The following is a 230,686-nucleotide window of genomic DNA, read 5'->3' on the forward strand; positions in this document are numbered from 1 at the left end:
CATTTGTCAGACACTGCCTAGGGCGTGTCCGGCGGATCAGGCCTGGGCCGCGGGGTCTGGCACGCACATCTGCGGCGAGAACGCGCCGCACCCTGAAGCCGGCCTGATCCGCCGGGCACGCCCTAGCGGTTCTCCTCGTTGTCGACGTCTTCGGCGATCGACTTGGAGGAGAGGATGCCGTCCGTGAAGCACAGCCGGTAGACGGGTGTCGCGTCGTACCGGGCGACACGGAAGTACTCGCAGTCGTCGGCCCCGGCAGGTTCGGGGCCGACGCCGTCCGGTGCGCCGTCCAGGGAGTGGCGCGGCAGGCGGGTCATGACGTCGGTACGGGTGTCGCCGACGCGGATGCGGTCGTAGTCGTCCCGGTCCAGGACCGCGCGGGACTGGCTGTAGAGGGCGAAGAGGCCCATCAGTATCCCGAGGGCGACGACGGCTGCCAGCGGTGCCAGGATCGCGTGCATCAGACCGCGCCGTACACGCTGCCTGGCCCGGTCCAACTCACGGGCGGAGGTGGGAGCTTCGGGCGCGGCCGCAGAGGGCGTCGGGGTGGCGGAAGGGGCCAGCGACAGCCAGGCGGTCACTGCGAAGCCGCCGGCCGGGGTGGGGCCGTGGGCGAGGGAGCCGCCGGCCAGGCGTACGCGCTCGTCGAGGCTCACGAGTCCCGTACCGCTGCCGGGGGCGGGGCACGGGAGCGGGCCGCCGGGGCGGGGAGCGTTGGCGACGGAGACGGTGACGGATGCACCGCCCGTGCGCCCGTCCGCGTTCCTGCCGCATGCGTTGTCCGGGTCCCGTTCCCGTGCGCCGTCCGGGTCACGGTCCCGCGCGTTGTCCGGGTTCCTGTACGGGTCCCGACAGCGTGCGTTGTCCGCGGTCCTGTGCGCGTTGCTGTCGCCGTTGCTGTCCGGGGCCCCGTCCCCTCCGCTCTCCGCGTCCCCGTCCCGACCGCTGTCGCCGCCCTCGCCACCGTCCCGCGTCAGCCGCACCGTGACATGCGCGCCCGGTGCGTGCTTCGCCGCGTTGGTCAGGGCCTCCTGGACGACGCGATGCACCGCCCGGTCGGTCATCGGGGGGAGGACCGCAGGCCCCTCGTCGGTGAAGTCCACCGCCATCCCCGAGTCCCGCGCCCGCTCCACCACCGCCCCCACCGACTCGCCCGTCGGCGCGGTCGGTGCCGCCTCGCCGTCCGCCCGCAGTACGCCGATGATGTCCCGCAGCCGGGCCGTCGCCGACGCCGTGGCCTCGCGCAGCTCACCGGCCGCCGCCTGCTCCCGTTCGCCGAGCGCCGGGGCGACCTCCAGGGCGGCCGCCCGTACCGCGATCAGCGCCAGATCGTGGCCCAGCGAGTCGTGCATGTCACCGGCGATACGGGACCGTTCGCGCAGCCGCTCCCGGTCGGCGACCGCGCGCTGCTCGCGCTCCATACGGTCGGCGAGCTGCCAGCCCGCACTGACCAACTCCGCGTACTGGCGGACGTACCGGCCGAAAAGGTAGGGCACGACGGCGGCGAAGAGCAGTGTGACGACAAGCGTGAACCACTCCCAGAGAGTGCCGCCGACAGCGAGTACGAGCGCCAGACCGGCCGTCGCGATGGCGGCGAAGGTGAGGAGGGCGGGCCGGGCGAGTGCCGTGCGACGGCCGCTCAGATAGCCGAAAACGACCAGCGCGAGGAGATGGCCCGCGGTGAACAGCTCCACATTCAGGGCCAGGCTGAACGCCGCCGCGATACCGAGCGAGATCAGCGGACGGTCGCGGCAGAGCAGCACGGCCACCCCGAGCGCGACCACGCCCGCGCCGACCATGGGCCAGGAGCCGCCGTCGGTGTCGTGCGACATCATCAGCCCCGGCAGGCACAGCGCCACCCAGAGCACCAGGTCGACGAGGTGGTCCCGGCTGCTCCGCCGCCGCAAGAATGGCCCGCCGCGCACCCCTGGCCCTCCTAGCCCTTTTCGCCGACGCCGGCCACGAGCCCCGCTTCGTACGCCAGAATCGCCAGCTGCACGCGGTTCTTGAGCCCGAGGCGTCCGAGGACCGCGCTGACGTGTGCCTTGACGGTGCCCTCGACGACGTACAACTTCGCCGCGATCTCCGCGTTGGAGAGCCCGCCGCCGACCAGCGCTACGACCTCCCGCTCCCGCACCGTCAGCGGTTCCAGCTGCTCCTTCGCCCCGGCGGCCCGCGTGAGCCGCCCGGCGCCGAGGTGCGCGATGACGCGCTGCGCGACCTCGGGGGAGAGGAAGGCAGCGCCCCCCGCGACGGCCTGGACGCCCGCGATCAGCTCGCGCGGATCGCCGGTCTTGAGCAGGAAGCCGGCGGCGCCGGAGCCGAGCGCCCGCGCGATGTACTCGTCCTCGGCGAAGGTGGTGAGCATGACGACGGCGGTCTCTGGCGCCGTGCGCCGCAGCTCCTCGGCGGCCCGCAGACCGTCCAGCCGGGGCATCCGGATGTCGAGCAGCGCGACGTCCGGCCGGTGCTTGAGGGCGAGCTCGACCGCCTCGCGCCCGTCGTCCGCCTCGGCGACGACCTCGATGCCGGGGTCGGTGCTGAGGATGGCTCGTACGCCTGCGCGGAGCATCGCTTCGTCGTCTGCCAGCAGCACCTTGATCATGCGGTCACGATACGTCGAACGGCCCGGGGGGAACGGAAGTTCCCCCCGGGCCGTCGGCTCAACTACGCGTCGTGCTCAGTGCTTTACGGGAAGGTGAGCTTGAAGCTGTTGATGTAGCCGGTGTCCTGCGCGGCCACGTCCTGGACCTTGAGCTTCCAGACGCCGTTCGCGGTCTCGGAGGACGCGTTGACGGTGTACGTCTCGACGACGTTGTCCGCCGAGTCGGACCCGCTGGAGTTCTTCAGCCGGTAGGCAGTGCCGTCCGGGGCGATCAGGTCGATCACCAGGTCACCGCGCCACGTGTGGACGATGTCCACGGAGGCCTTCAGAGTGCTGGGCGCAGCGCCCGTCTTGGTGGAGGTGACCGAAGAGGTGACCGCGGCGCCGTTGTCCGGAATGGCGACGTCCGTGGTGTTCTCGAACGACGTGCCGGTCTCGCCGCCGGGACGCGTCCCGACGTTGATGCCGGCCCAGGCGTTGGCGACGGCCTTGTACTCGGCGCTGCTGGTGCCGTACAGCTCACCGGCGACCGCGAGCGTGCCGGTGCGGGCACCCGCGTAGTTGGTCGTCGAGTTGAACTTGGTGGTGAGCGCCTTGAACCAGATCTGCGCGGCCTTCTCGCGGCCGATGCCGGTCACCGGCAGGCCGTCCGAGGTCGGGGAGTCGTAGTTGACGCCGTTGATGGTCTTGGCGCCGCTGCCCTCGGAGAGCATGTAGAACCAGTGGTTCGCCGGGCCCGAGGAGTAGTGGACGTCGATGTTGCCGATGCCGGAGTACCACGCGTCCTTGGACGAGCCGTCCTTGCTCGGCTTGTCCATGTAGCGCAGCGGCGTGCCGTTGCCCCGGATGTCGATCTTCTCGCCGACCAGGTAGTCGCCGACGTCCTTGGGGTTGTTGGCGTTGAACTCGACCGCGGCGGCGAAGATGTCGGACGTCGCCTCGTTGAGGCCGCCGGACTCGCCGCTGTAGATCAGGCCCGCGGTGTTGGAGGTGACGCCGTGCGTCATCTCGTGCGCGGCGACGTCGATCGACGTGAGCGGCTTGGTGTTGTTCGCACCGTCGCCGTACGTCATGCAGAAGCAGGAGTCCGACCAGAAGGCGTTGACGTACGCATTGCCGTAGTGGACCCGGGAGTACGCGCCGACACCGTCACCGCGGATACCGCTGCGGCCGTGCACGTTCTTGTAGTAGTCCCAGGTCAGGCCCGCTCCGTAGGCGGCGTCCGCGCCCGCGGTCTCGGCGTTCTGCGGAGTGCCGTCGCCCCAGATGTCGTCCGGTCCCTGGAAGAGGGTGCCGGTGCCGGAGGTGCCGCGGTTGAGGTTGTACGTCTTGTGGTTGCCGCGCCCGGTGTCGGTCAGGGTGTACGAGGGCGAGGTGCCCAGCGTCACCTGGCCGCTGTACTGGGTGTTGCCGGTGCCCGTCTCGATGGCCTCGCGCTCGAAGAGCTTCTTGCCGGTGGTGGCGTCGGTGACGACGTGCAGCTCGCTCGGCGTGCCGTCGTGCTGGATCCCGCCGACCACGGTCTCGTACGCGAGCGTGGGCTTGCCCTGCGCCAGCCAGATGACCTTGCGGGGCGCGCGCTCCGCCTCGGTCTTCTTCGAACCCTCGGCCCTCGCGGCGCCGAGTGCCTGCTTCTCGGCGGTGGCGGGGGCGACGTCGGCGCTCGTGTCGACGTTTTTGAGCTGCGCCTTGGAGGCCTTGATGACGTTCTCGGTCTTGCCGGCCTTCGTCTCGGCGACGATCAGGTCGCCGCCGAGGACGGGGAGTCCGTCGTAAGTGCGCTCGTACCGCGTGTGGGTGGTTCCGTCGCGGTCCTGGACGACGTCGCGGACCCGGAGCTTCTCCTTGGCACCCAGACCGAGCTCCTTGGCGGTGGCCGCCTTGGTCGCGTTGGCCTCGCGTATGAGCTCGGCGCGCTGGGCGGGGGAGAGCTTGGCGGGCAGAGCGCCCGGGTTGGGCTTCGTGGCGTTCGAGGACTTGGCCTTGGGCGAAACGGTCCAGGGATCGTCGGCCGATGCTGTGCCGGCCTGTACGCCGACGGTGAGAAGTGCTGCGGCGGTGAGCAGCGCGCCTGTCGCGGTGGCACGACGTCTGGGCGTGGATCTCACGCGAACTCCTTCTGCGAGGGGGGTGGCGGGCAGCTGGGTATGCCGCCCGGGCAGAGCCGGCGGAGCAAGGTGGAGCGCGGAACGGGGGAAGAGTCCCAGGAGTTACGGGGTCCTGTCAGGAGCGCGTCAACAAGTTGGCCAGAAATCGTCCGTTGCCCGAACGGTCATGTTCGTTGAGCGGACGGTCGCTTGCGTGCCTCGCGCTGTTCTCCCCCGGGCGGGGGAGACGGATCCCACCGGCGGGGGACGCTGACGGCAGGGGCGGCATCCAGACTTGAATTCCGGCTGGGGGGAGGGGAATTCGGGTGGAGCGAGAGCATGTGGCGCCAGGTGGGCGAGGTGAACCAGGTGAACGAGGTGAACTGGGGCAGCCGTCGCGGGATCGGTGGGAGCGGGTCGGCCGGGTGGCGGCGTACGGGGCGGCGCTGGCACTGACGCCGTATCTGCTGATCAAAGTGTCGTGGGTGATCGGGGCGCTGCTCGGGCTGGTGCCGCTGAGCTCCGAGTTCGACATGGCGGGGTGGGTGGTGCTCAACGTCGCGACGATCGGGATGGCGGCGACCGGGATCGTGACGGCGCTCGCGCTGGTGCGGCCGTGGGGGATGCGGACACCGGGCGCGGCGGTGGCGTTCTGCACGTGGGTGGGGACGGGGTTCCTCGTACCGCTGCTGCCGTTCATGATCCTCGGTTCTCTGCTGGGTCCGGAAGGTGGGGGTGAGGCCGGTGGCGGCGAGGAGCAGAGCGGCGGCGGGGGTGACGACGGGGCGGCGATGCCGGTCTGGGAGGGGTGGCTGATCGAGTTCGGCTTCGTGGGGATGGGGCTCTGCCTGGCCCTCGCGCTGCCCGTCTACCTGCGGCGGCGGTGGCCGGATGCGTTCGCCGGGCGCGTCGGGGAACGGGAGGGCGGCACGCCGTCGGGGCCGCCGTGGGTCGTCTTCGTCGGCGCCGCGCTCGGTGCGGTCTGGCTGTACTGGGCGGTGGGCGGCACGGCGGGCGTGGCGCAGCCGGCGGCACGGTACACCAACTGGCACCTGCTCACCGGCACCGCAGGGGTCTGTGCGCTCGCGTCGGCCGCCGCCGTCTGGGCCCTCACCCGCGCACGGCCGGCCGGGCTGCCCCGCTGGATCCCCATGGCGCTCGGCTGGCTCGGATCGGGCTCGCTCTTCGCGTGGAGTGGCTGGAAACTGCCGTACACGCTCGTCCTGGCGGCGGTGCGCCCGGACGACGTCACCCTGCCGGAGAACCTCGGCGTCGCGGCGGCCTTGCACATCGCCGCGGTGGTGGCGGGCGCGGCGATGCTGCGGGCACTTGTCCGCCCTTTGCGGCAAGGGGCGCTCGCCGTGCCGTGAGCGCCGGAGCGAGGCGCACGCGCCGCCAGCGAGTACGACGCGCGCCAAGGCCAGTGGCTGCGCCTGCAAACCGTCGATGCGGTGTCCGCCCGTACGAGCTCGGCGTCCAGCCCGCCCGGCAGTTCGTCGACCCGGTCGGTGCCTACGGCGGCAACACCCACCAGCAAGGGCAGTTACGCAAGGCTGTCCCGCCACGCCCGGTGCAGGTCGGCGAAATGGCCTGCTCCGCCGATCAGTTCGGCAGGGGTGCCGTCCTCGACGATGCGGCCGTGTTCCATGACCAGTACCCGGTCGGCGATCTCCACCGTCGACAGCCGGTGGGCAATCACTACGGCGGTACGGCCGCGCAGCACCGTACGCATCGCGCGCTGCACCGCCTGTTCGCCCGGAATGTCCAGGGACGACGTCGCCTCGTCCAGGATCAGCACCGCCGGGTCGGCGAGCAGCGCGCGGGCGAACGCCACCAACTGGCGCTGCCCCGCCGAGATCCGTCCGCCCCGCTTTCGTACGTCCGTGTCGTAGCCGTCCGGCAGAGAGGTGATGAATTCGTGCGCGCCGATCGCCTTCGCAGCCCGCTCGATGTCCTCGCGGGTGGCGTCCGGGCGGCCGATGGCAATGTTCTCGGCGACCGTGCCGGAGAACAGGAATGCCTCCTGGGTCACCATCACCACCCCGCGCCGCAGTTCGGGAATGGCGAGATCTCGCAGGTCCGTGCCGTCGAGCAGCACCCGGCCCTCCGTCGGGTCGTAGAAGCGAGCCAGCAGCTTGGCGAGCGTGGACTTGCCCGCGCCCGTCGAGCCGACGACGGCGACCGTCTGCCCGGCCGGGAGGGTCAGGCCGAAGCGCGGCAGGACCTCGCCGCCGGTGCGGTAGCCGAAGCTGACGCCGTCGAAGACGACCTCGCGGCCGGGGTGACCGCTGTCGTGGGCGGGCAGCCGGCGCGGCTCCGCGGGCTCGGGGACGGTCGGCGCCTGCGCGAGCAGGCCCGCGATCTTCTCCAGTGAAGCGGCCGCCGACTGGTACGAGTTGAGGAACATCCCGAGCCGGTCGATCGGGTCGTACAGCCGCCGCAGATAGAGCACGGAAGCCGCCAGCACACCGAGCGCGAGGCTGCCGTCGGCGACCTGATAGGCGCCCCACAGCACGATTCCGGCGACAGCGGTGTTGGCGACCAGCCGTGAGCCGACGACGTACCGGGCCATCTCCAGCAGGCCGTCGCCGTTCGTCCGCTCGTGCCGGTGGTTGAGCGCGCGGAACTCCGCGTCGTTCGTCCCCTCGCGCCGGAATGCCCGCACCGGGCGGATGCCGTTCATCGTCTCCGCGAACTTCACGATGACGGCGGCGATCGCCGTGGACCGCTTGCTGAAGACGACGGCGACACGGGTCCGGTAGCGGCGGATGAGCAGATACAGCGGCGCGAAGGACAGCACCGCGAGCCCTCCGAGGCCCACATCGAGATACAGCAGCAGGGCGCAGATGTAGACGGACGACAGGATGACGCCGATCAGCTCGTGCAGGCCGTCGCTGAGCAGCTCCCGCAGCGACGCCACATCGGTCGTCGATCGCGAGATCAGCCGGCCTGACGTGTACCGCTCGTGGAAGTCGACGCTCAGCGCCTGCGCATGGCGGAAGATCCTGCCGCGCAGATCGAGGAGTACGTCCTGATTGACGCGGGCGGACACGCGGATGAAGGCGTACTGGAGGAGACCGGCGCCCAGCGAGCACGCCAGATAGCCGGCCGCGACAATGATCAGCGGCCCCATGTCGTCCTGCCGCAGCGCCGGTACGCCGCGGTCGATGGCGTACGCGACGAGCAGCGGGCCCGCCTGCACCGCGGCCTGCTGGAGCAGCAGGATCAGCGTGGCGAACGCGACCCTGCCCCGGCGCGGCCCCAGCAGCGAACGCAGCAGCGCACCGGTCGCGCCTTTGGGCGCGGGCAGCGCATCGCGGTCGAAGGGATCACCGCCGGGCGCCTCTCCCGCTTCCGGTTCGGCGTCGTCGGCCACCCGCCCGTCCACGGTCGTGGTCATGCGTCATCCCCCTCACTGGTGGCCCCGGACATCAGCCAGGCGTACTCGTCGCTGCTGCGCAGCAGTTCCTGGTGGGTGCCGACGGCGGTGATCCGGCCGCCGGAGAGCAGCGCGACCCGGTCGGCGAGCATCACGGTGGACGGCCGGTGTGCGACGACGAGCGCGGTCGTGTCCTCCAGTACGCGCCGCAGCGCCGCCTCCACCAGCGCCTCCGTATGCACGTCGAGCGCCGAGAGCGGATCGTCGAGCACCAGGAACCGAGGTCTGCCCACCACGGCTCTGGCCAGCGCGAGCCGCTGCCGCTGCCCGCCGGACAGGCTCAGCCCCTGCTCGCCCACCTGGGTGTCGCTGCCCTCGGGCAGTTCGTTCACGAATCGGGCCTGCGCGGTGTCGAGGGCACGCCGCAGGTCCGCCTCGTCCGCAACGCTGCCGGCGCCCATCAGTACGTTCTCCCCGACGCTTGCCGAAAAGAGCGTGGGCTCCTCGAAGGCGACGGACACCAACTCCCGCAGCCGCTCCCGGGGCATGGCGGTGATGTCCTGGCCGTCGAGCGTGATGCGCCCGGCGCTCACTTCGTGCAGTCGTGGTACGAGCGCGGTGAGCGTCGTCTTGCCGCTGCCGGTGGCGCCGACGAGGGCCAGGGTCTCGCCGGGCCGAATGTGCAGGTCGATGGACGCGAGCACGGGCCGAGTCCCGTCGGCGGCATCGGGATACCGGAACTCGACCCCGTCGAACACGATGCCGCCGGCACGAAGCCCTCCTCGCCCGGCGTCCCCAGGGTCTTTCCCGGGCGGCCGGTCCATCGCCTCACCCACCCCGGAGCCGCCCGCACCGCCAACCCCAGTCGCCCCGTCCGCCTCCTCCTGCGCGTCCATCACCTCGAAGTACCGCTCCGTCGCCGTCGCCGCGTCCTGGCTGATCGCCAGCAGGAAGCCGATCGAGTCCACCGGCCAGCGCAGCGCCAGCGCCGTCGACAGGAACGCCACCAGCGTGCCTGCCGACAGGGCGCCGTCCGCAACCTGGACCGTGCCGAGAACCAGCGCCGCGCCGATGGCCAGTTCCGGGAGGGTCGTGATCAGGCCCCAAATGCCCGCCAGCAGCCTTGCCTTGACCAGCTCCGTGCCGCGAAGTTTCAGCGAGAGCTCGCGGAAGGCGAGGGCCTGGCTGCGGTGCCGGCCGAAGCCCTTGATGATGCGGATGCCGAGCACGCTCTCCTCGACCACGGTCGTCAGATCGCCGACCTGGTCCTGGGAACGCCGCGTCACCAGCGCGTACTTCGACTCGAAGACCGAGCACAGCACCACCAGCGGAATCACGGGCCCGAGCAGCACCAGTCCCAGCGCCCACTGCTGCTGAATCAAAATCACGAAGCCCACCAGGATCGTGACCCCGTTGACCAGCAGGAACGTCAGCGGAAACGCCAGGAACATCCGCAGCAGCATCAGATCCGTGGTCCCGCGTGACAGCAACTGGCCGGACGGCCACCGGTCATGGAAGGCGATCGGTAGCCGCTGCAGATGCCGGTACAGATCGGCCCGCATCGCCGCCTCCACCCCCGCCAGCGGCCGCGCCACCAGCCACCGCCGCAAGCCGAAGAGCGCCGCCTCGACGAGCCCGAGCAGCAGCAGGTACAGCGCGCCCAGCCAGACCCCGCCCGGGTCGCCGTCCGCGACCGGACCGTCGACGATCCACTTCAGGACGAGCGGGATGACGAGGCTGAGGCAGGAGGCCAGCACCGCGACAAATGCGGCGCTGACCAGGCGTATTCGTACCGGCCGTACGTACGGCCACAGACGCAGCAGCGAACGTACGGCCGATCGGTCCTTGGTGAGTGCAGGGGATCCGGTCATCAGGATCGAGCGTACGGTTCACCACTGACAGCGCTACCGGTTAAAAGTCGCCGCCTTCACGTCACGTCCCGACCTTCAGCAGCAGCACCGACCTCGCCGGGACCGTGATCACCTCACCCCCCGGATGCACCCTGCCCGGAGCGGCGTCCTGTCCCTCCTCCGACGTGTCGACGACCACCTCGTACGCCTCCGCCCACGGCGGCCCCGGCAGCACGAAGCTCGAAGGTTGGTCCCCCGCGTGCAGGATGGCCAGGAAGCTGTCGTCCGTCACCTTCGCTCCACGCGCGTCGCGTCCCGGGATGTCGCGCCCCGACAGATACATGCCCAGCGTCGCCGTCGGCGCGTACCAGTCCTGCTCCGTCATCTCCTCGCCGCGCGCCGTGAACCAGGCCAGGTCCCGCAGCCCGTCCGCCGCCTGCGCCCGGCCCGAGAAAAAGGCGCGGCGCCGCAGCACCGGGTGCTCGTGGCGCAGGGCCAGCAGCCGGGACGTCAGCTCGAACAGACTCATCCGGCCCGGATCGTCGAGCAGCGACCAGTCGATCCAGCTGATCTCGTTGTCCTGGCAGTACGCGTTGTTGTTGCCGCCCTGCGTACGCCCCATCTCGTCGCCCGCCACCAGCATCGGCACGCCCGTCGACAACAGCAGCGTCGTCAGCAAGTTGCGCAGCTGCTGCCGGCGCAGTGTGTTCACCCGGTCGTCGTCGGTCTTACCCTCCGCACCGCAGTTCCACGACCGGTTGTCGTTCGTCCCGTCCCGGTTGGCCTCCCCGTTCGCCTCGTTGTGCTTGTGCTCGTACGACACGAGGTCGCGCAGTGTGAAGCCGTCGTGCGCGGTGACGAAGTTGACGGAGGCGTACGGCCGCCGCCCGCCCCATGCGTACAGATCGCTCGAACCGGACAGGCGGTACCCCAGGTCCCGTACGTCCGGCAGAGCACCCCGCCAGAAGTCCCGTACAGCGTCCCGGTAGCGGTCGTTCCACTCCGTCCAGAGGGGTGGAAACGCGCCCACCTGATAGCCGCCGTTTCCCACGTCCCACGGCTCGGCGATCAGCTTCACGCGCCGCAGCACAGGGTCCTGTGCGATCACCGCCAGGAACGGTGACAGCATGTCGACGTCGTGCATGGAACGGGCCAGGGCCGCCGCCAGGTCGAAGCGGAAGCCGTCCACGCCCATCTCGGTCACCCAGTACCTGAGCGAGTCCGTGATCAGCCGCAGGACGTTCGGCTGTACGACGTGCAGAGTGTTGCCGCAGCCCGTGTAGTCGGCGTACCGGCGGGCGTCCGCCTGGAGGCGGTAGTAGCCGCGATTGTCGATGCCGCGCAGCGACAGCATGGGCCCCAGCTCGCCCGCCTCCGCCGTGTGGTTGTAGACGACGTCGAGGATGACCTCGATGCCGGCCGAGTGCAGGGCCCGCACCATCCGCTTGAACTCCCCGACCTGCTCGCCGCGCGTGCCGCCGGAGGAGTAGCCGGCGTGCGGCGCGAAGTAGCCGATGGAGTTGTAGCCCCAGTAGTTGCGCAGGTCGCGGCGCAGGAGATGGTCCTCGTGGGCAAACTGGTGCACCGGCAGCAGCTCGACAGCCGTCACCCCCAGCCGTACGAGATGCTCGATCGCCGCCGGATGCGCGAGCCCCGCATACGTACCGCGCAACGGCTCCGGGATCTCCGGGTGCAGCTTCGTGAAGCCGCGCACATGCAGCTCGTAGATGACCGAATCCGCCCACGGCGTCTTGGGCCGCCGGTCGTCCACCCAGTCGTCGTCCGGCGCGTCGTCGTGGACCACGACCCCCTTGGGGACGTACGGCGCGGAGTCACGGTCGTCGCGCACCGTGTCGGCGACATGCTGCTGCGGCCAGTCCCTGACGTGCCCGTACACCTCGGCGGGCAGTGTGAAGTCGCCGTCCACTGCCCGTGCGTACGGATCGAGGAGCAGCTTCGCGTGGTTCCAGCGGGCCCCGGTCCAGGGGTCCCAGCGGCCGTGCACGCGGTAGCCGTATCGCTGTCCCGCGCGGACGCCCGGCACGAAGCCGTGCCAGATCTCGTGCGTCAGTTCGGTCAGCGGGCAGCGCGTCTCCGCGCCGTTGTCGTCGAAGAGGCACAGCTCGACCGCCTCCGCCCCGCCCGCCCACAGGGCGAAGTTGGTGCCCGCGACCCCGTCGGGACCGACGCGAAAGCGCGCCCCCAGGGGGGTGGGTGCCCCGGGCCATACGGGCGGCCTGCCCGCGTCGGGCCAGGGGCGGTGCCCGTTGACTCCGGACGCGGCGGGCCGCTTGTCCCGCACGGCCTCCCGCACCGCATCCTGTACTGCCTCCTGCTCGGGTGCGCTGGACACCTGTAAGCCTCCCGCGGCTCGACTGGACCGGCGGATCCTTGAGGCCGTACGGCGTCCCGGCCGCGGTTCCCCTCGCGTGGTCCTTCCCACCTGTTCTGCCCGGAACAGGGGTCGTACTCACGTTTCCCCTGGAGGGGGGCGGTCGTTGGGCCGGTCGTGAGAGACGCAGCGAGACGTGCGAGGGCGGCCCTTGCCGCCGCACTGGTTGGGGCAGGACTGATCGCCGGACTGACCGGCTGCACGGTCGGTGGCAGCGGTGCGGCGTGGTCCGGCGGGAAGCCGCGATCGCCCCGGGAGGCGATCCGGGTGGTCCCCGAGGACGGGGCGAGGGGGGTCAGGGCCGACAGCCGTGTCGAGGTAACGGTGGCGGACGGGCGGCTGGAACGGGTCACGGTGGTACGCGTCGAGGACGCGGAACAGCAGGAGGTCGAGGGCCGGATTTCGGCGGACGGCCGGTCCTGGGAGCCGCAGGGGGGCGGGCCGCTGCAACTGGCCGCCAAATACTCGGTCGACGCGGTGGCCGTGGACGGCCGGGGCCACCGCTCGGCCCGGCACACCTCGTTCACGACGGACGTCCCCCAGCATCGCTTCATCGGCTACTTCAAGCCCGAGAACCGGTCCACCGTCGGCACCGGCATGATCGTCTCGTTCAGCTTCAACCGTGCGGTCGCCGACCGTGCCGCCGTCGAACGCGCCATCAGGGTCAGCTCGGAGCCGCCCGTGGAGGTGGCGGGCCACTGGTTCGGCAACCAGCGCCTCGATTTCCGGCCACGCGAATACTGGACGCCCGGCACCGGCGTCAGCATCGATCTGCGACTGCGCGACGTCGAGGCTGCCCCCGGTGTGTACGGCATCCAGCAGAAGACCGTCGGTTTCACGGTCGGCCGCTCCCAGGTCTCCACGGTGGACGCGGAGGCGCACACCATGGAGGTACGGCGCGACGGCAGGGTACTGGCGAAGGTGCCGGTCAGCGCCGGGGCGCCGAAGACCACGACGTACAACGGAAAGATGGTCGTCACCGAGCTGTACGACGTCACGCGGATGGACGGGAGAACGGTCGGCTTCGGCGGTGAGTACGACATTCCGGATGTGCCGCACGCGATGCGGCTGACGGCGTCCGGGACCTTCCTGCACGGCAACTACTGGGCACCCTCGGACACGTTCGGCACGGTCAACACCAGTCACGGCTGCATCGGCCTGCGCGACGAGAAGGGCGGCAGCCCGGACGCCCCGGCCGGCTGGTTCTTCGACCGCACACTCATCGGCGACGTGGTCGAAGTGGTCAACTCCCATGACCGAAAGGTCGCTCCCGACAACGGCCTCGGCGGCTGGAACATGGACTGGAACCGCTGGAAGGCCGGTTCCGCCCTCTCGTAGCTCTCCCGCTGACCTGCATGGCCCGCACAAGTCCCGGATGGACCGGATGGACCGGATGAACCACTTGGGACCGAACGGTGACATTCATGGGGAGGCCCCGACACGCCCGGTGTGATTATCTATCGCCAGGCGCGCGGTAGCTGCGCGTGGGGGTGCGGGCCATGGCCAGGGCCAGGCCGTGCGAGGGGAGCAACACATTGAACAGGCAGCCGATATCGGGGGCATCGGCCAGATCGCGGCAAGGACGTCGGCGAGGGCTTGGGGGCCCCGCGCTTCCGGCTCTGCTGGCCGCGATGATGGTGCTGGCGACGGCCTGCGGCGGAAGCGATGACTCCGGCTCAGGCGACGGCAAGGGCAAGGGCGGCGCCGGGAACGGCGGCGACACCAAGGCATCGCAGGCCGTGGTGACGATCGCACCCAAGGACGACGCGAAGAACGTCGCCACCAGCGGGGCACTGAAGATCACCGCCGACAAGGGCAAGCTGACGTCCGTCACGGTCGAGGACACCAAGGGCAACGACGTCGAGGGCAAGATCACCGACGGCGGCACCGCCTGGAAGCCGTCGCACCACCTCGGCTCTGCGACCAAGTACAAGGTCCACGCGGTCGCGAAGGACTCCGAGGGCCGCGAGTCCGCGAAGGACACCACCTTCACCACACTCGTCCCGCAGAACACGTTCGTCAGTTACTTCACGCCCGAGGACGGTTCGAAGGTCGGCGTCGGAATGCCGGTCTCGCTCCGCTTCAGCCGCGGCATCACCGAGCCCGAGGATGTCGAGAAGGCCGTCAAGGTGACCGCCGAGCCGTCCGTCCCGATCGAGGGCCACTGGTTCGGAAACGACCGCCTCGACTTCCGTCCCGAGAAGTACTGGGCCGCGGGCACCAAGGTGACGCTGAAGCTCAACCTCGACGGCGTCGAGGGCCGCCCCGGGGTGTACGGCAAGCAGACCAAGACCGTGAAGTTCACCGTCGGCCGCAGCCAGGTCAGCGTCGTGGACGCAAGGGCCCACACGATGACCGTCAAGCGCGACGGCAAGGTCCTCAAGACCATCCCGATCACCGCGGGCGCCCCGTCGACCACGACGTACAACGGCCAGATGGTGATCAGCGAGAAGTACAAGGTGACGCGGATGAACGGCGCCACCGTCGGCTTCGGCGGCGAGTACGACATCAAGGACGTACCGCACGCGATGCGCCTGTCGAACTCGGGCACATTCATCCACGGCAACTACTGGGCCGGCGCCGGGACGTTCGGCTCGGCGAATGTCAGCCACGGGTGCGTGGGCCTGCGCGATGTGCGCGGTGCGTACGACAGCAAGGTCCCCGCGGCCTGGTTCTTCGACAACTCGATCCTCGGTGACGTGGTCGTCGTGAAGAACTCCAACGACAAGCAGATCCAGCCGGACAACGGCCTCAACGGCTGGAACATGTCCTGGTCGGAGTGGAAGAAGTAATACCTGCCGTACGTAAACGGGCCCGTGCTGTTGTTCACAGCGGCGGGCCCGTTGTCGTTAGCGCCGGTTAACCTGCTGGGCATGACTGTGAATCTCGAAGTCTCCGAGGGCGTCGGCACCATCCGCCTGGCACGCCCGCCGATGAACGCACTGGACATCGCCACCCAGGACCGGCTGCGCGAGCTCGCCGAGGAGGCGACCCGGCGCGACGACGTACGCGCCGTGGTCATCTACGGCGGCGAGAAGGTGTTCGCGGCGGGCGCGGACATCAAGGAGATGCAGGCGATGGACCACGCGGCGATGGTCGTACGGTCGAAGGCCCTCCAGGATTCCTTCACCGCCGTGGCCCGCATCCCCAAGCCCGTCGTCGCCGCGATCACCGGCTATGCCCTGGGCGGCGGTTGCGAGCTGGCCCTGTGCGCCGACTTCCGTATCGCCGGGGAAAACGCCAAGCTCGGCCAGCCCGAGGTCCTGCTCGGCCTGATCCCGGGCGCGGGCGGCACCCAGCGGCTCTCGCGTCTGGTCGGCCCGTCCAAGGCCAAGGACCTCATCTTCACCGGTCGCCATGTGCGGGCCGACGAGGCCCTGACGATCGGCCTCGTCGACCGGGTCGTACCGGCCGACGAGGTGTACGAGCAGGCGCACGCGTGGGCCGCGAAGCTCGCGCACGGGCCCGCGATGGCGCTGCGTGCGGCCAAGGAGTCCATCGACGCGGGTCTGGAGACCGACGTGGACACCGGGCTCACCATCGAACGCAACTGGTTCGCCGGGCTGTTCGCGACCGAGGACCGGGAGCGCGGCATGCGCAGTTTCGTCGAAGAGGGACCCGGCAAGGCCAAGTTCCTCTGAGCGCGGGTCAGTTGAGGCGCCCGGGCGTACTCCTCCCGGGGCGGATTAACTGAGCCTTAAGCCAGCCTGAAGGCAGCCTTGCCCCGAACGCTTGGTGATCATGCGTGAGCGGTGGGTCACCGCAGGTCAGGCGGCCGACAGAGGGGGTGCGCTGCCCCCGGCATATGCCAAACAGCACCCCCGGACGGGGCGGTTCTGGGGGAGCGAATCCCCCGGAACGGCCCCGGAGGGGGTTCTGGGCGGCCATGATGGGGGACATGGCGGGGCTGGATGGTGTGGAACAGCCGCGGCCGCGCGGGAGCGCGACCGCCGCGCGATGGTCACCGGCCGTCGAGGACGAACAAGCGTTCAAGGCGCTGGAGTTGTTCGGAAATCCGACGGATGAAGAAGTCCGGCTGCCCTCCCGCCCCGAGTCCGCCGCCACCGCCCGTCGGCTCACGCACTGCGTGGTGCTCCGGCAGTGGGGCCTCTCCCCGCAGACTGCCGAGCATGCCGTGCTGCTCGTGTCGGAGCTCGTCGGCAACGCCGTGCGGCACACCGGCGCCCGCGTCTTCGGGCTGCGCATGCTGAGGCGGAGGGGCTGGATGAGGATCGAGGTGCGTGATCCCTCGCGGGGCCTGCCCTGTCTGATGCCCGTACATGAGATGGACACCAGCGGCCGGGGCCTCTTCCTCGTCGACAAACTGTCGGACCGATGGGGTGTGGACCTGCTCCCGCGCGGCAAGACGACGTGGTTCGAGATGCGCGTGTCGGAGCGCACCGCCGAGCACTGAGCGCTTGAACGGCCATGCATGCACGAAAGCCCCCTGCGTGCCTGGTGCGGCACTTCGGGGGCTTTTGTGGAGCGCCGTGGCATGGGGGTGTATCCACGGTCGCTTGTAATGACGACCTGGCCCGGGTCAATGGGGGTCGTGGGACCGACTATGGCAGACAGGTGAGCACGGCGCCAAAAGTCCTTAGCCATACAAATCTGTACATAATGCGTACTTCGGATCTGAATCGTAGGTGAGCTGGGCCACTCACCTGTCAAAGGCTGCATAAATATGAGACTTGGCGAGTGATTCATTGATCGCCGGGCCCGTCCGGCGGCCCGGCCCGACGACCCGTAGAGCATCAAATTGGGTCAATCATTACCTTCTGCTCCTATTCCCCCTTAAATAGGCGCGTGACATCGACAAGCCGCCGCAGCGCGCTGCGCGCGGGAGCAGGAGCGCTGGGGGCGGCCGTCGCGGACACGCTCGCCACCGGATGCGGCGCACCCGGAAGGACCGGGGGCGCCGCACCCCCCGCCCCGGCGAAACGGCCCGCAGCGCCCGCGGCCCCCCGTCGGGCCCCCGCTCCCCACCGCTTTCCCGGGCTGCCCGTCCAGATCACCAACGGCCCCCGCGACCGCCCACGGGTCGCCCTCACCTTCCACGGCCAGGGCGACCCGGCCACCGCCAAGGCCGTACTCGCCGAGGCCGAGCGGGCCGGCGCCCGCCTCACCGTCCTCGCGGTCGGCGGCTGGCTCGACACATATCCGCGGCTCGCGCGCCGCATCCTCGACGGCGGCCACGACCTCGGCAACCACACCCAGCGCCACCTCACCATCTCCGCCATGGGCGAGCGGGAGGCGTACGCCGAGATCACCGGCTGCGCCGACCGCCTGCGCCGGCTCACCGGCTCCATCGGCACCTGGTTCCGCCCGTCGCGCACCCAGTACGCCACCCCGCTCGTCCAGAAGCTGGCACGCCGGGCCGGCTACCCGCACGTCCTCTCGTACGACGTCGACTCCCTCGACTTCACCTCACCCGGTGCCCCGGCCGTCACCCGCAAGATCACCGGGGAGATCCGCAACGGATCCGTGGTGAGCCTGCACTTCGGCTACGCCGACACGGTCGCCGCCCTGCCCGCCCTCCTCGACGCACTCGACCGCCGCGGCCTGCGCGCGGTGACCACCACGGAGCTGCTGACCCGATGACCACGATCACTCGCCGTACGATCGCGCTGCTCGCCGGCGCCCTCCTCGCCGCCCTCGGGGGCTGCGCCGACCCCGCACCGAAGGGCCGGGCCGACGCGCTCGGCACCAACGGGGCCGCACCGCCCGCCAAGGTGAGAAAGGCCGTCCCGGCCGCACCGCCAGGACTGCCCGGCATGCCACCGGTGCTCGACCCGGACGACGTGTATGCGGCGGACCGGCCCAATCAGCTGTCGCCCGTCGTCAAGGACTTCCCGTCCCGGGTCTACGTCCCCAACACCAACTCCAACACGGTGTCGGTGATCGACCCCAGGACGTACAAGGTCATCAAGACCATCCCGGTCGGCGTCCAGCCCCAGCACGTCGTTCCCTCCTGGGACATGAAGACCCTGTGGGTCAACAACAACCGGGGCCACACCCTCACCCCGATCAACCCGGCCACCGGCGCCGTGGGCAAGCCCGTCGAGGTGCACGACCCGTACAACCTCTACTTCACGCCCAACGGCAAGCACGCCGTCGTCATGGCGTCGATGGACCGCGAGCTGGTCTTCCGCGACCCGCACACGATGAACCGGGTCAAGACCGAACCCGTCACCTGCGCGGGCGTCAATCACGCGGACTTCTCGGCCGACGGCCGGTACTTCATCGTCTCCTGCGAGTTCTCCGGCGAACTGCTCAAGGTCGACACCGAGAAGATGAAGGTCGTCGGGCAGCAGAAACTTCCGTTCCAGGGCGCGATGCCCCAGGACGTGAAGATCTCGCCCGACGGCAAGACGTTCTACATCGCCGACATGATGGCGCACGGCATGTGGGTCCTGGACGGGAAGAAGTTCACCACCCCGAGGCTGCTGCCCACGGGCAAGGGCTGCCACGGCCTCTACGTCAGCCGCGATTCCAAGGAGATGTACGTCTCCAACCGGGGCGAGGGCTCCATCTCCCTCTTCGACTTCAAGAAGAAAAGGCTGACCCAGAAGTGGCACCTGCCCGAGGGCGGCAGCCCCGACATGGGCGGGGTCTCGGCCGACGGCAAGGTGCTGTGGCTGTCGGGGCGTTACGACGACGAGGTGTACGCGATCGACACCACCACCGGCAAGCAGCTGGCCCGTATCCCGGTCGGCGGCGGCCCGCACGGCCTGGCCGTCTACCCGCAGCCGGGCCGCTACTCGCTCGGCCACACGGGCATCTTCCGCTGACCGGGCCCCGGAGCCGGAGGAGCTGACGGACCAGCCCCTCCGGCTCCGGGCGACCGGCTACCACATCACGGGCAGCCGCTCCGGCAGGCGTTTGATGAAGCCCGTACGCCACACCAGTTGCTCCGCCGGAACCGCCAGCCTCAGCCCCGGCAGCCGCTCCACGAGCACCGCCAGCGCCGCCTCGGCGTGAGCCCGGCCCAGGGCGGACGCCGGACAGAAGTGGCGGCCGCCGCCGAAGGCGAGGTGCGGGTTGTGCTCGCGGTCCAGGTTCAGGTTCTCGGGGTCCTCGAAGACCGCCGGGTCGAAGTTGGCGCCCTCGACCAGCACCAGGACCAGCTCACCCTTGCGGACGAGTACGTCGCCGAGCTGTACGTCGTCGAGAGCGATCCGGGGCAGCCCGTCGCCGATCGACAGGTTCCAGCGCAGCAACTCGTCGACCGCGCGCCCCATCCGGTCCGGATGATCCCGCAGATAGCCGATCAGCTCGGGACGCTGGAGCAGTGCGAGAACGGCGAGCACCAGAAAGGCGGACGTCGAGACCGCGCCCGCGCCGAACAGCGAGACGGCGACCGTGCCCAGGACCTCGTCCGTCAGGTGCTCAGAGCCCTCCTCGTCGCGCAGCGCCGCCAGCTGCCCGAGCAGGCCCGAGCGTTCGGCGACGGGCGCGTTGAGCCGCTGCACCATGTAGTCGACGTCCTTGTACCAGTTGAGCTGCGAGCCCTCGAAGGCGTGCGCACTGGTCATGAACGCGATGTCCAGGCTCGACATCAGCCGTGGCCAGTCCTCGAACGGCACCCCGAGCACCTTGCAGTGCAGCGCCGCCGAGAAGGGATCGGCGAAGCCCGCCCGGAGGTCGACCGGTGGCCCCCAGGCCAGCAGGTCGTCGATCAGCTTGTCGGCCGTGATGCCCAGCCAGTAGTGCAGCCCTTCGCCCGCACGCGGGTTGAGCGCCTTCATCACCGCCCCGCGCAGCCCGGCGCTGTTGATGTTCCCCATGTTGTTGACGACCTCGGGCGGGATGGTCAGCGCGTACTGGCGCGGCACACCGGGGGCTGCCGTGTCCTTGAGGCTGAACCGCTCGTCCTCCAGGACCTGTTTGGCCAGCGGATAACTGCTCACCAGCCACGCGCTGTCGCCGGTGAGCGTGCGCACCCGGGCCACCGGCTGCTGCTCGCGCAGCCAGGAACACTCCTCGGGGAGTACGTCGCCCCGCCGGGAGAACGGGAATTCAAGCAGCTCGTCGGAGATCATCCGCAGTCCTTCCGAAGGAGTCGGGCTTTACAACGGCATATGCCTGGTTACGGGCCGCCCGCAGACCGCCGCCCTTCGCGTAGAGGAGTTCTGTCAGCGGCAGCAGCAGGTGATAGCAGGAAACGGAGGTGGGCACGCCGAGAATTCCGGGAGTGTCCAGGAAGAAGGGAAGCTCCGCGGCGATGTAGTCCAGGCAGGCGGACCGCTGCTCGGCGGTCATGGATTGCCCGTCGGGAAGCTTCGTCGCCAGGAAGTGCTCCACCATCGCATCGCAGCTCTTGCTGAATTCGTCGTCCGTGGCGAGGAAGTGCCGGACGCGACGGTGCAGCAGTTCGTACACGGTATTGCCGGAGAACTCCGACAGCGCCCGCACACGGACGGTACTGCCCGGTGGTCCTGCCGCGTCGACCCCGCTCAGGACGCGTCGGCGGACCGCCTTGAGATCCTTGGCCGCGCGCCGGGCGGCATGTTCGCGGGTGTGACCGAGAGATGCGAACATCTCGGCGACGTGCAGATCGGCATAGACGAAATCCACTGCGGTGAATCGCTCGGTGGCCCACCGGGTGAGTTCCGTGATGCGCTTGGCGTTGAAATAACTGTTGCCCGGGGAAACCCCGATGAGGGCGTGATCGCCCTCGGCGCAGATGATTCGGCATTGGGGGGTGTAGGGCTGGATCGTGAATGCGTCGGTTGTGATCGTCACGTTTGGAAACGCCCTTGGCCGCCGCTAGTCCCGACGGAGCCCTGTGCTCCGGGTGTGGCGACGACGCCATGAAGTTATCGTCCGGCGGCGGAGAGTCACGAAGCCGACCCCCGTGTTTGGCGTGAACTAGGCGTACCTGGGCGCAAAATGAACTGTCGGGCGGCTGATAAAGGTTTACGGCAACACTATTTCAGTGGGCCACCATCAGCGCTTCCGAGCCCACGGGCCGGTAACCCGCCCGCTGGAAGGTGCGCACGCTACGGGCGTTGCCCGGCGGCTGCTGCGCCCAGACGACCGTGTCCGGCGTCAAGTGGCGTGCCGCCAGGGCGAGTCGGCCGCCGATGCCCCGGCCGCGTACCGCCTCGTCCACCTCGATCGCCGCCTCCCAGCGGCCGGCGATGCCCCGGCCCAGTATCAGCACGCCGCCGTCGGCGGACCACACCCGCACGTCGTGCCGGAACTTCATGGCCCGGGCCACGCGCGGGTGATCAGGGTCCTGGATTTCGAGCAGGTCGATGTCCGGGGCGCCCGGCAGGGCGTGCGCGCACGTCAGCAGGTCGATGGTGTCGTTCATCCGGCGGCCCGTGCGCTGCATCAGGGCCATCAGGAACGCCGGATTCATCGAAGCCGCCAGCGGGTCGCAGCGGGTGGCGGCCAGCGTGAACCGTACCCATTCGGGGTCCTCGTCCGTGAAGATCACCGAGTGGGCGGTGAAGGCCAGCACCCCGGCGTCCCGGCGGTTCGGCTGCGGGATCACGGTCGTGGAGCCGTCCGGCGCCGGGAAGTCGCCGTGCGCCGCCGCTGCCAGGATCGCTGCCAGTGCGTCGTCCGTCGCGTCAGTCATGTGTGCCATGCAGAGATCCAAGCATCCCGGCCCGGGCGCGTACCAGACACGATGGCCGGGCCGATAATCTGTTCGCGTACTGACAGCATCAGAAGGGGTGGATCCAGTGGCGGACATCGAGTCGGCGCGCAAGGCTTTCGCACGGTACGACGTCAACGGGGACGGGCTGATCTCTGCGGCCGAGTACAAGAGCGTCATGGCGCAGCTTGGTGACCCCTACGTCACCGAGACGGTGGCCCAGGCCGTGATCAACTCCCACGACAGCAACGGCGACGGCAAGCTCACCTTCGACGAGTTCTGGGCGATCCAGAACAAGGGCTGAACCAGGGCTGACGCTCTCGTCGCCTCCCGCGACGTACGGGTCCGGAACTCACCCGGCGGTGGTGGGCTCCGGACCCGTTCGCGTACTCGCCCTGCCCGCCGCCATGTCCGCGAGCTCCACCTGCGCCGCTTCGAGCCAGCCGATCCGGAACTTCTCCAGATCGATTCCGGCGCGCAGGACGAGATGGCGCAAACGGTCGCTCTCGCTGTCCCTGCCGTCGCCGAAGTCGCGCTCCTCGATCGCCGTGTACTCCGCCAACTGCGCCCGGTGCAGCGCCAGATGGCGGCGTACCTCCTCCTCGAGTCCCCGCGCGCCCACCACGCCCGCCGCGCGCAGGCGCAGCGCGAGTGCGTCACGGACGGGCTTGGGGTCCTCGCTCTTCGCCACCCACTCGGCCAGCTCGGCGCGGCCCGCGGGCAGCACCTCGTACTCCTTCTTCTGGCCCCGCGTGGGCTGCTGCTGGGGCAGGGCGCGGATGGCACCGGACTGCTCCAGCTTGCCCAGCTCGCGGTAGATCTGCTGATGCGTGGACGGCCAGAAGTAGCCGATGGACTTGTCGAACCTGCGGGTCAGTTCCAGCCCCGACGACGGCTTTTCGAGCAGGGCGGTGAGGATCGCGTACGGGAGGGACATGACCGCATCCTAGGTAGTCACAGTGCCGCGGCGAGTTCCGTTCCCTGCCGGATCGCGCGCTTGGCGTCCAGCTCGGCGGCGACATCGGCGCCGCCGATCAGGTGCACCGGCTGCCCGGCGGCGACCAGCGCGTCGTACAGCTCGCGGCGCGGCTCCTGCCCGGTGCACAGGACGACCGTGTCGACGGGGATGAGCTGCTGCTCGCCGTCGACCGTGACATGCAGTCCCGCGTCGTCGATACGGTCGTACGCCGCGCCCGCGACCGTGGTGACACCGCGGTGCTTGAGCTCGGTGCGGTGGATCCAGCCGGTGGTCTTGCCGAGGCCGGCGCCGACCTTGGTCGCCTTGCGCTGGAGCAGGTGGACGGTACGCGGCGGCGCGGAGCGGTCGGGCTTGCGGAGACCGCCGGGGGAGCGGTAGTCGGTGTCGACGCCCCACTGGCGGAAGTACACCTCGGGGTTCTGGCTCGCGCCCTCGCCCTCGTCGGTCAGGAACTCCGCGACGTCGAAGCCGATACCGCCCGCGCCGATGATCGCGACGCGCTCGCCGACGGGTGCGCCGTCGCGCAGGACGTCGAGGTAGCTGAGCACGCTGGGGTGGTCGATGCCGGGGATGTCCGGGGTGCGCGGGGTGACTCCGGTGGCCAGCACGATCTCGTCGTACCCGCCCGCCGAGAGCTCGTCGGCCGTGACCGGGGTGTTCAGCCGGACGTCCACGCCGTGCGCTTCGAGCTGCGTACGGAAGTAGCGGATCGTCTCGTCGAACTCCTCCTTGCCGGGGATCCGGCGGGCCACATTGAGCTGACCGCCGATCGCGTCGGCGGCGTCGAAGAGTGTGACCTCGTGCCCGCGCCCGGCGGCCGAGACGGCGAAGGCGAGCCCGGCCGGGCCCGCGCCGACCACGGCGATGCGACGGCGCAGGCGGGTGGGGGAGAGGAGCAGCTCGGTCTCGTGGCACGCGCGCGGGTTCACCAGGCAGGAGGTGATCTTGCCGCTGAAGGTGTGGTCCAGGCAGGCCTGGTTGCAGCCGATGCAGGTGTTGATCGTGTCGCTGCGGCCCGCCTGCGTCTTGGCGACGAAGTCCGGGTCGGCGAGGAACGGCCGGGCCATCGACACCATGTCCGCGCGGCCCTCGGCGAGCAACTGCTCGGCGACCTCGGGGGTGTTGATGCGGTTGCTGGTGATCAGCGGCACGGAGACCGAGCCCATGACCTTCTTGGTCACCCAGCTGTACGCGCCGCGCGGCACCGACGTCGCGATGGTGGGGATGCGGGCCTCGTGCCAGCCGATGCCGGTGTTGATGATCGTCGCGCCGGCCGCCTCGATCTGCTTGGCGAGCGAGACGACCTCTTCCAGCGACGATCCGCCCGGGACCAGGTCGAGCATCGAGAGCCGGTAGATCAGGATGAAGTCGGGGCCGACCCGCTCGCGCACCCGGCGGACGATCTCCAGCGGGAAGCGGGTGCGGTTCTCGTACGTGCCGCCCCACCGGTCGTCGCGGTGGTTGGTCGCGCTCGCGATGAACTCATTGATCAGGTAGCCCTCGGAGCCCATGATCTCCACGCCGTCGTACCCGGCGAGCTTCGCGAGACCCGCCGCCCGTACGAAGTCCTCGACGGTCTGCTCGACCTGGGCGTCGGTGAGGGCGTTGGGCACGAAGGGGCTGATCGGCGCCTGGATCGCGCTGGGTGCGACCAGGTCCTTGTGGTACGCGTACCGGCCGAAGTGCAGGATCTGCATCGCGATCCGACCGCCCGCCGCGTGCACGGCGTCGGTGACGGTGCGGTGCTGCGCGGCCTCAGCCTCGGTGGTGAGCTTGGCCCCGCCCTCGTACGGCCGGCCCTCGTCGTTGGGGGCGATGCCGCCGGTGACGATGAGGCCCACGCCGCCGCGGGCGCGCTCGGCGTAGAACGCGGCCATGCGCTCGAAGCCGCGCTCGGCCTCTTCGAGCCCGACGTGCATCGATCCCATCAGCACGCGGTTGGGGAGGGTCGTGAAGCCGAGGTCGAGGGGGCTCAGCAGATGGGGGTACGCACTCTTCGGGCTCATGGAGGCATTTCTAGACCACCGGAGATGGCTTATGCAACAAGTTGCATAACGGAGAGAGGGGCATCACAGCGGCCGTGTCATCGCGGCGTCACAGCGCGCTGTAGACGGCCTCGACCAGCGCCATCTTGCGCGGGTCGTCGGCGATGTTCGGCCCCATGCGGTTCATGACGTATCCCATGCTGATGTCCGCCTCCGGGTCGGCGAGCCCGCAGGAGCCGCCGTAACCGTCGTGCCCGAAGGCGCGCGGGTTGGGGCCGTACGAGCCGTTCGGCCCGCTCAGCCACAGGCCGAGCCCGAGCTCTGTGTCATGACCGAAGCCCACGCCCAGCACCAGGTCGCGGCAGCTGCCCTGGCCCTCCCGGATTCGCTCGGTGGCCTCGGGGGACAGGACGCGGTGCTCGCCGGAGCGGCCCTGTCGGGCGAAGATCCCGTACAGGGCGGCGACGGCGCGGGCGGTGCCGTGGCCGTTGGCGGCGGGGATCTGGGCGGCCCGCCAGGCGGGGGTGTTGGCCTCGGTGACGCCGGGGCCCGGGTTGAGGAGCGAGGCGAGCGCGAGCGGGGTCAGCTGGGCGAAGAGCGCCGCCTGTTCGCTGGTCGGCGTGGTAGGCGGATGCACCAGCTCGGCGGCCCGCCCCGCGTCCTTCACTGGCAGCCCGATGGTGAAGTCGATGCCGAGCGGCCCCGTGACCTCCTGGTGCAGGAACTCGCCGGGGAGCAGACCCGTGATGCGCCGGACCACCTCGCCGACCAGGAAGCCGTACGTGATCGTGTGATAGCCGGACTGCGTGCCCGGTTCCCACCAGGGCTCGGTCGCCGCCAGCCGTGCGCATGTCAGCTCCCAGTCGTACAGCTCGGCGAGGGTGTGCGGCTCGCGCAGCCCGGCCAGGCCCGCGCGGTGCGAGAGGAGATGGCGTACGGGAATGGCCGCCTTGCCGGCCTCGGCGAACTCCGGCCAGTACGCCGCGACCGGGGCGTCGAGGTCGAGCAGGCCCCGGTCGGCGAGCAGATGCGCGCACAGCGCCGTCGGCCCCTTGGTCGTCGACCAGACATTGACCAGGGTTTCCCGCTCCCACGGGCGGCTGCGGGCCTCGTCGGCCCAGCCGCCCCACAGGTCGACCACGGTCTCCCCGCCGGCCAGCACGGTCACGGCCGCGCCCAGTTCGCCGCGTTGCCGGAAGTTTTCCTTGAAGGCGGCGCGGACCGCGGAGAACCGGTCGTCGCAGTGGCCGTGGATCACGGGGCCCTCCAGGCGGCAGCAGTCGGTACGGTTGCCAGGAACGTACCGACTGGTCGGACTGGGCGGAAGACGCCATGCGCGGCCAACCGGGCTGTCCGTGCCGGAAACCCGGCACGGACAGCTCAGCGGCGTATCAAACGGCTCCTCGGACGCCTACTGAGACGGTTCTCAGATGTTGACGCCGAAGTCCGTCGCGATGCCGCGCAGGCCAGAGGCATAGCCCTGGCCGACGGCGCGGAACTTCCACTCGGGGCCATTGCGGTAGAGCTCGCCGAAGACCATGGCCGTCTCGGTCGAGGCGTCCTCGGAGAGGTCGTATCGCGCGAGCTCGTTGCTGTCCGCCTGGTTGATCACGCGGATGAAGGCGTTGCGGACCTGGCCGAAGCTCTGGCCGCGGCTGTCACCCTCGTGGATCGAGACCGGGAAGACGATCTTGTCGACCTCGGCGGGCACCGTCGAGAGGCTGACCTTGATCTGCTCGTCGTCACCCTCGCCCGCACCGGTGAGGTTGTCACCGGTGTGCTCGACCGACCCGTCGGGGCTCTTGAGGTTGTTGAAGAAAACGAAGTGCTGGTCGGACACGACCTTGCTGTTGACATCGAGCAGCAGGGCGCTGGCATCGAGGTCGAAGTCGGTCCCGGTAGTGCTGCGTACGTCCCAGCCGAGGCCCACCGTGACGGCGGTCAGGCCGGGGGCTTCCTTGGAGAGCGAGACGTTGCCGCCCTTGGAGAGACTGACACCCATGAAGATCCCTGCTCAATCCGGCGCGGGCCGCGCCCTTTGACATCTCTTTGCCCAACCCGCCAACGGTTGCGCGGCCCGCTCAGTTCCCGGGAATCGTCCGAATGGCCCCTTTGGGCTTCCCCCTGGACCTCCCGCGCAGACCGATGCTCAGGTGGCGACCGGGATGAAGAGTTCCGGGCGGTCCCACATCACGGCGGGCGGATGGGCGGGCACGGTCCCCGTCCGCTCGGCGCCGACGCTGCGGTAGAAGCCCTCGGCGGGCGGGTGCGAGACCACGCGCACGCCGGTCAGCCCGGCCGCCGCCGCCTCGCCCAGCATGTGCTCGACGAGGAGGCGGCCGATGCCGAGGCCCTGGGCGGAGTCGGCGACGAACAGCAGGTCGAGCTCCGGCGGGTCGAGCATCAGGGCGTAGAAGCCGAGCAGCCGGCCGTCCTGGCCCACGGCCGCGAAGACCCGGTGCGTCTCGATGTAGTCGGGCCCCACGCGGTAGGCCGCGACCATCGGGGCGTACGGGCCCTCGTATGCACGGGAGTTACGCACGAGCTTGGTGAGCCGCTTCGCGTCCCGGGCGGTCGCCCGCCGGATCAGCGTCTCCGTAATGTGCGCAGTCATGCAGAGAGTATTACTCAGGTGCGTGGGGGTCGCCAGCGGGCCTGGTTCCGACGACGACGGTCGCGTACAGCTCGTCGGAGGTGACCACCCGCGGGATCAGCCCGTTCCCGGCGAACGTTTCGACGGTCACCGGCGCCTGGCGCTCGCTCGTCTCGACCAGCAGGTGCCCGCCTGGCGCAAGCCACTGCGCCGCCGCCGCGGCCACCCGCCGCTGCACGTCCAGCCCGTCCAAGCCGCCGTCGAGTGCCACCCGCGCCTCGTGGATGCGGGCCTCCGCGGGCAGCAGGCCGATCTCCTCGGTGGGAACGTACGGCGTATTGGCGAGGAGTACGTCGACGCGGCCCCGCAGCGCGTCGGGCAGCGGCTCGTAGAGGTCGCCCTCGTACACCTGGCCGTCGACCGCGCCGACATTGCGGCGGGCGCACCGCACCGCTGCCGGGTCGATGTCGGCGGCGTGCAGCTCGGCCCCTTCCAGGGCCGTGGCCAGCGCGGCGCCCAATGCGCCCGAGCCGCAGCACAGGTCGACGACGACAGCCCCGGGACGGGCGAGGGCGGCCGCTTCGGCGACGAGGAACTCGGTGCGGCGGCGAGGCACGAACACCCCGGCGTCCACGGCGATCCGCAGGCCGCAGAACTCGGCCCAGCCGATGACGTGCTCAAGCGGCAGGCCGACGACGCGGCGCTCCACCATGGCGGCGAGGGCGTCCGGGCTCTGAGCTGCGGAGATGAGCAACTCCGCCTCGTCCTCGGCGAATACACAGCCGGCGGCCCTGAGCCTGGTGACGACAGTGGACGGAGACAGAGCAGAGGAAAGGGAAGAACACACAGAACGAGATGACGGTGAGACTGACACGGGAGCCTTTCGGGACACCTGTGGGGCTCCCTCGGTCACCTACGTCCAGTGGACCGTACGGCCGTGAAGGGGGAGCACCCGACCTGATACAGCGGTAATCGGTCCCACCTCCTCCGGTATGCGTCCCCTGCTGAGGACGACCGCAACATTACATGATCATGATGATCGAAAGTTAGGGATGCGGCTGCTCTTTGTGCACTGCGCCGTTCAACAAGCCGCTTCTACGGTCCTTCCATGCTCTCGGCTACCGCCGCGTCAACGGCCACCACCAGCTCGTACGTCACTTCCATCGCAGACTCCCAGGAGCAGATACGGGCCGCACAGCGGCTCCGGTACCTGGTCTTCGGCGAGGAGATGGGCGCCACCCTCGACTCGCCCCTGCCCGGTCACGACATCGACGCCTTCGACGACCTCGTGGACCACCTGATCGTCACCGACACCACGACCGGCGACGTGGTCGGCACCTACCGGCTGCTTCCGCCGGGGCGGGCCGAAAAGTCCTACTCCGACAGCGAATTCGACCTGCGGTCACTCGACGGGCTCCGGCCGTCCATGATCGAGGCGGGGCGTTCCTGCGTACACCCGGACCACCGCTCGGGCGCGGTGATCAACCTCATGTGGTCCGCGCTCGCCCGCTACGTCCTGCTCTCCGGCCACCGCTACCTGGCCGGCTGCGCCTCCGTACCCCTGTCCGACGGCGGCAGGGCGGCCTCCAGCGCCTGGCTCCTCGGTACGTCGAAGCACGCATCGCCGCCCGAGCTGCGGGTGCACCCGCGCAGGCCCTGGATGCCCGCCGAGCTGACGACGGAACGCCCCAGTTACGCCGACCTGCCTCCGCTGCTGCGCGGGTACCTCCGGCTCGGCGCGTGGATGTGCGGTGCGCCCACCCACGACCCGGAATTCGACGTCGCCGACTTCTTCGTACTCCTGGACATGGACCGCCTCGGCGACCGCTACCGCCGCTACTTCCTCGGCGAGACGGCGGGGGAGACGCCCGGAGGGACGCGGTGAACCCCTGGGCCGTGGACGAGGGGTGCACGCCCGTCTGCGCCACTCATGCGCTGCCGCCGGTTTCGCCGGCCGAAGCCGCGCGCCGGTGCGCCGCGCTGACGTATGTGATCGCGCGGGGCATGTCGAAGGGGCGGCGCATCGCCGAGCCCCGGGAACTGCGCGCCCAGGCCCTGGGCATGCTCGACGCCCTGGGCGTACGGCTGGAAACGGGCGCGGGGGAAGGGCCCGGGCCGCTGAGTGTGAACGGCTTCGGCACCCTGGTCGTCGCCAACCACATCTCCTGGCTCGACGTCGTGGCCCTCCTGGCCGTGGAGCCGGTCCTGCCCCTGGCCAAGCGGGAAGTGGCGCGGTGGCCGGTCATCGGCACGCTGGCACGGCGCGTCGGTGCGCCCTTCATCGACCGCGAGCGGATGCGACAGCTCCCGTACGCCGTAGCGGACTTGGCGGCCACCTTGCGCTCCGGCCGCTCCGTGCTCGTCTTCCCTCAGGCGACGACCTGGTGCTCCGCGCCCGGCGGCCGTTTCAGGCGGGCCACCTTCCAGGCCGCGGCCGACGCGGGGGCGCCCGTACGGCCGGTCACGGTCGGCTACTACCAAGGCGGCGCCCCCAGTACGGTCGCCGCCTTCCTCGGCGACGAGGACTTCACCACCTCGCTGCGCCGCGTGGCCTCCGCGCGTGACCTGACCGTACGGGTCACCGCTTACCCCGCCCTGTGGGGCTCCGACCGGCGGCAACTGGCCGCCGACGCACGGGCGGCCGTCTGCGCGTCGGGGCCGCCCGCCCATGTCCGGGCGGCCGTCACGCGGTACGCGTCGTCGCGCGACGCCACGCCGTCTCGCGCAGCAGGCGCAGGCCGTTGAGGCCGACGATGACGGTGGAGCCCTCGTGGCCCGCCACACCCAACGGCAGAGGCAGGTGACCCGCCAGGTCCCAGATCACCAGACCGGTGATGAACACCGAGGCGATGACCAGGTTCTGTACGACGAGCCGCCGGGCGTCGCGCGAGAGCCGGATCGCGGCCGGAACGGTGGCCAGTTCGTCGCGTACGACCACCGCGTCGGCCGTCTCCAGGGCGAGGTCGGAACCGGCGCGGCCCATGGCGATGCCGGTGTGGGCCGAGGCCAGGGCGGGCGCGTCATTGACGCCGTCGCCGACCACCAGGACCTTGCGTCCGGCCCGTTGCAGCTCCTGCACGGCTGCGGCCTTGTCCTGGGGGAGCAGCCCGGCGCGTACATCCGTGATGCCCACCTTGGCGGCCAGGGCCGCCGCGGAGCGCGGATTGTCGCCGGTGATCAGCAGGGGTGCGCTGCCCGTCAGCTCGGTGAGCGCACGAAGCGTGGCGGCGGCGTCGGGGCGCAGCCGGTCGGCGATGCCGAGTACGCCCACGGGTACGCCGTCGCTGACGACGAGCACGGCGGTGCGCCCGGCGTCCTCCAGCTCGGCGACCAGTGAGATCAGTGCGACCAGTTCTGCCGGTGATACGGCCTGCGGGTCGTCGTACCCCTCCAGCAGCCGGGCCGGGCTTCCGACCGCTACGCGTGCGCCCCCGACGGTGGCGGTGACTCCGGTGCCCGGCGCGGACGCGAAGTCCTGTGCGTCGGCGAGGTGCAGGCCCCGGGTGCGGGCGGCGTCCCCGACGGCGCGCGCGAGGGGATGTTCGCTGGGGTGCTCGGCGGATGCGGCGAGCGTGAGCAGCGCGTCCTCGGTGAGTCCGGACGCGGGCAGCGCGCGGATGTCGGTGACATGGGGGGTGCCCTGGGTCAGGGTGCCTGTCTTGTCGAGGGCGACGGTGTCGACCTGGCCGAGCCGGTCCATGACCACGGCGGATTTGACGAGTACGCCGTGGCGGCCCGCGTTGGCCATGGCGGACAACAGTGGCGGCATGGTGGCGAGGACGATCGCGCACGGCGAGGCCACGATCATGAAGGTCATGGCCCGCAGCAGGCTGTCGGTGATGCCGGAGCCGAAGGCAAGGGGTACGGCGAAGACGGCGAGTGTGGCGGCGACCATGCCCACCGAGTAGCGCTGTTCGACCTTCTCGATGAACAGCTGGGTCGGCGCCTTGGTCTCGGACGCTTCCTCGACCATGGCGACGATACGGGCGATGACCGAGTCGGACGCGTCGCGCTCCACCCGGACCCGCAGGGCGCCGGTGCCGTTGAGCGTCCCGGCGAAGACCTCGTCGCCGCTCTCCTTCGGTACGGGCAGGGGCTCGCCGGTGATGGTGGCCTGGTCGACCTCGCTTGTCCCGTCCAGCACCCGGCCGTCGGCGCCGACGCGTTCGCCGGGGCGTACGAGGATCGTGTCGCCCACGACGAGGCTGCCGGCGGGCACCGTCTCCTCGACCGCATCGCCGCCTTCGCCGCGCACCAGGGTCGCGGTCTCCGGCGCGAGGTCGAGCAGTCCGCGTACGGAGTCGGCCGTACGGGCGGTGGCCAGCGCCTCCAGGGCGCCGGAACCGGCGAAGATCACGATCAGCAGCGCGCCGTCCATCACCTGGCCGATCGAGGCCGCGCCCAGGGCGGCGACGATCATCAGCAGATCGACGTCGAGGGTCTTTTCGCGCAGGGCCTGAAGCCCGGCCCAGGCCGGCTCCCAGCCGCCGCTGACGTACGCGGCGGCGTACACCGCACCCCACGCCCAGGCGGGAATGCCGGACAGCTGAAGCGTCAGCGCAAGAAGGAAGAGTCCGAGGGCGGCGGCGGCCCAGCGGGCCTCGGCCAGTGCGAAGACACGCGTCCGTCGTACGGGCACGGCGGCGCCGCGGCCCGCCTGTTCGGAGACGGACCGCTCGGTGAGGAGGGAAGACATGCCGGACACCATACAGGAATGAATGAACAGATCTTCATGCTTCGTCGGTAGGATGGCGGACATGGGCCACGGAGTCGACGACAAGAGCACCGCCACCACCCGCGAACGCCTCGACGCCGTGGGCATGTCCGACGTCGCCGCGACCCTCCAGGCGCTGGCCACCCCCTCGCGGCTGAGGATCCTCGCCCGCCTCCAGGAAGGCCCGTGCGCGGCCGGCGAACTGGCCGAAGCCGTCGGCATGGAACAGTCCGCCTGCTCCCACCAGTTGCGCCTGCTCCGCAATCTCGGCCTGGTCGCCGGAGAGCGGCGCGGCCGCTCGATCGTCTACGCCCTGTACGACCACCACGTCGCCGAACTGCTCGACCAGGCCCTGTTCCACGTCGAGCACCTGAGGCTCGGCCTGAGTGACGCCCCACCGGCTGACTCGCCTCGCGCGCTCTGAATCGCCTTGCGCACTCGCCTCGCGCACCACGCGCGCGCACACTTGAAAAAGGGGTCCGTCCAGCCCGTACGGCAGCAGACGGAAGGAGACTGCGCATGCATCCCGTCGCTCTCGCCGGTGCCGCAGCAGGACGTCTCGCCCACTACGCGGTGTCCGGAGTAGTGGGCGGCCTGATCATCCGAGGGGCCTCCAAGCGCCTCCCCGAAGCGAAACCGGCCGCACGCAAAGCGCTCGTCGGCGGCATAGCCGGCGGAATCGTCGCGGGCCGCTGGCTGGCCTCGGCCGCCGAAGAGGCCCGGCTCAAGGCGGGTGACATGCTCGCCGAGGCCCGGACCACACTGGGTGAAGAGGCGCCGCCGCCCTCCGCCGTCAGCGTCGACGACCACGGACACGAGCACTGATCATGTCCGGCGGCGTGGTCGTACGCTCCGTTGCGTCAGGCCGGGCCAGGCTCACCGTTCCCTGGGTACGGGCCCGCCCCGGCACCGCCGGACTGGTCGACGAACGACTGGCCGGCATCGGCGGCTTCCGTGCGCTGCGGATCTTTCCCCGTACCGGAAGCGTCGTCATCTGGGCGGATCCGGACCTCCTGGACGTCGACCGGCTGATCGCCGCGCTGGAGGAAGCCCCGCCCGCATCCGCGCCCGCCAAGGAAACCAAGTCCACGCCCGACTCCTCCACCGGCGAGCTCGCCCGGCTCGTGGTCGGCGGGGCGGTCCTCGCGGTGGTGGCGCTGCGCCGGCTGCTGCGCAGGCCCCGGATCACCCTCGGCTCCACCGGATTCCTCGGCGCGGTCACGCTCTTCACCGGCCTGCCGTTCTTCCGGGGCGCATTGCGCTCGCTGCGCGGCCGCAGCAGCCCGGGGACGGACACCCTGGTCTCCGCGGCGACCCTCATCTCGCTGCTGCTGCGCGAGAACGTCGTGGCCCTCACCGTGCTGTGGCTGCTGAACATCGGCGAGTTCCTCCAGACCCTGACCCTGCGCCGCACCCGCCGCGCCATCGAGGAGCTGCTCACCATCGGCGAGGAGCGCGTCTGGCTCGTGGACGAGGGCGGCGTCGAGACCGAGGTGCCGCTCGAAGACGTCGAGCCGTTCGACGTGGTCGCCGTGTACGAGCACCACCGCATCCCGGTCGACGGACACGTCGTCTCCGGCGACGCCCTGGTCGACCAGGCCGCCGTCACCGGAGAGGCCCTGCCGGTGTACGCCCGTACCGGTTCCCACGTCTACGCGGGCACCATCGTCACCTCCGGGTCGGTCCACGTCAGGGCCACCTACGTCGGGCGCGACACCACGGTGGGCCGCATCATCAGCCGCGTCGAGGAGGCCCAGGCGGACCGGGCGCCGATCCAGACGGTGGCCACCCGCTTCACCCAGCGCTTCGTCCCGGTCTCCTTCGCCCTGGCCGCCCTGACGTACGTCTTCACACGCGACGCCCGCCGTGCCATGACGATGCTGCTGATCGCCTGCCCCTGCGCGGCCGGCCTGGCCACACCGACCGCCATCAGCGCCGCCATCGGCAACGGAGCGCGCCGCGGCACGCTCATCAAGGGAGGCACCCACCTGGAGGGCGTGGGCCGCGTCACCGCCGTCGTCTTCGACAAGACCGGCACCCTCACCTTCGGGCGGCCGCTCGTCACCAGCGTGGTCAGCCTCAGCGACAGCTTCAGCGCCGACGACGTACTGAGCCTGGCCGCCTCCGGGGAACTGCACGCCCGCCACCCCCTGGCCCAGGCCATCGTCGCCCGTACCGAGGAGCAGCACCTTCACGTACCCATCCACCAGGCCTGTGAGGTCGTCCTCGGCATGGGCATGCGCGCCGAACTGGACGGAACCCGCCTGCTGGTCGGCAGCCCGGCCCTCCTGCGCCGGCACGGCGTCGAACTCACCGACGACGCCCAGGGCTGGACCGAACGGCTGCGCGGCGGCGGCGAGACCGTCATCTGCCTCGCCCACGACGATGACCTGATCGGCATGCTCGGCGTCTCCGACGCCGTACGCGCCGGAGCCGAGACCGTCATCGGCCAGCTGCGCGACCTCGGTGTGTCCCGCCTGGTGCTGCTCACCGGCGACGCGCCGGAGACCGCGCAGGTCGTCGCCGACGCGCTCGGCATCACCGAGGTGCACGCGCACGCCCTGCCCGAGGGCAAACTCCAGCTGATCCGGGATCTGCAGGCCGAGGGCCACACGGTGGCGATGGTCGGCGACGGCACCAACGACGCCCCGGCCCTGGCCCTGGCCGACGTCGGGATCAGCATGGGCGAGCACTCCTCGCACGTGGCGCTGGAGACCGCCGACATCGCCCTCGCGGGCAACGACCTGCGCCAGGTCGCCGCCGTCGTCGAACTCAGCCGCCACACCCTGCGCGTCGTACGCCAGAACTACGGCCTCGCCATCGGCGTCAACCTGCTCGGCCTGCTGGCCGGCGCCGGGGGCTCCATCAACCCGGTCCTCGCCGCCCTGCTGCACAACACCAGCAGCATCGCGGTCGTAGGCAACTCGGCCCGTCTGGTCAGCCACACACCGCATCTGCCCCGGGTGGCCGACGACGTACTGACGCGGGCCCCGCTGGAGGACCGGCGGGTGCGCTGACCGGGATCTCGACGTGAACGGTCCGCATCGCGGCCGGGGAGCCGCAGGAGCGCCTCAGCACTCGATAATGTTGACCGCCAGACCGCCGCGCGCCGTCTCCTTGTACTTCACCGACATGTCCGCGCCGGTCTCCTTCATGGTCTTGATGACCTTGTCGAGGGACACCTTGTGGCTGCCGTCGCCGCGCATCGCCATCTTCGCCGCCGTGACCGCCTTGACCGCCGCCATGCCGTTGCGCTCGATGCACGGGATCTGCACGAGGCCGCCGACCGGGTCGCAGGTCAGGCCCAGGTTGTGCTCCATGCCGATCTCGGCCGCATTCTCGACCTGCTCGGGGCTGCCGCCGAGGACCTCGGCCAGCGCGCCGGCCGCCATGGAGCAGGCGGAGCCGACCTCGCCCTGGCAGCCGACCTCGGCGCCGGAGATGGAGGCGTTCTCCTTGAAGAGCATGCCGATCGCGCCCGCGGAGAGCATGAAGCGGACCACGCCCTCCTCGTCGGCGCCCGGCACGAAGTTCATGTAGTAGTGCAGGACTGCCGGGATGATGCCGGCGGCGCCGTTCGTCGGGGCGGTGACGACGCGGCCGCCCGCGGCGTTCTCCTCGTTGACCGCCATCGCGTACAGCGTGATCCACTCCATGGCGAGGGCCTGCGGGTCGCCCTCGGAGCGCAGCTTGCGGGCGGTGTTCGCGGCGCGTCTGCGGACCTTCAGGCCGCCGGGCAGGATGCCCTCGCGGGACATGCCGCGCGCGACGCAGGCCTGCATGACGCCCCAGATTTCGAGGAGGCCCTCGCGGATCTCGGCCTCGGTACGCCAGGCCTTCTCGTTCTCCAGCATCAGGGCGGAGATCGAAAGGCCGGTCTCCTTGGCCAGGCGCAGCAGCTCGTCGCCGGTGCGGAAGGGGTACTTCAGCACGGTGTCGTCGAGCTTGATCCGGTCCTCGCCGACCGCGTCCTCGTCCACGACGAAGCCGCCGCCCACGGAGTAGTACGTCTTCTCCAGCAGCGGTGCGCCCTCGGCGTCGTACGCCCACAGGGTCATGCCGTTCGCGTGGTACGGCAGGGCCTTGCGGCGGTGCAGGATCAGGTCCTTGTCGAAGTCGAAGCCGATCTCGTGCACGCCGAGCAGGTTGATGCGCTTGTCCGTCTTGATGCGCTCGAATTGCTCGTCGGCGGTCTCGACGTCGACCGTGCGCGGGGAGTTCCCCTCCAGGCCGAGCAGTACGGCCTTCGGGGTGCCGTGGCCGTGACCCGTCGCACCGAGCGAGCCGAAGAGCTCGGCGCGTATAGCGGCGGTGTGGGCGACGAGGCCGTCGTTCTTGAGCCGGCCGGCGAACAGCCGGGCGGCGCGCATGGGGCCGACCGTATGGGAGCTGGACGGGCCGATGCCGATCGAGAACAGGTCGAAGACCGAGATGGCCACGGGGGTACTCCTAAGGGGTTGGTAGACGCCGCTGTCTGCCGGGGGTGGTGCAGATGATCAATGGCGGGTACAAGAGCCGGGGCACCGCACTCACTGTCCAGTGTGCGCGGTGCCCCGATATTGAGTCTGTTGCGTACGGAACTACTTCAGACCAGGGTAAAGCGGGTGCTTGTCGGCGAGCGCCGTGACGCGTGCCGCCAGGGCGTCGGCGTTGTACGACGGCTTCAGGGCCTCGGCGATGATGTCCGCGACCTCGGTGAAGTCCTCGGCCTGGAAACCGCGGGTGGCCAGCGCGGGCGTACCGATCCGCAGACCCGAGGTGACCATCGGAGGCCGGGGGTCGTTCGGGATGGCGTTGCGGTTGACCGTGATGCCGAGCCCGTGGAGACGGTCCTCGGCCTGCTGGCCGTCGAGCTCGGAGTTCCGCAGGTCGACGAGGACCAGGTGGACGTCCGTGCCGCCGGTGAGGACGGACACGCCGTGCTCGGTGACGTCGGGCTGCACCAGGCGCTCGGCCAGGATGCGGGCGCCGTCCAGGGTGCGCTGCTGGCGCTCCTTGAACTCCTCCGACGCGGCCACCTTGAAGGAGACGGCCTTCGCGGCGATGACGTGCTCCAGCGGGCCGCCCTGCTGACCGGGGAAGACCGCCGAGTTGATCTTCTTGGCGAGCTCCTGCGTGGACAGGATCACACCGCCGCGCGGACCGCCGAGGGTCTTGTGCGTGGTGGTCGTGACGACGTGGGCGTGCGGCACCGGGTTGGGGTGCAGGCCCGCGGCGACCAGACCGGCGAAGTGCGCCATGTCGACCATCAGGTACGCGCCGACCTCGTCCGCGATGCGGCGGAAGGCGGCGAAGTCCAGCTGACGCGGGTACGCGGACCAGCCGGCCACGATCAGCTTCGGCTTGGACTCCTTGGCGAGGCGCTCGACCTCGGCCATGTCGACCTCGCCGGTGGCGTCGTCGACGTGGTACGGAACCACGTTGTAGAGCTTGCCGGAGAAGTTGATCTTCATGCCGTGGGTCAGGTGCCCGCCGTGGGCGAGGTTCAGACCCATGATCGTGTCGCCGGGCTTGAGCAGCGCGAACATCGCGGCCGCGTTGGCCTGGGCGCCCGAGTGTGGCTGTACGTTCGCGTGCTCGGCGCCGAAGAGCGCCTTGATGCGGTCGATGGCGATCTGCTCGACGACATCGACGTGCTCGCAGCCGCCGTAGTAACGGCGGCCCGGGTAGCCCTCGGCGTACTTGTTGGTAAGGACGGAGCCCTGGGCCTCCATGACGGCGACCGGAGCGAAGTTCTCCGAGGCGATCATTTCGAGGGTGGACTGCTGGCGGTGCAGCTCGGCGTCGACGGCGGCGGCGACGTCCGGGTCGAGCTCATGCAGGGGAGTGTTGAGAAGCGTCATCACGGTCCCGATCGAGGTCTCAGTTGCCGGAGGTGAGGGCGATGTACTCGTCGGAGGAGAGCAGGTCGGCCGGCTCCTCCGCGACGCGTACCTTGAACAGCCAGCCGCCCTCGAACGGGGCGGAGTTCACCAGCGACGGGTCGTCCACGACGTCCTGGTTGGACTCGACGACCTCGCCGGAGACGGGCGAGTACAGGTCGCTGACCGACTTGGTCGACTCCAGTTCGCCGCAGGTCTCGCCCGCGGTCACCGTGTCGCCGACCTCCGGGAGCTGGGCGTAGACGACGTCACCGAGCGCGTTGGCCGCGAACTCCGTGATGCCGACCGTCGCGACGCCGTCCTCGGCGGTCGACAGCCACTCGTGCTCCTTGCTGTAACGCAGCTGCTGGGGGTTGCTCATGACCTGAATTCTCCTGTACGCGGGGGAGTGCTGGTGAACGGGCAGGTTGTGCGTGGGGTCACTTCTGGCGCTTGTAGAACGGCAGCGCGACGACCTCGTACGGCTCATGCGTACCGCGAATGTCGATGCCGACACCGGAGGTGCCGGGCGCCGCGTGCGCGGCGTCGACGTATGCCATGGCGATCGGCTTGCCCAGCGTCGGGGACGGGGCGCCGGAGGTGACCTCGCCGATGACCTTGCCGTCCGCCACGACGGAAAAACCGGCGCGCGGGACGCGACGGCCCTCGGCGATCAGGCCGACCAGCTTGCGCGGCGGCGCGGTCTCGGCGCGTTCGGCGGCGGCCTCCAGGGCGGCGCGGCCGACGAAGTCGCCTTCCTTCTCGAACTTGACGACCCTGCCCAGGCCCGCGTCGAAGGGGGTGAGCGCGGTGGTCAGCTCGTGCCCGTACAGCGGCATGCCCGCTTCCAGGCGCAGGGTGTCGCGGCAGGAGAGCCCGGCGGGGACGAGACCGACGTCCTTGCCCGCCTCGGTCAGTGCCTGCCACAGCTTCTCGGCGTCGGCCGGAGCCACGAAGAGCTCGAAGCCGTCCTCGCCGGTGTAGCCGGTACGGGCGATGAGGGCGGGGACGCCGGCGACGGTGCCGGGCAGGCCGGCGTAGTACTTCAGCCCGTCCAGGTCGGCGTCGGTGACGGACTTCAGGATGCCGGGGGACTCGGGGCCCTGGACGGCGATCAGGGCGTACGCGTCACGGTCGTCCCGTACCTCGGCGTCGAAGCCGGCGCCGCGCTCGGTGATCGCGTCGAGGACGATCTGCGCGTTCCCGGCATTGGCGACAACCATGTACTCGGTTTCGGCCAGGCGGTAGACGATCAGGTCGTCGAGGATCCCGCCGTCCTCCCGGCAGATCATCGTGTAGCGGGCGCGGCCGGGGCCGACGGTGCCGATGTTGCCGACGAGTGCGTAATTCAGCAGGTCGACGGCCTGGGGACCGGTGACGGTGATCTCGCCCATGTGGGAGAGGTCGAAGAGGCCGGCGCGGGTCCGTACGGCGTTGTGCTCGTCGCGCTCACTGCCGTACCGGAGCGGCATGTCCCAGCCCGCGAAGTCGGTCATGGTCGCGCCCAGCGAGCGATGCAGCGCATCGAGGGCGGTGTGACGGGGGACATTGCTCATGTGCGGGGCTCCCAGGGCATGACAGGCGAGGACAATCCTCCCCATCTGTCATCGGAACCTGAGAGGTTCACCGAGAGCTCGGAAAAGAGCCCCGGCTTGCACCTTGGGTGGAGCCGCACGACGGCGGCTCGCTTTTCAGATCTGCCTCGCCCGCGCGGTACGGGGCCTGAGAGATTCAAGGGAGGAACTTGCTCCTTCGGCGTCCTGGGCACTGCGTACTACTGGAGTACAACTGGGTGCTTCGGACTCTCCCGCGCGGATTCAAGCGGCCGGTATGCAGTTGGCGCGCACATCATTGCACGCATCGTCCGGGAGCGGGACGCTCGGGCTGCACCCCGCAAATCGCTTGTGGCTCATTACCTTTTCTTTACACTTCTTGGGCAAGGGTGGATGACACCCGACTGGGGGAGGACGATGACGTTGCAGCAGCCTGGCGCGTACGCGGCCACGGCAGGGACCGTGCACGGCGCGGTGCCCGCACAGCACGGCGCACCGGCGAGGCAGGCCACGCGCCGGCCCGCGCCGACCGTCCGCGACCTGCGCGCACGCGCGGGCCGCAGCCCGCGCGTTCTGGGCTTCGCGGCGGGGGACGTCGTGGTCGTCTCCGGCCTGCCCGGCAGTGGCAAGAGCACGCTGATCCGGCGTACGTCCAGTGCACAGCGCCGCATCGATTCGCAGGATGTACGGGAGCGGTGGGCGGCGCGGATGCCGAGGCTGCTGCCGTACGCGCTCTACCGCCCCCTCGTCCGGGCCGCCCACTACGCGGGGCTGCGGCGCGCGCTGCGCTCCGGCGACAGCGTCGTGGTCCACGACTGCGGCACGCTCGCCTGGGTACGCCGCTGGCTGGCGCGTGACGCCCGCCGCCGGGGCGTCGCCCTGCACCTGGTGCTGCTCGACGTGACGCCGGAGGTGGCGCGGGCCGGGCAGGAGGAACGTGGCCGAGGCGTCTCCGGCTACGCCTTCGCACGGCACCGGCGGGCGGTGGCACGGCTCGTACGGGATGCGGAGCGGGGCAGGGTTCCGGTGGGGTGTGCGTCTGCGGTGCTGCTGGACCGGGATGCGGCGGGCGCGCTGACGGTGATCGACTTCCCGCCGGAGCGGTAGGGGAACAGCCCCGCAGGGCATGCCCGGGCACCGGCGTTAAGGTCGTACCCGTGGATTACCCAGACTTTCCGGCACCCGCCCATCCGCACGGCGGCGGCGGCTGGCCGGGCAACGAACTCGAAGAGGTCCTGGCCGCCTCCTTGGGCAACCCCGCCGCAGGCGCCCGCATAGTCGAGGTGCTCGGCCGCAGCCAGGTATGGGTGCCGCTGCCGTCCGGCGGCGGCCCCGACTCACCGGACCTGGATCTGCCGACCGTGGAGATCCAGGGCGCGGCGTACGTCCCCGTCTTCAGCTCCGAGCAGCAGCTCCGCCAGTGCGCCGGACCCCACATGTCCTTCGCCGTCGCCCCCGCCCGTGAGTTCGCCCGCGGCCTGCCCCCGCAGCTGGGCATCGCCGTGAACCCCGACGGAGCGGTCGGCGTGCCGCTGCCGCCGGCCGCCGTCGCCGAGCTGTGCCGGGCCGGCCGTACGCCGCTGGACGGACCGGCCGGCGGAGCCAGGGTGCGGCTCTTCGAGCCGGACTGGCAGGAAGAGCCGGTCGACTTCCTCGCCGCCGCCGCGGGGGAGTTCGAGGAGAGCCGGGTCGTGGTCACCGCCCGCAGGGTGCTCGCCAGCATCGAGGGCGAGTCCCCGACGCTCTTCGTCGGCGTAGAACTGTCGTCCTGGGAGGCCGCCGACGGCAATGCCCCGATGGACGCGCTCGGCCGGGCGCTCGGCCGGGTCCAGGTGCCCTGGCCCGTCAACCTGCTCCTGCTGGACGTCGCCAAGGACCCGGTCGCCGACTGGATGCTGGAAAGGGTGCGGCCCTTCTACACCCGCGCCTGACACCCGAGGACTCCTGCGGACTGCCAGGGGCTCCTGCGGCAAGCGTCAAGTCTGTGTCAGTGCTGCCGCTTAAGCTGGTTTGATGACCTCGCCATACGGGGGCGGTTGGTGACACGGTGGATCGAAGAGGGGCGGGACCAGGGTGAGCGCGTCAGGCACTGCGGCGGCCGGGCAGGTCGAGCACATGCTGCGCCAGGTGACACCCGGGCGGTACGACGCCTATGAGGCGCTGCTGCGCGCCCTCGCCGACCCGGCGGGCGGCCAGGTCTGGATGCTCCTCTGGCACGGCCAGGCGGGCTCGCCCGACGCGCAGTACGGCAACATGGAGATCGACGGCCTCGGTTACGCCCCGTGCGTAACGTCCGCCCAGGAGCTCGCCGCGAGCGGCTGGAGCCGGGCGTACGAAGTGATCTCCGGCCGCGACATCGCGCGCGCACTCTTCCCCGACCGCTGGGGCATCTGGCTCAACCCGCACGCCCCCGGCGGCGGCCTCGGCATCCCGTGGCTCGACCTGCGGCGCATCGCGAGCGGGCTCGACCGGATGCCCGCCGGGCCGCTGCGGCTGTCCGAACCGGCCATCGAGATCCCCCAGTTCTACGCCCTGCTCACACAGAACGCCCACCGTACGCCTGCAGTCCGCTCGCTGCGCCGCGCCTGGGTGCAGCCTGCGCTGGGGGCGCCGTATCTGGCCGTCGGACTCGACCTCTACGACACGAGCCAGCAGTCGGTGGACGCGGTGCGCACGATGATGCAGCAGTCGATCGGTGTGGTTCCCGACGGGCTTCCCGTCTCCACCGTCGCGATGTCCGACGAGTACGACCCGGTCTCCATGTGGCTGCGTGCCAACGCACGCCCGTTCTACGACCGCGAGGCGCACGCACCCGCCGCCCCCTCCTCCACCGCGTCCGGCTACGGCTACCCCGCTCCCCGCGCCTACTGACGGCCCGGGCCCCAGCCCCCCCAGCCCGTAGCCCTGCCCCAATCCACAAGGGCACCCCCATAGCCCAATTCGCCGGTTCATAACGGCTGTTGAGTGGCATGTCCGGTCTGGTGCAATAGACCACTTCTGATCCGCTGAGCCGATCACGGCGTCCGCATAACGGAAGCCCACAGGCCACATCACGGTTGCGCATCCATTGCCCGCCAGGTCTGGCGGGTGATCGCGCGCTCATTGAAGACTCCCGCAACAAGGAACGTCGGTCCTCTGTACGACCCGCTTTCCGCGTGTCAACTGCGTTTCTTTGAGCACCTTCTGCACCTTCTGCACCACATGCACCTGCGATGCGAAAAGCCGCTACAGCGGCGGGCACGGGCCGACCACCGTCGGTCGAGCCGAGAGGGGTCCCCACCACGATGACGGCACCACTGCACGACACGAGCGCGGCCGAGACCGCAGCCGTTGACGTCGCGGCCGATGTCCCGGCGAAAGCCATCGAAGGCCGTTCGCCATGGAAGATCGCCTGGGTGCGGCTGAAGCGCGACAAGGTAGCGCTGGCCGGCGGCGTGGTCGTGGTGTTCCTGATCCTGGTCGCGGTCTTCGCGCCCTTGATCGTCAGTCTCCTGGGACACCCGCCGAACGAGTTCCACGAAGACCAGATCGACCCGCTGCTCGGCACGCCGGTCGGCTCACTGGGCGGCATGAGCTCCGACTTCCTGTTCGGAGTCGAGCCGATCAACGGGCGGGACGTGTTCAGCCGTGTCGTCTACGGCGCCCGCATCTCGCTGCTCGTCGCATTCCTCGCGGCCATGTTCGCCGTCCTGCTCGGCTCGGTCTTCGGCGTCATCGCCGGCTACTTCGGCGGCTGGGTCGACGCGGCGATCAGCCGGGTCATGGACGTTCTTCTCGCCTTCCCCCAGCTGCTGTTCATCATCGCGCTGGTCTCGGTCCTTCCCAACGAGCTGTTCGGCATCACGGGAAGCGGGGTGCGGATCGGTGCGCTCATCGTCGTCATCGGCTTCTTCGGCTGGCCGTACGTCGGCCGCATCGTGCGCGGTCAGACCCTCTCGCTGAGGGAGCGCGAGTACGTCGAGGCGGCACGCAGCCTCGGCGCCGGCCGGTCGTACATCCTCTTCCGGGAACTGCTGCCGAACCTGGTGGCGCCCATCACCGTGTACACGACGCTGATGATCCCCACCAACATCCTCACGGAAGCGGCACTGAGCTTCCTGGGCGCCGGGGTCAAGCCTCCGACGGCCTCCTGGGGACAGATGCTTTCCAAGGCGGTGAGCACCTACGAGAGTGACCCGATGTTCATGGTGATCCCGGGTCTGGCCATCTTCGTCACCGTACTGGCCTTCAACCTCTTCGGTGACGGAGTGCGTGACGCCCTCGATCCCAAGGGATCGCGCTGACCGCGCCTCGCCGCACCACCGTTCGGCCACAGTGACACGCCCCTGCCGACCTGTCAGGAGGCAACCCCCCAATGGCCGGTTCCACTTCAGGAACCGCCAATCTCACGGAGGATGCGAGATCGTGACAACCAACAGCTCAACAAGGCGCAGACTGGCCGCAGGGTCGGCACTCGTCGTCGCGGCTCTGCTGGGTACCGCGGCCTGCGGAGGCGGCAACGACAACGGCGGTGACGGCGACGGCAAGGCCGCCGGGTTCAACGCCGCGACCAAGGGCATCGCGAACAAGTCGGCCAAGAAGGGCGGGACGCTCAAGTTCGCGGGCTCCCAGGACTTCGACTCCCTCGACCCGGCGCGCATGTACTACGGCTTCGCCTGGGACTTCTCCCGCTTCTACACGCGTCAGCTCGTGTCGTACGCGACCGAGCCGGGCGTGAAGAGCACCTCCCTCGTCCCCGATCTGGCCACCGGCATGGCCGAGATCAGCGACGACGGCAAGACCTACAAGTACACGCTGCGCGACGGCGTCACCTTCGAGGACGGCTCGCCGATCACCTCGAAGGACATCAAGTACGGCATCGAGCGCACCTGGGCCACCGATGTGATCGCCGGCGGCCCCGGCTACCTCAAGCAGGTCCTCGACCCCAAGGGCGAGTACAAGGGCCCGTACAAGGACAAGTCGAAGGACAAGCTCGGCCTGAAGGCCATCGAGACGCCCGACGACAAGACCATCATCTTCAAGCTTCCCAAGCCCAACGGTGACTTCGAGCAGATCCTCGCGCTGCCGACGAGCACGCCGGTCCCGCAGGCGAAGGACACCGGGGCCAAGTTCGGGCTGAAGCCCTTCTCCTCAGGCCCGTACAAGTTCGAGTCGTACACGCCCGGCAAGGGCGGCACCCTGGTGCGCAACACGAACTGGAAGAAGTCTTCCGACCCGATCCGCCCGGCGCTCCCGGACAAGATCACGGTCACGATCAGCTCCAACGCCGACGACATCGACAAGCGTCTGATCAAGGGCGACTACGACCTCGACCTGAACGCGACGGGCATGACCCAGTCCGGGCGTACCGAGGCGCTGCAGAAGCACAAGGCCAATGTCGACAACGGCCTGACCAACTTCATCCGTTACGCCGTCTTCCCCGAGACCGTGGCGCCGATGAACAACATCGACTGCCGCAAGGCGGTCATCTACGCGGCCGACAAGAAGTCGCTGCAGACCGCCCGCGGTGGCCCGCTGGCCGGTGGCGAGATCGCCGAGAACATGCTCCCCAAGAGCATCAAGGGCACCGACAACTACGACCCGTACGGTGTGCTGAAGGACCCGGGCGCGAACGTCGCCAAGGCCAAGGAACACCTGAAGGCGTGCGGCAAGCCGAACGGCTTCAAGACCACGATCTCGGTGCGGAACAACAAGCCGCAGGAGGTCGCCACCGCCGAGTCGCTGCAGGCGTCCCTCGAGAAGGTCGGCATCAAGGCCGAGATCGACCAGATCGACGGTGCCCAGTCCAGCTCCATCAACGGTTCGCCGAAGGTGGTCAAGTCCAAGGGCTACGGCATCATCATCTCGGGCTGGGGCCCGGACTTCCCGACCGGCCAGGGTTTCTCCCAGCCGCTGGTCGACGGTCGCTTCATCGTCCCGTCCGGCAACTACAACAACAGCGAGACCGACGACCCGAAGATCAACAAGCTCTTCGACGACGCGATCGCCGAGACGGACCCGGACAAGGCCGGTGAGATCTACAAGGAGATCAACCACATGGTCTCCGACCGCGCCGTCTACCTGCCGTTCGTGTACGAGAAGACGATCACCTGGCGCAGCAGCCGCCTGACCAACGTCTACACGGCCGACTCCTACAGCGGCCGCTACGACTACGTCTCTCTCGGCGTCGTCAAGTAGTTGTGATGATCCGCCGACTCCGTCACCGGACCCGATAAGCCCGAAGGGCAGGTGATGGCCGTGTGCGGCGGCCCGGGAAACCCCTCCCACCATGCAGGGGACCCGGGCCGCCGCCGGGCCGAGCACAGTGTTCGCATACCTCATCCGGCGCTTGTTCGCCGTCGTCGTGATGCTGATGGTCGTCATTCTCGCGACCTTCGCCATCTTCTTCATGATCCCGAAGCTGACGGGAACCGACCCCGCTCTGCTCTTCGTCGGCAAACAGGCCGACCCGGAGGCCATCGAGGGCATCCGGCAGAAGATGGGACTCAGCGACCCCATCCTCGTCCAGTTCTGGCACTTCCTGCAGGGACTGGTGGTCGGCCGTGACTACGCCAACGGTATTGACGTCAGCCACTGTTCGGCGCCCTGCTTCGGTTACTCGTTCCGTACCGAGCAGGAGATCTGGCCGATCCTCATGGACCGGCTCCCGGTCACGGTGTCCCTGGCGATCGGTGCCTGCCTGCTCTGGGTGATCGGCGGCGTCGCGACCGGTGTGCTCTCGGCTCTCAAGCGAGGCACGCTGTGGGACCGCGCGGCCATGAGCATCGCGCTCGGCGGCGTCTCCCTCCCCATCTACTTCACCGGCCTGGTCTCACTGGCGATCTTCAGTTACGGACTGCAGTGGATCAGCGTCGACTACGAGGGCATCACCGAGAATCCGGCGGCCTGGTTCGAGAGCCTGCTCCTTCCCTGGGTCACGCTCGCCTTCCTGTACGCCGCGATGTACGCCCGGCTCACCCGCGCGACCATGCTGGAAATCCTCGGCGAGGACTACATCCGTACCGCCCGGGCCAAGGGCCTGCGGGAACCGGTGGTCATCGGCAAGCACGCCATGCGCTCGACCATGACCCCGATCCTCACCGTTCTCGGCCTGGACCTGGGTGCGCTGGTGGGCGGAGCGGTGCTGACCGAGACCACGTTCAACCTGCCGGGTCTCGGGGACGCCGCTGTTGAGGCGATCACCGGACGCGACCTGCCGCTGATCATCGGCGTCACGCTCATCGCCGCCTTCCTCATCGTGCTCGCGAACCTCGTCGTGGACCTTCTGTACGCAGTGATCGACCCCCGAGTGAGGCTCTCGTGACCGAGCTGACCAAGACCGGCGCCGTTGGCGAGCCCGTGAGCGCCGGCACCGAAATCCCGGACGCCTTCCTCGAAGTGCGTGATCTGAAGGTGCACTTCCCGACCGACGACGGCGTGGTCAAGTCCGTCGACGGGCTCTCCTTCCAGTTGGAGAAGGGCAAGACCCTCGGCATCGTGGGCGAGTCGGGCTCCGGCAAGTCGGTGACCTCGCTCGGCATCATGGGCCTGCACACCGTCGGCCAGTACGGGCGGAGCAAGGCCCGTATCTCCGGCGAGGTCTGGCTGAACGGCAAGGAACTGCTCTCCGCCGACCCGGACGAGGTGCGCAAGCTCCGCGGCCGCGAGATGGCGATGATCTTCCAGGACCCGCTGTCGGCGCTGCACCCCTACTACACGATCGGTCATCAGATCGTGGAGGCGTACCGGGTCCACCACAATGTCGACAAGAAGACCGCCCGCAAGCGGGCGATCGAGATGCTCGACCGCGTCGGCATCCCGGAGCCGGCGAAGCGGGTGGACAGCTACCCGCACGAATTCTCCGGCGGTATGCGTCAGCGCGCGATGATCGCGATGTCGCTGGTCAACAACCCCGAGCTGCTGATCGCCGACGAGCCGACCACCGCCCTGGACGTGACCGTCCAGGCGCAGATCCTCGACCTGATCAGGGATCTGCAGGCCGAGTTCGGCTCAGCGGTCATCATCATCACCCACGACCTGGGTGTCGTCGCCGAGCTGGCCGACGACATCCTGGTGATGTACGGCGGCCGTTGCGTCGAGCGCGGCCCCGCCGAGAAGGTCTTCTACGAGCCCCAGCACCCGTACACCTGGGGCCTGCTGGGTTCGATGCCGCGCATCGACCGCGACCAGACCGAGCGCCTGATCCCGGTCAAGGGATCCCCGCCCAGCCTGATCAACATCCCCAGCGGCTGCGCCTTCAACCCGCGCTGCCCGTACGCGGACGTGCCGAAGGACGGCATCACCCGCACCGAGCGGCCGGAACTGCGTGAGGTCGGCGCCCGGCACCACTCCGCCTGCCACATGTCGCAGGAGGAACGGACGCGGATCTGGACCGAAGAGATTGCGCCGAAGCTGTGAGCGAGACAAAGGATCACGAAGTGACGATCCCTGGGCAGGCTTCCGCCGCTTCGGCCGAGCCGCTGCTGAAGGTCTCCGGCCTGGTCAAGCACTTCCCCATCAAGAAGGGGATGCTGCAGCGGCAGGTCGGCGCCGTGAAGGCGGTCGACGGGCTCGACTTCGACGTACGGCCGGGGGAGACCCTGGGTGTCGTCGGTGAGTCGGGCTGCGGCAAGTCGACCATGGGCCGGCTGATCACCAGGCTGCTCGAACCGAGCGGCGGGCGCATCGAGTTCCAGGGCGAGGACATCACGCACCTCGGTGTCGCGGCCATGCGGCCGATGCGCCGCGACGTACAGATGATCTTCCAGGACCCGTACTCGTCGCTGAACCCGCGGCACACGGTCGGCACGATCGTCAGTGCGCCGTTCCGGCTCCAGGGCGTCACGCCGGACGGCGGGATCAAGAAGGAGGTCCAGCGTCTCCTGGAGCTGGTCGGCCTCAATCCCGAGCACTACAACCGGTATCCGCACGAGTTCTCCGGCGGCCAGCGCCAGCGCATCGGCATCGCACGGGCGCTCGCGCTCAAGCCGAAGCTGGTCGTCGCCGACGAGCCGGTGTCCGCCCTGGACGTGTCGATCCAGGCGCAGGTCGTGAACCTCCTCGACGACCTCCAGGACGAGCTCGGCCTGACGTACGTGATCATCGCGCACGACCTCTCGGTCATCCGCCACGTCTCCGACCGCATCGCCGTGATGTACCTCGGCAAGATCGTGGAGCTCGCGGACCGCAAGGATCTGTACGAGGCGCCGATGCACCCGTACACCAAGGCGCTGCTGTCGGCCGTGCCGGTGCCCGACCCGAGGCGGCGCGGCGTCAAGAGCGAGCGCATCCTGCTCACGGGCGACGTGCCGTCGCCGATCTCGCCGCCCCCGGGCTGCCGCTTCCACACCCGGTGCTGGAAGGCGACCGAGATCTGCAAGACGCAGGAGCCGCCGCTGGTCGCCCTGAAGACCGGCCACCAGGTGGCCTGTCACCACCCGGAGAACGCGCCCGACCAGGCGCCGACGGGCCAGGAGAGCACGGGGGACGTCGGCAAGGAATAGAACCGGCACAATTGCCCGGTGTTCCAGGAACTCTTCACGCCCTCCGTCCAGCATGCGCTCGACCTCGCCGGGATCTTCGTCTTCGCGATCTCCGGCGCTCTGCTCGCCGTACGCAAGAACTTCGACGTCTTCGGCATCGCGGTGCTCGCAGAGGTCACCGCGCTGGGCGGGGGGCTGCTCCGCGACCTGATCATCGGGGCGGTCCCGCCGGCCGCCTTCACCGACCTGGGGTACTTCACCACCCCGCTCGTCGCAGCTGCCCTGGTCTTCTTCCTGCACCCCGAGGTGGAGCGCATCCAGGGCTCGGTCAACACGTTCGACGCGGCCGGGCTCGGGCTCTTCTGCGTCACTGGCACCACCAAGGCGTACGACCACGGGCTCGGGCTGACCGCGTCGGCGGCGCTGGGCCTGGCCACCGCGGTCGGCGGCGGCGTGCTGCGGGACGTCCTCGCCAATGAGGTGCCCTCGCTGCTGCGCTGGGACCGCGACCTGTACGCCGTCCCCGCGATGGTCGGGGCCACGATGGTCGCCCTGTGCATCCGCTTCGACGTACTGAACGCGGCGACCAGCGGGGTCGCCGTCGTCACCGCCTTCGTGCTGCGCCTGCTCGCGATGCATTACCACTGGCGGGCGCCGCGCGCCTGGAACCGGAGCTCGGCGAAGTCCGAGGACCAAGCAGAAGCTACCGCTTAGTAACGTACGGGTGTAGCGTGCTTGCCATGGCAACGGCAACACAGGCATCCATCGGAGACAGCGAATTCGACCGCGACACCGCGGTCTCCTTGCGCGAAGCGGGCGACACAGGCGAGACGCGCGTCTATGACGCGGAGCTCTCCGCGGGCTGGACGATCTTCCACGCCGTCAACGGCGGCTACCTCCTCGCCCTCCTCGGCCGCGCACTCGGCGACGCGCTGCCGCACCCCGACCCGTTCACGGTCTCGGCGCACTACCTGACGTCGTCCGTGCCGGGCAAGGCGGTCATCCGCACCCAGGTCGTCCGCACCGGACGCACCCTCTCCACCGGCCAGGCCTCCCTCTTCCAGTACGCCGAGGACGGCACCGAGGTCGAGCGGATCCGCGTACTCGCCTCGTACGGCGACCTGGACAGCCTGTCCGACGATGTCCGTACGACTGCCACTCCGCCGGCCATGCCGCCGTACGCAGACTGCCTCGGCTCGGACGCCGGGCCCGTCGCCATCCCGGGCGGGGCGCCGATCACCGAGCGGCTCGGCATCCGGCTCGATCCGGCCACCGTCGGCTGGGCCGTCGGGGCGCCGTCCGGCAAGGGCGAGATGCGCGGCTGGTTCGGCCTGGCGGACGGGCGCGACGCCGACCCGCTGTCGCTGCTGCTGACGGTCGACGCACTGCCGCCGACCTCGTTCGAGATCGGCCTGGAGGGCTGGACGCCGACCGTCGAGCTCACCACCCACATCCGCTGCCGCCCCGCACCCGGACCGCTGCGCGTCTCCATCACCACCCGCAACCTCGCGGGCGGCTTCCTGGAGGAGGACGCGGAGGTCTGGGACAGCGCGGACCGCCTCGTGGCCCAGTCGCGGCAACTGGCGCGGGCGCCGCGCGACTGAGTTCCGCCGCTGTGACCTCGAGGCGCTGTCGGCGTCCGGCGTGCCGGTGTACGCGGAACGCGGGCGGCACGGCGGGATCTCGCCGCTGCCCGGCTTCCGTACCGATGTGAGTCGGCGCATCATCGTCGACCCGGTGCGGTGGAGGAGCGGGCCGCGGCCCGAGGCCGATCTGGCGGAGCTCCAGTCCGCGGTCTTCGCGGACCGGCTGCTGCTGCGGCGACGCGGCCGCACGGCGGCGGGCCGGGGTGGAACTGGCCGATACCTGGGCGGTGTTGCGACGCCAGGTGGAGTAGCGGCCGACGGCGCTCAGTCCAGCCAGTGACGGCGGCCGAGGCTGACCAGGCGCAGCTGACGGCGGGCGAGGGAAGCGGCGGCCTCGACGCGCTCCTCGCCGTACGGCTCGGCCTCCAGGAAGGCGGACGCCGTCATCACCATGTGGTCGACGTAGACATGCGCGAGCATCCGCAGATCGTCCTCGCTCCAGCCCGCGGACTCGGGCTGGGTGGCGAGCCAGGCCGCCACCTCGTCGGCGAACAGGCGCAGTTGCTCACCGATCGCGGCCCGCACCGGCTCCACGCCCCCATGGCGTTCGCGCGCGATGAAGCGGACATGGGCGGGGTACGCGTGGACGTGGCGCGCGATGAGGCCGACGGTGCTGTCGATGCGTTCGGCGCTGTCGCCGGTCGCGGCGAGGGTCGCGCGGATCACCGCGTGCAGGCTGCCGAGTGCCTCGTCGACGAGTGCGACGCCGAGGTCGGCCGTGTCCCGGAAGTGCCGGTAGAACGCGGTGGGAGCGACGCCGACGACGCGGGTGACCTCGCGCAGGCCGAGGCTGCTCAGGCTCTGGTGCTCCAGCAGTACGAGCGCCGCGTCCATGAGGGACTGACGGGTCTTCTGCTTCTGGGCCTGGCGGATGCCGACGCTGTGACTCATGACATTCAGTAAACAACCGTTCTCTGTTGACGGGAACCCTAGACTGGGAAGTCAGTGAACAGTCGTACTCCCAGGAGGGATTGCACGTGTTCGTTCTTGTAGCGGCTCTGCTGATGCTGGGGGTTCTGCTGGGCTCGGTGGCTCACGCGCCGCTCCCGGTCACCCTCGTCGGCGCCGCGCTCATCGGCGGCTGGCTGCTCGTCTTTGCCGTCCGTGAGCGCCACTCGCGCCGGTCCACCCGAAGGAGCTGAACGCGCCATGCGCACCATGGAACTGACCGCATCCGCACGCGGCCGGACCGGCTCACGGGACGTCGACGGCATGGCCGTCGCCTCGTTCGTGCTCGGCCTTGTCGGGCTGCTCGTGCTGAACATCTTCCTCGGCCCCGTCGCCATCGTCCTGGCGTCCATGGCTCTGTGGCGCGGCACGGAACGCCGGGGCCGGGCGCTGCTCGGACTCGGGCTCGGAGTGGCCGACCTGGTCGTTATGGCCGTGCTCGTATCCGCGGACAACACCGTGTCCTGGACCTTCGGGGGCTGAGCGGACGCGCCCGGTACAGGGGTGGGGGCAAGGGCGGGGCGGGGCGGCGCCAGGCGGGCTCGTAGAATCGAATCCACCATGGCTTACCTCGACCACGCCGCGACCACGCCGATGCTTCCCGAGGCGGTCGAGGCTATGACGGCCCAGCTCGCCGTAACCGGGAACGCCTCGTCCCTGCACGCCGCCGGCCGACGGGCCCGGCGTACCGTCGAGGAGGCCCGCGAGACATTCGCCGAGTCCATCGGCGCCCGGCCCAGCGAGGTGGTCTTCACCTCGGGCGGCACCGAGGCCGACAACCTCGCCGTCAAGGGCCTGTACTGGTCCCGCCGCGACGCCGACCCCCGCAGAACCCGCATCCTGGTGAGTCCGGTGGAACACCACGCGGTGCTCGACGTCGTCCACTGGCTGGGCGAACACGAGGGCGCGAACGTCGAATACCTGCCCGTCGACGCGTACGGCCGGGTCCACCCCGGCGCGCTGCGCGAGGCCATCGAGCGCGATCCGTCCGACGTGGCCCTCGCGACCGTGATGTGGGCCAACAACGAGATCGGCACCGTCATGCCGGTCCGCGAACTGGCCGACGTGGCAGACGAGTTCGGCGTACCGTTGCACGCCGACGCGGTACAGGCCTTCGGCCAGCTCGAAGTCGACTTCGCCGCCTCCGGGCTGGCCGCGATGACGGTGTCCAGCCACAAGATCGGCGGACCCTACGGCATCGGCGCCCTGCTGCTCGGCCGCGACTACACCCCCGTACCCGTGCTGCACGGCGGCGGCCAGGAGCGGCACGTGCGCTCCGGCACCCTCGACGTACCCGCCGTCGCCGCCTTCGCGGTCGCGGGCCGGCTGGCGGCCGAGCGGCGCGAGCGGTTCGCCAGCGAGATCGGCGCCCTGCGCGACGACCTGGTGGCGGCCGTACGCGCCGCCGACCCCACGGCGATCCTCGGCGGCGACCCCTCCCCGGCCGGCCGCCTGCCCGCCAACGCCCACTTCACCTTCCCGGGCTGCGAGGGCGATTCCCTGCTCCTGCTGCTCGACGCGCAGGGCATCGAATGCTCCACCGGGTCCGCGTGCACGGCCGGAGTCGCCCAGCCCAGCCACGTCCTGCTGGCCACCGGCACCGACCCGGACCTGGCCCGTGGGACCCTCCGCTTCTCGCTCGGGCATACGTCGACGGCGGAGGACGTGGCGGCGGTGGCCGAGGCGATCGGGCCTGCGGTCGAGCGGGCGCGGTCGGCCGGACTCGTCTGACGGTCCGGGGGATTCCGACGATTCGGGCGCCCGGTTACGCGGTGGTCTACGGCTATGCCTTGGTGTCCGGTTGCGCCTTGGTGTCCGGCCTCGCCAGCTCTTCCCGTACGAGCTTGAGGTAGCGGGGCCAGTCCCAGTGCGGCCCGGGGTCGGTGTGGTCGGTGCCGGGCACTTCGACGTGGCCGATGATGTGCTCCCGGTCGGCCGGTATCCCGTACCGCCGGCAGATCCCGGCCGCGAGGCGGGCCGACGACCGGTACATCACGCCTGTGAAGGACTGTGGCCGGTCGACAAAGCCCTCGTGCTCGATGCCGACGCTCCGCTCGTTGTACGAACGGCTCCCGGCGTGGAAGGCGACGTCGAGCTCCCGCGCCATCTGCGTGATGTGCCCGTCGCTGCCGCGTATCACGTAATGCGCGGCGGCCGCGTGCAACGGGTCCTTGAAGACCTTGATGGCCGAGGCGAAACTGCCCTGGGTCACGTGGATCACGATGCGGTCGATGGAGTAGTCGTCGGGCCGGTCGGCGGTCCGCAGATTCGCGGCCGATGCGGCCACCCACTGCGCACCCGTGTGATCCACATCGCCTTCCGTGCGCTGCTTGTCGACACCCGGTACGCGCCACCACAGCCGGGACAGCTCGTCCCCGAATGCAGCCGCGGCCCCGCCCACGACGGCCACGCCACCCCCGATGAGCAGCGCGCGTCTGCTCACGGTCCCCGTTCCTGCCGCCTTCTTCTGCTCCATGAGCCTCTTAACGCTTTCGGCCCTGTCGGTGGTTCCGTCTACCCTGGTGGAGCTATGACTGAGACCCCGCGCCGCCTCCGTGTCCTCGCCGCCATGTCCGGCGGTGTCGACTCCGCCGTTGCCGCTGCCCGAGCCGCCGAGGCCGGGCACGATGTGACCGGCGTCCACCTCGCTCTGTCCGCGAACCCGCAGTCGTTCCGTACGGGCGCACGGGGCTGCTGCACCATCGAGGACTCGCGCGACGCGCGCCGGGCCGCCGATGTCATCGGCATCCCCTTCTACGTATGGGATCTCGCCGAGCGCTTCCGCGAGGACGTCGTCGAGGACTTCATCGCGGAGTACGAGGCGGGGCGCACCCCGAACCCCTGCCTGCGCTGCAACGAGAAGATCAAGTTCGCGGCGCTGCTGGACAAGGCGCTCGCGCTGGGCTTCGACGCGGTGTGCACCGGCCACTACGCCACGGTCGTGCTCAACGACGACGGCACGCGTGAACTGCACCGCGCGTCCGACATGGCCAAGGACCAGTCGTACGTCCTCGGGGTCCTCGACGAGCGCCAGCTCGCGCACGCGATGTTCCCGCTGGGCGACACTCTGACGACCAAGGACGAGATCCGCGCGGAGGCCGAGCGGCGCGGCCTCGCGGTCGCGAAGAAGCCCGACAGCCACGACATCTGCTTCATCGCGGACGGCGACACCCAGGGCTTCCTGGCCAACCGTCTCGGCACGGCGGAGGGCGACATCGTCGACGAGACGGGCGCCAAGCTCGGCACGCACGAGGGCGCGTTCGGCTTCACGATCGGCCAGCGCAAGGGCCTGCGCATCGGCCACCCGGCGCCCGACGGCAAGCCGCGCTACGTCCTGGACATCTCCCCGGTGAACAACACGGTGACGGTGGGCCCGGTGGAGGCCCTGGACGTCACGGCGCTCACCGCCATCAAGCCCCGCTGGTGCGGAGCGGCCCCGGAGGGCAGCGGCACGTACACGGCGCAGCTGAGGGCGCACGGGGGCGAGACGGAGGTGACGGCGGAGCTGATCGAAGGCGAGCTGCGCGTCACCTTCACCGAGCCGGTGCGCGGCGTGGCCCCGGGCCAGGCGATCGTGCTGTACGACGGCACACGCGTAGTCGGCTCAGCCACCATCGCCACGACGGCACGGACGGCGGCGCTGGCCTAGGCGGCGGGCTTTTCCCTACCGGCCACCGTCACCCCGCGAAAAACTCCAGCAGCGCCGGCGCCAGAGCCTGCGGTGCCACGTGAACGGCGGTTCGTACACGGCGACTCTGTCGTTCGGCAGCCCGCTCGCCGCCTCCAGAGTCGGCCGCCCGCGCGATGACGTGCCGTACACCGACACGGGACCGCGCTGTTCCTTTTGCTCATACCCATGCTGACCGGGCGGCGTTCCGAGTTCATCGGCGGCCCGCATGCGTTACGTTAAGTAGTCGTATCATTACGTAACGCCAAGGAGGCGTCATGGAAGCAGGCCGGCTGGCGAAGAACCGCAAGAGCCTCGCGCACCGGGTGCGCTACGTCCTACGGCATCCGGGCCGGGTGCCCGCCTACGTACGCCGGGCGGGCCGCGACGCCTGGCTGCGTGCCAAGCACCGCGACCATGTCGCCTACTACAGGGCGGTCATGGCGTCGGACGCCGCCCGCAGCGCGGAGGCGGCCGTCGGCGGACGCCCCTCGCGGGAGCGCTGGAACGCCATCGGGCAGATGCAGTTCGACTACCTCGTCGGCCACGGGCTACGGCCTCAGCACCGGATGCTGGAGATCGGCTGCGGCAACCTCCGCGCCGGACGGCTCTTCATCGACCACCTGGAACCCGGCCACTACTACGGCATCGACATCTCGCCCGACATCCTGGTCGCCGCCAAGAAGACGCTCGTACAGTACGGACTCCAGGACAAGCTGCCGTACCTCACCATCACGGACGACCTGACCTTTGACTTCCTGCCCGACGCGTACTTCGACGTCGTGCACGCGCACAGTGTCTTCTCGCACTCGCCGCTGCATGTCATCGAGGAGTGCTTCGCACATGTAGGACGCGTGCTGGCGCCCGGCGGTCACTTCGACTTCACCTTCGACCGTACGGAAGGCGCCGAACACCACGTCCTGCGCGAGGACTTCTACTACCGGACCGAGACCCTGACCGCACTCGCGGCCCGGTACGGCCTGCGAGGCGAGCTCATGGCGGACTGGGAGGCCCTGCCGCACGGCCAGTCCAAGATCCGCATCACGGCAGTGTCAGAGGTCGCCCGTACCGTTGGGGCATGAATATCTGCGTCTTCCTCTCCGCCGCCGAGCTCGACGAGCGCTACACCCGCCCCGCCCGTGAATTCGCCGAACTTATCGGCAAGGGCGGCCACACGCTGGTGTGGGGCGGGTCGGAAGCCGGCCTGATGAAGGTCGTCGCCGACGGCGTGAAGGACGCGGGCGGGCGACTCGTCGGCGTCTCGGTGGAATTCCTGCACACTCTGGCGCGCGAGGACGCGGACGAGATGCTGATCGCCAAGGACCTCGCCGAGCGCAAGGCCCTGATGCTGGAGAGGTCCGACGCGATCGTCATCATGGTCGGCGGCACGGGCACGCTGGACGAGGCCACCGAAATACTGGAGCTCAAAAAGCACGGACTGCACACCAAGCCGGTGGTGCTGCTCAACACGGCGGGCTTCTACGACGGTCTCAAGCAGCAGTTCCAGCGGATGGACCAGGAGGGCTTCCTGCCCGTCCCCCTCACCGACCTGGTCTTCTTCGCCGAGGACGGCGTCGCGGCACTGGCCTACCTTGAGGAGTCTGCCGGGGTGCGGTGATGCGAGCATGGGCCGTATGGCTACACATGTGATCACCGGGGCAGGCTCCGGCATCGGCGCCGCTGTCGCCCGCCGTCTGCACGAGCGCGGCGACGACCTCGTCCTGATGGCCCGCGACGCGGGCCGCGCCAAGCAGCTCGCGGACGCCCTCCCCGGCGCCCGTACGCTCGTCGGCGACCTCGCCAATCCGGACCGGCTCTCCTGGGCCTTCTCGCACCAGCCGATGCCGGAGCGGGTGGACTCGCTGCTGCACATCGCGGGCGTCGTCGATCTCGGCCGCATCGGCGACCTCGGCACGAAGGCCTGGCACAGCCAGCTCAACGTGAACCTGATCGCCCCGGCCGAGCTGACCCGGCTTTTCCTCCCCCAACTCCGCCTCGACAAGGGCCATGTGGTCTTCGTGAACTCGGGCGCCGGACTTCGCGCGAACGCCGAATGGGGCCCGTACGCCGCGAGCAAGCACGGACTCAAGGCCCTCGCCGACGCGCTGCGCGAGGAGGAGCACGGCAACGGGGTGCGCGTCACCTCCGTGTATCCCGGGCGGACCGCGAGCGCCATGCAGGAGAAGGTCCACTCGCAGGAGGGCAAGGAGTACGACCCGTCGCGCTGGATCGACCCGGAGTCGGTCGCGACGACGATCCTCATGGCCATCGACCTGCCGCGCGACGCGGAGGTCAACGACCTCACAGTTCGGCCGGGCCGATGAGCGGGCAGCCGATGAGCGAGTACGGGTGGGGCGCCGCGACCGGCATCGGGTCCATGCCCGGCGGCGACGCGCGCGAGACCGCGAAGACCGTCGTCGGGTCCTTCGAGGACTTCCCGTTCCTGGCCGAACTGCCCGCACGCGGACCCGGGGCCGACATGATCGGGCGGACCGCCGGGATGCTCGTCGAGATGTACGTCCATGTGGAGCCCAGCGGCTGGCGGTTCAGCGACCGTCCCGGGCGTGACACCCGGCGGGCACGGTCCTGGCTGGGGGAGGACCTCGACGCACTGGAGGAGTTCACCCAGGGGTACACCGGTCCGCTCAAGGTGCAGGCCGTCGGGCCGTGGACGCTGGCGGCCGCCCTGGAGTTGCGGAACGGCGAGTCGGCGGTCGGCGATCCCGGCGCGGCCCGGGACCTGGCGGGCTCACTGGCCGAAGGGCTGCGGGCGCATCTCGCGGAAGTGCGGCGCAGGGTGCCCGGCGCCCAGGTCGTGCTCCAGCTCGACGAGCCTTCGCTGACGGCCGTTCTGCGCGGGCACGTCAGGACGGCGAGCGGGTACCGGACGTACCGGGCGGTGGACCGCCAGGTCGTCGAGGGCACGCTGCGCGACGTGATGGCGGTCAACGACGGCCCGGTGACGGTCCATTCCTGCGCGCCGGACGTGCCGTTCGGACTGCTGCGCCGGGCCGGAGCCGCGGGCATCTCGTTCGATTTCTCGCTGCTCACCGAACGTGACGATGAGGCGATCGGTGAGGCGGTGGAAGGCGGCACGCAACTGTTCGCCGGAGTCGTACCGGGCACCGACGCTCCATTGTCAGACCCTGCCGGTAGCGTCATGGGTGTCAGGACGCTGTGGCGCAGGCTGGGGCTGAATCCGGGGACTCTCGCCGAGTCCCTGGTGATCACCCCATCGTGCGGGCTGGCGGGGGCTTCCCCCGCCTATGCGCGCGCGGCGCTTGCGCACTGCGTGCGGGCTGCGAGATCGCTCGCGGACAACCCTGAGTAACGGGATTCGAAAACGGGAGGACAAGACGGTGGCTGGCGAACAGCACGCGGCGGTACCCGCAGAGGCACGGGAGCAGCATGCGCAGCTCGCTGAGCAGATCGAGGAGCACCGCTTCCGGTACTACGTGAAGGACCAGCCGGTCGTCAGCGACGCCGAGTTCGACAAGCTCCTGCGCTCACTGGAGGCGTTGGAGGACGAGTATCCCGAGCTGCGTACGCCCGACTCGCCGACCCAGAAGGTCGCCGGGGCGTACGAGACCGAATTCACCGCGGTCCAGCACCGCGAGCGCATGCTCTCCCTCGACAACGCCTTCGACGACAAGGAGCTGGAGGCCTGGGGCGAGCGCGTCGCCAATGAGCTGGGCTCCGTTCCGTACCACCTCCTGTGCGAGCTGAAGGTGGACGGCCTCGCGGTCAATCTGACGTACGAGAAGGGGCGGCTGACGCGGGCCGCGACGCGTGGCGACGGCCGGACGGGTGAGGACATCACACCCAACATCCGTACGATCGCGGGCGTCCCGGACCGGCTGAAGGGCGACCGGATCCCCGACCTGGTCGAGATCCGCGGCGAGGTCTTCTTCCCGATGGAGAAGTTCCAGGAGCTGAACGCTCGGCTCGTGGAGGCCCACGACAAGCCCTTTGCCAATCCGCGCAACGCGGCAGCGGGTTCGCTGCGGCAGAAGGACCCCAAGGTCACCGCGACGCGCCCGCTGCACATGGTGGTGCATGGAATCGGCGCCCGCGAGGGCCTGGACATCGACCGCCTGTCGCAGGCGTACGACCTGCTCCGCGAGTGGGGCATGCCGACCGCGCAGCACAACAGGGTGGTCGACGACCTCGCGGGCGTAAAGGACTTCATCGCGTACTTCGGCGAGCACCGGCACTCCGTGGAGCACGAGATCGACGGTGTCGTCGTCAAGGTCGACGAGATCCGGCTCCAGGGCCGGCTCGGCTCGACCTCGCGGGCGCCGCGCTGGGCGATCGCCTGGAAGTACGCGCCGGAGGAGGTCAACACCAAGCTCGTGAACATCCGGGTCGGCGTGGGCCGTACGGGCCGGGTGACGCCGTACGCCCAGGTGGAGCCGGTCACGGTCGCCGGATCGGAGGTCGAATTCGCCACCCTGCACAACCAGGAGGTGGTGAAGGCCAAGGGCGTACGCATCGGGGACACGGTGGTGCTGCGCAAGGCGGGCGACGTCATTCCGGAGATCCTGGGTCCGGTCGTCGACCTGCGGGACGGCAGCGAGCGGGAGTTCGTGATGCCGTCCGAGTGCCCGGAGTGCGGCAGTGCGCTGCGGCCCATGAAGGAGGCCGACATCGACCTCCGCTGTCCCAACGCCCGCTCCTGCCCTGCCCAGTTGCGGGAGCGGCTGTTCTACCTGGCCGGCCGCAAGGCGCTGGACATCGAGAACTTCGGTTATGTCGCGGCGGCCGCGCTCACCAGGCCGCTGGAGCCGGCCGAGCCGCCGCTGCGGGACGAGGGTGACCTCTTCGACCTCGACGTCGAGCAGCTGCTGCCCATCAAGTCGTATGTCCTGGACCAGGATTCGGGTCTGCCCAAGCGCGACCCCAAGACGGGGGAGGAGAAGGTCGTGACCTTCTTCGCCAACCAGGAGGGGGTGCCGAAGAAGAACACCCTCGCGATGCTGGAGAACATCGCCGCGGCCAAGGAGCGGCCGCTGGCCCGTGTCATCACCGGCCTGTCGATCCGTCATGTCGGACCTGTCGCGGCGGAGGCACTGGCCCGTGAGTTCCGCTCGCTGGAGCGGATCGAGAAGGCGAGCGAGGAGGAACTGGCCGCTGTGGAGGGGGTCGGGCCGACCATCGCCGCCTCGCTCAAACAGTGGTTCGAGGAGGACTGGCACCGGGAGATCCTGCGCAAGTGGCGGGCGGCCGGGGTCCGGATGGAGGAAGAGGGCGCCGGTGAAGACCAGGGCCCCCGTCCGCTGGAGGGCCTCACGGTCGTCGTGACCGGAACCTTGCAGAACCACACAAGGGATGGCGCAAAAGAGGCGCTCCAGAGCCGCGGAGCGAAGGTCACCGGATCTGTTTCGAAGAAAACCTCCTTCGTGGTGGTCGGTGACAGCCCCGGCTCGAAGTACGACAAGGCCATGCAGTTGAAGGTTCCTGTCCTGAACGAAGACGGATTTGCCGTCCTTTTGGCGGAGGGACCGGAAGCGGCTCGTGAAGCGGCTGTGCCGACCGAGGAGTAGGCGGGCCGCGAGGCGGGGACAGGGGCGGTGAGAGGGGGAAATGGCAGCCGGGAGTCACCCGTTCGGCGCATACCAGACCGATGCGGGTGCCCGGGTCGCATTCGGGCAAGAGCGGTAGACCGCTGCCCGCAGGAGCCTCCTGCGGCCTACTGTTGAGATGTGCGCCCGTCGTGCACGGCTGCCATGGGGTGTTCCCCTGCTCCTCAGGAGCTCGGGGAAGGGATTTCAGTCGTGATGGCATGACAACGGGGCCATCGCGTGGCACGGGCACCGACGGCTGTGAGAGGGACGGAATGAAACCGACCGAGAGTGCCGACCCGGTCTCACGGCTGCGAGGTTGGGCAGCGGCCCAGAGGAAGCTGCCCGCCGTCGTGGCCGCACTGGCCGCCGTCCTCCTGGTGACCGGGATCTGCCGAGCCGTCACCCAGGGCCATGCCCTGTTCCCCGACGGCACACTGGGATGGTCGCTGGCCCTGCTCACCGGATTCATCGTGGGCCACCTGGTCGCCCTCGGCCGCGACCGCTGGTGGGGCGGCACGGGCTCCGGCGCGGCGCTGACGCTCGCCGTCCTGCTGCTGTACGGCTGGCTGCCGGCCGGTCTGGTCAGCCTCGCCGTCGTCGTGCTGGTCGGACTGGCCCGCAGGCACCGCTGGCGCCAGGGCGTGCTGCACGGCGCGGTGGACATCCTGGGCATAGGCACCGCGGCGCTCGTCCTGGCCGCGTTCGGCGACGTACCGACCGTCGAGAAGCCCTGGGATCCGCTGGAGTGGGGAATCGACGCTGTCCCCGAAGTCGTGCTCGCCGCCACTGCCTACCTTGCCGTCACCCGGCTGCTCCTCTGGTACGCGCTGGCGCCCCGGGGCGGGCGGCTGCCGTCCGTCGCCCGAACGGCCCTGTACCGGCAGGCACTCGTCGCTGTCGCGCTGCTCGGCATCGCCCCGCTCATATGCGTGGTCGCCGTGGCACTGCCGTTCCTGCTGCCGCTCTTCTCGGTGCCCTTAATCGCGCTGGACTCCACGCTGTGGATCGCCAGGGCGCGGGCGGAGGAGCAGCTGCGGGATCCGCTCACCGGACTGCCCAACCGGCAGTGGCTGTTGGAGCGGGCCTGGCCCGCACTGGAGGAAGCCGAGAGCGTCGGCACCCGGTCAGCGCTCGTACTGATAGACCTCGACCGCTTCCGGGCGGTCAATGACACGCTCGGCCATCTGGCCGGCGACCGGCTGCTGCTCCAGATAGCGGACAGGCTGCGGCTGGCCCTGCCGCGCGGGGCGGAGGCTGCGCGGCTCGGCGGCGACGAGTTCGCGGTTCTGCTCCCGAAGGCCGACTCCACGACCAGTGCGCAGCGCGTCGCCCGGCATCTCGTGGCCGAACTGTCGTCGCCGCTCGACCTGGACGGTCTGACGCTCGTCCTGGAGGCCAGCGCGGGCGTCGCCGTTTTCCCCGACCACGCGCTCGACGCGGAGGGACTGCTGCGGCGCGCAGACGTGGCGATGTATCAGGCCAAGCGCGACCGTACGGGCGTAGAGGTCTACGAATCCAAGCGGGACAGCAACACCCCCGACAGGCTCGGCCTGTTGGGCGACCTCCGGCGGGCGCTGGACGCGAGCGAGGTCGAGCTCCACTACCAGCCGAAGGTCCGGTTCGACGGGCAGGTCGCCGGCCTCGAAGCCCTGGTCCGGTGGGTGCACCCGGAGCGGGGACGGGTCCCCCCGGACGAATTCATCGCCATCGCGGAGTCGTCGGGGCTGATGCCGCATCTGACGGAGTACGTCCTGGAGACGGCGCTGGCGCAGGTCGCGCGGTGGCGGGCGCAGGGGCTGAACGTTCCGGTCGCGGTGAATGTCTCGCCGCGCGACGTCCACACGCCGGGGTTCGCGGGCGCGGTCGCGGCGCGGCTCGCCCGGCACGGTGTGCCTGCGGGGTCCTTGCAGCTGGAAATAACGGAACACGTGCTGCTGGAGGACCCCCAGCGCGCGGCGGACACGCTGGCCGGGCTGACCGGGCACGGCGTGAAGATGTCCCTGGACGACTTCGGTACGGGGTACTCGTCCCTGGTCCACCTCCGTCGGCTCCCGGTGAGCGAGCTGAAAATCGACCGCTCCTTCGTGGCGAGGCTGGCGGTCGACAACGAGGACGCCGAGATCGTCCGCTGCACGGTCGACCTGGCCCACTCGCTCGGCCTGCTGGTGGTGGCGGAGGGCGTCGAGGACGACGAGACGTGGGAGCGGCTGAGGGACCTGCGCTGCGATGCGGTGCAGGGGTGGCTGGTGGCGGCCGCGATGCCGCCGGACGAGGCGACGGCGTGGCTGCTGGCCCGGGGCGAGAACGGCTGGCACCGCCAGGTCGACCTGGACCGCGTAGCCGCCGCAGCAGCCCTGGAGGAAGCAAAGCGCCCGTCCCCGTCCCCTTCCGGCCAGCCCGTGAAGTAACCACCCGCGACGGGGTCGCACCCGGAAGGCCGGCGCCCCGGCCCCGTCGCCGGCGCATCTCCCGCTCCGGTGCAGGCACCGCCGGACCGCGCTCGCGAACCGCTCGCCCGGGCGCGCAGAGAATCCGTTTCGTGGGGAAGGGGCCGCGCCCCATAGGATTGGGCCAAAACCCACACACTCACCCCTGAGGATCGCTGCATGCCTGGCATCACGCGCGAGGAGGTCGCCCACCTCGCACGGCTGGCGCGTCTGGAGCTGAAGGGCGAAGAGCTCGATCACTTCGCCGGTCAGCTCGACGACATCATCGGCGCGGTCGCCCGCGTCTCCGAGGTCGCCGACCAAGACGTACCGCCGACCTCCCACCCGCTGCCGCTGACCAACGTCATGCGCGCGGACGAGGTCCGTCCGTCGCTCACCCCGGAGCAGGCCCTCTCCGGTGCCCCCGCCCAGGAGCAGCAGCGTTTCAAGGTGCCGCAGATCCTGGGGGAGGACTAAACAGTCATGACGGACAACAGCAACATCATCAAGCTCACCGCCGCCGAGACCGCCGCGAAGATCGCTTCCGGTGAGCTCACGGCCGTCGAGGTCACCGAGGCCCACCTGGCCCGGATCGAGGCCGTCGACGAGAAGGTGCACGCCTTCCTGCACGTGGACAGGGACGGGGCGCTCGCCCAGGCCCGCGCCGTGGACGCCAAGAAGGCGAACGGCGAGAAGCTCGGCCCGCTGGCCGGTGTCCCGCTCGCGCTCAAGGACATCTTCACCACCGAGGGCATCCCGACCACCGTCGGGTCGAAGATCCTCGAAGGCTGGATCCCGCCGTACGACGCCACGCTGACCAAGAAGCTCAAGGCAGCCGACGTCGTCATCCTCGGCAAGACCAACATGGACGAGTTCGCCATGGGGTCGTCGACGGAGAACTCCGCGTTCGGGCCGACCGGCAACCCCTGGGACCTGACCAAGATCCCCGGTGGCTCCGGCGGCGGCTCGTCCGCCGCACTCGCTTCGTACGAGGCGCCCCTCGCCATCGGCACGGACACCGGCGGCTCCATCCGCCAGCCCGCCGCCGTCACCGGCACCGTCGGCGTCAAGCCGACCTACGGCGCGGTCTCCCGCTTCGGCATGGTCGCGTTCTCCAGCAGCCTCGACCAGGGCGGCCCCTGCGCCCGTACGGTCCTGGACGCCGCCCTCCTCCACGAGGTCATCGCCGGGCACGACCCGCTCGACTCGACCTCCATCGACGCCCCGGTCCCGCCGGTCGTCGAGGCGGCGAGGAACGGCTCCGTCGCAGGCATGCGCGTCGGCGTCGTCAAGCAGTTCCGCGGTGAGGGCTACCAGGCCGGTGTCCTCCAGCGCTTCGACGAGTCCGTCGAACTGATGCGGGAACTCGGCGCCGAGATCGTCGAGCTGGACTGCCCGTCCTTCGACCTCGCCCTCTCGGCGTACTACCTGATCGCCCCCTCGGAGTGCTCCTCCAACCTGGCCCGCTTCGACGCCATGCGGTACGGCCTGCGAGTCGGCGACGACGGCACGAAGTCCGCCGAGGAGGTCACTGCCCTCACCCGCCAGGCCGGTTTCGGCGACGAGGTAAAGCGCCGCATCATCCTCGGTACGTACGCACTCAGCTCCGGCTACTACGACGCGTACTACGGCTCGGCCCAGAAGGTCCGTACGCTCATCACCCAGGACTTCGATAAGGCGTTCGAGAAGGTCGACGTGATCGTTTCGCCGACCACGCCCACCACCGCCTTCCCGATCGGCGAGCGCGCCGACGACCCGATGGCGATGTACCTCGCCGACCTGTGCACGATCCCGACCAACCTGGCCGGCAATGCCGCCATGTCGCTGCCCTGCGGCCTGGCGCCCGAGGACGGCATGCCGGTCGGTCTGCAGATCATCGCCCCGGCCATGAAGGACGACCGTCTTTACAAGGTCGGCGCTGCCGTCGAGGCCGCCTTCGTGGAAAAGTGGGGCCACCCGCTGCTCGAGGAGGCACCGTCGCTGTGAGTGCAATCAACAAGGCCAAGGGCTTCAAGAAGTCCAAGACCGGTACGTATCTGTCGATCGGCACCACCGCCTTCGGAGCGATCAGCGTGTTCAAGCAGGCCAAGAAGGCCCGCCACGAACACGACACGCTCCGACTGGTCGACGCCGTCGTCTCCGCTGCCGCCATCGCCACCGGCATCGCTCTGCTCTACCGCGAGCTGAAGCGCCTCGGCGACGACGACGTCCTGCTGGGCTGAGAGGGAAAGTTTCACCGTGACCGTCACTGAACTTGTGCCGTACGAGGACGCCCTCGCGGCCTACGACCCCGTCATGGGCCTCGAGGTCCACGTCGAGCTCGGCACAAAGACGAAGATGTTCTGCGGCTGCTCCACGGAGCTCAAGCAGGACGCCAACAGCCAGACCTGCCCCACCTGTCTGGGGCTGCCCGGCTCGCTCCCGGTCGTCAACGCGATCGGCGTCGAGTCGGCCATCAAGATCGGCCTCGCGCTCAACTGCGAGATCGCCGAGTGGTGCCGCTTCGCACGGAAGAACTACTTCTATCCGGACATGCCGAAGAACTTCCAGACCTCCCAGTACGACGAGCCGATCGCCTTCAACGGCTATCTGGACGTCCAGCTGGAGGACGGCGAAGTCTTCCGCGTGCAGATCGAGCGCGCCCACATGGAGGAGGACACCGGCAAGTCGTTGCACGTCGGCGGCGCGACCGGCCGTATCCACGGCGCGTCCCACTCCCTCCTGGACTACAACCGCGCCGGTATCCCGCTCATCGAGATCGTCACCAAGCCGATCGAGGGCGCGGGCGTGCGTGCTCCGGAGGTCGCGAAGGCGTACGTCGCCGAGCTCCGCGAGCTCATCAGGGCGCTCGACGTCTCCGAGGCGCGCATGGAGCAGGGCCAGATGCGCTGCGACGTGAACCTCTCCCTGCGGCCGCACGGCCGTGAGGAGTTCGGTACGCGCTCCGAGACGAAGAACGTCAACTCGCTGCGCTCGGTGGAGCGTGCGGCCCGCTTCGAGATCCAGCGGCACGCAGCGGTCCTCAACTCCGGCGGCACGATCGTCCAGGAGACCCGCCACTTCCACGAGGACGACGGCTCCACCACGGCCGGCCGCATCAAGGACAACGCCGAGGACTACCGGTACTTCCCGGAGCCGGACCTGGTACCGGTGGCCCCGTCCCGCGAGTGGGTCGAGGAGCTCCGCAAGGGCCTCCCCGAGCTGCCGCGCGTACGCCGCAACCGGCTGCGCGAGGAGTGGGGGATCAGCGAGCACGACATGCAGTCGATGCTCAACGCCGGCGCGGTCGACCTGATCGCCGCCACGATCGACGCGGGCGCGGGCGCGGCTTCGGCGCGCAAGTGGTGGATGGGCGAGCTGGCCCGTAACGCCAACGAGGCGGGCACCGACCTCGCGTCGCTGCCGATCACGCCGGAGCAGGTGGCCCGCGTCACCGCGCTGGTCGCTTCCGGCGATCTGAACGACAAGCTGGCCCGCCAGGTCATCGAGGGCGTCCTCGCAGGCGAGGGCGGTCCCGACGAGGTCGTCGAGAAGCGCGGCCTGAAGGTCGTTTCGGACGAGGGCGCGCTGGGCACGGCGGTCGACGAGGCCATCGCAGCCAACGCCGCGATCGCCGACAAGATCCGCAGTGGCAAGGTCGCGGCGGCGGGCGCGCTGGTCGGAGCGGTCATGAAGGCCACCCGAGGCCAGGCGGACGCGGCACGCGTGCGCGAATTGATCCTGGAGAAGCTGGGCGTCGAGGGCTGACCGCCCGATACGCCGAAGGGCGGCGCACCGGTCCCTGGACCGGTGCGCCGCCCTTTGCGGTTCTTGGACTCTTGTGACGGGCTCTTGGATGTTTGCCGCGCCGCTGTCCTTGTGACTTCCCGGCGCCATCTGGCCTCGTTAGCTTCCCGGCGGTAACGCCTGACTCGGGAGGATCACTTGGCCACTGACATTTCACGGCGCCGCCTGTTCGCGCTCGGCGGGGGCGCGCTCGGCGCGGCAGCGGCGGGTTCGCTGCTGCCGCCGTCGCTCCAGGCCGCGCTCGCCGCCGAACCGGCGTCCGGCGGGCTGCGTGCCGTCAAGCACGTGGTCGTCCTGATGCAGGAGAACCGTTCCTTCGACCACTACTTCGGCGCCCTGCGCGGCGTACGCGGCTTCAGCGACAGGAACGCCGTAGAACTGCCCTCGGGGAAGCCGGTCTTCGAGCAGCCCGGGCCGCTCCGCACCGTCCTGCCCTTCCCGGTGCGGGACGCCGCCGAGGCGCAGAAGAAGGACCTCCAGTACATCGGCGACCTCGACCACTCGTGGGGCGGCGGCGCCAAGGCCTGGAACCAGGGCTGGATGAACGGCTGGGTGTCCGCCAAGACGGCCGCCACCATGGCCTACTACGACCGCCGCGACCTGCCCCTGCATTACGAGCTCGCAGACACCTTCACCATCTGCGACGCCTATCACTCCTCCGTCCATACGTCGACGAGCCCCAACCGGAACCATCTGTGGAGCGGCTGGACCGGCTTCGAGGCGGACGGCAGCCGGGCCGTCACCAATGCCGCGTACGCCGAGGGCACGCACCCCGGCTACCCGTGGCCGACGTACGCCGAGCGGCTGGAGAGCGCGGGCCGCAGCTGGAAGACGTACCAGGAGTGGGAGAACTTCACCGACAACAACATCGAGTTCTTCACCAGCTTCAAGAAGATCGCCCGCAAGGCGCTCGCGAAGGCCCCCGGCGGCTTCACCTACATGGAGGCCTTCTACGCCAAGGTCCGCGACACCACCGATGCCGCCGAGCGTGAGCGGCTGCTCGCGGCGCTGGAGGAGGGCGTGGCCACGCTGACCACGGAGGAGCGCTCGCTCTTCGAGCGCGGGCTGCGGCGCGGCGAGACGGGTAGTCTCGCCGACCAGTTCCGGGCGGACGTCGCCGCGGGCGAGCTGCCCGAGGTGTCGTACCTGGTGCCTTCGGCGGTCGACTCCGAGCACCCCGGCTCGTCCTCGCCGATCGCCAGCGCCTCGCTCGTCTACAAGGTGCTGGACGCGCTCGCCTCGCACCCCGACGTGTGGCGGCACACCGTCGTCCTGATCAATTACGACGAGAACGACGGCTTCTTCGATCACGTACCGCCGCCCGTTCCGCCCGCCGACAACACCGACGAGCGCTGGCAGGGCAAGCCGGTCGGGCTCGGCATCCGCGTCCCGATGCTCGTGGTCTCGCCGTGGACCGTGGGCGGCTACGTCTGCTCCGAGGTCTTCGACCACACGTCCGTCGTCCGCTTCCTGGAGGAGTGGACGGGCGTGCGCGAGCCCAACATTACGGAGTGGAGGCGCACGGTCACGGGCGATCTGACCTCGGCGTTCGACTTCAGGCGCGGCCGGGCGCTGCCCGACGTGGAGCAGCCGGGCGCGATACCCCCGTTCACCGGGCGCTGGCGGCCGGTCCCGCCGCTGGAGCAGCACATGCCCGTACAGGAGGAGGGGACGCGGCCCGCGCGCCCGCTGCCGTATCAGCCGGACGCTCACGGAAAGGTGGAGGGCGGCGTATTCAAGGTCGCGCTCAGTAATACGGGGCGTGCGAGCGCACACTTCGCGCTGTATCCGTACGCCGCGGAGTTCGCCGTGCCGCAGCACCGGGATGTAAGGGGCAAGGCGCAGTGGCAGGTGCCCCTTACCGGGGACTCCTACCGCTTCACGATCACCGGGCCGAACGGCTTCCGCCGCGAGTTCGCCGGTACGAAGACGGGCGCAGCCGAGGTCTCCTCGTACCTCGACGCACGCGACCGTGACCTGCACCTCACCCTCACCAACCGGGGCACGACGCCTCTCACCTTCACGGTGCGGACGCTGGCGTACGCCGAGGAGGCCGACATCGAGGGCCCGCCCCGCGAGGTCACGGTGAAGCCGGGCCGCAGCCGCACCGTGGTGCACTCCGCCGCCGACGCGCACGGCTGGTACGACCTCGCGATCACCGTTTCGGGTGACGCCGCGTTCCACCGGCGCCTCATGGGGCACGTAGAGAATGGGCGCGCGAGCGTCTCCGGCTGATATGTCCCGCGCTGCCTGTGAGTAAGCGCACGAAACGGACAAAGGATCACGTTTGGCTGTCAGAGTGGACCGAGCGTAGGTCATGAGTTCTTTGCGGGCTGTTCCCGTGTAAAGATCCACGAACCCTTCAGGGAGCAAGTCCGTTGGCACGAATCGCACAGTGGTGCGTCGCGCACCGTCTCGCCGCAATCCTGCTCTGGCTGCTCGCGCTCGGCACAGTCGCCGGCGCCGCCGGAATCGCAGGATCCTCCTACTCGAACGACTACGAGGTACCCGGCACCGAGTCCGGACGGGCCACAGCCCTCCTCGACGCCGGGTTCGACGACCGGGGCGGCGACAGCAACACCGTCGTCTGGCACACGGCAGGACGTACCACCGTGCAGGCCGCCGGAGTCGAGCAGCGGATGACGCAGACGCTCGACGACATCGCCGACCTCCCCGGCATCGCCACCGTCACCAGCCCGTACGAGCGCCAGGGCGCCGGGCAGATCAGCGCCGACGGACACACCGCCTACGCCACCGTCACCTTCGACGCGCAGGCCGACGACATCCCCCAGCCGCAGGCCCAGGCGCTGGTCGACACCGCGAAGAAGGCGGAGACCGACAAGCTCCAGGTGGAGCTCGGCGGCACCGCCGTCGCCTCCACCGAGGCCTCCAGCGCGCACCTCAGCGAGGTCGTAGGGGTGGTCGTCGCGGCCGTCGTACTCTTCCTCGCCTTCGGCTCGCTCGCCGCCAGCCTGCTGCCCATAGCGACCGCCCTGGTCAGCGTCGGCACGGCGTACGCGGGCATCGTGCTGCTCGGCCACGTCATGACGGTCGCCGACTTCGCGCCGATGCTCGGCATGCTGATAGGACTCGGCGTCGGCATCGACTACGCGCTGTTCATCGTCACCCGCCACCGCAAGGGACTGCGCCGAGGTCTCTCCGTCCCCGAAGCGGCGGCCAATGCGGTCGCCACGACAGGACGCGCCGTCGTCTTCGCGGGCGCCACCGTCTGTATCGCCCTGCTCGGCATGCTGATACTGCAGCTGTCGTTCCTCAACGGCGTCGCGATCGCCGCCTCGCTCATCGTCGTCCTCACCGTCGCCGCATCGGTGACCCTGCTGCCCGCCCTGCTCTCCCTCATCGGCATGAAGGCCCTCAGCCGCCGCGAGCGCAGGCACCTCGCCGAGCACGGACCGCAGCCCGAGCTGCCCACCGGCTTCGCCGCCCGCTGGTCCGCCTTCGTCGAGCGCCACCCCAAGCTGCTGGGCGCCGTCGCGGCCGTCGTGATGCTGGTCCTCGCGCTGCCCATGCTCTCGCTCCACCTGGGCACGTCCGACCAGGGCAACAACCCGGCCACCACGACGACCCGCTCGGCGTACGACCTGCTCGCCGACGGGTTCGGCCCCGGCAGCAACGGCCCGCTGACCCTCGTCGCCAAAGTCGACGGGGCCGACGACAAGGCCGCCATGAACGCCCTCGGGGACAGCCTGGGCTCGGCCGAGGGCGTCGCCTCCGTCGGCCCGGTGACGTACAACAGCGGCGGCGACACGGCCGTCCTCTCCGTCGTACCCGAGACATCGCCGCAGGCGCAGGACACCAGCGACCTGGTCGACCGTCTCCGCGAGAGCGTCCTGCCCCAGGCCGAACAGGGCACGTCCCTGGACGTCTACGTCGGCGGGGTCACCGCGAGCTACGACGATTTCGCCGAGATCATAGTCGGGAAGCTGCCGCTCTTCGTCGGCGTCGTCATCGCGCTCGGCTGCGCCCTGCTGCTGCTCGCCTTCCGAAGCGTCGGCATCCCGCTGAAGGCGGCGCTGATGAACGTGCTCGCCGTCGCCTCCTCCTTCGGAATCGTCGTCGCGATCTTCCAGTGGGGGTGGGGCAGCGAGCTGCTCGGACTCGGCAGCGCCGGCCCGATCGAGCCATTCCTGCCAGTGATCATGGTCTCGGTCCTCTTCGGCCTCTCCATGGACTACCAGGTCTTCCTGGTCAGCCGGATGTACGAGGAGTGGCTCGAAACCGGCGACAACCGGCGGGCCGTACGGGTCGGCCTGGCCGAGACCAGCCGCGTGATCAACTCCGCCGCGGTGATCATGATCGCGGTCTTCCTGGCCTTCGTACTGAGCGGCGACCGCGTCATCGCGATGTTCGGCATCGCACTGGCGTCCGCCGTCGCGCTGGACGCATTTGTCCTCCGTACGCTCCTGGTGCCCGCCCTGATGCACATGCTGGGCGGGGCGAACTGGTGGCTGCCGCGCAGCCTCGACCGGTGGCTGCCGCGGATCAGCATCGAACCGCCCGAGTGCCGTCCTGCCCATGAAAAGATTCCGGGACAGCGCGCGAGCGAACAGGAAGAGCTCGTGCAATAGCCGTCGAGGAGCAGGATGTTCGCGATACCGCTGGGTGACGATGCCGAGCTGCGTCCCCTGGAGCCGTGGCAGGCCGAGGAGTACCTCGCTCACATCGACCGCGGCCGCGCGTACATCGGCCAGTACATCGGGCTCGCGTCGGCGGCCACCGACCTCGCGTCGGCGCGGGCTTTCCTCCAGTCGTACGCCGACAAGCAGGCCGCCGACGCGGGCCGGATCTACGGCATCTGGCTCGAAGGCACGCTCGTCGGCGGGGTGCTCTTCCGGGTCTTCGACGCCGCCGCGGGCAACTGCGAGGCGGGCTGCTGGCTCGAGGAGTCAGCAGTGGGCCGGGGGCTGGTCACGCGCGCGACGCGGGTGCTGATCGACTGGGCGGTGGACGAGCGGGGGATGCACCGCGTCGAGTGGCTGGCTGCCTCCGCGAACACGGCCAGCATCAATGTCGCGAAGCGGCTGGGAATGACGCGGGACGGCGTACTGCGCGAGAGCAACGCGTACCGGGGTGTACGGCACGACATGGAGGTCTGGTCGGTGCTGGGGCAGGAGTGGCGCGAGCAGCGTTAAGACGGCTCTCAGAAACGGCACCTAGCGTGCGAGGTATGACAGCCACACCCCCCGCCACCAAGTCCGACGAAGCAGCCGCACCCGAGGGCGAGCTCAAGAAGACCGACCAGGCCGAGAAGGCCGAAGAAATCGCGGAACAGGACGTCATCGCCGACGCCGACGCTGATGTCGACTCCATCGACGAGGGTGACGACGAGGACGGCGATGCCGCGGACGACGCCGCTCCGCGCGTCTCCTCCGGCGTTGGAATCGGCGCCGCCGCCGTCGTCTCCACGGTGCTCGGCTTCGCCGCCCTCACCGGCACCTGGACCAGCCGCGTCGCCGCCGAGCGCCAGACGCTCATCGGCCAGCTGACTACCGCCCAGACCAGCACTCCCGCCGAGCAGGTCACCGCGATCTACGGTGACGCCTGGCACCTCACCGCCCTCGTCAACGGCGGCTTCGCGCTGCTCGCCCTGATCGTCGGCGTTGTGGTGCTGGCCCGCCCCGCGTTCGGTACGCCCGGCGGCAGCACGCAGGCCGGCTGGGTCCGCTCCGTCGCCTGGGCGGGCGTCGCGCTCGGCGTTCTGGGGATGATCATCTCCACCGGCATGTACCTCGACCTCTTCGCCTCTATGCCGACGCCGCCCGCCACAGGTGCGGGCGCCGGAGCAGGGCAGTAACGAGCCAGTAAGGCGGCCGGAACAGGGGCCTTAGGTACGTACACGCCTCACCTCGTACGTACCTAAGGCCCCTCGTGCCACCAACATGCGGCACTCTCCCGATGTGCTGGACCCCCCTGGGAAACGAGAGTTGAGGCATCGCAGAAAGCGACCTCAACGAATGACTCACCAGGGAGCACACGATGTTCGAGTACGAGATGCAGAAGCTGCACGCCGCCGACCTCCTCCAGCGGGCCGACGCCCAGCGCCTCGTCAAGCAGGCCGTCAAGGCCGGCCGCGCCGACCGCCGGTCCGCCCGCCGATCGGCGAAGAACGCATCGGAGGGGCCGGTGAGTTCACTGCGCAGCCGATTCGCCCGGGCCGCGTGACGTCGGCGTGACGGCCGAGGGACGACTCGCGCAATGAACCGCGTGACGACTCGCGTCATGAGTGTCGTGCCGATCAAGGGTGCCGCACTGTCGGACCCCTGTGCGATGCTCAGCGATGTGGAGACCAGGTCCGTCAGCCCAGTGTTCGTCGGCCGCGCCGGCGAACTGGCCCAGCTCACCCATGCGCTCGCCCGCGCCGACGCGGGCGAGCCGCAGGCGTTGCTCGTGGGCGGTGAGGCGGGGGTCGGCAAGACCCGCCTCGTCGAGGAGTTCTTCTCGGCGGCCTGCGAGAGCGGCGCCGTCGTAGCGGTGGGCGGGTGCGTCGAAATCGGCGCCGACGGGCTGCCGTTCGCACCTTTCTCCACCGCGCTGCGCGCCCTGCGGCGTCGGCTCCCCGACGAGGTCGCCGCCGCGGCGGCCGGCCAGGAGGGCGAACTGGCGCGACTGCTGCCCGAATTGGGCGAAACGACGCACGGGCAGCACACCGAGGACGGCATGACGCGCCTCTTCGAGCTGACCGTACGCCTCCTGGAACGCATCACGGCGGAGCGTACGGTCGTCCTCGCCCTGGAGGACCTGCACTGGGCCGACACCTCCACCCGCCACCTCCTCGCCTACCTCTTCCGCACGCTGCGGCGCGGCCGTCTCGTCGTGGTCGGCACCTACCGCGCGGACGACATCCACCGCCGCCACCCGCTGCGCCCCCTCCTCGCCGAACTCGACCGGCTGCGCACGGTCCAGCGCATCGAGCTGCCCCGCTTCAACCGCTCCGAAGTGCACCGTCAGCTGACCGGAATCCTCGCCAACGAACCGGCGCACTCGCTGGTCGACGAGGTCTTCACCCGCTCGGACGGCAACGCCTTCTTCGTCGAGGAACTGGCCTGTTGCATCGGCACAGGCTGTAGCACCGGTCTGAGCGAATCCCTGCGCGACGTCCTGCTCGTACGGGTCGAGGCGCTCCCGGACGACGCCCAGAAGGTCGCCAGGATCGTCGCCGAGGGCGGCTCCACCGTCGAGTACCCGCTGCTGCTCGCCGTCGCCCGGCTCTCCGAGGACGACCTGATCGAGGCGCTGCGGGCCGCCGTGGGCGCCAACCTGCTGCTCACCACCCCGGAGGGCGACGGATACCGCTTCCGCCACTCCCTGGTGCGCGAGGCACTCAGCGACGACCTGCTGCCCGGCGAACGCTCCCGCCTCAACCGGCGGTACGCCGAGGCGCTGGAGGCCGACCCCTCGCTGGTACGGGCGGATGAGCGCGCCACGCGGCTCGCCAGCTACTGGTACGCCGCGCACGACGCCGCCAAGGCACTTCCCGCAGTGCTCAAGGCCTCCGTCGAGGCACGCCGCCGCCATGCCTACGCCGAGCAGCTGCGCCTGCTGGAGCGGGCGATGGAGCTGTGGGACGACGCCCCCGACGAGGTACGCGCCGTACTGCGGCCGCTCGACTACGCCGAGGTCTACCCGCCCTGCGGCTGCGACCCGGCGACGACGCCCCTGCGCTACCTCGACCTCATGGCGGAGGCGACCGTCGCGGGCCGGTTCGGCGGTGAACGCGAACGGGCACTCAAGATCGCCAAGAAGGCGCTGCGGCTCCTTGAGAGCGAGGACGACGGTGCCCCGAGCTCTCAGCACGGTTCGAGCAGGGGGGACCCCCTTCGTTCCGCCTGGTTCTGGATCCAGCGCTCCAAGCTCATATCGAACCTCGCGCGGGGCGACGGCTGGGCCGAGATCGCCGTCGCGCAGGACCTGGTGCGCGGACTGCCGCCCTCGGCCGTCCATGCCGAGGTCCTCGCCGCGGTGGCGTCCTGGGGCATGCTCCACGAGCCGGGCCCGGACAGCCTGGCCTCCGCCGAGCGGGCCGTGGAGTACGCGCGAATGGTCGGCGCCGCAGACACCGAACTCTCCGCCCGGCTGACCCTGGGCGGCCTGATGATCGACTCGGGCGACATCGAGACCGGCTTCACCGAGCTGTACGCCGTCAAGGAACGGGCCCTGGAGCTGGGCATCGCCGGCGTCGCGGGCCGAAGCTACGTCAACGTGCCGTCCCACCTGGAGGCTGTGGGCCGCTCCCGCGAGGCGGCCGAAATCGCCGAGGAGGGCGTCGCTTTCACTCGGGCGTACGGCCTGGTGGACACCGAGGCCTGGGCCCGCGGGAACCTGGCCGAGTCGCTCACTTCGCTGGGTCGCTGGAACGAGGCGGCCGAGCACGCCGTAAGCGTCGAGCGGGCCGCCGCCAGCGCCAAGCCCAACAGCGCGGCCGCCGTCGTACGGGCCGATCTCGCCGCCGCCCGAGGTGAACTGGCCGACGCCGACGCACAGTTGGCGGCCGCCCACCAGCACTACGGCAACCACGACCGGATGCCCCAGAACGACGTTCCCATGCATCGGGTCGGGCTGATTCTCGCCGCCGCCCGGGGCCGCATCCTGGATGCCCGCGCCGAGTTCGCCCAGGCAGCGGCGGCCGGCTTTCCCCTCGGAGCGCACCGCTACGCGTGGCCGCTGCTGGCCGAGGCCGCCATCGCGGAGGCGGACGCACGCGGCCTCCCGTCGGCGGAGCAGGGCCGGGCCGAAGCACTGGCCTTGATCCGCGCACGAGCGAAGCACCTGACCACGCCCGCCCCGATCTGGCACGCCTACGAACGCTGGGTCTCCGCCGAGCTGCGCCGAACCGAAGGCCGCGCCACGCCCGACGACTGGGCGGCTGCCGTCACCGACTTCGAGACCTTGGAGCGCCCGTACGACCTGGCCCGCGTCCGGCTGCGCTGGGCGGAGTCCCTGCTCGCCGCATCGGCCGCGCCCACACCGGAGCCCACCAGTGCCCCGGAGGCGACCGCCGACGCCGCCCCGGCCGGACAACCCGGTCCAGCCACTGCGCCGACAATCCTCCGCGAAGCGAACCCCGGCGAACGCGACCCCAGCGAGCGGGAACGCGCCGCCGAACTGCTCCGGCTGGTCCGCGCCACGGCTGACCACCTCGGCGCCCGGCCCCTCGCCGAGAGTGTCGAGCTCCTCGCCCAGCGCGCCCGGCTCTCACTGACCTTGGTGTCCGAAGTCCCGGCACTCACCGCGAGTCCCGCCGCGTCGCTCGGCCTGACCCCGCGCGAGCAGGACGTGCTGCGCCTGGTCGCGGCCGGCCGCAGCAACCGGCAGATCGCCGAGGAGCTCTACATCTCCCCGAAGACCGCGAGCGTCCACGTGTCCAACATCCTCGCCAAGCTGGGAGTCTCCGGCCGCGGCGAAGCCGCCGCAGTGGCCCACCGGCTGCGCCTCTTCACGGACGTGGTGGATCAGGCAGCCGTATGACGACCTTCCCGGAGCTGAGGTCTATCGGTCCTTGCCCCGGGTCGCCGTCACCGAGATCGACCCGGGTCAGGGCCAGCCGCTTGTGCTCCTCGTCGGTGTGCTTGCGGCCGGGTGCGAACAGTTCCTCGATCAGGTTGAACACGTGGCCCCCTGTCCTGGATCCTCCATTCCAGCGCAAAGAGCCGGCCCCGGAAACACTCCAGACGGCTACTTCACTTCCAGCTTCAGCACCTTGTCGTCGCCCGGCTCGGGTGTACCCCGGGTGTCCGTCTCGCTCGTGACCAGCCACAGCTTGTCGCCACCCGCGACCACCACCGTGCGCAGCCGCCCGTACTTCTCGTCCAGGAACGATGCGGGCTCGGCCACCGTCTTCGTGCCGTCCAGCGGAATCCGCCAGAGCCGCTCGCCGCGCAGCCCCGCCATCCAGATCGAGCCCTCGGCGTACGCGATCCCGCTCGGCGATGCCTCGGCCGTCGTCCACACCGCCACCGGGTCGACGAATCCTTCCTTGTTCCCCTCGCCCTCGACCTCGGGCCAGCCGTAATTGCGGCCGGGCCGGATCAGGTTCAGCTCGTCCCAGGTGTTCTGGCCGAACTCGGCCGCCCACAGCCGCTTTTCGCTGTCCCAGGCCAGGCCCTGCACATTGCGGTGCCCGTACGAGTACACGACCGAGTCCGCCTCCGGATTGCCGTGCACGGGCTCGCCGTCCGGGGTCATCCGCAGGATCTTGCCGCCCAGTGACTTCTTGTCCTGGGCCAGCTCCTCGTCGCCCGTCTCGCCCGTGCCCGCGTAGAGCATCTTGTCCGGGCCGAAGGCGATCCGCCCGCCGTTGTGGATCGTGCCCTTCGGGATACCTCTGAGGATCGTGTCGGGTGCGCCCAGTTGCTGCCCGGCGGGTTTCCGCTCGTCGTACATCATCCGGGCGATGCGGTTGTCGGACTCCGTGGTGAAGTACGCGTAGACCATGCGGTCGGTGGCGAACGCGGGCGAGACGGCCAGGCCCATCAGCCCGCCCTCCCCGGCGGGCGCGACCCCCGCCACCGAACCGACCGCCGACTTCTTGCCGCTCTCGCCGTCGATCCGGGTGATCGTCCCCTCGTCGCGCGAGGAGACCAGCAGATCGCCGTCCGGCAGCGGTGCGAGTCCCCAGGGCGACTTGAGGTCCTCGGTGAGCGTGCTCACCACCTTCACCGAGCCTTTCGCGGGGGGCGGCTCTTTCCCGTCCCCGGCCCCGGAGGCGTCACCCGACGGAGAGGCGGTTCCGCCGCCCGTAGGCGCCGGGGCCGACGTGGAAGTCTTCCCGCCGCCGGGAGCCCCTTCATCCGCGCCGGAGCACCCCGCCGCGAGCAGGAGAACGGCGGCAGCCAACACAGCTGTCACAGCAGGACGTTGCACGGTATGGATCCCTTCGACGGCCAGCAGCTCTCACTGGCAGCAGCTCTCACTCTTCATACACCGCTGCCACGCTTCAGGTTCCCGATCACCGCGGCGAGCCCCGTTGTTGGGCCGAGGGTCCGGGGGTTGCTCTCCGGGAATCGGGGTCACCGCTGCCCCGTCTCAGGTTCCCGATCACCCCGGCGAGCCTTTTGCTGCGGCCGTGGGTCGGCTGCGCGTCAGTCCCACGACCCCCGCGCCGCCGGCAGCCCGGCGATCTCCGCGAGATCCTCCGTCGTCAGCCGCAGCCGGGCCGCCCCCGCGTTCTGAACCGCCCACCGCTCCCGCTTGGTCCCGGGCACCGGCACCACATGGCGCCCGCGCCCCAGTACCCACGCCAGCGCCACCTGCGCCGGAGTCGCGCCGTGCCGCTCCGCGACCCGCCGCAGCCCCGCCACCACCGGCTGGTTCGCCGCCATCATCTCGGCGGTGAACCGGGGATGCCTGGCCCGTACGTCGTCGGGCTCGAAGCCCTGACCGGGCTTGAGCGTCCCCGTCAGGAAGCCGTTCCCCAGCGGCATGGCCGCCAGGAAACCGACGCCCCGCGCCTCGCACCACGGCAGCAGCGAAGCCAGCGCCTCCGGGGACCACACCGAGAGCTCGGCCTCCACCGCGCTCACAGGAAAGACCTGCTGCACCCGCTCGAGCTGGCGAATCGTTCCGTCGTGCATCCGGGCCCCCGACCGCCGCGAAGCCCGCGCCCCCACGGCGCACAACCCCAGCGCCCGCACCTTCCCCGCGGTCACCAGCTCCGCCATCGCGCCCCAGGTCTCCTCGACCGGCACCTCGGGATCCGGCCGGTGCAGCTGGTAGAGGTCGATCACATCCGTCTGGAGCCGCCGCAAAGACGCGTCACAGGCCCGCCGTACGTAACCCGGACGTCCATTGGCCACGATGTGCTGATCGCCGACGAGCAGCCCGCCCTTGGTCGAGACGAAGGCGTCCGCGCGCCGCTCCCTGAGCACCCGCCCCACCAGGAGCTCGTTCGTGAAGGGCCCGTACATGTCGGCCGTGTCGAGCAGGCTCGACCCCTGATCGAGCGCGGCGTGCACGGTACGCAACGACCGGTCCCCGCGCTGCTGCGAGCCGGTGTACGCCCAGCTCATCGGCATGCATCCGAGGCCGATCGCGCCCACTTCGAGCGCTGTCGCACCGATTGTCCTGCGCTCCAACTCCCCGTACCCCTCCCTCTGCCGCTCCCAAAACTAACCTCTGCGCAACCCCGCCCTTCGCATAGCCTCCTGAGCATGACTTCAGACGTATGGCTGCCCGTTCCCGCAGCCGAGATCGAAGGGCTCCCCGAGGGCTTCAACTACCGCTTCTGGGACGGTGGCCAGGACTTTCCCGCCGATCCGGCCGACTGTGCCTTCTATGTGGTCCCGTACATGAAGGGCCCCGAAATCGCCGTACGACCCTTCGCCGGAATGACGTCCGTACGTGCCGTCCAGACGCTGTCGGCAGGCATCGACCACGTCCAGCCGGGACTCGCGGACCTGCCCGCGGGCGTGCAACTCTGCAACGCCCGCGGCGTGCACGAGGCCAGCACCGCCGAGCTCACCCTCGCCCTGATCCTCGCCTCCCTGCGCGGCATTCCCGGTTTCGTGCACGGCCAGGACAAGGAGGAGTGGCGGAGCGGTTTCTATCCGGCGCTCGCCGACAAGTCGGTCCTGATCGTGGGCTACGGTTCGATCGGTGCGGCCATCGAGGACCGGCTCACGCCCTTTGAGTGTGCGCGGGTGGCGCGCGTCGCGCGCTCCGCCCGTACAACGGAGCGCGGGCTTGTGCATCCACTGGCCGAACTGCCCCGACTGCTCCCCACGGCCGACGTCGTCATCCTCTCCACACCGCTCACCGAGGCCACTCACGGCATGGTGAATTCCGGCTTCCTGTCCCGCATGAAGGACGGCGCGCTGCTGGTGAACGTCGCACGCGGACCCGTCGTCGACACCAAGGCACTGCTCGCCGAGCTCGAATCGGGCCGGCTGCGCGCCGCCCTCGACGTCACCGACCCGGAGCCTCTTCCCGCAGGTCACCCCCTCTGGCATGCCCCCGGGGTCCTGATCAGCCCCCATGTGGGCGGCAGCACTTCGGCGTTCATGCCCCGCGCCAAGCGGCTGATGGCCGGGCAGCTCAGCCGGTTCGCGGCGAACGAGCCGCTGCACAACCTCGTCCTCACCACCGACTGACGCCACACGCAGCCATCCCGAGGTCACCAGGAGCCCACCCCGGCAACGCTCCGAATACACCCGAATGCACCGCGTGCCGGAATCGCCGGCGACAGTCACGCAGAGTAGAGGAGCTATGTCCCTGAGTGACGATTTTGGTGTATCGTCCGGACTTAGGGGCTGCGCCGCGCACTGTCACGGCGCCGGGGAGCGAGCGGACTGTGAGGGGGGCGACGGGCGATGCACGGCCAATGGACCAACGATCCGACGCGGCGGGGCCACCGGCGGCGACCCTCGTGCGATCCGACGGGCGGACAGGATTCGCAGGCACCGCCCATGCCCGTATCACCTCAGGCACCCGCCGAGCCGGCCACGCCCGCGAAGGTGGCCCGGTGAGTGCCCCGGGAGCACTCCTGGCCCGACAGCGGCAGTCGGTGCCCGGCAGCGGGGCCGGTCTGCGCTCCCAGGTCCTCCTCGCCCTGATCTGCGGGGGGTACGCCACGGGCGCGGCCCTCGGCTGGGGCTCTCCGGAAGTGGCCCTCGTGATGGGCGACTTCGGTCTCGCCACCGCCGCCCTGGTCGCCGCGGTCTCCTGCTGCCTCTACGCACGCGCGCGTGAGAGCCGCTTTCGGCCCGCCTGGCTGCTGTTCGCGGTCTCCTCCGCGATGGCAGCCTGTGGCAACGCCGTCTGGGGCTGGTACGAGGTGGTGCTGGACCTTCCGGTCCCCTCGCCCTCGATCGCCGACTTTTTCTTCCTCTGCTTCGGGCCGCCCGCCATCGTCGGGCTGCTCGTCCTCGCCAAGCGTCCCGTCACCAGAGCCGGCTGGGTCTGCCTCGCGCTGGACTCCTGGCTCATCGGCGGCTCGCTGCTCACCCTCTCCTGGAGCCTGGCCCTCGCGCACACCGCGCAGTTCGAGGGCAAGAGCGTGGCCCACGCCGCGCTCCTGCTCGCGTACCCACTGCTCGACATCGCACTGGTCAGCATGGTCCTCGCGCTGCACTTCCGGCGCTCCAACGCCAACCGCACCGCCATCAACACCGCCATCGCCGCCCTCGCCCTGACCGTGCTGTGCGACGCCCTGTTCACATCGCCGCTGCTCCGCGAGGACTACCGCTCGGGCCAGCTCCTCGACGCGGGCTGGTTCGCCGGCTCGCTGCTCCTCGCCTACGCGCCCTGGGGCCCGCGCCGCGCGGGGCAGTGGGGGGAGGGCGCTCCGCACGGCCGGAGCACGCGCAATCCGAGCAGCCGCCCCATCGGCGGCTCACTGGCCGCCCTCACGCCGTACCTCGCCGCCGCCGTCTGCACCCTCGGAATCCTCTACAACGTCATCGAGGGCCGCCGCCCCGACCGGGTGGTCGTCCTCACCGGCTGCACAGTCGTGCTCGCCCTGGTCGTACGCCAGGGGATCATGCTCCTCGACAACATCTCCCTCACCCAGGAACTGGCGCAGAAGGAGAACCACTTCCGCTCCCTGGTGCAGGGATCGAGCGACGTCATCATGATCGCCGCACCCACCGGCATACTGCGGTACGTCAGCCCCGCCGCCTCCGGCGTCTACGGACGCGAGGCCGAAGAGCTCATTGGTTCCGAGCTCGCCTCGCTCATCCACTCCGAGGATCTGGGCAGAGTCGTCCACGAAGTCCGCCGGTTCCTGGCCGCTCCTCCCGCCGAGGAGCCGACGACCCGTATCGAATGCCGCTTCAAGTCGGGTACGGGGGAGTGGCTCAATGTCGAGTCCACCGTCAACAGGCACCAGGGCGGCCTGATCTTCAACAGCCGCGACGTGACCGAGCGGGTCCGTCTCCAGGCCCAGCTGCAGCACAACGCCGAGCACGACCCGCTCACCGACCTGCCCAACCGCGCCCTGTTCACCGCCCGCGTCCGTCAGGCCCTGGGCGGCCGAAGGCACGGCGATCCCGGCACCGCCGTGCTCTTCATCGACCTCGACGGCTTCAAGGCGGTGAACGACACCATCGGCCACCAAGCGGGCGACGAGCTGCTGATCCAGGCCGCCCGCCGCCTCCAGGACTCCGTACGGGCGGGGGACACGGCCGCCCGGCTCGGCGGCGACGAGTTCGCGGCCCTCATCCTCGGCGAGGGCGCCCGCGACCAGGCCGCCCGCGAATGCCAGGTCCTGGAGATCGCCGACCGGCTGCGGCTCACGCTCTCCCAGCCCTACCGCATCGGCAGCAACGAGGTACGGGTCGCCGCGTCCATCGGCGTCGCCTTCGCCGAGTCCGGCGTGACCCCCACCGACCTCATGCGCAACGCCGACCTCGCCATGTACCGCGCGAAGGCGGCCGGCAAGGACCGCGTCGAGCTGTACGCCCCACAGATGCAGGCCGACGTGGTCCGCAAGACCGAACTGGCCACCCGGCTGCGCACCGCACTCCACGACGGCGAGTTCGCACTGCTCCACCAGCCCGTGGTGAGCCTCGCCACCGGCCGTATCGACTCCGTGGCCGCCCAGGCCCGCTGGCGGTCCGCCCAGGGCATCCTCTTCACGCCCGCCGAGTTCCTGCGGGTCGCCGACGCGGGCGACACCCCGGAAAGCGCCCGCACCTCCGAGCTCGGCCGCTGGCTGCTCGAAGAGGCCGTCGAGCAGGCAGCCGAGCGCAACCGCGCGGGCCACGAAGTGCCCGTGTCGGTCCGGCTCACGGCCCGCAGGCTCGTCGACCGGTCGATTCCGCTCGGCTCGATCGAGGCCCTCCTCACCCGGCACGGGCTGCCGTCCGGGGCGCTGATGATCGAGCTGGCCGACAGTGACCCGCGGATCTCCTTCGACGAGCTGGAACGGCGCCTGGTGTCCCTGCGCAGACTCGGTGTCCGGATCGCGCTCGACGGCTTCGGCAGCGGTTACGCCGCCATCAACGCGCTGCGCCGGCTTCCCGTCGACGTACTGAAACTGGACCGGGGCCTGGTCGAGGGCGTCGTCGAGTCCGCCCGGCTGCACAAGATCACCAGTGGGCTGCTCCGGATCGCCTGCGACCTCGGCATGCAGTCCGTGGCGGACGGTGTGGACGTACCCGAGCAAGTGCTCGCCCTGCGCGCCATGGGGTGCACGCACGGGCAGGGCATGGCCTTCTCCGGGCCGCTCGACGAGTACCGGCTGCGGCGGGCGCTGGTGCGTGGCGAATTTCCGGTGCCCGGCGGGGCTGCGCAGCCTGTACTGGCGGGCGGGGCGCTTCCCGTGCGCCATGTGGGCGCGAACGGCGGTGAGGCGCTCACTCTTCCGCCATTGCGCTCAAATAGTGAGACGCCCGTCCCACCTACTTGACACACCCGGTGCGCCGGAGGGAGGGTCAGTGCCATGCGCACCCGAATTCTCGTACTTGGAAAGCGCGTCGGCTGAAGCAGGGAGTAGACCCCCTGCAGACCGCACCGGCGCGCTCCCCTCGCTTGCCTCACGGCACGGGGGGTTTTTTGTTGCACTGGCACTTCGCAAATCCGCGTAAAATACCCTCAGCTTCGAGAAGAGAATGCCGATGACCGAGCAGGCCTCCGGGGCCCACCATCCGCAGCCGCGGCCCCGCAACGGCGGACACCACGCCGCCACTGTCGAGCACGTGACGGGCGCCCAGTCGCTCATCCGTTCTCTCGAGGAAGTGGGAGCCGACACGGTATTCGGCATTCCCGGCGGCGCCATCCTGCCGGCGTACGACCCGCTGATGGACTCCTCGAAGGTTCGCCACGTCCTCGTCCGCCACGAGCAGGGCGCCGGCCACGCGGCCACGGGCTACGCCCAGGCCACGGGCAAGGTCGGCGTCTGCATGGCCACCTCCGGCCCCGGCGCCACCAACCTGGTCACGCCGATCGCCGACGCCCACATGGACTCCGTCCCCATGGTCGCGATCACCGGCCAGGTCGCCTCCAAGGCGATCGGCACGGACGCCTTCCAGGAGGCGGACATCGTCGGCATCACCATGCCGATCACCAAGCACAACTTCCTGGTCACCAAGGCCGAGGACATCCCGCGCACGATCGCCGAGGCGTTCCATATCGCCTCGACCGGACGCCCGGGCCCGGTCCTCGTCGACATCGCCAAGGACGCACTCCAGGCGCAGACGACCTTCAGCTGGCCGCCCACCCACGACCTGCCCGGCTACCGCCCGGTGACCAAGCCGCACGCCAAGCAGATCCGCGAGGCCGCGAAGCTGATCACCGCGGCCAAGCGCCCCGTGCTGTACGTCGGCGGCGGCGTCATGAAGGCCAACGCCACCGCCGAGCTGAAGGTCCTCGCCGAGCTCACCGGCGCCCCCGTCACCACCACCCTGATGGCGCTGGGCTCCTTCCCCGACAGCCACCCGCTGCACGTGGGAATGCCGGGCATGCACGGTGCGGTCACCGCCGTCACCGCGCTGCAGAAGGCCGACCTGATCGTCGCCCTCGGAGCCCGCTTCGACGACCGCGTCACCGGCAAGCTGGACAGCTTCGCCCCGTACGCCAAGATCGTCCACGCCGACATCGACCCGGCCGAGATCGGCAAGAACCGGGCCGCCGACGTGCCGATCGTCGGTGACGCCCGCGAGGTCATCGCCGACCTGGTCCAGGCCGTCCAGGCCGAGCACACCGAGGGCAACACCGGCGACTACACCGCCTGGTGGAACGACCTCAACCGCTGGCGTACCGCCTATCCGCTGGGCTATGACCTGCCGGATGACGGCTCGCTTTCTCCGCAGCAGGTCATCGAGCGCGTCGGACAGCTCGCCCCTGAGGGCACGATCTTTGCCGCGGGCGTCGGCCAGCACCAGATGTGGGCCTCGCACTTCATCCAGTACGAGCAGCCCGCGACCTGGCTCAACTCCGGCGGCGCGGGGACGATGGGATACGCCGTCCCGGCCGCCATGGGCGCCAAGGCCGGCATGCCGGACCGTACGGTCTGGGCCATCGACGGCGACGGCTGCTTCCAGATGACCAACCAGGAACTGACCACCTGCGCGCTCAACAACATCCCGATCAAGGTCGCCATCATCAACAACGGCGCGCTCGGGATGGTCCGCCAGTGGCAGACCCTGTTCTACAACCAGCGCTACTCCAACACCGTGCTGCACAGCGGCCCGGACGCCACTGCGTCTGACAGCGGCTCCGCCGCGGGCAAGCAGCCGAGCGCGGGCACCCGCGTCCCGGACTTCGTGAAGCTGTCCGAGGCCATGGGCTGCTACGCGATCCGCTGTGAGGACCCGGCCGACCTGGACAAGGTCATCGCCGAGGCCAACTCCATCAACGACCGCCCCGTCGTGGTCGACTTCATCGTCCACGAGGACGCCATGGTGTGGCCGATGGTCGCCGCAGGCACCTCCAACGACGAGGTCATGGCAGCCCGCGGGGTCCGCCCCGACTTCGGCGACAACGAAGACGACTGAGAAGACGAGAGAGAGATTCAAGCCCATGTCGAAGCACACCCTCTCCGTCCTGGTCGAGAACAAGCCGGGCGTCCTCGCGCGGATCACGGCCCTGTTCTCCCGCCGCGGGTTCAACATCGACTCCCTCGCGGTCGGGACCACCGAGCACCCCGAGATCTCGCGCATCACCATCGTGGTGAACGTGATCGAGGCCCTGCCGCTGGAGCAGGTGACGAAGCAGCTCAACAAGCTCGTCAACGTACTGAAGATCGTCGAACTCGAGCCCGCCGCCGCGATCCAGCGGGAGCTCGTTCTGGTGAAGGTCCGGGCCGACAACGAGACCCGCTCCCAGATCGTCGAGATCGTCCAGTTGTTCCGCGCCAAGACCGTCGACGTCTCGCCGGAGGCCGTGACCATTGAGGCCACCGGCGGCGCCGACAAGCTCGAAGCGATGCTCAAGATGCTGGAGCAGTTCGGTATCAAGGAGCTCGTCCAGTCCGGAACGATCGCCATAGGGCGCGGCTCCCGGTCGATCACGGACCGCAGCCTGCGAGCCCTCGACCGCTCCGCCTGACCCGGCGCGCCGGTCCCGCTGTTCGCACAGCGCTGTGGTTTTTGCTCGCATAGCGAGACCCACCGTCCTTCCTTCCGCACCCCGCCGTACGGTGGGACGCACAACCAGCACTCAAGGAGAATCCCAGTGGCCGAGCTCTTCTACGACGACGACGCCGACCTGTCCATCATTCAGGGCCGCAAAGTCGCGGTGATCGGTTACGGCAGCCAGGGCCACGCCCACGCGCTGTCGCTCCGTGACTCGGGTGTCGACGTCCGCGTCGGTCTGCACGAGGGCTCCAAGTCCAAGGCGAAGGCCGAGGAGCAGGGCCTGCGCGTGGTCACTCCCGCACAGGCTGCCGCCGAGGCCGACGTCATCATGATCCTGATCCCGGACCCGATCCAGGCCCAGGTCTACGAGGAGTCCGTCAAGGACAACCTGAAGGACGGCGACGCGCTGTTCTTCGCCCACGGCTTCAACGTCCGCTTCGGCTTCATCAAGGCCCCGGCCGGTGTCGACGTCGCCCTCGTCGCCCCGAAGGGTCCGGGCCACCTGGTCCGCCGTCAGTACGAGGAAGGCCGCGGCGTTCCGGCGATCGCAGCCGTCGAGCAGGACGCCACCGGCAGCGCCTTCGCGCTGGCGCTCTCGTACGCCAAGGCCATCGGCGGCACCCGTGCGGGCGTCATCAAGACGACCTTCACCGAGGAGACCGAGACCGACCTCTTCGGCGAGCAGGCCGTGCTCTGCGGCGGCGCCTCGGCGCTCGTCAAGGCGGGCTTCGAGACCCTGGTCGAGGCCGGCTACCAGCCGGAGATCGCGTACTTCGAGTGCCTCCACGAGCTGAAGCTGATCGTGGACCTCATGTACGAGGGCGGCCTGGAGAAGATGCGCTGGTCGGTCTCCGAGACCGCCGAGTGGGGCGACTACATCACCGGCCCCCGCGTCATCACGGACCAGACCAAGGCCGAGATGAAGAAGGTTCTCGCAGAGATCCAGGACGGCACGTTCGCCAAGAACTGGATGGACGAGTACCACGGCGGTCTGAAGAAGTACAACGAGTACAAGACGCAGGACTCCGAGCACCTGCTGGAGACCACCGGCAAGGAGCTCCGCAAGCTCATGAGCTGGGTCGACAACGACGAGGCGTAAGCCTCGGAAACGGGGGGCCGTGGCAGTGCGCCGCGGCCCCCCGTTGTACAACTGGACAGAACGTCCAGCCACGGACGGGTGATCCTTCCGCGGAGGCGGAAGACGCACCACCCGGCGCCACTAGACTGCTCAATAGATAACGCGTCAGGCCCACAGCGTCGTGCGTCTCACACGCGACTAGCCCCTCCCACCGCCTGCGGCCGTCGGGACGGCCGTCCGCAAAGGACCAGTGAGGACTCACGTGAGCTCGAAACCTGTCGTACTCATCGCTGAAGAGCTGTCGCCGGCCACAGTCGACGCCCTGGGCCCGGACTTCGAGATCCGGCACTGCAACGGCGCCGACCGCGCCGAGCTGCTGCCGGTCATCGCCGACGTGGACGCGATTCTCGTCCGCTCCGCGACGAAGGTCGACGCCGAGGCCATCGCCGCCGCGAAGAAGCTCCGCGTCGTCGCCCGTGCGGGCGTCGGTCTCGACAACGTCGACGTCTCCGCCGCCACCAAGGCCGGCGTCATGGTCGTCAACGCGCCGACGTCGAACATCGTCACCGCCGCCGAGCTCGCCTGCGGCCTGCTCGTCGCCACCGCGCGCAACATCCCCCAGGCCAACACCGCCCTCAAGAACGGCGAGTGGAAGCGCTCCAAGTACACGGGCGTCGAGCTGAGCGAGAAGACGCTGGGCGTCGTCGGCCTCGGCCGCATCGGTGTCCTCGTAGCGCAGCGCATGTCGGCCTTCGGCATGAAGATCGTGGCGTACGACCCCTACGTGCAGCCCGCGCGGGCCGCCCAGATGGGCGTCAAGCTGCTCTCGCTCGACGAGCTGCTCGAAGTCTCGGACTTCATCACGGTCCACCTCCCCAAGACCCCCGAGACGCTCGGCCTCATCGGTCACGACGCGCTCCACAAGGTCAAGCCGGAGGTCCGGATCGTCAACGCCGCGCGCGGCGGGATCGTCGACGAGGAAGCGCTGTACTCCGCCCTCAAGGAGGGCCGGGTCGCCGGCGCGGGCCTCGACGTGTACGCGAAGGAGCCCTGCACCGACTCCCCGCTGTTCGAGCTCGACCAGGTCGTCTGCACCCCGCACCTCGGCGCCTCCACCGACGAGGCGCAGGAGAAGGCGGGCATCGCGGTCGCCAAGTCCGTGCGTCTCGCGCTCGCCGGTGAGCTCGTGCCGGACGCGGTCAACGTCCAGGGCGGTGTCATCGCCGAGGACGTACGCCCCGGTCTGCCGCTCGCCGAGAAGCTCGGCCGGATGTTCACCGCGCTCGCGGGCGAGGTCGCGGTGCGTCTCGATGTCGAGGTGTACGGCGAGATCACCCAGCACGATGTCAAGGTGCTCGAACTGAGCGCCCTGAAGGGTGTCTTCGAGGACGTCGTCGACGAGACCGTTTCGTACGTCAACGCGCCGCTCTTCGCGCAGGAGCGCGGTGTCGAGGTCCGGCTCACGACGAGCTCGGAGTCCCCGGACCACAAGAACGTCGTCACCGTGCGCGGCACGCTGTCCGACGGCGAGGAGGTCTCGGTCTCCGGCACGCTGTCGGGCCCCAAGCACCTCCAGAAGATCGTCGGGATCGGCGAGCACGACATCGACCTGACGCTGGCCGACCACATGGTCGTCCTCAGCTACCAGGACCGACCCGGTGTCGTCGGCACGGTCGGCCGGATCCTCGGCGAGGGCGGCCTGAACATCGCGGGCATGCAGGTCTCGCGCGCGGATCAGGGCGGGGAGGCGCTGGCCGTTCTGTCTGTCGACGACACGGTTCCGGCGGCGGTTCTCACGGAGATCGCGGACGAGATCGGCGCGTCTTCGGCGCGGTTCGTGAACCTCGCGGACTGATTTTCCCGCACGTATGCGGTGCGCACCCGGTGCCTGGACGATTGTCCGGGCACCGGGTGCGTTGCTGTTGTGGGCGGGTAGGGGAAGAAAAGCGACCCAAGGCCTAGAGGCGTGCTGCCTTCAAGGACATGTGCAGCAGCAGGCGGTCCTCGCCGTCGTGGAGGTTCAGGCCCGTGAGCTGTTCCACGCGGGACAGGCGGTAGTAGAGCGTCTGGCGGTGGATGTTCAGGGCCGATGCCGTGCGGCCCGCCTGGCCCGCGCAGTCCAGGAATGCCTCCGCCGTGCGGGCGAGTTCGGCGTGCGCCGGTTCGAGCAGGGGGCGTACGGCAGGGTCCACGGGGTGACCGGGGCCGCTGTCCGGCAGTGCGGCCAGCAGACGGTACGGGCCGATCGCGGACCACTCCGCGACCGGGCCGAGATGGGGCCGCGCCAGCGCCGCCCGGGCCGCGGCCGAGGCTTCGCGCCAGGCGCCCGGCAGGTCGTCCAGTGTGCGTGCAGGGTTGCCGATGCCTACGACCGGGCCCGCGACCGGGAGCAGGGTCGTGGCCGCCTGGTGGGCGGGGGCGAGGTCCGTCGGCGTACGGAGCCGGATCAGGGCGCCGAGGCGGGGACCGGCCGGGCCGGGCGCCGGGAGCAGGCAGAGGGCCGCCGCGCCCGGGACCGTACGCGCGCCCGGCACGGGATCCGCCCACGGCGCGACGCACAGCAGGGCGTACGTACCCCCGTCGCCCAGGGCCGTGCGCAGCGAGTCCAGCGCATCGGCCCGGCGCTCGGCGGAGTCCGAGACGAGCAGCGTCCGCAGATCCGGGCCGAGGTCGGCGCGGGCGCGGGCCTCGTCCGCCAGGAGCGCCCCGATCCGGGCGCAGACCGCCATCGCCGGACCCGGGACGGGGGCCGGCGGCCCTTCGCCGTCACCGGCGAGCAGCCATACGTAGCCGTAGACCGTGCCCCGATGGCGTACCGGAAGACACAGCCTGCCGCGCAGGACGCCCGCGGCGGGATCGGCCGGGATGTACACCGGGTCTTCCGCGGTCGCGATGCCGAACTTCTCGAACCAGGCCCGCACCTCCGCCGTTGAGCGGCGAGTGAGGATCGAGCGCGTACGGACCGGGTCCAGGGTGGTTTCGTCGAAACCACTGACGCTGTCGTGCGCGCCGAACGCGATCAGCTTGAAGTCCCGGTCCTCCAGCGTCGCGGGAGCGCCGAGGAGTGCCGAGATCTCGTCGACCAGGTCCTGGTAATCGCCTTTCACGCTTCCCATTCTCGCATCCATTCAGACATCTGTATGAGATAGGGGCCACGGATGCGTGACAGCTGTCGATGGCTGAGGATGCGAGCAATCCTTAGATTTCACGGTGGTTATGCGTGCCGTACCGAATTCTCCTGGTCGCGGCCCCCTTCGAGCCTTTCCCGTGGAGGTGCCCGTGCTGGGTCCCGTGATCCTCGCCGCGTCGCGCAGCGACCGAATGCGCCGCTTCGTGTCGGCTGCCCCGGGCACCAAACAGGTCGTCGCCCGGTTCATCGCCGGTGAGACGGTCGATCAGGTCATTCCGATCGTCCAGGCCGCTGCCGACAAGGGGCTGGAAGTCACCCTGGACGTCGTGGGTGAGGACATCACGACCCGCCAGCAGGCCTTCGCCGCCCGTGACGCGTACCTGGAGCTGATCGAGCACCTCAGGGACCTCGGCCTGGGCGCCAGGGCCGAGATGTCGGTGAAGCTGTCGATGTTCGGCCAGGCGCTGGCGGGCGGCCACGAGCTTGCGCTCGCCAACGTCCGTCCGGTGGTCGAGGCCGCCGCGGAGATCGGCACCACGGTGACGCTGGACGCCGAGGACCACACCACCCTCGACTCGATGTTCGCCATCCACGAGGAGCTGCGGAAGGACTTCCCGCAGACCGGCTGCGTGATCCAGGCGTACCTCTTCCGCACCGAGGACGACGCGCGCCGTTTGTCCGGTGCCGGCAGCCGCGTCCGTATCGTCAAGGGCGCATACAAGGAGCCGGCCACCGTCGCGTTCCAGGACAAGGCCGAGATCGACAAGGCGTACGTCCGGATTCTGCAGATCCTCATGGCCGGTGACGGGTACCCGATGATCGGGTCGCACGACCCGCGACTGATTGCCATCAGCCAGGAGCTCGCCCGCCGCGCGGGACGCAAACTGGATGAGTACGAATTCCAGATGCTCTACGGGATCCGCAGCGAAGAGCATGTGCGGCTCGCGGCCGAGGGCCACCGGATGCGTGTGTACACCGCGTACGGCACCGACTGGTACGGGTACTTCATGCGGCGCCTCGCGGAGAAGCCGGCCAACCTGCTGTTCTTCGTCCGCTCGATGATCACCAAGAACTAAGGAGTCACGGAACTCATGGACGCAGTAACCCAGGTCCCCGCCCCGGTCAACGAGCCGGTCCACTCGTACGCCCCCGGCTCCCCGGAGCGTGCGCGCCTCGAAGTCAAGCTCAAGGAGCTGGCCGAGAACCCCCGCGACCTCCCGATGACGATCAACGGTGAGAAGCGGATGGGCAGCGGCGAGCGTTTCGACGTCGTACAGCCGCACAACCACAAGTCCGTGCTCGGCACCGCCGCCCACGCCACCCAGCAGGACGCGCAGGACGCGATCGACGCCGCGCGGGCCGCCGCTCCGGCGTGGCGTGCGATGTCCTTCGACGACCGCGCCGCGATCATCCTGCGCGCCGCCGAGCTGCTGTCGGGCCCGTGGCGCGAGACGCTTGCCGCCTCGACGATGCTCGGCCAGTCGAAGACCGTTCAGCAGGCCGAGATCGACACGCCGTGCGAGCTCATCGACTTCTGGCGCTTCAACGTCAAGTACGCCCGTGACCTGCTCGCCGAGCAGCCGCCGGCGAACTCCCCGGGCGTGTGGAACCGGCTGGACCACCGTCCGCTGGAGGGCTTCGTCTACGCGATCACACCCTTCAACTTCACGGCCATCGCGGGCAACCTGCCGACCGCTCCCGCCCTGATGGGCAACGTGGTCGTCTGGAAGCCGTCCCCGACGCAGACCCACGCGGCCGTCCTGCTGATGGAGCTCCTGGAGGAGGCCGGCCTCCCCAAGGGCGTCATCAACCTGGTCACGGGCGACGGCATCGCAGTCTCCGAGGTCGCCCTCAACCACCGCGACCTGGCCGGTATCCACTTCACCGGCTCGACCAAAACCTTCCAGTACCTGTGGAAGACGGTCGGCAACAACATCGAGAAGTACCGCTCGTACCCGCGCATCGTCGGCGAGACCGGCGGCAAGGACTTCGTCGTCGCCCACCCGAGCGCCGACCGCAAGGTTCTCAAGACCGCGCTGACCCGTGGCTCGTTCGAGTTCCAGGGGCAGAAGTGCTCCGCGTCCTCGCGTGCGTACGTCCCGGCCTCCATCTGGAACTCCGGTTTCAAGGAGGAGTTCGCGGCCGAGGTCGACGCCATCGCGATGGGTGACGTCACCGACCTGTCGAACTTCATCGGCGCCGTCATCGACGAGCGTTCGTTCGCCAAGAACAAGGCCGCGATCGACCGCGCCGCCGCCGACCCGAGCTGCACGATCGTCGCGGGCGGCACGTACGACGACTCGGTCGGCTACTTCGTACGCCCGACGGTCATCGCCTGCACGGACCCGGAGAACGAGGTCTTCAGGACCGAGTACTTCGGCCCGATCCTGGCGGTCCACGTCTACGAGGACGCGGAGTACGACGCCATGCTGGAGCAGATGGAGTCGGTCTCCGACTACGCCCTGACCGGCGCCGTCATCTCCAACGACCGCGCGGCGGCCGCCCATACGATGGACAAGCTCCGCTACGCCGCGGGCAACTTCTACATCAACGACAAGGCGACCGGCGCCGTCGTCGGCCAGCAGCCCTTCGGCGGCGGCCGCGCCTCCGGTACGTGCGACAAGGCCGGCGCCCCGCAGAACCTCCAGCGCTGGACCCTGACCCGGGCCATCAAGGAGACCCTGGTCGCGCCGACCGACTACACGTACCCCCACCAGGGCTGACCGCCCGCGCGGTACGCGCCCGCGAGACCCCGCCCCTGTCCCGGCCCCCACGCCGGACGGGGGCGGTTCGCGTGCCGGGCGGCGGGTCGTTCCTCCCGAGGACACTGACGCCCGGGGCTCGACGCGGCCTTGTGGGATGACAATGGGCATGTCAAATTCCTCAGTGGTGTTTCCGTTCCCCACGGAGACCTGACTGAGGAGCCCCCCATGAGAAGACGCACCCTCCGTGCGCGACGCACAGCCCTGACCGCCTTAATAGCCGCCGGTGCACTCGGAATCGGCGCGGCCCCTGCCGGGGCCGGCACCGCCGGCGAAGTCGCTGCCGCAGGTCCGGCGACGTACGCCCTGAACTCCGCGCTCTCCCAGCGGCTCGGCGACGACACTGCCGGGAGCTACATCGACCGCCGCACGGGCGAACTGACCGTCACCGTCACCAGCGACCGCGCCGCCGAGCAGGTCCACGCGGCCGGGGCGACGCCGAAGCGCGTGACGCGCAGTGCCGCGCAGCTCGGCGAGGCCATGGCCGCCCTGGAGGCCGGTGCGAAGATCACCGGTACGTCGTGGGGCATCGACCCGCGGACGAATCAGGTGGCTGTCCAGGCCGACCAGTCCCTGTCCGCAAGGGAGTTGGCCCGGCTGAAGAGGGTCGCGAACGCGCAGGGCGGCGCCGTGCGCGTCGAGCGGGTTCCCGGGACCTTCAAGCGTGAGGTGGCCGGAGGCGACGCCATCTACGGGGGCGGGTACCGGTGTTCGGCCGCCTTCAACGTCTCCAAGGGGACCACGCGCTACTTCGTCACCGCGGGCCACTGCACCAACTCCGCCACCAACTGGTCGGCCACCTCCGGCGGTCCCGTGATCGGCGTCCGTGAGGGCACCAGCTTCCCGACCAACGACTACGGCATAGTCCGCTACACCAACGGCTCCGCGCCCAGCGGCAACGTCAACCTCTACAACGGCAGTTACCAGGACATCTCGTCCGCCGCCAACGCCGTCGTGGGCCAGGCCATCAAGAAGAGCGGCTCCACGACGAAGGTGACCAGCGGCACCGTCACCGCCGTGAACGTCACCGTCAACTACGGGGACGGCCCCGTCTACGGCATGGTCCGCACCACCGCGTGCTCCGCCGGAGGCGACAGCGGCGGCGCCCACTTCGCCGGCAGCGTCGCACTCGGCATCCACTCGGGCAGCTCCGGCTGCACGGGCACCAATGGCTCCGCCATTCACCAGCCCGTGAAGGAAGCCCTGTCCGCGTACGGCGTGAACGTGTACTGACCGGTCCTGAGCCTGGCCCTGTACTGAGTGAGCGCGCGGGCCCGCCGCCCGGTGTGGGCGGCGGGGCCTGGGAGACTGCGGTGCATGACTGAGCCCCTTCGTACCGCCCACACCGCCGACCTCACTCCCGCCGAACTCCACGAAATCCGCGCCTTCCTGGACACCGCCTTCGACGGCGACTTCAGTGACGACGACTGGGACCACACCATCGGCGGCCTCCACGCCTTCGTCCGCGACGAGCACGGGCTCGCCGCCCACGGCAGCCTCGTCCAGCGCCGGGTCTTACACCGGGGCCGCTCACTGCGCACCGGTTACGTCGAGGGCGTGGCGGTACGGGCCGACTGCCGCAGGCAGGGCCTCGGCGGCCGGGTGATGGACGCGCTGGAGCGGGCGATCGACGCGGCGTACGCACTCGGCGCGCTCTCCGCCTCGGACGAAGGCGCCGCGCTGTACGAGTCGCGGGGCTGGCAGGTGTGGCCCGGCCGGCTCGCCGCGCTGGGGCCCGACGGCGTCGTACCCCTGCCCGACGAGGAGGGCACGACGTACGTACGGCCCGCGGCCGGGCGCAAGCTGCCCGAAGCCTCCGGCGCGCTGCACGACACGCTGTACTTCGACTGGCGCGACGGCGACGTGCTGTAGCTGCCGCTGTCTCAGTCGGCGATGCGTACCACCATCTTTCCGGTGTTCTCGCCGCGCAGCATGCCGAGGAAGGCGTCCACGGTCCGCTCGAATCCTTCGACGACCGTCTCGTCCGGAGCGATCTGCCCGCTCTGCAGGTGCGGGACGAGGAAGTCCTCCAATTCACCTTGTACGTCCGTGTAGTTGCGGACCAGGACGCCTTCCAGACGCAGGCTCTTGTCGACGATCTCGAAGAGGTTGCGGGGTGCGGCGGGCGGCTGGGCGGAGGTGGAGTTGTACTGGCTGATGGCGCCGACCCAGGCGATCCGGCCGTGGTCGCGCAGTGCGGAGATCGCGCCCTCCAGGTGGTCGCCGCCGACGTTGTCGACGTAGACGTCGATGCCGTCGGGCGCGGCGAGCGCCAACTGCCCGGCCACGGGCCCGTCGTGGTAGTCGAAGGCCGCGTCGAAGCCCAGATTCCGGGTGAGGTGCTCGACCTTGGCGGGGGAGCCCGCGCTGCCGATGATCCGGCCCGCGCCCAGCAGCCGCGCGATGCGGCCGGTGGCGGTGCCGACACCGCCCGCCGCCGCCGACACGAAGAGGTCGTCGCCGGGCTTCAGGCCGGCGGTACGGGTGAGGGCGACGTATGCGGTGAGGCCGGTGCCGCCGAGGATGCTCAGGTGGGCGGAGAGCGGCACCCCTTCGTACGCCGTGATCTTGCGGGTTCCCTGCGTGCCGAGGGTGACCAGGGCGTGCGTACGCCAGCCTTCGCGGTGGAAGACGAGGTCGCCCTCGCGCAGGCCGGGGTCGCGGGAGGCGGTCACGCGGCCGATGGCACGGCCCTCCAGCGGGGTGTCCAGGTCCCAGCCGCCCTCGTCCATCAGCTCCCGGTGGTACGGGTCCACGGACAGGTAGAGGTTCTCCACCAGCGCCGTGCCCTCGGTGGGTACCGGCACGGGGGACTCCATGAAGGCGAAGTGGGCGGCGGTGGGGAAGCCGTGGGGGCGGGCGGTCTGCTGGACGGTGAGTGCGGCGGTCTGTGTCATGAACGTGACCGTAGGAAGGAATCGGGAGGCTGGGGAGGTGGTTCCGTCGATGGAACAGTCCTTTCCATGAGCAGCCCTCATAGAGCGAGGTGGGAGCCCCAATGGCCGATCTGGCACCGCACGAGTTGCGCGTTCTCGTGGCCGTCGAGCGGGAGCGCGGCTTCTCCGCCGCGGCGGCGGCGCTCGGCATGACCCAGTCGGCGGTGTCGCACTCGGTCCGCGGCAGCGAACGCAAGATCGGGGCCGTGCTCTTCGAGCGGGGCAGGCAGGGCGCGCGGCCCACCGAGGCCGGTGTGCGCGCCGTCGGCCACGCCCGCCGCATTCTGCGGCTGCTGGATGTCATGGGCGCGGAGGCGCGTGGGGCGGGCGAGGACACCGTGGCGAGCCCGCTGCGGATCGCCGCCTTCCGCAGCGCCGCACTGCATCTGCTGCCGCCCGCGCTGGAACGGCTCACCGCACGTCATCCAGGGATCGAGCCGGTCGTACGGGTCGTACGGGAACTGGGGCCCGGGGTCGCGGGCGAGGTCGCGGCCGGGCGTGCCGACCTGGGCATCGCCACGATCGGCACCACCTCGCCCGTACCGCGGGAGCTGGTCGGCTCGGTGCTCGTCGAGGAGCCGTACGCGCTGGTGCACCCGGCGGGGCACCCGGATCCGCGCTCGCTGCCGCTGGTCGACTGGGCCGAGAACTGCACGTCGTACACGCGTGAATGGTGGGCGCGGCAGGACTGGATCCCGCGCGCGACGGTGGAGGCGGAGGACGACGGAGCGGTGCTCTCGATGGTGAGCCATGGTCTCGGAATGGCGATCATGCCGGAGCTTTCGCTGGTCGGAGCGCCTGACCGAGTCGAGATCACTGATCTCGGAGCGGAGCGGCCCACGCGGTCCGTGGGCTATGTGGCGACCCCGGAGCAGGCTCGCACGCTGGCTGTGCGGGCGCTGATCCGGGAGCTCAGGGCGGGCAGTTCATGATCGCTGTCTCAGATAGTAGGAAGTCCGAGTAATTGTGGAGACAGGCTGGCTGAGGTCGCTTACGTTTGTAGAAGCCGAATGCTTCGCTGCATCCGCGAATGGCGGTCGTGAGCCGGTGCCCCTATGCAGGAGAACCCTGCGGCTTCCGCTCCCCGCCCCTTCCGGCGCCCTGAAATCATTCTGATCTCAAGGAGTCGATCACCATGGCCGAGACCGTGCGTCGCCGCGTCCGCCACACCTCCCGTTCGAGCGAGACCGACCGTAAGCAGGCTGCTGCTGCGCTTCAGCGTGCGCTTGACCGCCGCGACAACGGTGGCGCGACGGGTCACTAGCGCCATGGGTGAGGGTGCGGGCGGCTGAATATTCAGCGTCCGCGCTGGATCTCGAAGTAGTCAATACGTTCGCCCGATTCCGCCAGTGCCGAGACCTTCAGCTTCGGTGACGTGCCCGTCTCCGCCTCCACCGCGAGGAACGAGAAACCGGTGTACCGCACCCGCGACCACTCCACCGTGTCCGGGTCCGGGAGCCGCAGCTTCGTCCAGTGGAAGCTGACGATGTGGTCGTGGTCGTGGACGTTGCCCTCGTAGCTGTCCTTCACGCCCGGACCGAAGCTGTACAGGTCCTTGCCCGCCCCGCCCGCGGTGACGTACACGATGCCGTCGCGCGTCGGGTCGGTGCTCGCGCCGACCGGGACAGGCTTGCCCACCTCGCCGTTCTTGATGGCGTCGGTCCGCTCGTACACATGGTTGTGCCCGTTGATCACCAGGTCGACCTGGTGCTTGGTGAAGAGGGCCAGCCACGCGTCACGCACCCCGCCGTCGGAGGCGTGCGTCGATGTCGAGTACATGCAGTGGTGGAAGAAGACGACCAGGAAGTCGACGCCCGCCTGCCGCCGCAGTTCGCCCAGCCGCTTGTCGAGCCACGCGGTCTGGGCGCCGTCCGTGTAGCCCTTGTTGGCCGGTATCTCGTACGAGACGTCATTCGCGTCCAGCGCCACGACGCCCACATTGCCGTACGTGAAGGAGTAGACGCCGGGGGCGTTCTTCGCGTCCGGGCCGTTGTCCGGGAGCGACCAGCGGGCGGACTGGCCGCCGTAGCCGTTCGGCGAGTACCAGGCCTCCATGTCGTGGTTGCCGGTGGTCACCATCCACGGCACCCGCGACGCCACGCTCTCGGTCTGCGCCAGGAACTGGTCCCACACCCGCGCGTCGTACGTGTCCGATTCCTTGCCGTGCCCGCTGCTGTCCGCGTAGCAGATGTCGCCCGCGTGCAGGTGGAAGGACGGGTTCTGGCCGAGGATCAACTGGTCGTTGGCGAGGGCGTCATAGCTGACCCCCTGGTCGCCGAAGGCCGTGAAGACGAACTTCTCGGGCCGCGCGGGCGCCGTACGGAGCGACCCGATCGTCGCCAGGCGCGACGCGTCGGCCGGGTCGAAGCCGTCGTGCCCCACCCCGTAGTAGTACGTCGTCCCGGGCCGCAGTCCGTCGAGCCCCGCATGCAGGTAGAACTGGTCGACCGCCGGCAGCTTTCGCGACAGCGACGGCGTGTGCAGATCACGCACCTCTGCCTCGATCTTGCGGCTCAGTTCCCAGGGCTTCAACCCCACCCGTACATAAGGGCTCTTGACCGCGAACGGCACCTGCCAGGAGATCCGCATCTGCGTCTTCGGGTCGGCGCCGAAGGCGAGGTGCCGGCCGAAGGGTGCGACGAGCGACCCGTCGACCCGGGCGGTGACCGAGGCGGGCAGGAGAGTGGGGGAGCCCGCGTACGCCGGACTCGCGCCGCCGAGCAGGGCGGCTCCGCCCACGGTGGCGGCGGACGAGGAGATGATGCGGCGGCGGGAGAGCTTCGTACGCAGGTACTCGTGCTGCTCCGGCATGCTCATGCCGCGTGCGAGCTGGTCCGGGATGCCGGTGCGGGGGGTGTCAGCCATGCAAGAAAACTTCCCAGTAACAACCAACTCTGGCCAGTACAAAGGGTGAACAGAAACTGTCGAGATTTTGAGTCCGAATGGCGGACGCCCGGTGTCAGGGGCTGGGACGCGGGAGTAGGGTGCCGTCATGTCTCGCAGCCTCAATCTCGCAGTGGTCCCTGGTGACGGCATCGGCCAGGAGGTCGTGGCCCAAGGGCTCAAGGTCCTCAACGCCGTCCTCCCGCAGGATGTGAAGCTGCAGACCAAGGAGTACGACCTCGGCGCTCAGCGCTGGCACCGCACCGGAGAGACCCTCCCGGACGCGGAGCTCGACTCCCTCAAGCAGCACGACGCCATCCTGCTCGGCGCGATCGGCGACCCGTCCGTGCCGTCCGGCGTCCTGGAGCGCGGGCTGCTGCTCAAGCTGCGGTTCGCCTTCGACCACTTCATCAACCTGCGCCCGTCGAAGCTGTTCCCCAACACGGCCACGCCGCTGGCCATCCGCGACGAGCAGAGGGGGGCCATCGACTTCATCGTCGTCCGCGAGGGCACCGAGGGCCCGTACACCGGCAACGGCGGCTCCATCCGCACCGGCACGGAGCACGAGGTCGCGACCGAGGTCAGCCTCAACACGGCGTACGGCGTCGAGCGCGTCGTCCGTGACGCGTACGAGCGGGCCAACGCCCGCCCGCGCAAGAAGCTGACGCTGGTCCACAAGAACAACGTCCTCGTCTATGCCGGCCACATGTGGAAGAACATCTTCGACAAGGTCGGCAAGGAATACCCCGAGGTCACCACCGACTACCTGCACGTCGACGCCGCGACGATCTTCTTCGTCACCCAGCCGGAGCGCTTCGACGTCATCGTCACCGACAACCTCTTCGGCGACATCCTCACCGACCTCGCCGCTGCCGTGACCGGCGGCATCGGCCTGGCGGCCTCCGGCAACATCAACCCGACAGGTGCCTTCCCGTCCATGTTCGAGCCCGTCCACGGCTCCGCGCCCGACATCGCGGGCCAGGGCAAGGCCGACCCGACGGCCACGATCCTCTCCGTCGCCCTGCTGCTGCGCCACCTCGGCTTCGAGGCCGAGGCCGGCCGTATCGAGGCGGCAGTCTCCGCCGACCTAGCGGAGCGCGACGGCAGCACGGTCCGTACGACCGACGAAATCGGCGACGCGCTCGCGGTACGAGTAGCGGGCTGACCCGACGGACTCCTCCCACAGCCGCCGGGTCACAGACACCCGGCGGCTGTGCTTTGCCGCGGCCGGGTGCGACCATCAATCCTGGGCCGCATTTCACGCCGTTTCATGCACCGACCCCCACGGGCGATAATCGAACGTGGGGCCGTGGCACGACGGGAAGCTCGGACGTCCTACTAGAGGCGTGAGCGCGGTCCACCACATACAACCGGTGAAGGACACGCACTCATGACGACGCCCACGATCGAGCTCAAGCCCTCCTCGCACCCCCTGTCCGACGCAGAGCGCGAGGCGATCCTGGCCAACCCCGGATTCGGCCGCCACTTCACCGACCACATGGTGACCATCCGCTGGACGGAAGGCCGTGGCTGGCACGACGCCCAGCTCGTGCCGTACGCGCCGCTGTCGATCGACCCGGCCAACATGACCCTGCACTACGCGCAGGAGATCTTCGAGGGCCTCAAGGCCTACCGGCACCCCGGCGGCACGGTCGCCACGTTCCGCCCCGACATGAACGCCAAGCGCTTCCAGGTGTCCGCGCGCCGGCTGGCCATGCCGGAGCTGCCGGTCGAGACGTTCATCGCGGCCTGTGACGCGCTGGTCCAGCAGGACAAGACGTGGGTTCCCGCGCACGGCGGCGAATCGTCCCTCTACCTGCGGCCCTTCATGATCGCGAACGAGGTCGGGCTCGGGGTGAAGCCCGCCAACGAGTACCTCTTCATCGTCATCGCCTCGCCCGCCGGCGCGTACTTCCCCGGTGGCGTCAAGCCCGTCTCCATCTGGCTGTCCGAGGACTACGTCCGCGCCGTCCCCGGCGGCATCGGCTTCGCCAAGACCGGCGGCAACTACGCGGCGTCGCTGCTCGCCCAGGCCGAGGCGGCCGCGAAGGGGTGCGACCAGGTGGCGTACCTCGACGCGGTCGAGCACAAGTGGGTCGAGGAGCTCGGCGGCATGAACCTGTACTTCGTGTACGGGGACAAGATCATCACCCCGGAGCTCACCGGCTCCCTGCTCGCCGGCATCACCCGCGACTCGCTGCTCAAGCTGGCCGGTGACCTCGGGTACACCGCGGAGGAGGGCCGCGTCTCCATCGACCAGTGGAAGCGCGACACCGAGAACGGCACGCTGACCGAGGTCTTCGCCTGCGGCACCGCGGCGGTCATCACCCCCGTCGGCACCGTCAAGTCGACGGGCGGCGAGTGGACGCAGTCCGGCGGTCAGCCGGGTGAGGTCACGCTGAAGCTGCGCAAGGCGCTGCTCGACATCCAGACGGGCAAGGCGGACGACGTCCACGGCTGGCTGCACGAACTGGGCTGACGCGGTGTGCGGGTGCGTTGTGTGGTGCGGGTTGCCTGCGGCGCAGTTCCCCTACCCGCCCCTTTCCCGCTGTGGCATTTTGCGGCTGCCGCCGCGTGGGGGGCTCCGCCCCAGACCCGGTCCTCAACGCCGGACGGGCTGAATTCAGCCCGTCCGGCGCCCCGGGCCGCTGCCGGCCACCGCTGCCTCAACGTCCGGCGCCCACGCCAGCAGCTGCTCGTCCGTGCCCTGCGCGCCGACCAGCTGGAGGCCCAGCGGCAGGCCCCCGCTCCAGCCCGCCGGCACCGCCACCGACGGCAGCCCTGCGTTGCTCCATGGCAGGCACATGATCGAGCTGCCGGTGGTTTCGAGGCCGCGGGGTGCCGGGCCCGTCGCGGCCGGGGTGATCCACAGGTCTATGCCGTGGGCGGTCATGGAGGCCGCGATCCGGTCCTGGAACTCCGACCGCTCCCGCTGCGCCCGCGCATACGCCTCGTGCCCGATCCCCTGACCCTCGCGGATCGCCTTGACCGTCTCGGGCCGGTAGAGCTCCCCGTACGCCGCGAACCACTCGGCATGGGTCCTGGCCACCTCGTAGCGGTTCATCGTGAACAGCTGCGTGCGGATCCGCTCGAAGTCGTCCATGACGGGGACCCGGCGTACGTCGAAACCGGCCGCCCGCACCACCTCCACCTGGGCGCCGAAGGCGGCGAGAGCCTCGGCCCCGGCGCACTCCAGATACGGGCCCTCCGGGATGCCGAGCACCGGCAGAGCCGAGCCGGGGCCGGCAGCGACCGGGCTCCAGTCGTCGCACACCACACCCGCCGCCACCGCCACACCGGCCACGTCGGCGGCGTACAGGCCCAGCGTGTCGAACGACGGCGCGTTGGCGATCACGCCGTCCATGGGGATACGGCCGTACGTCGGCTTGAATCCGGTGACTCCGCAGTACGCGGCGGGGCGGATCATCGAGCCGACCGTCTGCGTGCCGACCGCCAGCGGCACCATCCCGGCGGCGACCGCGGCCGCGGAACCGCTGCTCGAACCGCCCGGCGTGTGCTCCGGGTTGTGCGGGTTGCGCGTCGGCCCCGGCGCCAGCACGGCGAACTCGGCGGTCACCGTCTTGCCCGCGACCAGCGCACCGGCCCGCCGCAACCGGCCGACCACGGTGGCCTCTTCGCCCGCCAGCACCTCGGGCGGCAGCGCGGACCCGGCCCGGGTCGCCAGCCCGTCGACGCGCACGATGTCCTTGATGCCGACCGGGATCCCGTACAGCGCGGGCCTGGCGGCAGGGTCGGGCCACCGGGTCTCGATGGCAGCCGCCTCGGCGCGCAGCCGCCCGTCCCTGTCCGGCTCGGGCACGAACGCCCGTATCTTCTCGTCCAATTGGTCGATGTCGATATCGATGTCGATCCGGTCGGTATTCACGTACGCCAGGCTAATCCGCGAGGTCCGCGACCACAGCCGCATGATCGGACGGCCACACACCGTCGACGGCGCCGTGCCCCGCGCGGTGTGCCGAGCGGACGCCGCCCTGCCCCTCGGGGCCGCGCCAGCCGACGTGGATGTAGTCGATCCGTACGCTCGGCTGGCAGGTGCCCGCGATGTACGCGTTGGTGTTGTCCCAGGTCGCGGAGGGTGCGGCCGGGTCGGCGTACTCCCAGGCGTCGATGAAGGACTGGCCGGGGACGGGCGGGGAGGTCCGGTAGCCGCCCAGCAGCCTGATCTCGTCCGAGTCGGGCCAGGCGTTGAAGTCGCCGGCGACGACCGCCGGGAAATGACCGTTGCCGCGGTGTTCGAAGACGAAGTGGACCAGGGTCCTGACCTGGGCGCAGCGCACCCCCGAATCGTGCACGGCGGAGTTCAGGTGGGTGGTGAAGAAGGGCACAGGACCGGCGGGGGAGTCGATCCTGGCGTGCATCGCCACCCGCCCGTCGTCCCTGCCGCCGGCGACGGGCAGCCGTACCGAGTGCTGGGCGACGACCGGCCACCGGCTCAGGACGCCGAGGCCGACGCCGACCGAGCTGTCGCCGATGCGCTTCTGCCACCGCTCGGGCAGGTAGTACGGGGTCCAGGCCCAGTACATGCCGAGCTCCCCGGCGAGCCGCTCGGCCTGGTTCTCCTCGCCGCGCGCCCACACCTCCTGGAGCCCGATCACATCGGCCTGCTGCTCACGCAAGACTGCGAGAATCGCTTTCTGCCGGGCTTCCCACGGTCCGAACCTCCACCACAGGTTCCACGTCAGTACGCGCATCAGCTCGCCCCTTCACCGTCAGTGCGGCGTACGCGGTGCCGCCCACGAGACCCGAGAGGATGAAGCTACAGTCCACGCCGCCGGTCAGGGCGAGCAACGGGCCTTCGTAGACGGTGGTGGAGACCGCCGCGAGGCCGACCGCCGCGCCCAGCGCCCAGGAGACTGTGGCGCTTACATTCCAGCCTGCCCGGTACCAGTAGATTCCGCCCCTGGCGCGGTTGTTGAAGACCTGAAGGGCTTCGGGATCGTACTGGCCGCCGCAGCGCACGTACCCGATCAGTGAGATCACTGCCCACGGGGTACCGATCGCCGTCAGCAGCAGGACGAAGGACGTCATGGCGGACTGGGCGTCCCAGGCGAAGGAGCCGAGGAAGACGAACACGGTCGCGACGACCGCGACGATCACGGTGGCCCGGGTGCGGGTGGTCTTCGGCAGGATCGCGTCCAGGTCGAGGCCCATCGAGTACAGCATCAGGCCCGCGTTTCCGACGGACCCGGCCGAGGCCGCCAGGAGCAGCGGTGCCAGGTACCAGAAGGGCGCGGCGTCGACGAGCGGTCCGGCGTAATCGAGTCCGGCGCGGGCGGCGAGAGCGGTGTACGTACCGAACAGCTGCGGCACCAGCAGGCCGAGGAGCAGGCCCAGGCAGGTCGCCCAGAACACCTTGCGGGAGGTGTGGCGGCGCGGCGAGATGTAGCGCGTGTAGTCACCGAGGAGGGTGATGAAGGCGACCGGGCCGCTCAGTCCGGCGGCGACTGCCGCGAGGAGCCAGGTGGACCAGAAGGAGCCGAGAAGGTACGGGGTCTCCGGGGGAGCGGCCGTGGTGAAGTCGCCCGCGTAGGCGAAGACGCCGAGGGCCAGCAGGGCGATCATGCCGATGGACAGGACCTTGCTGAGCCGGAGCAGCAGCCGGTAGCCGTAGACGGCGGCGACGACCGTACAGATCGCGAGCAGCGTGTACATCACGGCGCGCGAGGCGCCGCTGTTGGGCAGTCCGACCAGCCGGGACAGCGTGCCGACCATGACGTCGCCGCCGATCCACAGCGTGAGCGCGGTGTATCCGAGCGAGAGCAGCAGGCCGACGACCGAGCCGACGAGCCGGCCGCGTACGCCGAACTGGGCGCCGCTGGATGTGGAGAGGTTGGTCGCCGTACGCAGGGAGATCAGCGCGAGCGGCGCGGTGACCAGGATGCCGACCAGCGTGCCGACGACGATCGAGGTCACCGAGGGCCACAGGCCGAGCCCGAAGGACGGCGGCAGCCAGCCGAAGACGATCACGCCGAGGCAGAGATTGGAGCCGAGAAGGATGGAGACGAGGTCGCGCGGACCGCTGGTGCGCTCCTCGTCGGGGATGGTGTCGACGCCGCGCTGTTCTATCGGCATGGGGACTCCCGGTTCGCCGGACGACAAAGTTTTGAGCAGTGTTCAATGTGACTTAGCCCTGTTCCGCGAGTCAAGGTTTCCAGCCGATTGAGACTGTGGTTAGAGTGAAGTTCTAACGATGGAGGTGTGGCGGCGTGCGACTGACCCCGACGGAACGCGACCGGCTGCTGCTGTTCGGAGCGGCCGAGCTGGCGCGTGCGCGCCGGGCCCGCGGACTGCGGCTCAATGTGCCCGAGGCGACCGCGCTGATCGCGGACACGGTGTGCGAGGCGGCCCGCGACGGCCGGCGTCTCGCGGAGGCGATCGAGGCGGCACGCTCCGTACTCGGCCCCGACGACGTGCTGCCGGGCGTGGCGGATGTGGTGACCGAGGTGCATGTGGAGGCCGTGTTCGACGACGGCTCCCGGCTCGCGGTCGTGTCGTCCCCGATCGGCGGCGGCGCGCTGGGCGACGACGCCCCCGGCGCCGTACTGCCCGGGCCCGCGGACGCGGAGCCGGAGCCCGCGGTGCAGCTGACCGTACGCAACACCGCGACCGTGCCGGTCAGCGTCACCTCGCACTTCCACTTCTTCGAGGCCAATCCGCGCCTCGACTTCGACCGCCGGGCGGCGTACGGCATGCGGCTGTGCGTACCGGCCGGGTCCTCCGTCCGCTTCGACGCGGGAGGCGAGGCCGAGGTCGGCCTCGTCCCGATCGGCGGCGACCGGATCGCGATCGGCTTCGCGGGTCTGGTCGACGGCGCGCTGGACGCGCCCGGCGCGAAGGAAGAAGCCCTGCGCAGAGCCGCCGCCTGCGGCTATCTGGGAGCTGAGCGATGAGCATCGATCCGCATGAGTACGCCGCCGTGCACGGCCCCCGCGCCGGGGACCGGGTCAGGCTCGGGGACTCCGGACTGACCGTCCGCGTCGAATCCGACGCGCAGAAGCCCGGCGACGAGTTCCTCGCCGGCTTCGGCAAAACCGCCCGCGACGGCCTGCACCTGAAGGCCGCCGCCGTCCGCGAGACCTGCGACGTCGTCATCAGCAATGTGCTGGTCATCGACGTGGCCCAGGGCATCCGCAAGGTGTCGATCGGCATCAGGGAAGGCCGGATCCACGCCATAGGGCGGGCCGGCAACCCGGACACCCTCGACGGCGTAGACGTCGTCGTCGGCACCGGTACGTCGATCGTGTCCGGCGAGGGCCTGATCGCCACGGCGGGCTCGGTGGACACGCACGTCCACCTGCTCTCGCCGCGCATCATGGAGGCCTCGCTGGCCTCCGGCGTGACGACGATCATCGGCCAGGAATTCGGCCCCGTCTGGGGCGTCGGCGTCAACTCGCCGTGGGCCCTGCGCCACGCCTTCGGCGCCTTCGACGCCTGGCCGGTCAACATCGGCTTCCTGGCGCGCGGCTCGTCCTCCGAAGGCGCACCGCTCGTCGAGGCGCTCGCCGAGGGCGGCGCGTCCGGCTTCAAGGTGCACGAGGACATGGGTGCGCACACCCGGGCCCTGGACACGGCGCTGCGCGTCGCGGAGGAACACGACGTACAGGTCGCGCTGCACAGCGACGGACTGAACGAGTGCCTGTCGGTCGAGGACACCCTCTCCGTCCTCGAAGGCCGTACGATCCACGCCTTCCACATCGAGGGCTGCGGCGGCGGTCACGTCCCCAACGTCCTCAAGATGGCGGGTGTCCGTAACGTCATCGGCTCCTCCACCAACCCCACCCTCCCCTTCGGGCGGGACGCGGTCGCCGAGCACTACGGGATGATCGTCTCCGTACACGACCTCAAGACGGACCTGCCCGGCGACGCCGCCATGGCGCGCGACCGCATCCGCGCCGGGACGATGGGCGGCGAGGACGTCCTCCACGACCTGGGCGCGATCGGCATCACGTCCTCGGACGCGCAGGGGATGGGGCGCGCGGGCGAGACCGTGCGCCGTACGTTCCAGATGGCCGGGAAGATGAAGGCCGAGCTCGGCCCGATGGAGGGCGACGGCCCGGACGACGACAACGCGCGCGTCCTGCGGTACATGGCCAAGCTCACCATCAACCCCGCCATCGCCCACGGTCTCGCCCACGAGATCGGTTCGATCGAGGTCGGCAAGATGGCCGACATCGTGCTGTGGCGGCCGCAGTACTTCGGCGCCAAGCCGCAGATGGTGCTGAAGTCGGGCTTCCCGGCGTACGGCGTCACGGGCGACCCCAACGCCGCGACCGACACCTGCGAACCGCTGGTCCTCGGACCGCTGTTCGGGGCGTACGGCGCGACCCCCGCCGACATCTCGGTGGCCTTCGTCGCACAGGCCGCCCTCGACCAGGGCAACGACCTGATGCCCACGCGCCGCCGCCGCGTCGCCGTACGCGGCACCCGCGGCATCGGCCCGGCCGACCTCCGCCTCAACTCCCGTATCGGGCAGGTCGGGGTGGACGGGCGCAGCGGACTCGTCACCCTCGACGGCGAGCCGCTCCGCTCCGAACCCGCCGAATCCGTCTCCCTCAACCGTCTCTACTTCCTGTAAGGACCCCCCATGGCTTTCCGTATGCCCGCCGAGTGGGCCCCGCACGAGCGCACCTGGATGGCGTGGCCCGGCCCCAACGTCACGTTCTCGAACGAGGAGGAGCTCGCCGCCTCCCGCGAGGCGTGGGCGGGCGTCGCCCGCGCCGTACGCTGCTACGAGCCGGTCACCGTGGTCTGCGGCCCCGGCCAGTCGGCAGGCGCCCGCGAGCTCCTCGGCCCGGACATCGAGCTCGTCGAGCGTGAGCTGGACGACGCCTGGATGCGCGACATCGGCCCGACCTTCGTCACCGACGAGAACGGACAGCTCGCCGCTGTGGACTGGGTGTTCAACGGCTGGGGCGCGCAGGACTGGGCGACCTGGGAGCACGACGCGAAGATCGCGGGCATGGTCGCCGATCTGGTGGGCGTACCGACGCTCAGCTCGGCCCTCGTCAATGAGGGCGGCGGCATCCACGTCGACGGCGAAGGCACGGTCCTGCTCACCGAGACCGTCCAGCTCGGCCCCGAGCGCAACCCCGAGTGGACGCGCGAGCAGGTCGAGGCGGAGATCCACGCCAAGCTCGGCACGACCAAGGCCATCTGGCTGCCGCGCGGCCTGACCAGCGACTACCCGCCGCACGGCTTCGGCACCCTCGGCCACGTCGACATCGTCGCCGCGTTCGCCGCGCCCGGTGTGGTCCTCGCCCACACCCAGCCCGACCCGTCGCACCCCGACCACGAGCCGTGCAAGGAGATCGTCGCGCTGCTCCGCTCCCAGACGGACGCCAAGGGGCGCCCGCTCAAGGTCATCGAGGTGCCGGCGCCGACGAAGGTGCAGGTGGACGGCGACTGGGTCGACTACTCGTACATCAACCACTACCTCTGCAACGGCGGCGTCGTGCTGTGCGCCTTCGACGACCCGCGCGACGAGGAGGCCGCCGAGATCTTCCGCGGCCTCTTCCCGGACCGTACGGTCACGCTGGTCGACGCGCGCGAGATCTTCGCGGGCGGGGGCGGTATCCACTGCATAACGCAGCAGCAGCCCGCCGTACGCAGCTGATCGGGTAGAACAATCAGGTAGAACATACGGGTGCTTAATGTGAATGCCTCATGACCGGGCCCGCCGCCAAGCCGCCGTCCCGTCGGCGCAACGCCGCCCCGCCCCGCGAGACCGTGCTCGCCGCCGCCATGGCGAGCATCGCCGAGCGCGGGCTGGAGCGGCTGACCATGGCCGGGCTCGGCCGTGAGGTGGGCATGAGCAGCGGGCACCTCCTGTACTACTTCCACAGCAAGGAGGAGCTGCTCCTCCAGACGCTCGAATGGAGCGAGGAGCAGCTCGGCGTGGAGCGCAGGGCCGCACTGGCCCGCCAGGTCCCGGTGCGCGAGCGCCTCGACGGGTACGTCGACCTGTACGTCCCGGCGGGGCCCCGGGACCCGCACTGGGCGCTGTGGCTCGAACTCTGGAACCGTTCGCACGCCGTCGACGAGGACACCCGCGCCCGCCTCCTCGACATCGAGCTCTCCTGGCACCGCGACCTGGTGGCCCTGCTCGTCGAGGGCGCCTCGCGCGGCGAGCTGCGCGCGGTCGACGCCGACCGGTTCGCGACGCGGATACGGGCCCTGCTCGACGGCTTCAGCACGCATGTGGCGATGGCGCTGCCGGGGTCGGAGCGGTCCCAGGTCCTCGCCCACATCGGCGAGTTCCTCGACGAAACGCTGCCCTGATTGCGGGGTTCCTGACGGGGGGCTCCCTGACGGGGGGCTCGTGAGGGAGCCCGTGAGGGGACTCGCCCGCATGGTGAGACAGCAGTACCACGGAGGTGCAGGCGTGGCAGACTGCCCTCGTGTTCTCGTTCGCCATGATTATGGGCAGCAGGCGCGCCGGTCCCCAGTGACCGCCTCCGTACCACCACGTACGGTCGCGGCCACCGTGCCCCAGACCCGCGCGCAGACCTCTCGCACCCGCGAGGGGTTTTTTCGTTTCCCGGCCCCACCATCGCCGGGGCGAGGTGCGCGCGATGATGGGGGCAAGTGGAGCCAGTCCTTCCACTCGACAGGAGTCCAGACAGCCATGACCACTTCAGGCCCCGACGACAGTTTTCACGTCTTCGACACCACGCTGCGCGACGGTGCGCAGCGCGAAGGCATCAATCTGACGGTCGCCGACAAGTTGACCATCGCCCGGCACCTGGACGACTTCGGCGTGGGCTTCATCGAGGGCGGCTGGCCCGGCGCCAACCCGCGCGACACCGAGTTCTTCTCCCGCGCGCAGAGAGAGATCACCTTCCAGCACGCGCAGCTCGTCGCCTTCGGCGCCACCCGCCGCCCCGGCGCCAAGGCCGAGGACGACCCGCAGGTCGGGGCCCTGCTCGCATCCGGAGCGCCGGTCATCACCCTGGTCGCCAAGTCCCACGACCGCCACGTCGAACTCGCCCTGCGCACCACCCTGGACGAGAACATCGCGATGGTGCGCGACACGGTCTCCTACCTGTGCGCCCAGGGCCGCCGCGTCTTCGTCGACTGCGAGCATTTCTTCGACGGCTACCGCGCCAACCCCGAGTACGCCAAGTCGGTCGTACGAGCCGCCTCGGAGGCCGGCGCCGACGTCGTCATCCTCTGCGACACCAATGGCGGCATGCTCCCCGCCCAGATCCAGGCCGTCGTCGCCACCGTCCTCGCCGACACCGGCGCGCGCCTCGGCATCCACGCGCAGGACGACACCGGCTGCGCCGTTGCCAACACCCTTGCCGCCGTCGACGCGGGCGCCACGCACGTCCAGTGCACGGCCAACGGCTACGGCGAGCGTGTCGGCAACGCCAACCTCTTCCCCGTCGTCGCCGCCCTTGAACTCAAGTACGGCAAGCAGGTGCTCCCTCCGGGCGCGCTCGCCGAGATGACCCGCATCTCGCATGCCATCGCCGAGGTCGTCAACCTGGCGCCCTCCACCCACCAGCCGTACGTCGGCGTATCCGCCTTCGCGCACAAGGCGGGTCTGCACGCCTCCGCGATCAAGGTCGACCCCGACCTCTACCAGCACATCGACCCGGGCCTGGTCGGCAACCGCATCCGGATGCTGGTCTCCGACATGGCGGGCCGCGCCTCCATCGAGCTCAAGGGCAAGGAGCTCGGCGTCGACCTGGGCGGCGACCGCGAGCTGATCGGCCGCGTCGTCGACCGCGTCAAGGAACGCGAGCTCAAGGGCTACACGTACGAAGCGGCCGACGCCTCCTTCGAGCTCCTCCTGCGCGAGGAGGCCGAGGGCCGTGCCCGCACCTACTTCCGTACGGAGTCCTGGCGCGCGATCGTCGAGGACCGCCCCGACGGCACCCACGCCAACGAGGCCACCGTGAAGCTGTGGGCCAAGGGCGAGCGCATCGTCGCCACGGCGGAGGGCAACGGCCCGGTCAACGCCCTGGACCGGGCCATGCGCGTCGGCCTGGAGAAGATCTACCCGCAGCTTGCCAAGCTGGAGCTGATCGACTACAAGGTCCGCATCCTGGAGGGCCGCCACGGCACCGAGTCGACCACCCGCGTCCTGATCACGACGGGCGACGGCGCCGGTGAATGGGCCACGGTCGGCGTCGCCGACAACGTCATCGCCGCCTCCTGGCAGGCCCTGGAGGACGCGTACACGTACGGGCTGCTGCGCGCCGGGGTCGAGCCCGCGGAGTAACCGGTCCCGGCCCCTTGATCCCGGTCTTTATCCCTGCTCCGACCTGTCCGAAAATGCACCCATTCGGGTAGCGTCGAGGGTATGAAGACCAGGCTGCTCACCGCACTGTCCGGTCTGCTGCTCGCGTTCTCGGCGACCGCCTTCGTGGCGGCGCCGGGAGCCCTGGCGGCCACCGGCCCCGAAACCGTGGCCGAAGCCCTCAAGGACGGCCCGGTCTACGTCGATCCGCGTGCCAGGGGCCAGCTCTCCGAGGTGGACGAGAACGCCCTGGCGGAGAAGATCAAGGACGCGGACAAGCCGCTCTTCGTGGCGGTCCTGCCCACGGGCGCGGAGTTCCCCGAAGACACGGTCCTGCAGAACGTCCGCGCGCTGACCGGCGTCACCGGTCTCTACGCCATCCGCCTCGGCGACGGCTTCGACGCGGGCGCCGACAGCAGCGTCATGTCCAACCAGGCAGTCGAGAACCTGGTCACCGCGGTCAAGACGCCCGCCGGCACCGACGCAGACACCCAGCTGAACAACTTCGTCGACCAGGCACTGCCCCAGATCCGCGGCAACGCCCCTGCCTCCTGGGGTACGGGCGCCGGTGACGAGGGTGTGAACCCCGGGGCACTGATCACGGTCGGTGCGGTCGCGGCCGCGGGCGGCGCGGGGGCGTACGCCATCGTCCGCCGCAAGCGGCGGCTGAAGGCGGAGGAAGAGCGGGCTGCGCTCGACAAGCTCCGCGTGGTCGTGGACGAGGACATCACGGCGTTCGGCGAGGAGCTGGAGCGCCTGGACTTCCACCCCTCGGAGAAGGGTGCGGACGATGCGATGCGCCGCGATTACGAGCAGGGACTCGACTCGTACGACAAGGCGAAGTCGCTGATGGGGTCGGCCGAACACCCCAACGATGTCCGCCCCGTGACGCAGGCGATCGAAGACGGCCGCTACTCCCTCGCGGCCCTGGACGCGCGCCGCACGGGCCGGCCGGTGCCCGAGCGCCGCACGCCCTGCTTCTTCGACCCGCGCCACGGGCTCTCGGTCGCCGACATGCCCTGGTCGCCGGCCGGCGGCGCCGAGCGCGACGTCCCGGTGTGCGCCGCCGACGCGGCCCGGCTGAAGAGCGGCCTGGACCCGGTGGCCCGCACGGTCGAAACGGACGACGGCCGCCGCCCGTACTGGGAGGCGGGACCGGCGTACGGCCCGTGGGCGGGCGGCTATTTCGGCGGCGGCATGCTGCCCGGCCTGCTGGTCGGCACGATGCTCGGCACCATGCTCTCCACCCCGGCGTACGCGGCGGACTACGGCGGCGGCGAATTCGGCGGCGAGTACTCCGGCGGCGATTACTCGGGCTCCGACTTCAACTCCTCCGACTTCGGCAGTGGAGGCTGGGGCGGTGGCGGAGACTTCGGCGGCGGCTTCGACGGTGGCGGCGGCTTCTGAGCCCGACGGGGACGCGCTGCGCGGGTTATTTTCTGCGCCGGTAAAAAATGTCGCGTCGATGACTACGGCGTACACTTACTCCGTACGAGCTATGAGCTGAATATTGCGAATACAGAGTCAGCGCACGTCCCGAGCCTCGGTCGCGGTCGACCCCAATGGCTTCTGCGCGGACTCGCACTCAGCAAAGGTTGTCAGCCGTGCGAGGCCCCACTGGCGCGCACAGCGGCCACGCTCGACCGGCATCCCGCATGGGCCCCGAAAGGCAGCGGTGTCACCAACCGTCTGCCGCGTAGCCCAGAAATAAGACTGGAGGCTGAGCGGAACATGGCAAGCAGAATGACGAGGAAGCGGCTCGGAGCGGCAGTCGCCGCAGCAGCCGCGGCGTTCGCACTGGGCCTCGGCGGCGCTGGAATCGCCGAAGCCAAGATCCAGCCGGTTGACATTTCGTGTACCAACCCGTCCGGCAGTGAGCCCGGCGGTCAGCAGCCAAGCTGTAAGGGTGGCGCGCACACGCAGGAGACCGAGAACCAGAACCCCGCGGGCCACGCCCCGCGCGGACACAACTGACATCCGAAGGACCCAGGTGACAGGAAGAAGGTGGGAAGCCCCTTTAGCGGCGGATCCGCGCTCACCAGCGCTTGGTCCGCCGCACCTCTGACGTCCCACGCGGGCTGTATGGACGGGCACCCCACACGGTGTCGTCGCCAAGGTGCCCGGTACCTTCTAGTCACTCTCACCGACAACCCCGTAACGCGGTCGGCGACAAGGGCTTCACGCCCTCGTCACCGGCTGCGGATCTGGTCCCGTACTCACATGGCAGGGGCGATCAGGCCTGCGGGGCTGCCTTGATGGCGGAGATGTCGAAGTTCAGCCTGACCTTGTCGCTGACCATCACGCCGCCGGTCTCCAGCGCCGCGTTCCAGGTCAGGCCCCAGTCGGAGCGCAGGATCTCGGCGGTGCCCTCGAAGCCCACGCGCTCGTTGCCGTACACGTCGGTGGCGGAGCCGTTGAAGTCCAGGTCGATGGAGAGCGGGCGCGTGACGTCCTTGATCGTCAGGTCGCCGGTGATCCGGTACGCGTCGCCGCCGAGCTGCTCCGCGGTCGTCGAGCGGAACGTCATCAGCGGGAACTGCTCGGCGTCGAAGAAGTCGGCGCTGCGCAGGTGTCCGTCGCGGTCGCTCATGCCGGTGTCAATGCTGGCGATCTTGATGTCGATCGCGGCGGTCGAGCGGGACGGGTCGGAGCCGTCGAGGCTCAGCGTGCCCTCGTGGTCGGCGAAAGCGCCGCGGACGTTGGTGACCATGGCGTGGCGGACCGTGAAGCCGACGCTGCTGTGCGCGGGATCGATGGTGTAGTCGCCGGTCAGGGCGGCCAGGGCCGGGTCCACCTCGAGGGTCGCGGTCGCGGCCGGGGCGGTGGTGTTCTTGCGGTTGAACAGAGCCATGGCTCCTCCTCGGAGTGGTGTGGTCCTAATGCGGGCCAGTTGTTTAACCTTCAACGAGATTTACTGTAGACCCATCTCGTTCAAATTTCAACCTCTTGGTTCGGGTGTGTCCTCGGGGCCCGCTCCGACGCCCGAGACAACCTGATCGCGCTTCGGCTCATCTCTCCTCACAAGCCCGCATCGCTCCGATGCGGGCTTGTGAACGAGGAGCTGCCGGAGCATGAGCCGACCCCCCACCCGCACCCACGCCCGCAAGCGCCGCATCGACTACCCCAGGCGGAGCAGAAACGGCTGGCGTCGCTGGGTGCCGTCGTGGCAGCAGGTGGTGGGCACGGTCCTGGGCGGTTTCGGCGTACTGGCAGCCCTGTTCACCGTCGTCTACCTCAGCGTGGACATCCCCGACGAGAACGACGAAGCGAGGAAGCAGGCCACCGTCTACTACTGGGCCGACGGCAGCCAGATGGTGAGCACGGGCGCCGTCAACCGGCAGAACATCACGCTCGCCGAGATACCCGACTCCGTGGAGCGCGCCGTCATCGCGGCCGAGAACGACAGCTTCTACACCGACTCCGGCGTCTCGGCGACCGGCATCGCCCGCGCGGCCGCCAGTGTGCTCGGCGGAGGAGAGACCCAAGGCGGCTCCACCATCACCCAGCAGTACGTGAAAAACACGTACCTCAGCCAGGAGCAGACCGCCGAGCGGAAGTTCAAGGAATTCTTCATCTCGCTGAAGCTGAGCAACAGCAAGACCAAGCCGGAAATCCTGCAGGGCTATCTCAACACCAGCTGGTTCGGGCGCGGTGCGTACGGAATCCAGGCCGCGGCCCAGGCGTACTACGGGATTCCCGCCAAGGAGCTCGACGCCGGCCAGGCGGCCATGCTCGCCTCCCTGCTCAAGGGCGCCGAGGAATACGATCCGGCGGGCGGCAACGGCAACCACGAAAGGGCCGTCGCGCGCTGGAAGTGGATTCTCGACCGGCAGGTGAAGACCGGCGCGATGACGAAGGAAGTACGCGACGAATACCGTACGTTCCCCGAGCCCCGGAAGGTGTCCAAGCCGACCAGCCTCGGCGGGCAGACCGGCTATCTCGTGGACATCGCCAACAAATACATCAAGAAGCGCTCCGGCCTCACCGACAAGGACCTCGCCCGCGGCGACTACCGCATCCACACCACCTTCGAAAAGGACAAGGTGCGCCGTCTGGAGCGGGCCGTGCGGCAGGTGCGCGAGCGCGACCTCGACCCCGACAAGCGTCCGCAGGACCGGCACGTGCAGGTCGGCGCCGCGTCCGTACGGCCCGAGGACGGGGCCGTGATCGCGGTGTACGGCGGAGCCGACGCGATCCGCCACTTCGCCAACAACGCCGATACGGCCGGGGTCCCGGCGGGTTCCGCCTTCAAGCCCTTCGTGCTGGCCGCGGCCCTCCAGCACGGCACTGCCGCCGGCGAGGAGATCACCCTGGACAGCTCGTACGACAGCCTGGGCCGACTTGTCGCGGGCGGCCCGACGTCGGTCGTCCCCGCCCCGCCGGGAACATCGCCCGACCAGCGGTGGACCCTGCCCACGACCCTGCGTGAGTCCCTGATCGAGTCCGGCAATGCCGCCTTCGTCCAGCTCGGCAGGGACGTCGGGCTGGAGAAGGTGAAGGACCTGGCGGTCGCGTCGGGCCTTCGCGAGGAGAGCATGGCGCCTCTGGAGCAGACCTTCCCCCTCGGTACGTCCACTCCCAGTGCGGTCAGGCTGGCGGACGCGTACACGACGTTCAGCAATGACGGGACCCGCGCCGAGCCCTACTCGGTGACCAAGGTGCTGCGCAACGGCGAGGCGCTCGCTGGTTTCGACAGGCCCCGGGTGCAGCGCGTCATGGACGCCGAGGTTGCGCGCGACGTCAATGACACGCTGCGCACGGTCGGCTGGCTGGCCATGGACCCTGCGGCGGGCAAGGCCGAAGCCCGTTCGCTGGACGACCTCTCTGCGGGCAGCACCGGCAAGGGCGACCGGATGAAGTCGGCCTGGTTCATCGGCAACGCCGACGGGCTGACGACCGCCGTCACCATGTTCCGTACGAAGCCCGACACGCCGCAGCTGCTGCCGATGCAGGGTGTCGGCGGACCCGGGTCCGAGCGCGGCAATGTCTTCCCGCCCCGGATCTGGACCGCCTACACCACTGCGGAGTAGTCACGAGCGGTACCTGTCGCGCGTCAGGAACCGACGGTCAGCGTGAAGCGCCGGGGGTTGCCGTCGTGTGCCGCTCCCGACACGTCCGGTTGGCCGTCCGGGCGGACGTCGTCGTACGGGAAGGCGTAGCCGATCGGGGTGTTGGCGTGCACCACGCGCGCGTAGTGGTTGGTGGCCGGGTCGCGGTAGTAGTCGGCCGCCGTCGGGCCGTTCGGCTGGTCGGGGTGGGTCAGGAGGGTCGTCCGGTTGAAGGCGGCGGAGAACCTTGCGAGCAGGCCCTTCTTGTCGTCGGGGTCGTTCGGGTTGTTGGCGAACGGACCGTGGTTGCAGGTGAAGATGTCGCGCGAGGACGGCTTGGTGAAGGTGTGGCCGCCGGTGAAGGTCATGACGTCACCGCTGACGCGTCCTGTCCGTACGCCCCGGCCGCCCTGCAGGTCGATCCGCAGGTCGGTGGAGCGGTACTTGTCCCAGACCTGGTTGATGTACGCGTCGAAGACGTTCCGGAAGGGCATCTCGGCGGGGCGGTCGAAGTATGGGGCCATCAGATTCTGCGGTGAGATCACTCGCAGCACCTGGCCGCCCGAGCCGCGGATGACCAGCTTGTCCCAGGGCTGTCCGTCGCGCCCCTTCTGGGCGACGAGTCCGTCGGCGATCTTCTGGAGTGCGCCGGCCGGCAGGGGTGCGACGGTGTGGGTGGCGTCGCCGGTGAGGGTGAGACCGATGGGGAGGGCGGTCACCAGGTCGACGTAGCTGATGTTGGCGTACAGCTGCTGTGGATTGAAGGTGAACTCGGCGAACGACCAGGTGCGGCCGTAGTTGGCGTCGGAGGGCGTGGCGAAGGCCGGTTCGACCAGGGCGGGGCCGGGGTTGACGAAGAAGGACACCTTGCTGTCGCGTACGAAGTAGACGCGGGCGCCGAACATCTGAGGCAGCGTCAGTACGACCGGCCCCGATCCCGCCGGACGCAGCGGGATGGCGCAGTCGACGGGGAGCGGGGTCTGGGGTGCGGAGGGGGACTCGGGGTAGTACACGCCGCCGCCGGGGCGCAGCAGCACCCAGCGGCCGGTGCCCTGCTCGTGGCCGGTCACGTAGGCGTTGACCGCACCGGGCAACGACTTGTTCTCCAGGGCCAGTTCGCAGGTCGCGGGCGCGGCGGCGGCGCCGGGGCTGAGAGCGCTCCCCCATACGGGGTAGGTGAGCGCGGTGGCGGCTGCGGCGGTGCCTGACAGGAACATTCTGCGGGATATCACGGGTGAACTCCTGCTGTTGTGGGGGGTGTTACCACTGTTCCGACGGCTGGGGTGGGCGTCAAGAGTTGCGACTGAGAGCGCTCTCAATTCTTCGCGACGTCATGAACTGCCGCCGGGGGGAGGGGCCTGACCTAACGCGGACGCTGTGCCCGCCTGCGGCGCCCGCCTTGCCCACCCTGCCGCCCGTTGGAGGGGGTCGGGATGGATGTGCGCCCCTGTGGGTGGTGGGGCGCCGTTGGCGGGGTGGGTGCGGGTCCCGCGGGCGCTGCGCCCACCTGCGGTGGCCGCGTTTGCCCACCCCGACCGCGCGTTGGAGGGGCAGGTGAGGTGAGCGCCCCTGTGGGGCGCGGGACGCCCGTGGCTGCTGCGGGTCGGCGGGCGGGCGGCGCAGAGTGTCCGCTCGCGCCACCCCGACCCGCCCTGGGGGCAAGCGCTTTCCATTTAGCCCGTCGTGGGCATTGAATGCTCCCGGAACCCCGTGCTAGACCATCCCGCAACCGCTGTCCCAACCGGTCTACACCACTTCCCCCGGGAGGACTCCCCGTGCCGCTCCTGCCTGCCGACGCCGCCGCCTGGTCCCGCCGTGTTTTCCTCGCCACCGCATCGGCCACCGCGCTCGGTGCCGCAATCTCCGGTGGCGCATTCACCGGGGTCGCGGCCGCCGCCGCGCCCGCCCCCGCCGGTGGTGACGAGTACGACGAGCTGCGCCTCCGTTGGGTGCAGCTCTCGCTCGGGGCCGGGTTCGACCCCGCCGTCGAGCCCTACGCCTCCCGCCTCGCCGAGATCGGGCGGTTCGCCGCAGGGTTTCGCGCGTCCATGGCGCCGGCCGACGACTCCCTCTGGCCCGGCCGCACCTTCGACCCGCCCTCCGGCATCTCCTACAGCTACGGCCGCCTCTGGACCATGACGCAGGCCTACCTCCAGCCCGGCACCGGGCTCACCGCCGACGCCTCCCTCCTCGCCGACATCGTCCGCGGCCTCGACCACCTCTCCGCCCGCATCTACAACCCCTCCACCACCCGCTACGGCAACTGGTGGGAGTGGCAGATCGGCAGCCCCCGTCTCCTCATGGACATCGTCGCCGGGCTCCACGACAAGCTCACCGATGCCCAGCGCCAGGCCGCCTGCGCCGCCGTCGACCACTTCATCCCGGACACGATGCTCACCAACTACTCCGGTACGAGCACCGGCGCCAACCGCGTCGACCTCTGCCGCTCCGTCGCCCTGCGCGGCGTACTCGGCCGGAACCCGGCGAAGATCGCCCTCTCCCGAGACGCGCTGTCGCCCGTGTTCCCGTACGTGACCAAGGGCGACGGCCTGTACGCCGACGGATCCTTCGTCCAGCACACCTGGGTCGCGTACTCCGGTACGTACGGTCAGGTCATGCTCGACGGGCTCGGGCGGCTATTCACCCTCCTCGCGGGCTCCACCTGGGACGTCACCGACCCCAACCGGCAGATCATCCTCGACTCCGTCGAGAACGCCTACGCGCCCCTCATCTACAACGGGCTCATGATGGACAGCGTCAACGGCCGTGCCATCAGCCGCGGTTACCTCAAGAGCGACGACCGTCACGTCATGCGCAGCGACCATTTCCACGGCCAGGGACTGATCGCCGCCATCCCACTGCTCGCCGGTGGGGCGTCGGAGGCCGAGCGCGGGCGCTGGACCGCGATGGTCAAGGGATGGATCGAGCGCGACCGTACGACGCCACTGCTCACCGCACCTCAGTTCAACGTCGCCGACCTCTCCCGGCTGCACGCCGTCGCCGCGTCGCCCGTCGCCGCCGCCCCGGAGCCTGTCGCGCACAAGCTCTTCGCGTCCATGGACCGTGCCGTGCACCGGCGCCCCGGCTGGGCCGCGGGCATTTCCATGGCTTCGGAGCGGATCTCGTACTACGAGTGCGGCAACGGCGAGAATCCGCGCGGCTGGCACACCGGCGCCGGAATGCTCTACTGGTGGCCGGGGGAGCGGGCCAATGATCAGTACACCGACTGGTTCTGGCCCACCGTCGACTTCTACCGGCTGCCCGGAACCACCGTGTCCACCAAGCTACTTGCCGACAAAGCGGGCGGTGAGTGGGGTGTCCCGAAGCCGGCCACCAAGTGGGTCGGCGGGGCCACGGACGGCGAATTCGCCGCCGTCGGGCAGCATCTCAAGGGCCTCGGCTCCACCCTCGAAGCCCGCAAGTCGTGGTTCTGCGTCGCCGATACGGTCGTCTGCCTCGGCGCCGGCATCACCTCCACCGACGGTGTCCCCGCCGAGACGATCGTCGACAACCGGAACCTCGGCGAGTCCGGTACGAACGCCCTCACCACCGGCCCGCACTGGGCCCACCTCGAAGGCCACGGCGGCTGGGTCCTCCCGGACGCGACCGGCACGGCCGGGCTGCACACCCTGCGCGAGGACCGCACCGGTTCCTGGAACGACATCAGCACCATCAGCACCACCGAGCGCCGGACCCGCCGCTACCAGACCCTCTGGTTCGACCACGGCACCGACCCCGTGGACGCCCGCTACATCTATCTCCTGATGCCCGGCGCAGCACGCCGCACCGTCGCCGCCCGCGCGTCCGACGGCGACTGGCTGAAGGTGCTCGCCAACACCCGCGCCGTCCAGGGAGTCGAGATCCGCTCCCTCGGCTTCACCGCAGCCAACTTCTGGCAGCCGGGCAAGACCGGGCCCGTGTCCACGACGGCCCCGGCGAGTGTGCTCGTACGCAAGAAGCGGCGCACCGCCACCCTCGCCGTCAGTGAGCCGACGCGCAGCGGACAGCCGCTGGAGGTCACCTGGGAGCACCGCGCCATCCGCGTCATCTCCAAGGACCCCGGCGTCGAGGTGCTGTCCACCGGCCGTACGCTGAGGCTCCGCGTCACGCCGGGGACGGCGGGCGCGACACACCTTTGTGAGGTGGCTCTCAGCTGACTTTTGTGGCGCCCTTGTTGGACCCCGACAATCACGGACGGCTCTGAGCTGGTACTTCGGCTGCACCGCCGGAAGGTTCTGTCCAAGGCTGACAGGAGAACGGGCCGGAGACTGTCTGGAGTCGACGGCCTGTTTTTCTTGTCCGGCTTCGTAGGGTCGACACATGACCGTTTTGGACGAGACGCCGGCCGAGCCCACAGACGCCCGTGGCCGCGTGGCCGAGCTGCACGCCCTGCGCGAGCAGGCCCGCCGCGGACCGAGTGACCGTGCGACCGAGGCTCAGCACGCCAAGGGCAAGCTGACAGCCCGTGAGCGCATCGAGCTGCTGCTCGACCCCGGTACGTTCAAGGAGGTCGAGCAGCTGCGCCGACACCGGGCGACCGGGTTCGGCCTGGAGGCCAAGAAGCCGTACACCGACGGTGTCATCACCGGCTGGGGCACGGTCGAGGGCCGCACGGTCTTCGTCTACGCACACGACTTCCGCATCTTCGGCGGCGCGCTGGGCGAGGCCCACGCCACCAAGATCCACAAGATCATGGACATGGCCATCTCGGCCGGTGCCCCCCTGGTCTCCCTCAACGACGGTGCAGGCGCCCGTATCCAGGAGGGCGTGTCCGCCCTCGCCGGCTACGGCGGCATCTTCCAGCGCAACACCCGCGCCTCCGGTGTCATCCCGCAGATCAGCGTGATGCTCGGCCCGTGCGCGGGCGGCGCGGCGTACAGCCCCGCCCTCACCGACTTCGTCTTCATGGTCCGCGAGACCTCGCAGATGTTCATCACGGGCCCGGACGTCGTCCGCGCCGTGACCGGCGAGGAGATCACCCAGAACGGCCTCGGCGGCGCGGACGTGCACGCCGAGACCTCGGGCGTCGCGCACTTCGCGTACGACGACGAAGAGACCTGCATCGCCGAGGTCCGCTACCTGATCTCGATGCTTCCCTCCAACAACCGCGAGAACCCGCCGACGACCCCCTCCGAGGACCCGGCGGACCGCCGCAGCGACGTACTCCTCGACCTGGTTCCGGCCGACGGCAACCGCCCGTACGACATGCGCAAGGTGATCGAGGAGCTCGTCGACGACGGCGACTACCTGGAGATCCACGAGCGCTGGGCGACGAACATCCTCTGCGCCCTGGCCCGGCTCGACGGTCAGGTCGTCGGCATAGTCGCCAACCAGCCGCAGTCCCTGGCCGGTGTCCTGGACATCGAAGCCTCCGAGAAGGCCGCGCGCTTCGTGCAGATGTGCGACGCCTTCAACATCCCGATCATCACTCTCCTGGACGTCCCCGGCTTCCTGCCCGGCGTCGACCAGGAGCACGGTGGGATCATCCGGCACGGTGCCAAGCTGCTCTACGCGTACTGCAACGCCACCGTGCCCCGGATCTCCCTGATCCTGCGCAAGGCCTACGGAGGTGCGTACATCGTCATGGACTCCCAGTCCATCGGTGCCGACCTCACCTACGCCTGGCCCACCAACGAGATCGCGGTGATGGGCGCCGAAGGTGCCGCCAACGTCATCTTCCGCCGGCAGATCGCCGAAGCCGAGGACTCCGAGGCGATGCGTGCGCGCATGGTCAAGGAGTACAAGGCCGAGCTGATGCACCCGTACTACGCCGCCGAGCGCGGCCTGGTCGACGACGTGATCGACCCCGCCGAGACCCGCGAGGTGCTGATCAGCTCCCTCGCGATGCTCCGGAACAAGCACGCCGACCTGCCGTCGCGCAAGCACGGCAACCCCCCGCAGTAATCCTGCGACGAATCGAAGAAGACGGAGCGCCTGATGAATGAATCCATGCTGCGTGTCGAGAAGGGCAACGCCGAGCCCGAGGAGCTGGCGGCCATCACCGCCGTCCTGATGGCCCGCGCCGCGTCCCGGTCCGGCGGCGACACGCCCCACCGCGGCCGCTCCACCGCCGGCTGGCGCCGCCTGGAGCGCACGCCTGGCTTCAGGGCGCCGCACAGCTGGCAGGGCTGAGCGGCAACGCGTAGCGCCTGACGAGAAAGGCCCCCCGCACTCCGAGGAGTGCGGGGGGCCTTTCTCGTAGGTACGACGCTCCTGCCTACCGCAGGCGTGCCATCAGCGCGTGCTCGACGAGCGTGATGAGTGCGCTCTTGGCGTCCGCGCGGTGGCGGGCGTCCGTCGTGAGGATCGGGGTGTCGGGGCCGATCTGCAGGGCCTCGCGCACCTCGTCCGGGTTGTACGGCTGGTGTCCGTCGAAGCCGTTGAGGGCGATGACGAAGGGCAGCCCGCTGTTCTCGAAGTAGTCGACGGCGGGGAAGCAGTCGGCGAGCCTCCTCGTGTCGACCAGGACGACGGCGCCGATGGCGCCGCGCACGAGGTCGTCCCACATGAACCAGAAGCGGTCCTGACCGGGCGTACCGAAGAGGTACAGGATCAGGTCCTGGTCCAGGGTGATACGGCCGAAGTCCATGGCCACCGTGGTGGTGGTCTTGTCTCCGGTGTGCGTGAGGTCGTCGATGCCCGCCGATGCGGACGTCATGACGGCCTCGGTGCGCAGCGGGTTGATCTCCGAGACGGCTCCGACGAACGTGGTCTTGCCCACGCCGAAGCCGCCCGCCACCACGATCTTCGCGGAGGTAGTGGAGCGGGCTGCTCCGCTGCTAGAGCTTGCGAAGTCCACTGAGCACCCTTTCGAGCAGTGTCACGTCTGGCTGGCCGCCGGCGGACTCGTCGCCGCCGGGCTGGTGAATGGCGACAAGTCCCGCCTCGGCCAGGTCGGCGACGAGGATCCGGGCAACGCCGAGGGGGATGGTGAGAAGCGCCGAGATCTCGGCAACGGACTTGATCTCACGGCACAGATGGCAGATCCGCTGGTGCTCGGGCAACTGCCCTTGCAGCCGGGACGGGTCCGCCGTGGTGCTGACCAGCGCCTCGATGGCGAGCTGGTAGCGCGGCCTGGTGCGGCCGCCCGTCATGGCGTACGGGCGCACCAGCGGGTTGTGGTGCGGCTGCGAGGGGGAGGGCGCGGGGGCCCTGCGCTGCTGCACCGGCTGGATGCGGGGCGGCTGCTGCGCGTGCCGCTGAGGCTGCTCGTACGGCTGAGAGCGGCTCGGCGCGGAGGGGAAGTTGAACCTGTTCTGCGAGGTATCACCCTGATTCTGACCCTGGCCGTAAGGCCAGTTGGCCGAAGAACCGTCCGGGGGTGTTGCCACGTTTCCTCCTCCGACTGCCGGGCGCCGTTCACTTGTGGCGCCGCGTCCCCGAACATTAAAGCGCGGGGACACCAAAGCGCACTGTCTGTCTGCTAGTTGAGAAGACTTCCTTGCAGCTCGGCACGCAGGTCCGGAGTGAGGACGCTGCCCGCACGGTCGACAAGGAGTGCCATCTCGTAACCCACGAGACCGATGTCGGCCTCGGGGTGTGCGAGCACGGCCAGCGAGGAGCCGTCCGAGATCGACATGAGGAAGAGGAAGCCGCGCTCCATCTCCACGACGGTCTGGTTGACCGCGCCGCCCTCGAAAATCCGGGAAGCCCCTGCGGTCAGCGAGGTCAGACCGGAGGCCACAGCCGCCAGCTGATCGGCGCGGTCACGCGGGAACCCCTCGGACATCGCCAGCAGGAGTCCGTCGGCGGAGACCACCACCGTGTGGGACACCCCGGGGGTGTTGTCCACGAAGTTGGTGATCAACCAGTTCAGATTCTGCGCCGCCTGGCTCATCGGGCTCACACTAACGCTCCTGGTTGTAGGTGTTGCCGTGGCCACCGTGCTGATCGTAAGTGGCCGCTGTGTTCGTGTCCGTTCCCGCGTTGCGTCCCTGCTGGACACCGCGCCGCAGGTTGCTCAACCTGCCGCGCACGTCCTCAGGAGCACGGGAGACCTGGGGGCCGCCCTGCGGAGTCTGCTCCGCGGTGCCCTCGACCAGATTGGCCTTGGGAACTCGCCGGGGAAGACCGGAGGAGGTGACTCCGCCTGCCTTGGGCTCGCGGAGCTTCTCCGCCCGCTGCCAGCGCTCGTCGTTCGACGAACGCCAGTCGTCTGTACCGCTGCCGCTGCTGCCGTTTCCGTCGCCGTTCTGCTGCGCGTCCTGCTGCGGCATGTCCTGCTGCTGCGGCTGTGCGGTGACGGGGTGCTGCGCCGCGCCCTGTCCGGCGGACTCGCCGGCGGGCTGCCAGTGCTGCTGACCGCCGCGGCGCGGAAGGCCCGCATCGGTCAGCGCGGGGCCGGAGGCCGGGGTGGGACCGGGACGGTCGAAGCCTACGCGCTCCTGGGCGCTTGCGGGAGCGCCCGGCGCAGATTCCGGTTCCGATCCGAACTCGCTTTCGTACGCACCCTGGTAGGAGGTCTCCTCCTGCCAGTTCCCCTGGTGGGAGGGGGCGTCGAACGCCTCTTCGTACTGACCCTGCGCAGCCGCGGGCTCCTGGTACTCGCCCTCCGGATACGCCTGGTACGCCGGGTAGTCGTCGTAACCGCCCTGGTCGTACGCAGGCTGCTCCGGCTGCGCGTACTGCTGCTGCTGACCGGGGTCGGCGCCGTTGTCGTACGACGCCTGCGGCGCCTCGTCGCGGAACAGCGGACGGTCGCCGGAAGCCTGCGCCTCCAGCTGCGCACGCCGCTCCTCGCGCATCAGCGAGCGGCCGACCGGGTCCAGGTCACGGGCGTCGTCCGGAACCTCGTACCGCGAGTCGTCGAAGCCGAGCTCGGCCGCGGTGCGCATCGGGGCACTCTCGAAGGACTGCTGCGCGGGCTCGTAACTCTGCTGCTCGGGAATGATCGAGGAGACCGTGAAGTCGTCCTGCGGCAGTATCTCGCCACCGCCACCGTGGGTGATGGCGTCGGGAAGCATGACCAGCGAAGTGGTGCCGGCCTGCTCGCCCGAGGGGCGGAGCTGGACACGGATCCGGTGCCGGTCCGCCAGACGGCCGACCACGAAGAGGCCCATGCGCTGCGAAACGGCGGCGTCCACGGTCGGCGGGTTCGCCAGCTTGTGGTTGATGTCCGCGAAGTCCTCGGCGGTGAGGCCGATGCCCTTGTCGTGGATCTCGACCATGACGCGGCCGTCCGGGAGACGGGTCGCGGTGACACGCACCTTGGTCTGCGGCGAGGAGAACGTGGTGGCGTTCTCCAGCAGCTCGGCCAGCAGGTGCACGAGGTCGGTCACGGCCTGGCCGTGAATCTCCGACTCCGGTACGCCGCTGAGCTCGATGCGCTCGTACGACTCCACCTCGGAGGAGGCCGCGCGCAGCACGTCGACCAGCGGAACCGGCTGGTTCCAGCGGCGGCCGGGCTCCTCGCCCGCGAGGATGAGGAGGTTCTCGCCGTTGCGGCGCATACGGGTCGCGAGGTGGTCCAGCTTGAAGAGGTTCTCCAGCTGGTCCGGGTCGGCCTCGTTGTTCTCCAGGTCGGTGATCAGGGTCAGCTGGCCCTCGATCAGGGACTGGTTGCGCTGCGAAAGGTTGGTGAAGATCGCGTTGACGTTGCCCCGCAGCATGGCCTGCTCGGCGGCGAGCCGGACGGCCTCACGGTGCACCTGGTCGAAGGCGCGGGCGACCTCGCCGATCTCGTCGACGGTCGTGATCGGGATCGGCTCCACACGGGTGTCGACGCGGCCCGGCTCCGTACGCGAAAGCTGGTCGACCAGCATCGGCAGGCGCTGCTCGGCGATGCCGAACGCGGCGGTGCGCAGCTGGCGCATCGAGCGGCTCATCTGGCGGGCCATGAGACCGGCCAGGATGACCGCGGTGAGCATCGCGATGACCACGATCAGACCGTCGGTGATGGCGTCGGTCTTGGCGTCGGAGGAGATCGCGGCGGCCTCGGTCACGGCCTTGTCGACGAGGTCGTTCTCGACCTCGGTGTAGCCCTCGAACTTCGCGGTGGAGGCGGCCATCCAGAACTGGGGTGTGACGCCCTTCTGCTTCAGCGTGGAGGGCTTGCCCTGGCCGATCTCCTCGGCCATGCCGGCGAAGACCGAGCCGTCCTTGCTCGGCGGGGGCACGAACGGGGCGCCGGCCTGATCGGCCTGCTGCTTGGCGGCGGCGAGCTTCTTGGCCCCGTCCTCCGCCTTGCCCTTCATGACGCTCTTGAGCTTGTCGGTGTCCTCCTGCGTACCGCCCGACTGGAACTCGGCGAGGGCGATCTGCTCCAGGTAGTTGTACGAGTTGAAGGCGACCGTCTGCTGCGCGAGCTTCTCCGGCTTGCCGCTCGGGCGGACCAGGAGGTGCGTGCCGATCGAGCGCTGGAGCGACGTGGCGGCCTTGGCCAGCTGGACGGCGTAGACCGTACGGCCGTAGGCGGTGATGTTGCCGGTGCCGAGGCCGAGCTCGTTGGACAGCTCCATCAGCGAGTGCTGGATGCCGACGTAACCCTCTTCGGTCTTCACCGGGTCGAGGGCTTCGGTGTACGCGGCCTTGCGGAGGGCGGGGAGCTTGGGCTCCTCCTTCGCGAAGAGGCCGAGACGGCGCTCGAGGCCCTGCTTCTCCGGGAGGTCCTTCGTGGCTTCCTGGAAGTTCTTCGCGGCGGCGTCGGTCGTGGCGTACGCCTGGGTGACCTCCGGGCTGGTCCGCTTGCCCTGGAGGAGTGGTACGGCGGTGAGGTCGCGCTCGTTGAGCAGCGCCTGACCGTACTCGGACGCGGCGCGCACGAGGACGGCGGTCTTCTCGGCGTCCTGCGCTTCCTGCCAGGTGTCGATCGAGCCCTTGACCTGGAAGCCGCCCATGACGAGGCCGACTCCCACGGGTATGAGGAGGATCGCGTTCAGCCTGGTGGGCACGCGCCAGTTGCGGGGCGCAAATTTGCTGCTGCTGCCGCTGCTCGCGGGGGCGGCAGCGGGCGGGGTCGCGGGCGACGCCACTGTGCGCGGCGGCGGGGTGAAGTTGCCCCGCGCCTGCTGCTGCTGTGCGGAGCTCGTGTTGCTACGCCTCACTCGACCAACAACCTCTCGGCGTCGGCACCTACGCTGTGCCGTTTTTCGTTCAGGGCCGTACTTACTCGGGAGTTCGACGAATTCCAGCACGTCGAGCGGCTGCCATCCAAACACCCGGAAGCGCCGATTCCGAGTGGTGTAAGCCTCAGATAAAACGGTCAAAACAGAACGAGCCCCGCCAAAAGGCAGGGCCAATGTGAGCACAGCGGTACCGTGCGAACGCGTGGGGTGTCCGTGACGGGACAATTCTCTGTCGAAATGTTATGAACAGAGGGGCGGAGAGTGTCAAAGGACACAGTCCGCCCCCTGTTCCGGCCACGACAACTGCCGTAGAGCGGCGACTACTTGAGTCGTGCCATCAGAGCGTGCTCCACGAGCGTGATGAGCGCGCTCTTGGCGTCCGCGCGGTGGCGGGCGTCGGTGGTGATGATGGGGGCGTCGGGGCCGATCTGGAGGGCCTCGCGCACTTCTTCGGGGGTGTAGGGCTGGTGTCCCTCGAAGCCGTTGAGGGCGACGACGAACGGCAGGCCGCTGTTCTCGAAGTAGTCGACGGCGGGGAAGCAGTCGGCGAGACGGCGGGTGTCGACCAGGACGACGGCGCCGATGGCGCCCCGTACGAGGTCGTCCCACATGAACCAGAAGCGGTCCTGACCGGGCGTACCGAAGAGGTACAGGATCAGGTCCTGATCCAGGGTGATACGTCCGAAGTCCATGGCGACGGTGGTCGTCGTCTTGTCTCCGGTGTGCGTCAGGTCGTCGATACCGGCGCTGGCGCTGGTCATGACGGCCTCGGTGCGCAGCGGGTTGATCTCCGAGACGGCTCCGACGAACGTGGTCTTGCCCACGCCGAAGCCGCCCGCCACCACGATCTTCGCGGAAGTGGTGGAGCGGGTCGCTCCGCCGCTAGAGCTTCCGAAGTCCACTGAGCACCCTTTCGAGCAGCGTTACATCCGGCGTGCCGCCGGCCTCTCCATTGCCCGGCTGGTGGATCGCCACCATGCCGGCCTCCGCCAGGTCGGCGACGAGGATCCGAGCGACACCGAGCGGCATCGAAAGCAGTGCCGAGACTTCCGCCACCGACTTGACCTCGCGGCACAGGTGGCAGATCCGCTGGTGCTCTGGCAGGAGCGTGGCGAGATGCGCCGGGTCGGCGGTTGTGCTGACCAGTGCCTCTATGGCGAGCTGGTAGCGCGGCCGGGTCCGGCCGCCGGTCATCGCATAAGGACGTACCAGCGGCTGGTCGCCTTCGTGATCGTACGACGCGTCGAAACGCGCTCCGTACGGATCGCGAGAGGCGGGGGGCGGGGTCATGGATCCTCCGGGCATGACAGCACGTGGTGTGCGGGCCGTCTGACGGGGCCGGGGTGGGGGGCTGTGCGCGGCCTGAACGGTTTGTTTCTCGGCAAGACCTGGGCGTGCGCGGCCTAGTGGAGCAGACTCCCCTGGAGCTCCGCTCGGAGATCCGGGGTGAGGACGCTGCCGGCACGGTCGACGAGCAGCGCCATCTCGTAGCCGACGAGGCCGATGTCGCAGTCGGGGTGCGCGAGCACGGCGAGCGAGGAGCCGTCCGAAACGGACATGAGGAAGAGGAAGCCGCGCTCCATCTCGACGACGGTCTGGGTCACAGCCCCGCCCTCGAAAATCCGGGAAGCCCCCGCGGTCAGCGAGGTCAGGCCGGAGGCCACGGCCGCCAACTGGTCGGCGCGGTCACGCGGGAATCCTTCGGACATCGCCAGAAGGAGTCCGTCGGCGGAGACCACCACCGTGTGGGACACCCCAGGGGTGTTGTCCACGAAGTTGGTGATCAACCAGTTCAGATTCTGCGCCGCCTGGCTCATCGGACTCAACTAACGCTCCTGCTGGTGAGAGGGGTCAATGTTGAAACTGCCGGTCGACGAGCCGCTGCCGGCCTGCCGACCCTGCTGGATACCCCGACGAAGATTGGTCAGCCGGCCGCGTACGTCGTCAGGCGCACGCGAAACCTGCGGACCGGTCTGGTGGTTCTGCTGCTGCGCGGTTCCGGGCACCAGATTGGCACGCGGGACGCGACGCGGCAGACCCGAGGTCGTGACACCGCCGGCTGCGGGCTTTTTGACCCGCTCTGCCTGCTTTACGAGTTCGTCGTTCGGCGAGGTGCGCCAGGTGGCGCCGTTGGTGGCGTTCGTACCGTTGGTGGTGCTGTTCGGGGCACCCGTCTCACGTGCCTGGCCGCGCTGCGGCATCGGCGGAGCGATCGGGGCGGACGCGCCGGGCATCTGCTGCGTGGGCCGCCCGGCCTGCTGCTGGGGCTGCTGAGGTACGGCGGGAGCCTGCTGGGCGTCCTGCTGGAACCAGTTCGACTCAAGCGTGTCGAAGAGCGGCGTACGTCCGTCACCGGGACCGGAGGCGGGCGGCAGCTCGTGCTGCTGCGGCTGCGGAGGCAGGCTCGCGGCGGGCGGACGCGGCGCCGTGTTCCTGGCGGGCTCGGGGTTCTCCCGGCCGCCACGCCGACGCTGCCCCGCGGGACCGAGCGCCTGGGGGCCGCCCTGGTTCTGGCCCTGCGGCCGGCCCTGGCCCTGACGACCGTAGGCGCCCGAGGGGTTGGCCGACTGCGGCGCATTGAAGTCCGGCCTCGCGAACTGCTCGGTGGACGCCGGGTCCTGCGCACCGCGGGCCTCGGGCCGCTCGAACTGACCGGTGGAGCCGCTGCCCTGCGGTACGGGGCCGCGGATGTCGCTGCGCTCGTACGTGCTGCCCGTGGGCAGCGCCGGCGGCGGCGCGTCGTAGTCCGGCCGCTGGAACTCGGCGGTGGCGCCGGGACCCTGGCGGTCGTCCGCCGAGGGGCGGGCGTACTGGCCGGAGGTCTCGTCGTGGCCGCGCGGCTGGTCGTTGCCCCAGCTGGTGGCCTGCGGACGCGCCTGGCGCTGCGGGGCCGGGTTGCTGCCGGGCAGCTCGGGACGCGAGCCGCCGCGGGGCGGCAGCTGCTGCGGCGTACGGCCGCCCTGGTCGCCTGCGCCAGGGCCGCTCTGGAAGCCGCTCTGGCGTACGTCGGAACGCTCGCGGTTGCCGGCCTGGCGGCCGCCCCCACCGAACATCCCGCCACCCTGGCCGGGCTGACCGCCCTGACCGGAGCCGGGCTGCTGCCCCTGACCCCCGTCACGGCCGGGCAGAGCCGCACGCGCACCGGGGCTCGCGACCTGGCCGCGGGCACCACCGGAACCGGCGGGGAGCCGTCCGGCAGGCGCGGGGCCGCCACCGAGACCGGGACGGGCGCCGCCGGCAGACCCGCTGCCGAGCGCACCGGGAGAGTGCGTCTGACGGGCGCCGGGGCCGGCGGGCACTTGAGGCTGAGCCGCGGCGCCCTGCTTGGCCGGAGCCTTCTTGCCACCCTGCGCGACATCGACGGGCAGCATGACCAGCGCGGTCGTACCACCGGAGTCGGACGGACGCAGCTGGATGCGGATGCCGTGTCGCAGGGACAGGCGGCCGACCACGAACAGACCCATGCGGCGCGAGACCGAGACGTCCACGGTGGGCGGCGAGGCGAGCCGCTCGTTGATCGCCGCGAGGTCTTCCGGCGACAGGCCGATACCGGTGTCGTGGATCTCGACGAGCACGCGCCCGTCGGGCAGCGCGTGACCGGTGACGCGGACCTTGGTCTGCGGCGAGGAGAACGAGGTGGCGTTCTCCAGCAGCTCGGCGAGGAGGTGCACGAGGTCGTTGACGACGCGGCCGGCGACCTCGGTGCCGGGCACCGACGACAGCTCGATGCGCTCGTACTGCTCCACCTCGGAGGCGGCGGCACGGAGCACGTCGACCAGGGGAACGGGGCGCGTCCAGCGGCGGCCGGGCTCTTCACCGGCGAGGACCAGCAGGTTCTCGCCGTTACGGCGCATGCGGGTCGCGAGGTGGTCGAGCTTGAAGAGCGAGGACAGCTGGTCCGGGTCGGCCTCGCGCGACTCCAGCTCGGAGATGAGCGAGAGCTGACGCTGGATAAGACCCTGCGAACGCCGCGAGAGGTTGGTGAACATCGCGTTGACGTTGCCTCGCAGCAGCGCCTGCTCTGCGGCCAGTCGGACCGCCTCGCGGTGCACGTCGTCGAAGGCCGCGGCCACTTGGCCGATCTCGTCGCGCGAGTGGACACCGACGGACTCCACGGACGTGTCGACGTCCTGCGGGTCGGCCTCGGAGAGCTGCTTGACCAGCTCGGGCAGGCGTTCCTGGGCGACCGTGGTGGCGGTGTCCTGGAGCCGGCGCAGCGAGCGGATCATGGAGCGGGCCACGACGAACGCGCCGATGAGCGAGACACCGAGGACGAGGACGATCAGCGCACCGTTGAGGATGGCGTCCTGCTGCGAGTCCTCGCGCAGCTCACGGGCCTTCTGCTCCATCTCGTCGAGGAGCGTGGCCTCGATCTGCTTCATGGACTGGATCTTGCTGGAGTTGGCGTCGGTCCAGTCCATGTACGAACGCTTCTGCTGGCTCTTGAGGCCGCCCGGGGTGGAGAGCACCCGCTGCGAGTACTTGTCGGCGGACGCGATGTCGGGGTTGCCGCTGTCCAGCGGAGCCGTCAGTACATCGGCGTCGCCGTCGTAGACCTGGGCGAACGACTTGCGTGCCGAGTCCTCGCTGTCCATCGCGGACTTGGCGTAGAGGCGGTCGCTCTCGTTGAGCTTGCCGGCGTCGCGGTCGTTGGGCGGCAGGGCGGCCGCGATGATCGCGCGCTGGACGGAGGCGTACTCCTTGGCGGAGGAGAAGGCCGCAAGGGCGCGGGTCCGCTTGATCATCTCCGGGTTGGAGGTCGCCTGCGCCATGTCCTGGGAGAGGCTCAGCAGCGAGTCGATCAGCTGGCTGTAGTTGTTGACCGTCTGCGAGTCGGTCGTGTTGCCCTTGTAGGCGTCCTCGCGGATCTGGCGGATCGACTTCAGCCGTACGGCGATTTCCAGCAGGCTGACGCGGATGCTCTGAAGGCCCTCGTCGCCCGCTGTGTCGATGTTCTGCGTCCCGCTGATGAACGCGTCCCTGGCCCGGTCGGTCTTGTCCCGGGGGCTCTTGACCTTGAAGTCGGCGGGGCTGACGCCGTTGGCGAGCGGACCGGCCGACTTTTCGCGCTCCTCCTGGAGCGCGGCGGCGAGCTCGGTCGCCTGCTTGGTCATCTCGGTCAGCAGCTGCATGTGCTCCAGCTGCTCCATGTTGTTCATGGACTCGTTGATACGCAGCCCACCGAGCGTGGTCGCCGCGACCACCGGCAGTGCCAGCAGGGAGACCAGTCGGGTGCTGATGCGCCAGTTGCGCAGGGCTATTCGTGAGCCCGTGGAGACCGGCTCCTTGGCTCTCACCGGATTCGCCTGTTCGCCACTGCCCTGAGTCCCGGGGCGAGCGGCACGGTCGCCGCCGTCACCGGCCCCTGTAGGCACCTGGTTCTGGGCGTGCTGGGGCGAGGATCCGCGGTCGGTCCCGCCGCGCGGCTCCTGCTCCGCCGCAGCGCTGCCATCCCTCTTGAAACGTCCCTGCACTAGCGTCGCAACCTCTGGACCAGGCGTTCCCCCGCGTGAACGGCGGAACGGTGTCGAGTCGTGGGGCACCGAGCGGCCCCATGGGTGGTCGTGAGTGACCGGCGCTTCTCCCCTTCCCGCCGCCACTCGGCGCTGCGTTGCGCCCTGTGCGCCGGCTGGAATCTGAAATCTCGCGGCGGTCCGGGGAATTCCAGCACAGTGCCGGATCTCCAACAAGGGCCGGGCACGAGGCCGTGACGTGAGTGACACCGTGTAAGTGTTGCGTAACAAGGCGTAGAAAGTGTTCAGGGGTAAAAAGGGCATAAGCCAACGAGTCGCTTAGGGGCGGGGGGTGTCCCAGTCCTGATGATCAGGAGCGGAATGATGCCTTCAGTGGCGGAATGTCCGGTTCATGAACCCACCGAGGTTGTCCGAATTGGCCGTTATGCCCGCCATCTCGTGAGGAAACTCACACACTGTTCTTGTCTGCTTCACATCTTTGCCGGGGAACCGGATGTTTAGCCTGACGCTTTACAGGGATGGCGAATCCGACAATCAGAGCGCCCAAGATGGCGCCCGTACCGACAGGGCCCGAACACCAGATGAAGACCACGACGATGTTCCGCAGCACGGCCAACCCCCGCCGGACCACGCTCGCGCATCTCGAAGACGCTGTGGACCTGCTGACCGCCGAGCGGCCGGAGCACCCTGTCGATCTCCCCGCCGAGACCGCCAACCCGCGCCGCACGATTCTGATGGAAGCCCCGGTGGAGGCCCCGGCGGAAGCTCACGCCGCAGCCTAGGCGCGCAGGTAATACGGGCGGTCGGCCTCCTCACCCGCGTTAGCCTGGAGCGTCAGTCTCCGGCCAGCAAAAAGTGAGGGGCGACAGCATCCCGTGCGCATCGCCAGGTTCTCCATCGACGGCAATGTCGCCTTCGGCGCGGTCGAGGGCGACAGCCCGGACGACCTCGTTCTCGACATCATCAAGGGCATCCCGTACGCCGACTTCGAGCTCTCCGGCGTCAAGGTCCCGCTGAGCAAGGTCCGCCTCCTGCCGCCCGTGCTCCCCAGCAAGGTCGTGGCCATCGGCCGCAACTACGCGGAGCATGCGGCGGAGCTCGGCAACGAGGTCCCGGACATCCCCGTCGCGTTCCTCAAGCCGTCAACCGCCGTGACAGGCCCCGGCGACCCCATCGCGTACCCCTCCTTCTCCAGTGAGCTGCACCACGAGGCCGAACTGGCCGTGGTCATCGGCCGCATGTGCCGCGAGGTCCCTCGCGAGCGTGTCAAGGACGTCATCTTCGGCTACACCTGCGCCAACGATGTCACCGCGCGCGACGTCCAGCAGCGCGAGAACCAGTGGGCCAGGGCCAAGGGCTTCGACACCTCGTGCCCGCTCGGCCCCTGGGTGGAGACCGGCCTCGACCCCGCGGCCATCGCCGAGGGTCTCGCCATCCAGTGCACGGTCAACGGCGAACAGCGCCAGCTGGGCCGTACGAGCGACATGGTCCGCTCGGTCGAGGACCTGATCGTCCACATCACCGAGGCCATGACGCTGCTCCCGGGCGACGTCATCCTCACGGGGACCCCGGCCGGAGTCGGCCCCCTCAACGTCGGCGACGAGGTCGCCGTCACCATCGAAGGCATCGGCACTCTCACCAACAAGGTGATCAAGCGTGACTAACGCGAACTCCCCCAAGCTCTCGACTTCGCTCGACCAGGGGGCACCCCCACGCGTACGTTTCTGTCCCTCCCCGACCGGCAACCCCCACGTGGGTCTGGTCCGCACCGCTCTGTTCAACTGGGCGTTCGCCCGGCACAACGGCGGCACCATGGTCTTCCGAATCGAGGACACCGACGCGGCCCGCGACTCCGAGGAGTCGTACAACCAGCTGCTCGACTCGCTGCGGTGGCTCGGCCTGGACTGGGACGAGGGCCCGGAGATTAGCGGCCCCCACGCCCCCTACCGCCAGTCGCAGCGGATGGACATCTACAAGGACGTCGCCCAGAAGCTCATGGCCGGCGGCTATGCGTACGAGTGCTTCTGCACCGCCCTGGAGCTGGAGGTACGCCGCGACGCCGCCCGTGCGGCCGGCAAGCCGTCGGGCTACGACGGCACGTGCCGCAACCTCAGCGCCGACCGCATCGAGCGGTACAAGGCCGAGGGCCGCGAGGCCATCGTGCGCTTCCGGATGCCCGACGAGCCGATCACCTTCACGGACCTGGTCCGCGGCGAGCTGACCTTCAACCCGGACAACGTCCCGGACTACGGCATCATCCGCGCCAACGGCGCCCCGCTCTATACGCTCGTCAACCCCGTCGACGACGCCCTGATGGAGATCACCCACGTCCTGCGCGGCGAGGACCTCCTGTCCTCGACCCCGCGCCAGATCGCGCTCTACAAGGCGCTGATCGAGCTGGGCATCGCCAAGGAGATCCCGGCCTTCGGCCACCTCCCGTACGTCATGGGCGAGGGCAACAAGAAGCTCTCTAAGCGCGACCCCGAGGCGTCCCTCAACCTCTACCGCGAGCGCGGCTTTCTCCCGCAGGGCCTGCTCAACTACCTCTCGCTCCTCGGCTGGTCCATCGCGGAGGACCGCGACATCTTCTCGATCGAGGAGATGGTCGCCGCCTTCGACATCAAGGACGTCAACGCCAACCCGGCGCGCTTCGACCTGAAGAAGTGCGAGCACATCAACGCCGAGCACCTGCGCATGCTCCCGGTCGACGGGTTCATCGCGGCCTGCGAGCCGTGGCTGAAGGCGCCGTACGCCAACTGGAAGCCGGAGTCCTTCGACCGGGCCGCGTTCGAGGCGATCGCCCCGCACGCCCAGACCCGCGTGACGGTCCTCTCCGACATCACGGCCAATGTCGACTTCCTCTTCCTCGACGAGCCGGTCGAGGACGAGGCGTCCTGGGCGAAGGCGATGAAGGGCGAGCCCGTGCCGCTCCTCACCACCGCCCGCGCCAAGCTGGAAGCGGCCGACTGGACGAGCCCCGAGTCCCTCAAGGAGGCCGTCCTGGCCGCCGGCGAGGAGCACGGCCTGAAGCTCGGCAAGGCCCAGGCCCCGGTCCGCGTAGCCGTCACCGGCCGCACGGTCGGCCTCCCGCTCTTCGAGTCCCTGGAGATCCTGGGCAAGGAGAAGACGCTGGCCCGCATCGACGCGGCGCTGGCCAAGCTCACCGCGTAAAGAGCTGTACGACGACAGGGCCCGGAGGCGGCACACGCTTCCGGGCCCTTCGCATGCCCGAAGGCGCTCGACAGGGTGCGATTCATGCCGGTCAACGCCGTGGTCCGGGACATCGACACTGCGTTTTTCGGGGGATAACCCCCGAACCGCCAGCCGCGGGCGGCGCTCGGCGGTAGCGTCGCGCTCATGCCGATCAACGCCGTGGTCTGGGACATCGACGACACGATCTTCGACTACTCGACCGCCGACCGCGTCGGCATGCGTGACCACCTCAGGGCCGAGGGGCTCGCCGACGGTTACGCCACTGTCGATCACGCCCTTGCCCGCTGGCGCGAGATCACCGAACTCCACTGGGCGAGCTTCGCCTCCGGTGAGACCACCTTCGAGGGGCAGCGCAGAGACCGTGTGCGGTCGTTTCTCGGTGTGCCGCTGAGCGACGACGCGGCCGACGACTGGTTCGGCCGGTACGTCGCCCACTTCGAGGCCGCCTGGAAGCTGTTCCCCGACACCGTTCCGGTGCTCGATGTCCTGGCCGAGGACTACCGACACGCCGTGCTCTCCAACTCCAGCGTCCACAACCAGGACCGCAAGCTGCGCGTCCTGGGGGTGCGCGACCGGTTCGAGGCTCTGCTGTGTGCCGCCGAACTGGGTGTCTCCAAGCCCGCCGCCGAGGCCTTCCACGCCGCCTGTGACGCGCTCGGCCTGCCGCCCCACGAGGTCGCGTACGTCGGTGACCAGCCCGACATCGACGCCGGCGGCGCCGACGCCGCCGGTCTGGCCGGTATCTGGCTCGACCGGGGCGGACTCGGCGGCCGCCCGGACCTCGTGCGCATCACCGGGCTTGAGCAGCTACCTGGGCTGTTGCGGGGCGATACCCGTTTTGGAGCGCCGTCCACCTTCGGGTAATGTTCTTTCTGCGCCGCCCGAGAGGGCCGAAAGGTCTGGCCGGAAGGCGCACACCAAACAAACCCCCATCAGGGGGTTGTGTTTTGGTGGGCTATGGTGTAATTGGCAGCACGACGGTTTCTGGTTCCGTTAGTCTAGGTTCGAGTCCTGGTAGCCCAGCTCTGCAGAGCTCATCTGCAAAGGCCCCCGTTGTGTAGCGGCCTAGCACGCCGCCCTCTCAAGGCGGTAGCGCCGGTTCGAATCCGGTCGGGGGTACAGATCCTTTCTTTCCGCCACCTTCGGGTCGCTCCTGGATGTGGTGACGTAGGGATCGCCAAGGCCCCCGTTGTGTAGCGGCCTAGCACGCCGCCCTCTCAAGGCGGTAGCGCCGGTTCGAATCCGGTCGGGGGTACTGGTCTAAACCAATAGGTCTAAACCACCATGGGCTATGGTGTAATTGGCAGCACGAGGGTTTCTGGTTCCCTTAGTCTAGGTTCGAGTCCTGGTAGCCCAGCGCAGTACAACTCGCAGTAAACAGGCCCCCGTTGTGTAGCGGCCTAGCACGCCGCCCTCTCAAGGCGGTAGCGCCGGTTCGAATCCGGTCGGGGGTACGTACAGAGAAAGACCCTCCGCGATGCGGAGGGTCTTTCTCGTATGCGGGCACTACGGGCACTACCGCAGGCGTGACCCCGCCGCCATAATCCGCGCATGGCGCTCCTCCATGGCATGCACCGTACGGTCGCCGTCGCCGATCTGCGCGTCGGAGACCACGCCTGTCTGTTCTTCGGCTCGACGGAGGAGCAGCTGTCCGTGCTGGGATCCCTGGTCGTCGCGGGCCTCGCGGCCCGGCAGAAACTCCTGTTCCTCGCGGGCGGCGACGGCCCCCACACTCCGTACGACCTTCTCGACCGCTGCCGCATACCCCTCCCGGCGAGCAACACCCGCGACGACGGGGTGGCGCAGCGCATACAGATCATGGACGCCGAGGAGTTCTGCCTGTACGCGGGGCACGTCGAACCCAGGCGCATGGTGGGCCGGTTGCGCAGGGAGGCCGACCGGGCGCTCACCGAGGGCTATGCCGGTCTGCGCATCGTCGGCGACATGAGTGTGGCCATCCGGGACGAGGACGCGCTGGGGCAACTGCTGCAGTACGAGGCCCTGCTCGCCCGGGAGTTCAGGCGAGGCTTGACGCTCGCCGTCTGCCAGTACGACGCACGGCGCTTCGACACCGCGCAGCTGAAGGCCTTCGCCTCCGCCCACCCGAGGAGCGTCGACGTCGAACCCCTCGTGCGGACCGCGGAGTTACGCGTTGTCCGTACGTACCATCCGAGCGGGCTCCGGGTGGAAGGAGTCGTGGACATCCGCACGCACCGGCATCTGCGTGGTGCGCTGGGCACGCTGGAGCGGGTTGACGGAGATGTCCAACTCGACCTGTCCCGGCTGGAGTTCCTCGACCTGGGCGGGCTGCGCCTGCTGATGGCGTTCGCCGGATCGCGCCGTGCGGGCAGCCAGGTCGAACTGGCCGGTCTCGCGCCGCATCTGCGCGAAGTGATCGCACTCGTCGGCTGGGACGACACCCCCGGTCTGCGACTGGGAGCGGACCATGTCAACTGACGCTGGTCCGAACGGCAGAGGCTTCGTGCACCACGCCTCGCTCTACGACAGCGACGAGGCGTTCCTGGCGATGGCCCTGCCGTTCGCCGAGGCGGGACTGGAGGCGGGGGAGCCGGTTCTGGCCGCGACCACACCCGCGAATATCGAACTGCTCCGGGACGCCCTCGGGAAACGCGCCCACGCACTGGACACCGCGGAGACGGCCTACTTCGGCCGCCGGCCCGTAGAGCGGGTCTCGTCCTTCCTGCGCTACTGGAACCACCGGCAGATGCCCGGCCGTGGGATGCGGATCATGGCCGAGCCCGTGTGGTCGGGCAAGTCCGCGCGTCAGATCGCGGAGTGGAAGCGGATGGAGTCGGGGCTGAACGTGCTGCTCGCGGACGCCGACCTCTGGATGATCTGCCCGTACGACACCAGGACGGTGCCCCGCGACGTCGCGGAGGCGGCTCACGCCACGCACCCCGGCCATGTGGTCGGGTCCGAGGTGCTGCCCAGTGCGGCACACGTCGATCCGCATGCCTACGCAGCGGCGGCGGACGCCCCGCTGCCGGCGCCGCCCGGTGGTGCTGCCGTGCTGGAGGGGTGTGCCACTCCGGCCGCCGTACGCCGCTTCGTACGCGACCGGGCCGAGGCGGCGGGCCTGGCGGGGGCACGCCTCGCGATGGCCGAGACCGTCGCCAACGAGGCGCTGACCTACCTGATGGGCCACGGGGCCACCGGCGCGCGGGTGTGCGCCTGGGAGGAGCCCGGCGTCCTCGTCTGGGAGCTCTTCGCCGCGGACCGCGCCCCCGCACCGGCCACCTGGGCGGGATTCGCACCGCCCGGCGCACAGGCCGGCGCCGATGACGGGCTGTGGCTGATGCGCAACCTCTGCGAATCGGTGGAGATCCGCACGGTGGACGGCCGGATGAGGCTGCGCCTGCGGTACGCGGGGGCGACCGACGCCGAGCGGCTCTGAGCCGACGGCGTTCCCGCCCCCGGCTTCCGCCCGCACCGCCCGGATCAGCCGCCCGAGCGGCGCAGGGCCTCCGACAGGCGTGCGGCCGAGTCGATGACCGCCTGGGCGTGCATCCGGCCCGGGTGGCGGGTCAGCCGCTCGATCGGTCCGGAGACCGAGACGGCGGCGACCACCCGGTTGGAAGGGCCGCGCACCGGGGCCGACACCGAGGCCACGCCCGGCTCGCGCTCGCCGATCGACTGGGCCCAGCCACGGCGGCGTACGCCGGAGAGGGCGGTCGCCGTGAAGCGGGCGCCCTGGAGACCGCGGTGGAGGCGCTCCGGCTCCTCCCAGGCCATCAGGATCTGGGCGGACGAGCCCGCCTTCATGGTCAGCGTGGAGCCGACGGGGACGGTGTCCCGGAGTCCGGACAGCCGCTCCGCGGCGGCCACGCAGATGCGCATATCGCCCTGCCGGCGGTAGAGCTGCGCGCTCTCGCCGGTCACGTCACGCAGGTGCGTGAGCACGGGTCCTGCCGTGGCCAGCAGCCGGTCCTCGCCCGCCGCGGCAGACAGTTCCGACAGCCGGGGGCCGAGAATGAAACGGCCCTGCATGTCCCTCGCCACCATCCGGTGGTGTTCCAGTGCCACGGCAAGGCGATGTGCCGTGGGTCGTGCGAGCCCGGTCGCCGCGACCAGCCCGGCGAGGGTGGCCGGACCGGACTCCAGAGCGCTCAGTACCAGAGCTGCCTTGTCGAGAACGCCGACGCCGCTAGAGTTGTCCATGCGTCGATACTCGCGTCTCACTCTGTGAAACGCAAGTTCAATTTTCTCGGGAACTTGCGAATCTGGAGGGGAGGCCACACGACGGCCCGTAGCCACCGCCCTGTACGGGGGTCCGGACGGGGGCGACCCGATCTCTAGATGGGTCCGGCGAAGACGCCGGCCGAAGGGAAAGCGATGGGTAGGACACTCGCGGAGAAGGTCTGGGACGACCATGTCGTCAGGCGCGCCGACGGCGAGCCCGATCTCCTCTTCATCGATCTGCACCTGCTGCACGAGGTGACCAGCCCGCAGGCCTTCGACGGCCTCCGCAAGAGCGGTCGCCAGGTGCGCAGGCTCGACCTCACCATCGCCACCGAGGATCACAACACCCCGACCATCGACATCGACAAGCCGATCGCGGACCCGGTTTCCCGGGCCCAGCTGGAGACGCTGCGCAAGAACTGCGCGGAATTCGGCGTACGGCTGCACCCGCTGGGCGATGTCGAGCAGGGCGTCGTCCACGTAGTGGGACCGCAGCTGGGACTGACCCAGCCCGGCACCACCGTGGTCTGCGGCGACAGCCACACCTCGACCCACGGCGCGTTCGGCGCGCTGGCCTTCGGTATCGGTACGTCGCAGGTGGAGCACGTACTGGCCACCCAGACGCTGCCGATGGCCCCGCCGAAGACCATGGCGATCACGGTCGAGGGCGAACTGCCCGCCGACGTAACCGCCAAAGACCTGATCCTCGCGATCATCGCGAAGATCGGCACCGGCGGCGGTCAGGGCTATGTGCTCGAATACCGCGGTTCCGCCATCGAGAAGCTCTCGATGGAGGCCCGGATGACCATCTGCAACATGTCGATCGAGGCCGGTGCGCGGGCGGGCATGATCGCCCCGGACGAGATCACCTTCAACTACCTGAAGGGCCGCGTACACGCCCCGCAGGGCGACGACTGGGACGCCGCCGTCGCCTACTGGCAGACGCTGCGCACCGACGACGACGCCGTTTTCGACGCCGAGGTCGTCATCGACGCCGCCGAACTGGTCCCGTTCGTCACCTGGGGCACCAACCCGGGCCAGGGTGCGCCGCTGTCGGCGAACGTCCCCGACCCTGCTTCGTACGAGGACGCTTCGGAGCGCTTCGCCGCCGAAAAGGCCCTGGAGTACATGGGGTTGACCGCCGGGCAGCCGCTGCGTGAGATCAGGGTCGACACCGTCTTCGTAGGCTCGTGCACCAACGGCCGTATCGAGGACCTGCGTGCCGCGGCCGCGCTCATGGACGGCCGCAAAGTCGCCGACGGCGTACGGATGCTGATCGTTCCCGGTTCCGTACGCGTCGCCCTGCAGGCCATCGAGGAGGGCCTGGACAAGGTCTTTACGGCCGCAGGCGCCGAATGGCGGCACGCCGGCTGCTCGATGTGTCTGGGCATGAACCCGGACCAGCTGGCCCCCGGTGAGCGCTCCGCGTCCACCTCCAACCGCAACTTCGAGGGCAGGCAGGGCAAGGGCGGCCGTACCCACCTGGTGTCGCCGCAGGTCGCCGCGGCCACCGCCGTACTGGGCCACCTGGCCGCGCCCGTAGACCTGTCCGACGCTCCGACGCTCGTGGAGGCCTGAGCAGCATGGCCATGGAAGCTTTCACCGCACACACCGGCCGGGCCGTCCCGCTGCGCCGCAGCAACGTCGACACCGACCAGATCATCCCGGCCCACTGGCTGAAGAAGGTCACCCGCGACGGCTTCGAGGACGGGCTTTTCGAGGCCTGGCGCAAGGACCCGGAGTTCGTCCTCAACCGCCCGGAGCGCAAAGGCGCCACGGTTCTGGTGGCGGGACCCGACTTCGGTACCGGCTCCTCGCGCGAACACGCCGTGTGGGCCCTGCAGAATTACGGCTTCAAGACCGTGATCTCCTCGCGGTTCGCCGACATCTTCCGCGGCAACTCGCTCAAGAACGGCCTGCTGACCGTCGTGCTGGACCAGAAGACGGTCGATGCGCTGTGGGACCTGGTCGACGCCGACCCCACGGCCGAGATCACGGTGGACCTCCAGGACCGTCAAGTTCGTGCCAAGGGCATCACTGCGGACTTCGAACTCGACGAAAATGCCCGCTGGCGGCTGCTGAACGGTCTCGACGACATCAGCATCACCCTCCAGAATGAGCCAGACATCGCGACGTACGAGGCCGGCAGGCCGTCGTTCAAGCCGAGTACGGTGCAGCTCTGACCCCTCGTATCACCCCGTTGCCCCCCGCCGTTCACGGCGGGGGGCAACGGCATGTTCCGGCCTGAACTGGCCTGTAAACGAGGGTGAGTTGACGATTTTTCGGGGCGCATCGGCCAGGTCTCCTGGAGCCCCGGATTCCACTAGTTGCCCCCGCCGGAGGCGACAACTCGCCCCAGATGGCACAATCGGTGCATGGAACGCGACAGTCAACTCAAGCTCTATGAGGCAGTCGCGGACCGGCTGAAAGAAGCACACACAAGGGTGCGCACACTGCAAGTCCCGGAGGGCGTACGGATGGCGCTGACCCGGAAGCTGCTGGTCATAACGGCCGCGGCGAAACACGATCTCGCCGATGCGGCAAGGCGCCTGGACAGGTTGATGAAGGACCTCGACGAGGGTCGATTCCCTGAAGGCGACTGAGACCTGCGGAACTCTGCCAGGTCTACTTCGTTGCGGCACTAGGGTGATTAGCCCGTTTCGTGTTTGATTTGCGGTATATATCTGCCTAACGTGCGAAAAAGCTTGAACACATTCGTTCTGGCAATGTCTCCGAAGGGGAAGACGTGAACAAGGCGCAGCTCGTAGAAGCGATTGCCGACAAGGTCGGCGGCCGCCAGCAGGCGGCCGAGTCGGTCGACGCGGTACTCGACGCGATCGTCCGTGCGGTTGTCGCCGGCGACCGTGTTTCGGTCACCGGATTCGGATCGTTCGAGAAGGTCGACCGTCCGGCCCGTTACGCCCGCAACCCTCAGACGGGTGAGCGCGTGCGGGTCAAGAAGACCTCCGTTCCGCGTTTCCGTGCGGGACAGGGCTTCAAGGACCTGGTCAGCGGCTCGAAGAAGCTCCCCAGGGGCGGCGAGGTTGCCGTGAAGAAGGCGCCCAAGGGCAGCCTGACCGGCGGTGCCGCCCCGACGGTCAAGAAGGCCGCGGCGAAGAAGGCCGCCGCCAAGAAGGCCGCGGCGAAGAAGGCGCCCGCGAAGAAGGTCACCGCCGCCAAGAAGGTGGCGGCGAAGAAGGCGCCCGCGAAGAAGGCCACCGCCGTGAAGGCCGCGGCGGCCAAGAAGGCGGCTCCGGCGAAGAAGGCCGCAGGCGCCGCCAAGAAGGCCACCGCCAAGAAGACCGCGCCGGCCAAGAAGGCCACCGCGAAGAAGGCACCGGCCAAGAAGGCCACGGCGCGCAAGACCACCGCGAAGAAGACCACTGCCAAGAAGTAAGGGCAGCAAGGAATACGCGCCGGGCCGGGCTCCCTCCGGGGAGCCCGGCCCGCGGTGTTTTTACGCGCCCCCGCCCGGGGACGCCGGATCAGAAGGTCTGAAGCGTCACCAGCGTGATGCGCAGATCCGCACCCTCGCCCTCCGCCTCGATACGCACCCGCTGCCCGGGGCGCAGCAGCCGCAGTCCGCCCGCGTCGAAGGCCCGGGCGTCGAAGTCCACCGGGGTGCCGTCGTCGAGCAGCACACTGCCGCTGCGGGTCTCGGAGTCGTACGTGTACGCGGTCGCCTGCATGGCGGCAGCGTACCTATACAAGCGGCGGCCCGTCGGCGAGGGCCTCGCTCTGCCGGGCCGTGCGCGGGCCGACACCGAGCGTCAGCGCCGCCCGCAGATCGTTACCGGTGTCCACGTCCTGGCGTACGGAATCCACCGCGTCGAGCAGGATTTCCCGCGCGCCGGAAGCGGAATGCCGGGCACGCGAAGGGCCGCCGAACGACGGCGCCAATTCCGCACCGGGTGCAGCAGAAAGCAGAGTCGTCCCGATTCCCGCCGCGTCCGCCAGAAATGCACGAGGAAATACGGCCGCATAATCGAGCACCTGCTGCAATTCAGCGGGACGCAGTGCGGGCAGATCTGCATTCAGCGCGGCGACCGCAGCGCCCGGCCGCAGCGCCCGTATCGTGCGCGCCCCGTGCGTCAGGGCGGCGTTGAGGCCCGCCGCCGGGGTGTCTGCCACTATGCGCGCCCCGAGGGCGGCCAGGGCGGCCCCCGCCGAGGTGTCGTCCGTGACGACCACCACATCACGTACGGCAGGACAGGCCAGCGCCGCGGCCACCGTGTCCTGGGCAAAGGCGAGAGCGAGCCCCGTACGCAACGCGTCGCCGGCGAAGGGGGCAAGCCTGCTCTTGGCCAGCAACAGGGGCTTCAGCGGGACGACCAGGGACCAGGGAGCGGTCCGGAGCGTGTTCAGTGGCGAGCCCTCCGTCCAATGCGCGTCGGGCCCCATTGTGGCCTGTCCGTGCGGCAGTCAGGCGGTCCGGTCGCGTACCCGGGGCGTACGGTGTTCTCGACAGACAGGGGGCCTGGGGCGACACTTGTGCGGCTGACCAGGCACACAAGTACAAGCAGCCCGGTCCTAGAGGAAGGTGTCCGAGTGTCCCGCCGCAGAATCGGCTTCTGGTACCGCCTGGCGGCGGTCATCGCTAAACCGCCGCTGGTGGTTCTGTTCAAGCGGGACTGGCGCGGAATGGAGCACATTCCGGCCGAGGGCGGATTCATCACCGCGGTCAATCACAACTCGTACCTCGACCCGCTCTCCTACGGGCACTTCCAGTACAACACCGGACGCGTACCCCGCCTGCTCGCCAAGGCCGGCCTGTTCAAAACCCCTTTCGTCGGCATGATGCTGCGCGGTACGGGCCAGATCCCCGTCTACCGCGAGACCACCAACGCACTTGACGCTTTCCGGGCCGCCGTGGACGCCATCGAGCGCGGCGAATGCGTCGCCTTCTACCCCGAAGGCACCCTCACCCGCGACCCCGACATGTGGCCCATGGCCGGCAAGACGGGAGCGGCGCGCGTGGCCCTCCTGACCAAGGCCCCCGTCATTCCGGTCGCCCAGTGGGGCGCCAACTTGGCGATGCCGCCGTACGCCAAAGAGGACAAACTCCGGCTCTTCCCGCGCAAAACCCTTTCGGTGCAGGCCGGACCGCCGGTCGACCTCAACCGGTTCTACGACATGGAACCGACCCCCGACGTGCTGCGCGAGGCGACCGAGGCCATCATGGCCGCCATCACCGGGCAGCTCGCCGAACTGCGCGGCGAAACCGCGCCCGCCCAGCCGTACGACCATCGCAGGGCCCGTGCGCAGCAGCGGCGCGAGGCCGAAGGAGAGAGCGCAAAGTGACACGCCAGCCGGTCAAGGCGGCCGTATTCGGAACGGGCTCCTGGGGTACGGCCTTCGGCATGGTGCTCGCCGACGCGGGCTGTGAGGTGACCCTCTGGGGCCGCCGTGCCGAGCTCGTCGACGCCGTCAACACCACCCGTACCAACCCGGACTACCTGCCGGGCATCGAACTCCCCGCGGCGGTACGGGCCACCACCGACCCGGCCGAGGCCGCACAGGGCGCCGATTTCACGGTGCTCGCCGTGCCCTCGCAGACGCTGCGCGGGAATCTGGCCGCCTGGGCGCCGCTGCTGCGCACCGACACCGTGCTCGTATCCCTGATGAAGGGTGTCGAACTCGGCACCGCGAAGCGGATGAGCGAGGTGATCGAGGAGGTCGCCAAGGTCCCCGCCGAGCGCGTCGCCGTCCTCACCGGCCCCAACCTGGCCAAGGAGATCGCCGCCCGCCAGCCGGCCGCCGCCGTGGTCGCCTGCCGCGACGAGGAGACGGCCACCCGCCTCCAGTCCGCCTGCCACACGCCGTACTTCCGCCCGTACACCAACACCGACGTCGTCGGCTGCGAGCTGGGCGGCGCCGTCAAGAACGTCATCGCCCTCGCCGTCGGCATCGCGGACGGCATGGGCCTCGGCGACAACACCAAGGCGTCGCTGATCACCCGCGGACTCGCCGAAACGACCCGCCTGGGCCTCGCGATGGGCGCCGACGCGCACACCTTCGCCGGCCTCGCCGGCATGGGCGACCTGGTCGCCACCTGCTCGTCGCCGCTCTCGCGCAACCACACCTTCGGCACGAACCTCGGCCGCGGCATGACGCTCCAGGAGACCATCGCCGCGACCAAGCAGACCGCAGAGGGCGTCAAGTCCTGCCAGTCCGTGCTGGATCTGGCGCGGCGCCACGGTGTCGACATGCCGATCACCGAGACGGTCGTGAGCATCGTCCACGAGGGCAAGCCGCCGATCGTCGCGGTCAAGGAACTGATGTCACGCAGCGCCAAGCCCGAGCGCCGCTGAGCCCATCTGGACGCACCGCTCGCACCGCCGACCCCTTCTTCGTGCGCCTCTCGCGCCGCTTCGCGGGCTTCGCGGTGCAGCGGTGTCCTCCGGCCACCGGCCCGAGGAGCTCCGGCCACCGGCCCGGGGCGCCGGGCAGCACGCCGCGCCGCGCCCGCACTCCACGGCGCCGGATGTGCACGGTAGTCTCATCGCGATATGAGCAGCGAGAACCTCCCCCAGAGCCCTGCGCAGGAGCCCCGCAAGCCGCGGGTGGCCGTCGTCTTCGGCGGTCGCAGCTCCGAGCACGCCATCTCGGTCGTCACGGCCGGCGCCGTACTGCGGTCCATCGACCGTGAGAAGTACGACGTACTGCCGATCGGCATCACGACGGACGGCCGCTGGGCCCTGACCGCCGACGATCCCGACCGGATGGCCATCGCCGACCGCGCGCTGCCGAGCGTCGATGACCTCGCCGAGTCGGCGGAGGGCGGCGTCGTGCTCTCGGTCGACCCGGGCAGCCGCGAAGTCGTCTACAGCGAACCGGGCGCGGTGCCCAAGGTGCTGGGCGAGGTCGACGTGGTCTTCCCCATGCTGCACGGCCCGTACGGCGAGGACGGCACCCTCCAGGGCCTCCTCGAACTCGCCGGTGTCCCGTATGTCGGCTCCGGGGTGCTCGCCTCGGCCGTCGGCCAGGACAAGGAGTACATGAAGCGGGTGTTCATCTCCTTCGGGCTGCCGGTCGGCCCGTACGAGGTCATCCGCCCCCGCGAGTGGGAGAACGACCCCTCCGCCGCCCGCAAGAAGATCATCGGCTTCGCCGGCGACCACGGCTGGCCGCTCTTCGTCAAGCCCGCCCGCGGCGGATCGTCCATGGGCATCACCAAGGTCGACGACCTCTCCGGTCTCGACGAGGCGATCGAGGAGGCGCGGCGCCACGACCCCAAGATCCTGGTCGAGTCGCTGCTGCGCGGCCGTGAGATCGAGTGCGGTGTGCTGGAGTTCGAGGACGGCCCGCGCGCGAGCGTGCCCGCCGAGATCCCGCCCGTCACGTCCCACGACTTCTACGACTTCGAGGCCAAGTACATCGACTCGGCGGCCGGCCTCGTGCCCGCGCCGCTGACCGAGGAGCAGACCGACGAGGTACGGCGCCTCGCGGTGGACGCCTTCGACGCCGCGTCCTGCGAAGGCCTCGTACGCGCGGACTTCTTCCTGCTGGACAGCGGGGAGTTCGTGATCAACGAGATCAATACGATGCCGGGCTTCACGCCGATCTCGATGTACCCGCGCATGTGGCAGGAGACCGGCGTCTCCTACCCGGAGCTCGTCGACCGGCTGATCCAGGCCGCGCTGCGCCGCTCCACGGGCCTGCGCTAGGGCATGTCCGGCGGATCAGGCCGGCTTCAGGGTGCGGCGCGTTCTCTGTGCAGATGGGCGTGCCAGGCCCCGCGGCCCAGGCATGATCCGCCGGACACGCCCTAGGAGCTCCACGGGTGCGCTAAAGACTCTTGGGCACTGTCTTCTTCACGGCCCCCGCGAAGGCTGCCAACGGCGTCACGTCGTGGGCGTACTTCGCGGGGAGCGTGACCTCGACGTAGGCGTCGCGGTAGGTGGTGGTGAAGCGCCGGCGGGCGTCGCCCTGCGGCTCCAGCATCCAGTTCACGCCGTCCGCTTCCACCGCCTTGGCCCGGGGGTCGCTCATCTTCTCCGGCCGGGGCACACCGCAGCGCAGTACGATCGCCGGATCTCCCCACACAGCGGTGAGGTCCGACTCCGGCTCCGCGGTGCGCCGCTCGTGCCCCGCCACGGACTCCGGCAGCTCACGGTGCAGCGCCCGGCACAGCCCGGCCTCCTCCGCGGACGGAGCGGGAGGAGGGACCGCCACGGCGTCGTCCGTGAAGGAGCAGCCGGCGGCGGCGAGCAGCATCAGCGCGGCGGACGGCAGGCAGAGAAGCCGGCGGGAAGAAGTCACCGGCCAAGCGTAGACGGGGGCTAGATGTGCACGACCGGGCAGGTCAGGGTGCGGGTGATCCCGTCCACTTGCTGGACCTTGGCGACCACCATGCGGCCGAGGTCATCGACCGTATCGGCCTGCGCGCGCACGATCACGTCATAGGGTCCTGTCACGTCCTCGGCCTGAATCACTCCCGGGATCTTGCCGATGGTCTCGGCGACGGTCGACGCCTTTCCGACTTCGGTCTGGATGAGGATGTACGCCTGTACCACGGAACCTCCAGGGCGGCCACGAGGATCATGTGGGGAGAAGAGACGCCACCGTATCGCGTCGTCGTGGGCATCGGGGAGACCCGCGCGCCCGCCGACGCGGGGAGCGCGGCGTACGGAGAACTGAAGTTGACGTATGAGTTGACGGTACCTACAGCAGTGATGGCTCGCGACCGCAAGCGCACTGGGGCAGAAGGGGCACATCCATGAAGGGCACAGTGGGCGAGCTGGGCGAGTTCGGGCTCATCAGGGAGCTCACCTCCCGGCTCACCACCACACCGGCGGTACGTCTCGGGCCCGGCGACGACGCCGCGGTCGTGGCGGCACCCGACCGCCGGGTCGTGGCGAGTACGGACATCCTGCTCGAAGGCCGCCACTTCCGGCGCGACTGGTCGACGGCGTACGACGTGGGCCGCAAGGCGGCGGCCCAGAACCTCGCCGACATCGCCGCGATGGGCGCGGTCCCGACCGCGCTGCTCCTCGGCCTCGTCGTCCCCGCCGAACTTCCCGTCGCCTGGCCGACCGAGCTGATGGACGGCATCAGGGACGAATGCCAGGTCGCGGGCGCCGCCGTCGTGGGTGGCGATGTCGTACGCGGGGACACCATCACCGTCGCGATCACCGCGCTCGGCGATCTGCGCAACCACGAGCCCGTGACGCGGTCCGGCGCCCAGCCCGGGGATGTCGTCGCGGTCACCGGCTGGTTGGGCTGGTCGGCGGCCGGGCACGCGGTGCTCTCGCGCGGCTTCCGCTCGCCGCGCGCCTTCGTCGAGGCGCACCGGCGCCCCGAGCCGCCGTACCACGCGGGCCCCGCGGCCGCCGGGCTCGGCGCCACCGCCATGACCGACGTCAGTGACGGGCTCGTCGCCGACCTCGGGCACATCGCGGAGGCCAGCAAGGTCCGTATCGACCTGCGTTCCGGGCTCATCGACATCCCGACCCAGATGTCGGACATCGGGCAGGCGGTGGGCGTCGACCCGCTGCAGTGGGTGCTCACCGGGGGAGAGGACCACGCGATCGTGGCGACGTTCCCGCCGGACGCGAAGCTGCCCGCGCGCTGGAAGGTGATCGGCGAGGTCCTCAACCCGTCGGCGCTGCCGCAGGTGACGGTCGACGGGGCGCCCTGGACCAGCAAGGGCGGCTGGGACCACTTCGGCGACATTGAGACGGCTCCGTAGAACCGGGTCGAACCGGTTAGATTCGCAGGCATGCGAATACTTCCTTGCGTCCTCACCGTCGCCGGATCGGATTCCGGCGGCGGTGCGGGCATCCAGGCCGACCTCAAGACGATGCTGGCGCTCGGCGTGCACGGCATGAGCGTGCTCACGGCGGTCACCGCGCAGAACTCCCTGGGCGTGCAAGGCGTCTGGGACCTTCCCGTCGAGGCCGTACGGGCCCAGTACCGCAGCGTCGTCGACGACATCGGCGTACAGGCCGTCAAGACCGGCATGCTGTCCTCGGCCGAACTGGTCGAAACCGTCGCAGAACTGCTGGCAGACACCGACGCCCCGGTGGTCGTCGACCCGGTCGGCGTCTCCAAGCACGGCGACCCGCTGCTCGCCACCTCCGCGCTCGACGCCGTACGCAAGCGCCTCCTGCCGACGGCGACCGTCGCCACCCCGAACCTGGACGAGGTGGCCCAGCTCGCCGGCGTACGCGTGGAATCCGAGGCCGACATGCGGCGGGCGGGCGACGCGATGCTCGAATTCGGGCCCAGGTGGGTCCTCGTCAAGGGCGGCCACCTGCCCGGCGACGCGCTGGACCTGCTGACGGACGGCCGCGAGGAACACTGGCTCCGCGCCCCGAGGCACGACAACCGCCACACGCACGGCACGGGCTGCACGCTGGCCTCCGCGATCGCCTCGGGACTCGCGAAGGGGCTCGACGTGCCGCAGGCCGTGTCCGCGGCCAAGGAGTGCGTGACCGAGGCGATCGCCGCCGGGTTCGCACTCGGCGAGGGGATCGGCCCGGTCGACCACGGCTGGCGGCTCAGGCGTAGTCCTTCAGCCTGATGTTGGTCGCCGCCTTCTCGGTGAGCCTTTTGAAGACCCCGGCGAGCAGGCGCGAACTCAGCATCCGGTACGCCCGGTCGCGCTGGCGGATCTTCTTCTCGGTGGGCGGCGCGAGGAACGGACCCGCGTTGCCCGCGGTCTTCTGGCAGCCCTTCGCGAAGTCGCGGATCTCCGCCTCGTACGCGGCGAAGGCGGTGCGGTGGTCGCCGTGTGCGGCGGCCAGTTCCCCGGCCAGGACATGTGCGGCGACAACGGCCGCGCCGGTGCCCATGCCGCCCATCGTCGCGCCGTAACCCGCGTCGCCGATCAGTACCACGCGGCCCGTGGACAGGCGGTCGATGCGGATCTGCGCGATCGCGTCGAAGTACAGATCGTCGGCCCGCTCCAGCGCCCGGAGTATCCGGGGCGTCTCCCAGCCCATGTCCGCGTACCGGTCGGCGATGATCTTCTTCTGCCGGTCGATGTCGCGGCGGTCGAAGTCGAGCCGCTCGGACTGGAAGACCATGCCCGCGCCCGCGCGGTCCGGATCACCGTCGTAGTTGTTGATGTTGATCATGCGGCCCGGGTCGCTGTAGATCCGGGCGGTGCGGTCCAGGCCCAGGTGATTGGGCACGGAGAAGCCCGCGACGTAGTAGCCGAGGAAGTGCAGATACTGCGACTCGTCGCCGAAGGCGAGGCGGCGGGTGCGGGAGTGCAGCCCGTCGGCGCCCACCACGATGTCGAAGCGGCGGGGCGTGCCCCGGTCGAATGTGACGTCCACTCCGTCGGCGTCCTCGGTGAGCGTGGCGATGGAGTCGCCGAAGACGTACTCGACCCGGTCTTTGGCGCGCTCGTACATGATCTCGGCCAGATCACCGCGGGCGATCTCCACGTCGCCGCTCATCATCGCGGACGGCAGGTCGACCCGGGCCTCGCCGTGCTCGTCGACGATGGTCTGACGGCCCATGCGGGTCTGGCGGACGTGGATGTCGTCCCAGATGCCCATGGCTTGGAGAACGGTGCGGTGGACGTGACCGCGGAAGTCGACGGCGAAGCCGCCGGGGCGCAGGGCGGGGGCCTTCTCGACGACGGTTACGGCGGCGCCGTAGCGGGCGAGATTGAGGGCGAGGGCGGGGCCGGCGATGCTGGCGCCGGAGATGAGGACGTTGAGGTCGCGCAGCTGCGTTGTTGTCATGCGGCGAGCTTCGCGGCGGCGGCTTACCGGAGGCTTACCGCTCGCTGACGGCTGCTGACCGCAGTACCTTTCCCCGCAGCTCCCGCCCCCGCGCGTACGCCGTCTCGTACGCCCCCGGCCCCAGCTCCGCCCGCACCCGATCCCGTACACCCACCACATCCGGATCCAGATCGAGCGCCGCCCCCCGCAACCCCTCCGCCGCCCCGAGCAACCCCGCACCCTCCTCCGCACCCGCCAGGGACGCCATCGCCTCCGCCACCTCGGCCAGTTCGAGCGGCCCAGGCTGCTCCAGCGCCAGCTCACGCGCCTGCCGGAACCATTCGGCGGCCTCACCGGGCCGCCCCTCCGCCCCGGCGGTACGCCCGAGCCCGACGAAGATCCGCAGTGTTTCCCCGACGCTGAACCACGTTGCCGCACAGACTTCGAGCGCCGCCTCGTAGTGCTCACGCGCCCCCGCCGTGTCACCGGCCAGCCGGGCCGCGTCACCGAGGCCGCGCCAGGCACCCGCCACCTTGTCGGGCACGCCGACGCGGCGCGCGAGAGCAGCGGCCCGCCTGAAAAGCTCGACGGCGTCGGCCCGGTGACCCGTATGCAGCATCACCGTGGCCCGCCGCTGCAGCAGATCGGCGGTCTCCTCGGGAGCCTCCAGTTCCTGTACGAGGACGAGCGCCTCGTCGACCAGCGCGAGCGCACGCCCGCTGTCCCCGCGCCAGTACGCGAACATGGCCAGCGGATCGAGGCAGTTGGCCGCACCCCACCGGTCACCGGCAGCGCGGAAATCCTCCAGAGCATCGCCGAACGCGGCCTCGGACAGCGCAGGACGGCCGGCGATCAGCTCCTGGAAGCCCCGGCCCATGCGGAGCACGGCCCCGGCCCAGAGGCCGTCGCCCAGCTGCCTGCGCGCCCACTCCTCGTCGCCGGTCTGCGGCCCGTTCACCAGCGACCACAGCACGAGCGTGAACGGCAGCCGCAGCGGCCGGTCGAGGCCGGCAAGCAGAGCGGCCGCGCGCTCGGTCAGCGCTGCCTCGCGCGGATCGCCCTGACCGGTGAGGGCATTGATCGCGCACAGGACGTACTCCTCGGTCAGCCCCTCGGGCGGCTCGGTCTCGACGGCTGCCAGCAACTCGACGGCGAGCGGCACCAGCTCACCCTGCCGGCCGCGCAGCCGGACGTACCAGGAAATACCGGCCATCAGGCGAAGCCCGGTGACCGGATCGCTGTGGCGCAGCGCCGCAAGGAGGTTGGCGTGCTCGGCATCGAGCCGCCCCAGCCACGCCAGTTGCGCGTCACCCCGCAGGAACGGCTCTGCCGTCTCGGCGAGATCGAGGAAGTACGCGGCATGAGCCGCACGCAGCGCCTGTTCCTCACCGGCGAGCCGCTCCGCGCAGAAGACCCGGATGGTGTCCAGCATCCGCCACCGCCCGTCCGCCACCTCGACAAAGGACTTCTCGGCGAGCGAGGCCAGCACGTCATCAGCGTCGGGCACGTCGCAGACCCGCTCGACCGCATCCAGGGTCGCGCCCCCTGCGAACACGGTCAGCCGCCGCGCCAGCCGCCGTTCCTCGTCGTCGAGCAGCTCCCAGCTCCACTCCACGACCGCGCGCAGCGTCCGGTGCCGCGGCGCTTTCGTCCGGTCGCCGCGCGACAGCAGCCGGAAGCGGTCGTCGAGCCGGTCGGCGATCTCGTCGACGGTGAGCGTACGCAGCCGGGCCGCCGCCAGCTCGATGGCGAGCGGCAGCCCGTCCAGCGCGGCACAGATGCGCTCCACACGGACGTCGGGCAGGAATCCGGGCCGCACCGCGGCCGCACGGTCGGCGAAGAGCGCGGCGGCGCTGCGCACGGCCAGCGGGTCCAGCGGAAGCAGGACTTCGCCGGTGATGCCCAGCGCCTCCCGGCTGGTGGCCAGGACCCGTACGCCGGGGCAGCCGGCCAGCAACTGACCGGCCAGCCGGGCCGCGGCCTCCACCAGGTGCTCGCAGTTGTCGAGCAGAAGCAGCAGCTCCCGCCCTTCGAGCGCGGCAAGGAGCCGCTCGGTGGCGTCACCGGCCCGGTCGTGGAAGCCGCTCTCCCGGACCCCGAGCGCGGTCAGCACGGCGTACGGCACCTGCGCGGCGTCGGAGAGCGGCGCCAGTTCGACGTAACAGACCGTCCCGGCCCACCGCCCGGCCGCCTCCACCGCCAGCCGCGTCTTGCCCGCGCCGCCGGGCCCGCTCAGCGTCACCAGGCGTGCCGATGCGAGCAGGTTCCCGATCCGCTCCAGCTCGTCCGTACGCCCCACAAAGCTGGTGAGCTGCGCGGGCACTCCGCGCGGGGCGGCAGTCCCTGTCCCGGGTGACCGACCGCGCAGGAACTCCAGATGGAGCGCCGCCAGCTCGGCGGAGGGATCGGCGCCGAGCTCGTCGGCGAGAGTGCGGCGGGCCTCCTCGTACACGGTCAGCGCCTCGGCCGGGCGGCCGTCCGCGTGCAGGGCCCGCATCAGCTGCCCATACAGCCGTTCCTGCAGCGGGTGTACGGCGATGAGCCGGCGCAACTCAGGGACGAGTTCGGGGCCGCCTCCCAGCATGAGGTCCGCCTCGATGCGGTCCTGGAGCGCGGCCAGCCGCAATTCGTCCAGCCGGGCGGCCTGCGCCTCGGCGAACGGCAGCCCGGCCAGGTCAGCCAGGGCGGGCCCGCGCCAGAGACCGAGCGCCTCGCGCAGCAGCTCCGCTGCCTGCCGGTGGTCTCCGGCGGCCAGGGCCCGGTGCCCTTCGCGGGAGAGCCGCTCGAAGCGGTGGGCGTCGACATCGTCGGGGTCGGCGACGAGGCGGTAGCCGGCGGGCAGCGACTCGATGCGTACGCCGAGACGCTTGCGCAGCCGCGACACCTGGGACTGGAGGGCGTTGGCGGCCCCGGCCGGCGGCTCGTCGCCGTACAGACCGTCGGTCAGCCGCGCCGTGCCCACCATCCGGCCCGCGTCGAGCAGCAGGAGGGCGAGGAGGGCGTGGGGGCGAGGGCCACCAGGGTCGAGCGCGGGTCCGTCGCCTTCCCCGTCGCCTTCATCCTCATCGGAACGTATGTCGAAGGGACCCAGGATTCCGAAGCGCATCGCCAGATTCTGGCAGCTCACAGGGGCCGCGGAGGGGGCAGGGCACAAAAAAACCGGCCCACCCGAAGGTGGACCGGTTTTTAAGCAACCAGCAGGTGGCCGCGCTTGGCATACGTCAGCGCGAGACCTTGCCGGCCTTGATGCACGAGGTGCAGACGTTGAGCCGCTTCGGCGTCCGACCGACCACTGCACGCACGCGCTGGATGTTGGGGTTCCAGCGACGAGACGTACGGCGGTGCGAGTGCGAAATGTTGTTGCCGAAGCCCGGCCCCTTGCCGCAGACGTCGCAGTTGGCAGCCACGGGTCACTCCAAAGACTTCAGGTGCACTTACAGTGGATCCCGGCATGCCGGGATCGAAGAATCGAGTGGCGTAGCCGGGGGAAAGTCCCGATTTTCATCGGGCAACCGGAGCAGCATACATCGGCTGCTCCCGTACAACGAAACTACCATGGCTGCCGCGGCCCCCGTCCCGGCCCCTGCCTCTGAGCGGGCCCCTTGCGGGACTACCCTGCGGTGCAAACCGCTCTCAAGGAGGACGCCAGGTGCCGCAGACCCTCGACGCCGTCGCGGTGCGAGCCTGGTGCTCACTGGCCTTGGAAGCGCTGGGCAGAGCCCGCGAGGAAATCGACGCGATCAACGTCTATCCGGTCGCGGACGGAGACACCGGAACCAACCTCTATCTGACCGTGGAATCCGCCGCCCAGGCGGTCGAAGCCGTCTTCACCGCGCACGAGACCGTTACGGACCCGGCATCGGTGCCCGCTCTCGCGGACGCGGTACGGGCAATGGCTCACGGCGCGCTGCTGGGGGCGCGGGGCAACTCGGGCACGATCCTGGCGCAGCTGCTGCGCGGCATGGCGCAGGTGCTGTCCGACGACTCGACCGCCCTGCGCGGCGCCCTGCGCAAGGCGGCCGAATCGGCGTACAAGGCGGTCGCACACCCCGTGGAGGGCACCGTCCTGACGGTGGCCACTGCGGCGGCCACCTCGGCGGAGACCGCCGAGGGCGGGACGGCGGAGGTGGCGCGCGCGGCGTACGAAGGGGCGCGCACGGCGCTCGACGCGACACCTGGGCAACTGGAGGTGCTGGGCCGCGCGGGCGTCGTCGACGCGGGCGGGCAGGGGCTGCTGACCGTACTCGGCGCGCTGGTCGAGGCGGTCTCGGGCGAAGCGGTCGCTGTACGACGGCGCGGAGAGCTGCCGCACCCGGTGGACCACTGCCCGGCGGACTCACCGGAGTCGGCAGGCTCTACAGAGGGGGTCGGCGGCCCGGCCTTCGAGGTGATCTACCTGCTGGAGGCGGACGACGCGGCGGTGGACCGGCTGCGGACCCGTCTCGACGGCCTCGGCGACTCGCTCGTGGTCGTCGGCGGCGACGGCCTGTGGAACGTCCATGTGCACGTGGACGACGCGGGCGCGGCCGTGGAGGCGGGCGTCGAGGCGGGCCGCCCGTACCGCATCCGCATCACCCACTTCGCCGCCGACCGTGGCGCACCCCGCCGCGAGCGGGCCCAGCGGGCGGTCGTCGCCGTGGTCCCCGGCGAAGGCCTGGCGGGCCTGTGCGCCGAGGCGGGCGCGACCACGGTGCTCGCACGCCCCGGGGAGCCGCCCGCGAGCGGCGAACTGGCGGAGGCGATCCGGCGCGCGCACGCGCTTGAGGTGGTCCTACTGCCGAACGACGCCGACCTGCGGCACACGGCAGCCGCGGCTGCGGAACAGGTCCGTACGGAAGGTGTACGGGTCGCGCTCATCCCCACCCGCGCGGCGGTCCAGGGCATCGCGGCCCTCGCCGTCCACGAGCCGGACCGCAGCTTCGACGAGGACGTGGTGGCGATGACGTCGGCGGCGGGAGCCACCCGCTACGGCGAACTCACCGTCGCGGAACGGCAGTCCTGGACGATGGCGGGCATCTGCCAGGCCGGTGACGTCCTCGGCCTGATCGACGGCGACGTGGTGGTGATCGGTTCCGACCTGACGGCGGCGGCCCGTACGGTCCTGGACCGGATGCTGGCCGCGGGCGGCGAAATGGTCACCCTGGTCCTGGGCGAAGAGGCGCCGGAGGGGCTGGCGGAGTACCTGGAGGCCCACGTCCGCGAATCACACCTGGCGGTGGACACGGTGACGTATGACGGAGGCCGCCAGTCGTCCCCGCTGCTGATCGGCGTGGAATGAGAGCGCCCGGGAACAGGATCCGCGGTACCGCGGATCCTGTTCCCGGGCGCTTCGGGCACACCTGTCGAGCCCGAGCCAGAGCCATGGTGTGCAGTGACTCCGCCTGTGCGTGAACGCGGTGGCTTCTCACTCGCCCGCCGATGCGGACTCATGACGGACAAGCCCTGCCCGATGCCGAAGGGCATGCCGCGAATGCAGCGCCTTGCAGACGCCTGTGCTCCCGGATTCCGGGATCGGGCGGCCGCCAATTGTCAGAGCCATAGTGTCCAATGGATCCTGTGCCCGCGCTCGACGAACCACTCAAGAAGACGCTCGGCGGCACCACCGCGAAGGTGATGGCCGAGCACCTCGACCTGCACACGGTCGGCGACCTGCTGCACCACTACCCGCGGCGGTATGCCGAGCGCGGCGAGCTGACGCAGCTCGCCGACCTCCCGCTCGACGAACACGCCACCGTCGTCGCGCAGGTCGCCGACGCCCGCGTCCTGCGGTTCAACAACGGCAAGGGCCAGCGGCTGGAGGTGACCCTCACCGACGGCAGCGGACGGCTCCAGCTGGTCTTCTTCGGCAAGTCGATCTACCACCACCAGAAGGAACTGCTCCCCGGCCGCCGAGGCATGTTCTCCGGCAAGGTCGGCATCTTCCGCAATGTCCGCCAGCTGTCCCACCCGGCGTACGAAATGCTCGGCAAGGACAGCGGCGCGGACGCCGTCGAGGCCTGGGCGAACCAGCTGATCCCGCTCTACCCGGCCTGCGCGCAGATGGAGAGCTGGAAGATCGCCAAGACGGTCGACCTGGTTCTGGCCTCCATGGAAGCCACCGGCTGGCAGGAGGTCGCCGACCCCCTGCCGCCCGCCCTCCGCGAGGGCCGCGGACTCACCGACCTGCCCGACGCGTTCCGCAAAGTCCACCGCCCGCAGACGAAGGTGGACATCGCCGAGGCGCGGGACCGCCTCAAGTGGGACGAGGCGTTCGTCCTCCAAGTCGCCCTCGCCCGGCGCCGGTTCGCCGACACCCAGCTCCCGGCGGTCGCGCGCCGACCCGCCCCCGGCGGCCTGCTCGACGCCTTCGACGCCAAGCTGCCCTTCACCCTCACCGACGGCCAGCAGAAGGTGTCGAAGGAAATCTTCGACGACCTGGCCACCGAACACCCCATGCACCGCCTCCTCCAGGGCGAGGTGGGCAGCGGCAAGACCATGGTCGCGCTGCGCGCGATGCTCGCCGTTGTCGACGCGGGCGGCCAGGCCGCGCTGCTCGCGCCCACCGAGGTGCTCGCCCAGCAGCACCACCGGTCCATCACCGAAATGATGGGCGAGCTGGCCGAGGGCGGAATGCTCGGCGGCGCGGAGCAGGGCACCAAAGTCGTCCTGCTCACCGGCTCCATGGGTATGGCGGCCCGCCGCCAGGCCCTGCTCGACCTGGTCACCGGCGAGGCCGGAATCGTCATCGGTACGCACGCGCTGATCGAGGACAAGGTGCAGTTCCACGACCTCGGCCTGGTCGTCGTCGACGAGCAGCACCGCTTCGGCGTCGAGCAGCGCGACGCCCTGCGCTCCAAGGGGAAGCAGCCCCCGCACCTCCTGGTGATGACGGCGACACCCATCCCGCGCACGGTCGCGATGACCGTCTTCGGCGACCTGGAGACCTCGGTCCTCGACCAGCTCCCGGCCGGCCGCTCGCCGATCGCCACCCATGTCGTCCCGGCCAAGGACAAGCCGCATTTCCTCGCCCGCGCGTGGGAGCGCGTGCGCGAAGAGGTGGAGAGCGGGCATCAGGCGTACGTCGTCTGCCCCCGCATCGGCGACGACGAGGACGAGCCGAAGGGCGCGAAGGCCGCCAAGAAGAAGGCCGCCGCCGACGAGGACCCCGAGAAGCGGCCGCCGCTCGCCGTTCTGGAGATCGCCGACCAGATCGCCTCGGGCCCCCTCAAGGGCCTGCGCGTCGAGGTCCTGCACGGGCGGATGCAGCCCGACGACAAGGACGACGTGATGCGCCGCTTCTCCGCCGGCGATGTGGACGTCCTGGTCGCCACGACCGTCATCGAGGTCGGCGTGAACGTCCCCAACGCCACGGCAATGGTGATCATGGACGCCGACCGGTTCGGCGTATCGCAGCTGCACCAGCTGCGCGGGCGCGTCGGCCGTGGCTCGGCCGCCGGGCTGTGTCTGCTGGTCAGCGAGATGCACGAGGCGAGCCCCGCCCGTGCCCGCCTCGCGGCCGTGGCCGCCACCCTCGACGGTTTCGAGCTCTCCCGTATCGACCTCGAACAGCGCCGCGAGGGCGACGTACTCGGGCAGGCCCAGTCCGGCGTCAGGTCGTCCCTGCGGATGCTCGCCGTCATCGACGACGAGGAGGTCATCGTGGCCGCCCGCGAGGAGGCCGTAGCCGTCGTCACCGAGGACCCCGACCTCGAACGGCTCCCGGAGCTGCGCACCGCGTTGGACGCGCTCCTCGACAAGGAGAGGGAGCAGTACCTGGACAAGGGTTGACAATGGGGGGAGCAGGATCCCCTCCACCCCCACGGCATACGACCCCGAGGACCCGACACCCATGACCCGCGTGATCGCCGGCACGGCCGGCGGACGCCGCCTGGCCGTCCCGCCGGGCAACGGCACCCGCCCCACCTCCGACCGTGCGCGCGAGGGCATGTTCTCCACCTGGGAGTCGCTCCTCGGCTCGCTGGAGGGCATAAGAATCGCCGACCTGTACGCGGGCTCGGGCGCCGTAGGCCTGGAGGCGCTGTCCCGCGGCGCAGTGCACGCCCTCCTCGTCGAGGCCGACGGCCGGGCCGCCCGCACCGTCCGGGACAACGTCCGCACGCTCGGCCTCCCCGGCGCCGAAGTCCGGGCGGGCAAAGCGGAACAGATCGTCACAGGCCCGGCGCCCGAGGCCCCGTACGACGTGGTGTTCCTCGACCCGCCGTACGTCGTCATCGACGACGATCTTCGCGAGATCCTCCTCACACTCCGCACTCAGGGGTGGCTCAAAGACGATGCCCTCGCCACCGTTGAGCGCAGCACAAGAGGTGGCGAATTCAAGTGGCCCAAGGGATTCGAGCCGCTGCGGGCCCGTCGTTACGGCGAGGGCACGCTTTGGTACGGTCGCGCCGCCTCTACGTGCGAAGACGCACGATGACCGGACCGGAGAGCGAGGGACTACAGATGCGCCGCGCCGTCTGTCCCGGGTCATTCGACCCGATCACCAATGGACATCTCGACATCATTGCCCGCGCCTCCAAGCTGTACGACGTCGTACACGTCGCGGTGATGATCAATCAGTCGAAGCAGGGACTGTTCACGATCGAGGAGCGGATCGACCTGATCCGCGAGATCACCGCCGAATTCGGCAATGTCGAGGTCGAGGCCTTCCACGGCCTCCTCGTCGACTTCTGCAAGGAGCGCGACATCCCGGCCATCGTCAAGGGCCTCCGCGCGGTCAGCGACTTCGACTACGAGCTGCAGATGGCCCAGATGAACAACGGCCTCTCGGGCGTCGAGACCCTGTTCGTCCCGACCAACCCCACCTACAGTTTCCTCTCCTCCAGCCTGGTCAAGGAGGTCGCGGCCTGGGGCGGCGACGTCTCCCATCTGGTCCCCCCGAGGGTCCTCGGCGCTCTCACCGAGCGTCTCGCGAAGAAGTGACAATCTGACGGATCGTCACCAGGTGTCGGGCGGGGGCCGACTGCCCGTACAGTCGTCCCGTCCGTCTCCAGCCGGAAGAACAGGTGGCGAGCACACGGTGGACGTGCAGAAGAAGCTCGACGAGATCGTCGAGGCGGTCGGCAGCGCCCGGTCCATGCCCATGTCGGCCTCGTGCGTGGTCAACCGCGCCGATCTGCTCTCGATGCTCGAAGAGGTACGCCAGGCACTGCCGGGCTCCCTCGCACAGGCCCAGGAGCTGATCGGCGGCCGCGAGCAGCTGGCCGAGCAGGCCCGCCAGGAGGCCGAGCGGATCATCGAGTCCGCGCACGCCCAGCGCGGCTCGCTCATCTCCGACACCGAGGTCGCCCGGCGCTCCCAGGAGGAGGCCGACCGCATCCTCGCCGAGGCCCGCCGTGACGCCGAGGAGATCCGCGCCGAGGCCGACGAGTACGTCGACTCCAAGCTCGCGAACTTCGAGGTCGTCCTCACCAAGACCCTCGGCTCCGTCGATCGTGGCCGCGAGAAGCTGCTCGGCAGGGGCCCCGGCCTCGACGAGCAGGGCTACGCCGACGAGGAGGCCCCGGAGCGCAGCCACGACCCGGAGACCCTGCGTCAGCGCGCGGACGAGTACGTCGACACCAAGCTCGGCGCCTTCGAGGCCGTGCTCTCCAAGACGCTCGATGCCGTCGGCCGAGGCAGGCAGAAGCTGCACGGACGCGTGGCCTCGGACGATCTCGGCGCGCACATGGTGGCCCAGGACGGTGCGGGGCAGCAGCACAGCAGCGACGCGGATTTCCTCGCGGACCTCGCCGAGCCGCAGGGCGCACTCACGCCGCAGGACGTGGCGCCGATGGACGTCGCGCCGGTGCCGGTGCCGGAGCAGCCACCGATCCCGGCGCAGCAGCCGTACGACCCGTACGGCTACCAGCAGCCCCAGCAGCCGCAGGACCCCTACGCGTACCAGCAGCACCAGCAGGACCCGTACGCCGGTCAGCAGCAGGACCCGTACGGCTACCAGCAGCAGGACCCCTACGCGTACCAGCAGCAGGGCTACGACCAGGGCTACGGCCAGCAGCCGCAGATGCCCGCACAGCCCCCGCAGCAGGCCGCCGCGCTGGACGAGACCAGCCTCTTCGACACCAGCATGATCGACCTCGATCAGCTGCGGGAGTACGAGCAGGGGCGTTAGGGAGTGTCCGGTCACCGGATTGGGCCCTGAGCGAAGCGTCAAGTATCCTGGCTCTTCGGTCGCGCGTATGACCGCGATCTCGGCTGCCCGTTTCGTTTCTGCGACATGGCGGCCCACCACAGCAATCCGAAAGCAGGAAGACCCCTGAACGCCCACCTCGACCACCGCAACCCCCTCGTGTTCGACACACACGAGCTGGGCCGGCGTCCCGGTGCGCTCCAGCGGTTGACCCGCTCGGTAGTGGCCCCCAAGGACTTCGGTATCGAAGGGGTCGTCGGAGTGCCCGAGGGCGCACCGGTGAATCTCAAGCTCCGCCTCGAATCCGTCATGGAAGGGGTGCTCGTCACAGGCACCGCCCGTGCGACGGCCAAGGGGGAGTGCGTAAGGTGTCTGGAGCCGCTGGAGCTCGACGTTGCAGCGGATTTCCAGGAGATGTTCTCGTACCCTGACGCCGATGACCGGGGCCGCCACAAGGCGGAGCCGGCCGACGACGCCGAGGACGACGAGGACACGCTCTATCTCGAGGACGGCTTGTTCGACCTCGAGACCGTGCTGCGTGACGCGGTAGTGCTCGCACTGCCGATGCAGCCGGTGTGCCGGGAGGACTGCCCCGGCCTGTGCCCCCAGTGCGGGGTCAGGCTGGACGAGAATCCCGATCACAACCATGACGCCGTCGACATTCGTTGGGCGGCACTGCAAGGACTCGCCGGGACCATCCAGGACGGCGAGAAGGACAACATCAGCGGCGCCGCCGAGTCGGGCGTCGACGAGAAGCAGGAGAAGTAGCCGTGGCTGTTCCGAAGCGGAAGATGTCGCGCAGTAACACGCGCCACCGCCGGTCGCAGTGGAAGGCTGCGGTCCCCACCCTGGTTTCGTGTGAGCGTTGCCAGGAGCCGAAGCTGCAGCACATCGCGTGCCCGAGCTGCGGCACCTACAACAAGCGCCAGGTCCTCGAGGTCTGAGCGGCTGGTGAGAGGCACGATGTCTGACGCCAAGGCGGTCAACGCCAAGAAGCAGGCGGAAAACATGGCCTCGTCCCACACGCTTCTGGAAGGGCGGCTCGGGTATCACCTCGAGTCCGCCCTTCTGGTGCGTGCGCTGACCCACCGTTCGTACGCGTACGAGAACGGCGGTCTGCCCACCAACGAGCGCCTCGAGTTCCTCGGGGATTCCGTGCTCGGCCTGGTGGTCACGGACACGCTGTACCGAACCCACCCCGATCTGCCGGAAGGCCAGCTGGCCAAACTGCGGGCCGCGGTGGTCAACTCGCGTGCACTTGCGGAGGTGGGCCGCGGCCTCGAACTCGGCTCCTTCATCCGGCTCGGCCGGGGCGAAGAGGGCACGGGTGGCAGGGACAAGGCATCCATCCTCGCCGACACCCTTGAAGCGGTGATCGGCGCTGTCTATCTCGATCAGGGTCTCGGGGCAGCATCAGAACTGGTGCACCGCCTCTTCGATCCGCTGATCGAAAAGTCTTCGAGCCTCGGTGCCGGCCTGGACTGGAAGACCAGTCTCCAGGAGCTGACCGCGACCGAGGGGCTCGGGGTTCCCGAGTACCTGGTCTCGGAGACAGGACCGGACCACGAGAAGACCTTCACTGCTGCTGCCCGCGTCGGTGGTGTCTCGTACGGCACCGGCACCGGCCGCAGCAAGAAGGAAGCGGAACAGCAGGCGGCGGAGTCCGCGTGGCGTGCGATTCGCACGGCCGCGGACGAGCGCGAGGTGGCGGCCAAGGTCGCCGCCGATGCGCCCACGGCGACCGACGACGCATCGCCGTCGGCCCCGGCCACTGCCTGAGGTACGCAGGCCTTTGCCTCGGTGCCCCCGACCGGATTCCGGTCGGGGGCACCGGGCTATGCTGCATCCGTGCCTGAGCTGCCTGAAGTCGAAGTCGTACGGCGCGGGCTCGAGCGCTGGGTCACCGGCCGCACCGTCTCCGAGGTGCAGGTGCTGCACCCCCGGGCCGTACGCCGCCATCTCGCGGGCGGTGAGGACTTCGCCGTACGCCTCAAGGGGCACCGCATCGGCGCCGCACGTCGCCGCGGCAAGTACCTCTGGCTGCCGCTCGAAGACACCGCCGCGTCCGTGCTCGGCCACCTCGGGATGAGCGGCCAGCTGCTCGTACAGCCGGAGACGGTCCCCGACGAGAAGCACCTGCGCATCCGTATCCGCTTCGACGACGCACTCCACACCGAGCTGCGCTTCGTCGACCAGCGCACCTTCGGCGGGCTGTCGCTGCACGCCAGCACCGCTGACAGCACAGACGGGCTCCCCGACGTCATCGCGCACATCGCACGCGACCCCCTGGACCCGGCCTTCGACGATGCCGCGTTCCATACGGCGCTGCGGCTGCGGCGTACGACCGTCAAGCGCGCCCTGCTCGACCAGTCGCTGATCAGCGGAGTCGGCAACATCTACGCGGACGAGGCGCTGTGGCGCGCGCGGCTGCACTACGAGCGCCCCACCGCGACCCTCACGCGCCCCCGCTCTACCGAGCTCCTCGGCCATGTACGGGACGTCATGAACGCCGCGCTTGCCGTCGGCGGCACCAGCTTCGACAGCCTTTACGTCAACGTGAATGGCGAATCAGGCTATTTCGAGCGGTCGTTGGACGCGTACGGGCGTGAGGACGAGCCCTGTCGCCGGTGCGGTACGCCGATGCGCCGGCGCCCCTGGATGAACCGCTCCAGCTACTTCTGCCCGCGCTGTCAGCGCCCACCCGTCTCCCGCCGCCACCCTCAATAGAGCGCTACGCGCGCCCCTGTTGATCGCCCCGCGTCTCGTCGTAACGCCCGCGCGCTGTCAGGACGTCCGGCATGCGCCCCTCGACCAGTTCGATCAGGGCGTGCAAGCGCTCCGCGATGTCCTGACCCAGCGGCGTCAGCTCGTAGTCGACGCGCGGCGGATTGGTCGGCTGGGCCTGGCGGTGTACGAGCCCGTCCCTCTCCAGCGCGTGCAGCGTCTGCGACAGCATCTTCTCGCTCACGCCGTCGATCCGGCGCCGTAGCTCATTGAAGCGGAACGTCCCCTCGCGCAGAGCTCCGAGGGTGAGGCTGCCCCAGCGCCCCGTCACGTGCTCCAGCGTGGCGCGCGACGGGCAGTCCCGGGAGAACACATCGAACGCGAGATCGTCGCCGCACTGCTGTACGGGGCTGCTGTCCATGCGGTCAGGATACTCTTCCACAGCGCTAACCGCTGGGTTGCGCTTTCTATAAGTTAGTGCTTTCCTTTCGTTATCAGCCCACCGAGCAGTAGTGCCGACGAGGAGCCACCACCGTGACCACCCCCGCTGTTTCGCCCGTTGTCTCGATCGCCTACCACTCCGGCTACGGCCACACCGCGGTCGTCGCCGAGGCCGTCCGGGCCGGAGCCGCCGACGCCGGTGCCACCGCCCACCTGATCAACGTCGGCGAGATCACCGACGCCGAGTGGGAGCTGCTCGACGCCTCCGACGCCATCGTCTTCGGCTCGCCCACCTACATGGGGACCGCCTCCGGCGCCTTCCACCAGTTCGCCGAGGAGACCTCCAAGCGCTGGTTCACGAAGACCTGGCACAACAAGCTGGCGGCCGGCTTCACCAACTCCGGATCCAAGAGCGGCGACAAGCTGCACACGCTCCAGTACTTCCAGACCCTCGCCGCCCAGCACGCCATGCACTGGGTGAACCTCGGCCTGGCGCCCGGCTGGAACTCCACCGAAGGATCCGAGCACGACCTCAACCGCCTCGGCTTCTTCTCCGGAGCCGCGGCCCAGACCAACTCCGACGAGGGTCCCGAGGGCGTACACAAGGCGGACATAGCGACCGCCGAGCACCTCGGCCGCCGCGTCGCCGAGACCGCCAAGGCCTTCGTCGTGGGCCGGGCAGCCGTCGCCGCCTGACCTTCTTGGTGCGCAAACTCAGTACGCAAAAGCAAAGGCCCCCGTCGCCTGGACGGGGGCCTTTCGCTTGACGTGCTGTACGGATCCGTACGGGTGTGTGTACGGGCGCCTCAGAAGCCGAAGTCCTGGGTCCACCAGGGTCCGCCGGAGGCCATGTGCACCCCGACACCCAGGGTCTTGTATTCGCAATTCAGGATGTTCGCGCGGTGGCCGTCGCTGTTCATCCAGGCATCCATCACCGACTGGGCATCGGCCTGGCCGCGGGCTATGTTCTCGCCGCCGAGACCCGAGACGCCCGCCTTCTCGGCGCGGTCCCAGGGGCTTGCCCCGTCCGGGTCGGTGTGGTCGAAGAAGTTGCGCGCGTCCATGTCCTCGCTGAAGGCCTCGGCCAGCGCCGCCAGCGGACCGTCGGCCCGCACCGGGCTGCAGCCGGCCTTCGACCGCTCCTGGTTCACCAGGGTCAGGACGCGGGCCTCGGCGCTCGATTCGGCGCCCGAGTTGTCGGAGTCGCCGGTCCCGTTCCCATTGGACGGAGGCTTCTGCGCCTGGGTCGGCCTGGTGTGCTCCGGCCTCGTGCTCTTCTCGGCCTCGGCAGGCTTGTCCGTCTCGCTGTCCGCGACCGTCTCGCGCTCGGACGGCTTGGCAGAGGGCTCTGCGGAAGGCTTTGCCGAGGGCTTGCCGGGCGCGGGCGACGGCGACTGGGTACGTCCGGAGCGGTCGGCAGCCGGGTCCGACGCGCGGTCCGTCGGCTCTGCGCTGTTGCCGCCCTGCGTGTCGAAGCCGGCGGAACCCCCGGCCTGGACACGGTCGGCGGAGCCGCCCCCGCCCAGGGAGTAGTTGTCGCTGCCGGGCAGCAGTCCGGAAGTGACCGCCACGGCACCCAGGGCCACGGCGGCGGAGACGCCGAGCAGCCCGGTCCGTACGGGCGCGGCCCGCTTCTGACGATGGCGTCCCATCTGCTGTGCCTTCCTCATGGTCGACGTCAACGAATCTCACCCGAATGGATGAGGCTCATTGGGTCGGGACTGTAGCCCATGACGGGTGAGGGAGATGTGCCTCATGGGCAAATGGCCAGCTAGCGTTCAGCCATGAAAGAAGACGTACGGCTCACCGCCTGGGTACGCGGCCGAGTACAGGGAGTGGGCTTCCGTTGGTTCACCAGGGCAAATGCTCTGGAGATCGGCGGCCTCACCGGCTTCGCCCTCAATCTGGAGGACGGCCGGGTGCAGGTTGTCGCCGAGGGCCCGCGTGACAATTGCCACCGTCTGCTGGAGTGGCTTCGCTCCGGCGACACGCCCGGACGCGTCGACGGAGTGACGGAGATATGGGGTACCCCGCGAGGCGGCTACAGCGACTTCGCGACCCGCTGACCGACTCAGCCCGCAGTGGTCGGCCGGACCACCTGCCGGTATACCGCCAGCAGGTGCCCGGGGCAGAAATCACCTGGTGGTTGCCAAGAAACGCTTGCCGTGGAAGGCTGCCGAAGTAAGGATGATCTCCACGCCCCCAGGGCCCCGCAGAAGAGGCGGCACCGCGCATCCCGCGCCTGCCTGCCCCCGGGTTGCCCGCCGATACGGGGCGTGATCGTGTTGACCGTCAAACTTTTTGGTGAGACGCTGGAATCCCCGCGCACCTTAGCTGTTTGGCATTGAGAACAACAGAGATGACAAGCACCGCGGGTGCGATTCCCTCACGACCCACCACCGCTTCGGTCGGTCACTCAGTGTGGAGGACCATCCATCATGGCAAAGGCGCTTCTCGGTTACGTCGGCGGCTCCGACCCGCGACTCCTCGCCGAGATGCGACGGCTTCAGCAGCGCGTCCAGGACCTTGAATCCGAGCTCAACCGGATCCAGTCCGAGAACGACGCACTCAGCGCCGCCGCTCAGCACCGCGGAGACTCGATGCTCGACAGCATCGACATCGACGTACCCCAGGCGGAGCCTGCGCTCACCTGACACGGGTTCGTAAGGAGGACCCGGTCGGGCTGTCCGTATCAGCCAGCCGCTTGAGATCTGTTCAAGATCTATCCAGCAAGACATTACAAGGGACGCCCTGGCGTCCCTTTTTCTTTCCGCCCCGTAGTAGAGCTCTTCCCTTACCGTCTGATGTGCCCTGCACCTTCATGGGTGAAACCGGCGGCGAAAGGTAGAGTGCGGCGGTGCATCTCAAGGCCATGACTCTCCGCGGTTTCAAATCCTTCGCATCGGCCACGACACTGCGGTTCGAACCAGGCATCACCTGCGTCGTCGGACCCAATGGATCAGGCAAGTCCAATGTGGTCGACGCGCTGTCCTGGGTGATGGGTGAGCAGGGGGCCAAGTCGCTGCGCGGCGGCAAGATGGAAGACGTCATCTTCGCCGGGACGACCGGGCGGCCGCCGCTCGGCCGCGCCGAGGTCTCCCTGACCATCGACAACTCCGACGGTGCGCTTCCCATCGACTACGCCGAAGTAACCATTACGCGGATCATGTTCCGCAACGGCGGCAGCGAATACCAGATCAATGGGGATACGTGCCGGCTGCTCGATATCCAGGAGCTGCTCTCCGACTCCGGTATCGGCCGCGAGATGCATGTGATCGTCGGGCAGGGCCAGCTCGACTCCGTACTGCATGCCGATCCAATGGGCCGCAGGGCTTTCATCGAAGAAGCCGCCGGCGTTCTGAAGCACCGCAAGCGGAAAGAGAAAGCGCTGCGGAAGCTCGACGCGATGCAGGCCAATCTCTCGCGGGTGCAGGACCTCACCGACGAACTGCGGCGGCAGCTCAAGCCGTTGGGCCGCCAGGCCGCGGTGGCGCGGCGGGCCGCCGTCATCCAGGCCGACCTGCGCGACTCCCGCCTGCGGCTGCTCGCCGACGACCTCGTGAAGCTGCGCGAGGCGCTGCGGACCGAGATCGCCGACGAGGCCGCCCTCAAGGAGCGCAAGGACGCCGCCGAGGCGCAGCTGAAGGCCGCACTGGTGCGCGAGGCCGAGCTGGAGGAAGAGGTACGCCGCCTTGCGCCGCGGCTGCAGCGGGCCCAGCAGACCTGGTACGAGCTGTCGCAGCTGGCCGAGCGGGTGCGCGGCACCGTCTCGCTGGCCGACGCCCGGGTGAAGAGCGCGACGGCCGCGCCTCCGGAGGAGCGGCGCGGGCCGGGATTCAGAGACCCTGAAAGCATGGAGCGCGAAGCTGCCAGGGTGCGTGAGCAGGAGGCGGAGCTTGAGGCCGCGCTGGAGGCGGCCCAGCGGGCGCTGGAGGACACGGTCGAGCACCGGGCCGATCTTGAGCGTGAGTTGGCGGCCGAGGAGCGCAGGCTCAAGGACGCGGCCCGGGCCATCGCCGACCGGCGCGAGGGCCTCGCCCGGCTGCACGGGCAGGTCAACGCGGCCCGTAGCAGGGCCGGTTCGGCGCAGGCCGAGATCGACCGGCTGGCCGCAGCGCGCGACGCGGCCCAGGAGCGGGCGGTCGCGGCGCAGGAGGAGTACGAGCAGCTCAAGGCCGAGGTCGACGGCCTGGACGCCGGTGACGCGGAGCTGGGTGAGCGGCACGACGAGGCGAAGCGGGAGCTGGCCGAGGCCGAGGCGGAGCTCGGGGCGGCCAGGGAGGCGGTCACCGCGGCCGAGCGCAAGCGGGCCGCCACGTCCGCCCGACACGATGCGCTGGCCCTGGGGCTGCGCCGTAAGGACGGGACGGGCGTACTGCTCGCCGCGCACGACCGGCTCGCGGGCCTGCTGGGCCCGGCGGCGGAGCTCCTCACGGTGACCCCGGGCTTCGAGGTTCCGGTGGCGGCGGCGCTGGGAGCGGCCGCCGACGCGATTGCCGTGACCGACCCGGCGACGGCAGCCGAAGCGATCCGCCTCCTGCGCAAGCAGGACGCCGGCCGGGCGGCGCTGCTGATGGGGGGCGCGCGGGGTGCGGGTGCGCCCGGCGTACCGAGCCAGGGGGCGGCGGCGGATGCGTCGGCTGCCCACCCGGCGTCCGTGACTCTGCCGGAGCAGGATACGGGCGGCACGGAATGGGAGGCGGATGTTCCGGCGCGGGGAGCGGTGCGCGCCCGGACGGGCTCGGCGGACGCGATGGAAGCAGCCGTGGCCGGAGCCGACGGCGGGCCTCTGGTCGGTACGGAGCCTGCGCGTGCGTCGGCAGAAGCGATCCGCCCTGCACAGACAGGAGCAGTCTCTGCCGAGGACGATGCCGGCGTGGTCGAGTCGGCTGCTGGCGCGGAACCTCGGCGGGTGGCCGCCGCTGCGATTCCTGCCGGACGCGGCGAGGCGCCCGGCGCGGGACCGGGCCGGGAGCTGCCCGGACAAAGGGCCGGTTTTGCTGCGCACGCGCACGAGCCGCTGCCGGTTGCCGAACTGGTGCGGGGGCCCGCGGACTTGATGCGCGCCGTCCAGCGGCTCGTACGGGACATGGTCGTCGTCGGGACGCTGGAAGACGCCGAGGACCTGGTCGCCGCGCAGCCCGGGCTCACCGCTGTGACCGCAGAGGGCGACGTACTCGGGACGCACTTCGCGCACGGCGGTTCCGCGGGGGCGCCGAGCCTCCTCGAAGTGCAGGCGTCGGTCGACGAGGCCGCCGCCGACCTGGAGGAGCTGGCCGTACGGTGCGAGGAGCTGGCCGGGGCGCAGCGCCGGGCGGCGGAGCGGCGTACCGCGTGTGCCGCGCTTGTCGAGGACTTGGGGGAGCGTCGCCGAGCCGCCGACCGGGAGAAGTCCGGGGTCGCGCAGCAGCTCGGCCGCCTCGCGGGACAGGCGCGCGGCGCCGCCGGGGAGGCCGAGCGGTCCGCCGCCGCGGCGGCCAAGGCCCAGGACGCGCTGGAGCGGGCCACCGAGGAGGCCGAGGAGCTGGCGGAGCGGCTGCTCGTGGCCGAGGAGGCGCCCGTACAGGAGGAGCCGGACACGTCCGTACGGGACCGGCTGGCGGCCGACGGTGCCAATGCCCGGCAGACCGAGATGGAGGCCCGGCTTCAGGTCCGTACGCACGAGGAGCGCGTGAAGGGGCTCGCGGGGCGGGCGGACGCGCTCGACCGCGGGGCGCGCGCCGAGCGTGAGGCGCGGGCGCGCGCCGACGAGCGGCGTGCCCGGCTGCGGCACGAGGCGCAGGTGGCGGCGGCCGTCGCGTCCGGTGCGCGCCAGCTGCTGGCTCATGTCGAGGTGTCGCTCGTACGGGCGGACCAGGAGCGGGCCGCGGCCGAGGCGGCCAAGGCGGAACGCGAGAGCGACCTGGTCGCGGAGCGCGGCCGGGGGCGGGAGCTCAAGGGCGAACTCGACAAGCTGACGGACTCGGTCCACCGGGGCGAGGTGCTCGGGGCGGAGAAGCGGCTGCGCATCGAGCAGCTGGAGACCAGGGCGCTGGAGGAGCTGGGGGTGGAACCGGCGGGGCTGGTGGCGGAGTACGGGCCCGCTCAGGCCGTTCCGCCGTCGCCGCCGGCCGAGGGCGAAGAGCTGCCAGACGACCCGGACCACCCGCGCAACCAGCCCCGGCCGTTCGTACGCGCCGAGCAGGAGAAGCGGCTGAAGGCGGCCGAACGGGCGTACCAGCAGCTCGGGAAGGTCAACCCGCTCGCCCTCGAGGAATTCGCGGCTCTGGAGGAACGGCACAAGTTCCTCTCCGAGCAGCTTGAAGACCTGAAGAAGACGCGGACCGACCTGATGCAGGTGGTCAGGGAGGTCGACGAGCGCGTCGAGCAGGTCTTCAGCGAGGCATTCCGGGACACGGCGCGGGAGTTCGAAGGCGTCTTCTCGCGGCTCTTCCCCGGCGGTGAGGGACGGCTGATCCTGACGGATCCCGACAACATGCTCACCACGGGTGTGGACGTCGAGGCCAGGCCGCCGGGCAAGAAGGTCAAGCGGCTTTCGTTGCTGTCGGGCGGTGAGCGGTCGCTGACCGCCGTGGCCATGCTGGTGTCGATCTTCAAGGCCAGGCCGAGCCCGTTCTATGTGATGGACGAGGTCGAGGCCGCGCTCGACGACACCAATCTGCAGCGCCTGATCCGGATCATGGAGGAGCTCCAGGAGAGCTCCCAGCTGATCGTGATCACGCACCAGAAGCGGACGATGGAAGTCGCCGACGCGCTGTACGGCGTCTCCATGCAGGGGGACGGCGTCTCCAAGGTCATCAGCCAGCGTCTTCGCTGATCAGGCACCTGATCTTCAAATCTTGAACATAAGTGGTCCAGGCCGGGTGACTGTTCGGCACACCACACCCTCTTGACTTCGAAACTTGAAGGCATAGTCTCTGCAACGTTGTTTTTACCTTCAAGTGGTGGGCGGCTTGACGCGGCCAGGCCCCAGGAGTTCATGTGACCAGCACTGCGCAACCGCCGGTGTCCGGAGCCCGCGAGGCCCACCCGGAACACCTCGGCCACGTCATCTTCATCACGGCCGCGGCCGCGATGGGCGGCTTCCTCTTCGGCTACGACAGTTCCGTGATCAACGGCGCCGTCGAAGGCATCCGGGGCAAGTACGACATCGGCTCGGGCACACTCGCCCAGGTCATCGCCATCGCGTTGATCGGTTGTGCCATCGGCGCCGCGACCGCGGGCCGTCTCGCCGACCGTATCGGCCGCATCCGCGTGATGCAGATCGCCGCCGTCCTGTTCACGGTCAGCGCGGTCGGCTCGGCCCTCCCGTTCTCGCTGTGGGACCTCGCCATGTGGCGGGTGCTCGGCGGTATCGCGATCGGTATGGCATCGGTGATCGGCCCGGCGTACATCGCCGAGGTCGCGCCCGCCGCGTACCGCGGCCGTCTCGGCGCCTTCCAGCAGGCCGCGATCGTGATCGGCATCGCCGTCTCGCAGCTCGTCAACTGGGGCCTGCTCAACGCGGCCGACGGCGACCAGCGCGGAGACCTGTTCGGCATCGAGGCCTGGCAGGTCATGCTCGGCGTGATGGTCGTCCCGGCCGTCCTCTACGGACTGCTGTCCTTCGCCATCCCCGAGTCGCCCCGCTTCCTCATCTCGGCCGGCCGCATCGACCAGGCCAAGACGGTCCTCGCCGAAGTCGAGGGCAAGGACATCGACCTCGACGCGCGCATCGCCGAGATCGAGCTGGCGATGCACAGCGAGCACAAGTCCACCTTCAGGGACCTGCTGGGCAGCCGCTTCGGCTTCCTGCCCATCGTCTGGGTCGGCATCGGGCTCTCGGTCTTCCAGCAGCTCGTCGGCATCAACGTCGCCTTCTACTACTCCGCGACGCTGTGGCAGTCGGTGGGCATCGACCCGAGCGCCTCGTTCTTCTACTCGTTCACCACGTCGATCATCAACATCATCGGCACCGTGATCGCCATGGTCTTCGTCGACCGGATCGGCCGCAGGCCGCTCGCGCTCATCGGCTCGGCCGGCATGGCGCTCGCCCTCGCCCTCGAAGCCTGGGCCTTCTCCGCCGACCTGATCGACGGCACGCTGCCGCACACCCAGGGCATCGTCGCGCTGATCGCGGCCCACGTCTTCGTGCTCTTCTTCGCACTCTCGTGGGGTGTCGTCGTCTGGGTCTTCCTCGGCGAGATGTTCCCGAACCGGATCCGCGCCGCCGCTCTCGGTGTCGCCGCGTCCGCCCAGTGGGTCGCCAACTGGGCGATCACCGCGAGCTTCCCGAGCCTCGCCGACTGGAACCTCTCGGGGACGTACGTGATCTACACAGTCTTCGCCGTGCTCTCGATCCCCTTCGTGCTCAAGTTCGTGAAGGAGACCAAGGGCAAGGCGTTGGAGGAGATGGGCTAAATTCCCCGCCGCCCCTCTCCTCGATCACGTACTGCCCCGGCTCATCCCTTGAGCCGGGGCAGTACGTTTTCCGCGAAGAGGTGCAGGCTGCGCCAGCCCTCGTCGACCGGCATCCCGCCGCACAGCGGATGCAGTACGAGGCTGTCGCCGGAGAGCGCCGCGCACTCGTCCGGAGTGACGACGCGGTACACACCTTCGCGGCGCAGCGCGTCGACGCTGGTCGCGGTGGAACGTACGGCCGACGTGATGTCCTTGGACTGCCAGGAGGCGTACGTCTGCGCCTCGTGCAGGAAATGCTCGCCGTACAGGGCCCAGGTACGGTCCGGATCCTCCGCGACATGCAGCAGCGGCGTCTTCGCCGCCGGCATCATGCAAAAGCCGTCGGTCCCGAACTCCGCCCGCTGCGCGTGGTAGTACGCCTCCAGCTCGGGCAGATGCGCGCTCGGGAAGAACGGCAGCCCGAAGCGGGCGGCACGCCGGGCAGCGGCCTGCGAGGAGCCGCCGATCAGCAGCATGGGATGCGGCTGGGTGTACGGGCGAGGGGTGACGCGGACGCTGCGGCCGCGGAACGGGAAGGGCTCACCGGTCCACGCCTGGAGCAGGGTGTCCAGCAGCTCGTCCTGGAGCTTGCCGCGCCTGCCCCAGTCGGCGCCCAGCTGCTCGTACTCCTCCGGCCGGTAACCGATGCCCGCGACCGTGACCAGCCGCCCCTTGCTGATCAGGTCGAGTACGGCGATGTCCTCGGCCAGCCGCAGCGGGTCGTACAGCGGCCCGATGATCGCCGAGACGGTCACCGAGATGCGCCGCGTCGCACCGAAGACCGAGCCCGCGAAGACGAACGGGGAGGGGAGCCAGCCGTTGGCGGCGCCGTGGTGCTCCTCGGTCTGGACGGTGTCGATGCCGCGGTCGTCGGCGTACGCGGCCATCTCCAGGGCGGCCCGGTAGCGGGCCGAGAGCGTCTCGGGTGTCGCGTCGGGATCGACGAGATTGAAGCGGACCACTGTGAAGGCCATGACGAAACGTCCCCCTCCGCCGGGTGTCGATGTGGCGAAGGGGGACGTTAGTTGACGTTTCGTCAGATGGACAGGGTTCCGGCGGGCTCGGACTCGGGCTCGGCATCCTTGCTCGTGCCGGACTCCGGCGCCCCGGCCGCGGGCTTCTGCCTCGGCAGCACGGCGTACAGCAGAGCCGCCACGACGATCGTCGCCGCCCAGCCCAGGCCGTTGCGCCCGATCCAGGAGCCGGCGAGCGGTCCGCTGAACCAGTCGACCTTGGTGAAGAGCATGCCCACCACCAGGGCGATGCCCCACGCGGCCATGGCCTGCCAGGCGAAGCCGCCCCGGTACCAGTAGGCGCTGGTGCGCTTGGTGTCCATCAGCGCGTCACCGTCGTACGTACGACGGCTCAGCATGTCCACGCCGAAGACGCCGATCCACGCCGAGAACGCCACCGCGAGCAGCGTCAGGAAGGAGATGAACGAGCCGAAGAAGCTGGTCGCCACCACCATCAGCAGGAAGCCGAAGATCAGGCTGATGACCGCGTTCACGCTCACGGCCCAGGCGCGCGGCACGTTGATGCCCAGCGTCTGTGCGGTGAAGCCCGCCGAGTACATCGACATCGAGTTGATCAGCAGCATGCCGATCAGGGCGATGAGGAGATACGGAACGGCGATCCAGTTCGGCAGCAGCTCGCCGATGAAGGACACCGGGTCGGAGGCCGACGCCAGGTCCGGTGTACTGACGGCCATCACCGCGCCCATCAGCACCATCGGCAGGACGACGACGCCCGCGCCACCGATGGTCGTGCCGACCAGGCCCTTGCCCGACGCCGTACGCGGAAGGTAGCGGGTGAAGTCCGGGCCCGACGGAACCCAGCTGATGCCGCCGGCCGCGATGGTGCCGATGCCCGCGATCATCATCGCGGTCGAGCCGGCCGGCTTGGAGAAGACGGCGGACCAGTCGGTGTCGGCGATCAGATAGACCAGCACGAGAACGCTGAACGCGCCGAAGAGGTACGTCGACCAGGTGCTGCACCGGCGCAGGGCATTGATGCCCAGACCGGAGACGAGGAACGTGCAGCCGACGAAGAGCAGCAGCGTCACGACGATCAGCACGGTGTTGCTCTTGATCCCGAAGAGCAGGTCGAGCACGGTCAGCACGGCGTACGCACCGGTCACCGCGTTGATCGTTTCCCAGCCCCAGCGTGCGATCCAGATCAGCGAGCCGGGGAAGAGGTTGCCCCGCTGGCCGAAGACCGCCCGGGAGAGCGCCATGCCGGGGGAGCCGCCGCGCTTGCCCGCGATGGAGATCAGGCCGACGAGCCCGTACGAGACGACTGGCGCCGCGACGGCGACGGTCAGGACCTGCCAGATGTTCAGCTTGTTGAACACCACCAGACCCGCGCCCATGGTGAGAAGAAGCACGCTGATGTTGGCGGCGACCCAGGTGGGGAAGAGCTCGCGCACGCGGCCCGAGCGCTCGTCGTCGGGGACGGGCTCAAGACCGCGGGTCTCTATCGCGCCCTCGGGCTCCGGGGCGGACGTTTCAGGCATGGGGGAACTCCGTGCAGGGGGGGGAACAGCATCTTACGGGCACACCAACGTACGGTCAGCCCAAAAGGTCCAAAACGACGCCCCAACCCTCGTGTGATCCTCCGAGAACGCTCCTCGGGCATGAGCGTGACTGATACTGGGTGAGTTATGGAAATCGTCATCCTTGCTGTAGTCATCGCCCTGGTCGTGATCGGCGCGATCAGCGGGCTCGTGGTCAGCAGCCGCAAGAAGAAGCAGCTGCCGCCCGCAGCGCCGCCGAGCGCGCCGACCGTCACTGCCCCGCCCGCCGAACCGCAGGTCGGCGAGGACGCGGCGCCACCGCGCGACGAAGTGCGCAGGACCATCGAGGAGGTGGACCTCCCCGACGCCCCGACGGCCGTCAAGGAGCCCGTCAGCCTCGAGGACCTGATCGCCGCCGAGCCTCTCGCGCCCGAGATCGAGATCCCCGAACCCACCGCCGGTCGCCTCGTGCGGCTGCGCGCCCGCCTCGCCCGCTCGCAGAACACGCTCGGCAAGGGTCTGCTGACCCTGCTCTCCCGCGAGCACCTCGACGAGGACACCTGGGAGGAGATCGAGGACACGCTGCTCACCGCGGACGTCGGCGTGGCCCCCACCCAGGAATTGGTCGACCGGCTGCGCGAGCGCGTACGGGTGCTCGGCACGCGGACGCCGGAGGAGCTGCGCACATTGCTCCGCGAGGAGCTCCTGAACCTGCTCGGTACGGACATGGACCGCGTCGTCAGGACCGAGAGCGACACCGACACCCCCGGCGTGATCATGGTCGTCGGTGTCAACGGCACCGGTAAGACCACGACCACCGGCAAGCTCGCCCGCGTCCTGGTGGCCGACGGCCGCAGCGTGGTGCTGGGCGCGGCGGACACCTTCCGCGCGGCCGCCGCCGACCAGCTCCAGACCTGGGGCGAACGGGTCGGCGCGCGTACGGTGCGCGGGCCCGAGGGCGGCGACCCCGCGTCGATCGCCTTCGATGCGGTGAAGGAAGGTATCGCCGAGGGCGCCGACGTCGTACTCATCGACACGGCGGGCCGCCTGCACACCAAGACCGGGCTCATGGACGAGCTCGGCAAGGTCAAGCGCGTCGTGGAGAAGCACGGCCCGCTGGACGAGGTGCTGCTGGTACTGGACGCGACGACCGGCCAGAACGGTCTGGTGCAGGCGCGCGTCTTCGCCGAGGTCGTGGACATCACCGGCATCGTGCTGACGAAGCTGGACGGCACGGCGAAGGGCGGCATCGTGATCGCGGTCCAGCGCGAGCTGGGCGTACCGGTGAAGCTGGTGGGCCTGGGCGAGGGCGCGGACGACCTGGCGCCGTTCGAGCCGGAGGCGTTCGTGGATGCGCTGATCGGCGACTGAGCGGGTCCTCCCGACGCCCTTGAGGGGCTTCGGGAAGGTGCGGGGTGGGGAGAGGAAAACGCCCCACCCCGCAGTCATGTCACGAGGCAGGTGGGCGGCGGTGGCAGATGTACGCCAGCGTGCCGAGCAGCAGCCGGGCCTGCGGCGGCGCCTCCGCCGTGTCCAGCGCCGGCGGACGCAGCCAGCGGACGGGGCCCAGGCCGCCGAAGTCGGACGGCGGCGCCGTGACGTGGTCGCCGGGACCCAGACCGCGCAGGTCGAGGTCCGCGTCGTCCCACCCCATCCGGTAGAGCAGCTGGGGAAGCTCGGCGGCGGCTCCGGGGGCGACGAAGAAGTGGGCCCGGCCATCAGGTGTGGCGGCCACCGGGCCGAGCGGCAGTCCCATCCGCTCCAGCCGTACGAGCGCGCGGCGCCCCGCCGCCTCCGCGACGTCGAGGACGTCGAAGGAGCGCCCGACGGGCAGCATCATCGCCGCACCCGGGAACCCGGACCAGGTGCGCGTGACCTCGTCGAGGGTGGCCCCCGCCGGTACTTCGGGCGCGAAGCCCAGGGGATGGGCGCCGGGCGCCCGGCACGACGTATCGCCGCACGAGCACTCCCGCGGCGCCGAGTTCCCGGAACCCCCGGCCGCCGCTCTCGCGCCCGGGACAACTGCCCAGCCCCAAAGCCCGGTGTACTCCGCCACCGTTGTGCACTCTGATGTGCGGCCGCGGCGCCGTGAGCCGGACCGCATTTCCCGGCCGATCGTGAAGCCCATGCCCCCTCCAACGGGTCCAGTGCACCGGTGGTTACGACTGGTTACGACAGGAGCCGTGTCGTGCCGCTCCTCTCCGCTGCCACCGCCCTGTCCTGCGGCGCGCAGTGTCACAAAGGGTGGTGCGGCCCAGCCCGCGCGCTCCGGCGCGCATCGCCCACCAGCCCCTGGTCGTCGTATGTCAAGTGAATCGCGCCCGGCCGGAACCGAGTTCATTCGAAGGGGTGGCGAATGGTGGCGTTTCTGGAATCCCCATGGCCGGAGGGGTGATCGTAGGATTACTTTCAGTACACGAACCCCGAAAAGACGCGCCCATGGGTATGCCGGAGGCAAGCCGGACTCCTGTTCCAAGGGGCGCATCCTCCGGACAGGAGGCCGCAATTCACGGCACTCTGCCAGGGGTTCACGCAATGAGGCTTCAGCGGGATGGGGGCGTTCCAGTGAGCGGCAGTGGCGCAGGCGGTATGAACGCTGGGAAGCGCCCGAACGAGCAGCTGGGCTCATGGTTCGTGCGCAGCGGCTGGTCCAAGGGCGAGCTCGCACGTCAAGTGAACCGCAGGGCACGCCAGATGGGCGCCCACCACATCAGCACGGACACCTCCCGGGTACGCCGCTGGCTGGACGGCGAGCAGCCGCGCGAGCCGATTCCGCGCATCCTCTCCGAGCTGTTCTCCGAGCGCTTCGGCAGCGTCGTCGCCGTCGAGGACCTCGGACTGCGCACCGCGCACCAGTCACCCTCGGTGTCCGGAGTCGACCTGCCGTGGGCGGGCCCGCAGACGGTCGCCCTGCTCAGCGAGTTCTCGCGCAGCGACCTGATGCTCGCCCGGCGCGGCTTCCTCGGGACATCGCTCGCGCTCGCCGCGGGCCCCGCCCTCATCGAGCCCATGCAGCGCTGGCTGGTGCCCGTGCCCCCCGGCGAGCCCGGGCACCCCGAGCCGGCCGCCGTGTCGCGGCGGCCGTCCCGGCTCTCCAAGCCCGAGCTGGACCTGCTGGAATCCACGACCATGATGTTCCGCCAGTGGGACGCCCAGTGCGGCGGCGGACTGCGGCGCAAGGCCGTCGTGGGACAGCTCCACGAAGTCACCGACCTGCTCCAGGAGCCGCAGCCCGAGGCCACGTCGAAGCGGCTCTTCAAATGCGCCGCCGAGCTGGCCGAGCTGGCCGGCTGGATGAGTTACGACGTGGGCCTCCAGCCCACCGCGCAGAAATACTTCGTCCTCGCCCTGCACGCCGCCAAGGAAGCGGGCGACAAGCCCCTCGGTTCGTACGTCCTGTCCAGCATGAGCCGTCAGATGATCCACCTCGGCCGCCCCGACGACGCGCTGGAGCTCATCCACCTCGCGCAGTACGGCAGCCGGGACTGCGCGACGCCCAGGACCCAGGCCATGCTGTATGCGATGGAGGCCCGCGCCTACGCCAACATCGGCCAGCCCAGCAAGTGCAAGCGGGCCGTCCGGATGGCCGAGGAGACCTTCGCGGACTCAGGCATCGACGGCGAGCCCGAGCCGGACTGGATCCGATTCTTCTCCGAGGCCGAGCTCAACGGGGAGAACGCCCACTCCTACCGCGACCTGGCCTACGTCGCCGGGCGCAGCCCCACGTACGCCTCGCTCGCCGAGCCCGTCATGACGCGTGCCGTGGACCTCTTCGGCAAGGACGACGAGCACCAGCGGTCGTACGCACTCAACCTCATCGGCATGGCCACCGTGCACCTGCTGAAGCGCGAGCCCGAGCAGTCCGTGGTGCTGGCAGGACAGGCCCTGGGCGTCGCCAAGAGGGTCCGTTCCGAGCGGGTCAACAACCGGCTCCGCAAGACCGTCGACACGGCCGCCAGGGACTTCGGCGACGTCGCCGAGGTTCTCGATCTCACCGACCAGCTCGCAGCCCAGCTGCCCGAAGCCGCAGAAGCCGTCTGACAGGCGGACCCGCAGACCCCTCGAACCCCGCGGGCGCCGACACCCCAAGACGCCGGCCGCGACGGCCACCCCGTGAAGCCCGACTCGGCTCCCCTGCGCCAGGTCAATCGGGTAGCCGTCGCGGCCGGTTTTGCTGTGGCGCGTCTGACGTGGGCAGAGGGTATCGGCGGCCCCCAGCTCCTGTGTGCAGTTCATTCGCACGTAACACGCACGACCTCTTCGTCACTGCGGCGAAACATCGGGCGGCATCTGCCGAAACCGCGCTGCGCCAACCTCATGGCGCATAACCGGCCCACCCTTTTCCAGCCGCACAGGCCAACAGGCTCCGCCCCCGCACGGGCCGCACCTACGACGAGGAGACGCCGATGCCCCCAGGCATCACGACGCTTGCCGCAGACAAGATCGAACTGTCTGCCGCCAATACCGGCTTCATGCTCATCTGTACTGCCCTGGTGATGCTCATGACGCCGGGCCTGGCCTTCTTCTACGGAGGCATGGTCCGCGTCAAGTCCACCCTCAACATGCTGATGATGAGCTTCATCAGCCTCGGGATCGTCACGATCCTGTGGGTGCTCTTCGGCTTCAGCCTCACCTTCGGCACCGACTCCGGCTCCCTCATCGGCTGGTCCTCCGACTACGTAGGACTGAGCGGCATCGGTATCACCGAGCTCTGGGGCGCCACGACCATCCCGGTCTACGTCTTCGCCGTGTTCCAGCTGATGTTCGCGATCATCACCCCCGCCCTGATCAGCGGCGCGCTCGCCGACCGCGTGAAGTTCACCGCCTGGGTGCTCTTCGTCGCCCTGTGGGTCACCGTCGTCTACTTCCCGGTCGCGCACTGGGTGTGGGCCGAGGGCGGCTGGCTCTTCGACATGGGCGTCATCGACTTCGCGGGCGGCACGGCCGTCCACATCAACGCGGGCGCCGCCGCACTCGGCGTGATCCTCGTCATCGGCAAGCGCGTCGGCTTCAAGAAGGACCCGATGCGGCCGCACAGCCTGCCGCTGGTCATGCTCGGCGCCGGTCTGCTGTGGTTCGGCTGGTTCGGCTTCAACGCAGGCTCCTGGCTCGGCAACGACGACGGCGTCGGCGCGGTGATGTTCGTCAACACCCAGGTCGCCACCGCCGCCGCGATGCTCGCCTGGCTCGCGTACGAGAAGATCCGCCACGGCGCCTTCACCACGCTGGGCGCCGCCTCCGGCGCGGTCGCCGGTCTCGTCGCCATCACCCCGTCCGGCGGCGCCGTCAGCCCGCTCGGCGCGATCGCCGTCGGCGCCATCGCCGGTGTGCTGTGCGCCATGGCCGTCGGCCTCAAGTACAAGCTCGGATACGACGACTCCCTCGACGTCGTCGGCGTCCACCTCGTCGGCGGCATCGCCGGCTCTCTCCTCGTCGGCCTCTTCGCCACCGGCGGCGTGCAGTCCGACGTCAAGGGCCTCTTCTACGGCGGCGGACTCGACCAGCTCGGCAAGCAGGCCGTGGGCGTCTTCGCCGTACTGGCCTACTCTCTGGTGGCATCCGCACTCCTCGCCCTCGTCATCGACAAGACGATCGGAATGCGGGTCCCCGAGGACGACGAGGTCTCCGGAATCGACCAGGTCGAGCACGCCGAGACCGCGTACGACTTCAGCGGAGCGGGCGGCGGTTCGGCCTCCCGTACGGCCGTACCCGCACCCGGCCAGACCGGCACGGCCGGCGCCGCGACGCAGACCAAGAAGGTGGACGCATGAAGCTCATCACCGCAGTCGTGAAGCCGCACCGGCTCGACGAGATCAAGGAGGCCCTGCAGGCCTTCGGGGTCCAGGGGCTCACGGTCACGGAAGCCAGCGGATACGGCCGCCAGCGCGGCCACACCGAGGTCTACCGCGGTGCCGAGTACACGGTCGACCTCGTACCCAAGATCCGTATCGAGGTACTGGTCGAGGACGGCGACGCCGAACAGCTCATCGATGTGGTGGTGAAAGCCGCCCGCACCGGCAAGATCGGCGACGGCAAGGTGTGGAGCGTTCCGGTCGAAACGGCGGTCAGGGTACGGACCGGCGAACGCGGCCCGGACGCCCTCTGACCGGAACGCACGAAGCACATAAACGGGAGCTGCTGGGTGACGAGCGTTGAAGTGACCACCGAACCGTCCGACTCGGGACCCAGCGGCTACGCGGCGGCCCGGCTGCGCCTTCTCCAGGAGAAGACGCAGTCCGGGCCGCCGCGCCGTTCCGGACTCGCGAAGCTGACCGACCAATGGCTGGAGGCGCTGTTCACCACAGCCGCCCGCGAAACCGGAGTACGCGGCGCCGCCCTCGTCGCCGTCGGCGGATACGGCCGCGGCGAACTGTCGCCGCGCAGCGACCTCGACCTGCTGCTCCTGCACGACGAGCCCACCAACAAGCCAGAGAAGGGCGCCGTCGCCGCACTCGCCGACCGCCTCTGGTACCCCGTGTGGGACCTCGGCCTCGCGCTCGACCACTCCGTACGTACCCCCGCCGAGGCCCGCAAGACCGCCGGCGAAGACCTCAAGGTCCACCTCGGGCTGCTCGACGCCCGCCATGTCGCCGGCGACCTCGGAGTCACCGCCGGGCTGCGCACCGCCGTCCTCGCGGACTGGCGCAACCTCGCCCCCAAACGGCTGCCCGAACTCCACGAGCTGTGCCAGGAACGGGCCGTACGGCAGGGCGAGCTGCAGTACCTCCTGGAACCCGACCTCAAGGAAGCCCGCGGCGGCCTGCGCGACGCCACCGCCCTGCGCGCCGTCGCCGCCTCCTGGCTCGCCGACGCCCCGCGCGAGGGCCTCGACGCGGCGCGGCGCCGACTCCTCGACGTACGCGACGCACTGCACCTCACCACCGGCCGCGCCACCGACCGCCTCGCCCTCCAGGAGCAGACCCAGGTCGCCGCCGAACTCGGGCTGCTGGATGCCGACACGCTGCTGCGCGAGGTGTACGAAGCGGCGCGCACCATCTCGTACGCCAGCGACGTCACCTGGCGCGAGGTCAACCGGGTCCTGCGCGCCCGGTCGGTCCGCCCCCGCCTGCGCGCCATGCTCGGCGGCAGCAAGCCCGCCCCCGAACGCACACCCCTCGCGGAAGGCGTCGTCGAGCAGGACGGCGAAGTCGTGCTCGCCCGTACCGCACGGCCCGAGCGCGACCCCGTACTCCCGCTGCGCGCCGCCGCTGCGGCAGCCCAGTCCGGGCTGCCGATCTCGCTGCACGCCGTACGGCACCTGGCGACGGCCGCGCGCCCGCTGCCCGTCCCGTGGCCCGCCGAGGCACGCGAGGAACTCATCACGCTGCTCGGCGCGGGCGAGGCCACCGTCGGCGTGTGGGAGGCCCTGGAGGCCGAAGGGCTGATCACCCAGCTGCTCCCGGACTGGGAGCGGGTGCGCTGCCGTCCGCAGCGCAATCCCGTACACACCTGGACCGTCGACAGGCACCTCGTCGAGGCCACCGTGCGGGCCTCCTCGCTGACCCGCCGCGTCGGCCGCCCCGACCTGCTGCTGATCGCCGCCCTGCTGCACGACTTCGGCAAGGGCTGGCCCGGCGACCACTCCGTGGCGGGCGAGATCATCGCCCGGGACATCGCCACCCGGATCGGCTTCTCCGGCCACGACGTCGCTGTGATCGCCACACTCGTACGCCACCACCTCCTCCTCATCGAGACCGCCACCCGCCGCGATCTGGACGATCCGGCCACGGTCCGCGCCGTGGCCGACGCGGTCGGAGCCACCGGCACCCTCGAACTCCTGCACGCCCTCACCGAGGCCGACGCCCTCGCCACCGGACCGGCCGCCTGGAGCACCTGGCGTGCCTCACTCGTCACCGACCTGGTGAAACGCGTCGCCGCGGTCCTCGCGGGCGAAGCGCCCGCCGCCCCCGAGCCCACCGCCCCCAGCGCCGATCAGGAGCGCCTCGCCATCGAGGCCTTCCGTACCGGCGGACCCGTCCTCTCGCTGCGTGCGCAGACGGAAGGGCACCCGGCCGTGACGGGTGACGAGCCCGAGCCGCTCGGCGTCGAGCTGCTGATCGCCGTACCGGACCAGCCCGGCGTGCTCCCCGCCGTGGCCGGCGTACTGGCGATGCACCGGCTGACCGTACGCACGGCAGAACTGCGCTCCGCCGAACTCCCGCACCCGGTGGCCGACGGCGTGGCTACGCCCGGCGACGTACTGCTGCTCGACTGGCGGGTGGCGGCCGAGTACGGCTCACTGCCCCAGGCCGCCCGGCTGCGCGCGGATCTCGTACGGGCCCTGGACGGCTCCCTCGACATCCCGTCCCGCCTCGCGGAGCGGGAGCGTGCGTACGAGAAGAATCCGCACCGCCGGGGCGCCCAGGCTCCGCCGCCCCGGGTGACCGTCGCCCCGGCGGGCTCACGCCTGGCCACGGTGATCGAGGTCCGCGCCCAGGACGCCCCCGGCCTGCTCCACCGCATCGGCCACGCACTGGAGGCCGCGGACGTACGGGTGCGCAGTGCGCACATCAGCACGCTGGGCGCGAACGCGGTCGATGCTTTCTACGTCACAGGGCCCGATGGGGCTCCGCTGCCGGAGATCGAGGCAACGGAGGTGGCCAGGGCGCTGGAGGGTGCGCTCCGGTAAGGAGCAGGGGGCAGACCCCACCGCAGAGGGACAGATACCCTGGGGGTCATCTCTGTCCACCCGTCCCCTGACCCGAGGATTCGCGACCGCCGTGTTCGATACTCTTTCCGACCGCCTCGCAGCGACATTCAAGAACCTCAGGGGCAAGGGCCGCCTTTCCGAGGCGGACATCGACGCCACGGCGCGGGAGATCCGTATCGCGCTGCTGGAAGCGGATGTCGCGCTGCCCGTCGTCCGTGCGTTCATCAAGCAGGTCAAGGAGCGCGCGACCGGCGTCGAGGTCTCTCAGGCGCTGAACCCGGCCCAGCAGGTCATCAAGATCGTCAACGAGGAGCTCGTCGGCATCCTCGGTGGCGAGACCCGCCGTCTGCGGTTCGCCAAGAACCCGCCCACCGTGATCATGCTCGCGGGTCTCCAGGGTGCCGGTAAGACGACCCTCGCCGGAAAGCTGGGCCTCTGGCTCAAGGGCCAGGGCCACTCCCCGATCCTGGTCGCCTGCGACCTCCAGCGCCCCAACGCCGTCAACCAGCTGAGCGTCGTCGCCGAGCGCGCAGGTGTCGCGGTGTACGCCCCGCAGCCCGGCAACGGTGTGGGCGACCCGGTCCAGGTCGCCAAGGACTCGATCGAGTACGCGAAGAACAAGCTGCACGACATCGTCATCGTCGACACCGCGGGCCGCCTCGGTATCGACCAGGAGCTGATGCAGCAGGCCGCGGACATCCGCGACGCCGTCAGCCCCGACGAGGTCCTGTTCGTCGTCGACGCGATGATCGGTCAGGACGCGGTCAACACCGCCGAGGCGTTCCGCGACGGCGTCGGCTTCGACGGCGTGGTGCTGTCCAAGCTCGACGGTGACGCGCGTGGTGGTGCGGCGCTGTCCATCGCGCAGGTGACCGGCCGCCAGATCATGTTCGCCTCCAACGGCGAGAAGCTGGACGACTTCGACGCGTTCCACCCGGACCGCATGGCGTCCCGCATCCTCGGCATGGGCGACATGCTGTCGCTCATCGAGAAGGCCGAGCAGACCTTCAGCCAGCAAGAGGCCGAAGCGATGGCGGCCAAGCTGGCGAAGGGCCCGAAGGAGTTCACGCTCGACGACTTCCTGGCCCAGATGGAGCAGGTCAGGAAGATGGGCTCCATCTCCAAGCTGCTCGGGATGATGCCCGGCATGGGACAGATCAAGGACCAGATCAACAACATCGACGAGCGCGATGTGGACCGTACCGCCGCGATCATCAAGTCGATGACCCCCGCCGAGCGCCAGGACCCGACGATCATCAACGGCTCGCGCCGGGCCCGTGTCGCCAAGGGTTCGGGTGTCGAGGTCAGCGCCGTGAAGAACCTGGTGGAGCGGTTCTTCGAGGCGCGCAAGATGATGTCGAAGATGGCCCAGGGCGGCGGGATGCCGGGCATGCCCGGGATTCCCGGCATGGGTGGCGGCCCCGGCCGTCAGAAGAAGCAGCAGAAGCAGGCCAAGGGCAAGCGCAAGAGCGGCAACCCGATGAAGCGCAAGCTCGAGGAGCAGGCCGCCGCCGAGCGCCGCGAGCAGGCCGGTCAGCCGGGCGCCGCGCTGGGGCTGCCGGGCGGCCAGGTCCCGCAGGACTTCGAACTGCCCGACGAGTTCAAGAAGTTCATGGGCTGACGCCCGCTGTCCGTACGCGCCGTGGGCGCCCCTCCTTCATTGAGCGGGCGCCCACGTTGCTTACGGGGTCAGATCACGGCGTACGCGCTATCAGGTACCGGAAGACGTTCGACATCCAGACCGTCCCGTCGGAGCGCAGATGGGGATGGAGCGCCTCGGTGAGTTCCTTCTCGACCTGCGCCGGATCCGTTGCCCGTACGGCCGAGTCGAACAGCCCGGTCGACAGCAGCCCGCGTACGGCGCTCTCCATGTCGGCGTAGCCGAAGGGGCACGAGACGCGCCCCGAGCCGTCGGGCTTCAGCCCGGCCCGCGAGGCCACGTCCTCCAGGTCGTCCCTGAGCGCGGGACGCCAGCGGCCGCTGTGGGGGGCGCGCAGCGTCTCGGTCAGCCGGGACGCGACCCGCAGCACCGAGGAGGTGGCGCAGCGCTCGGGCGGGCCCCAACCGGCGATGACCACGGGGCTGCCGCGTTCCGCGAGCGGTACGGCGCCTTCGAGCGCCGACGCGATTCCTTCCGAGTCGCCGGCCGCGCAGCCCAGCGGCTCGAAGGCCGTCACCAGGTTGTACGCCGGAGCGCTGGGCTCGCACACCGCCGCGGTGGCTCCGGCGAACAGGCGCCTGGACGCCTCGGGCCCGCCCCCCGATGCGCCGCCCCGGGCGGCCGCGTCCGGGAGCAGCCGCTCGCGGGCCAGCGCGACTCGTTCGGTGTCGGCTTCGACGCCTGTCACGCGGGCGCCTCGCGCCGCCGCGATCAGCAGGGCGAGGCCGGAGCCGCAGCCGAGGCCGAGCAGCCGGGTGTCGGGGCCTACCTCGAGCCGCTCATACACCGATTCGTAGAGCGGCACCAGCATCCGTTCCTGAATCTCGGCCCAGTCACGAGCGCGTGCACCGGCGTCCGCCGCCGGCGCGGAGGCCGTGTTCGGGTGGTGCTGTACGAGCGTAGGTGTCATCGAAAGCGCCCCAATCCGCCGAGAGGTCATTCTGTGTCCTGATTGACGTCCCCCGTGTGCGTGCGCTCGTGCTCCCCCCCGTAAGCCAGGGAACTGCTCATCCGCCCCCAAGTCCAGAGGTCGTATGGCAATGCTTGTGTGCCCCCGCCCTGCGCCCCCGCGTCCGGCGTGGATCCATCATCCAGAGTGCTGCCGAAGCGGCGTTCCCGCCACGGCAGCCGCTGACGGGCCAGTTCCGGATGCCCCAGCTGCCCCGGGTACTGTCGCCATCGCGGCGTGCACCCAATTGGGGTATTAGGCAGCGCCAGGCGCGCAACTGGCGCCCCCGGAGCGCCTGACGCCCCGGCGTGCGGGGGTTGTCTACGCGCTGGGGCGTACGCGCTGGTACGTACCGGGTTGGTGCGAGCTGGGCGTGTCCTCCGCAGATCAGCGCACCCGCCCTCGTCAGGACGCATCAACGGCAACTGACTGGTACGTGCAAATTATTTGGGATGGCCCGGAATAGGAACACCGGGGCACCCCGGCTCGTTGTCACGACGTGAGCACGACACCACCTGTTCTCGCCGCAGAGCTGGCGCAGGCGTGGGCCGACATTCAGCGGTACCACCCCGAGCTGCCAGATCTAGCCGCGCCCGAGTCCCTGATCGGAGAGTCCTCGTCCGCCTGCGGCGCGGAGCTCTCCTTCGAACGACTGCTGCACGAGGCAGTCCATGGCATCGCCGCCGCGCGGGGTGTCCGTGACACCTCGCGCGCCGGCCGCTACCACAACCGCAGATTCCTCGCGATCGCCGAGGAGATGGGCCTCGACCATCCGGAGGAGCCGCACCCCAGCAGTGGCTTCTCGCTGGTCCTGCTCAACCCCGAGGCGAAGCGGCGCTACCGGCCGACGATCGAGCGGCTGCAGCGGGCCCTCAAGGCCCACACGGTCGCCACCGCCGCCGACACCAAGCGGAGCTTCCGCGGGCCTGCCGCCCGGCACGGCTCGTCCGGCGGCGGGGTGCGGGTCAAGGCGGTCTGCGACTGTGGACGCAATGTCCGGGTCGTCCCGTCGGTCCTGGCCCAGGCCCCGATTGTGTGCGGTGGCTGCGGCAAGCCGTTCCGTATCCCGGAAGTGGTGGCCGCAGCGAGCTGACCGTTCCCTCGACACCGCTCCCCACCCCCGTGCGAGCGGTGCTGGTCGGGTGATGCCGCGCCCTAGGTGTGTGGCACAATGGCTAGCTGTACTCGACAGCCGCATAGGAACCCTCTCGCCTCCGGCTGACGCGTCCATCGGGCACCCGAGTACCGCAACCCCACGTGGCATCTTCGTTGTGCCCAACCACGTCAAGACCAGGAGACACCACTCCAGTGGCAGTCAAGATCAAGCTGAAGCGTCTGGGCAAGATCCGTTCGCCTCACTACCGCATCGTCGTCGCCGACTCCCGTACCCGCCGTGACGGCCGGGCCATCGAGGAGATCGGTCTGTACCACCCGGTGCAGAACCCGTCGCGCATCGAGGTCAACTCGGAGCGTGCGCAGTACTGGCTGTCCGTCGGCGCCCAGCCGACCGAGCCGGTCATGGCCATCCTGAAGCTCACCGGCGACTGGCAGGCGCACAAGGGCCTTCCGGCCCCGGCCCCGCTGCTCCAGCCGGAGCCGAAGGCCGACAAGCGTGCCGCGTTCGACGCGTTCGCCAAGGGCCTCGAGGGTGGCGACGAGTCCAAGGGCGAGGCGATCACCCAGAAGGCGAAGAAGGCCGACAAGAAGGCGGACGAGGCTGAGGTCGCGTCCACCGAGTCGACCGAGGCCTGAGCATGCTCGAGGAGGCTCTCGAGCACCTCGTGAAGGGCATCGTCGACAACCCCGATGATGTGCAGGTGGCATCGCGCACCCTGCGCCGTGGTCGCGTGCTCGAGGTCCGGGTCCACCCCGACGACCTCGGCAAGGTGATCGGCCGCAACGGCCGCACCGCACGCGCACTGCGTACCGTCGTGGGCGCCATCGGCGGCCGTGGCATCCGGGTCGACCTCGTCGACGTGGATCAGGTTCGCTGACAAGTTGGTTGTTTTACCTAGATACGCCGGCTCGGGCCGGGGAGGGCTCCAGGGCCCTTCCCGGCCCGTAGTCGTATACGAAGTGATGCCGAAGGCACACGACAGGAGAAGTTCACGTGCAGCTCGTAGTCGCGCGGATCGGCCGCGCCCACGGGATCAAGGGCGAGGTCACCGTTGAGGTACGTACGGACGAGCCGGAGCTGCGGCTCGGGCCCGGCGCCGTACTCGCCACCGACCCCGCCTCCGCCGGGCCGCTGACCATCGAGACCGGCCGGGTGCACAGCGGCCGGCTCCTGCTGCGCTTCGAGGGCGTCAAGGACCGTACGGCCGCCGAGGCGCTGCGCAATACGCTCCTCATCGCCGAGGTCGACCCGCAGGACACCCCGGAGGACCCCGAGGAGTTCTACGACCACCAGCTGATGGACCTCGACGTCGTCCTGGCCGACGGCACCGAGATCGGCCGGATCGCCGAGATCACCCACCTGCCCTCGCAGGACCTGTTCATCGTGAAGCGGCCCGACGGCAGTGAGGTGATGATCCCCTTCGTCGAGGAGATCGTCGCCGAGATCGATCTCGAGGAGCAGCGCGCCGTCATCACGCCGCCGCCCGGCCTGATCGACGACAGCGAGGCGGAGGTCGTGTCGTCGAGGGACGAGGGCGACGACGCATGAGGCTCGATGTCGTCACGATCTTCCCCGAGTACCTGGAACCGCTGAACGTTTCACTCGTCGGCAAGGCCCGCGCGCGCGGGCAGCTCGACGTCCAGGTGCACAACCTCAGGGACTGGACGTACGACCGGCACAACACGGTCGACGACACCCCCTACGGCGGCGGGCCCGGCATGGTCATGAAGACCGAGCCGTGGGGCGCCGCCCTCGACGACGTCATAGCGGACGGCTACGAGAGCGACGCACACGGCCCCGTCCTGGTCGTGCCCACGCCCAGCGGCCGCCCTTTCACTCAGGAACTCGCGGTCGAGCTGTCCGAGCGCCCCTGGCTGGTCTTCACGCCTGCCAGGTACGAAGGCATCGACCGCCGCGTCATCGACGAGTACGCCACCCGGATGCCCGTGTACGAGGTGTCCATCGGGGACTACGTCCTGGCGGGCGGCGAGGCCGCCGTACTGGTCGTCACGGAGGCCGTGGCCCGGCTGCTGCCCGGTGTGCTCGGCAACGTCGAATCGCACCGCGACGACTCCTTCGCGCCCGGCGCGATGGCCAACCTCCTCGAAGGCCCCGTCTACACCAAGCCGCCCGAGTGGCGCGGCCGCGGCATCCCGGACGTCCTGCTCAGCGGGCACCACGGGAAGATCGCGCGGTGGCGGCGGGACGAGGCGTTCCGCCGTACGACCGCCAACAGGCCGGACCTGATCGAGCGATGCGATCCCGCCGCCTTCGACAAGAAGGACCGCGAGATGCTCAGCATCCTCGGCTGGCGGCCGGGACCCGACGGCCGATTTGGGCGTAACCCCGAGGCCGTGGAAGAATAGGCCGCTGCTGTACGTCCGGCGTGCGCCCCTGCCACAGGGGGAACGACGCCCGCCCGACGCGGACAGCACCCCGAATTCTCTCTTAACGTTCCGCCGATGACCTGTGGCATCGGCGAGGAAGCAGACCAACATGTCCAACCTGCTCGACTCTGTCGACGCCGCATCGCTGCGCACCGACGTCCCCGCCTTCCGTCCCGGTGACACCGTGAACGTCCACGTTCGCGTCATCGAGGGCAACCGCTCCCGTGTGCAGCAGTTCAAGGGCGTAGTCATCCGCCGCCAGGGCGCGGGCGTCCGCGAGACCTTCACGGTCCGCAAGGTCTCCTTCTCCGTCGGCGTCGAGCGCACCTTCCCGGTGCACAGCCCGATCTTCGAGAAGATCGAGCTCATCTCCCGCGGTGACGTCCGTCGCGCGAAGCTGTACTTCCTCCGTGAGCTGCGCGGCAAGGCCGCGAAGATCAAGGAGAAGCGCGACAACTGATCGCGCATTCGGCGCCCGGGACCGGCCGGATAGGCTCACGTCCCGATGGACACCGAAGCACACGTCACGGAGCGCGACCGCTCTTCCGACCCTGATACAGGGGAGGGAGAGGGGTCGCGCTCCGCGCGTTTTCTCGACGCCCCGTGGCGCAGGCCGGCTCTGCTCGGCACTGCGTGCGCGGCTTTTCTGCTGCTGTTCAGCACCTTCGTGATGCAGCCCTTCCTGATCCCCAGCGGCTCGATGGAGCCCACGCTCCGGGTCGGGGACCGGGTGCTCGTCAACAAGTTGGCGTACCGTTTCGATTCCGTGCCGCAGCGCGGTGATGTTGTCGTCTTCGACGGCACAGGGTCCTTCGTACGCGAGGAGCCCGCCGGTAATCCGGTCACTGGGCTGGTGCGGTGGGCGGCCGCGGCCGTTGGACTGGCCGAGCCCGCCGAGACCGACTACATCAAGCGCGTGGTGGGCGTGGGGGGCGACCGCGTCGTGTGCTGCGACAAGCGGGGGAGGGTCGAGGTGAACGGCCGGCCGGTCGACGAGACGTACCTGTATCCGGGCGATGCCCCGTCACGAGTCCCGTTCGACATCGTCGTTTCTCAGGGCACGCTGTGGGTCATGGGCGACCACAGGTCGCACTCCCGTGACTCCCGCGATCACCTGGGGGAGCCCGGCGGTGGCATGGTGCCCGTCGGGAAGGTCGTCGGGCGGGCGGACTGGATCGGCTGGCCGGTGGGCCGCTGGTCGTCACTGGAGCGGCCCGACGCGTTCGGGCGCGTCACCGCGCCGGGGCCGGTCGGGTCCCATGGGTAACCGCGGACGGGCACGGGCGAGCCACCGTGCGGACACCCGGCTGCCCACGGGTACGCGCCCCACGAGCGGGCCGGCGCTGCCGGGCCGGGCTGACCGGCGGAAGCTGGCGCGCAGAGTGAAGCGGCGGCGGCGCAGGTCGGCCGTAAAAGAGATACCGATCCTCATAACCGTGGCGCTGCTCATCGCCCTGGTGCTCAAGACCTTCCTGGTGCAGGCCTTCGTGATCCCGTCGGGCTCGATGGAGCAGACGATCCGTATCGGCGACCGGGTGCTGGTGGACAAGCTGACGCCGTGGTTCGGATCGCGGCCGCAGCGCGGTGACGTGGTGGTCTTCAAGGACCCGGGCGGCTGGCTGCAGGACGAGAACACCAGCGTCAAGGACGACCCTGTGGTCGTCAAGCAGATCAAGGAAGGCCTCACGTTCATCGGACTGCTGCCGTCCGAGGACGAGCAGGACCTGATCAAGCGGGTCGTCGCGGTCGGTGGCGACACCGTGAAGTGCTGCGACAAGGACGGCCGGGTCACGGTCAACGGCGTACCGCTCGCGGAGCCGTATCTGAATCCGGGCGACCGTCCGTCGAAGCTGGAATTCGATGTGAAGGTGCCTGCCGGGCGGCTCTTTGTGATGGGAGACCACCGGTCGAATTCGGCCGACTCCCGTTTCCACCTGGACGAGAAGTTCGAGGGCACCGTCTCGGAGGACGAGGTCGTCGGGCGAGCCGTCGTCATCGCGTGGCCGTTCAGCCACTGGCGGAAGCTGGAGGAGCCCGATACGTACGCAACGGTCCCTGATCCGCGCGGCGGGGCGACGGCGGCGCCCGGCCCGTCGAATAGGGTGTCGTCCCAGGATCCGAACGCGATGATCCGGCTCCCGACCCCTGCGGAACTCCCGCTCGTTATGGGAGTGGTGGGTCTGCGTCAGCTCTGGCGCGGGCCATGGCACGGAGTGAGGAGTGGATGTGGGGGATTTGGCGGTCGGCGCACGATCCGAACGCAACGAGCCCGAGGAACGACCGGAGTCACCCGCAGCCGTGAAAGATGACGTGCGGAACGTGGAGAACAGCAGCAACGGCGAGAACAGCGACGGCAGTGGCGGTGACAGCAGTGCTGGAGAGGCCGACGCCGGTGGGAAGAAGCCGCGTTCGTTCTGGAAGGAACTGCCGCTGCTGATCGGCATCGCGCTGCTGCTCGCGCTGCTGATCAAGACGTTCCTGGTGCAGGCGTTCTCCATCCCGTCCGACTCGATGCAGAACACGCTGCAGCGGGGCGACCGGGTGCTGGTGGACAAGCTGACGCCGTGGTTCGGCTCGGAGCCCGAGCGCGGCGAGGTCGTGGTGTTCCACGATCCGGGCGGCTGGCTGGAGAACACCGTGACGCCGGACCCGAACGTCGTGCAGAAGTTCCTCAGCTTCATCGGCCTGATGCCGTCCGCCGAGGAGAAGGACCTGATCAAGCGGGTCATCGCGGTCGGCGGGGACACCGTCGAGTGCAAGAAGAACGGCCCGGTCACGGTCAACGGCAAGGCGCTCGACGAGAAGTCGTACATCTTCCCCGGTGACACCCCGTGCAACGACGAGCCGTTCGGTCCGCTCAAGGTGCCGGACGGCCGGATCTGGGTCATGGGCGACCACCGCCAGAACTCCCTGGACTCCCGCTACCACCAGGAGCTGCCGGGCGAGGGCACCGTCTCGAACGACGAGGTCGTCGGGCGGGCCGTCGTGGTGGCGTGGCCGCTCGACCGCTGGTCGACGCTGCCGGTTCCCGACACCTTCGACCAGGCAGGGCTGAACGCCGCTGCGGTGGCGACGTCCGCCGCACCGGGGGCGCTGGGGCTCGCGGGCGCGGTGCCGCTGGTGATCTGGCGCAGGCGAAGGCTGACCGGCGGGCGTACCGCCGGGTAGGGTGCCGCTCGGACCAGCGATTTATCGATCTCCGAGGTGGGGGACGCTGCGATGAGCGGAACAGGACGTACAGAAGACGGCCGCGGTCGGCTCGGCAACGCATTGTCCGGGCTGGCCGTGGCCGTCGGCTGTGTGCTCTTCCTCGGCGGCTTCGCCTGGGGAGCGGTGGAGTACAAGCCGTACACCGTGCCCACCGATTCGATGACCCCGTCGATCAAGGCGGGGGACCGGGTGCTCGCGCAGCGAATTGACGGCAGCCAGGTGCGGCGCGGAGACGTCGTCGTCTTCACCGACGCGGTGTGGGGCAATCTGCCGATGGTCAAGCGCGTGGTCGCGATCGGCGGCGACAAGATCGTCTGCTGTGACAAGCAGGACCGGCTCACCCTCAACGGCAAGCCCATCGAAGAACCGTATCTGCAGGACGGGGAGCCGGCGTCGACCACTCCCTTCACGTCCGAGGTGCCCGAGGGCCACCTCTTCCTGCTCGGTGACGAGCGGCGTACGTCGGTGGACTCGCGGGGGCACATCGCGGATGCGGCAAAGGGAACGGTTCCGGTGGGCAAGGTGGACGCGCGCGTGGACGCCGTCGCCTGGCCGCTGGGCGGGATGATCGACCGGCCGGGGACCTTCGCGGCGCTGCCGGGCGGGGTCTCGGCTCCGGGACCGGTCGCTCTGGTACTGGGCTCGGTGGTGGCGGGCGTGGTGCTGATCTTCGGTGGAGCGGCGTACGGGCCGGTCGCGCAGCGGGTCAGGCGCAGGAAGGTGAGCACGGGTGGACGGTGACGTGACTCGTGGTACGACGGGTGACGTGACCGGTGGTACGACGGGAGACGTGACGAGTGCCGTGACAGGCGAGGTGACCGGGGGAGCGCCGCTGCGGAAGGTCGCGCGGGTGATCCTGCTCGACCCGGACGACCGCGTCCTGCTGATGCACGGGTACGAGCCGGACGAGCCGGCGCTCACCTGGTGGTTCACCCCGGGTGGCGGCCTTGAGGGCGACGAGACGCGGGAGCAGGCCGCGCTGCGCGAGCTCGCCGAGGAGACGGGAATCACAGAGGTCGAGCTCGGGCCTGTGGTCTGGCAGCGGACCTGCTCGTTCCTGTTCGACGGGCGGCGCTGGGAACAGGACGAATGGTTCTACCTGGGCCGCACCGCACAGACCGAGACCTTCATGGACGGACTCACCGGCCTGGAGCAGCGGAGCGTTGCGGGGCTGAGGTGGTGGACCTCCGCCGAACTGTCCGCGACGCGTGAGACGGTGTACCCCATCAAGCTCGCCGGGCTGCTGCGTACGCTGCTCGACGAGGGTCCTCCGAGTACGCCGATTGTCTTGGCCCCGGAAGTCGCATAGGGGCGCACGGGGCTGGCGCACAATAGGGGGACGCAAGGCTGAAGGGGAACATGCCATGAGCGCCGAGGACCTCGAGAAGTACGAGACCGAGATGGAGCTGAAGCTCTACCGGGAGTACCGCGATGTCGTCGGTCTGTTCAAATACGTGATCGAGACCGAGCGGCGTTTCTACCTCACCAACGACTACGAGATGCAGGTGCACTCGGTACAGGGCGAGGTTTTCTTCGAAGTCTCCATGGCGGACGCCTGGGTCTGGGACATGTACCGGCCGGCCAGATTCGTCAAGCAGGTGCGGGTCCTCACGTTCAAGGACGTGAATATCGAGGAGCTCAACAAGAGCGATCTCGAACTTCCGGGTGGCTGAGTTTTCCACAACTGACGCGTTGTCCACCAAGATCCACTAGCTGACGGGGTTCGCGGCACATTCGGTTCCGGAGGTGGAACCGGATGAACGCGAAGAACGCAACAGGAGCACTCGGCCGGTACGGCGAGGAGCTGGCGGCACGCAGGCTCACCGAGGGCGGCATGACCGTCCTGGAGCGCAACTGGCGCTGCCGCGCAGGGGAGATCGACATCGTCGCCAGGGACGGCGACGCGCTGGTCATCTGCGAGGTCAAGACCCGCAGAGCGGGACCGTTCGAGCACCCGATGCAGGCGGTCAGGTCCATCAAGGCCGAGCGGCTGCGCCGCCTCGCCGAGCGCTGGGTGCACGAACATGGCGGGCCGCCGCCGGGCGGGGTGCGTATCGACCTCGTAGGGGTGGTGCTGCCCCGGCGCGGGGCGCCCGTCGTCGAGCATGCGCGGGGGGTGGCGTGATGGGGTTCGCGCGTACGTGCTCGGTGGCGCTGGTCGGCGTCGAGGGTGTGGTGGTGGAGGTCCAGGCCGATCTGGAGCCGGGAGTGGCCACTTTCGCGCTGGTGGGGCTGCCCGACAAGAGCCTGATCGAGAGCCGGGACCGGGTGCGGGCGGCGGTGGTGAACTCCGGCGCGGACTGGCCGCAGAAAAAGCTCACTGTGGGGCTCAGCCCGGCCTCCGTACCCAAAAGCGGCAGCGGTTTTGATCTTGCAGTCGCCGTGGCTGTCCTTGGGGCGGCGGAGCGTATTGACCCCAAGGCGATCGCCGACCTGGTGATGATCGGGGAGCTGGGACTCGACGGCAGGGTCCGGCCGGTCCGGGGGATCCTGCCCGCTGTCCTGGCCGCGGCCGAAGCCGGGTACAGCCAGGTCGTCGTACCGGAACAGACGGCGGCGGAGGCCGCCCTGGTGCCCGGGGTGTCGATCCTGGGCGTACGGAGTCTGCGGCAGCTCATCGCTGTGCTGACGGGTTCCGAGGTGCCGGACGAGGAGCGGGCGGGGGAGGGCCGGCCCGACGCCATGCTCTCCGGGCTCATGCTGCCGGGTGCCGGGGCGGGCACCGGGCTGGCCGTCGGTGACCGCGGAGGTGAGGGTGACGGGCCGGACCTCGCGGATGTCGCGGGGCAGCAGGCGGCTCGGACGGCCCTGGAGGTCGCGGCGGCCGGCAACCACCATCTTCTGCTGCACGGCCCGCCAGGGGCCGGGAAGACGATGCTGGCCGAGCGGATGCCCGCGATCCTGCCGCCGCTGACCAGGCAGGAGTCGCTGGAGGTCACGGCGGTGCACTCGGTGGCAGGCATCCTGCCGCCGGGCGAGCCACTGGTCAGGACCGCGCCGTACTGCGCACCGCACCACTCGGCGACGATGCAGTCACTGGTGGGCGGGGGTAACGGGCTGCCTAGGCCGGGGGCCGTTTCGCTCGCGCATCGCGGGATTCTCTTTCTGGACGAGGCGCCCGAGTTCAGCGGGCGGGCCCTGGACTCGCTCCGGCAGCCTCTTGAGTCGGGATATGTGGTGGTGGCGCGCAGTGCGGGGGTGGTGCGGCTGCCCGCGCGGTTCCTGATGGTTCTGGCGGCCAATCCGTGTCCGTGCGGACGGCACACGCTGCACGGCGCGGGGTGCGAATGCCCGCCGTCGGCGATCCGCAGGTACCAGGCGCGGCTCTCCGGGCCACTGCTGGACCGGGTGGACCTGCGGGTCGGGGTCGAACCGGTGCAGCGCGCCGACCTTTTGGGGCAGGGCGGGCGCGGCGAGTCGACGGCGGCGGTCGCGGGACGCGTGCGGGAAGCGAGGGAGCGGGCGGCGGCGCGGCTGGAAGGAACCCCGTGGACGACGAACAGCGAAGTGCCGGGCCATGAGCTGCGTACTCGCTGGCAGCCCGCGCCCGGAGCCCTCGGCGCCGCCGAGCGGGACATGGAACGGGGGCTGCTGACGGCCCGCGGCCTCGACCGGGTGCTGCGCGTGGCCTGGACCGTCGCGGACCTGGCCGGCCGCGACCGGCCCGACGCCCGCCACGTCGACCTGGCCCTTGAGCTCCGCACCGGCATCGCCCGAGGCGCACCGGCACTGATCGGAGCCCGGCCATGAAGCGCCGGGCCATGAAGCGCCGTGCCATGAGGTGCTGGGTCATGAGGCAAGGGGCATTTGCGTCCGCGCCGCGCGGCTGGGGAGGCGTGCGGTGAACGGGGAAGCGCGGGAGCACGAGCGGCTGGCCAGGGCCGCACTGACCCGGGTCATGGAGCCGGGGGACGAAGTGGGCGGCCGATGGCTGCGCGAGTGCGGCGGCGTGGAACTGATGCGCAGGCTCACCTCGGCCGACCCCGACGAGGCGGCCCGGACCTTGACCGGCGTAACGGAGAAGCGGCTGGCCGGCTACCGGATACGGGCGGCGGCCGCCGATCCCGCGCGGGACCTGGCCGCCGTGGCTGCGGTCGGGGGGCGCTTCGTCTGCCCCGGCGATCAGGAGTGGCCCGGGCAGCTCGACGACCTGGGCGACGGCAGGCCGGTCGGGCTGTGGGTGCGCGGGCGGCCGAATCTGCGGATGTGGGCGCTGCGGTCCGTGGCCGTCGTCGGGGCCAGGGCATGCACGTCGTACGGGGCGCACATGGCGGCGTCCCTGGGCGCCGGGCTCGCGGAGCGCGGCTGGGTCGTTGTGTCGGGGGCCGCGTTCGGGATCGACGGCGCCGCCCATCGCGGGGTGCTGGGGGCGGGCGGGGCCACCGTGGCGGTGCTGGCCTGCGGCGTTGACGTCGTCTATCCGCGCGGGCACGCCGAGTTGATCGGACGTATCGCGGAACAGGGGCTGGTCATCGGAGAGTTGCCACCGGGCGGCCATCCCACCCCCAGCCGGTTCATCCTCAGGAACCGGGTGATCGCCGCTCTCACCAGGGGCACCGTCGTGGTCGAGGCGGAGTACCGCAGCGGGTCGCTGGTCACCGCCCGCAGTGCGCAAAAGCTCGGACGCTTCACGATGGGCGTGCCGGGCCCCGTCACCAGCGGGCTCTCGGCGGGCGTGCATGAACTTCTGAGGGGTGAGGGTGTCCTGGTCACCGACGCCGCGGAAGTCGCGGAGCTGGTCGGGGACATCGGCGATCTGGCCCCGGCGCGCCGGGGGCCCGTACTGCCCAAGGACCTGCTCGACCCGGTGGCCGCGCAGGTGCTCGAGGCACTGCCGGCGAGGGGGCGCGTCAACGCGCGCCGCGTCGCTCGCGGCGCGGGGACGACACCTGACGACGCGCTCGGCAAGTTGTACGAACTGCACTCCTTGGGGTTCGTTGAACGGGAGGGTGACGGCTGGCAGTTGACCCCCGGCGCCGGGCGCCCTGCCGACGCGCGGCGAGGCGGTACTTGACCAGCGGCATTCGGGTGAAAGGGTGATGGCGATGACTTCCACAGCCCGCCCGGCATCCCCTCCGGGGCTGTCCCGCGCGGTGACGGCCCCGGCGGTGGGATGTGCCCCAGGGCGTTCATCTGGAAGGGGGCAATCCCATATCCTGCGCGGACTGCGACGCTCCAGTCACGCTACGCTCACGAGGTTTCCCGCCCAGATGCACGATTCCCCGCACGTCACAGCAGAACGGCTCAAGGCAACGCATGCCCCAGCACACCTCCGGGTCTGACCGCGCGGCAGTGCCACACGCCGCCCGCGGCAGTGTGCGGCCCGCCGCACCCTCGTCGCTCGACGAGTTGTGGCGTTCGTACAAGGCCACGGGCGACGAGCGGCTGCGGGAGCAGCTGATCCTGCACTACTCGCCGCTGGTGAAGTACGTCGCCGGTCGGGTGAGCGTCGGGTTGCCGCCCAATGTCGAACAGGCCGACTTCGTCTCCTCCGGGGTCTTCGGGCTCATCGACGCCATTGAGAAGTTCGACATCGAGCGGTCCATCAAGTTCGAGACGTACGCGATCACGCGCATCCGCGGCGCGATGATCGACGAGCTGCGTGCCCTGGACTGGATCCCGCGCTCGGTGCGGCAGAAGGCCAAGGCCGTCGAGCGTGCCTACGCGACGCTGGAGGCGCAGCTGCGCCGTACGCCGTCCGAGAGCGAAGTCGCCTCGGAGATGGGCATCGTCCTGGAGGAACTGCACGCAGTTTTCAGCCAGTTGTCCCTGGCGAACGTGGTCGCCCTCGAAGAGCTGCTGCACGCCGGGGGCGAGGGCGGCGACCGGCTGAGCCTCATGGACACCCTGGAGGACACCGCCGCCGACGACCCGGTCGAGGTCGCCGAGGACCGGGAGCTGCGAAGGCTGCTCGCCCGCGCCATCAACACTCTCCCCGACCGGGAGAAGACCGTGGTCACGCTCTACTACTACGAAGGCCTCACTCTCGCCGAGATCGGCAATGTGCTGGGTGTGACGGAGAGCCGGGTCAGCCAGATCCACACCAAGTCGGTGCTCCAGCTGCGGGCCAAGCTGGCCGACGCCGGCCGCTGAGGCCGTCCCGAATCGTGCCTGCCTTCCACATCACGTCGTCATAACGGCGCCTCATCCGTACAGTAGGACCGTGCCAAGGATTCGAGCGGCCTCGGTGGCCGAGCACCGGACGATGCAGCGCGGCGCCCTGCTGGACGCCGCCCGCTCCCTGCTGTCCGAAGGCGGTACGGAGGCGCTGACCTTCCCCGCCCTCGCTGAGCGCACAGGCCTCGCCCGGTCGTCCGTGTATGAGTACTTCCGATCGCGCGCCGCCGTCGTCGAAGAGCTGTGCGCCGTCGACTTCCCCGTCTGGGCGGCCGAGGTCGAGAGCGCGATGGACCGGGCGGACACCCCGGCAGGCAAGGTCGAGGCGTATGTACGCGCGCAACTGCTGCTGGTCGGCGACCGGCGGCACCGCGCCGTTGTCGCGATCTCCGCGAGCGAGCTCGACGCCGGTGCGCGCGAGAAGATCCGCGCCGCCCACGGCGGTCTGGTCACGATGATCGTCGAGGCGCTCGGCGAACTGGGCCATGAACAGCCCAGGCTCGCGGCGATGATGCTGCAAGGTGTGGTCGACGCGGCGGTCCGGCGCATCGAGCTCGGTGCGGCCGAAGCGCCGGACGTGATCGCGGACTCGGCGGTAGCGATGGCACTGCACGGCGTCCAGGGCTGATCCGGCCCGTCCCCTTCGGCCACCGCGCCTCGTCCTGCGATGGGCCCACAGCGCTGCCAGCGCCAGGCCCGCCGCGTGGAGACCGTCGCCCGTACCCGCCGCATCAGGCGCAGCAGATACGGCGGCGGCGGAGGGTGCGGCAGGTGGCGGCCCCGCCGGGACGCCGAACACCGGAAGCAGGCGCGGCGGGCTCCGGTGCAGCAGGTCGGGTGGGAGCAGCGTCAGCGGATCGAGGTAGACCGCGCCTCTGCGCAGTCCCCAGTGCAGACAGCCCGCAGCGCAGTGGGACCGGCCGCCCTCCAGTACAGCCACGACCTGCCCGGCTCTGACCTCGTCCCCCTTCGCGACCAGCGCCCGCACCGGTTCGTACGTCGTCCGCAGAGGCGGTTCCCCCGTACCGGCCAGGGCAATGGACAGCGTCCCGCGTCCCGCGACCTGGCCCGCGAAGGAGACCCGGCCGGAGGCCGCCGCCCGTACGGCGTCACCCCGGGCGGCAGCCAGATCCACGCCCCGGTGCCCCGGGGCGTACGCAGACGGGGGCGGCTCCCAGCCCCGTACGACCGGCGGCCGGTCGCCCACGGGCCAGGCCCCGTCCGGGATTCCGGCAGCGGCTGCCGTCGGGACGCACAGGGCAGTGGGCAGGAGCAGGCCGAGCAGCGCGGCCACGATCATCGGCACCAGCACAGTCGTTCGTCGCATGGGGAAACCGTGGCGCGACGGACGGATTCTTGGGGATCATGGTCCGTATCTGTGGACCACCGACCGGTTGTGGACAGCGCCGTCACCCGGCACTGCCCAGGTCCCGTACACTTCTTGTGGCGATCCGGGTCACCGGGTCGACTTCGCACGCCCCGCCACCAGTCACTTCGCAATCGGTGGCCGCGCCGCTCGGTCCCTTGTGGGCACGGCGCACCGGGGCGTCAGGCGCGGCAGCAATCCTGCGGTCGCGGCAACCGAGTAACTCAAGGAGTACGGCCATGGCCGTCGTCACGATGCGGGAGCTGCTGGAAAGCGGCGTCCACTTCGGTCACCAGACCCGTCGTTGGAATCCGAAGATGAAGCGTTTCATCTTCACGGAGCGCAACGGCATCTACATCATCGACCTTCTCCAGTCGCTGTCGTACATCGACCGCGCCTACGAGTTCGTCAAGCAGACTGTTGCCCACGGCGGCTCCATCATGTTCGTCGGTACCAAGAAGCAGGCCCAGGAGGCCATCGCCGAGCAGGCGACGCGCGTTGGTATGCCGTACGTCAACCAGCGTTGGCTCGGCGGCATGCTGACCAACTTCTCCACCGTCTACAAGCGCCTTCAGCGTCTGAAGGAGCTTGAGGCGATCGACTTCGAGGATGTGGCCGCGTCCGGCCTCACCAAGAAGGAGCTCCTGGTCCTCTCGCGCGAGAAGACCAAGCTGGAGAAGACCCTCGGTGGTATCCGCGAGATGTCGAAGGTTCCCAGCGCCGTCTGGATCGTCGACACCAAGAAGGAGCACATCGCCGTCGGTGAGGCGCGCAAGCTCCACATCCCGGTCGTCGCCATCCTCGACACCAACTGCGACCCCGACGAGGTCGACTACAAGATCCCGGGCAACGACGACGCGATCCGCTCCGTCACGCTGCTCACCCGTGTGATCGCCGACGCCGTCGCCGAGGGCCTCATCGCCCGTTCCGGCGCTGCGACCGGCGACCAGAAGCCGGGCGAGAAGGCCGCCGCCGAGCCGCTCGCCGAGTGGGAGCGCGACCTGCTCGAGGGCGACAAGAAGGCTGAGGAGGCCGCCCCGGCCGCCGACGCCGAGGTGCAGACCTCCGCCGAGACCGAGAAGGTCGCCGACGCCGAGAAGGCCGACGAGGCCGCTCCGGCCGAGGCCGCTGCCCCGGCCGCCGAGGCCGAGCAGGCCTGACACCCGTCACGGTTGAAGACGGCGGGGGAGGGCGCGACGAGCGCCCGCCCCCGCCGCCACCCGTAGATCTTCGCTTCGACTTCGAGAGAGATTCACAGATCATGGCGAACTACACCGCCGCGGACGTCAAGAAGCTCCGCGAGCTCACCGGCGCCGGCATGATGGACTGCAAGAAGGCGCTCGACGAGGCCGACGGCAACGTCGACAAGGCCGTAGAGGCCCTTCGTATCAAGGGTCAGAAGGGCGTCGCCAAGCGCGAAGGCCGTTCTGCCGAGAACGGTGCCGTCGTCTCCCTCATCTCCGAGGACAAGACCTCCGGCGTCCTGCTCGAGCTGAAGTGCGAGACGGACTTCGTCGCCAAGGGTGACAAGTTCCAGGCCGTCGCCAACACGCTCGCCGCCCACGTCGCGAAGACGTCCCCGGCCGATGTCGAGACGCTGCTCGCGTCCGAGATCGAGCCCGGCAAGACCGTCCAGGCGTACGTCGACGAGGCCAACGCCAACCTCGGCGAGAAGATCGTCCTGGACCGCTTCGCGCAGTTCACCGGCGGTTACGTCGCTGCGTACATGCACCGCACCATGCCCGACCTCCCGCCGCAGGTCGGCGTCCTGGTCGAGCTGGACAAGGCGACCGACGAGTCCGCAGCGATCGCGAAGGATGTTGCTCAGCACATCACCGCGTTCTCGCCGAAGTACCTGAACCGCGACGAGGTCCCGGCCGAGACGGTCGAGAACGAGCGTCGTGTCGCCGAGGCCACCTCCCGCGAGGAGGGCAAGCCCGAGGCGGCTCTGCCGAAGATCGTCGAAGGCCGTGTCAACGGCTTCTTCAAGGACGTCGTCGTGCTGGAGCAGCCGTTCGCCAAGGACAACAAGAAGTCCGTCCAGAAGGTTCTGGACGAGGCCGGCGTCACGCTGAAGCGCTTCTCGCGCATCCGCGTCGGCGGCTGAGTCCGTACGCGATCGACCTAAGACCCCGATAGGGTCTGACGCAGTCGTCCGCGTGCGCGCCGGACGACCGCAGATCTGACGAGGAGGCCATTGCCGCAGAGGGAACCGCAAGGACCCACCGGCAATGGCCTTCTTCGTATGTGCACGAGGAGATCTCCATGAAACAGGGCGCGGACGCCAAACAGTCTGCCGACGACAAGATCGACAACGGCAAGAAGAGCGGCCGCTTCATGCTGAAGCTGTCCGGCGAGGCGTTCGCCGGCGGTGGGGGGCTCGGCGTCGACCCCGACGTCGTGCACGCCATGGCGCGAGAGATCGCAGCGGTCGTACGCGACGGTGCCGAGATCGCCGTCGTCATCGGCGGCGGCAACTTCTTCCGTGGCGCGGAGCTCCAGCAGCGCGGCATGGACCGGGCGCGCTCCGACTACATGGGCATGCTCGGTACGGTCATGAACTGCCTCGCCCTCCAGGACTTCCTGGAGAAGGAAGGCATCGACTCCCGCGTCCAGACCGCCATCACCATGGGCCAGGTCGCGGAGCCGTACATCCCGCTGCGCGCCGTACGCCACCTGGAGAAGGGCCGCGTCGTCATCTTCGGCGCCGGTATGGGCATGCCCTACTTCTCGACGGACACCACCGCGGCACAGCGCGCCCTGGAGATCGACGCCGAAGCCCTGCTCATGGGCAAGAACGGCGTGGACGGGGTCTACGACTCCGACCCCAAGAAGAACCCGGACGCGGTGAAGTTCGACGCGCTGGAGTACGGCGAGGTGCTCTCCCGCGACCTCAAGGTCGCCGACGCCACTGCCATTACCCTCTGCCGCGACAACGCGCTTCCGATCCTTGTCTTCGAGCTGCTCGCCGAGGGCAATATCGCGCGCGCCGTCAAGGGTGAGAAGATCGGCACCCTCGTGAGTGCGCAGGGCACCCGGACCTGATCCGGGTGACGCCCCTATGAGGGGATAGACAAAGCCCTGCCGGTCGGACACCGTGCAGGACTAGACGCGGGTTACTCCGGGCCTGAATGCTGAGTTCCGGGCCCACTCAAGACATGCAGGAGCAGTGGTGATCGAAGAAATCCTCCTCGAGGCCGAGGAGAAAATGGAGAAGGCCGTCGTGGTCGCCAAGGAGGACTTCGCCGCGATCCGCACCGGCCGTGCGCACCCGGCGATGTTCAACAAGATCGTGGCCGACTATTACGGCGCGTTGACGCCCATCAACCAGCTGGCCTCCTTCTCGGTTCCCGAGGCGCGGATGGCCATCGTGACGCCGTTCGACAAGACCGCGCTGCGCAACATCGAGCAGGCGATCCGGGACTCCGACCTCGGCGTCAACCCGAGCAACGACGGCAACATCATCCGGGTGACGTTCCCCGAGCTGACGCAGGACCGCCGCAAGGAGTACATCAAGGTCGCCAAGACCAAGGCCGAGGACTCCAAGATCTCGATCCGCTCCGTCCGCCGCAAGGCCAAGGAGACCCTCGACAAGCTCGTCAAGGACAAGGAGTCCGGCGAGGACGAGGTCCGCCGTGCGGAGAAGGAGCTCGACGACACCACCGCGAAGTACGCCGCGCAGGTGGACGAGCTGCTCAAGCACAAGGAAGCCGAGCTGCTCGAGGTCTGATGAACGACTCTTCCTGGGGGGCCCCACCCCGGAGCGACTACGCCGGTGCGTGGGGACCCTCCGACCCGGGGCCCGTCCCGGCGGGTCCCGCCCACGATGCGCACGGGGCCGATCAGACTCGCCCCATGCCCATCGTGCCCGAGGAGCCCATGCCCACCCCGCCACAGCGCCCGCAGAGGAAGCGTGCGGGCCGTGACCTGCGTGCCGCCATAGGGGTGGGCGCAGGGCTCGGCGCGGTGATCATCGCGTCGCTGTTCATCTGGAAGGCCGCCTTCGTCGGTGTGATAGCGGTCGCCGTGGTCGTCGGGCTCTGGGAGCTGACCTCGCGGCTGGAGGAGCGCAAGGGCATCAAGGCTCCGGTGGTGCCGCTCGCGGTCGGCGGTGCGGCGATGGTCGTGGCCGGTTACATCAGGGGCGCCGAGGGCGCGTGGATCGCCATGGCGCTCACCGCGCTCGCGGTGCTCGTCTGGCGCATGACCGAGCCGCCCGAGGGCTACCTCAAGGACGTCACCGCCGGCGTCTTCGCCGCGTTCTACGTGCCGTTCCTGGCAACGTTCGTCGCGCTGATGCTCACGGCGGAGGACGGGGCGCAGCGTGTGCTCACGTTCCTGCTGCTGACGGTGGTCAGCGACACGGGTGCGTACGCCGTGGGCTGGCGCTTCGGCAAGACCAAGCTCGCGCCGCGCATCAGCCCGGGGAAGACCCGGGAAGGGCTGGCCGGTGCGGTCGCCTTCGCGATGGTGGCGGGTGCGCTGTGCATGCAGTTCCTGGTGCACGACGGGACGTGGTGGCAGGGTCTGCTGCTCGGTGTCGCGGTGGCGGCGAGTGCGACGCTCGGTGACCTCGGCGAGTCCATGATCAAGCGTGACCTCGGCATCAAGGACATGGGCACGCTGCTGCCGGGTCACGGCGGAATCATGGACCGCCTGGACTCACTGCTGCCGACGGCTCCGGTGGTCTGGCTGCTGTTCGTGATCTTCGTAGGAACTGGCTGACCTGCGGTTTTGGCGGTCAAGGGTCCGTTGTCCACAGGGCGGCGGGCCCTTTCCGTATGTCTGCGACACTGGTATGACCATGCCTGTACCTGGAGAACTCAGCCCGGGACGGGACACACACAGTGGTTGACCTGCATGTATCCCGCTGCCCGGCTGTAGTTCTACGCCGCCTGGGCCGTCTCTGGGCCGTCACCGCTCTCGGTGGGGCGTTCATAGAGGTGGTTTACGGCCTTCCGCGTGCGGTTCTCGCTGCTCGGCATCAGGTGCGTGTACACCCGCAGAGTGAATCCAGGGTCCGTATGCCCGAGGTAGTTGCTCAGGGCCTTGATGTTCTCCCCTGCGTCCAAGAGAACCGAGGCGTAGAAGTGTCGCAGCGCGTGCATCCCGTGCTCCCGGGCAGAGGGCAGCGGGCTGCCGTCGTCCGGCCGCGAGATGAGCCCGGCGGCGGCGAGTGCGGGTTTCCACGGTGCGATGTTGAAGTTGCTGCGGTAGACGTGATTCCCCTGCGGCCCGGAGAAGACGAGCCGCCGCGTCACAGGGGGGCCGTCTGGCTTCATCCACGGAAGAGTGATTTCCACCGGCGGGTACCGCTCGATGTGCTGGGCCAGTGCCGCCCCGACTTGTTCAGGAAGCGGCACGTCGCGCACTTTGTCGCCCTTGGGTAGGCCGAAGTATGCCCGGCCCTTCACGACCTTGATCTGTAGCCCTACGTGCAACCAGCCAGTGAGGAAGCCCACCGCGTCGAGCGGGAGGCCAAAGATCTCACCCTGGCGCAGACCGCAGCCGGCTCCCAGATCCACCACGGATTGGTAGCGCGGGGGAAGTGCGTCACGGACCGCGAACACCTGTTGAGCCGTCCACGGCTTGACTCGCTCCCCACTCGGCTTCGGGGCTGCCACCGAACTCGCCCGGCAAGGATTTCGGGGAATGAGCGTGTCGTCTACCGCCGCGGTGAGCACGGCGGAGACGTTCGCGAAGATGCTGCGCCGGTACGACGATGCCAGCCCAGCGTCTTCGAGCTGTCGCACCCACGAGCGGATGTGGCTGGGCCGGAAGGACGCGAGGGGACGCGATCCGAGGTAGGGGAAGGCGTGAAGCCTGAGCCGAGTCTCTGTCGTTGTGCGTGTCGACACGTCAGTGGTCTGAGCCGCGATCCAGCGTTCCGCGTACTGCTTGAAGGTGGTTCGGCCGGCGGCGGGATCGATGTACGCTCCGCGCGACATGTCCGCCTCGATATGGGCGAGCCACTGGTCGGCGAGGCGCTTCTGGCGGTCGGGGAAAGACCTGCTCTTTTCGGTGCCGTCGGGACCCACGTAGCGGGCGCGATATCGCATGCCGGTGCCGTGGCGATCGGTCTTCACGCGTCGAGTCCTGCCGTCGGTTCCTTGTTCGGTCTTGTACCAGCGGTCTTGGATGTGGCCGGCCACGTGGGCTCCTTGGGTGGGAACGGGGCAGGGGCACGACCTGTGTGGGTCGTGCCCCTGCTGTGGTTGGGCTGGGTTATGCGGCGTCGGCGGCCTTGCGTTGGATGACGTAGGCGTGCACGTCGGCGGGGTCGTAGCGGATGTGCTTGCCGACACGGAATCCGGGCGGACCGATCCGCTTCTTGCGCCAGGCGTAGAGGGTCTCGACGCTCTCCAACTTGAAGATGACCACTAGGTCTTCGGGGGCGAGGTAGTGGTCCGGGAGATCAGCGCGGAGCGTCTGGGCGGCGGTTGCCATGTGACTTCTCCTCAGGGTGGCGTGGCCCCCTTCTGGGGGATCCGCAACAGCCGCCACGCCGCAACATTGCTGGTCAGCGGCTTGAATCTGTGGCGGATACGACTTTGTCGCGGATAGGTGCCGCCACGCGCGGGCGTGGCGGGCCTTCAAATGGGGTTGGTCTCGGGTCTTTTCGGGGCCCGCGCCTGTCCGAGGTGCGGGATTCTGCGTCACCGCGTCATCTGCGTCATTCGTGTCTCTGACCTGCGGTTTTGAGTGACGCAGAGGATTTGGGGTGCGTCACCGGTGACGCAGGCTTTCGTCACCGGGTGACGCGGGTGACGCGGGGTGACGCAGCCACGGTCGTCCTGCGTCACCGCTGTAGCGGCAGGTCAGGGGCCGTTGTCTGTCCTCGGGTGACGCAGGTGACGCAGCGTCTCTTCTCTTAGGAAAAGAGAAAGGGGGTGTCTGTTGTGGTGCGGTACGCCTCAAGGCGTGAAGAGGGAGCCGCTTCGCGGCGCGACCATCAGGCGTCGTTGCCGCCGAACAGCAAGAGGAGCACCCCGGTCGTGGTGGCGCGTGGTGCTCTTCTTGCTTGTCCGGTCGGCCGTGGGTCGCGGGTCAGAGCATCGGTTCTTGCTGGTGTGGCAGTGGGATCGGCGGGCGGGTCATCTCGATGTAGCGGCCCTCTTTGGTGCGGCCCCAGTCGATCAGGACGCCCCGGGCGGCGAGGGTCGGTTGGAGGCGCTTGAGGCGGTCGGAGAGGACTTTGCCCGTGGTGGGCCAGCCCTTGGGCAGGGGGCGGAAGTCGTCCCCGGTGTAGAGGCCGGTGAGGCAGTGCAGCCACTCGGAGGAGGTCATCCGTGTTTCTGCGCCTGCCGTGAGGCCGGCGGCGTGCTTGAGCACGGTCTGTGCGAGGAGGTCGCCTTCGATGACGTCGTCGTTGAGGTCGTCCAGGCTGGCCCGGTAGGCGTTGAGGGCTCCGAAGCCGGTCGCCGTGTCGAGCTGTGCGCACAGGTGGGCGAAGTCGGCCATGCGCAGGTCGGTGGGGATGTCTGCCCCGGCAGCGCGGACCTTGACGGTGAGGTCGAGCAGGGAGCCGAGGACGACGGGCAACACCTCCTCGAATTCCGCCCACAGTTCGGCCTCGGTACGCCGGACGCGAGGGCGTTCCAGGCGTAGCGGGAGGAGGCGTTCGGCGAGGTCGGGGCGGATGACGCCGACGTCGATGCCGGTCAGGAGCAGGGGCCGGCGGTAGCGGGAGCGGACCACGTCGCCGTCGGTGTACAGGGCGCGTTTGATGGTCTCGGCGCCGGTGACGATGCAGCACATGAGGTCGGACAGGTCCGGGGCCAGGTGAGAGAGGTTGTCCAGGGCGGTGACCCATCCGGCTGCCACGGCCGCGATCAGGTTCTCTTCGTCCTTCGGGGCGCGGCGCAGGTCGCCGCTCATGCCCTCGATGATCCGCACGAGCATCCGTCCGGCGGTGGACTTGCCCGCGCCCTGGGGGCCGGTGAGGAAGGGAGCGGGGACGGGCACGGACGGCCCGAGACAGCCGATGAGCCAGGCGATGGCCAGGCATTCGGTCTCCGCGTTGGCGAAGTTGGTCAGCCGTAGCAGGAGGTCGATGCCCTTGCCATCGGTGTCCCGCGCGGGCAGAGGGAGTTCGCCGGTGAGCTGGGTGCGTCGCCAGCAGACTTCCTGCGGGTCGGGGGTGATGATGTCCCAGCCGGTGGGGTGGATGCGGATGGACTGTCCGTCGTTGCGGCCCAGGTCGAGCCATGTCGCGCCGTCGAATCCGGGCGCAACGCGGATGTGGACCGGCTGTACGTCCTGGGTGATCGCGAGTGCTTCGATCAAGTCCAACGCCTCCTTGAGGGCGGTTCCGTTGAACACGCCGTGTCCGTCGTGGAAGAGGCCGACCATGAGTTCCTGCCGGTGGCTGCCCGAGGTGCCCTGTGAGCGGATCGGACGGGCCACGGGGTGCCCGTTCTTCTGCGCGTACACGGTCCCGTCAGCGGTGCGGAAGTACCGGAAGTGCTCTTGCGCGTAGTCGGCGATGACCTCGCGGGCCGGAGTCTTCTCGTCGTCGGACATGGCTACAGTCCCAACTTGGTGCGGGCGTTGGTCCACGCGCCGGTGCAGTGCCGGAGGGATTCGCCCTTGGCCTGAGCGGCGGCAAAGAGGCGGGTGACGTGGGTGTCGGTCAGGCAGCCGCACCGGCCGTGGGTGGACAGCACGGCGAGGAAGGTCCGGTAGACGGTCGTGTGCACCGCGCTGCGGGCATCAGCAATGCGCTGCTCGGCCATGGCGATGCCACGGTCCAAGTAGACGGGCGTCCGATGACGGCATTCCCCGCCCCCGACCGGCGCGGGCACCGTGACGACGCCAGGTGCCGACAGGGCCGTGGAAGGCTCCCTCACGGCCAGCGCACGCACGGCGTCCGGCAGAGGGGTCATGGTGCCGGTTCCGGGCCCGAGCCACCGCGCGTAGGACATGAGCGACTTGATGTCCACGCCGTCACGGACAGCGTTCACGGAGCGCACGGTGCCCTGGTAGATCCAGTGCTCGCCGCGTGTGGTCGCCACCGTGCGGGTGAGCGGCAAGGTCGCCCGAGCCCATGCGACGGCTTCGGCGTTGTCCAGGTCCACGACGGTCAGCCCGGCCCCGCCCGGGTGGTAGGCGACGGATACGGCCTGCCGCCACGCAGGGGCCCAGGCGGAGGAGGTGATGACGCGGGTGTCGGTGGTGGCGGCGGCCCAGCCGTGGCACGCGGCGGGGCACTGGCAGGTGCCCGCGCTCCTCATGTGGGGCCGCCCACCGCACGCGCCGTCAGCACAGGCGCGGCAGTTTCCGAACGGCAGTTTTCCTGCCCGCAGGGGCAGCACTGGCACACCAGCCGTGGCCAGTGCCAGCGCGGTTCGCATGCAGTCCCCGCCGGCGTGATTCGTCACGCGCGGAAGCGTGGTCTTGCAGTCAGATGTCATGCTGGGATTTCTCCTGTTTCTGCGAAGGGACGGAGAGCCGGGGCGGTCGCGGTCTTTGGAGAGAGGCGACCGCCCCGGGCACATTCAGGCTTCGGCGGTGGTGTCGTAGCCGAGCGGGGCGAGCGCGCTGTGGGCGCGGTCCAGATGCCCGGCGAGGGTCTCAGCGATGATCGCGGCGGAGCCGAGGCCGGATCGGGCCTCGGCGAGGTGGTCATCAGGTGCGCCGTAGTCCGCGGTGACCGCGCCCGTGGCGAGCACCTCAAGGAACCCAGCGAGCTGCTCGAAGCTCTGCGGCAGTCGCTGGGTGAGGAGCTTGAGGGAGGCGACGGTCTTGTACGCGTCGCCGGGGTAGGTCAGCTCTCCTTTGGTGCTTTGGGTGGCGTGGTTGAGGTTGCGGATCGCCTCAGCGGCCTGGGCCGCCAAGTCCTTCGGATCGGTGTTCGTCATCGTGGGCTTCCTCTCGGACTACTCGCAGGTGCACTCGGGCACGTCGCCCGCGCCGGTGTCACCGCACTGGCAGCAGTGGGCGTAGGGATACGGCTCGCTGTCGTCGTTGGGAGCGCACAGCTCGCAGCCGATGAATTCCTCGTCGCCCTCGTCGTCGTACTCGTTCACGAGGTCAGCTCTCCTTGGTGATCTCGAAGGTGTGGGCGGTGGCGGGGAGTTCGGGCAGTCCCGCGCGGGTGAGTTGGGCGGGATCGAAACCGGGCAGCGCGGCCCGGGCGGTGAGCGCCTGGGCGAGCTGCTCGGCGTATGCGGCGCCGGAGCGGGCGACCTCGATCTGTGCCCCGGCGCGAAGTGCTTCGACGCGTTCGATGTGGCCGTGTTCCTCGTGCCGCTGGGCGGTGTGCCGCTCGTGCGCGAGGCTCTCGCGACGGTCGGTGCGCCAGTAGCGGGCGGCCAGGGCGTAGGCGACGGCGGTGGCTAGCGCCCACAGCAGCAGCGGGAGCGGCAGGCCGTCGGCGTATCCGGCGACACCCGCGAGGGCGAGGCCACCGGAGGAGGCGAACGCGGTACCGGCAATGACTGGGTCGCCTGCCCGGCCAGCCGATGCGAAAGCGCCGGCCGCAGCAGCCCCGGCAGCGAGCACGACCATCAAGGCCGCGTTGCCCACGGAGTGTTCCGCGCCGTTGGCGTTCCAGATCCTGCCGAGGATCAGCACGGTAGATGTGGCCACGGCGGGGGCCGCTTTGGGGGCGGTGAGGGCGAGCCAGTGGCGGGCGACGATGGGTTCGTTCATCGCGGGCTCCTCTACAGGTCGCTGAGGGCGTTGACGACGGCGGTGGTGAGTTCGTTCATCGGCTCGGACGCTCCGGTGGAGGCGAGGTAGAAGCCGAACATCATGGCGACGAACGCGGAGCCGTAGCCGAGGGACTTGGAGCGCAGGAGGAAGAACAGGACCAGTCCGAACAGGGCCACGAGCGAGACAGTGATGGCCACCAGGGGCCTCCTTACGGTGAGCCGGGGTGAGGGGTCAGCGGGTGCCGTCGCGGTGGATGCGGACGGCGACGTTGAACAGGTGGCGGCCGACGCGTATGCGCTTGCGGTCGCCGCGGCAGCGGCGGCAGGTCTTGCCGGGCCGGAGCTTGCCGCGCCGGTCCTTCTTGAGTGCGTAGCCGAAGCCCTTGCACTTGCGGCAGTTGCCGAACGGCGAGGCCGCACACAGCCCGCCGTAACAGACCGTGAGGGTGAGTAGGCAGGCGATAGCCAGGAGGGCAGGGGGCATGAAGGGCCTCCAGGGGCGGATTTCAGGGGTTTCCGCAGGTGGGCCGCTATACGCTAGCGACCTGATCAGAGCCCGTATGGGCCGCTATCGGGGCTGCTATCGATAGCAGGCCGGTCCGCTATCGATAGCAGCCCCGGGTGGTCAGCTCGCGTCCCGCTTTCGGTTACGTTCCGCTACGACGGTGGTGATGTCGTCGCGCTTGATTCCGCGCTTGTTGACGAACTTGCCGTCGATGCGGCGCCCGACCTGCCCGGCGGTGATGCCGTAGGGCTTGAGGGCTGCGGTCAGGTGCGCGGTCTGCTCCTCGCCGCTCATGCGGGCCCAGTCGCCGTAGCGTTCGGGCCGCAGCTCCGCGAGGCGCTCCACGATCGTTTCGTTCCACACCTTGGCCTCACCGGTGGGCATGACCGCGAGGATGTCGGCCAGCAGGGTGTCTGCGACCTTCTCCTTCTTCGGCGCCTGCGGGTCGGGCAGCGTGCCGGCCGCCGCTCGGGCGGCCTTTGCGCGCTCGCAGATCTTGTCTGCGGTGGCGTTGTCGATGTAGTAGGAGCGGACGATCTGCGGGTTCGGTCCCGCCCCGACGAGGTAGCCGATGCCCATGTCTTCGGCGGTGAACGAGGTGGCTCGGATGCCGTTCTTGTACATCGAGGTACCGAGGACCATGTCGTTCTCGGGCTGGCCCATGACCTGAAGGCAGAAGCGGATGCCGACGTTGGCGCTGATGGCCTTGGGCAGGCTGTCGGCGTCCGGGCGCTGCGTGCCGAGCAGCAGGATCACCCCGAGTGCGCGGCCGCGCTTGATGATGGCGGTGGCCAGCTCGGCGGCCTTCTTGCCGAACTTCTCGTGGGTGAAGACTTCCTGGCACTCGTCGATGGACATGACCAGTGGGTGCAGGCCCAGCGATTTCTTCGCGGCGAGGGCGGGGGTGACCTTGTTCTCCGGGCAGATGTCCTTGGGCAGCTTGTTGATGACCCGCGCCCGACGGTCGAGTTCGCCGTAGACGTACTCCATGGCGTCCACGCAGCCCTCCACCGTGGCGTCATCTCCGGGGCCGGAGCCGTAGGAGTGGGAGATGGGCTGGAAGGAGGAGAAGTCGCCGGTGCCCTTGAACTCCCAGGGATGCAGCTCAGCAGTCGGGTCCATCGCCGCCGCGAGCAGCAGGATGCGCAGAGCGAACGTCTTGCCGCGGCCCGGCATGGCGCCGGTCAGGAAGTTCCCGTACATCAGGTCGAAGTCGACCTGCCGGCCGCGCGGGTCCGTGCCGTACGGGACGGGCTTGAACAGGGACGTGGTGCCGGTCTTGAGCAGCGGCCAGGATGGCTGCGGGGCGCGGGCCATGTCCTGGTCTCCTACCCACAGCATCACCCGCCCGGGGTGCTCCCCCGGTACGGGCTCCGGCCACACACAGCCCAGCGACTTGCGCAGACCCGACGCGAGCCGTTCCCGGCGGTCCAGCACATCGGACACGGTCACCCCGTACGGCAGATCCAGGTCAGCGCGCCAGCCCTTGCCGTCCCGCTGGATCGGGGCCTTGAACTCGACGGGCTTGCCCTTGGCCGCCTGCTTGTTGATCTCCGCGATACCGAGAGCGGTGAACGCCCGCGCCACGATGTCCGAGGTCAGGCGCTGCACCTGCGGCAGGTCCACAGCACGCGTGATGACCGGCGCATCCTCGGGCCGCCCCACCTGGCCCAGCGCTAGCAGCAGGGCACTGATGGAGATGGCCTGAAGCCAGCCGGGGGCCAGCACGTACAGGGCAAGGGCCGCAGCCATGCCGATCAGCGAGGCGAGTACGGCCACCAGAGTTCGCAGCCGCACACGCGCGTCTCGCTGCCGGGAGAGCTTGAGGTAGGTGGCGGCGTCTTCCCTCTCCACCATCGCCAGTCGGACCGGCTCGCCTTCCTTGTCGGCAACCCACCGCAGGCTGCCGCCGATGAACTTGGCTGCCCCGCGCGGCGACAGCAGTGCGAGACGGGCCGCGTAGACCGGGGAGCGGAAGGCGTGGTAACCGGCCTTGTGGCCGTAGTGTCCGGCCACCCAGCCGGTGGCGGCCTTGAGTTCCGCCGTGGACTTCAGCCACATCGGGATGACCGGTCGGCGCTTGGCGCTCTTGATCCGGTCCATGAGCCCGGGCCCGACCGGGGCGGGGCCATCGACCATCAATGGGGCCGCCCCTGCACCCGACTGAGCCGGGGCCGGGCCGGTCGACTCGCTTGCCTCGGGGTCGGTTGACCCGGTACGGGCCGACCGTGCCTTGTCGAGGTCCACCACGTCCGCACCCGAGTCGGTTGCGGCGTCGGTGGCCATGTCGGCTTCGAGGCGGTTGAACAGTTCGCTTTCGTCGTCGTGATTCACTGCTGATTCCTTCCGGAAACGGAGGGGTTGGAAGGGGCCCGGACGGCGCTTTGGTAGGCCGACCGTCCGGGCTCTGCTGAGCGAAGTTGTGCAGGGTTACGCGGTGGGTCGGGGCAGGGCGCGGCAGTTCTCGGAGTGGGCCTGAGCCCATTTCTTCAGGTCGTTGCTCACGCCGATTGCGTTGAAGTTGGTCGCCTCGCAGCCCCGGCAGGTGGCCGCGTGGCGGTGCGGCAGGCTCTGGCTCGGCTGGGGAATGACATCGACGGTGGCGCCGACGATGGTCAGGAACCGGAACAGCACCTCAGCGGGCCAAGCAGTCTCGATGGTCTGGCTGGTCACAGCGGTTCTCCTGCTGTCGATGGGGTGGGTTGGTCAGGCGGCGACATGGGGTGCGTCGGCGCAGGTGGTGCACCTGCCGAGTGAGGTCGGGATGCGGTATCCGGCGTCCCGCCGGCACTCGGGGCAGACCCGCTGGGCGGCGTTCGCTTTGGCGAGCGCCGCCCACTTCGCGGGGGTCATCGGCCGCACGGGTTTGGCGTGGTCGATGCGGTAGAGGTAGGCGACGCGGATGGGGCTGCGGCCCTTGCGCCAGTAGCGGCGCGAGTACCACAGGACCTGAGCGGCGACGTCCTGCCCGCCCGGGCGCAAGCCGCGGGCTCGAAGCTGACGGCGCGTCGCGTAGTCCTCCGGAGCCAGCCGCCAACCGAACGTCGGGATGCCGTACCGGGTGCCGTCCGGATCGTGAAGACGGCTGGTCATCACGCGGCCGTCGCCTCAGTGCCGCCGCCCTCGGCGCGCTCTTGCTTGAGCGTGTCGCGGAGCATGCGGCCGTTGGCGGACGACGTACGGACCGCCTTACGGATCGCGTCGGCCGTCAGCTCGGCATCCGACCAGTCGGCCGTAACCTCACGGGCCTCGCTCAGCAGTTGGTCGGCGGTCCGGGTCGGTCGGGGCGTGCGGGCCGACTCGGGTACCCGACCGGTCGCCCGACGCGGCGTATGAGCCACGGCGGCGACCGCCTTCACCGGAGCCGACTCAGTCGGCCTTACGACCGCTACCGGCTCGCCCGACTCGACAGCGGCCGGAGCCGGGGCAACCGGCTCCACGTCGGCCGACTGGAGCGCGGGCACCTCCCGCACGGCGGGCACCGGTTCGGGGGCCGACTCATGCAGGTCAGACACCAACCGATTTATGGCGATGTCTGCCGTTTCATCCTGGTGCGGGTCGGGGGCGGTGAACATGGCCGCCAGGGCGGCGTCCGCGCCGCTGGTGACGCGTTCGCGCTGGATGTCCAGCAGGCGCACACCCAACGACGCGTCGCCCAACCCGACCTTCCGGGCGAGCTTCCAGGACGTGCGGTCCGACGATTTCCGTACTCGTGCTTGCGGGTGGTTCGCCGCTCGGGCGCGGTGGTAGGCCAGCGCCCTGACCACAGCGGCGGCCTTGGCTTCGGCCTCGATGTCGCGCCCGTCCTGGTGGACCACGATGCGGCGGGCCAGGAAGGCCATGCCTTCCGCCGACACGCACATGCCCATCGGCGTCACCGCGTAGATGACGGTGCGGCCCGGGTCGTCGGCTGCCGTCGCGGCCATCGCTGAGGCGGCGGCGGGAAGAGCCCACAGGCCCAGTCGGATGATGGCCGGGGAGGACTGTCCCAGCATGGTCAGCCCGAGCAGCACGAGCGCCAGGACGGCTGTCGCGCCCTCACCGGCCGCGACCGCTCCGAGCGCCGTGCCCTTGCCGTAGGCGTGGCTGATGTTGCTGTACGTTCCCGCGCCACCGGCGACACCGGTGGCGAGCATGGGCACGAACGCAGCCGTCAGGACGACCTTCTGCGCTGTTGTCAGTGACTTTCGGTTGGTCATCACGCCACCCCCCAGCCGGCGCCCGGGCGGCCCGCGCGGCGGCCGTTGACCGTCTCGCGTACCGGGGTCAGGCCCTCAGCGACGTACCAGCCGCCTCCGGCTTCCTTCGCCACGTACATCGCCTCATCCGCCCGGCGCATGAGCGCGGGCAGAGTGCCGGCCAAGTCACCGTCGTCGCGGATGGCGCCGAGAGAAGCGCCCAGCTCCACCCGCTGTCCGTCGAAGGTGAACGGCTCGCACAGCGTCTCGTGCAGGTCCTCCAGAGCCGACTGCAGATCCACGTGGTGCGCGGCCGTGATCACAGCGGCGAACTCGTCCCCGCCCAGCCGTGCCGCGCATCCACCCATGCGGATCGCCCAGTCGTTCAGGCGGGCGGCGACGATGACCAGCCCGACATCCCCGGCCGCGTGGCCGTGGGTGTCGTTCAGGGCCTTGAAGCCGTCGAGGTCGATGACCACCACGGACGTGAGGCCCTTGCGCAGGTCGCGCCCGGCGCGGGCCTCGAACGCCTCACGGCACATCAGGTTCGTCAGCGGGTCGCGGCGCGCGGCCTCGATCCGGCGCCGCAGCCGCAGGCTGTGCAGTGACCATCCGGCCGCGAGCGGGAGGGCGACGGACAGGGCCGCCATGCTCTGGCTCATGCCGCCACCTCCCCGGCCTGGGCGGAACGGCCTGCGGCGCGGGCCGCGCGCAGGAACGGCACCGTGCGGGTCAGCGCGTCCGCGTACAGCGCGTCCCACGCCGCGACCTCATCCCCGGCCTCCCCCTGCGCGGCCAGTTCCGCGATCACCTCGCGGGCCACCGCCTCACGGGCCGCCCGATCCTCGGGCGACTCCGGGGTGAGCGGGCCACGGAACAAGTCGCGGTCCAGACCCAGCGGCAGCTCGTCGAAGCCGACTGCCAGTTCCTTGAACTTGATGTCGTTCAGCACGTGATGGTTGCCGATGTAGCTACGCATGCGGATCTCTCCTGAAGCGAAGGGACGGAGGAACCGGGCGCGGTCGCGGTCTTGGAGAGAGGCGACCAACCCGGCACAGAGCCTGTTCCGGCTCCCCTCAGCCCCGCCCGTACGAGACGGGCGGGGGAGGCAACTGGCCGCAGATCAAGCGCTGCGGACGCTGGCTAAGCCGCGCGAGAAGCATCGGACGTACTCCGGGACTTCCTCGCGCAACGGGTCATGCGGTGACGCTGTGGGCATGGCTGCCGGTGCCGGTCCAGCACGGGCAGCGCCTGCGTATGTAAGCGGGCCATGACGATCTCCGATCACGGAGAAGGGAACGCGAGAGCTTCACCGGCGCCGTGGCCATGGCATTCCGGTCCCGAGCCTCGCTGTATCGGGGCGCCCTATTCGCACTGCTCGGCGCCAGCAGAACGACCGCAAGCCGACCGGACCCCTCACGGGGCTCCAGCACCGGCATCAACCACGGCCGTCGACGGTCATCACCCGGCCGCCGCGGGGACGGGGAGCCACCCCCGTCGAATCCATTCGTCCACTGTTCAGTTCTCAAGGAACAAGCCCTCCCAGCCCGTCGGCGAGCGACAGCGTCGCCTTCCCGGTTCTTCCGGCTGGTGCAGGCACCGTGTGATGCAGTACCTCTATTACAGGTACTGCATCGACTTGCGTCAAGTAGCACGGCCGAACTTCGTGGCTTCTAGCCGGGGACTTCCTGGCGCACCATCAGAATCAGTGCAGGTGGGGGGCGTTGGTTACCCCATCCATGGACAGCTCAGGTTGATCTGGCTACCGTCAAGAGCTCCCTAGACGTCCCATCGGGGGTGGAGATGTCCAACGAGCGTTTGCGTTCAGCTCTCTTGGCACAGGGCATGACGGTGCAAGATCTCGCTGACTCGATCGAGGTGAACCCGAAGACAGTCGAGCGCTGGATCACGCAGGGCAAGGTGCCGTACCGGCGCCATCAGTACGCCACTGCGGCGCTGCTCAAGGTCGACGTGACCACGCTGTGGAGCGATTCCCGTGCCGTCGACAGCGCCACGGACCTGAGCAAGGCGGAGATCGTCACCATCTATCCGCACCGTCACATGGTGCCTGCGGGCCTGTGGCGCGAGCTGTACGCGCGTGCAGAAAGGCACCTCGACGTTCTCGTCTACTCCGGACTATGGCTGTCCGAGGACCCGCTGTTCCACGACCTCCTCAAGGCGAAGGTGGAGCGGAACACCCAGGTGCGCATCCTCCTGGGAGACCCCGATTGCCCTGCGGTTAAGCAGCGAGGCATCGACGAAGGGCACCGAATCATGGACGGGAAGATTCGCAACGCCTTGATGAACTACCGCCCGCTCTTCGCGAGCCACCCGGACATCGGCTTCCGGCTGCACGATGCCACGCTCTACAACTCCCTTTTCCGGGCAGATGACGAGATGTTGGTGAACACCCACGTCTACGGCATCGGCGCCTACATGGCCCCGGTGTTCCATCTGCGACGTCTCCCCGGCGGGGGGCTGTTCGACACGTACGCGAATAGCATCGAGCAGACCTGGGGCGGAGCACGCCAGGTGACAGATCACGACATCAAGGGAGCCTGAACATGGGACGCATCGACTACCTTCACGACCCCGACGCTCCGCCGGCCAATTCCGTCGTGCCGTCCGTTGTGGCGTTCGTGCAGAACGACGCGGGACAAGTGCTGATGATCAAGCGCTCCGACAACGGCCGGTGGGCACTGCCGGGAGGTGGCCATGATGTTGGCGAGTCCATCAGCGACACCGTGATTCGCGAGGTCTGGGAAGAGACCGGGATCAAGGCGGAAGTCATCGACATGTCGGGGATCTACACCGACCCCGGCCACGTGATGCTGTACGACGACGGCGAGGCCCGGCAGCAGTTCAGCATCTGCTTTCGCGCGCGACCGGTCGGTGGTGATGTTCGTACTAGTGACGAGACGACACAGGTCCGCTGGGTCGACCCAGCGGACCTGCCAGAGTTCGACATCCACCCGACCATGCGACTCAGGATTGAGCACGCGATGGACGGGACGCGGACGGTGCCCTACATCGGTTGACGCTGGGCGGTAGCGAGCCGTTCGAGGACCCGTGCCGTGCTCGCCAGAATCTCAGGTTCGGCGCGACGGATGAACGTGCCGATCAGGCTGTCCGGCCCGTAACGCCCGGTGATCTCGTTCACCCGGTCCACCGGATTCGTAGGGTTGCCATCCGGCGTGGTGTTCATGTCGCAGTAGCAGAGCGCGTCATTCAGATGAGAGTGCTCCCTGGGGAACTCGTCCTCCAGCTCCTCGCGCAGTCCGCGCGCCTCCGCTTCCATCCAGGCACACGAGTGGTGCGCCACGAGTCGTACGACGCGCTCGTCAGCGTGGACCGTGTCTCGGAGGTGCCGCGCGCCATCCAGCGGGTGAAAGCCGGTCTTGGCGAGGTCCGGCGAGTAGCCGATGTCATGGAGCACTGCGGCAGCCTCCATCAGCTCGGCGTCCGCGCCGAGGATCGGGGCGAGAGTTCGGGCTCGCTCCGCTACCCCCAGCGAGTGCTTCCACCTACGGGGGAGCGGCTTAGCCAGCAGCGACTCAGCGAGGGGGTAGGCCCACTCGGTCAAGCTCGTGGTGCTCACGGCTGTGAACGCTCCTCTTGGTTCGGCAGGGCCCGGACGGTCCGCACCTTCCCTTGGCCTCCCTCTGACAGGAGTCCGGCGACCTCCAGCTTGTCCAAGGCCTTGGCCACCGTGGGCCGTGATACCCCGAACCGTGTCGACAGCGCGGACGCACTGGGGAACGCTTCCCCCACTTTTAGTCCGTCATCCGTGATCACATCGGCGATGCGGTCGGCCAGTGGCCGGCGGTCTGCGTGCTTCCCTTCCCTGAGCACCCTCCAGCGGCCACCGGGTACCGGTTCCGCGACCCCTTCTTCCCGCAGCACGCCGAAGGCTCGGAGTACGACGCCACGGGACACCCCATGGGCGTCCATCAGGTCCGCCAGCTTCGGAAGCTCCGTCATCTCGGGGTTGGACCGAATTTGAATCTTCACCGCCTCAGCGATTTGCAAGAAGGTCCCCCGAGGGCTGGTCTGTTGTGACACTCGCTCTCCCTCTCCATCCACCCGTCGTCTGTCTCAAGCCTTGCACGCTGTGCCTGCTAGGCCGCTGCCCCCGCCAGACCAGCATGTAGCCAATTCTCAGCTCATGGGCCATTCGTTGGCCAGGATGCCTCTAGGGAGCTCGGGCCGACTCAGGCGCAGGTCAGGGTGCTGCGTCAACCGAAACGGCAACGTTCCTGAGGACCGTCCCAGTCCGAGCGCGGTAGAAGTTGCCCTACTTCATCAAGTAGCTCGCTTCGCTCGCTGCCCGACCAGGTTCGGGCAGCGAGCCGATCCAGGGCCAGCCCAAGCGCCGCACCGCAGCCCAGGTCATGGGATGGCGTTCTCCGCCCGTGCGACCGGCTGGCTCCCGGAAGGCAGCACCAGCACCAGGCCGACCAGCACCGGGGTACCGCGGTGGAGCTCGGGAGAACACCACAGTTGACGCTTGAGGCGTCTGCTTTCCCGGCCTCCTGAACAGCGATGCTGTCTGATGCAGGGATCAGAGGTGCCGCGCACAGCGCGGCGGCGCCGGCCGGACGCCGGCACCGCTGCCCCTCCATGCCTACGTCACCGGGGCTGCGGCGCCGTCGCCCGCCCGCGCCCACAAGGGGCGAAAGACCAGGCCGGGGGTGGGGACGGTCGGCTCCACGGCTTTACCTACCTCCCCGGTTCGGGTCCCGCGTCGAGCAAGACCAGGGGGCCACTCGGACACATTGCGGGCAGGGGTAAAGCCTGCCCGAGTAGCTGACAAGCGTACGGCCCCCTGATCATGCTCGACCCCAAACCGGGCAGGACACCGGCCAAAGCCGTGCAGCCAACCTCAGCCGCCGATCACGTGCTCAGAAGTAGGTCCAAGGAAGCCGACACCTGCTTACCACCTTGGCGCTTCAACAAGCCGAGCGTGAAGTTAGGCAGTCCGATGCGATTGGCAAGATCATAAGTGTGCTGACGCAGGTAGGGATAGACGGCCATTGAAGCTACCTCATTGCCGAGAGCATTGAGTACAGCTTCACCGACTTCCCCCTCACCGGAAATGGAGAAATGGGCTACGACGGCGACCTTAATATCAGCCACCGTTACTCTGCTCGCAGATTGCAGCTCGGTCTTCATTGTAAATCTATAATCGACGCGATTTCGCCCAGGCGACATCTCGGAGTCAAGCGAGACGTTGATTACAGAGGGTGCGCCACCAGACCGCCTAACCGCATGGCACTCCTGGGCGATCACGCTAACCAAATCAGACCGCTCGATTAGACTGATCAAATCTTGCCTGAGCACTGAAGCTTCTGCCATTTAGACGACCTCGGAATTCTTCAGAGGGACGAAATCGGATGGCAGTGATTCCTTGTCCACCACATGCATACGCCCCTCGAACTTATACTCCGGACGCTCGGCACCAACGGGCTGAATGCTCATCTCTACCAAAAGGTCATGGTCGGGGCCACCGAGGATGTGAATCGATGCCAATTCCTCTGAGCCTGCGACCGACTCGCTCTGGTCAGTCGCGGTACGCTCAGCCTCCGCCAGCTCAACGGCAGCCACCGCGACCTCACGCCCCTCAGTGGCAGCGCGTCTGGGCTCTCCAGCGTCCACCAAACGGACGTCCAATTCGTAACCCAGCGCATTAAGATACTCCGCGAGAGTCTTAATGCGCAGGTTCCCATCCCCATGCAAGGTTTGGCTGACAGCAGATTTGCGGATCCTCAGAATATCGGCCAGCGCACTCTGAGTTACCCCTGAGGCATCCAGGGCGATATGAAGCTTGCGCAGAACTTCATGGCGGAGGCGGGCGGACGCCAAGTGCCGGGCACCGCTATCCGACTTGGCCATTCTTTCATACAGGGAGCTCATGACGCCAAATCCTCTCTGCGAATTCGCAATGCCCAATTGATCTCTTTGTGAGGCGTAAAGATCTGCCGCTTGAAGAAGCCATGCGTGACCCTGAGGGTACGAGACTTCTTCTCCTCCAGGTAAAAGAAAGGAATCCGATCCTGCGTCGCCTTAAACTCCCAAAGCCCGTCTCGTAGTTCATTTAATTCGCGCGGAACTTCCAATTCACCCCGCCGCGCGAACGCTTCGAAGCGGATCAGGATCGTTGCCAGTCGATCTTGATCCGCATCTTTCTTGGACGAGAGCAACGCATTGAGATACTCGTCCACAGGACTGTGGCCGTCTGCGACCCTGGCGGCTTCGATCACGTGACGCACCCCCCGCTCGTAAACGATCCTGTTGCAGTCAGGACAGCGCTCAGCAGACAGTTCAGTCAAGACTGTACCCCCCGAGTCCACAAGCTAATAGCGCAATTCATGATCAAATGTCTGTTTTGCGGAACTGTGACACTGTCTGGGAGCCGGGCTCAGGCCAACCACCCCTTGGCACCAGTGCCAGACGACTGTAGGGGCGTTGCCTCGAGGATCGTCAGGGTGTTACAGGCGTTGCTGCAGAAATTCCGCCAGATGGGTGACCTTAGGTCCTCGCTCCTCGGGACGCGCTTCGCGGCCACCACGGTGGCAGTCCTCCCGGAACGCGACGACGCCCAGTAAGGCAGCCGGGCACTCGGCAGCCACCTGCCGATGCGGGACCCACGTTGAATGCGTGTGGAAAAGTGCTGAAACCTAGTAGGGTCGACAGCGCCTTTGTGCAGGTCACACAACTACGGCCACGTGAACGTCCAGGCGCCTTCTTAGGCGCTTGGCCTCAGCTTCGAGTGCGCAGCGGCGAGCTCTGCTAGCGCTGCTTGGCGCCGGCCGGGGTACAGCAACGAAGTACACCAACCTCGCCGACCGTCCACGGGCGCCACCGAACACCAAAGCCCGGTTGATCTGGCTGTGAGACCTCAGCGACCAGCGCGCCCGTAGTTCGCATTGAGGGGGTCGTGGCGCCTGCGCCGCCCAAGGTGGCCAACCTCTGGCCAGGAAGACCGGCGTTGCGGGCGACGCGGCTCGTTTGTCGAGGTCAGTGCATTGTCGAGGCGGTAGGTGGACTGGTCTTGAGGACCGCCCCAGTCTGCGCGGTAGAACTTTCCCTACTTCATCAAGGCGGCTCGCTCCGCTCGCCGCGCGCTCCCCGGCTCCCCGCCGGGGACCACGCTCCTGTCTCCGCCCCGCTCCGTCCCTGGCTGCGCCGGTCGCGCGGCTGGAGCGAGGCGACTTGGCCAGGGCGAAAACGGCCAGCACTGGGGCGGTCGGCTCCGCGGCTTTAGGTAGCCCAAAGCCGCTACACCGACCTCACGCAAAGTCAGTGTCGGCCGATTAGCCACGCCAAGAGATCACGTCTACTTCCGCTCCATTCGCGTGCCTGTTTCATCAGTTCGAGCCACTAGATGACGTGCCGAACGCACTACTCGGTGAGTCTCAGCGGGCCGCTGGCTGGGGAATTGCCCCGGCCTGGCGGGGATGCGGTGATTGAATCAGCAAGTCTCTGAGGAGGCTCTGGTCATGCGCGTTCAGGCTGGCCTGGAATCTCTCGAAGTCGGCTCGCCGGACCCGCGCGGCGAAGGCGACGAGGTTGACGTAGCGGTTCACCAAGTGCGGGCTGTCCTGGGATAGCTGGGAGAATCGCGGAAGGAGATCTCGGCCCACTCGATGCGCCTGAGCTAGAACGCCCGAAGGGGACATTTCAGGAGCCATTTCCTTGCCGACAGCGAGTCGGGCTATCGCGCCGAGTGAGGCATCCAAACTTCCGGAACAGAGATACCCGATCTGATCGCACGTGTATTCCGACGCCCGATAGTAGGGCCGGATCCAGGGATTGATGAAGCGTGTCCACTTCATGTAGTCGAGAATGATCACGGCGACGGCCAGTCGCTGGTGCCGGGCCTTGAGGGAACCGATGAAGCCCCCGAGGACGAAGCGCAGGGGCTTCGGCCCCTCCTCCTGAAGGTCGGCCGCAATTGACCCCTCGATGAGGAGTACACGGGTCCCCAGCAGGTTAGTCATCGCCACCTTGCCCTCGACCTCGTCGGCCACGTAGACGTCGACAGTGCGGTGATAGTCAAGTTTTCGTTGGAGTCCGGCGAGCTCGGCATGCAGTGCCGGAAAGCTTTCCGGTGTCACCTTGATTGCCCGACCGAGAAGACGGGCTTTCCCAAGGCGGAGGTGGAACCAGTAGGCACCGACAAAGAGGAGAATGGCGAGGACGTATAGGGGGAACTGTGTCATGATGGCGACCATCAGAGGAACGATGATCGCCATACAGCACATGGCGAGCGTCAACCTTGAGCGTTCATAGGGGTGCCTGACGGCTGCGGACCGGAGGTCTGGGTCACGATCCGGCGTGTTGGGGAACGTCATGACGCCTCCCTTCTCTCACTTCCATCTTCCACCTCGCGCGCTCCTCCCACCTGTGAGGAGCCGACCGGTCAATTGGTTGAGGCGTATACGACGAACTGCTCCAACGAGTGAAGAAGTTGAACGGTCACGGGCCGTCGGCCCTCACGCGGTCAGGTGCCCCTGGCAGGGCCCACCCGGTCGAACTTCCCAAGCGTGCAGGCCACCCCCTCACTCGCCCTCGGCGTGTTTGGCAGCCAACGCGATCCGAGGTGGCGCGCAAGGGCGATCCGAGCCCAGCACTTCGCTCAGCCTGCCGTCCGTCTCAGTTTCCGTCTCATTCAGCCCCGTTCACGGCCGTTCAGATGAGACCAGGAGCACGGCGCGGTCCGCGTGCCAGCCACTCATGAACGCTGGTGAACGCCCTTGCACGCAGCCCAAAACCCCAGCAACACAGTTGGAAAGCGTGTTGGGGCCCCTACGAGCGTGATCATTACGAGTGCTGAGTAGATCTTGGGGCTGACTCGAGCGGAGGCGCGGGGTCGGCTGTGGCCAACCTCCGGCCAAGAGCACCGGGTTCGGAGGTCTTGAAGCGGTTGCCTCACTGGTCAGGAGGCCGAGAGAGGGGCGGCACGAGCGGTCTTGAAAGCCGTTCCCTCAGAGCGGTGGCCCTGGCCGAGCTGGATCCGGCCGACCGAGGTGATCAGCAGCGCCATGGGTGGCGGTCTCTACGGGGTGCTGCCGGGTGGTCGTGCTAGGTCGCCCCGTACTCGTGCGGACGGCCGCCCTGCCACTCGGTCCACCGAGGGGCGTCCATCACTTCGGCAGCGTCCGGCAGGCCAGCTCGGCGTAGAAACTCGACTACGTCGCTGTCACTGCGGGCGAGGCCCGCGACCTGGCCACGGATCGTCACTCGACGACCGCCTGTTCCGGTCGCACGGTGGATGACGATCGGTGCGTCGCTCATACCCTCAAAGTCCAGCAGCTCGCGATTCAAAGCACTCCGAGCTCTCGGTCTGGTCGGCAGTACGGGCAAGCCGTGATGCCGTCTTCCGTAAGTGCGCGCAGTGCCTGCTCGCGCGTCATCGACTGCGTTCTCTTCCCGCTCATTGCGCAGTCGCCCGTGTGCACCGCGTCGACCTGGGCCCCATGCACTGTGCGCAGTAGCGAGAGCTTCCACTCAGGCGCTGCCGGCGGAAGCGTGCGAGCAGCGCGGACGGTCAAAGCTTCGCGTGCTTCCAGCTCAGCGATCGTCCGGTCCGTTCGTCCTAGCTGGTACGCCTGCCACTCACGCACTATGCGTAGGCGCTGCAGTCGAGAGAGGTTTTCGGACACACATTCGATTCTAGCCCTCGGTGTACGGCCTCGCCCGCTGCTGACCTCTGGTGCGATGGGTCACGGTTGCAGGGGCGTGGCCGGGCCGTCTGTGGGCCGTCGGAGGGCCGCCGATGGCGACCGACAACGACCAATGTTGACCAGCCGGGGGCGAGCTTGGTGCCACCTGAGCAGGCGACGACCGTGAGGACCACAGGCTGTCTGCCACACTGGAAGAACCATGCCTGTACCTGGAGAACTCACTTTCGTCGCGCCGCGCGGAGCCAAGAAGCCCCCGCGGCATCTCGCCGACCTCACGCCCGCCGAGCGCCGCGAGGCCGTGGCTGCGATCGGCGAGAAGCCGTTCCGTGCCAAGCAGCTTTCGCAGCACTACTTCGCGCGGTACGCGCACGACCCCGCGGAGTGGACCGACATTCCCGCCGGTTCGCGCGAGAGGCTCCAGGCGGAGCTGCTGCCCGACCTGATGACCGTGCTGCGGCACATCAGCTGCGACGACGACACGACCCGTAAGACCCTGTGGAAGCTGCACGACGGCACGCTCGTCGAGTCCGTGCTGATGCGCTACCCGGACCGGGTCACCATGTGCATCTCCTCGCAGGCCGGGTGCGGCATGAATTGCCCGTTCTGCGCGACCGGGCAGGCGGGGCTCGACCGCAATCTGTCGACCGCCGAGATCGTGCACCAGATCGTGGACGGCATGCGCGCGCTGCGCGACGGTGAGGTCCCCGGCGGGCCCGCCCGGCTGTCCAACATCGTCTTCATGGGCATGGGCGAGCCGCTCGCCAACTACAAGCGGGTCGTGGGCGCCATCCGGCGGCTGACCGACCCCGAGCCGGACGGACTCGGCCTCTCGCAGCGTGGGATCACCGTGTCCACGGTGGGCCTGGTCCCGGCGATGCAGCGCTTCTCGGACGAGGGCTTCAAGTGCCGCCTCGCCGTGTCGCTGCACGCGCCGGACGACGAGCTGCGCGACACGCTCGTGCCGGTCAATACGCGCTGGAAGGTGCGTGAGGTGCTGGACGCGGCGTGGGAGTACGCCGAGAAGTCCGGCCGCCGGATCTCCATCGAGTACGCGCTGATCCGCGACATCAACGATCAGGCGTGGCGCGGTGACCTGCTCGGCCGCCTCCTCAAGGGCAAGCGTGTGCACGTCAACCTGATCCCGCTCAACCCGACGCCGGGCTCGAAGTGGACCGCCTCCCGTCCCGAGGACGAGAAGGCCTTCGTCGAGGCGATCGCCGCCCATGGCGTGCCCGTGACCGTACGGGACACGCGTGGCCAGGAGATCGACGGAGCGTGCGGGCAGCTGGCAGCTTCGGAGCGGTAGAGGGGCCCGTGTAACGTGGGCCGCACATTTACATATTCCGACAGGGGAGCGCCACAGCGCTGAGAGTGCGGCACGCTTTTCATGAAGCAGCAGCCGCAGACCCTCTGAACCTTGCCCAGGTCATTCTGGGTAGGAAGTTCGGTCACTACTCGAGCTGTTGCGCCCTGCCCATTTTCCGTGGGCAGGGCCGCGTCTCTTCCTGGTTGCCCAGGAGGAATTCAGTGAGCACCACCAAGAAGTTCGCCGTCACCACCCTGGCCGCGGCGCTCGGCGTCTCGACGCTGGCTGCGTGCGGCGGTTCCGGTGACGAGGAGTCGTCCACCGGATCGAAGTCGAAGACCGTCACGCTCGTCAGCCACGACTCGTTCGCCGCCTCCGACGCCGTACTGAAGGCGTTCACCAAGGAGACCGGCTACACCGTCAAGGTCCTCAAGAGCGGGGATGCGGGCGCCGCCCTCAACCAGGAGATCCTGACCAAGGGCTCCCCGCGCGGCGACGTCTTCTTCGGCGTCGACAACACCCTCCTCTCGCGCGCTCTCGACAACGATCTCTTCACGCGGTACGAGGCCAAGGGACTGGACAACGTCCCGGCCGCCCTTCAGCTGGACGGCGACAAGCACCGGGTCACGCCCATCGACACCGGCGACATCTGTGTCAACTATGACAAGAAGTACTTCGCCGACAAGAAGCTCGCGCCGCCGAAGTCCTTCGACGACCTGGCCGAGCCGGCGTACAAGAACCTTCTCGTCACCGAGAACGCCGGGAACTCCTCGCCCGGTCTCGGCTTCCTCCTCGGCACGGTCGCGCAGTACGGCGACGACGGCTGGCAGGGCTACTGGAAGAAGCTGAAGAACAACGGCGTCAAGGTCGTCGACAGCTGGGAGCAGGCGTACAACGAGGAGTTCTCGGGGTCCGCGGGCGGCAAAAAGGCCAAGGCCGACCGGCCGCTCGTCGTCTCGTACGCCTCCAGCCCGCCCGTCGAGGTGCTCTACGCGGAGCCGCAGCCCAAGGAGGCGCCGACCGGCGTCGCGACCGGCACTTGCTTCCGGCAGACCGAGTTCGCCGGCCTGCTGAAGGGCGCCGAGAACGAGGCGGGCGGCAAGGCGCTCATCGACTTCCTCATCGGGAAGAAGTTCCAGGAGGACATGCCGCTGAACATGTTCGTCAACCCGGTGATCAAGGACGCGAAGCTGCCCGAGCTGTTCACAGAGCACGGCGTGGTGATCGACAAGCCGCATACGGTGGCGCCCGACAAGATCGCCGACAACCGTGAGCAGTGGGTCAAGTCGTGGTCCTCGCTCGTCCTGAAGTAGCCACAAGCGTGCGCGGGAGCGCGGTGCGGCTCGGCCTCATGGCTGGTCCCGTCGCGTTCTTCGCACTCTTTTTCGCCTATCCCGTGGTCGCGATCGTCGGTCGCGGGCTCAAGGCGGAAGGCGTCTGGCAGTTCGGCCGGGTCGGCGAGGTGCTCGGCGACCCGGACATTCTGGACGTCCTGTGGTTCACGACGTGGCAGGCGGTGGCGTCGACGGCGCTGACCCTGCTGATCGCCCTCCCGGCGGCGTACGTCTTCGCGCGGCTCGACTTCCCGTGCAAGCAGCTGCTGCGGGCCGTCGTCACCGTGCCCTTCGTGCTGCCGACGGTCGTCGTCGGCACCGCGTTCCTGGCGATGCTGGGGCGGGGCGGGCTGCTCGACGAGCTGTGGGGCGTACGGCTCGACACGACCGTGTGGGCGATCCTCCTCGCGCACGTCTTCTTCAATTACGCGGTGGTCGTACGGACCGTGGGCGGCCTGTGGTCGCAGCTCGACCCGCGCCAGGAGGAGGCGGCGCGGGTGCTCGGCGCCGGGCGGTTCGCGGCCTGGCGGCGGGTGACACTGCCGGCCCTCGTGCCCGCCGTGGCGGCCGCCGCGCTGATGGTTTTCCTCTTCACCTTCACCTCCTTCGGTGTCGTACAGATCCTGGGCGGCCCCGCCTACTCCACCCTTGAGGTGGAGATCTACCGGCAGACCGCGCAGCTGCTCGACCTGCCGACGGCGGCCGTGCTGACGCTGGTGCAGTTGGCGGCCGTGGGTGCGATTCTCGCCGTACACGCGTGGACCGTACGGCGCAGGGAAACCGCCCTGAAGCTGGTCGACCCGGCGCAGACCGCCCGGCGGCCGCGCGGGGCGGGGCAGTGGGCGTTGCTCGGCGGGGTGCTCGCCACGGTGGTGGTGCTGATCCTTCTGCCGCTCGGGGTGCTCGTCGAGCGGTCGCTGGACGGGCCCGACGGCTATGGCTTCACGTACTACCGCGCGCTTCAGTCGGCGGCCGCGAACGGGGGCACCTTCCTCGTGCCGCCGCTGGAAGCGGTGTGGAATTCGCTGCAGTACGCCCTGGTGGCGACCGCCATCGCAGTGGCCGTCGGGGGGCTCGCGGCTGCGGCCTTGACCCGGCGGGCGGGGCGGCTCGTGCGCGGCTTCGACGCGTTGCTGATGCTGCCGCTGGGCGTGTCCGCCGTGACTGTCGGCTTCGGTTTCCTGATCACCCTGAACCGGCCCCCGCTGGATCTGCGTACGTCGTGGATTCTGGTGCCGCTGGCGCAGGCGCTGGTCGGGGTGCCCTTCGTCGTACGGACCATGCTTCCCGTACTCCGGGCGGTCGACAGCAGGCTGCGCGAGGTGGCGGCGGTGCTCGGTGCTTCGCCGCTGCGGGCCTGGCGGGAGGTCGACCTGCCGATGGTGCGGCGGGCGCTGCTTGTGGCGGCCGGGTTCGCTTTCGCCGTGTCGCTGGGCGAGTTCGGGGCGACCGTCTTCATC

Annotated in this window: 207 protein-coding genes, 5 tRNA genes, 2 pseudogenes and 2 riboswitches (1 of these 216 cut by a window edge); of the genes and pseudogenes, 135 read left to right on the forward strand and 79 right to left on the reverse strand. The window is 69.5% G+C overall.

What is annotated here, in order from left to right:
* Positions 1-122: 122 nt before the first annotated feature.
* From J7I98_RS27105 to J7I98_RS27115, 3 genes are all read right to left on the reverse strand, one after another.
* A complete protein-coding gene (locus J7I98_RS27105; protein WP_308377957.1) occupies positions 123-1,925 on the reverse strand; it encodes a histidine kinase in 1,803 nt (600 codons plus the stop codon).
* A gap of 11 nt (positions 1,926-1,936) precedes the next feature.
* The gene (locus tag J7I98_RS27110) at positions 1,937-2,605 is read right to left on the reverse strand and encodes a response regulator transcription factor (protein ID WP_214927304.1); all 669 of its coding nucleotides are present in this window, start codon (positions 2,603-2,605) and stop codon (positions 1,937-1,939) included.
* An 83-nt stretch (positions 2,606-2,688) separates the two neighbouring features.
* A complete protein-coding gene (locus tag J7I98_RS27115; protein WP_214927312.1) occupies positions 2,689-4,713 on the reverse strand; it encodes a M4 family metallopeptidase in 2,025 nt (674 codons plus the stop codon).
* A gap of 404 nt (positions 4,714-5,117) precedes the next feature.
* On the opposite strand from J7I98_RS27115, the gene J7I98_RS27120 reads away from it, so the two are divergent.
* The gene (locus tag J7I98_RS27120; protein ID WP_308377958.1) at positions 5,118-6,062 is read left to right on the forward strand and encodes a hypothetical protein; all 945 of its coding nucleotides are present in this window, start codon (positions 5,118-5,120) and stop codon (positions 6,060-6,062) included.
* Between the two features lie 173 nt (positions 6,063-6,235).
* Here the strand turns inward: J7I98_RS27120 and J7I98_RS27125 are convergent, their stop codons facing one another.
* From J7I98_RS27125 to glgX, 3 genes are all read right to left on the reverse strand, one after another.
* Positions 6,236-8,092 (reverse strand): ABC transporter ATP-binding protein, encoded by a 1,857-nt coding sequence (locus J7I98_RS27125; RefSeq protein ID WP_214927314.1) that lies wholly within the window; start codon positions 8,090-8,092, stop codon positions 6,236-6,238.
* Entirely contained in the window at positions 8,089-9,942 is a 1,854-nt protein-coding gene (locus J7I98_RS27130; RefSeq protein WP_214927316.1) for an ABC transporter ATP-binding protein, read from the reverse strand. The genes J7I98_RS27125 and J7I98_RS27130 overlap by 4 nt, the downstream gene beginning before the upstream one ends.
* A gap of 61 nt (positions 9,943-10,003) precedes the next feature.
* Positions 10,004-12,274: a glycogen debranching protein GlgX gene (glgX, locus tag J7I98_RS27135; RefSeq protein ID WP_214927318.1), complete on the reverse strand. Its 2,271-nt coding sequence runs from the start codon at positions 12,272-12,274 to the stop codon at positions 10,004-10,006.
* 156 nt (positions 12,275-12,430) lie between these two features.
* On the opposite strand from glgX, the gene J7I98_RS27140 reads away from it, so the two are divergent.
* The 6 genes from J7I98_RS27140 to J7I98_RS27165 all read left to right on the forward strand — a co-directional run bounded on the left by J7I98_RS27140 (position 12,431) and on the right by J7I98_RS27165 (position 19,104).
* A complete protein-coding gene (locus J7I98_RS27140) occupies positions 12,431-13,651 on the forward strand; it encodes an Ig-like domain-containing protein (RefSeq protein ID WP_214927325.1) in 1,221 nt (406 codons plus the stop codon).
* A 197-nt stretch (positions 13,652-13,848) separates the two neighbouring features.
* Positions 13,849-15,105 carry an Ig-like domain-containing protein gene (locus J7I98_RS27145; RefSeq protein ID WP_214927334.1) on the forward strand — a complete coding sequence of 419 codons (1,257 nt, stop codon included), beginning with the start codon at positions 13,849-13,851 and terminating at the stop codon, positions 15,103-15,105.
* 81 nt (positions 15,106-15,186) lie between these two features.
* Positions 15,187-15,954 (forward strand): enoyl-CoA hydratase/isomerase family protein, encoded by a 768-nt coding sequence (locus J7I98_RS27150; protein WP_214927336.1) that lies wholly within the window; start codon positions 15,187-15,189, stop codon positions 15,952-15,954.
* Positions 15,955-16,199: 245 nt separating this feature from the next.
* Positions 16,200-16,727, forward strand: coding sequence for an ATP-binding protein (locus J7I98_RS27155; protein WP_214927338.1), 528 nt, complete (start codon positions 16,200-16,202; stop codon positions 16,725-16,727).
* Between the two features lie 392 nt (positions 16,728-17,119).
* Complete coding sequence (locus J7I98_RS27160; RefSeq protein ID WP_214927340.1) at positions 17,120-17,914, forward strand: polysaccharide deacetylase family protein; 795 nt, start codon at positions 17,120-17,122, stop codon at positions 17,912-17,914.
* Entirely contained in the window at positions 17,911-19,104 is a 1,194-nt protein-coding gene (locus J7I98_RS27165) for a YncE family protein (RefSeq protein ID WP_214927342.1), read from the forward strand. Before J7I98_RS27160 ends, J7I98_RS27165 begins: the two co-directional genes overlap by 4 nt.
* 57 nt (positions 19,105-19,161) lie before the next feature.
* Here the strand turns inward: J7I98_RS27165 and J7I98_RS27170 are convergent, their stop codons facing one another.
* From J7I98_RS27170 to J7I98_RS27180, 3 genes are all read right to left on the reverse strand, one after another.
* On the reverse strand, positions 19,162-20,355 hold the full coding sequence (locus J7I98_RS27170; protein ID WP_214927344.1) for a cytochrome P450: 1,194 nt from the start codon (positions 20,353-20,355) through the stop codon (positions 19,162-19,164).
* Positions 20,333-21,058 (reverse strand): tRNA-dependent cyclodipeptide synthase, encoded by a 726-nt coding sequence (locus J7I98_RS27175; protein ID WP_214927351.1) that lies wholly within the window; start codon positions 21,056-21,058, stop codon positions 20,333-20,335. Before J7I98_RS27175 ends, J7I98_RS27170 begins: the two co-directional genes overlap by 23 nt.
* Positions 21,059-21,248: 190 nt before the next feature.
* A complete protein-coding gene (locus tag J7I98_RS27180) occupies positions 21,249-21,911 on the reverse strand; it encodes a GNAT family N-acetyltransferase (protein WP_374225177.1) in 663 nt (220 codons plus the stop codon).
* Between the two features lie 97 nt (positions 21,912-22,008).
* On the opposite strand from J7I98_RS27180, the gene J7I98_RS27185 reads away from it, so the two are divergent.
* A complete protein-coding gene (locus tag J7I98_RS27185) occupies positions 22,009-22,224 on the forward strand; it encodes an EF-hand domain-containing protein (protein ID WP_214927354.1) in 216 nt (71 codons plus the stop codon).
* A 48-nt stretch (positions 22,225-22,272) separates the two neighbouring features.
* Here the strand turns inward: J7I98_RS27185 and J7I98_RS27190 are convergent, their stop codons facing one another.
* The 6 genes from J7I98_RS27190 to J7I98_RS27215 all read right to left on the reverse strand — a co-directional run bounded on the left by J7I98_RS27190 (position 22,273) and on the right by J7I98_RS27215 (position 28,324).
* On the reverse strand, positions 22,273-22,857 hold the full coding sequence (locus J7I98_RS27190; RefSeq protein WP_214927367.1) for a PadR family transcriptional regulator: 585 nt from the start codon (positions 22,855-22,857) through the stop codon (positions 22,273-22,275).
* Between the two features lie 17 nt (positions 22,858-22,874).
* On the reverse strand, positions 22,875-24,905 hold the full coding sequence (locus J7I98_RS27195) for an NADPH-dependent 2,4-dienoyl-CoA reductase (protein WP_214927368.1): 2,031 nt from the start codon (positions 24,903-24,905) through the stop codon (positions 22,875-22,877).
* 88 nt (positions 24,906-24,993) lie between these two features.
* Positions 24,994-26,142 (reverse strand): serine hydrolase domain-containing protein, encoded by a 1,149-nt coding sequence (locus tag J7I98_RS27200; protein WP_308377959.1) that lies wholly within the window; start codon positions 26,140-26,142, stop codon positions 24,994-24,996.
* A 168-nt stretch (positions 26,143-26,310) separates the two neighbouring features.
* Complete coding sequence (locus tag J7I98_RS27205; RefSeq protein ID WP_214927370.1) at positions 26,311-26,886, reverse strand: TerD family protein; 576 nt, start codon at positions 26,884-26,886, stop codon at positions 26,311-26,313.
* A gap of 147 nt (positions 26,887-27,033) precedes the next feature.
* Positions 27,034-27,498, reverse strand: a complete 465-nt coding sequence (locus J7I98_RS27210) for a GNAT family N-acetyltransferase (RefSeq protein WP_214927372.1) — start codon at positions 27,496-27,498, stop codon at positions 27,034-27,036.
* A 10-nt stretch (positions 27,499-27,508) separates the two neighbouring features.
* Positions 27,509-28,324: a putative protein N(5)-glutamine methyltransferase gene (locus tag J7I98_RS27215; RefSeq protein WP_214927374.1), complete on the reverse strand. Its 816-nt coding sequence runs from the start codon at positions 28,322-28,324 to the stop codon at positions 27,509-27,511.
* A gap of 261 nt (positions 28,325-28,585) precedes the next feature.
* Here J7I98_RS27215 and J7I98_RS27220 point away from each other — a divergent pair, with 261 nt between their 5' ends.
* Complete coding sequence (locus J7I98_RS27220) at positions 28,586-29,362, forward strand: GNAT family N-acetyltransferase (RefSeq protein ID WP_214927376.1); 777 nt, start codon at positions 28,586-28,588, stop codon at positions 29,360-29,362.
* Positions 29,359-30,222, forward strand: a complete 864-nt coding sequence (locus J7I98_RS27225) for a lysophospholipid acyltransferase family protein (RefSeq protein WP_308377960.1) — start codon at positions 29,359-29,361, stop codon at positions 30,220-30,222. Before J7I98_RS27220 ends, J7I98_RS27225 begins: the two co-directional genes overlap by 4 nt.
* On the opposite strand, the gene J7I98_RS27230 is transcribed toward J7I98_RS27225, so the two are convergent.
* Positions 30,161-32,173: a heavy metal translocating P-type ATPase gene (locus J7I98_RS27230; protein WP_214927378.1), complete on the reverse strand. Its 2,013-nt coding sequence runs from the start codon at positions 32,171-32,173 to the stop codon at positions 30,161-30,163. The two genes, J7I98_RS27225 and J7I98_RS27230, sit on opposite strands and share 62 nt — an antisense overlap.
* 61 nt (positions 32,174-32,234) lie before the next feature.
* On the opposite strand from J7I98_RS27230, the gene J7I98_RS27235 reads away from it, so the two are divergent.
* The 3 genes from J7I98_RS27235 to J7I98_RS27245 all read left to right on the forward strand — a co-directional run bounded on the left by J7I98_RS27235 (position 32,235) and on the right by J7I98_RS27245 (position 35,208).
* Complete coding sequence (locus J7I98_RS27235) at positions 32,235-32,615, forward strand: metalloregulator ArsR/SmtB family transcription factor (protein ID WP_214927380.1); 381 nt, start codon at positions 32,235-32,237, stop codon at positions 32,613-32,615.
* A gap of 95 nt (positions 32,616-32,710) precedes the next feature.
* Complete coding sequence (locus J7I98_RS27240; RefSeq protein WP_214927382.1) at positions 32,711-33,016, forward strand: DUF1490 family protein; 306 nt, start codon at positions 32,711-32,713, stop codon at positions 33,014-33,016.
* 2 nt (positions 33,017-33,018) lie between these two features.
* Positions 33,019-35,208, forward strand: coding sequence for a cation-translocating P-type ATPase (locus J7I98_RS27245; protein WP_214927384.1), 2,190 nt, complete (start codon positions 33,019-33,021; stop codon positions 35,206-35,208).
* 54 nt (positions 35,209-35,262) lie between these two features.
* On the opposite strand, the gene J7I98_RS27250 is transcribed toward J7I98_RS27245, so the two are convergent.
* The 4 genes from J7I98_RS27250 to gcvT form a co-directional block, all read right to left on the reverse strand.
* Positions 35,263-36,630, reverse strand: a complete 1,368-nt coding sequence (locus tag J7I98_RS27250) for an L-serine ammonia-lyase (protein WP_214927386.1) — start codon at positions 36,628-36,630, stop codon at positions 35,263-35,265.
* A 141-nt stretch (positions 36,631-36,771) separates the two neighbouring features.
* Positions 36,772-38,034 (reverse strand): serine hydroxymethyltransferase, encoded by a 1,263-nt coding sequence (gene glyA / locus J7I98_RS27255; protein ID WP_214927393.1) that lies wholly within the window; start codon positions 38,032-38,034, stop codon positions 36,772-36,774.
* A gap of 19 nt (positions 38,035-38,053) precedes the next feature.
* Positions 38,054-38,434 (reverse strand): glycine cleavage system protein GcvH, encoded by a 381-nt coding sequence (gene gcvH / locus J7I98_RS27260; protein WP_214927395.1) that lies wholly within the window; start codon positions 38,432-38,434, stop codon positions 38,054-38,056.
* Positions 38,435-38,492: 58 nt separating this feature from the next.
* Positions 38,493-39,608, reverse strand: coding sequence for a glycine cleavage system aminomethyltransferase GcvT (gene gcvT, locus J7I98_RS27265; RefSeq protein ID WP_214927397.1), 1,116 nt, complete (start codon positions 39,606-39,608; stop codon positions 38,493-38,495).
* Positions 39,609-39,753: 145 nt separating this feature from the next.
* A riboswitch (glycine riboswitch) is annotated at positions 39,754-39,872 on the reverse strand.
* A 150-nt stretch (positions 39,873-40,022) separates the two neighbouring features.
* On the opposite strand from gcvT, the gene J7I98_RS27270 reads away from it, so the two are divergent.
* The 11 genes and pseudogenes from J7I98_RS27270 to J7I98_RS27320 all read left to right on the forward strand — a co-directional run.
* Positions 40,023-40,712 (forward strand): AAA family ATPase, encoded by a 690-nt coding sequence (locus J7I98_RS27270; protein ID WP_214927404.1) that lies wholly within the window; start codon positions 40,023-40,025, stop codon positions 40,710-40,712.
* 50 nt (positions 40,713-40,762) lie between these two features.
* On the forward strand, positions 40,763-41,536 hold the full coding sequence (locus J7I98_RS27275; RefSeq protein WP_214927405.1) for an enhanced serine sensitivity protein SseB: 774 nt from the start codon (positions 40,763-40,765) through the stop codon (positions 41,534-41,536).
* A 142-nt stretch (positions 41,537-41,678) separates the two neighbouring features.
* Positions 41,679-42,476, forward strand: coding sequence for an enhanced serine sensitivity protein SseB C-terminal domain-containing protein (locus tag J7I98_RS27280; protein WP_214927411.1), 798 nt, complete (start codon positions 41,679-41,681; stop codon positions 42,474-42,476).
* Positions 42,477-42,889: 413 nt separating this feature from the next.
* Positions 42,890-43,888 carry an ABC transporter permease gene (locus tag J7I98_RS27285; RefSeq protein WP_214927413.1) on the forward strand — a complete coding sequence of 333 codons (999 nt, stop codon included), beginning with the start codon at positions 42,890-42,892 and terminating at the stop codon, positions 43,886-43,888.
* A 121-nt stretch (positions 43,889-44,009) separates the two neighbouring features.
* Positions 44,010-45,782, forward strand: a complete 1,773-nt coding sequence (locus tag J7I98_RS27290; RefSeq protein ID WP_214927415.1) for an ABC transporter substrate-binding protein — start codon at positions 44,010-44,012, stop codon at positions 45,780-45,782.
* A 127-nt stretch (positions 45,783-45,909) separates the two neighbouring features.
* A complete protein-coding gene (locus J7I98_RS27295) occupies positions 45,910-46,908 on the forward strand; it encodes an ABC transporter permease (RefSeq protein ID WP_214927858.1) in 999 nt (332 codons plus the stop codon).
* Complete coding sequence (locus J7I98_RS27300) at positions 46,905-48,002, forward strand: ABC transporter ATP-binding protein (protein ID WP_214927417.1); 1,098 nt, start codon at positions 46,905-46,907, stop codon at positions 48,000-48,002. The genes J7I98_RS27295 and J7I98_RS27300 overlap by 4 nt, the downstream gene beginning before the upstream one ends.
* Complete coding sequence (locus J7I98_RS27305; RefSeq protein WP_214927424.1) at positions 47,999-49,087, forward strand: dipeptide ABC transporter ATP-binding protein; 1,089 nt, start codon at positions 47,999-48,001, stop codon at positions 49,085-49,087. The genes J7I98_RS27300 and J7I98_RS27305 overlap by 4 nt, the downstream gene beginning before the upstream one ends.
* 18 nt (positions 49,088-49,105) lie before the next feature.
* Complete coding sequence (locus J7I98_RS27310) at positions 49,106-49,780, forward strand: trimeric intracellular cation channel family protein (RefSeq protein WP_214927426.1); 675 nt, start codon at positions 49,106-49,108, stop codon at positions 49,778-49,780.
* A gap of 26 nt (positions 49,781-49,806) precedes the next feature.
* Positions 49,807-50,670, forward strand: a complete 864-nt coding sequence (locus J7I98_RS27315; protein WP_214927428.1) for a thioesterase family protein — start codon at positions 49,807-49,809, stop codon at positions 50,668-50,670.
* A 13-nt stretch (positions 50,671-50,683) separates the two neighbouring features.
* A pseudogene (locus J7I98_RS27320) lies at positions 50,684-50,960 on the forward strand (DNA-binding transcriptional regulator); the annotation flags it as partial.
* A gap of 16 nt (positions 50,961-50,976) precedes the next feature.
* Here J7I98_RS27320 and J7I98_RS27325 read toward each other — a convergent pair.
* Positions 50,977-51,603, reverse strand: a complete 627-nt coding sequence (locus tag J7I98_RS27325) for a TetR family transcriptional regulator (protein WP_214927430.1) — start codon at positions 51,601-51,603, stop codon at positions 50,977-50,979.
* A gap of 86 nt (positions 51,604-51,689) precedes the next feature.
* On the opposite strand from J7I98_RS27325, the gene J7I98_RS27330 reads away from it, so the two are divergent.
* The 3 genes from J7I98_RS27330 (at position 51,690) to J7I98_RS27340 (ending at position 53,391) form a co-directional block, all read left to right on the forward strand.
* Positions 51,690-51,854: a hypothetical protein gene (locus J7I98_RS27330; RefSeq protein WP_214927432.1), complete on the forward strand. Its 165-nt coding sequence runs from the start codon at positions 51,690-51,692 to the stop codon at positions 51,852-51,854.
* A gap of 16 nt (positions 51,855-51,870) precedes the next feature.
* On the forward strand, positions 51,871-52,143 hold the full coding sequence (locus J7I98_RS27335) for a DUF4190 domain-containing protein (protein WP_214927859.1): 273 nt from the start codon (positions 51,871-51,873) through the stop codon (positions 52,141-52,143).
* Positions 52,144-52,221: 78 nt separating this feature from the next.
* Complete coding sequence (locus tag J7I98_RS27340; RefSeq protein ID WP_214927434.1) at positions 52,222-53,391, forward strand: cysteine desulfurase family protein; 1,170 nt, start codon at positions 52,222-52,224, stop codon at positions 53,389-53,391.
* A gap of 52 nt (positions 53,392-53,443) precedes the next feature.
* On the opposite strand, the gene J7I98_RS27345 is transcribed toward J7I98_RS27340, so the two are convergent.
* Positions 53,444-54,136 (reverse strand): N-acetylmuramoyl-L-alanine amidase, encoded by a 693-nt coding sequence (locus tag J7I98_RS27345; protein ID WP_214927436.1) that lies wholly within the window; start codon positions 54,134-54,136, stop codon positions 53,444-53,446.
* A gap of 54 nt (positions 54,137-54,190) precedes the next feature.
* Between J7I98_RS27345 and mnmA the strand changes: the two genes are divergently transcribed.
* The 17 genes from mnmA to J7I98_RS27430 all read left to right on the forward strand — a co-directional run bounded on the left by mnmA (position 54,191) and on the right by J7I98_RS27430 (position 76,589).
* On the forward strand, positions 54,191-55,309 hold the full coding sequence (gene mnmA, locus J7I98_RS27350) for a tRNA 2-thiouridine(34) synthase MnmA (protein ID WP_214927438.1): 1,119 nt from the start codon (positions 54,191-54,193) through the stop codon (positions 55,307-55,309).
* 296 nt (positions 55,310-55,605) lie between these two features.
* A complete protein-coding gene (locus tag J7I98_RS27355) occupies positions 55,606-56,409 on the forward strand; it encodes a class I SAM-dependent methyltransferase (RefSeq protein WP_214927440.1) in 804 nt (267 codons plus the stop codon).
* Positions 56,406-56,945, forward strand: coding sequence for a TIGR00730 family Rossman fold protein (locus J7I98_RS27360; protein WP_214927448.1), 540 nt, complete (start codon positions 56,406-56,408; stop codon positions 56,943-56,945). Before J7I98_RS27355 ends, J7I98_RS27360 begins: the two co-directional genes overlap by 4 nt.
* Before the next feature lie 16 nt (positions 56,946-56,961).
* Positions 56,962-57,651, forward strand: coding sequence for an SDR family oxidoreductase (locus J7I98_RS27365; RefSeq protein ID WP_214927455.1), 690 nt, complete (start codon positions 56,962-56,964; stop codon positions 57,649-57,651).
* An 11-nt stretch (positions 57,652-57,662) separates the two neighbouring features.
* Complete coding sequence (locus J7I98_RS27370) at positions 57,663-58,658, forward strand: methionine synthase (protein WP_214927457.1); 996 nt, start codon at positions 57,663-57,665, stop codon at positions 58,656-58,658.
* A gap of 28 nt (positions 58,659-58,686) precedes the next feature.
* Positions 58,687-60,870, forward strand: coding sequence for an NAD-dependent DNA ligase LigA (gene ligA / locus J7I98_RS27375; RefSeq protein WP_214927465.1), 2,184 nt, complete (start codon positions 58,687-58,689; stop codon positions 60,868-60,870).
* Positions 60,871-60,950: 80 nt separating this feature from the next.
* On the forward strand, positions 60,951-63,299 hold the full coding sequence (locus tag J7I98_RS27380; RefSeq protein ID WP_374225178.1) for a putative bifunctional diguanylate cyclase/phosphodiesterase: 2,349 nt from the start codon (positions 60,951-60,953) through the stop codon (positions 63,297-63,299).
* Between the two features lie 198 nt (positions 63,300-63,497).
* Positions 63,498-63,794 carry an Asp-tRNA(Asn)/Glu-tRNA(Gln) amidotransferase subunit GatC gene (gatC, locus tag J7I98_RS27385; RefSeq protein ID WP_015036350.1) on the forward strand — a complete coding sequence of 99 codons (297 nt, stop codon included), beginning with the start codon at positions 63,498-63,500 and terminating at the stop codon, positions 63,792-63,794.
* 6 nt (positions 63,795-63,800) lie between these two features.
* Positions 63,801-65,303 carry an Asp-tRNA(Asn)/Glu-tRNA(Gln) amidotransferase subunit GatA gene (gene gatA / locus J7I98_RS27390; protein WP_214927480.1) on the forward strand — a complete coding sequence of 501 codons (1,503 nt, stop codon included), beginning with the start codon at positions 63,801-63,803 and terminating at the stop codon, positions 65,301-65,303.
* On the forward strand, positions 65,300-65,539 hold the full coding sequence (locus tag J7I98_RS27395; protein WP_214927487.1) for a hypothetical protein: 240 nt from the start codon (positions 65,300-65,302) through the stop codon (positions 65,537-65,539). The genes gatA and J7I98_RS27395 overlap by 4 nt, the downstream gene beginning before the upstream one ends.
* A gap of 16 nt (positions 65,540-65,555) precedes the next feature.
* The gene (gatB, locus tag J7I98_RS27400) at positions 65,556-67,064 is read left to right on the forward strand and encodes an Asp-tRNA(Asn)/Glu-tRNA(Gln) amidotransferase subunit GatB (protein WP_214927488.1); all 1,509 of its coding nucleotides are present in this window, start codon (positions 65,556-65,558) and stop codon (positions 67,062-67,064) included.
* Positions 67,065-67,241: 177 nt separating this feature from the next.
* Complete coding sequence (locus J7I98_RS27405) at positions 67,242-69,338, forward strand: phosphocholine-specific phospholipase C (protein ID WP_214927496.1); 2,097 nt, start codon at positions 67,242-67,244, stop codon at positions 69,336-69,338.
* 143 nt (positions 69,339-69,481) lie between these two features.
* Positions 69,482-71,692: an MMPL family transporter gene (locus J7I98_RS27410; RefSeq protein WP_214927498.1), complete on the forward strand. Its 2,211-nt coding sequence runs from the start codon at positions 69,482-69,484 to the stop codon at positions 71,690-71,692.
* A gap of 15 nt (positions 71,693-71,707) precedes the next feature.
* Entirely contained in the window at positions 71,708-72,256 is a 549-nt protein-coding gene (locus tag J7I98_RS27415; protein ID WP_214927500.1) for a GNAT family N-acetyltransferase, read from the forward strand.
* Between the two features lie 35 nt (positions 72,257-72,291).
* Positions 72,292-72,918: a hypothetical protein gene (locus J7I98_RS27420; protein WP_214927501.1), complete on the forward strand. Its 627-nt coding sequence runs from the start codon at positions 72,292-72,294 to the stop codon at positions 72,916-72,918.
* A gap of 182 nt (positions 72,919-73,100) precedes the next feature.
* Positions 73,101-73,286 (forward strand): hypothetical protein, encoded by a 186-nt coding sequence (locus J7I98_RS27425; protein WP_214927503.1) that lies wholly within the window; start codon positions 73,101-73,103, stop codon positions 73,284-73,286.
* A gap of 57 nt (positions 73,287-73,343) precedes the next feature.
* On the forward strand, positions 73,344-76,589 hold the full coding sequence (locus J7I98_RS27430; protein WP_251021264.1) for an AAA family ATPase: 3,246 nt from the start codon (positions 73,344-73,346) through the stop codon (positions 76,587-76,589).
* Here J7I98_RS27430 and J7I98_RS27435 read toward each other — a convergent pair.
* The 3 genes from J7I98_RS27435 to J7I98_RS27445 all read right to left on the reverse strand — a co-directional run bounded on the left by J7I98_RS27435 (position 76,558) and on the right by J7I98_RS27445 (position 79,195).
* Complete coding sequence (locus J7I98_RS27435; protein WP_214927505.1) at positions 76,558-76,731, reverse strand: DUF6191 domain-containing protein; 174 nt, start codon at positions 76,729-76,731, stop codon at positions 76,558-76,560. The genes J7I98_RS27430 and J7I98_RS27435 overlap by 32 nt on opposite strands.
* A gap of 65 nt (positions 76,732-76,796) precedes the next feature.
* Complete coding sequence (locus J7I98_RS27440; protein WP_308377962.1) at positions 76,797-77,984, reverse strand: PQQ-dependent sugar dehydrogenase; 1,188 nt, start codon at positions 77,982-77,984, stop codon at positions 76,797-76,799.
* Between the two features lie 218 nt (positions 77,985-78,202).
* A complete protein-coding gene (locus J7I98_RS27445; protein ID WP_214927513.1) occupies positions 78,203-79,195 on the reverse strand; it encodes an aldo/keto reductase in 993 nt (330 codons plus the stop codon).
* 75 nt (positions 79,196-79,270) lie between these two features.
* On the opposite strand from J7I98_RS27445, the gene J7I98_RS27450 reads away from it, so the two are divergent.
* From J7I98_RS27450 to serA, 6 genes are all read left to right on the forward strand, one after another.
* On the forward strand, positions 79,271-80,209 hold the full coding sequence (locus J7I98_RS27450; protein WP_214927521.1) for a 2-hydroxyacid dehydrogenase: 939 nt from the start codon (positions 79,271-79,273) through the stop codon (positions 80,207-80,209).
* 371 nt (positions 80,210-80,580) lie between these two features.
* Positions 80,581-83,466, forward strand: a complete 2,886-nt coding sequence (locus J7I98_RS27455) for a bifunctional diguanylate cyclase/phosphodiesterase (protein ID WP_214927528.1) — start codon at positions 80,581-80,583, stop codon at positions 83,464-83,466.
* 202 nt (positions 83,467-83,668) lie between these two features.
* Positions 83,669-85,552, forward strand: a complete 1,884-nt coding sequence (locus J7I98_RS27460) for an acetolactate synthase large subunit (RefSeq protein ID WP_214927530.1) — start codon at positions 83,669-83,671, stop codon at positions 85,550-85,552.
* Positions 85,553-85,577: 25 nt separating this feature from the next.
* Positions 85,578-86,105: an acetolactate synthase small subunit gene (ilvN, locus tag J7I98_RS27465; protein WP_138896396.1), complete on the forward strand. Its 528-nt coding sequence runs from the start codon at positions 85,578-85,580 to the stop codon at positions 86,103-86,105.
* A 126-nt stretch (positions 86,106-86,231) separates the two neighbouring features.
* A complete protein-coding gene (ilvC, locus tag J7I98_RS27470; protein WP_214927537.1) occupies positions 86,232-87,233 on the forward strand; it encodes a ketol-acid reductoisomerase in 1,002 nt (333 codons plus the stop codon).
* A 241-nt stretch (positions 87,234-87,474) separates the two neighbouring features.
* A complete protein-coding gene (serA, locus tag J7I98_RS27475) occupies positions 87,475-89,067 on the forward strand; it encodes a phosphoglycerate dehydrogenase (RefSeq protein ID WP_214927539.1) in 1,593 nt (530 codons plus the stop codon).
* A gap of 103 nt (positions 89,068-89,170) precedes the next feature.
* On the opposite strand, the gene J7I98_RS27480 is transcribed toward serA, so the two are convergent.
* Positions 89,171-90,328, reverse strand: coding sequence for a CdaR family transcriptional regulator (locus tag J7I98_RS27480; RefSeq protein ID WP_251021266.1), 1,158 nt, complete (start codon positions 90,326-90,328; stop codon positions 89,171-89,173).
* A 163-nt stretch (positions 90,329-90,491) separates the two neighbouring features.
* On the opposite strand from J7I98_RS27480, the gene J7I98_RS27485 reads away from it, so the two are divergent.
* The 4 genes from J7I98_RS27485 to J7I98_RS27500 all read left to right on the forward strand — a co-directional run bounded on the left by J7I98_RS27485 (position 90,492) and on the right by J7I98_RS27500 (position 94,976).
* Positions 90,492-91,418 (forward strand): proline dehydrogenase family protein, encoded by a 927-nt coding sequence (locus J7I98_RS27485; RefSeq protein WP_214927544.1) that lies wholly within the window; start codon positions 90,492-90,494, stop codon positions 91,416-91,418.
* Positions 91,419-91,433: 15 nt separating this feature from the next.
* A complete protein-coding gene (gene pruA / locus J7I98_RS27490; RefSeq protein WP_214927551.1) occupies positions 91,434-93,065 on the forward strand; it encodes an L-glutamate gamma-semialdehyde dehydrogenase in 1,632 nt (543 codons plus the stop codon).
* A gap of 207 nt (positions 93,066-93,272) precedes the next feature.
* Positions 93,273-94,337 (forward strand): S1 family peptidase, encoded by a 1,065-nt coding sequence (locus J7I98_RS27495; RefSeq protein WP_214927553.1) that lies wholly within the window; start codon positions 93,273-93,275, stop codon positions 94,335-94,337.
* Between the two features lie 84 nt (positions 94,338-94,421).
* Complete coding sequence (locus J7I98_RS27500) at positions 94,422-94,976, forward strand: GNAT family N-acetyltransferase (RefSeq protein ID WP_214927560.1); 555 nt, start codon at positions 94,422-94,424, stop codon at positions 94,974-94,976.
* Between the two features lie 11 nt (positions 94,977-94,987).
* Here J7I98_RS27500 and J7I98_RS27505 read toward each other — a convergent pair whose 3' ends face one another.
* Positions 94,988-96,001 (reverse strand): NADP-dependent oxidoreductase, encoded by a 1,014-nt coding sequence (locus J7I98_RS27505; protein WP_214927562.1) that lies wholly within the window; start codon positions 95,999-96,001, stop codon positions 94,988-94,990.
* A 101-nt stretch (positions 96,002-96,102) separates the two neighbouring features.
* Here J7I98_RS27505 and J7I98_RS27510 point away from each other — a divergent pair, with 101 nt between their 5' ends.
* Together J7I98_RS27510 and J7I98_RS42335 are read left to right on the forward strand one after the other, a co-directional pair.
* Entirely contained in the window at positions 96,103-96,972 is an 870-nt protein-coding gene (locus J7I98_RS27510) for a LysR family transcriptional regulator (RefSeq protein ID WP_214927563.1), read from the forward strand.
* Between the two features lie 203 nt (positions 96,973-97,175).
* Positions 97,176-97,304 carry a hypothetical protein gene (locus J7I98_RS42335; protein WP_274562289.1) on the forward strand — a complete coding sequence of 43 codons (129 nt, stop codon included), beginning with the start codon at positions 97,176-97,178 and terminating at the stop codon, positions 97,302-97,304.
* Between the two features lie 32 nt (positions 97,305-97,336).
* On the opposite strand, the gene J7I98_RS27515 is transcribed toward J7I98_RS42335, so the two are convergent.
* Positions 97,337-98,905 (reverse strand): metallophosphoesterase family protein, encoded by a 1,569-nt coding sequence (locus J7I98_RS27515; RefSeq protein WP_214927565.1) that lies wholly within the window; start codon positions 98,903-98,905, stop codon positions 97,337-97,339.
* Between the two features lie 127 nt (positions 98,906-99,032).
* On the opposite strand from J7I98_RS27515, the gene J7I98_RS27520 reads away from it, so the two are divergent.
* Together J7I98_RS27520 and J7I98_RS27525 are read left to right on the forward strand one after the other, a co-directional pair.
* Complete coding sequence (locus J7I98_RS27520) at positions 99,033-100,088, forward strand: 3-isopropylmalate dehydrogenase (RefSeq protein WP_214927576.1); 1,056 nt, start codon at positions 99,033-99,035, stop codon at positions 100,086-100,088.
* Between the two features lie 225 nt (positions 100,089-100,313).
* Positions 100,314-101,402: a branched-chain amino acid aminotransferase gene (locus J7I98_RS27525; RefSeq protein WP_214927578.1), complete on the forward strand. Its 1,089-nt coding sequence runs from the start codon at positions 100,314-100,316 to the stop codon at positions 101,400-101,402.
* 144 nt (positions 101,403-101,546) lie between these two features.
* Here the strand turns inward: J7I98_RS27525 and J7I98_RS27530 are convergent, their stop codons facing one another.
* The 3 genes from J7I98_RS27530 to J7I98_RS27540 are packed head-to-tail and all read right to left on the reverse strand — an operon-like array spanning position 101,547 to position 105,016.
* Positions 101,547-102,809 (reverse strand): amidase, encoded by a 1,263-nt coding sequence (locus tag J7I98_RS27530; protein ID WP_308377963.1) that lies wholly within the window; start codon positions 102,807-102,809, stop codon positions 101,547-101,549.
* Positions 102,810-102,819: 10 nt separating this feature from the next.
* Positions 102,820-103,635 (reverse strand): endonuclease/exonuclease/phosphatase family protein, encoded by an 816-nt coding sequence (locus J7I98_RS27535; protein ID WP_214927592.1) that lies wholly within the window; start codon positions 103,633-103,635, stop codon positions 102,820-102,822.
* A complete protein-coding gene (locus tag J7I98_RS27540; RefSeq protein WP_214927594.1) occupies positions 103,553-105,016 on the reverse strand; it encodes a cytosine permease in 1,464 nt (487 codons plus the stop codon). Before J7I98_RS27540 ends, J7I98_RS27535 begins: the two co-directional genes overlap by 83 nt.
* A 134-nt stretch (positions 105,017-105,150) precedes the next feature.
* Here J7I98_RS27540 and ureA point away from each other — a divergent pair, with 134 nt between their 5' ends.
* The 6 genes from ureA (at position 105,151) to J7I98_RS27570 (ending at position 112,595) form a co-directional block, all read left to right on the forward strand.
* Positions 105,151-105,834, forward strand: a complete 684-nt coding sequence (gene ureA / locus J7I98_RS27545; protein WP_214927596.1) for an urease subunit gamma — start codon at positions 105,151-105,153, stop codon at positions 105,832-105,834.
* Positions 105,831-107,519, forward strand: coding sequence for an urease subunit alpha (locus J7I98_RS27550; protein ID WP_214927598.1), 1,689 nt, complete (start codon positions 105,831-105,833; stop codon positions 107,517-107,519). The genes ureA and J7I98_RS27550 overlap by 4 nt, the downstream gene beginning before the upstream one ends.
* A 9-nt stretch (positions 107,520-107,528) precedes the next feature.
* Complete coding sequence (locus J7I98_RS27555) at positions 107,529-108,557, forward strand: agmatine/peptidylarginine deiminase (RefSeq protein WP_214927601.1); 1,029 nt, start codon at positions 107,529-107,531, stop codon at positions 108,555-108,557.
* A 50-nt stretch (positions 108,558-108,607) separates the two neighbouring features.
* Positions 108,608-109,222: a TetR/AcrR family transcriptional regulator gene (locus J7I98_RS27560; protein ID WP_214927609.1), complete on the forward strand. Its 615-nt coding sequence runs from the start codon at positions 108,608-108,610 to the stop codon at positions 109,220-109,222.
* Positions 109,223-109,568: 346 nt separating this feature from the next.
* On the forward strand, positions 109,569-111,170 hold the full coding sequence (gene cimA, locus J7I98_RS27565) for a citramalate synthase (protein WP_214927611.1): 1,602 nt from the start codon (positions 109,569-109,571) through the stop codon (positions 111,168-111,170).
* An 81-nt stretch (positions 111,171-111,251) separates the two neighbouring features.
* On the forward strand, positions 111,252-112,595 hold the full coding sequence (locus J7I98_RS27570; protein ID WP_214927612.1) for a hypothetical protein: 1,344 nt from the start codon (positions 111,252-111,254) through the stop codon (positions 112,593-112,595).
* 826 nt (positions 112,596-113,421) lie between these two features.
* Here J7I98_RS27570 and J7I98_RS27575 read toward each other — a convergent pair.
* Positions 113,422-114,039: a YceI family protein gene (locus tag J7I98_RS27575; RefSeq protein WP_214927619.1), complete on the reverse strand. Its 618-nt coding sequence runs from the start codon at positions 114,037-114,039 to the stop codon at positions 113,422-113,424.
* A gap of 220 nt (positions 114,040-114,259) precedes the next feature.
* On the opposite strand from J7I98_RS27575, the gene J7I98_RS27580 reads away from it, so the two are divergent.
* Positions 114,260-116,218 carry a transglycosylase domain-containing protein gene (locus J7I98_RS27580; protein WP_214927625.1) on the forward strand — a complete coding sequence of 653 codons (1,959 nt, stop codon included), beginning with the start codon at positions 114,260-114,262 and terminating at the stop codon, positions 116,216-116,218.
* A gap of 23 nt (positions 116,219-116,241) precedes the next feature.
* On the opposite strand, the gene J7I98_RS27585 is transcribed toward J7I98_RS27580, so the two are convergent.
* Positions 116,242-117,453: a glycoside hydrolase family 64 protein gene (locus tag J7I98_RS27585; protein WP_214927861.1), complete on the reverse strand. Its 1,212-nt coding sequence runs from the start codon at positions 117,451-117,453 to the stop codon at positions 116,242-116,244.
* A 558-nt stretch (positions 117,454-118,011) separates the two neighbouring features.
* Between J7I98_RS27585 and J7I98_RS27590 the strand changes: the two genes are divergently transcribed.
* The 3 genes from J7I98_RS27590 to J7I98_RS27600 all read left to right on the forward strand — a co-directional run bounded on the left by J7I98_RS27590 (position 118,012) and on the right by J7I98_RS27600 (position 122,368).
* Complete coding sequence (locus J7I98_RS27590) at positions 118,012-120,393, forward strand: polysaccharide lyase 8 family protein (RefSeq protein WP_374225179.1); 2,382 nt, start codon at positions 118,012-118,014, stop codon at positions 120,391-120,393.
* Between the two features lie 163 nt (positions 120,394-120,556).
* A complete protein-coding gene (locus J7I98_RS27595) occupies positions 120,557-122,140 on the forward strand; it encodes an acyl-CoA carboxylase subunit beta (RefSeq protein ID WP_214927629.1) in 1,584 nt (527 codons plus the stop codon).
* Between the two features lie 33 nt (positions 122,141-122,173).
* On the forward strand, positions 122,174-122,368 hold the full coding sequence (locus J7I98_RS27600; protein WP_214927631.1) for an acyl-CoA carboxylase subunit epsilon: 195 nt from the start codon (positions 122,174-122,176) through the stop codon (positions 122,366-122,368).
* Between the two features lie 85 nt (positions 122,369-122,453).
* Here J7I98_RS27600 and J7I98_RS27605 read toward each other — a convergent pair whose 3' ends face one another.
* From J7I98_RS27605 to J7I98_RS27640, 8 genes are all read right to left on the reverse strand, one after another.
* Positions 122,454-123,035, reverse strand: a complete 582-nt coding sequence (locus tag J7I98_RS27605) for an ATP/GTP-binding protein (protein WP_028813754.1) — start codon at positions 123,033-123,035, stop codon at positions 122,454-122,456.
* Positions 123,016-123,567, reverse strand: a complete 552-nt coding sequence (locus J7I98_RS27610) for a DUF742 domain-containing protein (RefSeq protein ID WP_214927633.1) — start codon at positions 123,565-123,567, stop codon at positions 123,016-123,018. Before J7I98_RS27610 ends, J7I98_RS27605 begins: the two co-directional genes overlap by 20 nt.
* 92 nt (positions 123,568-123,659) lie before the next feature.
* Positions 123,660-124,073: a roadblock/LC7 domain-containing protein gene (locus J7I98_RS27615; RefSeq protein WP_037649449.1), complete on the reverse strand. Its 414-nt coding sequence runs from the start codon at positions 124,071-124,073 to the stop codon at positions 123,660-123,662.
* Positions 124,074-124,083: 10 nt separating this feature from the next.
* Entirely contained in the window at positions 124,084-127,278 is a 3,195-nt protein-coding gene (locus tag J7I98_RS27620; protein ID WP_214927635.1) for a nitrate- and nitrite sensing domain-containing protein, read from the reverse strand.
* 341 nt (positions 127,279-127,619) lie between these two features.
* Positions 127,620-128,201: an ATP/GTP-binding protein gene (locus J7I98_RS27625; RefSeq protein ID WP_214927637.1), complete on the reverse strand. Its 582-nt coding sequence runs from the start codon at positions 128,199-128,201 to the stop codon at positions 127,620-127,622.
* Complete coding sequence (locus J7I98_RS27630) at positions 128,182-128,589, reverse strand: DUF742 domain-containing protein (protein WP_214927640.1); 408 nt, start codon at positions 128,587-128,589, stop codon at positions 128,182-128,184. Before J7I98_RS27630 ends, J7I98_RS27625 begins: the two co-directional genes overlap by 20 nt.
* A gap of 113 nt (positions 128,590-128,702) precedes the next feature.
* The gene (locus tag J7I98_RS27635) at positions 128,703-129,116 is read right to left on the reverse strand and encodes a roadblock/LC7 domain-containing protein (RefSeq protein ID WP_037649408.1); all 414 of its coding nucleotides are present in this window, start codon (positions 129,114-129,116) and stop codon (positions 128,703-128,705) included.
* Positions 129,117-129,125: 9 nt separating this feature from the next.
* The gene (locus tag J7I98_RS27640; protein ID WP_214927642.1) at positions 129,126-132,773 is read right to left on the reverse strand and encodes a nitrate- and nitrite sensing domain-containing protein; all 3,648 of its coding nucleotides are present in this window, start codon (positions 132,771-132,773) and stop codon (positions 129,126-129,128) included.
* Positions 132,774-133,354: 581 nt separating this feature from the next.
* Here J7I98_RS27640 and J7I98_RS27645 point away from each other — a divergent pair.
* The 11 genes from J7I98_RS27645 (at position 133,355) to J7I98_RS27695 (ending at position 139,401) form a co-directional block, all read left to right on the forward strand.
* Positions 133,355-133,555, forward strand: a complete 201-nt coding sequence (locus J7I98_RS27645; protein ID WP_214927862.1) for a hypothetical protein — start codon at positions 133,355-133,357, stop codon at positions 133,553-133,555.
* A 93-nt stretch (positions 133,556-133,648) separates the two neighbouring features.
* Positions 133,649-134,437: a fumarylacetoacetate hydrolase family protein gene (locus tag J7I98_RS27650; protein ID WP_214927644.1), complete on the forward strand. Its 789-nt coding sequence runs from the start codon at positions 133,649-133,651 to the stop codon at positions 134,435-134,437.
* Positions 134,430-135,944: a glutamate--tRNA ligase gene (gltX, locus tag J7I98_RS27655; protein ID WP_214927655.1), complete on the forward strand. Its 1,515-nt coding sequence runs from the start codon at positions 134,430-134,432 to the stop codon at positions 135,942-135,944. The genes J7I98_RS27650 and gltX overlap by 8 nt, the downstream gene beginning before the upstream one ends.
* Before the next feature lie 186 nt (positions 135,945-136,130).
* Entirely contained in the window at positions 136,131-136,850 is a 720-nt protein-coding gene (locus tag J7I98_RS27660) for an HAD family hydrolase (protein ID WP_214927657.1), read from the forward strand.
* Between the two features lie 87 nt (positions 136,851-136,937).
* Positions 136,938-137,009: transfer RNA gene (locus J7I98_RS27665), tRNA-Gln, on the forward strand.
* Positions 137,010-137,032: 23 nt separating this feature from the next.
* Positions 137,033-137,105 (forward strand) — tRNA-Glu (locus tag J7I98_RS27670).
* Between the two features lie 63 nt (positions 137,106-137,168).
* A tRNA-Glu gene (locus J7I98_RS27675) sits at positions 137,169-137,241 on the forward strand.
* Positions 137,242-137,271: 30 nt separating this feature from the next.
* Positions 137,272-137,343: transfer RNA gene (locus J7I98_RS27680), tRNA-Gln, on the forward strand.
* A 24-nt stretch (positions 137,344-137,367) separates the two neighbouring features.
* Positions 137,368-137,440, forward strand: a tRNA-Glu gene (locus J7I98_RS27685).
* Between the two features lie 97 nt (positions 137,441-137,537).
* On the forward strand, positions 137,538-138,443 hold the full coding sequence (locus tag J7I98_RS27690) for an MEDS domain-containing protein (RefSeq protein WP_214927659.1): 906 nt from the start codon (positions 137,538-137,540) through the stop codon (positions 138,441-138,443).
* Positions 138,433-139,401, forward strand: a complete 969-nt coding sequence (locus J7I98_RS27695) for an MEDS domain-containing protein (RefSeq protein ID WP_214927661.1) — start codon at positions 138,433-138,435, stop codon at positions 139,399-139,401. The genes J7I98_RS27690 and J7I98_RS27695 overlap by 11 nt, the downstream gene beginning before the upstream one ends.
* Positions 139,402-139,445: 44 nt before the next feature.
* Here the strand turns inward: J7I98_RS27695 and ndgR are convergent, their stop codons facing one another.
* Positions 139,446-140,165, reverse strand: coding sequence for an IclR family transcriptional regulator NdgR (gene ndgR, locus J7I98_RS27700; RefSeq protein ID WP_028813744.1), 720 nt, complete (start codon positions 140,163-140,165; stop codon positions 139,446-139,448).
* A gap of 174 nt (positions 140,166-140,339) precedes the next feature.
* Between ndgR and leuC the strand changes: the two genes are divergently transcribed.
* The 4 genes from leuC to J7I98_RS27720 all read left to right on the forward strand — a co-directional run bounded on the left by leuC (position 140,340) and on the right by J7I98_RS27720 (position 143,583).
* Complete coding sequence (gene leuC, locus J7I98_RS27705) at positions 140,340-141,764, forward strand: 3-isopropylmalate dehydratase large subunit (protein WP_214927681.1); 1,425 nt, start codon at positions 140,340-140,342, stop codon at positions 141,762-141,764.
* A gap of 11 nt (positions 141,765-141,775) precedes the next feature.
* Positions 141,776-142,369, forward strand: coding sequence for a 3-isopropylmalate dehydratase small subunit (gene leuD / locus J7I98_RS27710; RefSeq protein ID WP_214927863.1), 594 nt, complete (start codon positions 141,776-141,778; stop codon positions 142,367-142,369).
* A 192-nt stretch (positions 142,370-142,561) separates the two neighbouring features.
* The gene (locus J7I98_RS27715; protein ID WP_028813741.1) at positions 142,562-142,789 is read left to right on the forward strand and encodes a hypothetical protein; all 228 of its coding nucleotides are present in this window, start codon (positions 142,562-142,564) and stop codon (positions 142,787-142,789) included.
* 143 nt (positions 142,790-142,932) lie between these two features.
* Positions 142,933-143,583: an HU family DNA-binding protein gene (locus tag J7I98_RS27720; protein WP_214927683.1), complete on the forward strand. Its 651-nt coding sequence runs from the start codon at positions 142,933-142,935 to the stop codon at positions 143,581-143,583.
* Positions 143,584-143,671: 88 nt separating this feature from the next.
* On the opposite strand, the gene J7I98_RS27725 is transcribed toward J7I98_RS27720, so the two are convergent.
* Together J7I98_RS27725 and cofC are read right to left on the reverse strand one after the other, a co-directional pair.
* Positions 143,672-143,875: a hypothetical protein gene (locus J7I98_RS27725; protein WP_214927695.1), complete on the reverse strand. Its 204-nt coding sequence runs from the start codon at positions 143,873-143,875 to the stop codon at positions 143,672-143,674.
* Positions 143,876-143,888: 13 nt separating this feature from the next.
* Complete coding sequence (cofC, locus tag J7I98_RS27730) at positions 143,889-144,587, reverse strand: 2-phospho-L-lactate guanylyltransferase (protein WP_214927702.1); 699 nt, start codon at positions 144,585-144,587, stop codon at positions 143,889-143,891.
* A gap of 147 nt (positions 144,588-144,734) precedes the next feature.
* On the opposite strand from cofC, the gene J7I98_RS27735 reads away from it, so the two are divergent.
* The 3 genes from J7I98_RS27735 (at position 144,735) to J7I98_RS27745 (ending at position 147,853) form a co-directional block, all read left to right on the forward strand.
* On the forward strand, positions 144,735-145,487 hold the full coding sequence (locus J7I98_RS27735) for a 1-acyl-sn-glycerol-3-phosphate acyltransferase (protein ID WP_214927704.1): 753 nt from the start codon (positions 144,735-144,737) through the stop codon (positions 145,485-145,487).
* On the forward strand, positions 145,484-146,497 hold the full coding sequence (locus J7I98_RS27740) for an NAD(P)H-dependent glycerol-3-phosphate dehydrogenase (RefSeq protein ID WP_214927706.1): 1,014 nt from the start codon (positions 145,484-145,486) through the stop codon (positions 146,495-146,497). Before J7I98_RS27735 ends, J7I98_RS27740 begins: the two co-directional genes overlap by 4 nt.
* 198 nt (positions 146,498-146,695) lie before the next feature.
* Positions 146,696-147,853, forward strand: coding sequence for a D-alanine--D-alanine ligase family protein (locus J7I98_RS27745; RefSeq protein ID WP_214927708.1), 1,158 nt, complete (start codon positions 146,696-146,698; stop codon positions 147,851-147,853).
* 121 nt (positions 147,854-147,974) lie between these two features.
* Here the strand turns inward: J7I98_RS27745 and J7I98_RS27750 are convergent, their stop codons facing one another.
* Together J7I98_RS27750 and J7I98_RS27755 are read right to left on the reverse strand one after the other, a co-directional pair.
* Positions 147,975-148,403, reverse strand: a complete 429-nt coding sequence (locus tag J7I98_RS27750; protein ID WP_214927864.1) for a DUF3515 domain-containing protein — start codon at positions 148,401-148,403, stop codon at positions 147,975-147,977.
* Between the two features lie 65 nt (positions 148,404-148,468).
* Complete coding sequence (locus J7I98_RS27755; protein ID WP_159686611.1) at positions 148,469-148,702, reverse strand: Lrp/AsnC family transcriptional regulator; 234 nt, start codon at positions 148,700-148,702, stop codon at positions 148,469-148,471.
* Positions 148,703-148,905: 203 nt separating this feature from the next.
* Here J7I98_RS27755 and J7I98_RS27760 point away from each other — a divergent pair, with 203 nt between their 5' ends.
* Both J7I98_RS27760 and thiD read left to right on the forward strand, forming a co-directional pair.
* Entirely contained in the window at positions 148,906-149,877 is a 972-nt protein-coding gene (locus tag J7I98_RS27760; RefSeq protein WP_214927711.1) for a thiamine-phosphate kinase, read from the forward strand.
* 30 nt (positions 149,878-149,907) lie between these two features.
* Positions 149,908-150,711, forward strand: coding sequence for a bifunctional hydroxymethylpyrimidine kinase/phosphomethylpyrimidine kinase (thiD, locus tag J7I98_RS27765; protein WP_214927713.1), 804 nt, complete (start codon positions 149,908-149,910; stop codon positions 150,709-150,711).
* On the opposite strand, the gene J7I98_RS27770 is transcribed toward thiD, so the two are convergent.
* From J7I98_RS27770 to rpmB, 3 genes are all read right to left on the reverse strand, one after another.
* A complete protein-coding gene (locus tag J7I98_RS27770) occupies positions 150,689-151,885 on the reverse strand; it encodes an FAD-dependent monooxygenase (RefSeq protein WP_214927715.1) in 1,197 nt (398 codons plus the stop codon). The genes thiD and J7I98_RS27770 overlap by 23 nt on opposite strands.
* Before the next feature lie 34 nt (positions 151,886-151,919).
* Positions 151,920-154,970: a BTAD domain-containing putative transcriptional regulator gene (locus J7I98_RS27775; protein ID WP_214927722.1), complete on the reverse strand. Its 3,051-nt coding sequence runs from the start codon at positions 154,968-154,970 to the stop codon at positions 151,920-151,922.
* A gap of 115 nt (positions 154,971-155,085) precedes the next feature.
* Positions 155,086-155,271, reverse strand: coding sequence for a 50S ribosomal protein L28 (gene rpmB, locus J7I98_RS27780; protein WP_003957616.1), 186 nt, complete (start codon positions 155,269-155,271; stop codon positions 155,086-155,088).
* Between the two features lie 242 nt (positions 155,272-155,513).
* Between rpmB and J7I98_RS27785 the strand changes: the two genes are divergently transcribed.
* From J7I98_RS27785 to mutM, 9 genes are all read left to right on the forward strand, one after another.
* Entirely contained in the window at positions 155,514-157,142 is a 1,629-nt protein-coding gene (locus J7I98_RS27785) for a DAK2 domain-containing protein (RefSeq protein WP_214927724.1), read from the forward strand.
* Positions 157,143-157,411: 269 nt separating this feature from the next.
* Complete coding sequence (gene recG, locus J7I98_RS27790) at positions 157,412-159,631, forward strand: ATP-dependent DNA helicase RecG (RefSeq protein ID WP_214927726.1); 2,220 nt, start codon at positions 157,412-157,414, stop codon at positions 159,629-159,631.
* A gap of 61 nt (positions 159,632-159,692) precedes the next feature.
* Positions 159,693-160,277 carry a 16S rRNA (guanine(966)-N(2))-methyltransferase RsmD gene (gene rsmD, locus J7I98_RS27795; RefSeq protein WP_214927737.1) on the forward strand — a complete coding sequence of 195 codons (585 nt, stop codon included), beginning with the start codon at positions 159,693-159,695 and terminating at the stop codon, positions 160,275-160,277.
* Positions 160,278-160,303: 26 nt separating this feature from the next.
* Positions 160,304-160,783 carry a pantetheine-phosphate adenylyltransferase gene (gene coaD / locus J7I98_RS27800; RefSeq protein WP_274562968.1) on the forward strand — a complete coding sequence of 160 codons (480 nt, stop codon included), beginning with the start codon at positions 160,304-160,306 and terminating at the stop codon, positions 160,781-160,783.
* Positions 160,784-160,880: 97 nt separating this feature from the next.
* Positions 160,881-161,972: an ATP synthase F0 subunit B gene (locus J7I98_RS27805; RefSeq protein WP_214927754.1), complete on the forward strand. Its 1,092-nt coding sequence runs from the start codon at positions 160,881-160,883 to the stop codon at positions 161,970-161,972.
* Positions 161,973-162,077: 105 nt separating this feature from the next.
* Positions 162,078-162,758 (forward strand): DUF177 domain-containing protein, encoded by a 681-nt coding sequence (locus J7I98_RS27810; RefSeq protein WP_214927756.1) that lies wholly within the window; start codon positions 162,078-162,080, stop codon positions 162,756-162,758.
* A gap of 2 nt (positions 162,759-162,760) precedes the next feature.
* Complete coding sequence (gene rpmF, locus J7I98_RS27815; RefSeq protein WP_003965982.1) at positions 162,761-162,934, forward strand: 50S ribosomal protein L32; 174 nt, start codon at positions 162,761-162,763, stop codon at positions 162,932-162,934.
* A gap of 7 nt (positions 162,935-162,941) precedes the next feature.
* Positions 162,942-163,769, forward strand: a complete 828-nt coding sequence (rnc, locus tag J7I98_RS27820) for a ribonuclease III (protein ID WP_214927770.1) — start codon at positions 162,942-162,944, stop codon at positions 163,767-163,769.
* Positions 163,770-163,838: 69 nt separating this feature from the next.
* Positions 163,839-164,717, forward strand: coding sequence for a bifunctional DNA-formamidopyrimidine glycosylase/DNA-(apurinic or apyrimidinic site) lyase (gene mutM, locus J7I98_RS27825; RefSeq protein WP_214927771.1), 879 nt, complete (start codon positions 163,839-163,841; stop codon positions 164,715-164,717).
* A 4-nt stretch (positions 164,718-164,721) separates the two neighbouring features.
* Here mutM and J7I98_RS27830 read toward each other — a convergent pair whose 3' ends face one another.
* Positions 164,722-165,135: a helix-turn-helix domain-containing protein gene (locus J7I98_RS27830; protein ID WP_214927772.1), complete on the reverse strand. Its 414-nt coding sequence runs from the start codon at positions 165,133-165,135 to the stop codon at positions 164,722-164,724.
* 113 nt (positions 165,136-165,248) lie between these two features.
* Between J7I98_RS27830 and J7I98_RS27835 the strand changes: the two genes are divergently transcribed.
* On the forward strand, positions 165,249-165,851 hold the full coding sequence (locus J7I98_RS27835; protein ID WP_214927773.1) for a flavodoxin family protein: 603 nt from the start codon (positions 165,249-165,251) through the stop codon (positions 165,849-165,851).
* A 110-nt stretch (positions 165,852-165,961) separates the two neighbouring features.
* Here the strand turns inward: J7I98_RS27835 and J7I98_RS27840 are convergent, their stop codons facing one another.
* A complete protein-coding gene (locus J7I98_RS27840; protein ID WP_251021268.1) occupies positions 165,962-166,807 on the reverse strand; it encodes a CAP domain-containing protein in 846 nt (281 codons plus the stop codon).
* Positions 166,808-166,939: 132 nt separating this feature from the next.
* On the opposite strand from J7I98_RS27840, the gene J7I98_RS27845 reads away from it, so the two are divergent.
* From J7I98_RS27845 to J7I98_RS27860, 4 genes are all read left to right on the forward strand, one after another.
* Positions 166,940-167,221, forward strand: coding sequence for an acylphosphatase (locus J7I98_RS27845; protein ID WP_214927775.1), 282 nt, complete (start codon positions 166,940-166,942; stop codon positions 167,219-167,221).
* Between the two features lie 372 nt (positions 167,222-167,593).
* Positions 167,594-167,809 (forward strand): hypothetical protein, encoded by a 216-nt coding sequence (locus J7I98_RS27850; protein ID WP_214927776.1) that lies wholly within the window; start codon positions 167,594-167,596, stop codon positions 167,807-167,809.
* 203 nt (positions 167,810-168,012) lie between these two features.
* Positions 168,013-171,972, forward strand: coding sequence for an AAA family ATPase (locus J7I98_RS27855; RefSeq protein WP_214927777.1), 3,960 nt, complete (start codon positions 168,013-168,015; stop codon positions 171,970-171,972).
* Between the two features lie 164 nt (positions 171,973-172,136).
* Positions 172,137-173,555 carry a sugar porter family MFS transporter gene (locus J7I98_RS27860; RefSeq protein ID WP_214927778.1) on the forward strand — a complete coding sequence of 473 codons (1,419 nt, stop codon included), beginning with the start codon at positions 172,137-172,139 and terminating at the stop codon, positions 173,553-173,555.
* A gap of 41 nt (positions 173,556-173,596) precedes the next feature.
* Here J7I98_RS27860 and J7I98_RS27865 read toward each other — a convergent pair whose 3' ends face one another.
* Together J7I98_RS27865 and J7I98_RS27870 are read right to left on the reverse strand one after the other, a co-directional pair.
* The gene (locus J7I98_RS27865; RefSeq protein WP_214927779.1) at positions 173,597-174,568 is read right to left on the reverse strand and encodes an LLM class flavin-dependent oxidoreductase; all 972 of its coding nucleotides are present in this window, start codon (positions 174,566-174,568) and stop codon (positions 173,597-173,599) included.
* A gap of 62 nt (positions 174,569-174,630) precedes the next feature.
* Complete coding sequence (locus J7I98_RS27870) at positions 174,631-176,106, reverse strand: cytosine permease (RefSeq protein ID WP_214927780.1); 1,476 nt, start codon at positions 176,104-176,106, stop codon at positions 174,631-174,633.
* A 147-nt stretch (positions 176,107-176,253) separates the two neighbouring features.
* Here J7I98_RS27870 and ftsY point away from each other — a divergent pair, with 147 nt between their 5' ends.
* Positions 176,254-177,477: a signal recognition particle-docking protein FtsY gene (ftsY, locus tag J7I98_RS27875; protein WP_214927781.1), complete on the forward strand. Its 1,224-nt coding sequence runs from the start codon at positions 176,254-176,256 to the stop codon at positions 177,475-177,477.
* 79 nt (positions 177,478-177,556) lie between these two features.
* Here the strand turns inward: ftsY and J7I98_RS27880 are convergent, their stop codons facing one another.
* On the reverse strand, positions 177,557-178,234 hold the full coding sequence (locus tag J7I98_RS27880; RefSeq protein WP_214927782.1) for a bifunctional DNA primase/polymerase: 678 nt from the start codon (positions 178,232-178,234) through the stop codon (positions 177,557-177,559).
* 437 nt (positions 178,235-178,671) lie between these two features.
* On the opposite strand from J7I98_RS27880, the gene J7I98_RS27885 reads away from it, so the two are divergent.
* From J7I98_RS27885 to ffh, 5 genes are all read left to right on the forward strand, one after another.
* A complete protein-coding gene (locus tag J7I98_RS27885) occupies positions 178,672-180,147 on the forward strand; it encodes a hypothetical protein (protein ID WP_214927783.1) in 1,476 nt (491 codons plus the stop codon).
* 365 nt (positions 180,148-180,512) lie between these two features.
* Positions 180,513-181,877: an ammonium transporter gene (locus J7I98_RS27890; protein WP_214927784.1), complete on the forward strand. Its 1,365-nt coding sequence runs from the start codon at positions 180,513-180,515 to the stop codon at positions 181,875-181,877.
* Positions 181,874-182,212, forward strand: coding sequence for a P-II family nitrogen regulator (locus J7I98_RS27895; RefSeq protein WP_064070309.1), 339 nt, complete (start codon positions 181,874-181,876; stop codon positions 182,210-182,212). The genes J7I98_RS27890 and J7I98_RS27895 overlap by 4 nt, the downstream gene beginning before the upstream one ends.
* Positions 182,213-182,248: 36 nt before the next feature.
* Complete coding sequence (locus J7I98_RS27900) at positions 182,249-184,735, forward strand: [protein-PII] uridylyltransferase (RefSeq protein WP_214927785.1); 2,487 nt, start codon at positions 182,249-182,251, stop codon at positions 184,733-184,735.
* A 91-nt stretch (positions 184,736-184,826) separates the two neighbouring features.
* The gene (ffh, locus tag J7I98_RS27905; RefSeq protein ID WP_214927786.1) at positions 184,827-186,377 is read left to right on the forward strand and encodes a signal recognition particle protein; all 1,551 of its coding nucleotides are present in this window, start codon (positions 184,827-184,829) and stop codon (positions 186,375-186,377) included.
* A 73-nt stretch (positions 186,378-186,450) separates the two neighbouring features.
* On the opposite strand, the gene J7I98_RS27910 is transcribed toward ffh, so the two are convergent.
* Positions 186,451-187,326: an SAM-dependent methyltransferase gene (locus tag J7I98_RS27910; protein ID WP_214927787.1), complete on the reverse strand. Its 876-nt coding sequence runs from the start codon at positions 187,324-187,326 to the stop codon at positions 186,451-186,453.
* Between the two features lie 538 nt (positions 187,327-187,864).
* On the opposite strand from J7I98_RS27910, the gene J7I98_RS27915 reads away from it, so the two are divergent.
* From J7I98_RS27915 to J7I98_RS27995, 17 genes are all read left to right on the forward strand, one after another.
* Positions 187,865-188,458, forward strand: a complete 594-nt coding sequence (locus tag J7I98_RS27915; protein WP_214927788.1) for a hypothetical protein — start codon at positions 187,865-187,867, stop codon at positions 188,456-188,458.
* A gap of 215 nt (positions 188,459-188,673) precedes the next feature.
* On the forward strand, positions 188,674-189,117 hold the full coding sequence (gene rpsP / locus J7I98_RS27920) for a 30S ribosomal protein S16 (RefSeq protein WP_214927789.1): 444 nt from the start codon (positions 188,674-188,676) through the stop codon (positions 189,115-189,117).
* A gap of 2 nt (positions 189,118-189,119) precedes the next feature.
* A complete protein-coding gene (locus tag J7I98_RS27925) occupies positions 189,120-189,359 on the forward strand; it encodes an RNA-binding protein (protein ID WP_003980229.1) in 240 nt (79 codons plus the stop codon).
* 116 nt (positions 189,360-189,475) lie between these two features.
* On the forward strand, positions 189,476-190,030 hold the full coding sequence (gene rimM, locus J7I98_RS27930) for a ribosome maturation factor RimM (RefSeq protein WP_214927790.1): 555 nt from the start codon (positions 189,476-189,478) through the stop codon (positions 190,028-190,030).
* The gene (gene trmD, locus J7I98_RS27935) at positions 190,027-190,848 is read left to right on the forward strand and encodes a tRNA (guanosine(37)-N1)-methyltransferase TrmD (protein WP_214927791.1); all 822 of its coding nucleotides are present in this window, start codon (positions 190,027-190,029) and stop codon (positions 190,846-190,848) included. The genes rimM and trmD overlap by 4 nt, the downstream gene beginning before the upstream one ends.
* Positions 190,849-190,978: 130 nt before the next feature.
* Entirely contained in the window at positions 190,979-191,329 is a 351-nt protein-coding gene (gene rplS / locus J7I98_RS27940; protein WP_214927792.1) for a 50S ribosomal protein L19, read from the forward strand.
* A gap of 45 nt (positions 191,330-191,374) precedes the next feature.
* Positions 191,375-192,136, forward strand: coding sequence for a signal peptidase I (gene lepB, locus J7I98_RS27945; RefSeq protein WP_214927793.1), 762 nt, complete (start codon positions 191,375-191,377; stop codon positions 192,134-192,136).
* Positions 192,129-193,178 carry a signal peptidase I gene (gene lepB, locus J7I98_RS27950; RefSeq protein ID WP_214927794.1) on the forward strand — a complete coding sequence of 350 codons (1,050 nt, stop codon included), beginning with the start codon at positions 192,129-192,131 and terminating at the stop codon, positions 193,176-193,178. Before lepB (J7I98_RS27945) ends, lepB (J7I98_RS27950) begins: the two co-directional genes overlap by 8 nt.
* Complete coding sequence (gene lepB, locus J7I98_RS27955; RefSeq protein WP_214927865.1) at positions 193,105-194,037, forward strand: signal peptidase I; 933 nt, start codon at positions 193,105-193,107, stop codon at positions 194,035-194,037. Before lepB (J7I98_RS27950) ends, lepB (J7I98_RS27955) begins: the two co-directional genes overlap by 74 nt.
* 51 nt (positions 194,038-194,088) lie before the next feature.
* A complete protein-coding gene (gene lepB / locus J7I98_RS27960; protein WP_214927795.1) occupies positions 194,089-194,820 on the forward strand; it encodes a signal peptidase I in 732 nt (243 codons plus the stop codon).
* Between the two features lie 73 nt (positions 194,821-194,893).
* The gene (locus J7I98_RS27965) at positions 194,894-195,388 is read left to right on the forward strand and encodes an NUDIX hydrolase (RefSeq protein ID WP_308377970.1); all 495 of its coding nucleotides are present in this window, start codon (positions 194,894-194,896) and stop codon (positions 195,386-195,388) included.
* Positions 195,389-195,443: 55 nt separating this feature from the next.
* Positions 195,444-195,752, forward strand: a complete 309-nt coding sequence (locus J7I98_RS27970; protein ID WP_003965949.1) for a DUF2469 domain-containing protein — start codon at positions 195,444-195,446, stop codon at positions 195,750-195,752.
* Between the two features lie 83 nt (positions 195,753-195,835).
* Positions 195,836-196,204: a YraN family protein gene (locus J7I98_RS27975; RefSeq protein ID WP_214927796.1), complete on the forward strand. Its 369-nt coding sequence runs from the start codon at positions 195,836-195,838 to the stop codon at positions 196,202-196,204.
* Positions 196,204-197,829, forward strand: coding sequence for a YifB family Mg chelatase-like AAA ATPase (locus J7I98_RS27980; protein WP_214927797.1), 1,626 nt, complete (start codon positions 196,204-196,206; stop codon positions 197,827-197,829). Before J7I98_RS27975 ends, J7I98_RS27980 begins: the two co-directional genes overlap by 1 nt.
* A gap of 148 nt (positions 197,830-197,977) precedes the next feature.
* Positions 197,978-199,093 carry a DNA-processing protein DprA gene (gene dprA, locus J7I98_RS27985; RefSeq protein ID WP_214927867.1) on the forward strand — a complete coding sequence of 372 codons (1,116 nt, stop codon included), beginning with the start codon at positions 197,978-197,980 and terminating at the stop codon, positions 199,091-199,093.
* 242 nt (positions 199,094-199,335) lie between these two features.
* On the forward strand, positions 199,336-200,172 hold the full coding sequence (gene whiG, locus J7I98_RS27990) for an RNA polymerase sigma factor WhiG (protein ID WP_214927798.1): 837 nt from the start codon (positions 199,336-199,338) through the stop codon (positions 200,170-200,172).
* Between the two features lie 94 nt (positions 200,173-200,266).
* Positions 200,267-200,824, forward strand: coding sequence for a TetR/AcrR family transcriptional regulator (locus tag J7I98_RS27995; protein WP_214927868.1), 558 nt, complete (start codon positions 200,267-200,269; stop codon positions 200,822-200,824).
* Positions 200,825-201,109: 285 nt separating this feature from the next.
* Here the strand turns inward: J7I98_RS27995 and J7I98_RS28000 are convergent.
* A pseudogene (locus tag J7I98_RS28000) lies at positions 201,110-201,523 on the reverse strand (peptidoglycan DD-metalloendopeptidase family protein); the annotation flags it as partial.
* Positions 201,524-201,801: 278 nt separating this feature from the next.
* On the opposite strand from J7I98_RS28000, the gene rpsB reads away from it, so the two are divergent.
* The 5 genes from rpsB to J7I98_RS28025 all read left to right on the forward strand — a co-directional run bounded on the left by rpsB (position 201,802) and on the right by J7I98_RS28025 (position 206,287).
* On the forward strand, positions 201,802-202,722 hold the full coding sequence (gene rpsB, locus J7I98_RS28005; RefSeq protein ID WP_214927799.1) for a 30S ribosomal protein S2: 921 nt from the start codon (positions 201,802-201,804) through the stop codon (positions 202,720-202,722).
* A gap of 101 nt (positions 202,723-202,823) precedes the next feature.
* Positions 202,824-203,669 (forward strand): translation elongation factor Ts, encoded by an 846-nt coding sequence (gene tsf, locus J7I98_RS28010; RefSeq protein ID WP_214927800.1) that lies wholly within the window; start codon positions 202,824-202,826, stop codon positions 203,667-203,669.
* A gap of 158 nt (positions 203,670-203,827) precedes the next feature.
* Positions 203,828-204,607 carry a UMP kinase gene (gene pyrH, locus J7I98_RS28015; protein WP_214927801.1) on the forward strand — a complete coding sequence of 260 codons (780 nt, stop codon included), beginning with the start codon at positions 203,828-203,830 and terminating at the stop codon, positions 204,605-204,607.
* A gap of 127 nt (positions 204,608-204,734) precedes the next feature.
* Positions 204,735-205,292, forward strand: a complete 558-nt coding sequence (gene frr / locus J7I98_RS28020; protein ID WP_214927802.1) for a ribosome recycling factor — start codon at positions 204,735-204,737, stop codon at positions 205,290-205,292.
* Complete coding sequence (locus J7I98_RS28025; RefSeq protein WP_214927803.1) at positions 205,292-206,287, forward strand: phosphatidate cytidylyltransferase; 996 nt, start codon at positions 205,292-205,294, stop codon at positions 206,285-206,287. The genes frr and J7I98_RS28025 overlap by 1 nt, the downstream gene beginning before the upstream one ends.
* A gap of 161 nt (positions 206,288-206,448) precedes the next feature.
* Here J7I98_RS28025 and xerC read toward each other — a convergent pair whose 3' ends face one another.
* The 15 genes from xerC to J7I98_RS28100 form a co-directional block, all read right to left on the reverse strand.
* Positions 206,449-207,714 (reverse strand): tyrosine recombinase XerC, encoded by a 1,266-nt coding sequence (gene xerC / locus J7I98_RS28030; RefSeq protein WP_214927804.1) that lies wholly within the window; start codon positions 207,712-207,714, stop codon positions 206,449-206,451.
* A gap of 73 nt (positions 207,715-207,787) precedes the next feature.
* Positions 207,788-208,009, reverse strand: a complete 222-nt coding sequence (locus J7I98_RS28035) for an AlpA family transcriptional regulator (protein ID WP_214927805.1) — start codon at positions 208,007-208,009, stop codon at positions 207,788-207,790.
* A 600-nt stretch (positions 208,010-208,609) separates the two neighbouring features.
* Positions 208,610-210,085: an ATP-binding protein gene (locus J7I98_RS28040; RefSeq protein WP_214927806.1), complete on the reverse strand. Its 1,476-nt coding sequence runs from the start codon at positions 210,083-210,085 to the stop codon at positions 208,610-208,612.
* Positions 210,086-210,087: 2 nt separating this feature from the next.
* On the reverse strand, positions 210,088-210,915 hold the full coding sequence (locus J7I98_RS28045; protein WP_251021312.1) for a bifunctional DNA primase/polymerase: 828 nt from the start codon (positions 210,913-210,915) through the stop codon (positions 210,088-210,090).
* A gap of 144 nt (positions 210,916-211,059) precedes the next feature.
* A complete protein-coding gene (locus tag J7I98_RS28050; RefSeq protein ID WP_214927808.1) occupies positions 211,060-211,422 on the reverse strand; it encodes a hypothetical protein in 363 nt (120 codons plus the stop codon).
* Between the two features lie 18 nt (positions 211,423-211,440).
* Positions 211,441-211,590 (reverse strand): hypothetical protein, encoded by a 150-nt coding sequence (locus J7I98_RS28055; RefSeq protein ID WP_214927809.1) that lies wholly within the window; start codon positions 211,588-211,590, stop codon positions 211,441-211,443.
* Positions 211,591-211,594: 4 nt separating this feature from the next.
* Positions 211,595-212,215, reverse strand: coding sequence for a hypothetical protein (locus J7I98_RS28060; protein WP_214927810.1), 621 nt, complete (start codon positions 212,213-212,215; stop codon positions 211,595-211,597).
* Positions 212,216-212,226: 11 nt separating this feature from the next.
* Positions 212,227-212,415: a hypothetical protein gene (locus tag J7I98_RS28065; protein WP_214927811.1), complete on the reverse strand. Its 189-nt coding sequence runs from the start codon at positions 212,413-212,415 to the stop codon at positions 212,227-212,229.
* A gap of 34 nt (positions 212,416-212,449) precedes the next feature.
* Positions 212,450-212,701 carry a hypothetical protein gene (locus J7I98_RS28070; protein WP_214927812.1) on the reverse strand — a complete coding sequence of 84 codons (252 nt, stop codon included), beginning with the start codon at positions 212,699-212,701 and terminating at the stop codon, positions 212,450-212,452.
* A 141-nt stretch (positions 212,702-212,842) separates the two neighbouring features.
* The gene (locus J7I98_RS28075) at positions 212,843-215,056 is read right to left on the reverse strand and encodes a cell division protein FtsK (protein WP_214927813.1); all 2,214 of its coding nucleotides are present in this window, start codon (positions 215,054-215,056) and stop codon (positions 212,843-212,845) included.
* A 96-nt stretch (positions 215,057-215,152) separates the two neighbouring features.
* The gene (locus J7I98_RS28080) at positions 215,153-215,395 is read right to left on the reverse strand and encodes a hypothetical protein (protein WP_214927814.1); all 243 of its coding nucleotides are present in this window, start codon (positions 215,393-215,395) and stop codon (positions 215,153-215,155) included.
* 33 nt (positions 215,396-215,428) lie between these two features.
* On the reverse strand, positions 215,429-215,815 hold the full coding sequence (locus tag J7I98_RS28085) for an RRQRL motif-containing zinc-binding protein (RefSeq protein WP_214927815.1): 387 nt from the start codon (positions 215,813-215,815) through the stop codon (positions 215,429-215,431).
* Positions 215,815-216,921: a conjugal transfer protein gene (locus J7I98_RS28090; RefSeq protein ID WP_214927816.1), complete on the reverse strand. Its 1,107-nt coding sequence runs from the start codon at positions 216,919-216,921 to the stop codon at positions 215,815-215,817. The genes J7I98_RS28085 and J7I98_RS28090 overlap by 1 nt, the downstream gene beginning before the upstream one ends.
* Positions 216,921-217,562, reverse strand: coding sequence for a GGDEF domain-containing protein (locus tag J7I98_RS28095; RefSeq protein WP_251021270.1), 642 nt, complete (start codon positions 217,560-217,562; stop codon positions 216,921-216,923). The genes J7I98_RS28090 and J7I98_RS28095 overlap by 1 nt, the downstream gene beginning before the upstream one ends.
* On the reverse strand, positions 217,559-217,879 hold the full coding sequence (locus tag J7I98_RS28100) for a hypothetical protein (protein ID WP_214927817.1): 321 nt from the start codon (positions 217,877-217,879) through the stop codon (positions 217,559-217,561). Before J7I98_RS28100 ends, J7I98_RS28095 begins: the two co-directional genes overlap by 4 nt.
* Before the next feature lie 866 nt (positions 217,880-218,745).
* Here J7I98_RS28100 and J7I98_RS28105 point away from each other — a divergent pair.
* Together J7I98_RS28105 and J7I98_RS28110 are read left to right on the forward strand one after the other, a co-directional pair.
* Complete coding sequence (locus tag J7I98_RS28105; RefSeq protein ID WP_251021271.1) at positions 218,746-219,462, forward strand: XRE family transcriptional regulator; 717 nt, start codon at positions 218,746-218,748, stop codon at positions 219,460-219,462.
* 2 nt (positions 219,463-219,464) lie between these two features.
* Positions 219,465-219,938, forward strand: coding sequence for an NUDIX domain-containing protein (locus J7I98_RS28110; RefSeq protein ID WP_214927819.1), 474 nt, complete (start codon positions 219,465-219,467; stop codon positions 219,936-219,938).
* Here J7I98_RS28110 and J7I98_RS28115 read toward each other — a convergent pair.
* The 8 genes from J7I98_RS28115 to J7I98_RS41385 form a co-directional block, all read right to left on the reverse strand.
* A complete protein-coding gene (locus J7I98_RS28115) occupies positions 219,926-220,498 on the reverse strand; it encodes an HD domain-containing protein (protein ID WP_214927820.1) in 573 nt (190 codons plus the stop codon). The two genes, J7I98_RS28110 and J7I98_RS28115, sit on opposite strands and share 13 nt — an antisense overlap.
* The gene (locus tag J7I98_RS28120) at positions 220,495-220,962 is read right to left on the reverse strand and encodes a GntR family transcriptional regulator (RefSeq protein WP_214927821.1); all 468 of its coding nucleotides are present in this window, start codon (positions 220,960-220,962) and stop codon (positions 220,495-220,497) included. The genes J7I98_RS28115 and J7I98_RS28120 overlap by 4 nt, the downstream gene beginning before the upstream one ends.
* A gap of 831 nt (positions 220,963-221,793) precedes the next feature.
* On the reverse strand, positions 221,794-222,072 hold the full coding sequence (locus J7I98_RS28125) for a hypothetical protein (protein ID WP_214927822.1): 279 nt from the start codon (positions 222,070-222,072) through the stop codon (positions 221,794-221,796).
* Between the two features lie 183 nt (positions 222,073-222,255).
* Positions 222,256-222,813, reverse strand: coding sequence for a helix-turn-helix domain-containing protein (locus J7I98_RS28130; protein ID WP_214927823.1), 558 nt, complete (start codon positions 222,811-222,813; stop codon positions 222,256-222,258).
* A complete protein-coding gene (locus J7I98_RS28135) occupies positions 222,810-223,160 on the reverse strand; it encodes a type II toxin-antitoxin system RelE/ParE family toxin (RefSeq protein WP_214927824.1) in 351 nt (116 codons plus the stop codon). Before J7I98_RS28135 ends, J7I98_RS28130 begins: the two co-directional genes overlap by 4 nt.
* Before the next feature lie 1,155 nt (positions 223,161-224,315).
* The gene (locus J7I98_RS28140) at positions 224,316-225,254 is read right to left on the reverse strand and encodes a hypothetical protein (RefSeq protein WP_214927825.1); all 939 of its coding nucleotides are present in this window, start codon (positions 225,252-225,254) and stop codon (positions 224,316-224,318) included.
* Between the two features lie 730 nt (positions 225,255-225,984).
* Positions 225,985-226,197: a hypothetical protein gene (locus tag J7I98_RS28145; protein WP_214927826.1), complete on the reverse strand. Its 213-nt coding sequence runs from the start codon at positions 226,195-226,197 to the stop codon at positions 225,985-225,987.
* A gap of 26 nt (positions 226,198-226,223) precedes the next feature.
* Positions 226,224-226,565, reverse strand: a complete 342-nt coding sequence (locus J7I98_RS41385) for a DUF6233 domain-containing protein (protein WP_308377964.1) — start codon at positions 226,563-226,565, stop codon at positions 226,224-226,226.
* 220 nt (positions 226,566-226,785) lie between these two features.
* Here J7I98_RS41385 and rlmN point away from each other — a divergent pair, with 220 nt between their 5' ends.
* From rlmN to J7I98_RS28160, 3 genes are all read left to right on the forward strand, one after another.
* Positions 226,786-227,892, forward strand: coding sequence for a 23S rRNA (adenine(2503)-C(2))-methyltransferase RlmN (gene rlmN, locus J7I98_RS28150; RefSeq protein ID WP_214927827.1), 1,107 nt, complete (start codon positions 226,786-226,788; stop codon positions 227,890-227,892).
* 32 nt (positions 227,893-227,924) lie between these two features.
* Positions 227,925-228,046, forward strand: a riboswitch (TPP riboswitch).
* Positions 228,047-228,113: 67 nt separating this feature from the next.
* On the forward strand, positions 228,114-229,205 hold the full coding sequence (locus tag J7I98_RS28155; protein WP_214927828.1) for a thiamine ABC transporter substrate binding subunit: 1,092 nt from the start codon (positions 228,114-228,116) through the stop codon (positions 229,203-229,205).
* Between the two features lie 38 nt (positions 229,206-229,243).
* Positions 229,244-230,686, forward strand: the 5' portion of a protein-coding gene (locus tag J7I98_RS28160) for an iron ABC transporter permease (protein WP_214927870.1). 171 nt of this gene lie beyond the right edge of the window; 1,443 of the gene's 1,614 nt are visible here — the first part of the coding sequence; the start codon lies at positions 229,244-229,246; the stop codon falls past the right edge of the window.

This window comes from Streptomyces sp. ISL-98 (assembly GCF_018614055.1).
GTDB classification, from domain to species: domain Bacteria; phylum Actinomycetota; class Actinomycetes; order Streptomycetales; family Streptomycetaceae; genus Streptomyces; species Streptomyces spiramyceticus.

Excerpts from the sequence above, each read along its gene's own strand:
- J7I98_RS27110 (WP_214927304.1), bottom strand. The coding sequence starts at position 2,605 with ATGATCAAGGTGCTGCTGGCAGACGACGAAGCGATGCTCCGCGCAGGC.
- J7I98_RS27125 (WP_214927314.1), bottom strand. The coding sequence starts at position 8,092 with ATGACCACGACCGTGGACGGGCGGGTGGCCGACGACGCCGAACCGGAA.
- J7I98_RS27130 (WP_214927316.1), bottom strand. The coding sequence starts at position 9,942 with ATGACCGGATCCCCTGCACTCACCAAGGACCGATCGGCCGTACGTTCG.
- J7I98_RS27150 (WP_214927336.1), top strand. The coding sequence starts at position 15,187 with ATGACTGTGAATCTCGAAGTCTCCGAGGGCGTCGGCACCATCCGCCTG.
- J7I98_RS27155 (WP_214927338.1), top strand. The coding sequence starts at position 16,200 with ATGATGGGGGACATGGCGGGGCTGGATGGTGTGGAACAGCCGCGGCCG.
- J7I98_RS27165 (WP_214927342.1), top strand. The coding sequence starts at position 17,911 with ATGACCACGATCACTCGCCGTACGATCGCGCTGCTCGCCGGCGCCCTC.
- J7I98_RS27170 (WP_214927344.1), bottom strand. The coding sequence starts at position 20,355 with ATGATCTCCGACGAGCTGCTTGAATTCCCGTTCTCCCGGCGGGGCGAC.
- J7I98_RS27180 (WP_374225177.1), bottom strand. The coding sequence starts at position 21,911 with ATGGCACACATGACTGACGCGACGGACGACGCACTGGCAGCGATCCTG.
- J7I98_RS27190 (WP_214927367.1), bottom strand. The coding sequence starts at position 22,857 with ATGTCCCTCCCGTACGCGATCCTCACCGCCCTGCTCGAAAAGCCGTCG.
- J7I98_RS27195 (WP_214927368.1), bottom strand. The coding sequence starts at position 24,905 with ATGAGCCCGAAGAGTGCGTACCCCCATCTGCTGAGCCCCCTCGACCTC.
- J7I98_RS27205 (WP_214927370.1), bottom strand. The coding sequence starts at position 26,886 with ATGGGTGTCAGTCTCTCCAAGGGCGGCAACGTCTCGCTCTCCAAGGAA.
- J7I98_RS27210 (WP_214927372.1), bottom strand. The coding sequence starts at position 27,498 with ATGACTGCGCACATTACGGAGACGCTGATCCGGCGGGCGACCGCCCGG.
- J7I98_RS27220 (WP_214927376.1), top strand. The coding sequence starts at position 28,586 with ATGCTCTCGGCTACCGCCGCGTCAACGGCCACCACCAGCTCGTACGTC.
- J7I98_RS27230 (WP_214927378.1), bottom strand. The coding sequence starts at position 32,173 with ATGTCTTCCCTCCTCACCGAGCGGTCCGTCTCCGAACAGGCGGGCCGC.
- J7I98_RS27235 (WP_214927380.1), top strand. The coding sequence starts at position 32,235 with ATGGGCCACGGAGTCGACGACAAGAGCACCGCCACCACCCGCGAACGC.
- J7I98_RS27240 (WP_214927382.1), top strand. The coding sequence starts at position 32,711 with ATGCATCCCGTCGCTCTCGCCGGTGCCGCAGCAGGACGTCTCGCCCAC.
- J7I98_RS27245 (WP_214927384.1), top strand. The coding sequence starts at position 33,019 with ATGTCCGGCGGCGTGGTCGTACGCTCCGTTGCGTCAGGCCGGGCCAGG.
- glyA (WP_214927393.1), bottom strand. The coding sequence starts at position 38,034 with ATGACGCTTCTCAACACTCCCCTGCATGAGCTCGACCCGGACGTCGCC.
- gcvH (WP_214927395.1), bottom strand. The coding sequence starts at position 38,434 with ATGAGCAACCCCCAGCAGCTGCGTTACAGCAAGGAGCACGAGTGGCTG.
- gcvT (WP_214927397.1), bottom strand. The coding sequence starts at position 39,608 with ATGAGCAATGTCCCCCGTCACACCGCCCTCGATGCGCTGCATCGCTCG.
- J7I98_RS27270 (WP_214927404.1), top strand. The coding sequence starts at position 40,023 with ATGACGTTGCAGCAGCCTGGCGCGTACGCGGCCACGGCAGGGACCGTG.
- J7I98_RS27285 (WP_214927413.1), top strand. The coding sequence starts at position 42,890 with ATGACGGCACCACTGCACGACACGAGCGCGGCCGAGACCGCAGCCGTT.
- J7I98_RS27315 (WP_214927428.1), top strand. The coding sequence starts at position 49,807 with ATGGCAACGGCAACACAGGCATCCATCGGAGACAGCGAATTCGACCGC.
- J7I98_RS27325 (WP_214927430.1), bottom strand. The coding sequence starts at position 51,603 with ATGAGTCACAGCGTCGGCATCCGCCAGGCCCAGAAGCAGAAGACCCGT.
- J7I98_RS27335 (WP_214927859.1), top strand. The coding sequence starts at position 51,871 with ATGGAACTGACCGCATCCGCACGCGGCCGGACCGGCTCACGGGACGTC.
- J7I98_RS27340 (WP_214927434.1), top strand. The coding sequence starts at position 52,222 with ATGGCTTACCTCGACCACGCCGCGACCACGCCGATGCTTCCCGAGGCG.
- J7I98_RS27345 (WP_214927436.1), bottom strand. The coding sequence starts at position 54,136 with ATGGAGCAGAAGAAGGCGGCAGGAACGGGGACCGTGAGCAGACGCGCG.
- mnmA (WP_214927438.1), top strand. The coding sequence starts at position 54,191 with ATGACTGAGACCCCGCGCCGCCTCCGTGTCCTCGCCGCCATGTCCGGC.
- J7I98_RS27355 (WP_214927440.1), top strand. The coding sequence starts at position 55,606 with ATGGAAGCAGGCCGGCTGGCGAAGAACCGCAAGAGCCTCGCGCACCGG.
- J7I98_RS27360 (WP_214927448.1), top strand. The coding sequence starts at position 56,406 with ATGAATATCTGCGTCTTCCTCTCCGCCGCCGAGCTCGACGAGCGCTAC.
- J7I98_RS27365 (WP_214927455.1), top strand. The coding sequence starts at position 56,962 with ATGGCTACACATGTGATCACCGGGGCAGGCTCCGGCATCGGCGCCGCT.
- J7I98_RS27370 (WP_214927457.1), top strand. The coding sequence starts at position 57,663 with ATGAGCGAGTACGGGTGGGGCGCCGCGACCGGCATCGGGTCCATGCCC.
- J7I98_RS27380 (WP_374225178.1), top strand. The coding sequence starts at position 60,951 with ATGCGGGTGCCCGGGTCGCATTCGGGCAAGAGCGGTAGACCGCTGCCC.
- gatC (WP_015036350.1), top strand. The coding sequence starts at position 63,498 with ATGCCTGGCATCACGCGCGAGGAGGTCGCCCACCTCGCACGGCTGGCG.
- gatA (WP_214927480.1), top strand. The coding sequence starts at position 63,801 with ATGACGGACAACAGCAACATCATCAAGCTCACCGCCGCCGAGACCGCC.
- J7I98_RS27415 (WP_214927500.1), top strand. The coding sequence starts at position 71,708 with ATGTTCGCGATACCGCTGGGTGACGATGCCGAGCTGCGTCCCCTGGAG.
- J7I98_RS27420 (WP_214927501.1), top strand. The coding sequence starts at position 72,292 with ATGACAGCCACACCCCCCGCCACCAAGTCCGACGAAGCAGCCGCACCC.
- J7I98_RS27425 (WP_214927503.1), top strand. The coding sequence starts at position 73,101 with ATGTTCGAGTACGAGATGCAGAAGCTGCACGCCGCCGACCTCCTCCAG.
- J7I98_RS27430 (WP_251021264.1), top strand. The coding sequence starts at position 73,344 with ATGAGTGTCGTGCCGATCAAGGGTGCCGCACTGTCGGACCCCTGTGCG.
- J7I98_RS27450 (WP_214927521.1), top strand. The coding sequence starts at position 79,271 with ATGACTTCAGACGTATGGCTGCCCGTTCCCGCAGCCGAGATCGAAGGG.
- J7I98_RS27460 (WP_214927530.1), top strand. The coding sequence starts at position 83,669 with ATGCCGATGACCGAGCAGGCCTCCGGGGCCCACCATCCGCAGCCGCGG.
- ilvN (WP_138896396.1), top strand. The coding sequence starts at position 85,578 with ATGTCGAAGCACACCCTCTCCGTCCTGGTCGAGAACAAGCCGGGCGTC.
- J7I98_RS27480 (WP_251021266.1), bottom strand. The coding sequence starts at position 90,328 with ATGGGAAGCGTGAAAGGCGATTACCAGGACCTGGTCGACGAGATCTCG.
- pruA (WP_214927551.1), top strand. The coding sequence starts at position 91,434 with ATGGACGCAGTAACCCAGGTCCCCGCCCCGGTCAACGAGCCGGTCCAC.
- J7I98_RS27495 (WP_214927553.1), top strand. The coding sequence starts at position 93,273 with ATGAGAAGACGCACCCTCCGTGCGCGACGCACAGCCCTGACCGCCTTA.
- J7I98_RS27500 (WP_214927560.1), top strand. The coding sequence starts at position 94,422 with ATGACTGAGCCCCTTCGTACCGCCCACACCGCCGACCTCACTCCCGCC.
- J7I98_RS27505 (WP_214927562.1), bottom strand. The coding sequence starts at position 96,001 with ATGACACAGACCGCCGCACTCACCGTCCAGCAGACCGCCCGCCCCCAC.
- J7I98_RS27510 (WP_214927563.1), top strand. The coding sequence starts at position 96,103 with ATGGCCGATCTGGCACCGCACGAGTTGCGCGTTCTCGTGGCCGTCGAG.
- J7I98_RS42335 (WP_274562289.1), top strand. The coding sequence starts at position 97,176 with ATGGCCGAGACCGTGCGTCGCCGCGTCCGCCACACCTCCCGTTCGAGC.
- J7I98_RS27515 (WP_214927565.1), bottom strand. The coding sequence starts at position 98,905 with ATGGCTGACACCCCCCGCACCGGCATCCCGGACCAGCTCGCACGCGGC.
- J7I98_RS27520 (WP_214927576.1), top strand. The coding sequence starts at position 99,033 with ATGTCTCGCAGCCTCAATCTCGCAGTGGTCCCTGGTGACGGCATCGGC.
- J7I98_RS27525 (WP_214927578.1), top strand. The coding sequence starts at position 100,314 with ATGACGACGCCCACGATCGAGCTCAAGCCCTCCTCGCACCCCCTGTCC.
- J7I98_RS27535 (WP_214927592.1), bottom strand. The coding sequence starts at position 103,635 with ATGCGCGTACTGACGTGGAACCTGTGGTGGAGGTTCGGACCGTGGGAA.
- J7I98_RS27540 (WP_214927594.1), bottom strand. The coding sequence starts at position 105,016 with ATGCCGATAGAACAGCGCGGCGTCGACACCATCCCCGACGAGGAGCGC.
- J7I98_RS27550 (WP_214927598.1), top strand. The coding sequence starts at position 105,831 with ATGAGCATCGATCCGCATGAGTACGCCGCCGTGCACGGCCCCCGCGCC.
- J7I98_RS27555 (WP_214927601.1), top strand. The coding sequence starts at position 107,529 with ATGGCTTTCCGTATGCCCGCCGAGTGGGCCCCGCACGAGCGCACCTGG.
- J7I98_RS27560 (WP_214927609.1), top strand. The coding sequence starts at position 108,608 with ATGACCGGGCCCGCCGCCAAGCCGCCGTCCCGTCGGCGCAACGCCGCC.
- cimA (WP_214927611.1), top strand. The coding sequence starts at position 109,569 with ATGACCACTTCAGGCCCCGACGACAGTTTTCACGTCTTCGACACCACG.
- J7I98_RS27570 (WP_214927612.1), top strand. The coding sequence starts at position 111,252 with ATGAAGACCAGGCTGCTCACCGCACTGTCCGGTCTGCTGCTCGCGTTC.
- J7I98_RS27575 (WP_214927619.1), bottom strand. The coding sequence starts at position 114,039 with ATGGCTCTGTTCAACCGCAAGAACACCACCGCCCCGGCCGCGACCGCG.
- J7I98_RS27580 (WP_214927625.1), top strand. The coding sequence starts at position 114,260 with ATGAGCCGACCCCCCACCCGCACCCACGCCCGCAAGCGCCGCATCGAC.
- J7I98_RS27585 (WP_214927861.1), bottom strand. The coding sequence starts at position 117,453 with ATGTTCCTGTCAGGCACCGCCGCAGCCGCCACCGCGCTCACCTACCCC.
- J7I98_RS27595 (WP_214927629.1), top strand. The coding sequence starts at position 120,557 with ATGACCGTTTTGGACGAGACGCCGGCCGAGCCCACAGACGCCCGTGGC.
- J7I98_RS27600 (WP_214927631.1), top strand. The coding sequence starts at position 122,174 with ATGAATGAATCCATGCTGCGTGTCGAGAAGGGCAACGCCGAGCCCGAG.
- J7I98_RS27615 (WP_037649449.1), bottom strand. The coding sequence starts at position 124,073 with ATGAGCCAGGCGGCGCAGAATCTGAACTGGTTGATCACCAACTTCGTG.
- J7I98_RS27630 (WP_214927640.1), bottom strand. The coding sequence starts at position 128,589 with ATGACCCCGCCCCCCGCCTCTCGCGATCCGTACGGAGCGCGTTTCGAC.
- J7I98_RS27635 (WP_037649408.1), bottom strand. The coding sequence starts at position 129,116 with ATGAGCCAGGCGGCGCAGAATCTGAACTGGTTGATCACCAACTTCGTG.
- J7I98_RS27645 (WP_214927862.1), top strand. The coding sequence starts at position 133,355 with ATGAAGACCACGACGATGTTCCGCAGCACGGCCAACCCCCGCCGGACC.
- J7I98_RS27660 (WP_214927657.1), top strand. The coding sequence starts at position 136,131 with ATGCCGATCAACGCCGTGGTCTGGGACATCGACGACACGATCTTCGAC.
- J7I98_RS27690 (WP_214927659.1), top strand. The coding sequence starts at position 137,538 with ATGGCGCTCCTCCATGGCATGCACCGTACGGTCGCCGTCGCCGATCTG.
- J7I98_RS27695 (WP_214927661.1), top strand. The coding sequence starts at position 138,433 with ATGTCAACTGACGCTGGTCCGAACGGCAGAGGCTTCGTGCACCACGCC.
- ndgR (WP_028813744.1), bottom strand. The coding sequence starts at position 140,165 with ATGGACAACTCTAGCGGCGTCGGCGTTCTCGACAAGGCAGCTCTGGTA.
- leuC (WP_214927681.1), top strand. The coding sequence starts at position 140,340 with ATGGGTAGGACACTCGCGGAGAAGGTCTGGGACGACCATGTCGTCAGG.
- leuD (WP_214927863.1), top strand. The coding sequence starts at position 141,776 with ATGGAAGCTTTCACCGCACACACCGGCCGGGCCGTCCCGCTGCGCCGC.
- J7I98_RS27715 (WP_028813741.1), top strand. The coding sequence starts at position 142,562 with ATGGAACGCGACAGTCAACTCAAGCTCTATGAGGCAGTCGCGGACCGG.
- J7I98_RS27725 (WP_214927695.1), bottom strand. The coding sequence starts at position 143,875 with ATGCAGGCGACCGCGTACACGTACGACTCCGAGACCCGCAGCGGCAGT.
- cofC (WP_214927702.1), bottom strand. The coding sequence starts at position 144,587 with ATGGGGCCCGACGCGCATTGGACGGAGGGCTCGCCACTGAACACGCTC.
- J7I98_RS27745 (WP_214927708.1), top strand. The coding sequence starts at position 146,696 with ATGAGCAGCGAGAACCTCCCCCAGAGCCCTGCGCAGGAGCCCCGCAAG.
- J7I98_RS27750 (WP_214927864.1), bottom strand. The coding sequence starts at position 148,403 with ATGCTGCTCGCCGCCGCCGGCTGCTCCTTCACGGACGACGCCGTGGCG.
- J7I98_RS27760 (WP_214927711.1), top strand. The coding sequence starts at position 148,906 with ATGAAGGGCACAGTGGGCGAGCTGGGCGAGTTCGGGCTCATCAGGGAG.
- thiD (WP_214927713.1), top strand. The coding sequence starts at position 149,908 with ATGCGAATACTTCCTTGCGTCCTCACCGTCGCCGGATCGGATTCCGGC.
- J7I98_RS27770 (WP_214927715.1), bottom strand. The coding sequence starts at position 151,885 with ATGACAACAACGCAGCTGCGCGACCTCAACGTCCTCATCTCCGGCGCC.
- J7I98_RS27775 (WP_214927722.1), bottom strand. The coding sequence starts at position 154,970 with ATGCGCTTCGGAATCCTGGGTCCCTTCGACATACGTTCCGATGAGGAT.
- recG (WP_214927726.1), top strand. The coding sequence starts at position 157,412 with ATGGATCCTGTGCCCGCGCTCGACGAACCACTCAAGAAGACGCTCGGC.
- rsmD (WP_214927737.1), top strand. The coding sequence starts at position 159,693 with ATGACCCGCGTGATCGCCGGCACGGCCGGCGGACGCCGCCTGGCCGTC.
- coaD (WP_274562968.1), top strand. The coding sequence starts at position 160,304 with ATGCGCCGCGCCGTCTGTCCCGGGTCATTCGACCCGATCACCAATGGA.
- J7I98_RS27810 (WP_214927756.1), top strand. The coding sequence starts at position 162,078 with ATGGCGGCCCACCACAGCAATCCGAAAGCAGGAAGACCCCTGAACGCC.
- J7I98_RS27830 (WP_214927772.1), bottom strand. The coding sequence starts at position 165,135 with ATGGACAGCAGCCCCGTACAGCAGTGCGGCGACGATCTCGCGTTCGAT.
- J7I98_RS27840 (WP_251021268.1), bottom strand. The coding sequence starts at position 166,807 with ATGGGACGCCATCGTCAGAAGCGGGCCGCGCCCGTACGGACCGGGCTG.
- J7I98_RS27845 (WP_214927775.1), top strand. The coding sequence starts at position 166,940 with ATGAAAGAAGACGTACGGCTCACCGCCTGGGTACGCGGCCGAGTACAG.
- J7I98_RS27850 (WP_214927776.1), top strand. The coding sequence starts at position 167,594 with ATGGCAAAGGCGCTTCTCGGTTACGTCGGCGGCTCCGACCCGCGACTC.
- J7I98_RS27865 (WP_214927779.1), bottom strand. The coding sequence starts at position 174,568 with ATGGCCTTCACAGTGGTCCGCTTCAATCTCGTCGATCCCGACGCGACA.
- J7I98_RS27870 (WP_214927780.1), bottom strand. The coding sequence starts at position 176,106 with ATGCCTGAAACGTCCGCCCCGGAGCCCGAGGGCGCGATAGAGACCCGC.
- ftsY (WP_214927781.1), top strand. The coding sequence starts at position 176,254 with ATGGAAATCGTCATCCTTGCTGTAGTCATCGCCCTGGTCGTGATCGGC.
- J7I98_RS27880 (WP_214927782.1), bottom strand. The coding sequence starts at position 178,234 with ATGGGCTTCACGATCGGCCGGGAAATGCGGTCCGGCTCACGGCGCCGC.
- J7I98_RS27890 (WP_214927784.1), top strand. The coding sequence starts at position 180,513 with ATGCCCCCAGGCATCACGACGCTTGCCGCAGACAAGATCGAACTGTCT.
- J7I98_RS27895 (WP_064070309.1), top strand. The coding sequence starts at position 181,874 with ATGAAGCTCATCACCGCAGTCGTGAAGCCGCACCGGCTCGACGAGATC.
- J7I98_RS27910 (WP_214927787.1), bottom strand. The coding sequence starts at position 187,326 with ATGACACCTACGCTCGTACAGCACCACCCGAACACGGCCTCCGCGCCG.
- J7I98_RS27925 (WP_003980229.1), top strand. The coding sequence starts at position 189,120 with ATGCTCGAGGAGGCTCTCGAGCACCTCGTGAAGGGCATCGTCGACAAC.
- trmD (WP_214927791.1), top strand. The coding sequence starts at position 190,027 with ATGAGGCTCGATGTCGTCACGATCTTCCCCGAGTACCTGGAACCGCTG.
- rplS (WP_214927792.1), top strand. The coding sequence starts at position 190,979 with ATGTCCAACCTGCTCGACTCTGTCGACGCCGCATCGCTGCGCACCGAC.
- lepB (WP_214927793.1), top strand. The coding sequence starts at position 191,375 with ATGGACACCGAAGCACACGTCACGGAGCGCGACCGCTCTTCCGACCCT.
- lepB (WP_214927794.1), top strand. The coding sequence starts at position 192,129 with ATGGGTAACCGCGGACGGGCACGGGCGAGCCACCGTGCGGACACCCGG.
- lepB (WP_214927795.1), top strand. The coding sequence starts at position 194,089 with ATGAGCGGAACAGGACGTACAGAAGACGGCCGCGGTCGGCTCGGCAAC.
- J7I98_RS27970 (WP_003965949.1), top strand. The coding sequence starts at position 195,444 with ATGAGCGCCGAGGACCTCGAGAAGTACGAGACCGAGATGGAGCTGAAG.
- J7I98_RS27975 (WP_214927796.1), top strand. The coding sequence starts at position 195,836 with ATGAACGCGAAGAACGCAACAGGAGCACTCGGCCGGTACGGCGAGGAG.
- J7I98_RS27980 (WP_214927797.1), top strand. The coding sequence starts at position 196,204 with ATGGGGTTCGCGCGTACGTGCTCGGTGGCGCTGGTCGGCGTCGAGGGT.
- dprA (WP_214927867.1), top strand. The coding sequence starts at position 197,978 with ATGGAGCCGGGGGACGAAGTGGGCGGCCGATGGCTGCGCGAGTGCGGC.
- whiG (WP_214927798.1), top strand. The coding sequence starts at position 199,336 with ATGCCCCAGCACACCTCCGGGTCTGACCGCGCGGCAGTGCCACACGCC.
- rpsB (WP_214927799.1), top strand. The coding sequence starts at position 201,802 with ATGGCCGTCGTCACGATGCGGGAGCTGCTGGAAAGCGGCGTCCACTTC.
- tsf (WP_214927800.1), top strand. The coding sequence starts at position 202,824 with ATGGCGAACTACACCGCCGCGGACGTCAAGAAGCTCCGCGAGCTCACC.
- pyrH (WP_214927801.1), top strand. The coding sequence starts at position 203,828 with ATGAAACAGGGCGCGGACGCCAAACAGTCTGCCGACGACAAGATCGAC.
- J7I98_RS28025 (WP_214927803.1), top strand. The coding sequence starts at position 205,292 with ATGAACGACTCTTCCTGGGGGGCCCCACCCCGGAGCGACTACGCCGGT.
- J7I98_RS28035 (WP_214927805.1), bottom strand. The coding sequence starts at position 208,009 with ATGGCAACCGCCGCCCAGACGCTCCGCGCTGATCTCCCGGACCACTAC.
- J7I98_RS28040 (WP_214927806.1), bottom strand. The coding sequence starts at position 210,085 with ATGTCCGACGACGAGAAGACTCCGGCCCGCGAGGTCATCGCCGACTAC.
- J7I98_RS28045 (WP_251021312.1), bottom strand. The coding sequence starts at position 210,915 with ATGCGAACCGCGCTGGCACTGGCCACGGCTGGTGTGCCAGTGCTGCCC.
- J7I98_RS28050 (WP_214927808.1), bottom strand. The coding sequence starts at position 211,422 with ATGACGAACACCGATCCGAAGGACTTGGCGGCCCAGGCCGCTGAGGCG.
- J7I98_RS28060 (WP_214927810.1), bottom strand. The coding sequence starts at position 212,215 with ATGAACGAACCCATCGTCGCCCGCCACTGGCTCGCCCTCACCGCCCCC.
- J7I98_RS28070 (WP_214927812.1), bottom strand. The coding sequence starts at position 212,701 with ATGCCCCCTGCCCTCCTGGCTATCGCCTGCCTACTCACCCTCACGGTC.
- J7I98_RS28085 (WP_214927815.1), bottom strand. The coding sequence starts at position 215,815 with ATGACCAGCCGTCTTCACGATCCGGACGGCACCCGGTACGGCATCCCG.
- J7I98_RS28090 (WP_214927816.1), bottom strand. The coding sequence starts at position 216,921 with ATGACCAACCGAAAGTCACTGACAACAGCGCAGAAGGTCGTCCTGACG.
- J7I98_RS28095 (WP_251021270.1), bottom strand. The coding sequence starts at position 217,562 with ATGAGCCAGAGCATGGCGGCCCTGTCCGTCGCCCTCCCGCTCGCGGCC.
- J7I98_RS28100 (WP_214927817.1), bottom strand. The coding sequence starts at position 217,879 with ATGCGTAGCTACATCGGCAACCATCACGTGCTGAACGACATCAAGTTC.
- J7I98_RS28105 (WP_251021271.1), top strand. The coding sequence starts at position 218,746 with ATGACGGTGCAAGATCTCGCTGACTCGATCGAGGTGAACCCGAAGACA.
- J7I98_RS28110 (WP_214927819.1), top strand. The coding sequence starts at position 219,465 with ATGGGACGCATCGACTACCTTCACGACCCCGACGCTCCGCCGGCCAAT.
- J7I98_RS28125 (WP_214927822.1), bottom strand. The coding sequence starts at position 222,072 with ATGAAGACCGAGCTGCAATCTGCGAGCAGAGTAACGGTGGCTGATATT.
- J7I98_RS28130 (WP_214927823.1), bottom strand. The coding sequence starts at position 222,813 with ATGAGCTCCCTGTATGAAAGAATGGCCAAGTCGGATAGCGGTGCCCGG.
- J7I98_RS28140 (WP_214927825.1), bottom strand. The coding sequence starts at position 225,254 with ATGACGTTCCCCAACACGCCGGATCGTGACCCAGACCTCCGGTCCGCA.
- J7I98_RS28145 (WP_214927826.1), bottom strand. The coding sequence starts at position 226,197 with ATGAGCGACGCACCGATCGTCATCCACCGTGCGACCGGAACAGGCGGT.
- rlmN (WP_214927827.1), top strand. The coding sequence starts at position 226,786 with ATGCCTGTACCTGGAGAACTCACTTTCGTCGCGCCGCGCGGAGCCAAG.